This window comes from Microbulbifer sp. ABM4_008, assembly GCF_056311705.1.
The window spans coordinates 233,057-463,742 of record NZ_CM149970.1 but is presented as its reverse complement, the minus strand read 5'-3'; the positions used below and the strand labels follow the sequence as shown (position 1 = coordinate 463,742).

At 48.3% G+C, this 230,686-nt stretch carries 177 protein-coding genes and 3 pseudogenes (2 of these 180 cut by a window edge); 85 read left to right on the top strand and 95 right to left on the bottom strand.

The features are described from left to right. A protein-coding gene (locus ACYX4J_RS01980) for an adenosine deaminase (RefSeq protein WP_476177757.1) crosses the window boundary here: on the top strand, positions 1-984 show its 3' portion. It extends 39 nt beyond the left edge of the window; 984 of the gene's 1,023 nt are visible here — the last part of the coding sequence; its start codon lies off the left edge, out of view; the stop codon is at positions 982-984. Between the two features lie 52 nt (positions 985-1,036). Here ACYX4J_RS01980 and fnr read toward each other — a convergent pair whose 3' ends face one another. From fnr to ACYX4J_RS01955, 5 genes are all read right to left on the bottom strand, one after another. After that, positions 1,037-1,762 (bottom strand): fumarate/nitrate reduction transcriptional regulator Fnr, encoded by a 726-nt coding sequence (gene fnr / locus ACYX4J_RS01975; protein ID WP_444916193.1) that lies wholly within the window; start codon positions 1,760-1,762, stop codon positions 1,037-1,039. A gap of 73 nt (positions 1,763-1,835) precedes the next feature. Next, a complete protein-coding gene (hemN, locus tag ACYX4J_RS01970; RefSeq protein WP_444911562.1) occupies positions 1,836-3,218 on the bottom strand; it encodes an oxygen-independent coproporphyrinogen III oxidase in 1,383 nt (460 codons plus the stop codon). A gap of 123 nt (positions 3,219-3,341) precedes the next feature. Further along, on the bottom strand, positions 3,342-4,040 hold the full coding sequence (locus tag ACYX4J_RS01965) for an OmpW/AlkL family protein (protein ID WP_476177756.1): 699 nt from the start codon (positions 4,038-4,040) through the stop codon (positions 3,342-3,344). A gap of 397 nt (positions 4,041-4,437) precedes the next feature. After that, entirely contained in the window at positions 4,438-5,343 is a 906-nt protein-coding gene (gene mmsB, locus ACYX4J_RS01960; RefSeq protein ID WP_476177755.1) for a 3-hydroxyisobutyrate dehydrogenase, read from the bottom strand. A 72-nt stretch (positions 5,344-5,415) separates the two neighbouring features. After that, the gene (locus ACYX4J_RS01955; protein ID WP_476177754.1) at positions 5,416-6,522 is read right to left on the bottom strand and encodes an enoyl-CoA hydratase/isomerase family protein; all 1,107 of its coding nucleotides are present in this window, start codon (positions 6,520-6,522) and stop codon (positions 5,416-5,418) included. Positions 6,523-6,702: 180 nt separating this feature from the next. Here ACYX4J_RS01955 and ettA point away from each other — a divergent pair, with 180 nt between their 5' ends. Then, a complete protein-coding gene (gene ettA / locus ACYX4J_RS01950; protein WP_444907208.1) occupies positions 6,703-8,367 on the top strand; it encodes an energy-dependent translational throttle protein EttA in 1,665 nt (554 codons plus the stop codon). Positions 8,368-8,908: 541 nt separating this feature from the next. Here the strand turns inward: ettA and ACYX4J_RS01945 are convergent. The 6 genes from ACYX4J_RS01945 to ACYX4J_RS01920 all read right to left on the bottom strand — a co-directional run bounded on the left by ACYX4J_RS01945 (position 8,909) and on the right by ACYX4J_RS01920 (position 19,233). Further along, the gene (locus ACYX4J_RS01945) at positions 8,909-9,040 is read right to left on the bottom strand and encodes a hypothetical protein (RefSeq protein ID WP_476177753.1); all 132 of its coding nucleotides are present in this window, start codon (positions 9,038-9,040) and stop codon (positions 8,909-8,911) included. Positions 9,041-9,141: 101 nt separating this feature from the next. Next, positions 9,142-9,270 (bottom strand): hypothetical protein, encoded by a 129-nt coding sequence (locus tag ACYX4J_RS01940; protein ID WP_476177752.1) that lies wholly within the window; start codon positions 9,268-9,270, stop codon positions 9,142-9,144. 106 nt (positions 9,271-9,376) lie between these two features. Beyond that, a complete protein-coding gene (locus ACYX4J_RS01935) occupies positions 9,377-9,499 on the bottom strand; it encodes a hypothetical protein (protein WP_476177751.1) in 123 nt (40 codons plus the stop codon). 3,707 nt (positions 9,500-13,206) lie between these two features. Beyond that, on the bottom strand, positions 13,207-15,324 hold the full coding sequence (locus ACYX4J_RS01930; RefSeq protein WP_476177750.1) for an ATP-binding cassette domain-containing protein: 2,118 nt from the start codon (positions 15,322-15,324) through the stop codon (positions 13,207-13,209). Continuing rightward, complete coding sequence (locus tag ACYX4J_RS01925) at positions 15,314-18,046, bottom strand: ATP-binding cassette domain-containing protein (protein ID WP_476177749.1); 2,733 nt, start codon at positions 18,044-18,046, stop codon at positions 15,314-15,316. The genes ACYX4J_RS01930 and ACYX4J_RS01925 overlap by 11 nt, the downstream gene beginning before the upstream one ends. 2 nt (positions 18,047-18,048) lie before the next feature. After that, positions 18,049-19,233 carry an HlyD family secretion protein gene (locus ACYX4J_RS01920; RefSeq protein WP_476177748.1) on the bottom strand — a complete coding sequence of 395 codons (1,185 nt, stop codon included), beginning with the start codon at positions 19,231-19,233 and terminating at the stop codon, positions 18,049-18,051. 2,148 nt (positions 19,234-21,381) lie between these two features. Between ACYX4J_RS01920 and ACYX4J_RS01915 the strand changes: the two genes are divergently transcribed. Together ACYX4J_RS01915 and ACYX4J_RS01910 are read left to right on the top strand one after the other, a co-directional pair. Further along, positions 21,382-21,651 (top strand): transposase, encoded by a 270-nt coding sequence (locus ACYX4J_RS01915; RefSeq protein WP_476177747.1) that lies wholly within the window; start codon positions 21,382-21,384, stop codon positions 21,649-21,651. 695 nt (positions 21,652-22,346) lie between these two features. After that, positions 22,347-22,664, top strand: coding sequence for a hypothetical protein (locus ACYX4J_RS01910; protein WP_476177746.1), 318 nt, complete (start codon positions 22,347-22,349; stop codon positions 22,662-22,664). Positions 22,665-22,796: 132 nt separating this feature from the next. Here ACYX4J_RS01910 and ACYX4J_RS01905 read toward each other — a convergent pair whose 3' ends face one another. Continuing rightward, complete coding sequence (locus tag ACYX4J_RS01905; protein WP_476177745.1) at positions 22,797-25,811, bottom strand: TonB-dependent receptor; 3,015 nt, start codon at positions 25,809-25,811, stop codon at positions 22,797-22,799. A 631-nt stretch (positions 25,812-26,442) separates the two neighbouring features. After that, positions 26,443-27,144 carry a glutamine amidotransferase-related protein gene (locus ACYX4J_RS01900; protein WP_476177744.1) on the bottom strand — a complete coding sequence of 234 codons (702 nt, stop codon included), beginning with the start codon at positions 27,142-27,144 and terminating at the stop codon, positions 26,443-26,445. Between the two features lie 315 nt (positions 27,145-27,459). Here ACYX4J_RS01900 and ACYX4J_RS01895 point away from each other — a divergent pair, with 315 nt between their 5' ends. The 4 genes from ACYX4J_RS01895 (at position 27,460) to ACYX4J_RS01880 (ending at position 32,666) form a co-directional block, all read left to right on the top strand. Next, the gene (locus tag ACYX4J_RS01895) at positions 27,460-29,061 is read left to right on the top strand and encodes an AbgT family transporter (RefSeq protein ID WP_444896033.1); all 1,602 of its coding nucleotides are present in this window, start codon (positions 27,460-27,462) and stop codon (positions 29,059-29,061) included. A 736-nt stretch (positions 29,062-29,797) separates the two neighbouring features. Continuing rightward, positions 29,798-30,856, top strand: coding sequence for an AraC family transcriptional regulator (locus ACYX4J_RS01890; RefSeq protein ID WP_413663407.1), 1,059 nt, complete (start codon positions 29,798-29,800; stop codon positions 30,854-30,856). A 396-nt stretch (positions 30,857-31,252) separates the two neighbouring features. Further along, positions 31,253-31,507, top strand: coding sequence for a hypothetical protein (locus ACYX4J_RS01885; RefSeq protein WP_413663408.1), 255 nt, complete (start codon positions 31,253-31,255; stop codon positions 31,505-31,507). 52 nt (positions 31,508-31,559) lie between these two features. Beyond that, on the top strand, positions 31,560-32,666 hold the full coding sequence (locus ACYX4J_RS01880) for a YHYH protein (RefSeq protein ID WP_475709349.1): 1,107 nt from the start codon (positions 31,560-31,562) through the stop codon (positions 32,664-32,666). An 83-nt stretch (positions 32,667-32,749) separates the two neighbouring features. Here the strand turns inward: ACYX4J_RS01880 and radA are convergent, their stop codons facing one another. Then, entirely contained in the window at positions 32,750-34,144 is a 1,395-nt protein-coding gene (gene radA, locus ACYX4J_RS01875) for a DNA repair protein RadA (protein WP_475709348.1), read from the bottom strand. 261 nt (positions 34,145-34,405) lie between these two features. Between radA and ACYX4J_RS01870 the strand changes: the two genes are divergently transcribed. The 9 genes from ACYX4J_RS01870 (at position 34,406) to ACYX4J_RS01830 (ending at position 41,110) form a co-directional block, all read left to right on the top strand. Beyond that, on the top strand, positions 34,406-34,849 hold the full coding sequence (locus ACYX4J_RS01870; protein WP_282931168.1) for a pseudoazurin: 444 nt from the start codon (positions 34,406-34,408) through the stop codon (positions 34,847-34,849). A gap of 13 nt (positions 34,850-34,862) precedes the next feature. After that, positions 34,863-35,660 carry an oxygen-binding di-iron domain-containing protein gene (locus ACYX4J_RS01865; protein WP_108734605.1) on the top strand — a complete coding sequence of 266 codons (798 nt, stop codon included), beginning with the start codon at positions 34,863-34,865 and terminating at the stop codon, positions 35,658-35,660. 82 nt (positions 35,661-35,742) lie between these two features. Further along, entirely contained in the window at positions 35,743-36,090 is a 348-nt protein-coding gene (locus tag ACYX4J_RS01860; RefSeq protein ID WP_444915466.1) for a hypothetical protein, read from the top strand. A 108-nt stretch (positions 36,091-36,198) separates the two neighbouring features. After that, positions 36,199-36,687, top strand: coding sequence for a DUF411 domain-containing protein (locus tag ACYX4J_RS01855; protein ID WP_444907198.1), 489 nt, complete (start codon positions 36,199-36,201; stop codon positions 36,685-36,687). Between the two features lie 11 nt (positions 36,688-36,698). Beyond that, positions 36,699-38,489 (top strand): copper resistance system multicopper oxidase, encoded by a 1,791-nt coding sequence (locus ACYX4J_RS01850; RefSeq protein WP_476177743.1) that lies wholly within the window; start codon positions 36,699-36,701, stop codon positions 38,487-38,489. Next, positions 38,482-39,228: a copper resistance protein B gene (locus ACYX4J_RS01845; protein WP_445358995.1), complete on the top strand. Its 747-nt coding sequence runs from the start codon at positions 38,482-38,484 to the stop codon at positions 39,226-39,228. Before ACYX4J_RS01850 ends, ACYX4J_RS01845 begins: the two co-directional genes overlap by 8 nt. 145 nt (positions 39,229-39,373) lie before the next feature. After that, positions 39,374-40,012: an alpha/beta hydrolase-fold protein gene (locus ACYX4J_RS01840; protein ID WP_445358996.1), complete on the top strand. Its 639-nt coding sequence runs from the start codon at positions 39,374-39,376 to the stop codon at positions 40,010-40,012. A gap of 69 nt (positions 40,013-40,081) precedes the next feature. After that, positions 40,082-40,645 (top strand): tetratricopeptide repeat protein, encoded by a 564-nt coding sequence (locus ACYX4J_RS01835; RefSeq protein WP_476177742.1) that lies wholly within the window; start codon positions 40,082-40,084, stop codon positions 40,643-40,645. A 27-nt stretch (positions 40,646-40,672) separates the two neighbouring features. Further along, positions 40,673-41,110, top strand: a complete 438-nt coding sequence (locus ACYX4J_RS01830; RefSeq protein ID WP_445358998.1) for a hypothetical protein — start codon at positions 40,673-40,675, stop codon at positions 41,108-41,110. A gap of 127 nt (positions 41,111-41,237) precedes the next feature. Here ACYX4J_RS01830 and ACYX4J_RS01825 read toward each other — a convergent pair whose 3' ends face one another. Beyond that, entirely contained in the window at positions 41,238-42,308 is a 1,071-nt protein-coding gene (locus ACYX4J_RS01825) for an MBL fold metallo-hydrolase (RefSeq protein ID WP_444907192.1), read from the bottom strand. Between the two features lie 134 nt (positions 42,309-42,442). On the opposite strand from ACYX4J_RS01825, the gene ACYX4J_RS01820 reads away from it, so the two are divergent. Both ACYX4J_RS01820 and ACYX4J_RS01815 read left to right on the top strand, forming a co-directional pair. Continuing rightward, positions 42,443-43,054: a TetR/AcrR family transcriptional regulator C-terminal domain-containing protein gene (locus ACYX4J_RS01820; RefSeq protein WP_476177741.1), complete on the top strand. Its 612-nt coding sequence runs from the start codon at positions 42,443-42,445 to the stop codon at positions 43,052-43,054. 305 nt (positions 43,055-43,359) lie between these two features. Further along, positions 43,360-44,085 (top strand): L,D-transpeptidase family protein, encoded by a 726-nt coding sequence (locus tag ACYX4J_RS01815; RefSeq protein ID WP_476177740.1) that lies wholly within the window; start codon positions 43,360-43,362, stop codon positions 44,083-44,085. 244 nt (positions 44,086-44,329) lie between these two features. On the opposite strand, the gene gbpA is transcribed toward ACYX4J_RS01815, so the two are convergent. The 4 genes from gbpA to ACYX4J_RS01795 all read right to left on the bottom strand — a co-directional run bounded on the left by gbpA (position 44,330) and on the right by ACYX4J_RS01795 (position 50,404). After that, positions 44,330-46,024 (bottom strand): N-acetylglucosamine-binding protein GbpA, encoded by a 1,695-nt coding sequence (gene gbpA, locus ACYX4J_RS01810; RefSeq protein ID WP_476177739.1) that lies wholly within the window; start codon positions 46,022-46,024, stop codon positions 44,330-44,332. A 784-nt stretch (positions 46,025-46,808) separates the two neighbouring features. Beyond that, the gene (locus ACYX4J_RS01805) at positions 46,809-47,636 is read right to left on the bottom strand and encodes a DUF417 family protein (RefSeq protein WP_444915455.1); all 828 of its coding nucleotides are present in this window, start codon (positions 47,634-47,636) and stop codon (positions 46,809-46,811) included. A 155-nt stretch (positions 47,637-47,791) separates the two neighbouring features. Beyond that, the gene (locus ACYX4J_RS01800; RefSeq protein ID WP_282931156.1) at positions 47,792-48,160 is read right to left on the bottom strand and encodes a cupredoxin domain-containing protein; all 369 of its coding nucleotides are present in this window, start codon (positions 48,158-48,160) and stop codon (positions 47,792-47,794) included. Next, entirely contained in the window at positions 48,161-50,404 is a 2,244-nt protein-coding gene (locus ACYX4J_RS01795) for a heavy metal translocating P-type ATPase (RefSeq protein WP_445361075.1), read from the bottom strand. Positions 50,405-50,604: 200 nt separating this feature from the next. Between ACYX4J_RS01795 and ACYX4J_RS01790 the strand changes: the two genes are divergently transcribed. From ACYX4J_RS01790 to ACYX4J_RS01770, 5 genes are all read left to right on the top strand, one after another. Then, positions 50,605-51,912, top strand: coding sequence for a DnaT-like ssDNA-binding domain-containing protein (locus ACYX4J_RS01790; protein WP_108734619.1), 1,308 nt, complete (start codon positions 50,605-50,607; stop codon positions 51,910-51,912). Continuing rightward, positions 51,824-52,489 (top strand): replication protein P, encoded by a 666-nt coding sequence (locus ACYX4J_RS01785; RefSeq protein WP_108734620.1) that lies wholly within the window; start codon positions 51,824-51,826, stop codon positions 52,487-52,489. Before ACYX4J_RS01790 ends, ACYX4J_RS01785 begins: the two co-directional genes overlap by 89 nt. 142 nt (positions 52,490-52,631) lie before the next feature. Beyond that, the gene (locus ACYX4J_RS01780; protein ID WP_282931154.1) at positions 52,632-53,342 is read left to right on the top strand and encodes an outer membrane beta-barrel protein; all 711 of its coding nucleotides are present in this window, start codon (positions 52,632-52,634) and stop codon (positions 53,340-53,342) included. 218 nt (positions 53,343-53,560) lie between these two features. Beyond that, positions 53,561-54,271, top strand: coding sequence for an outer membrane beta-barrel protein (locus ACYX4J_RS01775; protein WP_444915450.1), 711 nt, complete (start codon positions 53,561-53,563; stop codon positions 54,269-54,271). A 592-nt stretch (positions 54,272-54,863) separates the two neighbouring features. Beyond that, complete coding sequence (locus tag ACYX4J_RS01770) at positions 54,864-55,301, top strand: VanZ family protein (RefSeq protein ID WP_476177738.1); 438 nt, start codon at positions 54,864-54,866, stop codon at positions 55,299-55,301. Here the strand turns inward: ACYX4J_RS01770 and ACYX4J_RS01765 are convergent. Further along, complete coding sequence (locus ACYX4J_RS01765; protein ID WP_476177737.1) at positions 55,279-57,159, bottom strand: phytase; 1,881 nt, start codon at positions 57,157-57,159, stop codon at positions 55,279-55,281. The genes ACYX4J_RS01770 and ACYX4J_RS01765 overlap by 23 nt on opposite strands. Positions 57,160-57,291: 132 nt before the next feature. Continuing rightward, complete coding sequence (locus tag ACYX4J_RS01760; protein ID WP_476177736.1) at positions 57,292-59,895, bottom strand: TonB-dependent receptor; 2,604 nt, start codon at positions 59,893-59,895, stop codon at positions 57,292-57,294. A gap of 229 nt (positions 59,896-60,124) precedes the next feature. Here ACYX4J_RS01760 and ACYX4J_RS01755 point away from each other — a divergent pair, with 229 nt between their 5' ends. Continuing rightward, a complete protein-coding gene (locus tag ACYX4J_RS01755; RefSeq protein ID WP_476177735.1) occupies positions 60,125-62,047 on the top strand; it encodes a PhoX family protein in 1,923 nt (640 codons plus the stop codon). Between the two features lie 111 nt (positions 62,048-62,158). Continuing rightward, positions 62,159-63,241, top strand: a complete 1,083-nt coding sequence (pstS, locus tag ACYX4J_RS01750; protein ID WP_476177734.1) for a phosphate ABC transporter substrate-binding protein PstS — start codon at positions 62,159-62,161, stop codon at positions 63,239-63,241. A 1-nt stretch (position 63,242) separates the two neighbouring features. On the opposite strand, the gene ACYX4J_RS01745 is transcribed toward pstS, so the two are convergent. Then, positions 63,243-65,105: a sensor domain-containing diguanylate cyclase gene (locus ACYX4J_RS01745; protein ID WP_476177733.1), complete on the bottom strand. Its 1,863-nt coding sequence runs from the start codon at positions 65,103-65,105 to the stop codon at positions 63,243-63,245. A gap of 923 nt (positions 65,106-66,028) precedes the next feature. On the opposite strand from ACYX4J_RS01745, the gene ACYX4J_RS01740 reads away from it, so the two are divergent. Beyond that, positions 66,029-66,388, top strand: coding sequence for a putative quinol monooxygenase (locus ACYX4J_RS01740; protein WP_476177732.1), 360 nt, complete (start codon positions 66,029-66,031; stop codon positions 66,386-66,388). Between the two features lie 128 nt (positions 66,389-66,516). On the opposite strand, the gene ACYX4J_RS01735 is transcribed toward ACYX4J_RS01740, so the two are convergent. Both ACYX4J_RS01735 and ACYX4J_RS01730 read right to left on the bottom strand, forming a co-directional pair. Next, on the bottom strand, positions 66,517-67,251 hold the full coding sequence (locus ACYX4J_RS01735; protein WP_476177731.1) for a sulfite exporter TauE/SafE family protein: 735 nt from the start codon (positions 67,249-67,251) through the stop codon (positions 66,517-66,519). Between the two features lie 150 nt (positions 67,252-67,401). After that, complete coding sequence (locus ACYX4J_RS01730; RefSeq protein WP_413663436.1) at positions 67,402-68,010, bottom strand: MarC family protein; 609 nt, start codon at positions 68,008-68,010, stop codon at positions 67,402-67,404. A 156-nt stretch (positions 68,011-68,166) separates the two neighbouring features. Here ACYX4J_RS01730 and aceK point away from each other — a divergent pair, with 156 nt between their 5' ends. Together aceK and ACYX4J_RS01720 are read left to right on the top strand one after the other, a co-directional pair. After that, entirely contained in the window at positions 68,167-69,921 is a 1,755-nt protein-coding gene (aceK, locus tag ACYX4J_RS01725) for a bifunctional isocitrate dehydrogenase kinase/phosphatase (protein WP_476177730.1), read from the top strand. Between the two features lie 56 nt (positions 69,922-69,977). Next, positions 69,978-70,487: a hypothetical protein gene (locus ACYX4J_RS01720; RefSeq protein ID WP_444907179.1), complete on the top strand. Its 510-nt coding sequence runs from the start codon at positions 69,978-69,980 to the stop codon at positions 70,485-70,487. An 89-nt stretch (positions 70,488-70,576) separates the two neighbouring features. Here the strand turns inward: ACYX4J_RS01720 and ppk1 (ACYX4J_RS01715) are convergent, their stop codons facing one another. Both ppk1 (ACYX4J_RS01715) and ppk1 (ACYX4J_RS01710) read right to left on the bottom strand, forming a co-directional pair. Continuing rightward, complete coding sequence (ppk1, locus tag ACYX4J_RS01715) at positions 70,577-72,628, bottom strand: polyphosphate kinase 1 (protein WP_476177729.1); 2,052 nt, start codon at positions 72,626-72,628, stop codon at positions 70,577-70,579. Between the two features lie 360 nt (positions 72,629-72,988). Beyond that, positions 72,989-75,037 carry a polyphosphate kinase 1 gene (gene ppk1, locus ACYX4J_RS01710; RefSeq protein WP_476177728.1) on the bottom strand — a complete coding sequence of 683 codons (2,049 nt, stop codon included), beginning with the start codon at positions 75,035-75,037 and terminating at the stop codon, positions 72,989-72,991. A 385-nt stretch (positions 75,038-75,422) separates the two neighbouring features. On the opposite strand from ppk1 (ACYX4J_RS01710), the gene ACYX4J_RS01705 reads away from it, so the two are divergent. From ACYX4J_RS01705 to ACYX4J_RS01695, 3 genes are all read left to right on the top strand, one after another. Further along, positions 75,423-76,895, top strand: a complete 1,473-nt coding sequence (locus ACYX4J_RS01705; RefSeq protein WP_476177727.1) for a Ppx/GppA phosphatase family protein — start codon at positions 75,423-75,425, stop codon at positions 76,893-76,895. Positions 76,896-76,967: 72 nt separating this feature from the next. Beyond that, the gene (locus ACYX4J_RS01700; protein WP_444918285.1) at positions 76,968-78,434 is read left to right on the top strand and encodes a protein adenylyltransferase SelO; all 1,467 of its coding nucleotides are present in this window, start codon (positions 76,968-76,970) and stop codon (positions 78,432-78,434) included. A gap of 183 nt (positions 78,435-78,617) precedes the next feature. Beyond that, positions 78,618-79,037, top strand: coding sequence for a DUF2147 domain-containing protein (locus ACYX4J_RS01695; protein WP_108734638.1), 420 nt, complete (start codon positions 78,618-78,620; stop codon positions 79,035-79,037). Positions 79,038-79,100: 63 nt separating this feature from the next. On the opposite strand, the gene ACYX4J_RS01690 is transcribed toward ACYX4J_RS01695, so the two are convergent. The 4 genes from ACYX4J_RS01690 to ACYX4J_RS01675 form a co-directional block, all read right to left on the bottom strand. Next, positions 79,101-80,180 carry an HlyD family secretion protein gene (locus tag ACYX4J_RS01690; protein ID WP_444907175.1) on the bottom strand — a complete coding sequence of 360 codons (1,080 nt, stop codon included), beginning with the start codon at positions 80,178-80,180 and terminating at the stop codon, positions 79,101-79,103. Beyond that, positions 80,173-80,622, bottom strand: a complete 450-nt coding sequence (locus tag ACYX4J_RS01685; RefSeq protein WP_444907174.1) for a MarR family winged helix-turn-helix transcriptional regulator — start codon at positions 80,620-80,622, stop codon at positions 80,173-80,175. Before ACYX4J_RS01685 ends, ACYX4J_RS01690 begins: the two co-directional genes overlap by 8 nt. A 137-nt stretch (positions 80,623-80,759) precedes the next feature. Next, the gene (gene parC, locus ACYX4J_RS01680) at positions 80,760-83,009 is read right to left on the bottom strand and encodes a DNA topoisomerase IV subunit A (protein WP_476177726.1); all 2,250 of its coding nucleotides are present in this window, start codon (positions 83,007-83,009) and stop codon (positions 80,760-80,762) included. A gap of 236 nt (positions 83,010-83,245) precedes the next feature. After that, on the bottom strand, positions 83,246-83,707 hold the full coding sequence (locus ACYX4J_RS01675; RefSeq protein WP_444926010.1) for a DUF2846 domain-containing protein: 462 nt from the start codon (positions 83,705-83,707) through the stop codon (positions 83,246-83,248). A 359-nt stretch (positions 83,708-84,066) separates the two neighbouring features. Here ACYX4J_RS01675 and ACYX4J_RS01670 point away from each other — a divergent pair, with 359 nt between their 5' ends. The 4 genes and pseudogenes from ACYX4J_RS01670 (at position 84,067) to ACYX4J_RS01655 (ending at position 86,843) form a co-directional block, all read left to right on the top strand. After that, positions 84,067-84,387, top strand: a complete 321-nt coding sequence (locus tag ACYX4J_RS01670; protein WP_445362576.1) for a hypothetical protein — start codon at positions 84,067-84,069, stop codon at positions 84,385-84,387. A 153-nt stretch (positions 84,388-84,540) separates the two neighbouring features. Then, positions 84,541-84,732 (top strand): annotated as a pseudogene (locus ACYX4J_RS01665) (ABC transporter permease); the annotation flags it as partial. Positions 84,733-85,440: 708 nt separating this feature from the next. Then, the gene (locus ACYX4J_RS01660; RefSeq protein ID WP_475709326.1) at positions 85,441-86,043 is read left to right on the top strand and encodes an ABC transporter ATP-binding protein; all 603 of its coding nucleotides are present in this window, start codon (positions 85,441-85,443) and stop codon (positions 86,041-86,043) included. Further along, positions 86,043-86,843: an ABC transporter permease gene (locus tag ACYX4J_RS01655; RefSeq protein WP_444911598.1), complete on the top strand. Its 801-nt coding sequence runs from the start codon at positions 86,043-86,045 to the stop codon at positions 86,841-86,843. The genes ACYX4J_RS01660 and ACYX4J_RS01655 overlap by 1 nt, the downstream gene beginning before the upstream one ends. A gap of 72 nt (positions 86,844-86,915) precedes the next feature. On the opposite strand, the gene ACYX4J_RS01650 is transcribed toward ACYX4J_RS01655, so the two are convergent. The 4 genes from ACYX4J_RS01650 to ACYX4J_RS01635 all read right to left on the bottom strand — a co-directional run bounded on the left by ACYX4J_RS01650 (position 86,916) and on the right by ACYX4J_RS01635 (position 94,062). After that, positions 86,916-87,221 carry a hypothetical protein gene (locus ACYX4J_RS01650; protein ID WP_282931129.1) on the bottom strand — a complete coding sequence of 102 codons (306 nt, stop codon included), beginning with the start codon at positions 87,219-87,221 and terminating at the stop codon, positions 86,916-86,918. Positions 87,222-87,513: 292 nt separating this feature from the next. Further along, positions 87,514-87,921 carry a GFA family protein gene (locus ACYX4J_RS01645; protein WP_282931128.1) on the bottom strand — a complete coding sequence of 136 codons (408 nt, stop codon included), beginning with the start codon at positions 87,919-87,921 and terminating at the stop codon, positions 87,514-87,516. Positions 87,922-88,013: 92 nt separating this feature from the next. Further along, entirely contained in the window at positions 88,014-88,385 is a 372-nt protein-coding gene (locus ACYX4J_RS01640; RefSeq protein WP_475709325.1) for a hypothetical protein, read from the bottom strand. Positions 88,386-88,863: 478 nt separating this feature from the next. Continuing rightward, complete coding sequence (locus ACYX4J_RS01635; RefSeq protein WP_476177725.1) at positions 88,864-94,062, bottom strand: DUF748 domain-containing protein; 5,199 nt, start codon at positions 94,060-94,062, stop codon at positions 88,864-88,866. Between the two features lie 258 nt (positions 94,063-94,320). On the opposite strand from ACYX4J_RS01635, the gene selD reads away from it, so the two are divergent. From selD to cobB, 3 genes are all read left to right on the top strand, one after another. After that, positions 94,321-96,603 (top strand): selenide, water dikinase SelD, encoded by a 2,283-nt coding sequence (gene selD / locus ACYX4J_RS01630; RefSeq protein WP_476177724.1) that lies wholly within the window; start codon positions 94,321-94,323, stop codon positions 96,601-96,603. Positions 96,604-96,810: 207 nt separating this feature from the next. Continuing rightward, positions 96,811-98,118 carry an NAD(P)/FAD-dependent oxidoreductase gene (locus ACYX4J_RS01625; protein WP_476177723.1) on the top strand — a complete coding sequence of 436 codons (1,308 nt, stop codon included), beginning with the start codon at positions 96,811-96,813 and terminating at the stop codon, positions 98,116-98,118. Between the two features lie 195 nt (positions 98,119-98,313). Beyond that, a complete protein-coding gene (gene cobB, locus ACYX4J_RS01620) occupies positions 98,314-99,024 on the top strand; it encodes a Sir2 family NAD+-dependent deacetylase (protein ID WP_476177722.1) in 711 nt (236 codons plus the stop codon). Here cobB and ACYX4J_RS01615 read toward each other — a convergent pair. Continuing rightward, positions 99,021-99,584 (bottom strand): SixA phosphatase family protein, encoded by a 564-nt coding sequence (locus tag ACYX4J_RS01615; protein WP_444895994.1) that lies wholly within the window; start codon positions 99,582-99,584, stop codon positions 99,021-99,023. The two genes, cobB and ACYX4J_RS01615, sit on opposite strands and share 4 nt — an antisense overlap. A 169-nt stretch (positions 99,585-99,753) precedes the next feature. Then, positions 99,754-100,230, bottom strand: a complete 477-nt coding sequence (locus ACYX4J_RS01610) for a DNA binding protein (RefSeq protein ID WP_282931121.1) — start codon at positions 100,228-100,230, stop codon at positions 99,754-99,756. A gap of 550 nt (positions 100,231-100,780) precedes the next feature. On the opposite strand from ACYX4J_RS01610, the gene ACYX4J_RS01605 reads away from it, so the two are divergent. Further along, positions 100,781-101,227 carry a CBS domain-containing protein gene (locus ACYX4J_RS01605; RefSeq protein WP_282931120.1) on the top strand — a complete coding sequence of 149 codons (447 nt, stop codon included), beginning with the start codon at positions 100,781-100,783 and terminating at the stop codon, positions 101,225-101,227. Positions 101,228-101,238: 11 nt separating this feature from the next. On the opposite strand, the gene ACYX4J_RS01600 is transcribed toward ACYX4J_RS01605, so the two are convergent. Then, positions 101,239-103,080 (bottom strand): SLC13 family permease, encoded by a 1,842-nt coding sequence (locus ACYX4J_RS01600; protein WP_476177721.1) that lies wholly within the window; start codon positions 103,078-103,080, stop codon positions 101,239-101,241. 128 nt (positions 103,081-103,208) lie between these two features. Next, a complete protein-coding gene (locus ACYX4J_RS01595; RefSeq protein WP_413663455.1) occupies positions 103,209-103,799 on the bottom strand; it encodes a hypothetical protein in 591 nt (196 codons plus the stop codon). A gap of 351 nt (positions 103,800-104,150) precedes the next feature. On the opposite strand from ACYX4J_RS01595, the gene mnmH reads away from it, so the two are divergent. Further along, positions 104,151-105,254 (top strand): tRNA 2-selenouridine(34) synthase MnmH, encoded by a 1,104-nt coding sequence (gene mnmH / locus ACYX4J_RS01590; protein ID WP_476177720.1) that lies wholly within the window; start codon positions 104,151-104,153, stop codon positions 105,252-105,254. Positions 105,255-105,260: 6 nt separating this feature from the next. Here the strand turns inward: mnmH and ACYX4J_RS01585 are convergent, their stop codons facing one another. From ACYX4J_RS01585 to ACYX4J_RS01545, 9 genes are all read right to left on the bottom strand, one after another. Continuing rightward, a complete protein-coding gene (locus ACYX4J_RS01585) occupies positions 105,261-106,190 on the bottom strand; it encodes an SDR family oxidoreductase (protein WP_476177719.1) in 930 nt (309 codons plus the stop codon). A 23-nt stretch (positions 106,191-106,213) separates the two neighbouring features. After that, positions 106,214-106,588 carry a VOC family protein gene (locus ACYX4J_RS01580; RefSeq protein ID WP_476177718.1) on the bottom strand — a complete coding sequence of 125 codons (375 nt, stop codon included), beginning with the start codon at positions 106,586-106,588 and terminating at the stop codon, positions 106,214-106,216. A 55-nt stretch (positions 106,589-106,643) separates the two neighbouring features. Further along, entirely contained in the window at positions 106,644-107,012 is a 369-nt protein-coding gene (locus ACYX4J_RS01575; protein WP_444895989.1) for a DUF2750 domain-containing protein, read from the bottom strand. Between the two features lie 61 nt (positions 107,013-107,073). After that, positions 107,074-108,435: a 23S rRNA (uracil(1939)-C(5))-methyltransferase RlmD gene (gene rlmD / locus ACYX4J_RS01570; protein WP_476177717.1), complete on the bottom strand. Its 1,362-nt coding sequence runs from the start codon at positions 108,433-108,435 to the stop codon at positions 107,074-107,076. 43 nt (positions 108,436-108,478) lie between these two features. Next, the gene (locus tag ACYX4J_RS01565; RefSeq protein WP_476177716.1) at positions 108,479-109,186 is read right to left on the bottom strand and encodes a M48 family metallopeptidase; all 708 of its coding nucleotides are present in this window, start codon (positions 109,184-109,186) and stop codon (positions 108,479-108,481) included. 33 nt (positions 109,187-109,219) lie between these two features. Continuing rightward, positions 109,220-109,648: a hotdog fold thioesterase gene (locus ACYX4J_RS01560; protein WP_444892114.1), complete on the bottom strand. Its 429-nt coding sequence runs from the start codon at positions 109,646-109,648 to the stop codon at positions 109,220-109,222. An 83-nt stretch (positions 109,649-109,731) separates the two neighbouring features. Continuing rightward, positions 109,732-110,346: a DUF2799 domain-containing protein gene (locus tag ACYX4J_RS01555; RefSeq protein ID WP_444895986.1), complete on the bottom strand. Its 615-nt coding sequence runs from the start codon at positions 110,344-110,346 to the stop codon at positions 109,732-109,734. Positions 110,347-110,406: 60 nt separating this feature from the next. Then, the gene (locus tag ACYX4J_RS01550; protein WP_476177715.1) at positions 110,407-111,057 is read right to left on the bottom strand and encodes an MBL fold metallo-hydrolase; all 651 of its coding nucleotides are present in this window, start codon (positions 111,055-111,057) and stop codon (positions 110,407-110,409) included. Positions 111,058-111,107: 50 nt separating this feature from the next. Then, complete coding sequence (locus tag ACYX4J_RS01545) at positions 111,108-112,001, bottom strand: hypothetical protein (RefSeq protein WP_476177714.1); 894 nt, start codon at positions 111,999-112,001, stop codon at positions 111,108-111,110. A 434-nt stretch (positions 112,002-112,435) separates the two neighbouring features. Between ACYX4J_RS01545 and malT the strand changes: the two genes are divergently transcribed. Further along, on the top strand, positions 112,436-115,150 hold the full coding sequence (gene malT / locus ACYX4J_RS01540) for an HTH-type transcriptional regulator MalT (protein WP_476177713.1): 2,715 nt from the start codon (positions 112,436-112,438) through the stop codon (positions 115,148-115,150). A 210-nt stretch (positions 115,151-115,360) separates the two neighbouring features. Continuing rightward, positions 115,361-117,004, top strand: coding sequence for an alpha-amylase family glycosyl hydrolase (locus tag ACYX4J_RS01535; protein WP_445361048.1), 1,644 nt, complete (start codon positions 115,361-115,363; stop codon positions 117,002-117,004). Positions 117,005-117,034: 30 nt separating this feature from the next. On the opposite strand, the gene ACYX4J_RS01530 is transcribed toward ACYX4J_RS01535, so the two are convergent. Then, positions 117,035-117,232, bottom strand: a complete 198-nt coding sequence (locus tag ACYX4J_RS01530) for a hypothetical protein (protein ID WP_476177712.1) — start codon at positions 117,230-117,232, stop codon at positions 117,035-117,037. Between the two features lie 1,886 nt (positions 117,233-119,118). Then, the gene (gene ltrA, locus ACYX4J_RS01525) at positions 119,119-120,390 is read right to left on the bottom strand and encodes a group II intron reverse transcriptase/maturase (RefSeq protein ID WP_476177711.1); all 1,272 of its coding nucleotides are present in this window, start codon (positions 120,388-120,390) and stop codon (positions 119,119-119,121) included. Between the two features lie 1,042 nt (positions 120,391-121,432). Here ltrA and ACYX4J_RS01520 point away from each other — a divergent pair. From ACYX4J_RS01520 to ACYX4J_RS01490, 7 genes are all read left to right on the top strand, one after another. Next, a complete protein-coding gene (locus tag ACYX4J_RS01520; RefSeq protein ID WP_476177710.1) occupies positions 121,433-121,750 on the top strand; it encodes a hypothetical protein in 318 nt (105 codons plus the stop codon). 71 nt (positions 121,751-121,821) lie between these two features. Continuing rightward, complete coding sequence (locus ACYX4J_RS01515) at positions 121,822-122,121, top strand: hypothetical protein (protein WP_444913290.1); 300 nt, start codon at positions 121,822-121,824, stop codon at positions 122,119-122,121. A gap of 88 nt (positions 122,122-122,209) precedes the next feature. Beyond that, entirely contained in the window at positions 122,210-122,605 is a 396-nt protein-coding gene (locus ACYX4J_RS01510) for a hypothetical protein (RefSeq protein ID WP_476177709.1), read from the top strand. Between the two features lie 97 nt (positions 122,606-122,702). Beyond that, positions 122,703-124,061, top strand: coding sequence for a hypothetical protein (locus tag ACYX4J_RS01505; protein ID WP_476177708.1), 1,359 nt, complete (start codon positions 122,703-122,705; stop codon positions 124,059-124,061). Positions 124,062-124,163: 102 nt separating this feature from the next. Beyond that, complete coding sequence (locus ACYX4J_RS01500; RefSeq protein WP_476177707.1) at positions 124,164-124,493, top strand: hypothetical protein; 330 nt, start codon at positions 124,164-124,166, stop codon at positions 124,491-124,493. Positions 124,494-125,418: 925 nt separating this feature from the next. After that, complete coding sequence (locus ACYX4J_RS01495; RefSeq protein ID WP_476177706.1) at positions 125,419-127,944, top strand: plasma-membrane proton-efflux P-type ATPase; 2,526 nt, start codon at positions 125,419-125,421, stop codon at positions 127,942-127,944. 39 nt (positions 127,945-127,983) lie between these two features. After that, positions 127,984-128,814 carry a polyphosphate kinase 2 family protein gene (locus ACYX4J_RS01490; RefSeq protein WP_476177705.1) on the top strand — a complete coding sequence of 277 codons (831 nt, stop codon included), beginning with the start codon at positions 127,984-127,986 and terminating at the stop codon, positions 128,812-128,814. Positions 128,815-129,619: 805 nt separating this feature from the next. Here the strand turns inward: ACYX4J_RS01490 and ACYX4J_RS01485 are convergent. Beyond that, positions 129,620-129,934, bottom strand: coding sequence for a cupin domain-containing protein (locus ACYX4J_RS01485; RefSeq protein WP_444934292.1), 315 nt, complete (start codon positions 129,932-129,934; stop codon positions 129,620-129,622). A gap of 298 nt (positions 129,935-130,232) precedes the next feature. Here ACYX4J_RS01485 and ACYX4J_RS01480 point away from each other — a divergent pair, with 298 nt between their 5' ends. Further along, on the top strand, positions 130,233-131,291 hold the full coding sequence (locus ACYX4J_RS01480; RefSeq protein WP_476177704.1) for a hypothetical protein: 1,059 nt from the start codon (positions 130,233-130,235) through the stop codon (positions 131,289-131,291). Positions 131,292-131,371: 80 nt separating this feature from the next. On the opposite strand, the gene ACYX4J_RS01475 is transcribed toward ACYX4J_RS01480, so the two are convergent. Continuing rightward, complete coding sequence (locus tag ACYX4J_RS01475) at positions 131,372-132,793, bottom strand: aryl-sulfate sulfotransferase (protein ID WP_445361026.1); 1,422 nt, start codon at positions 132,791-132,793, stop codon at positions 131,372-131,374. A 22-nt stretch (positions 132,794-132,815) separates the two neighbouring features. Between ACYX4J_RS01475 and ACYX4J_RS01470 the strand changes: the two genes are divergently transcribed. From ACYX4J_RS01470 to ACYX4J_RS01460, 3 genes are all read left to right on the top strand, one after another. Then, positions 132,816-133,067 (top strand): hypothetical protein, encoded by a 252-nt coding sequence (locus ACYX4J_RS01470; RefSeq protein ID WP_476177703.1) that lies wholly within the window; start codon positions 132,816-132,818, stop codon positions 133,065-133,067. Between the two features lie 585 nt (positions 133,068-133,652). After that, positions 133,653-133,976 carry a hypothetical protein gene (locus tag ACYX4J_RS01465; RefSeq protein WP_444918345.1) on the top strand — a complete coding sequence of 108 codons (324 nt, stop codon included), beginning with the start codon at positions 133,653-133,655 and terminating at the stop codon, positions 133,974-133,976. After that, positions 133,934-134,380 carry a L,D-transpeptidase family protein gene (locus ACYX4J_RS01460; RefSeq protein WP_238152069.1) on the top strand — a complete coding sequence of 149 codons (447 nt, stop codon included), beginning with the start codon at positions 133,934-133,936 and terminating at the stop codon, positions 134,378-134,380. Before ACYX4J_RS01465 ends, ACYX4J_RS01460 begins: the two co-directional genes overlap by 43 nt. Before the next feature lie 67 nt (positions 134,381-134,447). Here the strand turns inward: ACYX4J_RS01460 and ACYX4J_RS01455 are convergent, their stop codons facing one another. Both ACYX4J_RS01455 and ACYX4J_RS01450 read right to left on the bottom strand, forming a co-directional pair. Then, complete coding sequence (locus ACYX4J_RS01455) at positions 134,448-135,851, bottom strand: alanine/glycine:cation symporter family protein (protein ID WP_476177702.1); 1,404 nt, start codon at positions 135,849-135,851, stop codon at positions 134,448-134,450. A 177-nt stretch (positions 135,852-136,028) separates the two neighbouring features. Further along, positions 136,029-137,546: an MFS transporter gene (locus ACYX4J_RS01450; protein ID WP_476177701.1), complete on the bottom strand. Its 1,518-nt coding sequence runs from the start codon at positions 137,544-137,546 to the stop codon at positions 136,029-136,031. Positions 137,547-137,732: 186 nt separating this feature from the next. Between ACYX4J_RS01450 and ACYX4J_RS01445 the strand changes: the two genes are divergently transcribed. From ACYX4J_RS01445 to ACYX4J_RS01435, 3 genes are all read left to right on the top strand, one after another. After that, positions 137,733-140,174 (top strand): glycoside hydrolase family 31 protein, encoded by a 2,442-nt coding sequence (locus tag ACYX4J_RS01445; RefSeq protein ID WP_476177700.1) that lies wholly within the window; start codon positions 137,733-137,735, stop codon positions 140,172-140,174. A gap of 51 nt (positions 140,175-140,225) precedes the next feature. Further along, a complete protein-coding gene (locus tag ACYX4J_RS01440; protein ID WP_476177699.1) occupies positions 140,226-142,139 on the top strand; it encodes an alpha-amylase family glycosyl hydrolase in 1,914 nt (637 codons plus the stop codon). Between the two features lie 215 nt (positions 142,140-142,354). Then, positions 142,355-142,993 carry a hypothetical protein gene (locus tag ACYX4J_RS01435; protein ID WP_476177698.1) on the top strand — a complete coding sequence of 213 codons (639 nt, stop codon included), beginning with the start codon at positions 142,355-142,357 and terminating at the stop codon, positions 142,991-142,993. Positions 142,994-143,040: 47 nt separating this feature from the next. Here the strand turns inward: ACYX4J_RS01435 and ACYX4J_RS01430 are convergent, their stop codons facing one another. Together ACYX4J_RS01430 and ACYX4J_RS01425 are read right to left on the bottom strand one after the other, a co-directional pair. Beyond that, on the bottom strand, positions 143,041-145,593 hold the full coding sequence (locus ACYX4J_RS01430) for an alpha amylase C-terminal domain-containing protein (protein WP_476177697.1): 2,553 nt from the start codon (positions 145,591-145,593) through the stop codon (positions 143,041-143,043). 898 nt (positions 145,594-146,491) lie between these two features. Further along, positions 146,492-146,614 carry an ADP-ribosylglycohydrolase family protein gene (locus tag ACYX4J_RS01425; protein WP_476178641.1) on the bottom strand — a complete coding sequence of 41 codons (123 nt, stop codon included), beginning with the start codon at positions 146,612-146,614 and terminating at the stop codon, positions 146,492-146,494. Positions 146,615-146,937: 323 nt separating this feature from the next. On the opposite strand from ACYX4J_RS01425, the gene ACYX4J_RS01420 reads away from it, so the two are divergent. The 3 genes from ACYX4J_RS01420 (at position 146,938) to ACYX4J_RS01410 (ending at position 149,684) form a co-directional block, all read left to right on the top strand. Continuing rightward, positions 146,938-147,336, top strand: coding sequence for a hypothetical protein (locus ACYX4J_RS01420; protein ID WP_476177696.1), 399 nt, complete (start codon positions 146,938-146,940; stop codon positions 147,334-147,336). Between the two features lie 485 nt (positions 147,337-147,821). Continuing rightward, on the top strand, positions 147,822-148,361 hold the full coding sequence (locus ACYX4J_RS01415) for a hypothetical protein (RefSeq protein WP_282931061.1): 540 nt from the start codon (positions 147,822-147,824) through the stop codon (positions 148,359-148,361). Between the two features lie 471 nt (positions 148,362-148,832). Beyond that, a complete protein-coding gene (locus tag ACYX4J_RS01410; protein ID WP_476177695.1) occupies positions 148,833-149,684 on the top strand; it encodes a universal stress protein in 852 nt (283 codons plus the stop codon). A 67-nt stretch (positions 149,685-149,751) separates the two neighbouring features. Here ACYX4J_RS01410 and ACYX4J_RS01405 read toward each other — a convergent pair whose 3' ends face one another. Beyond that, positions 149,752-151,398 (bottom strand): alpha-amylase family glycosyl hydrolase, encoded by a 1,647-nt coding sequence (locus ACYX4J_RS01405; protein WP_444940614.1) that lies wholly within the window; start codon positions 151,396-151,398, stop codon positions 149,752-149,754. Between the two features lie 270 nt (positions 151,399-151,668). Between ACYX4J_RS01405 and ACYX4J_RS01400 the strand changes: the two genes are divergently transcribed. From ACYX4J_RS01400 to ACYX4J_RS01380, 5 genes are all read left to right on the top strand, one after another. Then, on the top strand, positions 151,669-152,517 hold the full coding sequence (locus ACYX4J_RS01400; RefSeq protein WP_413663508.1) for a DUF3014 domain-containing protein: 849 nt from the start codon (positions 151,669-151,671) through the stop codon (positions 152,515-152,517). Between the two features lie 374 nt (positions 152,518-152,891). Then, positions 152,892-154,889 (top strand): DUF3857 domain-containing transglutaminase family protein, encoded by a 1,998-nt coding sequence (locus tag ACYX4J_RS01395; RefSeq protein WP_476177694.1) that lies wholly within the window; start codon positions 152,892-152,894, stop codon positions 154,887-154,889. 3 nt (positions 154,890-154,892) lie between these two features. Further along, complete coding sequence (locus ACYX4J_RS01390) at positions 154,893-157,064, top strand: tetratricopeptide repeat protein (RefSeq protein WP_444926063.1); 2,172 nt, start codon at positions 154,893-154,895, stop codon at positions 157,062-157,064. Between the two features lie 287 nt (positions 157,065-157,351). Next, positions 157,352-159,271 (top strand): VCBS domain-containing protein, encoded by a 1,920-nt coding sequence (locus ACYX4J_RS01385; protein WP_476177693.1) that lies wholly within the window; start codon positions 157,352-157,354, stop codon positions 159,269-159,271. A gap of 31 nt (positions 159,272-159,302) precedes the next feature. Next, a complete protein-coding gene (locus ACYX4J_RS01380; RefSeq protein WP_444895935.1) occupies positions 159,303-159,602 on the top strand; it encodes a hypothetical protein in 300 nt (99 codons plus the stop codon). A gap of 90 nt (positions 159,603-159,692) precedes the next feature. On the opposite strand, the gene ACYX4J_RS01375 is transcribed toward ACYX4J_RS01380, so the two are convergent. From ACYX4J_RS01375 to ACYX4J_RS01360, 4 genes are all read right to left on the bottom strand, one after another. Then, a complete protein-coding gene (locus ACYX4J_RS01375; protein ID WP_476177692.1) occupies positions 159,693-161,204 on the bottom strand; it encodes a tryptophan halogenase family protein in 1,512 nt (503 codons plus the stop codon). 136 nt (positions 161,205-161,340) lie between these two features. Beyond that, positions 161,341-164,205, bottom strand: a complete 2,865-nt coding sequence (locus tag ACYX4J_RS01370; protein WP_444907118.1) for a TonB-dependent receptor — start codon at positions 164,203-164,205, stop codon at positions 161,341-161,343. 170 nt (positions 164,206-164,375) lie between these two features. Next, positions 164,376-165,338 carry a glucokinase gene (gene glk, locus ACYX4J_RS01365; protein WP_282931051.1) on the bottom strand — a complete coding sequence of 321 codons (963 nt, stop codon included), beginning with the start codon at positions 165,336-165,338 and terminating at the stop codon, positions 164,376-164,378. 188 nt (positions 165,339-165,526) lie between these two features. Then, positions 165,527-165,835 carry a DUF1272 domain-containing protein gene (locus tag ACYX4J_RS01360; protein WP_445359054.1) on the bottom strand — a complete coding sequence of 103 codons (309 nt, stop codon included), beginning with the start codon at positions 165,833-165,835 and terminating at the stop codon, positions 165,527-165,529. Positions 165,836-166,075: 240 nt separating this feature from the next. Here ACYX4J_RS01360 and ACYX4J_RS01355 point away from each other — a divergent pair, with 240 nt between their 5' ends. Continuing rightward, positions 166,076-167,950 carry an MFS transporter gene (locus tag ACYX4J_RS01355; RefSeq protein WP_445359055.1) on the top strand — a complete coding sequence of 625 codons (1,875 nt, stop codon included), beginning with the start codon at positions 166,076-166,078 and terminating at the stop codon, positions 167,948-167,950. 1,097 nt (positions 167,951-169,047) lie between these two features. After that, positions 169,048-170,355 (top strand): NAD(P)/FAD-dependent oxidoreductase, encoded by a 1,308-nt coding sequence (locus ACYX4J_RS01350; RefSeq protein WP_445359056.1) that lies wholly within the window; start codon positions 169,048-169,050, stop codon positions 170,353-170,355. A gap of 384 nt (positions 170,356-170,739) precedes the next feature. On the opposite strand, the pseudogene ACYX4J_RS01345 reads toward ACYX4J_RS01350, so the two are convergent. The 3 genes and pseudogenes from ACYX4J_RS01345 to ACYX4J_RS01335 form a co-directional block, all read right to left on the bottom strand. Then, positions 170,740-170,859, bottom strand: a pseudogene (locus tag ACYX4J_RS01345) (IS3 family transposase); the annotation flags it as partial. A gap of 228 nt (positions 170,860-171,087) precedes the next feature. Continuing rightward, positions 171,088-171,198, bottom strand: a pseudogene (locus tag ACYX4J_RS01340) (DDE-type integrase/transposase/recombinase); the annotation flags it as partial. An 853-nt stretch (positions 171,199-172,051) separates the two neighbouring features. After that, on the bottom strand, positions 172,052-172,765 hold the full coding sequence (locus tag ACYX4J_RS01335) for a cysteine hydrolase family protein (RefSeq protein WP_445359057.1): 714 nt from the start codon (positions 172,763-172,765) through the stop codon (positions 172,052-172,054). Positions 172,766-173,357: 592 nt separating this feature from the next. Here ACYX4J_RS01335 and ACYX4J_RS01330 point away from each other — a divergent pair. Next, complete coding sequence (locus tag ACYX4J_RS01330) at positions 173,358-173,531, top strand: hypothetical protein (RefSeq protein ID WP_445359058.1); 174 nt, start codon at positions 173,358-173,360, stop codon at positions 173,529-173,531. 965 nt (positions 173,532-174,496) lie between these two features. Here ACYX4J_RS01330 and ACYX4J_RS01325 read toward each other — a convergent pair. Continuing rightward, on the bottom strand, positions 174,497-174,808 hold the full coding sequence (locus tag ACYX4J_RS01325) for a cupin domain-containing protein (RefSeq protein ID WP_445359059.1): 312 nt from the start codon (positions 174,806-174,808) through the stop codon (positions 174,497-174,499). 48 nt (positions 174,809-174,856) lie between these two features. Continuing rightward, positions 174,857-175,156, bottom strand: coding sequence for a hypothetical protein (locus ACYX4J_RS01320; RefSeq protein WP_445359060.1), 300 nt, complete (start codon positions 175,154-175,156; stop codon positions 174,857-174,859). Positions 175,157-175,475: 319 nt separating this feature from the next. Here ACYX4J_RS01320 and ACYX4J_RS01315 point away from each other — a divergent pair, with 319 nt between their 5' ends. Then, the gene (locus ACYX4J_RS01315; RefSeq protein ID WP_444895932.1) at positions 175,476-176,069 is read left to right on the top strand and encodes a TetR/AcrR family transcriptional regulator; all 594 of its coding nucleotides are present in this window, start codon (positions 175,476-175,478) and stop codon (positions 176,067-176,069) included. A 69-nt stretch (positions 176,070-176,138) separates the two neighbouring features. Here the strand turns inward: ACYX4J_RS01315 and ACYX4J_RS01310 are convergent, their stop codons facing one another. From ACYX4J_RS01310 to ACYX4J_RS01300, 3 genes are read right to left on the bottom strand one after another with little or no spacing between them, the layout of a single operon-like run. After that, entirely contained in the window at positions 176,139-177,323 is a 1,185-nt protein-coding gene (locus ACYX4J_RS01310) for a hypothetical protein (RefSeq protein WP_444895931.1), read from the bottom strand. Between the two features lie 11 nt (positions 177,324-177,334). Beyond that, entirely contained in the window at positions 177,335-178,150 is an 816-nt protein-coding gene (locus tag ACYX4J_RS01305; protein WP_444882942.1) for an outer membrane lipoprotein-sorting protein, read from the bottom strand. After that, positions 178,131-180,488, bottom strand: coding sequence for an efflux RND transporter permease subunit (locus tag ACYX4J_RS01300; protein WP_476177691.1), 2,358 nt, complete (start codon positions 180,486-180,488; stop codon positions 178,131-178,133). The genes ACYX4J_RS01305 and ACYX4J_RS01300 overlap by 20 nt, the downstream gene beginning before the upstream one ends. A 714-nt stretch (positions 180,489-181,202) precedes the next feature. Here ACYX4J_RS01300 and ACYX4J_RS01295 point away from each other — a divergent pair. Continuing rightward, complete coding sequence (locus ACYX4J_RS01295; RefSeq protein ID WP_476177690.1) at positions 181,203-182,504, top strand: M20 family metallopeptidase; 1,302 nt, start codon at positions 181,203-181,205, stop codon at positions 182,502-182,504. Positions 182,505-182,630: 126 nt separating this feature from the next. Here the strand turns inward: ACYX4J_RS01295 and ACYX4J_RS01290 are convergent, their stop codons facing one another. Continuing rightward, complete coding sequence (locus ACYX4J_RS01290; protein WP_444895928.1) at positions 182,631-184,112, bottom strand: DEAD/DEAH box helicase; 1,482 nt, start codon at positions 184,110-184,112, stop codon at positions 182,631-182,633. Between the two features lie 461 nt (positions 184,113-184,573). Between ACYX4J_RS01290 and ACYX4J_RS01285 the strand changes: the two genes are divergently transcribed. Continuing rightward, a complete protein-coding gene (locus tag ACYX4J_RS01285) occupies positions 184,574-185,176 on the top strand; it encodes an N-acetyltransferase family protein (RefSeq protein WP_475709278.1) in 603 nt (200 codons plus the stop codon). A 212-nt stretch (positions 185,177-185,388) separates the two neighbouring features. Here the strand turns inward: ACYX4J_RS01285 and ACYX4J_RS01280 are convergent, their stop codons facing one another. Both ACYX4J_RS01280 and ACYX4J_RS01275 read right to left on the bottom strand, forming a co-directional pair. Continuing rightward, positions 185,389-185,613 (bottom strand): DUF7661 family protein, encoded by a 225-nt coding sequence (locus ACYX4J_RS01280; protein ID WP_444934320.1) that lies wholly within the window; start codon positions 185,611-185,613, stop codon positions 185,389-185,391. Positions 185,614-185,787: 174 nt separating this feature from the next. Further along, positions 185,788-186,840 (bottom strand): hypothetical protein, encoded by a 1,053-nt coding sequence (locus tag ACYX4J_RS01275; RefSeq protein WP_444959768.1) that lies wholly within the window; start codon positions 186,838-186,840, stop codon positions 185,788-185,790. A 317-nt stretch (positions 186,841-187,157) separates the two neighbouring features. Between ACYX4J_RS01275 and ACYX4J_RS01270 the strand changes: the two genes are divergently transcribed. Both ACYX4J_RS01270 and mmsB (ACYX4J_RS01265) read left to right on the top strand, forming a co-directional pair. Beyond that, positions 187,158-188,669 carry a CoA-acylating methylmalonate-semialdehyde dehydrogenase gene (locus tag ACYX4J_RS01270; RefSeq protein WP_475709277.1) on the top strand — a complete coding sequence of 504 codons (1,512 nt, stop codon included), beginning with the start codon at positions 187,158-187,160 and terminating at the stop codon, positions 188,667-188,669. Positions 188,670-188,687: 18 nt separating this feature from the next. After that, entirely contained in the window at positions 188,688-189,581 is an 894-nt protein-coding gene (mmsB, locus tag ACYX4J_RS01265; RefSeq protein WP_444911636.1) for a 3-hydroxyisobutyrate dehydrogenase, read from the top strand. Between the two features lie 67 nt (positions 189,582-189,648). Here the strand turns inward: mmsB (ACYX4J_RS01265) and ACYX4J_RS01260 are convergent, their stop codons facing one another. Together ACYX4J_RS01260 and ACYX4J_RS01255 are read right to left on the bottom strand one after the other, a co-directional pair. After that, positions 189,649-190,179: a hypothetical protein gene (locus ACYX4J_RS01260; protein WP_444911637.1), complete on the bottom strand. Its 531-nt coding sequence runs from the start codon at positions 190,177-190,179 to the stop codon at positions 189,649-189,651. 131 nt (positions 190,180-190,310) lie between these two features. Continuing rightward, positions 190,311-191,033 (bottom strand): SDR family oxidoreductase, encoded by a 723-nt coding sequence (locus ACYX4J_RS01255; RefSeq protein WP_444895922.1) that lies wholly within the window; start codon positions 191,031-191,033, stop codon positions 190,311-190,313. A gap of 117 nt (positions 191,034-191,150) precedes the next feature. On the opposite strand from ACYX4J_RS01255, the gene ACYX4J_RS01250 reads away from it, so the two are divergent. Further along, complete coding sequence (locus ACYX4J_RS01250) at positions 191,151-192,065, top strand: LysR family transcriptional regulator (protein WP_444916190.1); 915 nt, start codon at positions 191,151-191,153, stop codon at positions 192,063-192,065. A gap of 57 nt (positions 192,066-192,122) precedes the next feature. Here the strand turns inward: ACYX4J_RS01250 and ACYX4J_RS01245 are convergent, their stop codons facing one another. Next, positions 192,123-192,518: an FAD-binding oxidoreductase gene (locus ACYX4J_RS01245; protein WP_282931030.1), complete on the bottom strand. Its 396-nt coding sequence runs from the start codon at positions 192,516-192,518 to the stop codon at positions 192,123-192,125. A gap of 139 nt (positions 192,519-192,657) precedes the next feature. Here ACYX4J_RS01245 and ACYX4J_RS01240 point away from each other — a divergent pair, with 139 nt between their 5' ends. From ACYX4J_RS01240 to ACYX4J_RS01230, 3 genes are all read left to right on the top strand, one after another. Next, positions 192,658-193,770, top strand: coding sequence for a bifunctional nicotinamide-nucleotide adenylyltransferase/Nudix hydroxylase (locus ACYX4J_RS01240; protein ID WP_476178640.1), 1,113 nt, complete (start codon positions 192,658-192,660; stop codon positions 193,768-193,770). Positions 193,771-193,974: 204 nt separating this feature from the next. Further along, entirely contained in the window at positions 193,975-195,390 is a 1,416-nt protein-coding gene (locus tag ACYX4J_RS01235) for a nicotinate phosphoribosyltransferase (RefSeq protein WP_475709276.1), read from the top strand. Positions 195,391-195,424: 34 nt separating this feature from the next. Continuing rightward, on the top strand, positions 195,425-196,264 hold the full coding sequence (locus ACYX4J_RS01230; RefSeq protein WP_475709275.1) for an ADP-ribosylglycohydrolase family protein: 840 nt from the start codon (positions 195,425-195,427) through the stop codon (positions 196,262-196,264). A 20-nt stretch (positions 196,265-196,284) separates the two neighbouring features. Here ACYX4J_RS01230 and ACYX4J_RS01225 read toward each other — a convergent pair whose 3' ends face one another. Together ACYX4J_RS01225 and ACYX4J_RS01220 are read right to left on the bottom strand one after the other, a co-directional pair. Further along, positions 196,285-196,998, bottom strand: a complete 714-nt coding sequence (locus ACYX4J_RS01225; RefSeq protein ID WP_413663534.1) for an NUDIX hydrolase — start codon at positions 196,996-196,998, stop codon at positions 196,285-196,287. A gap of 60 nt (positions 196,999-197,058) precedes the next feature. Then, positions 197,059-197,415, bottom strand: coding sequence for a winged helix-turn-helix transcriptional regulator (locus ACYX4J_RS01220; protein ID WP_413663535.1), 357 nt, complete (start codon positions 197,413-197,415; stop codon positions 197,059-197,061). Positions 197,416-197,526: 111 nt separating this feature from the next. Here ACYX4J_RS01220 and ACYX4J_RS01215 point away from each other — a divergent pair, with 111 nt between their 5' ends. After that, on the top strand, positions 197,527-198,318 hold the full coding sequence (locus ACYX4J_RS01215; RefSeq protein ID WP_413663536.1) for an SDR family NAD(P)-dependent oxidoreductase: 792 nt from the start codon (positions 197,527-197,529) through the stop codon (positions 198,316-198,318). Positions 198,319-198,468: 150 nt separating this feature from the next. Here the strand turns inward: ACYX4J_RS01215 and asnB are convergent, their stop codons facing one another. The 10 genes from asnB to ACYX4J_RS01165 form a co-directional block, all read right to left on the bottom strand. After that, on the bottom strand, positions 198,469-200,403 hold the full coding sequence (asnB, locus tag ACYX4J_RS01210; RefSeq protein WP_413663537.1) for an asparagine synthase (glutamine-hydrolyzing): 1,935 nt from the start codon (positions 200,401-200,403) through the stop codon (positions 198,469-198,471). 436 nt (positions 200,404-200,839) lie between these two features. Further along, positions 200,840-201,418 carry an FG-GAP repeat protein gene (locus ACYX4J_RS01205; RefSeq protein WP_476177689.1) on the bottom strand — a complete coding sequence of 193 codons (579 nt, stop codon included), beginning with the start codon at positions 201,416-201,418 and terminating at the stop codon, positions 200,840-200,842. 129 nt (positions 201,419-201,547) lie between these two features. Next, positions 201,548-202,495: an FG-GAP repeat protein gene (locus ACYX4J_RS01200; protein WP_476177688.1), complete on the bottom strand. Its 948-nt coding sequence runs from the start codon at positions 202,493-202,495 to the stop codon at positions 201,548-201,550. A gap of 1,384 nt (positions 202,496-203,879) precedes the next feature. Further along, positions 203,880-204,389, bottom strand: a complete 510-nt coding sequence (locus tag ACYX4J_RS01195) for a hypothetical protein (RefSeq protein WP_476177687.1) — start codon at positions 204,387-204,389, stop codon at positions 203,880-203,882. 493 nt (positions 204,390-204,882) lie between these two features. Then, the gene (gene parE / locus ACYX4J_RS01190) at positions 204,883-206,769 is read right to left on the bottom strand and encodes a DNA topoisomerase IV subunit B (RefSeq protein ID WP_444940595.1); all 1,887 of its coding nucleotides are present in this window, start codon (positions 206,767-206,769) and stop codon (positions 204,883-204,885) included. Positions 206,770-206,781: 12 nt separating this feature from the next. Continuing rightward, a complete protein-coding gene (locus tag ACYX4J_RS01185; protein ID WP_413663541.1) occupies positions 206,782-207,375 on the bottom strand; it encodes a YqiA/YcfP family alpha/beta fold hydrolase in 594 nt (197 codons plus the stop codon). A gap of 102 nt (positions 207,376-207,477) precedes the next feature. Continuing rightward, on the bottom strand, positions 207,478-208,152 hold the full coding sequence (locus ACYX4J_RS01180; protein WP_444934337.1) for a hypothetical protein: 675 nt from the start codon (positions 208,150-208,152) through the stop codon (positions 207,478-207,480). Between the two features lie 344 nt (positions 208,153-208,496). Continuing rightward, on the bottom strand, positions 208,497-209,321 hold the full coding sequence (gene cpdA / locus ACYX4J_RS01175) for a 3',5'-cyclic-AMP phosphodiesterase (protein ID WP_444892187.1): 825 nt from the start codon (positions 209,319-209,321) through the stop codon (positions 208,497-208,499). Positions 209,322-209,362: 41 nt separating this feature from the next. After that, positions 209,363-209,884: a DUF1249 domain-containing protein gene (locus tag ACYX4J_RS01170; RefSeq protein ID WP_413663544.1), complete on the bottom strand. Its 522-nt coding sequence runs from the start codon at positions 209,882-209,884 to the stop codon at positions 209,363-209,365. A gap of 87 nt (positions 209,885-209,971) precedes the next feature. Next, on the bottom strand, positions 209,972-210,634 hold the full coding sequence (locus ACYX4J_RS01165; RefSeq protein ID WP_445360998.1) for an NUDIX domain-containing protein: 663 nt from the start codon (positions 210,632-210,634) through the stop codon (positions 209,972-209,974). Between the two features lie 146 nt (positions 210,635-210,780). Here ACYX4J_RS01165 and ACYX4J_RS01160 point away from each other — a divergent pair, with 146 nt between their 5' ends. Continuing rightward, a complete protein-coding gene (locus ACYX4J_RS01160; protein ID WP_444892190.1) occupies positions 210,781-211,821 on the top strand; it encodes a glycosyltransferase family protein in 1,041 nt (346 codons plus the stop codon). A gap of 37 nt (positions 211,822-211,858) precedes the next feature. Beyond that, the gene (locus ACYX4J_RS01155; protein WP_444895910.1) at positions 211,859-212,911 is read left to right on the top strand and encodes a glycosyltransferase; all 1,053 of its coding nucleotides are present in this window, start codon (positions 211,859-211,861) and stop codon (positions 212,909-212,911) included. Positions 212,912-212,980: 69 nt separating this feature from the next. Here ACYX4J_RS01155 and ACYX4J_RS01150 read toward each other — a convergent pair whose 3' ends face one another. The 4 genes from ACYX4J_RS01150 to ACYX4J_RS01135 all read right to left on the bottom strand — a co-directional run bounded on the left by ACYX4J_RS01150 (position 212,981) and on the right by ACYX4J_RS01135 (position 217,258). Beyond that, positions 212,981-213,532, bottom strand: coding sequence for a DUF4136 domain-containing protein (locus ACYX4J_RS01150; protein ID WP_413663548.1), 552 nt, complete (start codon positions 213,530-213,532; stop codon positions 212,981-212,983). Between the two features lie 22 nt (positions 213,533-213,554). Beyond that, positions 213,555-215,939 (bottom strand): PqiB family protein, encoded by a 2,385-nt coding sequence (locus tag ACYX4J_RS01145; protein WP_476177686.1) that lies wholly within the window; start codon positions 215,937-215,939, stop codon positions 213,555-213,557. Continuing rightward, positions 215,932-216,468: a paraquat-inducible protein A gene (locus ACYX4J_RS01140; RefSeq protein WP_413663550.1), complete on the bottom strand. Its 537-nt coding sequence runs from the start codon at positions 216,466-216,468 to the stop codon at positions 215,932-215,934. The genes ACYX4J_RS01145 and ACYX4J_RS01140 overlap by 8 nt, the downstream gene beginning before the upstream one ends. A gap of 136 nt (positions 216,469-216,604) precedes the next feature. After that, a complete protein-coding gene (locus tag ACYX4J_RS01135) occupies positions 216,605-217,258 on the bottom strand; it encodes a paraquat-inducible protein A (RefSeq protein ID WP_444918389.1) in 654 nt (217 codons plus the stop codon). A 350-nt stretch (positions 217,259-217,608) separates the two neighbouring features. Between ACYX4J_RS01135 and ACYX4J_RS01130 the strand changes: the two genes are divergently transcribed. Further along, complete coding sequence (locus ACYX4J_RS01130; protein WP_476177685.1) at positions 217,609-219,132, top strand: TolC family outer membrane protein; 1,524 nt, start codon at positions 217,609-217,611, stop codon at positions 219,130-219,132. 14 nt (positions 219,133-219,146) lie between these two features. Here the strand turns inward: ACYX4J_RS01130 and waaA are convergent, their stop codons facing one another. Further along, entirely contained in the window at positions 219,147-220,472 is a 1,326-nt protein-coding gene (gene waaA / locus ACYX4J_RS01125; RefSeq protein WP_476177684.1) for a lipid IV(A) 3-deoxy-D-manno-octulosonic acid transferase, read from the bottom strand. A gap of 104 nt (positions 220,473-220,576) precedes the next feature. After that, positions 220,577-221,497 (bottom strand): glycosyltransferase family 2 protein, encoded by a 921-nt coding sequence (locus ACYX4J_RS01120; RefSeq protein WP_476177683.1) that lies wholly within the window; start codon positions 221,495-221,497, stop codon positions 220,577-220,579. 237 nt (positions 221,498-221,734) lie between these two features. Here ACYX4J_RS01120 and ACYX4J_RS01115 point away from each other — a divergent pair, with 237 nt between their 5' ends. Together ACYX4J_RS01115 and ACYX4J_RS01110 are read left to right on the top strand one after the other, a co-directional pair. Continuing rightward, positions 221,735-222,865, top strand: coding sequence for a glycosyltransferase family 4 protein (locus tag ACYX4J_RS01115; RefSeq protein WP_475709265.1), 1,131 nt, complete (start codon positions 221,735-221,737; stop codon positions 222,863-222,865). Next, positions 222,858-223,523, top strand: coding sequence for a YrbL family protein (locus ACYX4J_RS01110; RefSeq protein ID WP_476177682.1), 666 nt, complete (start codon positions 222,858-222,860; stop codon positions 223,521-223,523). Before ACYX4J_RS01115 ends, ACYX4J_RS01110 begins: the two co-directional genes overlap by 8 nt. Here ACYX4J_RS01110 and ACYX4J_RS01105 read toward each other — a convergent pair. Further along, positions 223,520-224,407, bottom strand: coding sequence for an ELM1/GtrOC1 family putative glycosyltransferase (locus tag ACYX4J_RS01105; protein ID WP_444940581.1), 888 nt, complete (start codon positions 224,405-224,407; stop codon positions 223,520-223,522). The two genes, ACYX4J_RS01110 and ACYX4J_RS01105, sit on opposite strands and share 4 nt — an antisense overlap. Before the next feature lie 353 nt (positions 224,408-224,760). Here ACYX4J_RS01105 and ACYX4J_RS01100 point away from each other — a divergent pair, with 353 nt between their 5' ends. Together ACYX4J_RS01100 and ACYX4J_RS01095 are read left to right on the top strand one after the other, a co-directional pair. Next, positions 224,761-226,038 (top strand): O-antigen ligase family protein, encoded by a 1,278-nt coding sequence (locus tag ACYX4J_RS01100; protein ID WP_444940580.1) that lies wholly within the window; start codon positions 224,761-224,763, stop codon positions 226,036-226,038. 24 nt (positions 226,039-226,062) lie between these two features. Next, a complete protein-coding gene (locus tag ACYX4J_RS01095) occupies positions 226,063-227,406 on the top strand; it encodes a UDP-glucose dehydrogenase family protein (protein WP_476177681.1) in 1,344 nt (447 codons plus the stop codon). A 52-nt stretch (positions 227,407-227,458) separates the two neighbouring features. On the opposite strand, the gene ACYX4J_RS01090 is transcribed toward ACYX4J_RS01095, so the two are convergent. Further along, positions 227,459-228,412, bottom strand: a complete 954-nt coding sequence (locus ACYX4J_RS01090) for a branched-chain amino acid transaminase (protein ID WP_444895899.1) — start codon at positions 228,410-228,412, stop codon at positions 227,459-227,461. Positions 228,413-228,471: 59 nt separating this feature from the next. After that, on the bottom strand, positions 228,472-230,686 hold the 3' portion of the coding sequence (glnE, locus tag ACYX4J_RS01085) for a bifunctional [glutamate--ammonia ligase]-adenylyl-L-tyrosine phosphorylase/[glutamate--ammonia-ligase] adenylyltransferase (RefSeq protein ID WP_476177680.1). 629 nt of this gene lie beyond the right edge of the window; the window shows 2,215 of its 2,844 coding nt (coding positions 630-2,844); its start codon lies beyond the right edge, outside the window; it ends in the stop codon at positions 228,472-228,474.

The following is a 230,686-nucleotide window of genomic DNA, read 5'->3' as shown; positions in this document are numbered from 1 at the left end:
AAAGCCGAGCTTCATCTCCATATCGAGGGTTCACTGGAACCGGAGCTAATGTTCGAGTTGAGCAAGCGCAACAATATTGAAATTCCCTTTTCCAGTATTGAGGAAATTAAAGCAGCCTATAAATTTCATAATTTACAGTCCTTCCTCGATATTTATTATCAAGGCGCTTCGGTCCTGATCCATGAGCAGGATTTTTATGATCTGACCATGGCTTATCTCAAGCGCTGTCGTGAAGACAATGTTGTCCACACAGAGATCTTCTTTGACCCCCAAACCCATACAGAGAGGGGCATTAATATCGGTGTGGTTATCAAGGGCATTAACAGCGCTCTTGATGATGCAAGAAATGAGTGGGGAATAAGTAGTCACCTTATTTTGTGCTTCTTACGCCACCTGAGTGAAGAGGAAGCAATTGCCACCTTGGAAGCGGCAAAACCATACCTCAACTTAATAAAAGGTGTTGGGCTGGACTCTTCTGAGCTGGGTCATCCACCCAGCAAATTTGAAAACGTTTTTGCTATGGCCAAAGAGCTAGGGCTTGAGAGAGTTGCCCACGCTGGTGAAGAGGGGCCTGCCGATTATATCGTAGAGGCTCTCGATCTTCTGGACGTGAGCCGTATCGACCATGGGGTTCGCTGCGTTGAGGACGAAGCACTAATTGAGCGCCTGAAAGCGGAAAATATCCCCCTGACCGTTTGCCCGCTCTCCAATACCGCACTCTGTGTCTACGACAATATGGACCAACACCCCATTTTGTCACTCCTCGAGCGCGGCCTGTGTGTCACTGTTAATGCAGATGATCCCGCTTACTTTGGCGGTTACGTTAATAAAAATTATCTGGCCCTTAGCGAAAGTCTGGGCATGACTAAAGAGCAGGCGAAAAAATTGGCCCTGAATAGTTTTAAAGCGAGCTACATTTCAGAGGCAGATAAAGAAAAGTGGGCGGAGGCAATATCAGCAATCGAAACGGTTGCTGAAGTTTAGTGGATTGGTTAGTGTCCTGACTGACCATAAAGCCAGGACACTATTTCAAAATTCAGTCTTCATCATATCCGCAGTGAGTACCCGCTAGCTCACTGAGCTCAATTAAATTAATAATCTCAACTGATCGGCCACTCACCTTAATTAATTTTTCTCGCTGAAAACGCGAGAAAAGCCGGCTGACAGTTTCCGCTGTCAAACCCAAATAATTGGCGATATCAGTGCGCGGCATCGATAAAACAAACGCACTGTGAGAGTATCCACGGCGAGCGTAACGGCTGGAAATATTAATCAGAAGAGCCGCCAAACGAGTATCGGCAGAGCGCTTGCCCAACAACATTAAAATATCGTTTTCCTGGCGCAACTCTTCAGAAAAAATGCTGTAAATCTGCTGCTGCAGGGCTGTCACCTGCTGGGCCAAAATTTCCAGTTGAGTAAAAGGCAGCAGGCAAACACTGCTGTCTTCCAATGCTTCCGCATAACTCGGATGTACCCGAGTACTGTAGGCATCCAGACCGAGCAGTTCCCCAGGTAAAGCGAAGTGGGTGACCTGAGTGTCACCATCTGCAGCAATCACCACAGTTTTAAAACTGCCTGAGCGAATTGCATAGAGATTGGCAAATGGATCGCCAGCTCGGTAAAGGGTCTCCCCCGCTTTAATTATTTTCTTTCGACGCGTGATCTGCTCTAGCCGATCAATATCAGACTGACACAAACCAGCTGGCAAGCACAAACGCCTGACTGAACAGTTGCCGCAACTAACAGCTGTAGAGGAATCCATCATACTAAACCGGTCGGTAAACTAATTTGCCGCAATTGTAACGGCTGTCGAGCCGTTAGTCTCCTGCCGGTAGCTATAGAACACGTGAATATTTCGCATCTGTTTCTTGACTGTGCAAATACATATCAAATGCAGCGGCAACATTTCTCACGAACCAGCGACCTTCCTCGGTAACAATAATATTTTCGTTATCCTGATAAATTAGACCATCGTCAAACATAGGCTGTAAGCGCGTTAATTCCTCAGAGAAATACTCCTCAAAGGAAGCACCTATACGCTGTTCAACAAGATTTTTATCCAGGCGCAAACGACACATTAATTCACTAATAATCCACTGGCGCAAACGATCTTCATCATCCATTAACCAGCCGCGGCAGGCTGCAGATTTTCCTTCCCCAATCGCCTGTGTATATTCTTTTAAGCGATGTAAATTTTGCCAGTAGCCATCGCGACTGTAGCTGATCGCCGATGCCCCCAGACCGACCAAAGCATCTGCCGGCATTAGGGTGTAACCCTGGAAATTGCGCTGCAGCATACCGGCATGGGCTGCCTTAGCCAGTTCATCCCCAGGACGGGCAAAGTGATCCATCCCCAAAAATTCATACCCCGCCTTACCCAGGTGTTCTACAGCCGCCAGCTGCATCGCCACTTTTTCTGCGGCAGAAGGGATTAAATCCGTATCAATCAGGCGCTGGGCCTTAAATCGGTGTGGCAGGTGTGCATAGTGATAGAGAGCGATGCGGTCCGGTTGCAGCTCCAGCACTTTATCCAAAGTGCGGTGCAGGCTGCTCAGCCCCTGCTTGGGTAGTCCGTAAATCAGGTCGTAGGAAATGGATTCAAACCCGCGCTCACGCGCCGCTACGGTCAACTCCGTGACTTGGTCGGCACTGCAGATACGATTGATTGAACGCTGAACTTCGATATCGAAATCCTGCACCCCCAGGCTCAAGCGGTTAAAACCCAGTTCTCGCAGGGTATCCAGGGTCTCCAACTCAAGGGTACGTGGATCGGCCTCAATACTGTATTCAACCCCGTCGCCAGGGCGTAAATCAAAAACTTCAGCCAGCCCTCCCATTAAGCGACGCATATCACTATCACTCAAGAATGTCGGCGTACCACCGCCCAAGTGCAATTGGGTAACGGGGACATCAGCCACCTTATCCCGGTACCATTGGGCTTCCTGCAGCAAGTGATCCAGATAACTGGAAGCCAATCCATACTGGTGAGTGATTACTTTATTACAAGCACAGAAGTAACAGAGAGAACGGCAAAAAGGAATATGAACATAAAGGGACAAGCTGCGAATATCCTGCAGTGCTGCCCAGGGCTCAATTCCATTTAATGTGTGAAAACGATCGGCGGTAGGATACGAGGTGTAGCGCGGGCAGGGTCCGCTATAACGGGATAAGAGTTCTTCAGACAACCCTCCCACGGGGCTTTTAATCTCTTGCTTCATATTCATTCACACCTCGTTCGGTAGTTTGCTTGGAAATCCGACACAAACAAAAAAGCAGCCACCGGGTCTTCGACCAGAAAACCACAGTGACTGCTCTACCCCAGACCTATTTATTGCTACCTTTTAGAAGCGGTAGCCCAGACCAGCCATGTAAACCAGCGGATCAATATCCACATTGGCAGTCACTTCACCCAGGCCAGGTACTTTGACTTTGGCGTCGGTCTCGATGTCCATCCAGAACACAGACATATTGAACAGCCAGCGTTGATCGGCACCGAAGGTAAAATCGATACCGGCTTCTGCTGCCAGGCCAAATGAATTGTCCAGGGACAGTTCTGCATCACCGGTAGCGCCAAGGCTTTCGAAAGCGCTATCGGCGGTGCTGCTGATTTCTTCATCAAAGAAAGCGGTGTAGTTCACACCCAGGCCAACATACGGTTGAACGTTGGACTGTGGCTCCATCGGATACCATTGAACCAACAGAGTCGGCGGCAAGTGCTTGGTTTCACCCAGGTTGAAGCTGCCCAGGCCCTCGCCTACAACTTCGATATCATGGCTGAACGGTGTCGCAGCAACCAGCTCAAGGCCCCAGTGGTCGCGGAACATGTATACGCCGGTAAGACCCAGAGCGGAGCCATCATCAACGTCAACGCCTGTCTGGGGAATGCTTCCCCCATTCAGGGACAGTGCGCTGGAACTGGTATCGGGTGCTACAGTGGCCATGCCACCGCGCAGAATTAAACTGCCTTGTTCATAGGCCAGTGCGGGTGCAGAAAGTACGGCGGTCAAAGCGGCTGTCGCACAAGCAGTTATACGATTCATTAACTTCTCCATAAAGCGATTAGGCATTTTTCCCGACTCAGGAAGGGCCCCCCTCCAGGCACAATCACAAGTCGCGGACAGGTTACTCGCTGACTGCCTGAGGCTGCTTGATCCAAATCAAGCTGCCGAATTACCTGGAAAAAAATCCATTGGAATGTGCAGCAGCAAGATAATTGCGCTGTTTAAGGGAGACCCGTTTCCGGGAAGGGGCGGGGAAGATAGCGGCTCAGAAAGTCCGAGGGAACCGAGCACTCAACTGTATTTGATACGATCTTGCCAAATTGAGAACTACCGCAAATTTTTTCTTTAGATGACAGAGTTGAGGGCAAGCAAACCAGGCCAAAACTGCACCACTGCCGACATTGCCAGACTGTGGTGCAAGGCCTTTAAGCAAGCGCTAAGTAAGGCTACCCGCCGGGCGCCGGAACATATTCTGAATACTGGAGAAATCCAGTTGCTGGTTTTCCTCACTAGCGCCATGCAGTTGGAAAAGATTTTTCGCCAGGGCTCCCATCGGAGTAGAAGATGCACTGGTTGAGGCGGCATCCATAGCCAGTCCCAGGTCCTTGAGCATCAATGCCACACTGAAACCGCCGGCATAACCCTTTGCCGAAGGCACGCTCTCCATAGTGCCCGGGTAGGGATTGTAGTTAGCCAGGGACCAATTATTACCCGAACTTTCCCGCATAATATCGCTCAGTACCTTGGCATCCAGCCCCTTATCCACCCCCAGCTGTAAAGCTTCTGCGGTACCGGTCATATGGATCGCGAGCAGCAGATTGTTGCAAATCTTTGCCACCTGCCCGGCACCGGCAGCACCGGCGAGAAATATCTTGCTGCCCATCACCTGCAGCGGGGCCCGCGCTGCATCGAATGCCGCTTCATCCCCGCCGCACATAAAGCAAAGCGTCCCCGCCTGTGCCGCAGCTGTACCACCGGATACCGGGGCATCTATCACTTTCAACCCATGCTCCCTGGCAGCCAGGCTGACCAGGCAGGCATCCTCTGCGGAGATAGTCGAACAGTCGATAATCAGGGTATCGGCCGGGAGTTGCTGCAACAACCCAGCCTCTCCCAGGTAGAGCCCTTTCACCGCGTCGCCACTGGGCAACATGGAAATTACGACATCCGCGCCCTCAACAGCCTGTTGGGCACTGTCACAGGGCAGGCAGCCGTCTCGCTGTGCCTGTTCCAGAGCAACAGGGCTCAAATCAAATGCCGCTACGGTATAGCCGGCCTTCGCCAAGTTGGCAGCCATGGGGCCACCCATATTACCCAAACCAAAAAAGGCTATCTTTTCCATAAAAGCCACTCCCTATTTTGTTGTTGGTATCCCTGGCAATTAACAGCCCGGGACGCTCGGTAAATACGATATCTACAGGTCGGCCAGCGGGTGCTCACCGCCCCAGGGTCCCTCAAAGCAGCTTTCCACCTGCGCAGGTGTAATCTGTTCCAAGCTGTCAGGTTGCCACTTGGGTTCGCGGTCTTTATCAATCAACAGCGCGCGCACTCCTTCCTTGAAGTGGCCACTGGCACAGAGGTTTACCGCGAGTGCCAACTCCATGCGATAGATATCCGCCAAGGACAGGTGTCGAGCCCGCTGTAATTGCTCCCACACAATCCAGGGTGTCAGCGGAGAGCCACCTGCCAAAGTGGCAGCTGCCCGCTGCAACCACTTATCCACACCCTGGTATGCACTGATGGCGGCACAAACCTCTGGCAAGGTGGCAAAATCGGTAAGCTGCTGGATTTGGTCATAATGCTCTCGCAGAGCAGACTCAGGCCGCTCCAGAAGGGGCAGCTCCTGGGATTTAAGGCAATTGCTAATTAACTGGTGATTGGCTTCCAGGTTTTCACCAAAACTGAGCCCCGCTAACGCAGACAAGACTGACTCCCGCTGGTCCTGGCCTATCATGCGGTCCGCCATACCGGTAAACAGGGCATCGGCACCATTAAACTGCGCACCGGTCAGCCCCAGGAAAAGCCCGAGGCGCCCGGGCATACGATTCAGGAACCAGCTGCCCCCCACATCGGGAAACAAACCAATCGTAATCTCCGGCATTGCCATGCGAGTGGTTTCGGTCACAATCCGGTGGCTAGCTCCCGCCATAATGCCGATACCGCCTCCCATCACGAAGCCACCGCCCCACACCACGACGGGCTTGGCGTAAGTGTGAATCTGGTAGTCCAGGCGATATTCGCGGGAGAAGAAATCGGTGGTGAAGCCGTAGTCCGGTGTCTCACCATAGGCGGCGGACTCCCGATACAGCGCCACCACATCGCCGCCAGCGCACAGCGCCTTGTCGCCACTGCCATCGATCCAGACTGCTGCGACTTCAGTGTCTTCAGCCCAGCGGTCTAGCTGGGCCGACAACAGATCGATCATGGATGAATTTAAGGCATTGAGAGCCTTGGGGAGGTTTAGTGTCGCGATCGCCAGGGCGCCGCGCCGGGAAAACAACACCGGGGAATCCTGATCCATTTTTATTCGTCTTATAGCTCTTGTACTAGATAGTGTCGCAGTTAAACACAGATCACATTTGACGTCAGCCACACGCGAGTACAGCGGGCTACCTAAGAGATGCCCGGTTGCACTTTTTACGCAAACTGATAAGTTGCGCGCAAAATCTGACCGATTCCAACACCCATTACGGAACCCCAAATGGCCGAATACGTATACACCATGAACCGGGTGGGCAAAGTAGTGCCCCCCAAGCGCGAGATCCTCAAGGACATCTCCCTCTCCTTCTTCCCCGGCGCCAAGATCGGCGTACTCGGTCTAAACGGCGCAGGTAAATCCACCCTGCTGCGCATCATGGCCGGGGTCGACCAGGACTTTAACGGCGAAGCCCGCGCAATGCCCGGCATCAAGGTCGGCTACCTGCCCCAGGAACCGCAACTCGATGCCAGCAAGACCGTGCGCGGCAACGTAGAGGACGGTGTACGCGAAGCCATCGACGCCCTTGCCGGCCTGGAACAGGTCTACGCCGATTACGCCGAGCCCGACGCAGACTTCGATGCCCTGGCCAAGAAACAGCAACAATTCGAAGACATTATCCAGGCCTGGGACGCCCACAACCTGGAGCACCGCCTGGAAGTTGCCGCAGACGCCCTGCGCCTGCCCCCCTGGGATGCGGACGTAAACAATCTGTCCGGCGGTGAAAAACGCCGTGTGGCCCTTTGCCGCCTGCTGCTGTCCCGCCCGGATATGCTGCTTCTCGACGAACCCACCAACCACCTGGATGCGGAATCCGTATTCTGGCTGGAGCGCTTCCTGCACGATTTCACCGGCACTGTGGTTGCCATCACCCACGATCGCTACTTCCTCGACAATGTTGCCGGCTGGATTCTGGAACTGGACCGCGGCCACGGCATCCCCTGGGAAGGCAACTACACCACTTGGCTGGAACAGAAAGAAAAACGCCTGGAGCAAGAGCAGCGCGGCGAACAGGCCCGCGCCAAAGCCATGCAAAAGGAACTCGAGTGGGCCCGCCAAAATCCCAAGGGCCGCCAGTCCAAAAACAAGGCCCGTTTGTCCCGCCTGGAAGAAATGCAGTCCCAGGACTTCCAGGCCCGCAACGAGACCAACGAAATCTACATTCCGCCCGGCGAGCGTCTCGGCGACAATGTGATTGAGTTTAAAGATGTGAGCAAAGGCTTCGGCGAGCGCCTGCTGATCGACAACCTGTCTTTCCGCGTGCCCAAGGGCGCAATTGTAGGTATCGTCGGCGGTAACGGTGCCGGTAAGTCCACCCTGTTCCGTATGATCAGCGGCACCGAGCAGCCGGACTCCGGCGAGATCAAGATGGGTGAAACCGTTAAGGTCGCCTACGTTGAACAGGGCCGTGAAAATCTGGATGACAGCAAGACCGTATGGGAAGCCATCTCAGACGGCCACGATATGCTCAAGATCAACAACTACGAAGTGGGCTCGCGCAACTATGTTGGCCGCTTTAACTTCAAGGGCAGTGATCAGCAGAAGCGCGTAGGCGAACTCTCCGGCGGTGAACGCGGACGCCTGCACCTGGCCTATACCCTCAAGCAGGGCGCCAACGTACTACTGCTGGACGAACCCTCCAACGATCTGGATATTGAAACCCTGCGCGCCCTGGAAGAAGCCCTGCTCAACTTCCCCGGCTGTGCCCTGGTAATCTCGCACGATCGCTGGTTCCTGGACCGCGTTGCCACCCATATCCTCGCCTATGAGGGTGAGAGTGAAGCGGTATTCTTCGAGGGTAACTACACCGAGTACCACGAGGACTTTGTGCAGCGCAAAGGTGAGGATGCAACACCCCATCGCATGCATTATAAGAAGCTTAAGACCTGATCATCGGATCTGTGGTTTGAATGCTATCTGCACCCCAAAAAAAAGCGAGCCAGTGGCTCGCTTTTTTAGTTCCTGACCGATTGGCAATCGGTATCAGTACTATACCCAGGCAGTTTGGGAGATATTGACAACTGATCTCAAGATAGACTGTGTCAAAAATTAAATCAGTTACTTACTCACTCCCTCGGGCACCTTACTCACCACCACCGTTAGACTGGCCTGGATCGATTACGGCCTCTGGGCCCGCTTTAATATCTGTTTCAATGTGCAAGAAGTATATTCCAATTAATAACTATATAACCCGACAAGCTAGTTACTTGACTCTACAAAAGTAGAGCTCATCAGAATCTACTCTGCCCCAACATCTCTCAATTTGGGACTGGATTAATTGCAGAGTCAGGACCGGCCTTAATATCAGTTTCACTATACATAGTGCATATCTCTATTATTAAAACTTGAATACTCGCAGGTAAAGTCTACTAAACGGTGAACAAAAAATTTGACACTCTAAATTGACCTTACCTGACTGCTTTTTTATTTATCAGGTTGAAGAATCACTGCCGGATTCGCTGCTGCCAGAATTCCCAGATGACCCACCACTGCCGCCACCGCCGATCGGAATTGGGTCAACAACCGCCTGGGGGCCCGCTTTAATATCGGTTTCAGTATACATACTGCGTTTTCTCTATCGTTAAATTAAAAGCAATATGAGGTAGAGTCTATCTGCCGGAAAGAACCTCAGCTCAAAAAACGACTCCACCTACCTATTTTTTATTAGTTGGAGGAATCGCTGCTGGATTCACTGCTGCCAGAATTCTCAGATGACCCACCGCCGCCACCGCTAATCGGAAATGGATCAACAACCGCCTGGGGGCCCGCTTTAATATCGGTTTCAGTAAACATACTGCACTTTCTCTATCGTTAAATTAAAAGCAATATGAGGTAGAGTCTATTGACACTGCCGGAAAGAACCTCGACTCAAAAAACCACTCCACCTACCTATTTTTTATTAGTTGGAGGAATCGCTGCTGGATTCACCGCCCTCAGAATTACTGGTGCCACCGCTGCCAGTAACTGGAAATGGGTCAACAACAGCCTGAGGGCCTGCTTTAATATCGGTTTCAACGTACATCTAGTATCTCCATCTAAGTTGGATAAATTATAACTTCGGTAGGGTAGTTATCTGGCTGTACCCAAATACACCCCATCAAAATCTACCCCAACCTATCACCCCCTAACCTGGGATAGGATTTAGTGCGGCATCAGGGCCCGCTTGGATATCAGTTTCAAACTGCATAATGCACCTTCTATCTTATTTATCTGAAATTTTACTACAGCTAACCCAAGGTATCGCCGAGCGAAAAATCGGGGGGATTTACTTACTCCCCACCCTCACCACCACTTTGACCACCTCCGCCACCCATACCGGGATCAATTACAGCCTCTGGACCTGCTTTGATATCGGTTTCAAACTGCATAATGCACCTTCTATCTTATTCATCTGAAAAATTGCTTCAGCGACCCAAGGTATCGTCGAGAAAAAAATCGGGGGGGGAGGTTACTTACTCCCCACCCTCACCGCCGCCTGCAGCTCCACTCCCCAATCCAGGATCGATTACCGCTTCAGGGCCCGCTTGGATATCAGTTTCAAACTGCATAATGCACCTTCTATCTTATTTATCTGAAATATTACTACAGCTAACCCAAGGTATCGCCGTGCGACCCATCGGGAGTACCTATTTACTCTTCACCCTCTTCACCACCCCCGGTACCCATACCGGGATCGATTATCGCTTCTGGGCCTGCTTGGATATCTGTTTCAACGTACATATTAATGTCTCTTTGCAGAATTTATCGTGAGATAACAGGGTAACCAGCTGGCACGCAGCACCGAACTCTCACCCTATTTATGCCTTTTCAATGAGGATTTACTTACTCCCCACCCTCACCGCCGCCTGATGCCCCGCCACCCATACCGGGATCAATTACCGCCTCTGGACCTGCTTGGATATCTGTTTCAACGTACATATTAATGTCTCTTTGCAGAATTTATCGTGAGATAACAGGGTAACCAGCTGGCACGCAGCACCGAACTCTCACCCTATTTATGCCTTTTCAATGAGGATTTACTTACTTCCCACCCCCACCGCCGCTCCCGCTTCCCTGACCGGGATCAATTACCGCCTCTGGACCTGCTTTAATATTTGTTTCAACGTACATTTTGTATCTCCACCTACAATTAATCATCAAACCGGCAGGGCAACTATCGGGCTGCAGTGAAATGCAACCAAATAAAAGTTACCCGGCTCCAATCTTCCTTAAACTGGGACAGGATTAACTACCGCTTCTGGACCGGCCTGAATATCACTCTCAATATACATATCGTATTTCCTTTACCAATCAACAGCCAAACCTAAATTGGTATGACTTAACAAAATCCAACTAAACTGCCAGTAGATTAATTAATTAGGAACCGGGTTTATTGCAACATCCGGTCCCGCTTGGATATCGGTCTCAGTATGCATATCGCATCTCCACTTATTATCAATCAACAGCCAAACCTAAATTGGTATGACTTAAGAAAATCAAACTTAACTGCCAATAGATTGACTAATTAGGAACTGGACTTATTTCAGTTTCCGGGCCAGCACGTAACGCTGTATCAATTTGCATTGTGGACTCCTTTTTAACTCGCAAGAAAAACAGGCGTGAAGTATCAACCTGCTGAATATGAAGAAGCAGCTTTATAGAGTTACTTCAGCGTTGATTACTTCAGGTTGGAAGTGGCGGGTACACGACTTCAGGTCCAGACTTAATATCACTTGCAATGTACATAAAATATCTCTTTTACGACTTAATAAAATCTGAAAACTCGGCGCCATTGAAGCCGCGAATCTTCAATACAAACAATATAAAAACGTAACCAGGGCTTTTACCTGTGTATACAAATAAGCACCCTGGCCTACCCGGTTATACCGGAACAGGACAAATTACAGCTTCCGGGCCAGCCTGAACATCAGTTTCGATATACATATTGCATTTCCTTTAGTTAGTTCATTTCTCAATTGTATCTACCCAATAATTGAGCAGTCACTTGAAGTTCAATCTCACACGGGTATTGGACTAATGGCAGCTTCTGGACCGGCCTGGATATCGGTTTCAATATACATACTGTATTTCCTTCAATGATTAATTTCCCAACTGTGCCTGCCCAATAAGTGAGCAACCACTTGAATCCCAATCTCACACGGGTATAGGACAAATGACAGCTTCCGGACCTGCCTGGATATCAGTTTCGATATACATGTCGTATCTCCTTCCTAGCTTAAAATCGCTCAAGCGCGGAATCCCCCTACTTGAGAAATTCCTGCATATAGCCAAGCTCCAATCACACTGGAACCGGAGTTATTTCAGCGTGAGGTCCCGCTTGGATATCGGTTTCAATATACATATCGTATTTCCTTCCCTTATTACAGCACTCAAGTACGGAATCTCCCTGCTTGAGTAAACCTAAACAGTCAACCTCCTGGAACCGGATTTACTTCGGCGTGAGGTCCCGCTTGGATATCGGTTTCAATATACATATCGTATTTCCTTCCTTTATTGAAGCACTCAAGTACGGAATCTCCCTGCTTGAGTAAACCTAAATAATCAAGTACCTGGGACCGGACTTACTTCGGCATGGGGTCCCGCTTGGATATCAGTTTCGATATACATTTCGTATCTCCTTCCTTTATTGAAGCACTCAAGTACGGAATCTCCCTGCTTGAGCAAACCTAAACAATCGAGTTCCAGTCAGTTTGGAATCGGATTTACTTCAGCGTGAGGTCCCGCTTGGATATCAGTTTCGATATACATTCGTATCTCCTTTCTAGGTTAAAAGCGCTCAAGCGGTAGAATCCCCCTGCTTGAGCAATTCCTGTATATGGCCAAGCTCCAATCAGACTGGAACCGGACTTATTTCAGCGTGAGGGCCCGCTTGGATATCAGTTTCAATATACATATTGCTTTTCCTTTCTTTCATTTATCACTCAAGCAAGAGTCATCTAAACTTGAATACACCCCCAACCCCGCCCTGGATTGGAGATTTTTCTAAGCCAGAAACCACCTGGATAAATGTATCACCGCACATTGCAGATCTCCTTACGAGATTTATTATGCAGAATGAAAACCCAACTCACTGCGCACTACAACACAGTCTGCCAAAATTCTAACCAGGTTGACGACTACCAAACCCAACGTCGAATCAATTATGACTTAGGAATGAGGTTCTCTATCTGATCAGGACCGGCCTGAATTTCTGTTCGATATAGATACCATACCTTCTTTCAGTCATTTTCAATTGACATAAAGTAACAATTATTTTGGAACCGGATTTAATTCAGTTTCGGGTCCTGCGTGAAGATCAGTTTCAAAGTTCATGTCGTATAGCCTCTATATTTTCACTGAAATAGATCAGCGAAATTAATACTGGAAAAATAAAGAATTGCTGTGCAACAGCCCAGAGCCCCTAACTATTTTCCACTCTCCCCGCCATCAGAACTTCCATCACTTCCACCACTATTTAACCCAGGATCAATTATGGCCTCTGGACCTGCTTGAATATCGGTTTCAAGGTACATAGAACGTTTCCTTCTTTTTGTTGTTTAGGTAAACCGGGAAACAAATGGTTCTCATTAAAAATTTACTACTTTATGGCTGGGCAATCGCCATTGGAACCGGGTTTAATTCAGTTTCGGGCCCAGCGTGAATATCAGTTTCAAGGTACATAGAACGTTTCCTTCTTTTGTTGTTTAGGTAAACTGGGAAAAAAATGGTTCCCATAAAAAATTTACTACTTTATGGGTGGGCAATCACCATCAGGGTTTTTGCATTTTTTTGTACGCAGGCTATCGCCATCTGCAGGTTCTCCGGATCGAGTGCCGCAAAACTCTCATCCAGCACCACTAACTCGGCATTTTGCAAAAGCGCACGGGCGATAAATAAACGGCTCATCTCACCATGGGACAACCTCCAACCCATCTCGCCAACCGTTTGTAAAATCCCTGCCGGCATTTTTTCCAATAGCGGGGTCAACCCCAACTCATCACAAATTGCATAAGCCTTGCGCAGGCTCTCCTGGCGAGGTGGCCACTGATCTCCCATTAATAAATTAAAAAGAAATGAATCTCCCAACACATGATTTTCATGAAACTGGGGAGCTGATGCGACCATCCTGCGCCAAGGTTCAGCACCGATACTTGCGCGGTCGTAGCCATTGAGCAGCAACAGGCCATCATCCGGTTTCTGGATGCCGGTGAGAACATTCGCCAATGTGGATTTCCCTGAACCAGAAGTGCCCTGCAGTAAAAGCCGGTCGCCGGGATAAATGCTGAGGTTACACCCCGCCAACACTGCTTGATCTTTTCCCTCGTAGGTGAAACGGATATCGCGTAAATAACACAGCGGCTGCGAGGAATCCTGCTGGCCGGCCGACGCGGCCATTGCCAAACCCGCACTGCCCCTTAAGTGGCGATCTTCAAGGGAAAACAGCTCGCGTACTTTTTCCCAGGAAATTGCCGCACTTAAGGCGCTGGTAAAACCATTCATACACTTTAAAACTGCGCGATACCCCAGCAACATGCCTCCAAAGGCAATTGCGAGTTGGGTGCTACTGGCACTGTCGCTAATAAATATTGGGGCCAGCCCCACGATCCCTAAAAGTAACCACAGGCGCGGCAAAAAAGCCTGCAAACGCGCCATGGTGTTATCCATGTGAGAGGAACTTTCCAGGTAGTCATTTAACTCACTGTCTTCGCCCCGGTGCCACTCGCCGGGTGCCTGCTGCGCGAGCCGGGTGCGGTGGCCGATCATTTTCTCAATTAAACGGTGGGTCATAGACAGGCGCTGTGCTGTCCATTCTTTGCGGCCGTAGTACTGTGCCCGCCCCAGGAAAAATGCAACCGCTAAAAATAGGGGCAAAATTGCTGCATAGATAAGGCCCCCAGCTCCCATCAGCAAAATTGAGGCTGCAATTAACAGTTCTACAACGCCGAGCAATAATAAAAAGGCACCCTGTAACGCACTGGCTTCTATATTCTCCGCATCGTAAACCCTGCCCAATACCTGACCCGACCCCATATGGCGAATACGACTGGGAATAACGCGCAGCGCGCTGGCAAGCAATCGCTGCTTCAGGAGTGCACCGGTCTCAACGGAGACCACGCCTCGCAGCCGGGCTGTGAGCAGGGATAGGGGAACCTGAGTCACCAATAACAATACCCAGGCAGATAGCCAGCCCGTATCAATATGGCCCTCGAGCACAGCCCTACCTATCACCCACCAGCTACACAGAAAAATGGCCATCTGGGCACTGTGACAGGCAAGCATGGCGGCAAAGCGCCAATACAACCCGCGCTGGCGAAGCTGTAGGCGGAAAGAGCGGTGAGAGGATTGACGCAACAACCAGAAATCATCCAGGCGTACGCCGGCAAGATTTTCCCGCAGCAGGGCAGTCATGGCTTTCTTGCGGCGGCGCCCTTGAATGTGTGCACTATCCAGCAACTGTTCGATACGCTCGCGCTGGGGCCCTTCAAGCTCGCGAGCCAGCTGCTGAATAACCAGCTCTAGGCAAACTTTCTCCAGGTGCAGTGCCGGAGTGAGCAGCTGTAACTTATGCCCCCTGCCACCACACAGTGCGATAAAATATTCCCCCTCGGGAAAGCGAACCCGCAATAGCGCCGGGGCGGCTCCCAACAGCATGGTTTCCAGCTCTGGGTAGCTACAACTCACCTGCTCCACTTGCAAGTCCAAAGCTTCAGCACCTGCCTGCAACCTGGCATTCAACTCCAGGGTGCTTCCAAGGGATTTGTGCTCCGCTACTTCAGGCTCCAAGCCGCTGTATTTTGCCAACGCTTGTAAGGCGGCCTCCAGCTGCGACGCTGGCCAGCAATAGGGCATTAATTCTTTACTGCTCACTGGCAACCTCCGTAAACCGGGAGGCCGGTGTCGCCCCAGGAACTCCTTGTACTTCTGTCAATTGACCGCTGGCCATGCGCAAGTGACGCCAACTGCTACTCTGCCAACACTCTTGCCAGAGACTGCTTTCAGCTGCCAGTAGCTGCGCATAGCGCGTGTCGCCCTGGGCTTGAAGCTCACTGGGCTTACCATCTTCAATAATGCAACCCTCGTCCACGACCAAAACACGAGGAAAGTCCCGGGTTTCACTGATATCGTGGGTAATACAGATCAGGGTGACCCCCTGCCAAACCTCCCGCACCCGGTTCATCAGGCGCTGCCGCTGTTGGCGATCAAGCCCCCTGAACGGTTCATCCAGAATCACACAAGCAGTTTCCTCGCAGCCAAGTGCGCGTCCCAGACGTACGCGCTGCCCTTCACCACCACTGACCAGGGCACCACTTTCGCCTAGCGGGCTTTGCAGCCCCTCCGGTAACGCTGCTACCAGCTTGAGCAAATCCGCTTGCTGTAAAATGGGGTAAAGGGGAGCTCCGGGCTTATTGCCGTAACTCAAGTTTTCCAGAAGGCTGCTATTCCACAGCTGAATTGCGGGATCAACCCAGGCACAGTGAAGGCGAAAACGATGCAGTAATTCTCCCTTCAACTCTCCACCATTGAGCATCACACGGCCACTGGCGGGTTTGTGCCACCCCAGCAATAATCCAGCAAGGCTCGACTTGCCAGCGCCGGATGCTCCGACCACAGCAATTTGCTCACCGGGGCTGATTTCCAGATTTACCCTGTCGAGAATAGTGCGACCGCTGGCATTAACGGTGACATTCTCAAACTTGATAGCCACCGGTTTTGCCGGGGAAAATTCCACACTATCAGCGGAGCTTTTATCTGTGTCTGTTTCAGTGACTGCTTGCAGTGGTTCGAGGGCTCTCAGTAAAAAATTCCGTTGCCGTGGATAACTTCGCATCAGTCCCGCAATTTCTTCACCCAGCGGCGGCAGTGCCAATACCCAATAAATCAATAAAAGCAGATCGGGACTTGCCCCTCGTGCATTAACACAATAAATCACCAATACACTACTGAGGGTACAATTAATCAACAACTGTACCGCCTGGCTATTGAGCTGAAAACTCAGTGATGAGTATCCAGCCCTTATCCATTCAGTGAGCAGGTTTTCATGCTCACGCCGTACAGACTCACCGGCGCCGTGCGTACGGATTGGAATAACTCCCAGCAGCGCATCCATATAGAAGCGAGCCAGGGCTCCCGCATGAGTTTGTACTCTCATACTGTAATCAGTGAGTACTGGATGGAACATCAAGGGTACAGCAACTTGCAATACCGACATGACTAGCACCAAAGGAGCGGCAGCTGGAGCAAGCCAGATTATTCCGAGTGCAGTAGCGAACAGGGAGAAAATTTTAAAAATGAGACTCGTTCCGAGAACAGGCAAACCTCTCAAGGCGGCAATGCGGTGTGAGCGTTCGGCTGTATCAGAGGTGGGACGGCTCTGAAAGAAATGATCAGGTATTTTGGGTAGGGCCGCTAAAAACCGTATGCGGAAACGATTTTCCAAACGGCGCCCGACTACCATTTGGACTTTTGCTGCGGGAAACTGCAATAGCATTAATGTGATCATAAAGATCAACAGCAATGCAATCGTGCCTGCTCGCTGTATCTCTGTGGCTAACTCGCTGTGGATATCAATCAGGCCACGGAAAAGCAAGGCTTCGAACATCAGCCCCAATACCGCTCCGAGCATAGCAATAAATATAGTGAGTGGCGCAATCAATCCATCTTCGCGCATCAACCCCCAGAGCTGCCTGAGAGGTTGAACCGGTGGCTCTCGCAAAGCCCTGGATAGCGCTTCCGATTTCGGTTTAACTTCACTGACATCGCGAACCCCTTTTACGCTCACGATGACCGCGCCACTAAACTCCAACTGCTCCGGCGACAGTTCAATTGTCTCTGCAGGATCACTTCCATGGGGACGGGACGGTCGAGCGCACCAGTAATTCTCTGGTACTAAAGAAAATGCTTGGCTGGTATCTGTAGTAAATTCAACAGACAGCCGCTGCAACATACCACTGACCTCAGTTCCGCGCTTTATCGCCCCGGACGCAACCAATGAGGTGAGCATTCGAACAGATGCATCGAGAAATGCCAACGAGAGCCAACTCTCATCCTTTAGCGCTTTTTCACAGAGCGTGGCGGCCTCTTTATTGCCAACCTTTAACTGAGCAATACGCTCTTTCAGCGGGGCAATAAAATCATCACCACCTGCCCAGTTTCTCCAGCCCTGAGGGGGCACCCGTGCGGTATGAACATGCAACTCATCCAAAAAGCGACGTGCGCTGGGCCAGCGCCTACCACTGGCGGGATCCATCACCTGCACAATACCGCGATGATTTTTCCAGGCCACGACAAAATGAGTGTTACCGTTTGGTAGCCGTACCACAACCAATCCCGGCAAGTAGCCGGTGGAGCTCAATAAGAGATGATCCACGGGAACCACCATCTGGGCAGCTTCTAACCCAAGCTCTACCGCAATCTTTTCCAGGGTATTTATCGAGGTTCCATCTACATCAGTCTGGCAGGCATCGCGCAAATGGCCGTAGTGTGTATTTACACCAAAACCTTCGAGCAAACACTTCAGGGAAGCCGGACCACAGTCCATATTAGAGGTCTGAACTACCTCTGGAACTAACCAGCGTCTTTTGCTTTCCACTGTTACGCTCCCTCTTCCACGGTCTCTGCGGGAGCTTTGGCCGAGAGTATCTCACCCGTCCTTTGTAGAAGCAGTTGGTATGGTGTTTTCTTGCCTGTGGCAATTTCTACCCTGGCCGGTAAATCATGCAGTAAAGGGAGATGGGGCGGTGCTTCACCTTGTAAGGATAGCTGTACAAGAACTTTGCCTTGCTGGACGGCACTAGCGACCCGTTCTACTCGGGCCTCCAATTGGCCATAACGGGCCCAGGAAAATCCATCCAGTTTTACTTGGGCCTTCTGCCCAGGCTGAATATGCCCCAATGCTAATGCGGGTGGGAAAAATGCCTGTATAGAAATAACACCTTCTGCTTGAATCGTCGCAACTTGCTGCCCGGCGACCAACACTTCGCCTTCGCGTATTTTTGCCAGCGAAGCCAACACCCCGGTAATTGGGGCACGCAGGTTCTGTTCGCTCACAGCAAGGTGGCTTTGCTGAATACGGGTATCAACTTCCGCAATCTTTCCATCAATATCTTGATGCCGCTGCTTTAAAGCGCTCACTTCAAGTTGATATTCACTTATTAGCTGTGCTCGACGATCCTCCAAAGCGCGAATATCCGCCTGCACTTTCAGGGTTGCCATCGCCATTTGTTGGTACGTCCGTTTTGCGGCAAGGTAATCCAACTCTGAACTCTGCTGTTTTTGCAACAGCCGTTCATAACGATCGGCAACATCCGCTTGAATTTTCTGATTACTGACTTGAAGGTGGTACTGTTGCTCCAACAACTTCAATTGGTCACTGAGAGCCTTCTCATCTTCACCAAATTTTTTATCCAGCAGCTCTCGTTCCCTTTGAACTGATTCAAGTTGATCGCGCAGGCTTCCAGATATCTTGCTGTCTCCCTGCAGGCTCAAATCAAGTACGGACGTATCAAGACGAATTAGTACATCGCCCTGCTCTAAAGTATCACCAAGCTCTGCCTCAATTTGAACAACACGTCCAACGCGCTGGGTACTTACATGAACAGTATTGTGTTCCTGCTCCAACCTAGCGTCTTCACTCACGCTATATGTGGTAATTTCTACTGTAAAAAACCATATAGCCCAAACGGCCAGAAGCAGGACACCGAGAGTAGTAGCTACAACCAAGGCACGGATAGAATCTGAAACAATGGCGCGGGTAGTGTGAAAAAAAGGCGTTGACAATATGAAAAACCTACTAACTGTTATCGCGCAGAAACGAAGCGAAACTTAACTCTCTTCAATGGATTTTTCTAAAATTTTATTCTAAAAAAAATCGATGTTACCAAATTTAAATTTCTACGATTCCAGAGTCAATTAGAATCTGCACCAAATTTATTAAGTATGAAAATCAATATTTCACTTTCTGGCCAGAAGGGACCATTACACTAGAATTATCGACGGAAAATAGCGATATATTTATTGAAGCTACCAAACTAGTTCATTCAATCCAAAATGTAAGTGAGCATAAACTCACCTCATTAGATGCAATCCAATACTGGCTGTCTTCGCAGAGGCACGCCCACCTGCCAACCACCCACTTACCTATGAGGCCGAGTGGACGGCTCACCACAAATAAAGCCCGAGCCATTCATATTCCTTCCTTATTTTGACTGTGGAGATAACATTAATTACAACTGAAATTTAAAAACTCAGTTCAATCAAGTCTAAAAAGTAATCCTTAGCACCCCTTAACCCATTCCCTCAAAATCAATACCAACACATGTGAATTGTAACCATTGACACACGAGAAGTATGAAAATAAGCCCCTGGTATAGTTATTTAACACTTCTAAACTTTTCAGAAATCGTGTAATGCATTCCCAAAGACAAACTTGAGGACAGGAGAAAGGAAGTTAGAAAAATCAAACGAGACAGTGCAGCGAGGAGCCAGGATAGCGAAGCGCTCATTAATCTTCTGCGATAATAAAGTTAAAGCTTGAAGATTGATAAAAATACAACCAAATAAATACTTGAAAATAAGGCAGATAGATTGCCCAAAGCCTTAGCGAGATAACCAAGCAGCAATCAGAAGTTACTTATCGAGACTTATTTTTAATAAGTCATGTGCAGAACAAAAAGCCATCTAGATGGTTATTTAAGTAACAAAGCGCGAATCCACCGGAATTCATTTTCAGGAAAATTTCATATTTAATGAATTATAGATCTTGCTTTTCACAAGATTGCTGATTGAGCGTAACACCAACTCAATCGAGATAATGGCTGAAAGAGTTAGATGTAGATACAAATGTACCAATAAGCAGTAGTTACTGACAGACGCCTAAGAACCCAGCCTATCTCATCAAAAGTAGCCCTGATGAAAAGGGCCATGTAGAAACAATAAAAACCTTCCAAAAATCCTAAAAAAGATCTAACAAATAAGCATTACAAGCCATAACTATTCATGCACATAGAAAAAATTTGACAAGTAAGTCACATTTGGAAACCCCCAGCTTCCAAAGAAAGCAAAGTTTGCAGTGTAAACAGGAGACCTACAAGACTGCCTAAAATTGTTTCAACAAATTTATTGTTGATATATCCCAAGAAGCCACAAGAGATCGACCTGTTAAAAAATACTCCGAACAGCTTATTATTGAAAACTGGGGGAAGGACAACTTAAACTAAAGCCATCGCTTGCATTGAGGGCGGCGGATCTATTTGCGCATCAGGCCCGGCTTTAATATCAGTTTCAGTGTACATAGCGCACCTTCCTTTCAATTAGTTCATGTGATTTTCTGGATAGCATTCACCATCCAGCAGGACAAAGCTTAACTCGATTATGCCCTAATATGCCAATGCTGGCTGATAATTATGGGGGAGAGATCACAACAAAGTTTCTTGCTTACTGTTAAAAACACACAATATCAATACACGAATGTTTTGAGTTGAATGCAAAAATATCTGCAACTAAAGCATCCAACCACATTCTCCACAGGCGCATCCATCCTATTTATATCCTATAAACCTTACTTTAAAGTAATGCTCATCCTACTTGATCTCCTTTTTGTAAACTATTTATAGGCAGTCTTAAGGGGATCGAAAACAGTCTTAGTCAGCTTCATACTATTTGCACTTTCGAAATATGATCGCCAGAAAAGCGATCTTTCCTAAATCCAGCTTAGATTAATTTTTTTTGCTATTTTCGGGACCATCGTACCCATTAACATAAAAATAATCTGTAAATGACTGGTCTGAAATGATTCACAACACTTATGTAGGACCCCAAGTTATCACTGAAAGTACAGGCTTCCCGATTTAAAAATTGATAGCTCAGTGAACAAGAATTGAAAACCTTAAAAAGCAAGCACCTCAACTCCATAAGTCTTGATAGATTTTGAGCTTAGCCACCAAGCTTCCCCTTAGGAAACCTCTGAACAATTCCAAACCAATTTGGCAGAATATATCTATAGCACCCTATAACTCCCAGGGGAAATTTCTTTCCCAGATAGATCCCCTTGTATCATGGCCGAGCCTAGAAACTCATATTCTGCCCTATTATCCACAAGACAGGCAAAACCAGCAGACATATCCTTCGAATGTCATGCTGCATATTTATTTTATAAAACTACTCTACAACCTCAGCGAGTCTGCTATGCGATATTGAATTCATGCATAATTTTGCAAGACTGACTTTGAGTGTTTCATTACCCGGCGAGACAACGATTCTTAACTTTTGCAACTTACCAGAGGGAAACAGACTAGTTACATATATATTTTTAATAAAATCAATAAATATCTAGCTGACAAGGGCAGAACATTACTTGAACGAAGTCAATTCTAACATCGCATGGGCCGCATTGAGCTACAAAGATAGGGCACAAATTGAGGCAAAGAAAAGTATCCACTCCCATATAAAAAATATTTTTGGCTATAGAAATACAGGCTATTGAGTTTCAAAAAAACACTTAGTGCTCGCTGCTGGCTAGCTTTACCAACTTATTAATTGGGGAAAATATCTTCTCCCCTATGAGCAATGCATTTTAAACCTACCAAATGTAGATTCAAGATAATGAAAACGGAAAAAATTACATACGAGGAGCTGGCTTTCGAATGAAAAATATCCATACCTAGACACATAAACACACACGCAATTAAGTCAGGCTTTAAAACATGGAAAAGAAAACACCAGAAATTACAAAAAGTTATAATACCACTGGAGAATCTGAAGTGGATCTAAAACTTTGCACTATTATTTCCTCTTGGCTAATCTCTATATACAGAAACAGGAAGAAATTCTTCACCCTACTTCTACAATCCTAATTAGAGGTCTATAACACCACCTTGTAATGGGTCTCCCCTATGATTAGCTGCAAAATCTATTTAAGCCCTCTAAAATTGGCGCCTGATTCGACATCTAAGCTATTGCAAGAACTCATTATCAAGCAACTAGATACCGAGGAGGACCCCAATATAGCTATTATCAGTACTGTTCAAATGTTTCCTGATGAGTGCTATATAGAATTATTCTGCTCGAAGCATCCAGATCTGACACATAAAAAATTACAAGCTTTAGCTATTCAACTCGATGAAAGAGCGCGAAGCTATTTTCAGATCGAAGATCCAATCAAAGTAAGAATGATACTTTACGAAGAAGATTTCATTAATGGCATAAACTGATTAGCAATCATAAAGTAAAAGGACCATTACACTTCAGGCAAGTGTCACATTGAAACCCGCGAGAAAAAAGGGAAAATACAAACCCCTGTAGTAATCATATAAAGTGATTACTACAGGGAAAGTACTATAAATCTAGAAGGTTGCTACCAAGCCAATTCGTGCAGATCTTGGAGCTGTCCAATCATATGCAGCGCCATACCAATCGTTAACTTCAGCTGAATTTAGCTCATAGTGCTCATTAACATTCGTAGCCTCTTGATTGTCGAAGACATTGTAGATGTCAAGTGATGCAGTCATGTCAACTCCATTCAATGAGAATCTATACCTCATAGAGGCATCTACATTGAATGTCCATGGGGTTCTGCCAACCTCTCCTCTTGGAATGTAAACATACTCGCCTGTTTCAGGATCCAAATGGTAGAAAGTATCACCATAGCTACCATAAATGTTTGGATCATCACTTGGGTAACTATGACCAAATGCAGATATTGGTCGCCCACTCGCCAAAGTAGCGTTTAAGCCGAATGTAAGGTCTTCAGTAAAGTCATAACTTCCAAACAGCTTGAAGACATGCCTGCGATCATTAGGCTGGTAACCTTCTGCGCCGTCCATAAGAGCGGGGAAATCGAAATCTTGAGTGACACCAGCATCAGCCTGGTCAATATCAGACTTTACTGCCCCCTCAAAATTACCAGTGCTACGAGACCAAGTATAAATAAACTTCCAGGTCATTTGATCTGTACTATAAGTCAGATCTGCTTGAAGAGCGCGATAGATATTTTTTGCTTCAGGTAGACCTATTGTTTCTGCAGAAAATTTCCTTAAGGAATCAGGGTCTGGTGAGCCATCAAATAAATCCCCCTTCACTACAAGTTCGGAACCATCCCAATAATACCCATCGGCATACCAAGACATCGACTCACCCGGATTTACCATTACGCAATACGGCCATGCATAACGCCCGCAGTAATCATCAAGGGCAGAAACAACTTCACGATAGACCCCGCGAACTCCCACACTTAGATCATCGTTAATCGCTGTTTCAAAGCCCAAAATATACTCGTCGCGAGCAAATGGTTCAGCTTCTTGAGCTTGGAATATATCCTTTTCTGGAATTACAGGAACGGAACTTACATAGGAAGAAGAAACAACATCACCATTTATAGGCGTAATTCCCGTAGGAGCATTAGTTACTGAGTCAATGCCAGTGTAAGTGTAGTAGGTTGTTACATCACTTACGCCTGATGCAGCTCTATAGATCGTATTATTTGCAATTGGTAAATAGTAGCGCCCCCAAGTACCATAAACCTTTGTCTCACCATCACCAAAGGGGTCCCAGGAAAATCCTAAGCGAGGGGCAATGTCTGTATCAAACTCGAACAGCTGTTTTCCTGTAGTACCATCTCCCTCATAGATATCTTTGCGGAGACCGATGCTTATCATCAAGTCATCCATTATTTGCCACTGATCTTCGATATAAAAAGCAGTTAAATCTGAACTAAAACCGCCCCCTCCTTCGAAGATACGATCACTTACGACTTGTAGCGGTTCTCCAGTTTCGTTTGTAAATAAAACTCCCTGATCACCTTGTACACTTCCACCAATGCCAATAGTTTCATAAGTCCAACTATGACCAGCAACTGGAGCCGTAGTACGAGTTGAAGAGCGTTCCTGAATATCAACTCCCGCTTTAAGGCTATGATCTCCCAGTGAGTAATTGATATCTAAACGATATTGAGTGTTTTCATCAAAATTAGAACCAATAGTTCCACCACCACAGGTACTTACTCCCAACCCAGCTTCATCTGCAATTGCTGGACACTCTAAGGCTAGTGGCTCGGTGGTGTACTCAGTTTCAATTTGGCCCGCCATAGCAGATATACTTAAATCATCTGTTATATATCCGGTATAACTAAAGGAGTGGGCATCAGATCCCCTTATTCTGGTGTTACCTGTAACAACCCCAGCTGAAGCACCGATATTTGGCCCAATTGACCCGGTATTTGCATCAAACTCATAGATAAGTTCCTCAGTTTCATTCCGATCAGAAAAACCGAAATAACTCAACCGATGATTATCAGTAATATCCCAATCTATTTTTGCCCCCCAAAACAGATTGTCAGTACCAGATGATTCCCGGGTACGAAACTGAGTATCTGGATTTCCTTGGTCAAATCCAGATCGATAAGCAAACTTATCAGTTTTATCCCTAGGGTTTATCAAGCCATAGAAAAAGAGCTTGTCCTGAACAATTGGACCCGAGGCAGAAAATGTGTAGGAAAATTCATCATATTCATTTTGGGATTCATTGCGGAATACATCTCCTGTTCCTCCATTGCCCCTAGAAACAGACCCTTCTGAGCGAAGGAAGTCTGGATCCCAGTAAACAGTGCTACCGAACTCCCAGGTATTTCCACCACTTTTAGTAACGGCGTTGACAACGCCGCCCGTTGTGCGACCAAATTCTGCTGAATAGCCGCCAGTTTTCACCTGAAACTCTTGATAAAACTCAAATGGAACAGAGCTACATCCTATCCCCTGCCTAGTATTTGTTACTTCCAATCCATTGATATAACAAGAGTTTTCTGCGATCGATGCTCCGCCAAAGGAAGCGGCGCCAAAACCATTACCAGTGCCAAAACCGGTATCCCCGGCAATAACACCTGGCGCCAACAATGAAACCGCTGTCAGGTTCCTTGCGATTGGCATTGCATCAAGCTCAGCCTCTCCCATAACCAAACCAGAATCCATTGTATAGGTGTCAACAGAGGTTAAAAGTCTCCCTTCGACAACAACCTCTTCATAAGTAATATTATCAATATCAAAATTGGCATTCGCATTAGTGCCAAGGGTGACCCTTACTGTACGCTCACCCACCTGTTCTCCATCTTGGGTAACCACAACTTGATACATGCCAATAGGCAGCTTGGTAAACCTGAAATTCTCCCCCGATACTGTTTCAATTGAGCGCGTTAGCCCCGTACTCAAATTATTAACAGTTACTACGTACTCTTCTCCCACCTTTTGCTCAGAAGATTCGATAACACCAACAATATTAGAACTTGAGTTACTTGTCGCATACACTTGATTACCAACAAACGACAACCCAATAGATGTCGCTAAAAGCGTCTTTTTAAACAAATTCATAAACCCGTCCTTTTGATTATTAAATATGTTTATTAATTATGCTAATCAAACCACCCTACTACTGCTTACTCACCCCATTAAATTATCCCCTCCACCAAACAACCATAAAAATGAAAAAACACCCAGAACAACGGCCCTCCCTTTTATTCTGATAGACTCATAAAAATTAAAAGTGGGACAATCATTTCAAATACTTAAAACTACCCCTCTTGGCACCCCACATATTAAGCAATCATACTTTTTTAAAACAACCAATAAAAATATTTTCTATCGATCTCAAATATACATCAAAGAGAAAAGGCAGAAATACCGCCAAAACCGGACATAATTAACAAATAGAAAATCTTTAAAGTCTATTTAATAGATTTATACCACACACAGCTACCATCAAAAAAATGCGGGAGCAACTTCAACAAAAGATAATCAGAACCAAATAAAATAAATGGCACTCTATATTCAAGAATATCTAATTTATAGGTACTTCAAGTCACACTAATTTACTACGCATCCATACTGGATTAACGATAACCAAGGTAAATCTCAATATAAATAAATAGAGTGCGGCAGGTTAAACAAAGTCAGGAATGACTGATTAGCAAGGAAGCGAAGCCGTTCACTTCCTTGCAGGAATTTACTTACGTAAAAACTCCAGCATCCATCTGGCAACTGCATTTTCATGGATATCGTTCTTGAGCGACTCCTGCCCTTTATCAACCACAGCTTCACCAAAAGCCTGCCGTCGAAGCTCCATTAAGCTATTCGAGTAGGGCTTAGTAAACTCTGGATGCGCCTGGAAGCTAAGCATATGATCATCCACCTGCACCATTGCCATGGGGCAGAACTCACTGGAAGCCAGTACTCGCCCACCAAGCGGCAGCTGATCCACCTGATCCTGATGCGTTACTAAGAGACTAAAGTTGGGGGCGGGTTCAGACATCCAGCTAGGCGTCTCCTGCATTTCGTAGGTGTGCACTCCCAGCCCCCAGCCCTTATCTGACTTACGAGCCCGGCCTCCCAGTGCCTGGGCAATTAACTGGTGACCAAAGCAAATACCAATGGTCGGCTTTTTCTCACCATGTAACTTGCGTACAAAATCCATTAAGGGCGCAATCCAGGGTTTGTCGTCATAAACGCCTGTCTTGCTACCGGTAATCAGGTAAGCATCTACTTCATCTATATGATCGGGATACTGGCCGTGCTGGACTTCGTAGGTGTAAAACTCCAAATTGGAGTCCTGGTCGCGCAACAAGTCGGCAAACATCTCCGGGTACTCCCCAAATTCGCCGACAAGCTCTTTGCGCACATCATCGGTTTTTAAAATTCCAATCTTCATTATTTTCACCGCTGAATTGACTACATAGTATTGGGATTATGGCATATCCAGTCATCTGAGACCGCTATCAGAAAGACTTACCCTGATATGACAAGCGCCATAACAGCACATCTTTCATCATAGATCTTTTACCTATCCGGGTCGCCTGATAGCTCTTTGGCCCGCCGCCTAGGAGCAACATTTCTCTCTGGGCATTCTTAGCTGAAGTAGTTTTGTGTATGATCTCGGCTTTAGCACATTTTTCAGCCAACCCTTCGGCTACAAGGCGGCCCAGAGGCAATTAGGGTCGCTTGCAGTAACGACTGAGGACCAACAATGACCACAACAACCTCCCCGAGTGATCGGCAGGATAGTCCCCCAGGGCGCAAGACAGCCTTTATCCGCTTCTTAGATGCAGTGGAATGGCTCGGCAACCTTCTCCCCCACCCAATCACACTGTTCGCGCTATTCGCCGTTAGCGTGATAGTCATTAGTGGTATCGCTTCTTACTTTGGCCTGTCTGTCCCCGACCCCCGCCCGGTTGGCGCTGCTGGCCGAGCGCCAGATGGCGTTATTGAGGTTTTCAACCTTATGAGTGGCGATGGCCTCAGGATGATCGTTACCAGTCTGGTTAAGAATTTCACCGGATTTGCTCCTCTGGGGACAGTTTTGGTGGCTCTATTGGGGGTTGCGATTGCCGAGCACTCCGGCCTGTTAAGTGCCGCTGTTCGCGGCCTGGTACTCCAGGCTTCCAAACGCACAGTCACTGTCATAGTGGTTTTTGCCGGTATCATCTCTAATACCGCCTCTGAATTGGGCTACGTGGTACTGATCCCATTAGCCGCAATGATTTTCCACTCCCTCGGTCGACACCCTATCGCTGGCCTGGCCGCCGCGTTTGCCGGTGTCTCTGGCGGCTACAGTGCTAACTTGCTGCTGGGAACGGTGGACCCGCTGCTATCGGGGATCACAGAATCAGCAGCCCATATGATCGACCCGACCTACTCCGTGGGCCCGGAAGTAAACTGGTTCTTTATGATTGTCAGTACCTTCCTGATCACCGGGGTTGGTAGCTGGGTGACCATGAAGATCGTAGAACCCAAGCTGGGTAAATATGATCCCAGTGAAGCATCTGTCGACCTGACTCAAGACAAAGTTGGCACCCTGACCGACGCCGAGAAGCGCGGCCTTAAGTACGCTGGTTTGGCTGTTTTGGGCGTATCTGCAGTACTCGCTTTGACGGTGGTGCCTGAGTGGGGTGTTTTACGTAATCCCGAGACAGGCTTGGTCGCGGGCTCTCCGTTCCTTAAAGGTATCGTCTCACTGATCCTGGTGTTCTTCGCTATCCCGGGATTTGTTTACGGTAAGGTTGTCGGCACCATGAAGAATGACCGAGATGTCATTGATGCCATGGCCAAGAGCATGAACAGTATGGGGATGTACATTGTCCTGGTGTTCTTTGCTGCGCAGTTTGTCGCCTTCTTTAAGATCACCAACCTGGGCACCATTTTTGCCGTTTTAGGTGCTGATGCGCTACAAAGCATCGGCCTCACTGGGCCACTACTGTTCCTGTTCTTCATCATGATGTGTGGCTTTGTGAACTTAATGCTGGGCAGTGCCTCTGCTCAGTGGGCAGTGACAGCTCCCATTTTTGTACCCATGCTGATGCTGCTGGGCTACGCCCCGGAAGTAATCCAGGCGGCCTACCGTATCGGTGACTCTGTGACCAACGTTATCACGCCGATGATGAGTTACTTTGGCCTGATCATTACTTTTGCTGCGCGCTATAAGAAAGACTTGGGCATGGGTACATTGATCGCCACTATGATCCCCTATTCCATCTTCTTCTTTATCGGATGGACAGCCCTGTTCTTCATCTGGGTTTTTGCCTTGGGACTGCCCGTCGGCCCCGGTGCAGCTACCTACTATGGTGGCTAATCCACTGATTAATCAGTAATCCTAGAGCCCGCTTATGCGGGCTTTTTTGTCTCCCCAAAATGACCGTACATTTGAACTGGTCATTTATATCCGCTGGTAACTACCCAAAAAGTGTTAAAGCGTTCCTGAAATCACCAGTCATTCAAGATAGCTTTAGGCAGGGGTAAAAAAGTGGATAAATTAAGAAAAAATTATTATTCCCAGATATGGAGTCACCATAAAACAAAAAATTTTTTTTACTGTCATAAGGGAATAAAGTTTCAATGTATTAACTTTAATTGGTATTTTTTTTCATTAGGTGACATTTTAATTATGAGCAAAAGCCAAAAGCCCTTCGAATCCACAAAAAAAAACAAGTAATATAGGCCTTGAAATAATACTTAGCGGAGACTGATTGGCGAATTGCGCCAGTTTCGGCTGCCTTGTTTTAATCTCATATATTATTTTCTCAGGATGAGTCGTGTGCACTTTGTGGTAGTTAGTGCAGTAACAGTTATCCATAGCGCACAATACATATCAGGAATTCGAAATAAAACAGGCATTCGCCAATATGACGGTTTTGCAAATCCGTCAGACAATGCCCAGGAATGTGTAATCCTGGAATTTGCATTTATTTGTAGATTCCTAAAATTATCGGGCGCGCCTATCAGTTGAATATTTCCGCTCAAATAGAAGTTGCGACCCGGCACGCCTAATAATTAAATCAGGCTGGGTTCTTGGAAGGATTTGGAAGAAATTGACCCAACAAATAAGAGCTAAGCTGTTAACCGGCTTTTATGACCAAGTATCCCAGCTAAATGGCTGCCCGGAAACACTGCTTAATAGCGCCGGTATTAACCCCGAGCAAGTTGAAAAACTCGAGGGGTATCTCCCGTTGAGTAAAGTGACTGACCTTGTTGAAAAAGCCGCACGACAACTCAATTGCGCGGATTTCGGACTGAGACTGGCAAAAAGCCAGGGGGCTGCCGCCCTCAGTTCTCTTGGAGCAGCAGTATTGCAGTCGTTGACCCTCGGGGAATTCCTCAATGCTGCCGTAAAGCAATTCGCCGCCCCTCCTTATAACCTGCGAGTTGAATTGGAAGTTAAAGGGCTCCAAACGTTTATAACTTTTCATTGTTTAAATGATTTAGAAAGTTATATACCTTCGGACTCTCCATTGCCTCTCGAGCTATTCCGGGAATTTCTCCTTGGGGTTTCTGTTGTCGCACTACAAATATTATGTGGTGAAAAGTTCAATCTGGAGGCGGTTCATTTAAAGTCCAAACAGCCCCTCCACGACCAATATGAAAACTTTTTTGGTACAAATGTACAGTTTTCACAAAATAGCGACACCTTGATTCTAAGTAGCGGCCAGCTGGCCCAACCGACCGAGAAGTGCAACCCGGTTTTAAGGCCTCTATTAAAGTCTTATATTGACAAAGTACTGGAACAAGGTGAGTCAAACCTGATTCACCAAGTAGAACAGCTGATCTATTGCCTGATGCCGCTAAAGCGCTGCAGTCTGCAGGAAGTCGCCAATCAGCTGGGCATGCACAAGCGCACACTGCAGCGCAGGTTGCGAGATCGGGAATTGGTGTTTGAGGATATTCTCGACCGTATTCGCCGCGAACGCGCAGAGCATTATCTCAGTAGAAAGTTGCCACCTATGGCCCAGATTTCCAATATGCTGGGGTATCGGGAGCAGAGCTCATTTAACCGGGCCTGCGACCGCTGGTTTGGTACCACTCCAATGAAAGTTCGCCGCAGGTTGTTGAGTGAAGCTGCGGCGAAAGCTGCACTGGAAACTGAAAGTTAAAGCCCCTTCAGAAAAATACAGAATCAGTCGTGACACAAGCCAGATTTTAGCTTGTGCCACGACTGATTAAATACCCAGCCTTTCCCACTTACTCATCCCCTAATTCCCACCTCCACCACTGATCAATTAGAGCCTGTCAGATCTCTGGATCATTAGTCGTAAAGTGAGCTCTCCAGCCCCACACTTCTTTACAAGTGATCCACATTACTTACTCATTCCTCGACTATTTTCGATGGCAGTCCCAGGCCAATTCGAGAAGCCAGCCCTTCGCTGAGCGGTAATCGCCATTTCCCGAGTCTATAGTTTCGGGCGACAGCAATAACCTCTGTCAAAACCCAATGAGCAAAGTTGAGGCTCCAGGGACTCCCCTCAAAGTGCCTACGACAGGAGAACACGATGAAAAAAATATTTATCCCAGTAGCAGCCCTCTTACTGGCCACAAATGTATCTGCACAGCCGCGCCAGCCTCCGCAGGAAGCGATTGATGCCTGCAGCAGCTTGGCTGAAGGAGACGCCTGCACTGTCGAGACACCCAGAGGCACATTGGAGGGCACCTGCCGTATGCCCCCGCAGATTGAGCAGCTGGTCTGTGTACCTGCCGGCGGCAAGGGCAAAGGCGGCCCTCGCCCCATGGAAGATGAAGAACAGTAACTCCCAATAAATCGCAACCGGCCAGCGGTACTGTAAATCTTGAGATGTCATTATGAAGAAGTGGTTATTTGTGGGGCTTTGCAGTATTGCGCCTCTCTCGCTGGCTCACGTACCCGATAGCGCCCTGGAGGCTTGTCGAAACCTGTCCAGTGGCGCCAGCTGCTCAATGGAACTGCCCAATGGCCGAGTCAGTGGTCGCTGCCGCAACCACCCCCAATCACATGGCCTAGCTTGTGTTCCCGAGCGCAAACCGACTGCGCGCTCTACAGGAGGGGACGCCACTGGTGGACGCCACACCGCTCGCAAACACACAGTGGTGCAATCCGATGGTCTGCAGCACACTGTTCCCGCTACCGAAGCACCGATTACCTTTAGTGAAGTGAGTATCAGTATCCAGGGGCCCTGGCGCGTTATTGAGGCCAACGGTATTTCTGAGCATAAGACTGGAGCCTTCCCCAATCGCGGCAATCCCCACGAAATCGAGGTGCAGCGCTACCGTTTCCGAGTTCCAGCTATCCCCCAAATTGCCGCTCAATCTACACCGGTTCCGTTGCAGAATTTTGGTATCGGACTGAATGGAGTGCCTTTCGACCCCAGTGCTGCGGAATGGTACCTGGGCAATCGCGGACGCTGGCGCTACGAAGCCCTATCCGGCGCGATTCAGCTGGGTGTAGACGATAACTACGCCCATGTTCAGCCCAATGGTGCCTATCACTATCACGGAATTCCCACCGGTTTATTACAGCGCCTGGGGGTATCTAAGGAAAGGCATTCGCCGCTGATTGGCTGGGCTGCCGATGGATTCCCCATTTATGCCCTGTACGCCTATGCCGATGGTTGGGAACCGAAATCCGGGATTGCGGCAATGACTTCAAGCTATCAGGTGAAATCCGGGAAACGCCCCAAGGGCAGTAAAGAACCTGGAGGCTACTACGATGGTACCTTTGTGGATGATTACCACTATGTGGCTGGCTCCGGCACATTGGATGAGTGCAACGGCAGAATGGTTCGCACCCCGGAATTCCCCAAGGGCACCTATGCCTATTTTCTAACAGAGGACTGGCCCATTATCCCGCGCTGTTACAAGGGCACTCCGTCAGAGGATTTTCGACGGGGCCCCGGAAACAACCAGCGCAAGGGAGCAACTAGGCGCCCCTAACGCAGAAGGCTATGAAAGCTCACCTCCCCAGAGGAATACCGCAAGGTATTCCCCTGTCAAAATAGCCGCCCCTGGCTGGAGTGTCAGCTCATATCAATTACCGTCAGCGCTTCCGCCAGGGTTTTGACCGAATGCATTTCCATTCCCTCGATATCGTTCTTCAGGCGGTTGGCTGCAGGCACAATGGCTTTGCGGAAACCGTGTTTGGCCGCCTCGCGCAAACGCTCCTGGCCCGAAGGCACTGGGCGAATCTCGCCTGATAGCCCCACCTCCCCGAATACCACCAGATCCCGAGGCAGGACACGGTTGCGGAAACTGGAGACTACCGCCAATAAGAGTGTCAGGTCGGCGCTGGTTTCCATCACCTTTACCCCGCCAACCACATTGATAAAGACATCCTGGTCCCCCACCAAGACCCCACCGTGGCGATGCAACACAGCGAGCAGCATGTTCAAGCGGTTCTGGTCGAGGCCCACCGCTACCCGGCGGGGGTTGCCGAGACTGCTATCGTCCACCAGGGCCTGCAACTCTACTAACAGCGGCCGGGTGCCCTCCCACACCGAAGTCACCACAGAACCGGCCGCGATCTCCTCGGCCCTTTGCAGGAAAATGGCTGAGGGATTGGATACCTCTTTCAGGCCCTGCTCTGTCATGGCAAACACGCCGAGTTCATTAACGGCCCCAAAGCGATTTTTATGGGCCCGCAATGTGCGGAAGCGGGAGTCGTGGGTGCCTTCGAGGAGAATGGAGCAGTCGATAATATGTTCCAGCACCTTGGGGCCCGCGAGACTGCCATCTTTGGTGACATGCCCCACCAGAATCAGCGCCGTGCCAGTCTGTTTGGCAAAGCGGGTCAGGTAGGCCGCACTCTCGCGCACCTGTGCCACAGAGCCGGGTGCCGATTGCACATCGCTCATGTGCATCACCTGGATCGAGTCCACTACCATTACCCGAGGATTCACTTCCTTGGCCGCCAGGCAAATACGCTCCACATCGGTTTCGCTGAGCAATTGCAGGGAATCCGTGGGCAGACCCAAGCGCTTAGCGCGCATAGCAACCTGCTGGAGAGATTCCTCGCCGGTGATATAAAGCGCCGGCATTGAAGTCGCGAGATGGCACAGGGTCTGGAGTAAAACAGTGGATTTACCCGCACCAGGATGGCCGCCGATCAATACGACGGAGCCAGGCACCAGCCCGCCGCCCAGCACTCGATCCAGTTCCGAGGCCGTAGTGGGAATACGCGGCAATTCACTGAGGTCGATTTCCGATAGTTTTTGTACTTTGCCAGCACCAGCGGAACCGGCGTAACCACCTTGTGCATCGGTAAAATTCGCGGCGCGACTGTCTTTGTGATCCGGTCCCAGGCGTACTTCCGATAGGCTATTCCAAGTGCCACAAGCACTACACTGCCCTGCCCATTTGGTGTAGTCAGCGCCGCATTCATTACACACGTAGGCAGTTTTACGTTTTGTGGCCAAAGCACTCTCCCGAAAAGTCACAGAATTGATCGGCGCACAGTTTACCCCTTATCCGGCCGAGGCGGGTGGTGCTCAGCAGTCTAAAATGACTCTCCTACACGGATCCCTTCTATTGGCATCTTCTCCTTCCAATTGGTCTATCTACGCGATTGATCTAGATCAATTCACCCAGCCCCCTCCGAGATAACATCCGCCGCTGCCTCTACCCACTAATGGGGAGGCGCAGAACAACACTGACTAACCATCGAACAGGAAGTAAGTATGTCGTCTATTACTCTTCGCGGCGCGATTCTGGCGCTCGCCATGGCCTCGACCTCCGCCCTGGCTGCGGATCACGAAGTTAAGATGCTGAACCAGGGCAAGGACGGCATGATGACTTTTGAACCGGCATTTCTCGCAGTAGCACCGGGCGATTCTGTCACCTTCCTGCCCACTGATGCGGCCCACAACACTCACTCAGTTTTGTCCCCTGCCGAGGGCGCTACCTGGAATGGCAGCATGGGAGAAAAGGTGACTGTCACTTTGAACCAGGAAGGTGTCTACGTATACCAGTGCGACCCACATCTGCCGCTGGGTATGGTTGGGGTAATTCAGGTAGGTAAGGCAACCAACTTGGAAGAAGCCAAGAAGCATGCCGAAGGCATGAATGCCACCATCGCCATGAACAAGGAGAGGCTCACTCAATACCTCGGCCAAGTCCAATAAGAGGAGTCGCGGCGTGGACATCCTATTTGAAAAAGGTCACCACCTGGTTGCGCGGTTCGGCGATTTGGTTAAAGAGCAGAATGGCAGCGATGGGGTACAGGCCAATCAATTTGTTATTCGCCGCGGCACCAAAGGGGCGCTTATCGATCCCGGCGGCGATCTGACTTACACACACCTCACCATTGAGCTCAGCCGCCATTTGAACCTGAGCGAACTGGACCTGATCCTGGCCTCTCACCAGGATCCGGATATTATCGCCTCGCTGCCGCGCTGGATGCTGCATTCGCGCTGTAAGGTGGCAGTGTCGAAGCTGTGGTCGCGGTTTTTGCCACACCTGGTTTCCGGCTTTGTCGCCTCGCGTGCCGGTGCTGAACGCTGGCAGGAACGCATCATGCCTCTGGACGACAAGGGAGAAATTATCCCCTTCAGCGACAGCGAGATCTGGGCGCTGCCAGCACACTTTATGCACTCCTGTGGCAACTTCAGTTTTTATGATCCGGTCAGCCGCATATTATTTTCCGGCGATATCGGTGCCTCACTCGGTGGTGAGGAGGGTGAAGTCAAAGATTTCGACGAGCATCTGCCGTCGATGGAAGGGTTCCACCGCCGCTATATGGGCGGGAACTGGACCTGTCGTCTCTGGGCCAAAATGATTCGGGAACTCAACCCCGCAATGATTGTGCCCCAGCACGGCGGTTACTTTGCCTCAGGCGATGTCAAAGAGCGCTTCCTGGGCTGGCTCGAGCGCCTCGAATGTGGGCCGGACCTGTTGCGACACCAGGACTTCCGCCTACCCCTGGGCCGCTCTTAACCCGCCATCCCGCAAGCGGGAAAGTTGCACCGGCAGAGGCCAGCCCATACACTGCGGGCTGGCTTGTTTTTTGAATACCGCCATGCACACCGGGATCTTGCGCCTATTTTTGCTCATACTACTGCTGGCCTTCGGCGGCCAGGCAGTTGCGTCATCCTGTGCGGAAACACACGAATCCCCAGCGGCATCCATCGCTGCAGAAGAAAAAGCCCACTGCGACGAAGCAACCCTTGAGAACTGCAGCGACAGCCACCCCTCCAGTTGTACTGCTGAGTGCAGCTGCTGTGCAGGGCCTGGCACCAGTTCTGCGGTAAACACTCAATATAAAATCCTTGTATACAACCGCAATCTACTTGTAACTGCCTACCGGGAATTTAATTCCTCTCCAGATCCGGAAATGGCACTGCGCCCACCCATATTCCGCACTTAACGGGCCCCGTATGCCTAGGCATACGCGCACTCCCCAGTTTTACTCCAAATATTTTTTATAAATGCTCGCACGCCTGTGTGCGCCCTAAATCTCATCATCGGAGTTCATATGAACCGTTCAATTTTGGTCGCTATTGCGGCGCTACTCACAACCCTGGCATTAAGTGCCTGTGCCGAATCTTCAGACCCCAAAAAGGAAACTGTGAGCCTGACCACTTACAAATCCGCCACCTGCGGCTGCTGCAAAATTTGGGTTGAGCATGCCCAACAAAGTGGCTTTGACGTCGTAGCAAAGGATGTCGAAGACCTTAACGGCGTGAAAAAGCAGCACCATATCTCTCCGCGCTACCAATCCTGCCACACCACAGTGTCAGAACAGGGCTATGTTTTTGAAGGGCATGTACCGGCAAAGCTGATACAGCGTTTCTTGCAAAATCCACCGCAGAATGCCATTGGCCTCGCAGTACCAGGTATGCCCCTGGGCAGCCCCGGTATGGAAGTGGGCGACCGTTTTACGCCCTATCAGGTAATGCTGCTTAACAAAGATGGCAGCAGCGAAATTTACGCCGAAATCAATACGGCACAGGAGCAGTTTTAAAAGGGACATCGATGACAGAGAGCTTCCGCACCGACGCCGTATCAAGGCGTACTTTCGTCACAGGTCTCGGAGCGGGAGCCCTGCTGCTGGGGTTACCCCACAGTTCGCACCCAAACTCGCCAACAGCTTCGGCAACAACCCTGCGCGGTAACCACTTTGATTTATCCATCGGGTACCACCAGGTAAATCTTACCGGGCGCGAACGACAAGCCCTGACTATTAATGGCAGTCTACCGGGCCCCATTTTGCGCTGGCGGGAAGGGGAAACTGTCACCCTGAATGTCCATAACCAATTACCCGACAAATCCTCCCTGCACTGGCACGGTGTTAGGGTACCCAGCGATATGGACGGCGAACCGGGGTTGAGCTTTAGCGGCATTCGACCTGGGCAAACATTTCGCTACCGATTCCCTTTACGCCAAAGTGGTACTTATTGGTATCACAGCCAATCCGGGTTTCAACAACAACTGGGGCTAATTGGGGCAATAGTCATTGATCCGATATCTCCAGAACCATTTTCTTACGAGCGGGATTATGTTGTTGTCCTATCCGATTGGAGCGATGAATCTCCCCAAACTATTTATACCCATTTAAAAAAAGACCCGGACTACTACAACCGGCAACAGCGCACGGCTACAGATTTATGGCGTGAAGTGCGAACAAAAGGTGTCGCACGAACCTGGCGGGACCGGCATCAATGGAACTGGAAACAGCTTTCCGACCGCAATATCTCCCAGGTCACAGGCGAGACTTACACCTACCTGATTAACGGGCATACACCCGATACCAATTGGACTGCATTATTTAAACCTAGTGAGAGGGTTCGCCTGCGATTAATTAACGCAGCTTCGATGACCTTATTCGACCTGCGTATCCCCGGCCTGAAAATGAAGGTGGTGGCGGCCGATGGACAAAATGTCGAGCCCGTTAGCGTCGATGAAATTCGCATTGGCAGCGGCGAAACCTATGACGTAATTGTCGAGCCAGAGAGTGAACAGGCCTACAGTATATTTGCGCAGTCCATGGACCGCAGTGGCTATGCGCGAGGCACACTGACAAGTGATATACGTCTGAGCGCAGAGATTCCCGCGATGGATCACCGCCCAGTGCTCACCCGGCAAGATCTGGGACTAGGGAGAAAAACCGAAGAGACAGACACACACTTTAAAACAACCCAGACTGCTCACACCGAAAAACATTCCAATTTGCCCGATGCAACTGAGGGGGGATGGTTTTACGGAAACCTCGCTGCAGCGGGGCTCGGTAGTAATAGCCCTATCATTCACCAGCCAAGTGAATCCGGATTCAGGGTGGATCACCGCGCGCTGACGCCAGCAAACGGCATCTCTGACCCCGGTGTCGGACTCAGAAACCATAAACATCGTTATAACCGCCGTGTACTGACTTACAGCGACTTGCACAGCAGTGAACCCACCCAGGATGAACGGGAGCCACAGCGGGAATTACAGTTACACTTGACCGGCAATTATGAGCGCTACCTCTGGTCAATAAATGGTGAGAAATTTCGCGATGTCAGCCCATTATTATTTCGGCACCAGGAGCGCCTGCGCATTACTCTGGTCAATGACACCACGCTTCCCCAGCCCATGCACTTACACGGTTTTTGGAGTGAGTTGGAAACCGGCGACGGAGAGTATTTACCTCGCAAGCACACGGTAATCGCACAACCCGGATCAAGCATCAGTTACTTGGTCAGCGCCGACACCTATGGCCGCTGGGCTCTACACAGCCAAATGCTTTACCAGAGGCCCGGTATGTATCGGGAGGTGCGCATTGTTTAAGAATATTTCAGGGATAGCAGCAACACTATGGCTACTTGCTGCCCAGGCCAGCTATGGGCAGTCAGAACCTCAGCATCAACACCACAGCTACCAGTCCTCTGGCGAGGATAACGAAGAAGAACCCATGGCTGAAGTCAGCCTCGACTATGTGGAACTGCGAGGTGATAACGGCGGGGAAATCGAGGGAGACTTCAGTTATGGCGGAGAGCAAAATAAGTTTGTTGCCGAAGTCGACTATGAGCGAAGCAGTGGGGAGACTGAAAAAAATGAACTCTGGGCGCTCTATAGCCGGGCAATTTCAGCAAACTGGAATTTCCTAATTGGAATTCGCCACGATTTTAATCTGGAGACTACCAGCCGGAATTGGGCTGCTGTGGGTATTACTGGAGAGTCTCCCTACAAATTCGAAATGGATGCAGTATTTTTCTATGGAGAACATGGCAGTACTGCATTTCGCCTGGAAGGCGAGTATGAAATAAAGTTGGCACAGGACTGGAATCTGGTCCCACGTATCGAGCTGAACTTTTTTGGGCAGAACGATGAGGCCCGAGGTAGCGGCTCTGGCTTATCGGAAGCGGAAGTCGGCTTTCGGCTCATGTATGAAGTCACCAAGAAATTCTCACCCTATATTGGCGTCCACTATGAACGGGAAGTGGGCAATGCCGCTGATTTCGCCCGTGAAGAAGGTGAGGATGTGGACTCAACCGTATGGGTACTGGGGTTTAGAGCTTGGTTTTGAAAAAATCCAACTTCTATATCTATACAAGTTGTACCACTTCGCATCAGCTGTAACCAACTTTACCACCCCCTCAATCTGTCATAGCATCTAATAGATCTTAATCGCCTTTTAAAGAAAATTTAAATTCAGCAAGGATGCCGGTGATATGATTTTTCCCCGAATACTGTTAATCGCAGTTTCTTTACTGTGTGTGGGACTATCAGCAGAACCTGAAAGCCCACAGAGCCACTCTTCTGTTAGCACGACCAAACACTTGAGTTATGGCAATGAATTTCTTTTCTCATCCAGAATCTTGAGTCGTGAAATATCAATCAACATATATTTACCGCAAACGTTCCATCAAGCATCAAAGCAGCATAGATACCCGGTTATCTTTATTAATGGCACTCACGGCAAAGAATTTTTCCACGCCTTAACCGGGGTAGTAAAGCATCTAAGTAGCGTAGAACGTATGCCGGAAAGTATTGTAATCAGCCTTAATGATGGTGGTGATGAACCGGAAACCTACCTACATGGAATGTGGACACATACCGCAGAGGAGAAATTTAGCGCCCAGGGAGACCCTGAGGCCTATAGTAAATTTCTAACTGAAGAACTATTCCCATATTTAGAAATTAATTACCGCGCACTCAACAATCGAATGATTATTGGTGTTTCAACTAGCAGCATCTTTCCTCTCTACGCCCTAACTAACAAACCTGGATTGTTTCAGTCTTATTTCTTTTTGTCTGCAGCCGATATATTTGGTATGGGGCCCACTTCAGAGAGTACTTTTATTAATTAAATAACCACAAGTATGCAGACCTCATCAAACAAGATCAGTGCTTTTTATTTCGCCATGGCTGACAGTGATATGCGTAAAGATAAGCGCCATGAAAAAATCTTAAGTCAAATTAATACCAAACTATCGCCTTACGCAAAAGAGAATCTCAAATTAAAAATAGAAGTTCTTAACAATGAAAACCACTACGGTGCCTTTATAAAAGCCGCGCTAACGGCTATTGAGCTTAATTATCCCCACGAAGAATGGTCCGCAAATTATCGCGAATTGATATCCCAGCCCGGTGACGCCTTACAAAATATCGATCATTTCTATGAATCACTCTCACAGAAATACGGTTTTCCTATTTTACCCAGGGCTACACGTTGGAGAAATGTTAACAAATTAAGCTATATCACCAGTTTGTTACTAAAGGATGGTCGCATCCAAGAAGCTATCAGTGTTGCAAGGCGATGGGTGGAATATCGACCAAATTCTATTGACGCCCACCAAAGTTTGGCCCAGGCGTTACAACAGAATGATGAAATTTCAGAGGCTTCTGATGTTTTGAAGAAAGCACTAGAAATTTCTCGCATTCAGGATAAAAGCAAAACGGCGACGATAAATCGGCAAATAGCTGAACTCAAGCTCAATTAGCTTACGATTAAAAATTGTATACTAAAAATGAAAAATATAGTTATCACACTAATTTTCTTTTCCCCGTTGGCATTCACCTCACAGGAAAATTCAAGATGGTGGGACAGGATAAGTTATTACAAAACTCTCCGGACAGAAATCGGGACTCTTAGACTTGATGTATATTTAAAACCTGAGTTTTCAAATACTACAAAAACCGTCAAAAACCTTGTTTTTGTCCTAAATAACACACCAATTGAAATACCAAAAGACGTTATAGACAACTTCAAAGGAATAGATCCCGGAAGCTTCACTTTATCTACCGGCTATTATAGTGATGCAACAGGAACCCCTGACACAGTAATCACTGCTGCTTTTAATTACGGATTTCCAAGCTGCGTTAGAGAAGGACGTATATCTGTTAGGAGTACAGGTTATCTTTTACATATGATCACAGAGGACGATAATTGCTCTTCAGAACCTTAGGTCAAGGGCACTTAGTAAGGTGGAAAACTAAAAAACGAGCTGGCATTTACCTCCAGCTCGCCTACAGAAAATATACCAACACCTAAATCTGGCACACAGCTACTAATATCAAATTCACAGAACCTCTCTACTCACTCACCAGGCGTAAATCCGTAGCCATCTCATCTTTCCACCAAGCCTTTGTTGCTTTGGGAGATTGCAGGCGAACAGCCTCTCCAATGATAGGCGTTACCAAAGTGACACCCTGGTCTTTGGCTGCCGCCTGTGCGCGCTCCAGAGGTTCATACCAATCGTGCAGGGCAAGATCAAAAGTACTGTTGTGGATAGGTAACATTGCTCGCCCTCCGAGATCGAGATGTGCCTGCACACTCTCTTCGGGCATCATATGAACCGAATTCCAAAGCTTGTTGTAAGCACCCGTTTCCATCAGTGTCAGGTCGAATGGACCAAATCGCTCACCAATTTCACGAAAGCCACTAAAATAGCCACTGTCACCGCTAAAGAATATACGGCCCTCGCGCCCTTCAATTACCCAGCTGGCCCACAGTGTTGAGTCTTTATCCGTAAGTCCACGCCCGGAAAAATGCTGAGCCGGCGTCGCGGTAAAGTGCAAACTGCCCAGGGCAAAGGATTCCCACCAAGCTAGTTCCTCAATTTTTTCTGCTGGAATACCCCAGTTACGCAAGCGACTTCCCACTCCGGTAGGAACGACAAATTGCTCTACTTTATCCCTGAGCGCGCGAATACTATTTTTGTCTAAATGATCGTAGTGGTCATGGCTGATAACGACCGCTTTAATCGAAGGCAAGTCTCGAATCTCTATGGGCAATGGATGAAAGCGCTTTGGGCCCATCCACTGAACCGGGGATGCCCGCTTGCTAAATACCGGATCTGTCAAAACATACTGATCATCCACTCGAATCAGTACTGTGGAGTGCCCAAGGCGATATACGGCACCCTCAGCGACTGGGGCTGCCAGCTCTGCAGCGGGAATCTGTCGCAATGGAATAGGCTTCACCGGTGCGGGGGCTGCACGATCCGCCTTAATGTAGGCGCCGATCATCTCAACTATACCGGCACTACTGACTTTGTAGTCAGTATCACTGTTGCGGAACTTCTCGGGTTGATTTGTACAGCTACCAAAGAGACCTACCGACATAACAATCACTCCTGCCAGAATCCACCAGCGCTTCTTCATTTCACTTACCATGTAAACTATACAGTGCAGTGTATAAAATAACTATATAAAAGTAAACTATATAGTGTAAAATTTGCGTAAGAAGTAACTCGCCGGCAATGGAATCCCCCGGCCCAGATTTCACAGAGATACCCATGACTGAAAAGAAACCAACCAGAAGTGAGCTGAAACGCCAAGCTATTATTGATGCTGCCAAGCAGGCTTTTCAGGAGCTGGGAGTACAGGGCACGAGTATGGACGAGCTGGCAGCCCGAGCACAGGTATCAAAGCGCACCGTGTACAACCACTTCTCCAGTAAAGAAGCCCTGGTGATGTATTTGATCGGTGAGCTCTGGCAGCAGGCCACCCAGCCCTCCGGTTGTGACTACAACCCGGATAGTGATATGCAATCACAACTCCGCACACTGCTGGAGCAGGAAATAAAAACAATCTGCAACCCGCAGTATATTGAGCTTAACCGAATGGCCTTCGACTACTTCTTCCACCAGCCGGAAGCACTACAGAAGGAAATGGAAAAATATAAGGCTCATGAAACCGGGGTGCAGCGCTGGATTAAATCTGCCGTAGCTGATGGGCGACTAAAGTCTCTCGACATAGAGGTCGCCAGTGGGCAGATTCACAACCTGATTAAGGGCGGTTGCTACTGGCCTCAGTTACTTCAACTCTCTGGCCCACCGAGCTCCGCCGAGCAAGAGGCACTGGCCGAGCGCACCGCTGCGATGTTTTTAAGTCATTACCAAGCCTAGACCTACTATAGTGGCCGAATCCTTCTTGGCCACTCTATCTACATTCATGGCTTCCGACAAATGACCTACTAAATCCCAACGAGAAAAACACCTCTCAGAAATTGAAGCCATAGTCCCATCTGGCTACTGGCTTTTATCACCACTAAATTAACATCCAGAAAACAAACGCAACCAGCTTTTCAAAATTTAATTATTAATATAAATTAATACCCATAACATTTGTTAACAAGAGAAAACCGCCAACATCCTATATGCCTAAATACCCTCGACTGCTTTAAGAGAAGGCCAACCCAAAAAATACCAGCATGAGAAATCCTAAAGTAGCCTCTACATTTATATTCTTACTCTGTGTAGTAAGCTCTTGTTTACAAGCGGAAGTCATCCCCACAAGTGTTAGAGCAAAAACATCTATATCTAGTGTTGAAGAGGAGCTTAAACAGGAGCTTTCTGAAAAAGGGCTTAAGTATGGCGCCCCTATTTTTATTCGCATATTTAAAAACCCCGGTATCTTAGAGGTCTGGATAGAGTCGGATAATAATTTATATTCTAAGTTTAAAAGCTACGATATTTGCACTTTCTCAGGAGATCTGGGGCCAAAATTGAGAGAAGGTGATCTACAAAGCCCGGAAGGTTTTTACTTTGTAAATGCTAGCCGGTTAAACCCTTGGAGCCAATATCATCTTTCATTTAATCTAGGGTATCCCAATCAATATGATCGGCACCATGGCAGAACAGGTAGTGCTCTTATGATACATGGAGACTGTGTATCTATTGGCTGCTTTGCAATGACAAATCCATTTATCAATGAAATATATGCACTTACTGCTTCAGCGATAGAATCAGGACAAAGAATTGTCAGGGTTCACTCCTTCCCATTTCCACTTGAGGATGAGATCTTATCTCAATACAAAGATAATCAATGGCATTCTTTTTGGCTGAACCTAAAAGAAGGATACGATTACTTCAACAAATATAGGCGCCCTCCCAATGTAGAAGTTGTCGAAGGCCTGTATACCTTTAATGAAAGTTAACATTTAAAGTATTAGAGTTGCCATTTATGGCAATAAACCAACGAGTAGGCAGAAAGCTACTAGCAGCTAAAAAATCACTGCCTGATACTCATCAAATGATTTGATACATAGCGCCCCAAAAACCCCGCAATATAACTATGAGTCATAAAAGTGCATAGTTCTATTTCTATATAGTTAATCGATATTTTCAGCTCAAGATAAAAAAGGCCTCCAAAGGGGCCTTTTTTATTTTATCGGGAATAAATTACAGTCTTTCCCAGAGTATCTCCCAGTTCCCACCAACACCTGGCTCGAACTGTATTGCACCTCTTTTTACTTCCTTACAGTAGTGGGAGTAAGCAGAGTCCTTACACTCATAGACATTACCGTCACGGCCCAGGACTTTGGTGCCCGCAGCATAGTTTCTATAACCCCTAGGGAAGACATAATCATAATCCTGATCACTTGAGGATTGGTCATCGTCATTGGAGTTATCATCATCTCCGTTCGAAGTATCATCGTCTCCATTGGAGGTGTCGTCATCGCCGTTGGAGCTATCGTCGTCGCCATTAGAAGCGTCGTCATCGCCGTTGGAGCTATCGTCGTCGCCGCTCGAGGAGTCATCATCACCATTGGAAGTATCGTCATCCCCATTCGAGGAGTCATCATCACCAGAGGTGTCTTCAACCAGGTAGAAGTTCAGAGTGTTTTGATCAACCATGTTGCCATCGCGGTCCTTTACCACCACTACAACCATATGGTGCCCTGCTACAGTCTCTGAGAGAGTCAAGCTAGTACTGGCAGTATCACCATCATCAATGTTATTGCTATAGCTTGATAGAGTATCACCGCCATGATTTACCACTGTAACCTCAACGCTGACATCTCCCGTAGCACTGAGAGCCAAGTCTAGAGAAATAGCACCGCCTGTAATTGTGTATTCACTTTCAAGGCCACTTACCGTTACTTCATAGTTGGGCTCTTCTTCGCTCAACTCGTAACCGATCTCGACATTTTCCAGGCCACTGCCATCTTTTAGATAAATGCGGTTGATACCGTACAGAGGCTCAAAACTATTATCACCATCGAAATCACCGGCGCGGATATCGGTCTGCTCTACATTAATCAACTCAGCCAAATCATGTGACCAGTTTTCAGCGATGCCCTGCTCTTCGGAGGCAATTTCCAAAACAGTGCTGTAAGATGAGTTTTCACCTGAGCCATCAAATACGCGGGTATATACTTTATCGCCAACATTCAAGTCCTGCGTCGGATTGATGGTACCCGCAGCGCTCCACTCGGTATTAGTGACATTATCGCCATCGAACTCTACATCGATAACATTGTAGAAAGCGTTAACCGTATCACCTACATCCCAAACAGCCAGAATTACATGATAGCCCTCGCGATCCGGCACCTGACACTCATGAGTTGTATTTACATCTGGCTGTTCATAATTGCCATCTATCTCACAGAATGGGTCGAGATCAAATTGATCGCGAGTCAAGACTGAATTCGGATTCCAATCTTCTTTAGTAATATAGTATTTCCAATCACGAGTTACATGGTTGGCGGTGAAGTACCATTTGAAGGTTTGCCAACCGGAGCTAATATAATTTTTTACCCAGCGATCAGATGTCTGTTCATTAAGCTCAGACCAGGCACTGCTTCCTCCACTGGCAATTTGCCCATCGGCAGGGCCGCTATCGGGAAAGCCTTCAGGACCTTCAATACTCTGTGGTTCCCACTGAACTGCACCGCAATTCAAGTTCATTTCACCGGTATCTAATGCGTATTTACACAGGGTACCACGCGCAGAAGCTACACCACCGTCAGCGGCCTCAACATAACCATGACTGAAAGCATTAGAACTGGCACCGGCTAATACCACTGCCATTAATGTGCGATTGACTATCGGTTGTTTAAATACGGATGCTAATTTTTTCTTACGTAGAATCATATCTCTGCCCATTTATTACTTTACGCTCAACTTCCTTCCCCAGCTGAACACAAATTTTTACTTTTAGAGGATGTAAATCCTGCAACGCTAGCGACAGAGTTATGGACCACCACTAATTGGCACGGTTCCTATTATTTTTATAATTTAAACAAACAACTTTTAGCGTGTCACCGAAAGATAAGTCTAATTTTTAACAAATACCACCCCATTAAAAGTTCCATATAAGCACAAAAATAAAAACATAAATAATGACAAAATAATTTCTTAAAAAATAGAAAAATGACGACCCAAAACAAAAAATAAGACCACAATTTCGGGCAATTACTGCAACATAAAATCAATAAAAGCGACATTTAGTGGTATTTTATTCTAGCAAGGGCAGCCAGGTATAAATCCGAATATACCGCTTATAAAAATATAAAAACAAAATATGGAAGAACTATGAATTTCACACTTAAATCCTCCCAGAAATCAATATGAAACCCTAACTAACTCCACCTATCGCTTACCGGCAAAAAAACACGGTGCACCCACGACAAAATTGAAATAGAAAAAACCTAGAAAACAACGGCCAATACTTCTTCTATAACTAATCGGGCAGAGGGTTTTCCAATGACAATTAAAAATATTAGTTTTTTAAAGCTTTCACTTTACTGAATTCATGCCGACCAGATATCTCTGAGTCCACAGAAAATGCTACCTTTCGATAACTTACAAATAGTATCCCCAATGAATCAAAACCGATATTTTGGGGCCTCAGAGCAACTCTTTGACCCCATCAGCTTTAAGATTTAATCATGGAGTTTCTAAAGCCCAGGATTAATATTAGGTTTGCGATAAACCACAGGTCTTTAATAATAAAAATACCGCTGGAACTAAGTTGCCAGGGAGCTACCCAACTGCCTGGGTAGGAGTAGAGGAAGGTCTGGGTTGTTATAAATACTGCGGCACAAAGCAATAGTCCCGGCCAAAACAGCTGCCGGATATAAATACCCAAGGCGAGGATAGCCAGCGCAATCAAGTCATATATACCGATAAGATTTGAGGCCACCTGCACGCTAAATACACTGTATAACCACGACATCAGTGGCGAAGTGCTTACCAGACCTTCAATCCCCTCAGCCTCAAGCGCTGTGAATTTCATCCCACCAATCCAGAGTAATACCAAGCCGACAGGGAAATAATTGAGCCATATCAGCTTTAGTGGACTCAACGAATCCCGATACAACCAGGTAATACCCAAGGTTAACAGGGCAAAGTACTTAATTATCCCCTGTCCTGAGCCAATTGCCGGAAAGCCGCCCAGGGAGTCGATCCAATGGCCGCTGCCAAGAAGACTCAGTAGGGGCACTAGCGATATTAAAATCAGAAGGATTGCCAGGGGCTTAACAACTCGCTCAAAGCGAAGGACGAGCGCCCCCAAAATAGCGGCGACTGAAAAAATAATGGCAGTCAGTAAACGTATAGAGGAAAGCACTTCCTCATTAGTGACACCGTAAAATTCAAATACGCGCTTGATACCACCCCATTGGCCGGAAAAAAGCGCCGCCGCAATAAGCGCAAAGGCGATGGCCACCAGGGCGAAGGGAAGTTTTCGAAGAAGAAATGACATTTGTTGACGACCTCTTAACAAATTAGAGCTTAGTCACCAGCCTGACCAGAGCCCCTCTCTCCATACAGGTGAAAGGCGGCTCTGGGGTATTGGTTAAATCTATGTCGTCTTGGCCCGGGGAATTATTACACCCCCATAGAGAATGACATTTACTGTTACTCCAGTATCAATGTGCCCCGATACATTTGCATCTGGCAGTTGAACGGGTATTCACCCGGCTCGGCTTTTGGTATTTCCACCAAGGTGTCCTGGTTCAGGGCAAGCTGAGCGCTGACTTCCAAGTCTGGAAACAATACCCACTCGGAGCAGGGACTTGGGTCCTCCCGGTGAAAATGCAAAGTCGCTGTGCGACCGGCGGGCAGGCGGATAAGATCCGGTTCGTAAACTCCATCCTTAACCAGAATCTGTAAATTATCCGTGCTCGGCGTCGCCTTACTGGCACTTCTTTTTGGCCCCAACCAAAACCACCAGATAACAGCCAGAATCATCAGCACACCGACGATATTTACGAGAACTTCAGCCATTTAGCGAGCCTCCGATGGTTTAAAGAAGCGCAGGCGGTTGGCATTACTGACCACCGTCAGGGAGGAAAGCGCCATAGCACCACCGGCAACAATGGGGCTCAGTAACATACCCGTAATCGGGTAGAGGACACCGGCGGCGATGGGAATACCCAGAGTGTTATAAATAAAAGCTCCAAACAAGTTTTGCTTGATGTTGTGCAAAGTGGCCCGGGACAACTCCACGGCATTGGCGACCCCGTGCAGGGAGGAACGCATTAGGGTGACATCGGCGCTCTCAATAGCAACATCGGTACCGGCACCTATCGCAAAGCCCACATCGGCCCGCGCCAGGGCCGGGGCATCGTTAATCCCGTCACCCACCATACCCACTCGCTCGCCTTTTTTTTGCAATTCAGCGACGATCCCCTCTTTATCTTCCGGCAATAGTTCTGCGTGAACCCGATCGATGCCCAGTTGCCGGGCAACCGCTTCGGCACTGCCGTGATTGTCCCCGGTAAGCATTTCAATGCGTAAACCCAGTTTGTTCAGTCGCTCGATTGCAGCTTGCGCATCAGCGCGAATCGGATCGGCTACGGCAATAATCCCCCGCAACTTGCCGTCCACGGCGGCGTACATCACCGTGCGCCCCGCCGCAGCCAACGTGGCTGCCCGCTCATTCCAGACATCCAGGGAAATGGCTTCCTTTTGCATTAACTTGGTATTCCCCAACAGCACGCGACTGCCACTGATATCACCACTCACACCGTGAGCTGTGATGGCTTCAAAGTTGGCTGGAGACTGCAATTCAAGGTTTTTATCGTGAGCTGCCGTCACTATGGCTTCGGCCAAGGGGTGCTCTGAGCCCTGCTCCAGGCTCGCTACCAAACGCAGCAGTTCATCGCTGTCGCCATCGCTATCGATATCTGTCAGACGCGGAGAACCCTCGGTGAGAGTCCCGGTTTTATCCACAACCAGGACATCCAAGGTGCAGGATTGTTGCAGGGCCTTGCCGTTGCGCACCAGTACACCGTACTCAGCACCTTTGCCCACCCCCACCATAACCGACATGGGAGTCGCCAACCCCAAGGCACAGGGACAGGCGATAATCAGCACCGAAGTCAGTACTACTAACATATGGGCAACCCGAGGATCGGGGCCCAAGTTGAACCAAACCAGTGCGGCCACCAGGGCAATAATCATCACCACTGGCACAAAGATACCGGATATCTTGTCCGCCAAGCGCGCGATAGGTACGCGGGAGCTCTGGGCATTCTTTACCATCTCGATAATCTGCGCGAGGCGGGTGTCGGAACCCACTTTATCTGCGCGAAACAACAGGCTGCCATTTTTATTCAGGGTGCCGGCGGCGAGGCTGTCACCCTCCGCCTTTTTTACTGGCACTGGTTCCCCGGTGAGCATGGATTCATCCACCAGGCTGCGCCCTTCAAGCACAGTGCCATCCACCGGAATTTTCTCGCCGGGGCGGACGCGCAGCTGGTCTCCCTGCTGCACTTGCTCGATAGGGAGATCCACCTCTCGGCCGTCTCTCAATACCCGCGCGGATGTATCCTGGAGCTCCAACAGCTTCTCCACTGCGGCACTGGTGCGCCCGCGAGCCCGAATTTCCAGTGCCTGGCCGAGGCTGATCAGGCCAATAATCATGGCACTGGCCTCGAAGTACACATGTCGTGCCGCTTCCGGTAAGAGATGGGGAACCAATACCACGATCATGGAGAAGAGCCAGGCCGTTCCCGTGCCCAGGGCCACCAGCGTATCCATAGTGGCATTGTGGTGACGCAGTGCCTTCCAGGCGCCACTAAAGAAATTGCCGCCACAGAAGACCAGCACCGCCAGGGTAATCAGTCCCATAACACCCCAGGCCAGCTGCTCCGCAGGGGTATTCACCGATACTTTGTCGGTGATCAGCCCCCAGGCCATCATTGGCACGCCCACGCCCAGAGCAAATGCCGAGCGCCACAACTGCTGGCGGTAGTGCCGCTGTGTCTGCTCCCGCTGTTCCGCGCGCTGCTCTCGTTCACTACTTCGCAGGAGTTCGGCGCCGTAGCCCGCGCCTCGGACAGCTTCGATACAGGATTCAGCCTCTGCCGGGCCGTATACCGACAGGACTTTATCGGACAGGTTTACCCGGGCATCAGTCACCCCAGCTACAGCCTTAACCGCAGTCTCAATTTTGTTAATACAACCGGCACAATTGACTCCACTCAAACGGAACACCGTTGGCGCAGATTGTTGCTCCTTCGTCATCTTGCTCTCCCGCAACACCAATTACAGCGACAAAGTTACAACCTTACCGCTAGGGGAAGGCAACAGTTGGCAGCGCACCGCCCGCCGAAATTTCGCAGTCAATTCATCCTTCAGCTTAGTGGTTGGCACCAGGGGCAGGAAAAGGCTGAGGATTCGCCAATGATCGCGCATGCGATGCGACGGAATGTTATTATCGCGCCATGACACATCCCCTGCTTCCCGAAAGACCCCTGAGTATCTCTCCTTCTCTGGCTGCCACTGTCGGCCTGGAGGAAGCTGTGCTGCTCACTGCGCTTGGCGACCTGGCTCCATTCCTTCCCCTGGAGCCCTACGGAGGCCGGGATTGGTATACCGCCGAGGGGGAGCAGCTATACCTGCTGCTGCCCTTCTGGCAGGCAGCAGATATCCAGCGGGTGGCCACCAGCTTGCGCAACCAGGGTGCCCTTCTGCTGGGGGCGGCACCATTCGGCAGTAGCGAGATTCTGAAGTTCGCCCTGCCCGGTGAGTACAAGCGCCCGGTGGCAACACCCCCTACCCCGTCCAACCGCAATGCCAACACCATTGCCCCCAGTTGGCAGCCGGATAGTGAAACCATGGCGCGAATCGCCCAACTGGGTATTCCCGAGCACTTTGTAAGGGAGCAATTGCCAGAGTTTGTCACTTACTGGCGCGAGCGCGCCGAGCCCCGCCACTCCTTTGGCTCCCTGTTCCTGCGCCAGGTTAAAAGCAAGTGGGAGGCTTTTCGCGCAACGGCTCAGCGCAAGCAGCCACTGCCCAACGGCTGGCAACCCAGCGATGAGACCCTACGCAAGCTGGCGGACGAGGGAGTCCCCAGCACTTTTGTCGGCCGCGGCCTACAGCGCTTTCTCGATTACCACCGCTCCAGTGGCAAGCAGTCCATTTCCTGGGATTTGGAGTTCAATGACTGGATTATGGAAGACTGGGAAAAGCAGGACACGCCATTTATCGAAAAGCGCAAGCCCACTGCTATGTCCCGCGACTGGCAGCCCAGCGAGCACACCTGGGAGCAGTTACAGCGCCTGGCCATCAATCCGCGCTTTGCTGCCGAATTGCTGCCGGAATTCATTTATAAATGGACCGAGCGCGGTGGCCACAGTGCCCGCTGGGGTGAACTGTTTATCGAGTATGCGCGGGAAGAGTGGGCCTATTACTGCCAGGGTATTGAGAAAAACCCGGTGGCCAAACCCATCTCCCGCAACTGGCAGCCCAGTGGTGACTGCCTGAGTCATTTGATGAACCAATGCGAGATAGATCGCGACTTCGCTCTATCCCTGGTTCCGGAATTTATTATTTACTGGCGCGGTCAAAATGCCGCACGTAAAAGCTGGGACGCCGTATTTGTGCGTCACGCGCGCCACCAGTGGGCGGAGCGCAACAAACTGGCAATAGGAAACTCTTATGGCAATCCACAAGACTCCCACAACAACACCAACCAGCGCACCCGCGACCGGTCAATCGGCGACATACTCACAGACACAAACTGGTAGTGAACAGGGCCAGGAACTGCTGAACGAAAAGAAGCGCGCAATCAATGAAGTATTTGCGCTGTTTAAACTGAATTATCACAATCAGTTCAGCGCAGCGTTTCCAGACACTGAAACCCTTCACCACGCCAAGCGCCTCTGGCTGGAGGCCCTGCTTGCTTTCGCTCCCCAGGATATAATGCAGGGTGCCAAGCGAGCAATCCTGCAAAGCGAGTACCTGCCCACCGTACATAAAATGCTGCAGCTGTGCGCCGCTGGGGAGAATGGTTTACCGGAAGCACGCGCCGCCTATCGCGAAGCCTGCAATGCCCCCAGCCCCAAAACCAATTACAACTGGAGCCACTTAGCGATCTATCACGCAGGGCGGGAATCCAACTGGTTTTTTCTTGCCAATAACCCCGAGTCTATCGCCTACCCGGTCTTTGCTGAGCACTATCGAAAAATATGTGAACGAGTCCTGGGGGGAGAAAAACTAACCGCTCCAGAGCAATTAAAGCTGGAGGAAAACCCCGGCTCACCACTTTCCAAGGAAGAAAATTCGAAAAGACTCTCGGAGATGCGAGCAAAGCTTGGCATTTAGAAATTAACAGCCAACTGCTTACTCTGACTTTGAATACAGGGCCTGATACCTAAAGGCCCTCACGCCAATGACTTGTGAAGTAAAAGCCCTGATCTAGCTTTACTGTGCTTGAAATAAAAATAAACAAAGCACAGGACAGATCATGAATAATTTTAAGACCACCGTAAAAACAAGTTTGTTTTCCAGCCTTATATTCACTTTCGCTACAAATACCAGCGCTGACTTTGCCAACAGGAAATATATTGGGGCTACCCTCGGTGAAACCTCTTATCCTCAATTTTGCTCATCTGCAAACCCCCGGATAAAATCACAGATTCCTCAAGGATCTACAGACGGACGCTTTCATTGCAATAGTAGCGGCAGTACGATTAAGTTTTATGGCGGCTTGCGCTGGAACAGATACCTCGCCCTTGAAATCAGCTATCTAAAACCTTCAGCTGCGCAAAGCAGCTTTTATACCAATAATGAAAATGGAGAGTATGCAAAGGCTGCATACCAGGTTGAGACACATTTATTGACCGCCTTTTTATTGGGTTTTTATCCTGTTAACTCCAATATAAATATGTTTGCCAGAGTCGGGGCTGGAGCTTGGAGAGGAAAATTATCAGAGCAACAATCCGCTCAATTTTATATCCCCCAGCAATTATCCAATGGACAATTCACGGCACAACTTCAGACGTTCGATAAAGACAAGTCCCAAAACCACAAAGGCCCTCACTGGGGTGTTGGGGTCGGCATGAATTATATCTATAGGAATCACTGGATTTGGAGACTGGAGTGGGAGAAACTGGAGCCCACTGGAGTAGACTTCAATGCAGAAACACTATCACTGGGTTTAGGGCGGCTTTTTTGAATTTTGTTAATTGACACCTATAACTTTATACAAATTAAATAGAGTTCCCGCGAACTATTACTGGGAACTCTACCTTTAGGCGCCGAATCCAGTTAATAGAGTAGGTCCTACCTTCGATCAATCTAAAAGACGTTATTATTTTGGTGGTTGCCTTAATCAAATTTCACTCTAAAATCAGCTTCAGCGGTCCCCCCATATAAGCTAAACAAGGTCAAACCATGAACCGCTTTAGCCCCCTATTCATTATTTTTCTACTTTCCTTGCCTGCCCTTACTTGCGCCGATTTCTACTCACACAAATATGCTGGTATCTCTTTCGGTAACCAGCATGCCAATAACTTGTGTAGCGAAGCAGAGAAGCGGGTTCAACAAATTGGCGCCAGCTTAGATCAAGTGGATCTCAGTCAGTGTGATGATAAAAATAACGCCTGGAAACTATTTGCAGGAATTCGATGGACACCTTACCTGGCAATTGAAGCCAGCTATCAAAATTTCAATAAGTACCAGCTGAATACCCATATCTCATATGGGGATGGTGAATATTTAAACTATTTCTCTGATTTTGATAGCCAGCTTTTCAATATATTTTCCCTGGCGTATCTTCCCCTGGGAGAGTCATTTAGCTTATTTGGGAAACTTGGCACCGGCATCTGGTACGCGGAAACCAATGAGATTCAGAAGGGTGAAGTTTTTATCCTATACCAGCTTGAAGATGGAAGTTTAATAGAACAATTAACTCCAGTCAGAGGTGAATTAACCGATAGCAGCAATGGATTCCACTGGGCTTATGGTGCTGGTATTAACTATAGCTATAGGGGTAAGTGGAGCCTACGGATAGAGTGGGAACAGTTTTCAAAAATTGGGGGCGATACGTTTCTGGATGAAATAGATAGTGAAGCTATCACTATGGGGTGGAGTATTAACTTTTGATAAAGCAAGGAAGGTTCAACATTAATTATTCCTAGAAAAACAGCTATCAGCTCACCGATTCAAACAATAAAAAAATGAAAAATAAGAAAAAAACCTACAAGCAAAAGATCTAAAAGAATACAGTGAAGACTATAGAGCAAAAATAGAATTTGAAAATCGATCAAAAGATGAACATAAATTAATTAAAACATTTTCACTATTATTTTTCACTATATTACTTATTATTTCAGTTTTTCTTTCGGGTTACGCTCAACGATATGACGAACTTTTAATGGCCATTACCTTTGGGATTATACTTACTTTATACGGTCTTAACTGGCAACTGGAACAGAAGAAAATTAACACCCCCCTATCTGCAGTAATTGCAATAACAAGATGCGGCGCTGTGAATATACCAGCGGATGCAGGTGGCAAGATCTGAGGGGAATCGTCTATCTATGTGAAGACTGCAAGTCAAAAATAATTGATACTGAGCCATCACAATCTGGTTAACTCTCAGTTTTTTAAGGCCTCTCTTTCCTCTCTCATAAGATATAGATAAAATCAACATCTAGACTTCACAAGATTAAACAAAACTGTATCAATAAGTATTATGCCAAGATTTCTCAAGGCTTCAGCCCTACTGTTTTTTCTTTTTATTCTTTGGGTTATCTATCTAGCCAATACCGGATCGAATAGTATATTTTTTGACCTTGTCCGTGCTATCCCCTATGGCGATAAACTAGGCCATATCGTCTTGTTTGGTACTTTTGGCCTTATCCTGATACTTGCCACCCGCGCCACTTATTTTAAGCTCGGCTTTATTAGAGTTTACTGTGGTGCTATCGCAGTGCTTGGCTTTGCCCTGATTGAAGAGATAAGCCAGGCATTTGTTCGCTCAAGGACTTTTGACTTACTTGATCTGGCCGCCGATATCGTTGGAGTGTTACTTGCGAGCTCTCTAGTATACTTGGTTCAGAGAGCCCGCAATATTAACAATTTAAACCAGCCTGAAAACCCCGGCGCCACTAGTGAGACAACAGACGATTGACATCCCTCCAATCAACCAATTTAAAATTCTGGGCTGCGCTGGGCATTCGGTTGCGCCCATCCTGAACAACTAACAAACCTTGAGGATATTCCGCACCCAAAGCTGAACTGGTAACGGCCAAACCATCGGTCTCCGAGCTGCCATCCACACCTAGCTGGGAATTCATACCAACCCGAAAATGGGTAATAAATTCATTCCCACTACGGCTGAATAGTACATAGCTATCATTACCTTGACTGGATATCACTAGATAGCCCTTGTCGCCATCCTGATAAAGTGCCAATCCCTCTATATCTGCCACCAGCTTTTCACCATCCACTGCTGCCACCAACTCTGGAGAGGCCTCTGATAAGGACTTTAGGTCCAGCCGCCAAATCCCCCGGTCCTCCTCAGCAAAAAACAGGGTTCCGAACTGGTCATCCACAACACAGCCTTCAACCTGTCCATAGTCATCAAACTGGATACCCTGCTCAATCTCAAACTTATTGGAGGACTCAGAGACATTGATTTTGAGCTGATGCAAGCTGGCCTCCTTATCAGAAACCCAGGCATAAAGCCCACTATCGTCCTGTTGCAGGCACAAGCCATAGGGATCATGAAGCCCTATACCCCGGTATCCCAGGTGCTCCACTTCGCCCATTGCACTGATAGCAAATAGATCCAAACCGGGATTAGTACGATTAGAGGCAACGGCAATCGCATCAATATTAGGGTGGGAAATTTTACGGATATCGACATTATTGACCCTGCCCACTGGAAAATGCTGTTTTAACCCGCCGGACAGATGATAGACATTGAGCCCCTTTTTTTTATCTGTAGCAAAAATCAGGCTGTTTGCCGGCGAATGAGAGTTCACCCAAATAGCGGGATCATCAGCAGCATCACCATAAGAGTGAACGGGGTCAGTTTGTCCCCTGGCGGCAACAGTGGGAATAATTTCAAGCGGATTATCTGTAACGCTGGTCAGCTTGTTATTTATCGGGAAATAGGTTATTTCACTCTGCTTATCATTTAGCACGGCCAACCTATCACCAAAAACTGCAATAGAGGCAGGACTTTCTGCAGGCAATGTCCAAGACTGGTCGGGCCTACCACTTCCTGACAAGTCGAAAACCTGTACTCCCTGTTCCACAGCAATCCAGATTTGGTCCTGCTGATAATCCAGTTGCAAGCTGCCGAAATCATCACCGAGCTGTTTCGCCGAGATTAAAAACTCACGCTCCTCATCTTGCTCTGCATCGGCATTCAATGCCAATATCCCTATAGGCGGCTGTGATACCAGTAATCGCCCCCGACGGTTATCCACGCTACAACTATTAACCTCCTCCCCCAAATATATTGGGCGGATCTCGGTAAAGTCCCAGTGCTCATCACTGGGAGAAAGCAGGTACTCAAATCCCAGTCCGTCCTCTCCAATGGCAAACAGGTGATCTCTTCCTGCTTGTAGTGAAAAACAGAGTGCGCTCACAGGCTTGGCACTCTCAAGCTTTCCTAAAAGTTGAAGCTGCAAATCATCGTTTAGATCAGTAAATAATTGATATAGATGTAATTCTGCTTCCTGCTCTTCGTAAGCGGCCACCAGGTAGCTACCATCTTCTCTTGGCTGAATTACAAGTGCCTCTACTCTGCCATCCTTTTGAACTTGTATTTCTGCGGAATCATCTACAAGCACCAGCCCCTTATCTTTACTGGATAGCAACAAGTATTGCTGCTCAAGGAAACTGACCAGCTGAATCTGTTCAGCTATCACCCCCTTTAAAGATATGATCTTTTGCGAAGATAATCTTTGACTACCCTTTTCAAGATCGCATCCCAGTAATATAAGGCAGGACAAAACACCCACTATTGAAAAACGCATAATAAAACCTGCTCAGGATTTACCGGAAAATAACAGAAAATATTACTTTTGCAAAAAACAAAACCCCCACAATATTGCAGGGGCTTTATCAAGGTAAGAATTTACACTAACCAAAAAATTCCAGTTAAAATTTTAGAAAGTGCTGTAGCTCAACCCAATCGCATAAGTCGGACCGTATTCTTCGTACTGACCATTAAACCCAGACGTGTGAACATAGTAAGGCTCATCCGTGAGGTTAACCCCAGTAAAAGTGAGTTGAAGGCCATTATCAAAGCGGTAGCGGGCCGACAAATCCAATTGCAAATGGTCTTCTTCGTAGCGGTCATTGACCTCATTTTCAAGGTCTACTTCCAGCAGGCGTTCACTGCGGAAAGCTGCTGACAGGCGCATACTAAAGGCATCGCGTTCATAGCCTACAATAAAGTTGCCGACAAAATCCGCCTGGGAAGGCATAGATATTTTGTCACTGCGATCACTGCTATTGAGACCCAGATCAGCTTCTGAATCGGTTAATGTTGCATTAGCCCTGAGTAAGAACCCATTTTCAAAACCTTGGGTCCAGGCCAGTTCGGCACCGCTGATACGGGCGTTGTCTCCGTTAATCGGTTGCCATACTTCAGCATCATCAACCGCTAAATTCCCTACAAAACGGGTAAAATCGGTATTACTGGAAACCTCAGACATAACAATAAAGTTATCGATACTCTTATGGAAAAGTCCCACAGAGAACATACCCAGGTCGTCCGCATAGTATTCGGCAGATAGGTCGATATTGCGGGATTCATAAGGGTCTAATTCTGGATTTCCAGCTTCAACCTCCAGTTCCCCATCATCGTATTCAATTTTGGCCGGAGAGGGGTTCAAATAGCCAAATGATGGACGCGATAAGGACTCCGAATAGGCTGCACGGAGAACAACATTATCGTTGTAATCAAATTTGTAATTAATACTGGGGAAGAAGTTGTCGTAGTCCCGCTCGTAGTTAACCTCAGTGGCATAAACCTCCTCTGCAATTAAATCGGCACCCGGCAGGGGCTCTTCCGACTCTGCCACATTCACGCCTTCAGCATTAAATTCGGTGCGCTCATAGCGAACCCCAAAAACCAGCTGGGAGCGGTCCAACTCAATAGAATTCATCACATACAAGGCCGTGATGTCTTCATTCATTGCGTAGTCACGGGCGGATGCCAAAGCGGTCTCAGTCTCATCTATGTCAAAATCACTGAGGTTAGCATTGATAAAACTATTCAGGCTTCCAACATTGACGCCAGGTCCAAATGCATCCAAACCATAATCGATACTATTGCGAGAAAAGTCCGCCAGAGTGTAATCCCCACCAAACCCTTCATATACAGTCGCATTTAAGTCACCAGCCTTTTCTCGCTGACGCTCATGTAATCCGAATTTAACTACTGAAGGATTGCCAGCCCAATCAATTTCTCTACTGATATCAATACGGAAGCTGATTTCTTCATCTTCAGTAAAGTTATCTTCAATGACCAACTCATCGAGTTGATAACTGGCCGGGTCCAATACTGCTTCAACATCCTCACTTCCCACCGCCATACGGGGAGTATCACCAGCTTCAACATACCCCAAACGCAGGGAGTCCAAGACAAAATCGGTATCGCGTCGATTGGGTTCAGATTCCTCTGCATGGGAATATCCCAAGGCATAGGACAATCCCCATTGCTCAAAATTATGCTCTCCGCCAAATACCGCAGAAATAATTTCCTGTTCTTCCAGGCGGTCCTTCAGGGACTTCTCCAGTGCTGCCTCTTCCCACTCTGCCGAGTTGGCCGAAATAGTCTCCGGCTCATCGCGTTCATCATCGAGCTTCCAGGAATTGCGCTGGCGGATTTCCTGATCAGAAAAATCGGAGTACAAGCTGTGGAGATAGATGCTTGAGTCACTGCCCAGGTCCAGGTCGAAGTTGGCAGCAAGACCTGTGCGCTCCCGGGTAATACTGTAATCGCGATGTTCTATTTCGGTCGCGCCCTTAGCTACAGAGCCGTCTTCAGCAGTCAGCTCTTCCCAGCTACCGTCAGTCTCAATATTATCTGAGCCAAAATCCCGCTCCTGGTGACTTAGCGCCAAGGCCACCCCGAGACGGCGCTCTCCATCAAGTTCAAAAATATTGGTCATGGTCGCAGCTACTTTGGGGCTGTACTCTTCCTGAAGCTCGCTGTAGCTATTCTCTACGCTTAACTTGTAGCGATTGCTGTCATAATCCAGGGCATTCAGACTTTTAATCTCAATGGCACCACCAATAGAGTCTGCGCTCATATCCGGCGTAAGAGTTTTAAATACCTCCAAACTCGCCAATAAGTCCGATGGAATAACATCCAGGGCTACCGCTCGGGTGTTTGTTTCCGGTGCAGGCAGGCTCACACCATTAATTGTCGCCGCATTCAAATTTGGGTCTATACCCCGCACACCAACAAAACGCCCCTCACCCTGATCTCTCGCAATAAATACACCGAGCATTCGCTGTAACGCTTCTGTGACATTGGCATCGGGGAGTTCACCAATCGCATCAGAAGTTTGCACCGCTACGACCTTATTGGCGTCCCGCTGTCGATCCAAGTCGCTGCGCGCATTACTTGCCTGGGCGGTAACCGTCACAGTTTCCATTACCTGCTCATTTTCTGCGATAGCATTTGCGCTAATGATGGCTGTCGCCAGAGCCGCCAATGGCATTCCCAGTAACCGCAAGCCTGAAGTTCTGTATTTCATTGCGTCCCACTCCCACTTTGCCGGTGGTTAATTGAATTGAACGCAGACTAGAAGGCCGCTATGAACTTTACGTGACATTTTTTTTAAGCTTGTCATCACATAGTCAATTAGTACTGCGACGATAGATGTAAGCCCTGCTATTTACACAGATATCCATCGCCTTAAAAGGAACCATCAAGGCAATTAACAGTAAAAAGCGTCATATACTGAAACCAAATATGGAGCAGTCATGAACGAAAGCCCCAAAAATCCAGCACGCCGCTCTCTATTTAAAGTCCTGGGTGGTGTAACCGCCACCGGTGCTGTAAGCAGCTTACTACCCGGCTGTAGTGGGAGTGAAAATCCCACACGCAACTCCCTCACCTTTAAAGAAATCCCCCATAGACTGGATTACCAACACCATCTACCAGAGGGCTATAAATCCACGGTTCTGCTGAGGTGGGGAGACCCTTTACATAAAGAGGAAACATCTTTTCAGCCTGAAGAACTTAGCGCCAGTAGCCAGGAACAGCGATTCGGTTACAACAACGATTTTATTGCATTTATGCCCTTGGCAGCGGGGACCAGTTCCACCCTGGGGTACCTGCATATACAAAGTAAAAATAGTGATCGCGGGCTTTTATGTGTCAATCACGAATACACTCAGCCCCATCTGATGTTCTCGGGTTATAACGACGAATACAGTGCCACCCGAGGAGTGAGTGCCGAGCATGTGGCCATTGAACAGGCCGCCTGCGGACACTCCATCGTGGAAATTCGAAGAAGTAAACAGGGCTGGAAAGTAGTGGCTGACAGTCCCTATAACCGGCGGATAACTTCTACGACGCCAATGGAAATCACTGGCCCCGCCGCAGGCGACGAACGTTTGAAGACCCGCCAAGATCCCAGCGGAACCCAGGTCCTCGGCACCATAGGTAACTGTGCAGGAGGGAAAACCCCATGGGGAACCGTATTAATTGCTGAAGAGGGGTTTGGTGGCGCTTTTCAGGGAGACCCAAAAAAGCTCGAAGATTCCCGGGAGATCGAAAACCATCAACTTTTTGGTATAAAACCGGAAAATCGCAACTGGGGTGACCACGACCGCCGATTTGATATTCAGGTAGAACCCCATGAGCCCAATCGATTCGGCTGGATGGTGGAGTTTGACCCCTATAACCCCCAATCAAAACCGCGCAAGCTGACCAGTTTGGGGCGCTTTGAGCACGAAGGCTTTACCCTGGTCTGTAAACCGGGGCAACCGATCGTTGCTTACGGCGGCGATGATGATGAACATCAATTTGTCTATCGCTATGTATCCCAAAATAACTATCAGCCCGAAGATCCCGATGCAAACCGAAAGCTACTCATTAATGGCACTCTCTATGCCGCGCGCTTTGCCGACGATGGCAGTGGCGAATGGCTGCCGCTGGTATACGGCCAGGGCCCACTGACCGCAGAGAATGGTTTTCGCAATCAAGCAGATGTAATGATTGATGCCCGTCGCGCAGCCGCGCTACTGGGAGCCACGCCGATGGATCGGCCGGAGGACGTGGAGACTAACCCCCACAATGATTGCACCTATGTAATGCTGACCAAAAATAAGAAGCGTAGCGATACCGATGCCGCCAACCCCCGCGCGCGCAATACTGCCGGCCATGTATTGGAAATAGCGCCTCCCGGGGAGAAGGGAAACCGCGACCACACAAGCGCACAATTTCAGTGGCAGCAATTTCTACTTGGTGGAAACCCCAATGCTGAAAACCCGGCTGAAAGGGGCGCCTATGGACAGCAGTCCCCTTACGATATCTCTGAGCACGGCTGGTTTGCCAATCCCGATAACGTCGCTTTCGACCCCAGGGGCAATATGTGGATTGCTACCGATGGCTGTGAGCGCTTTGGGTTCCACGATGGACTTTGGGCAATGGCTACTGAGGGGCCTTTGCGGGCGGCACCCAAGCATTTTTTTGGCTGCCCGCAAGGGGCTGAAGTGTGCGGGCCGGAATTTACTCCCGACGGAAAAACCCTGTTTATTGCCGTGCAACATCCGGCCGATTCACGCAACTCCACTTATGACCACCCCCTGCACCGCTGGCCAGATAATAACTCCCTGTTACCACCTCGGCCATCGGTACTGGCCATTTACCGTGAGGACGACCAAATAGTCGGTAGCTAGGCGATTGATATGACAAACCAGGGACCCTGCTAAAATTTTAATCTAAAGCAGTTTTTGGCCTCTCACCCCGCCTATAGGCAGGTTGTCAGAGGCCTATAAGCCGAGGTCCCTATGATATCGAGGTGTGCAACCCTTTTACGCCGCCTTACCGCTGTGCTGGCAATCGCCAGTTTTATCCTTGCCGCCACACCGGGAACTGCCCAGGTACCAGAAAATCCTGTAAATCTCCGGGGCAGCGGCGCCAGTTTCCCCTACCCAATCTATGTGGAGTGGTTTCGGCAGTTCACCCATCGGGAAAACAATATATTTATTTTCTACGAGATGAGCAGTAGCGGTGACGGCATCAGGGACTTTCTCGGTCATACAGTTGATTTTGCCGCCTCAGATGCCGCTATTGAGATCGATGAGTTACGCAACCTGAAAGGCGGTGGCGTGGTACTGCCGGTTACTGCTGGGGAAGTCGTACTGGTGTTTAACCTTCCCGGGATCGACAAGCTAAAACTGTCCAGGGAAGCTTATGTGGGGATTTTCCTGGGAGAAATAACCCACTGGGATGACCCCAAGATCGCGGCTGCAAACCCCGATATCAAGTTGCCCAGAGATGAGATTACCGTTGTCACCCGCTCTGAAAGTTCGGGGACCTCATATATCTTTTCTGGACATATGAGTAGCGTGAGCCAGGATTTCCGCGAAAAAATTGGTTTGGACAGAACACCCAGTTGGCCAAAGTTGCCCAGATTTAAAAGAGCACCGGGCAATCAAGGCGTAGCCGCTAAAGTAAGAAAGAAAGTTGGGGCCATTGGCTATGTGGAGCACGGATTTGCTCAACTGGTAAACCTACCTGTGGCTTCACTGGAAAACCACGCAGGAAACTATATTGCCGCAGGCCCCAAGAGCGGAGCAGAGGCTCTTTCAGAGATTGAATTTCCAAAAGCATCACTACCAATTAGTGGAGCTCCCAACCTAATCGCCTGGATTTGGGACCCCAAAGGAGAAACAGCCTATCCCATTACCAGTTTTTCCTGGCTGTTGCTCTACGCAGACCAGGATGATCAAAAAGCACAGGCATTAAGGCAAATGCTGGTCTTTATGTTGAGTAACGCATCTCAAAGTCAAGCCGGGACCTTGGGTTTGGTCCCTCTTCCAGAAAACATAAGGCTCAAAGTGTTAAACGCTGTCACTTATGTGCGCTAACTCAGGTAGTTTCAGCGCACTCCACAATACGATTACGGCCAGCTCGTTTAGCCTGATATAACGCAGAGTCCGCCCGCCGCATTAACTCCAGGATGTCTTCCCGCCCTTGCAGGTGAGCTATGCCAATACTTGCGGTAAATTGAGCTTGGCCAACGGCACTTTTAATCACGATTTTAGCAATATCCCGGTGTATACGATTGGCAACCTTCATTGCTCCTTCGACATTGGTACTGAGTACCAGAGCGAATTCCTCCCCACCAATACGCCCGAAGATATCCACATCCCGTACGTGTTGGGAAATTACTCGGGCAGTCGCACAGAGTGCCTGATCGCCGATTAAGTGGCCATGGATATCATTAACAGATTTAAAATTGTCGATATCCAGCATTAATACACACAATGGCATTTGGTTATTAATTGCCACAGCCACCAGATTACTGGCCTCTTCGAAAAAGCAGCGGCGATTAAAAATACCTGTTAGCGGGTCTGTGCGCGCCTCCTCTTCAGCCTTGGCTTTAGCGTACTCCAATTCCTGTGTTCGAAGTTTTACCTGTTGCTCCAGCTCAGTTCTCGAGGCTTCCAGGTGTAGTAGATACCTTTTTTCTGCAGTCTCTTTTTGTTGCCGTAAACGTTTTACCAGTAATCCAATAGCTATCATTATTGCCAACATCTCAACAAAAGAGGCAACCGGGGGCCAATAATAGTTAATTGGATTGTGCACCACATAACCGAGATCCCTCATCGCCTGCACCAAAAGCCCCAACACCAAAACGCTCCAGGCTAAAGCAAAAACGGCCGCAGAAGTATCCCCCTGTCGCCAACGCACCAATGCGACGACAACAACGCCAGGGTAGAAAAATAGAGCAAGCATCATGGAAATGTGCGCCAGAGCTTCCCACTGCAATACAACGCAAATAACCAGGAATAACCCGTTGAGTAAAATTAATTTTAAAAAGTAATCCAATCTTGGGGTGTACTTTTCTGTTTCAAGAAAGTATCGGGCAAAAAGAATTCCGGTCAGAATCGCTACAGCACTACTAATCGATTGATAGCGCCAATCAAATTGTTCTTGGAGCAAATATTGATGGGTATATCCCAGCAAAGATCCCCACACCCAAATTTTCGTTACAGAATATAACGAGTATAGATACAGGATATTCTTACGCGCAGTAATAGCACCAATCAGCGCAAGAATGGCCATCAAAAAATAACCACCAAAAAGAAATGACGTTAAAATGACCTCAGCCTTACTCCTCTCTTCAAGTTGTTCAGGTCGCCAAATACGCATACTGGGAAAGGCAACACCTAAAACTCCAACATCAAATTTAACCATCATTTCCTTTGATGCGAAGGGGGGGATTTTAAGTGGGAACGCAAAACGATGATGCTTGATTTTTCGACTGGAAAAAGGCTGGTTCGCAGACAGACTTGCCAGCTCAGTGTAAGGCTGACTGCCGCCCTGAATCCTAGAAAAGGCCGTCAGCCCATCGAGCTGGTTATCCACATATTCAATTGAGACATAAACTGTTTCACTACTGGGGTTTTTTAATATGAAGTGAGACCAGAAGGCTCCGGATTTAAGTCCGGTAGATCCGGCAGTTCCCAGGGGAAGAAAAAGTTTATTTTTGTAAGATTTTTCAGCTTCAACAATGTTTCCAAACCCCGATGGATCATGCCAAATTGCATTTAGGCCACTCGGTTTACTTCCTCCCTCCAACGAGGTGACATCCACAACCGTATGGGGGTAGCTGGGCATAGAAAGAAGTATGACAAACATCAGCACTGCACAACAAACAAAACGGTAGTGCCATTTAGGGCCACCCTTTTGAGTCCACAGTTCAAATTCACCAATTGTTTTTTTCATTCTTACTATGTAGATGCGCAACAATTTCCGTCTTCATAAAGATCAAATCAGTCATAATGGATACTGACTTCCAAAGTAAATTGATGATGCTTGTTGTATTTCAGAGAAATAGCTTCCATACAAGAAAGTCATCAATTCATACTTACATAAAATAGCTATGTATGAATTCTACAAGTCCGCACCTGTACAAAAAACACACTAGCAAGGACTTTAAATTATCAGGTACAACTTTTTTCTACTCCCCCTATTTGGCAGTTTCACTCTTCATTTATCAAGCGCTTAAGTAATGTGTTTTATGCCTTTTAGCTTGAAATAAGGGTACACAGGCTGTTACGCCGTCTTACACCTTGGGACTAAGCCTTAAAATCAAGTATTAATTAGGAGAGACAAAGAATACAAAATCTTAAATGCGCCAAAGAGAAAATTCCTGTTAACGATTACATTTGACTACCCACATCAAATTTAAATATTGTCTCTAGAACGCTAAATTTAGAAATTGTTGCTGATCCGGGGATCTCATCGTTGTTTACCATTCAGTACATACGGAAAATATGCCACTCTTAGATATTAAGGAGCCTCTAAAGAACAGCTGAATACAATTGGGCTTATCTCACAACACAAGCATTGAACCCTCCCTTAGGCCAAACAATGAACCATTAGTCATTCGTGAGGCAGGTTTCTGATACAAGGAGCCCGGTGAAGTTCAGTGCAACTGGAGAGCTATCAAATAGCTAGCCTTACCAAACTAGACGCCACGATGTCGTCTACAATATCTAGGACCATCTCTTGATCTTCTTCCTGAGTAGAGCAGTTACTCCCCCTCTGGTATTTAGCGACAGGTTGCTTATCAGTCATGCTCCCAGGACCTAAATTGTTGCTCTACCACTTATGTCAAAGCCTCTTAAACCGTATTGGAGATACTTATGTTTAATAATGTTGGCTGGATTGTGGAGGCGAAAATAAAGAACGGACAGGAACAGGCCTTTAAGTCAATTGTTGATGAAATGGTAGAGATAACCTCGCAGCAAGAAGCGGGGACACTGAATTATCAGTACTATATTTCTGATAGTGGAGAAATTATTGTATACGAGCATTTCAAAGATGTAAGTGCCGCACATAAACATGTGGATACCTGGGAGAATTATTCAGAGCGCTGGCTCAAGACGGCAGAACCCACTCGCGTCATCTATTTAGGCGATCTTCCCAAAGATCTTCAGGCACGCCATGCAGGCCTACCCCCCCAGCAGTATCACACCTATGCAGGATTCGAACGCAGCCATTAATAAACTGAATATAAAAAATTATACTAATTCTTATGATGATAGTATTGTAATTAGGAGTGCGAATTTTAATTCTTTGCTTTCCAAACGGTTAGTTCTAGCAATAAATTATAAATACTATCCCTAAAAATTTAAGCCATGTCATAAAGCGCTTTTATCACTAATACCAAGCCACACAAAAACATTACCAATAGAGTGTATTTCCTAAATTTTTTAAAGCTGACCTGATTCAATCTCCTTTTAGCAAGGGTTACACCAATAATCCCCCCAAGCCCAGCCGCCACACCATAGATTGCCAACTCTAGGGATACCGCCGAGAATGTAATATAAGTTCCCAGCTTTACAAGCTGCATTAACAGCCCATTAAAGGCCTTAGTGGCTATCAGGGATTCTTTCTCGAGGCCATAATTCAGCAAGAAAGGGTTCTTAAGGGGACCCATTGCCCCAATAAGACCGGAAGCAAAAGCGGTCACCAATCCCAAAGGTAAAAAATAGGGAAGTGACATGGGAAAAGATCTTTCCCTATGGCCAAAGCGATACTGAAGTATCGTGGACATTAAAAAAAGCCCAACCACTATTTGTATCCACTCTGGGGACATCTGTGTATAGGAATATGCACCTAACAATGCCCCGACTAAGCTTCCCGGGGTAAGCCAGCGTACTACCCGCCAATCAATATAGGACCAGAAAACCAGTGCCCGGTATGGCGAAGCCAGGCACTTGGCAATGGTTACCGTTGGTGCAACCAGGTGTGGACCAACGATAAAGCTAATCACTGGAACAAGGAGCAGTGCCCCGCCCCCGGCCGCAAGCGTACTGATATACCAAATCAAGACGCCAAAAATCAGCAGCAATAGCTCTATCATTTTACCGCTTCAGAAGTCACCAAAATCACAGTGAATAAAGTAGAAATTCAGGCTTGGGCGCAATTCCAACACCTAACCGGTAATCCAATACTCTCTTCACTAGAAGAAATGCAGCCTTAGCTCAACCAGTACAAAACCAAATGCCAGTAGCTAAATTGAAAAGAACTGCTGAATCCCGACAAGTACATTGGTTGTTGCTACGGAGGCCAGGATCAGCCCCATAACTCGACTTACGATACTGGCCCCGGCATCACCAATAAATCGATATATCCAGTTGGCAGTTAGCAGCAGCAATATCACTATCGCCAACACCGCTACCATGGCAGATGCTGTACTCAGCTGATGAACCACATCAAATCGATGGTTATCTGTGAGTACCACAGCCGCGAGCATGGCTCCGGGTGAGGCAATGGAGGGCACCGCAAGAGGGAAAATCGCTGTCTCATGCCCCTCACGGATGATTTCTATCTCCTGCTCTGGCTTGCTCTCACCAAATATCATGGTTAAGGCAAACAGGAACAGGACGACGCCTCCAGCTACCTGAAATGCAGAAAGGGGCACGCCAATCGCCTCGAGGAAGAATTGCCCTGCGACCAAAAAGAACAACAAGATCCCGGTTGCGACGAGTACTGCCAGCCAGGCTATCCTGCGCTTTTGCCACTCTGCATGTCGTGAAGTGACTGCGATAAACACTGGCAGAGTACCCACCGGGTCAATCACAGCAAAGAAAAAGACAAAGCTACTGATCCAATCGTTCAATTGGGACTCCGACGTGCCGTGCTACTATCCGCTTAATTAGAGCCCCAGGCAGTATGGGCAGGACCGGAGCGAGGTGTGCTTAGGGGGTCCAACGCCGTTATCTACGGTAACTGCTGGCGCAAGCGTAACTTGTAACTTAGAAAAAAAGTCTAGTGCATGACGAATCACTCACCGACCGCCCGACGCATCGCTAAAACCATCCTCAATGGTTTTGACGCCTATTTCGCAGACTATCAGAACATCACTTTGGGCGCCAAGGCCCGTTTTGAAACCGCCTCCTGGCAAGCGGCACATGAGGCCAATAAAGCCCGGATCGATCTGTACAAAACCAAGGTCACCCAAGTGGTGGAGCTGGTCCATTCGGTAACCAGCAAGGACACCAGCCAGCTGGAGCTCTGGCGTGATGCCCGCGCCACTTATGCACAGCTGATTGCCAATCACAGCAATTATGAGATCGCCGAGACCTTTTTTAACTCGGTGTTTTGCAGCCAGTTTCACCACACCAACATTCACGACAGCAATATCTTCGTCAAGCCGTCCCGAGCACCGGAAGACAAGCCGCTACGGGATTACAGTATCTATATCAGTTACAGCGGCCGCCACGGCCTCGAGTGTATGATCGAAGATATTCTCAAGGATTTCAGCTTCTCCACGCCCTGGGAGAATATGGAGCGCGACATTGCCCATATCTGCGAATCCCTGCGCAGCGCCCCCCTGGCCAATGTGGACAGCGAGAAACACTTGCGGGTGGATATGCTGGAGTCGGTTTTCTACCGTAACAAAGCGGCCTACCTGGTGGGGCGCATTATCCTGAACGGCGAAGTTATCCCCATGATCCTGCCCTGCCTAAACAACGGACGCGGCGGTATTTTTGTGGACACCCTTATCTACAATAACGACTCCGCCAGTATCATTTTCAGCTTTACCCGTTCCTACTTTATGGTGGATGCGCCAATCCCCTCCCGCTTTGTGCGCTTCCTGTCCACCATTATGCCGCTCAAGGAGAAGTCTGAGCTTTACAACTCTATCGGCTTCCACAAACACGGTAAGACCGAGTTCTACCGCCATATCCTCGCCCATATGAAGGTCAGTAACGACAAGTTTGTTATTGCACCCGGCATTAAAGGGATGGTGATGAGTGTATTCACATTGCCCTCCTACCCGGTGGTATTTAAAGTCATTAAAGATGAGTTCGACCAGCCGAAAACTGTCACCGAGAAGATCGTAAAAGAAAAGTACAAGTTCGTATCCCGCTCTGACCGGGTCGGCCGTATGGCTGACACCCAGGAGTATTCTTACTTTATTTTCTACCGCAATCGCTTCAGTGAAGAGCTGATTAAAGAACTGCAGGAAGTAGCACCATCAAAACTGATCATTGATGAGAAGCGGGTCATCATCAAACACCTGTATGTAGAGCGGCGTATGGAACCGCTTAACCTCTACCTGCAACACGCCAATGAAGAGCAAACCAAGGAGGCCATGGAAGAGTATGGCAATGCCATCAAACAGCTGGCAGCCGCAAATATCTTCCCAGGCGACATGTTGCTGAAAAACTTTGGGGTTACCCGTCACGGGCGGGTAGTCTTCTACGATTACGATGAGCTCTGCCCATTGACGGAATGTAACTTCCGCAAGATTCCCGAAGCTCACACCTCTGAGCAGGAGCTGGCCGACAAGCCTTGGTATACCGTCGCAGAAGCCGACGTCTTCCCGGAAGAATTCCGCCTGTTCTTCTCTGGCAATCCCACCGCGCGCGCTGCATTCGAAAAGCAGCACGGCGATTTATACAACTATCGCTTCTGGAAACTCTTACAAGATCGTATTCGCGCCGGACATGTGGAGAGTGCTTTCCCCTATCGACGCAAGTGGCGTTTCCCGCGCCGTTCCCATAACCGTGCACAACAAAAGTAGACGACCAATCTATGACTATATTGGTAGGAGGACTTTTCCAAGGGAGCGGATAATCCGTGCATATTTTTCGCTGGGCTCTAGTTGCCGCAACTGTTTCCCTGCTGACGACCAGCGGTTGCGGCTATTTCCCCAGCGAGATGTCCATCCCCGGTAAGCTTCCGCCGGCAAAGCGCCCACCACCTTACGCACGAATCACAGGAAAACCCCACGTAGTTAGCTGCGCAACCCCCGCCCGGGGGTTTCCAACCCTATCCTTTGATGAAGTGTTTACTTTTACCGAAAATCCGCGACAACCGTTCGTAGAGTCATACGGCCTACCCCAACAGTTCGACGTGATTGCCTATGTCTGGGGCGCGGAAAGGTGTACGCCAGCAGCCTTCTGTAACTATGGAGATTATTACCAGCTGCTGGGACGCGGACCTAGAGGCGACTTTGCAACCTGGATCTCAACACCGCAATATCCCCGTATTACGATTCAATCCCCCTGCGGCCAGCGGCTGAAGGTGGGCCAGGGATATCGTTTTTCATTTAGTGATGGACAACTGGTGGGATTTAGCCCCAACTGAAAAAAAGAGTTGCCACTAGCGTAAATAGACCTTAGTTGAGACACCCGGTTAGGCCTCTTGGGCACCGTACAATTTCCCTTCTGCCTTTTTTAGTACCTCTGAGAATGCTTCTTTAAATAGCGGTAAATAGCGTCCTGGGCCCGACAACCTCTACTCCCTTCATTAGCCAATCTGGTATTGGTTTGACCGGCATCAATTAAGCGGGCCTTCTGATTATCATGCCACTGTAATTCCATGACCTTCTTAATGGTTCGGAGGTGTCGAGAATTGGTCACCGGGTAAGTGACTTCGATCCGTTGATCCAGACAGCGGTTTTTCAGGTTTGCAGAGGACATCCACATCAGTTCATCGCCACCATTATGAAACACATAAATCCTTGCATGCTCCAGAAACTTATCCACCAAACTGATCACCTTAATATTGTCGGATAATCCAGGAGTGTCGCATACCAAAGAGCACTCACCGCGAACGAGTAATCGAATCTCTACTCCCGCAGCGCTCGCCCGATAAAGGTGGGCAATCAGCTTGCTGTCTATCAGGCTGTTGCACTTAAAGAATATGCCAGCTTTACGCCCAGCAAGGGCAGCCTCTATTTCCCGGTTTATGGCCTGCTCAAACGAACTTCTCAATGAGAAAGGAGAAACGATAATATGCTTGAAAACCTGTTTTGTATTGGGGAATCGCATAAATTCAAACAAGTTATAGATGTCGCGCCCCACTCCCTGATCATTAGTCAATACACTGAAATCACAGTAGACACGAGCAGTACTCTCGTTAAAATTCCCTGTTCCCAACTGGGTATAAAAGCGATTCTTTCCCTGCTCACGGCGAACTACAGAAATTAACTTCGCATGAACCTCCATTTCTGGAACACCGTAAACAACCAACACTCCTGCTTCTATTAATTTACGGGACCAATAAATATTGGCTTTTTCATCAAAACTCGCCCGCAATTCAACAACCGCAATTACTTTTTTATTATTTCTAGCCGCATTAATTAACGCCGCGATTACCCTTGAGTTTTTCGCCATTCGATACAAAGTAATACGTATCTCTTTTACCTGCGGGTCAATAGAGGCCGAAGCAAGGAAATTTGTTATTGCCCAAAAATCATGATACGGATAACAGAACAATCCATCATCGTCTTGCAATTGGTCAAAAATATTTTCACTGGTGGATAAAGCCAAGAGCGGTGCCGGCCTTCTATACCGACAACTTTTGGAGTCCGGGGCAAAGCCCATAAGATCTTTGGAGTTGTGATAACGCCCACCAGGGGTATAACTATCCCTGGACCCCATCTTCAGCTTTTTCTTAATCAGCTCCAACAGTGTATTAGGCATTTCCATGTCGTAAGCAAGACGTACCGGCTCTGCACGCTTACGCTGTTTGAGCGACCGTTCAACACGTTCAAGAATATCCCGGTTGACATACTCCCCCAGCTCAATATCTGCATCCCGACTTATCTTGAACATATATGCCTTGGCAGAAAGAATAGGCAGAACATTGCGGAAGACTTCTTCCAGGCACACTCGAATAATATTATCCAGAACGATGTAAACTTTCTCTTTCCTGCCTTGGCGCGATGGGATTTCCAGGAACCGGGGAAGAATAGCAGTGGGAATCTCCATAACTGCATATCTGCTTGGCTCCCCTTTTAAATTCAAAGTAATAGCGAAATAGATATTGTTGTCACTCAGCAGTGGCATTGCTGATCTGCCATCGATAAAAAAAGGCTCTAACTCCGGTAAAACCAGGCTATGGAAATAATTTTTTACAAATCCCAACTGATGGCTATTTAAGCTATCCTCACGAACAAGATAAATACTATGTTTTTTTAATCCCGATAACACTTTGACATAAGCTTCGGCATAGCGCTTTTCAAGTATCAAAATACGATCATTAATAGTTTTCAATAGCTGGGAAAAGTGCTCCCTCTGCCCCACACCAGAATCAATACTCGCCAACCTCCGCACACCAGCCACCTTAATGCGGAAAAACTCATCCATATTCTGGGAGAAAATTCCGAGAAAGTGTACCCGTTCGATAGCCGGGACTGTTTCATCCTCCGCTTCCTGTAGTACTCGCTCATTAAAAGATAGCCAGCTTAATTCGCTGGGAAATAGAGGAATATCATTCAGCATAGATAGAGCACTTCACCAACGCTTCTACTATTGATCACCAAAATACAGATACCAGCCTCCCCAAATCCGCCCTACTGGTACAGAGCTTAAAATCTGGCTAACTATAAAATAATAGAACAAGGTGACAGCGTATTTTTGGATTCACTCCTTGTGATATCGGCTATAAAACCAACAGTAGAGCTTCTATCTTGGTAGCGGGATCAATAAATAAAGGAAAGATGCACTCTATCATGAGTGATAGCCTAAATTGGGTAGAATAATGATGTTAGCAGTGCAAATGGTATTTGTGACCCCACAGACAAACTGAAGGGTCACCTTTTTATCTAGGGAAGGTCTACAGCCCATTACTGACGATCTATACTACTCCGCCTCGCGCTGCTTTAAAAAGCGATAGATGGCATCCTGAGATCGACAACCTTTTCGTCCCTCATTAGCTAACTTGGAATTTGTTTGCCTGGCATCAATTAGCCGTGCCTTCTGATTATCACTCCACTGCAATTCCATAATTTTGCGAACTGTAGCCTGGTGCTCCGGATTCATAAGCGGGAAAGTGACTTCAACTCGCTGATCCAGGTTTCGTTTCATCAGGTCCGCCGAAGACAACCACATCAGCTCATCACCACCATTGTGAAAAATATAGACTCTGGCATGCTCCAGGTACTTATCTACCAAACTGATAATACGAATATTGTCTGATACGCCCGGAGTCTCACAAACCAATGCACACATCCCACGAACGATAATACGAATTTTTACACCTGCGGCACTGGCACGATACAGCTGCTCAATAATCTGGCTATCCACAAGGTTATTGCACTTGAAAAATAGCGCCGCTTCCTTCCCTGCCTGGGCGGCATCAATTTCACGATCTATCGCTGCAGTAATCGCATCCCGATAGAAAAATGGTGAAGTGATAATACGTTTAAAAGAAGGGCGCTTACGCGGTGCCTGCATAAACTCAAATACATTGTACACGTCCCGACCCAGCTCCTGGTTATTGGTCAATAAGCTAAAATCGCAATAGACCTTCGCTGTATTCTCATTAAAGTTACCGGTGCCAAGATGGCTGTAGAAACGATCTTTGCCATCCTCGCGGCGAAGCACAGAAATTAACTTGCAATGTACTTTTAGGTTGGGCATGCCATACACCACATTCACCCCGGCATCGCTCAACTCATGGGACCAATGGATATTGGCCTTTTCATCAAAGCGTGCCCGCAACTCCACCACCGCAGTCACTTTTTTGTTATTGCGAACCGCATTAACCAGAGCCGCAACTACACGGGAGTTCTTTGCTACCCGGTAGAGATTAATCCGAATTTCTTTAACTTGAGGGTCTAGTGCGGCAGATGCCAGGAAATTGACAATCGCATGGAAGTCATAATAGGGATAATAATAAAGCCGATCCCCTGCGCACAGCTGTGAAAATACACTTTCATTTTTCGGTAAGGCTGGCAGTGGTGTGAGGCGCTTATAGCGAAGTCGGGCAGATTCTCCCGGGAATTTCATCAGATCTTTGGAGTTGTGATAACGCCCACCGGGGGTATAGGTATCATAACGCCCCATTTTCAGTTTCTTCTTCACCAACTCCAGTAAAGTCTCAGGCATATCACCATCGTATGCCATACGCACCGGATCTGCGCGCTTTCTTTTTTTCAATGAGCGCTCCATTCGATCGAGAATATTCTGGGTTACCTCTTCACTTAACTCCAACTCAGCATCGCGACTGATCTTAAAGGTATAGGCGCTGGCTTTAGCGATAGGCACCACATGGCGAAATATTTCTTTAAGGCATCCTCGGATAATATTATCGAGAACGATGTAGACTTTCTCCCGCTTCCCCTCCCGTGGAGGAATCTCCACAAAGCGGGGAAGTGTATCCGTAGGAATCTCCATTGCCACATAGCGCTCGGTACCATCATCCAATTCAAGTGCTATCGCAAAATAGATACTGGTTTCATTAATCAAAGGCATGGGCTTGCGCCCGTCGATAAAGAATGGCTCCAACTCTGGCAGCACTTCCCGATGAAAGTAACTTTCTACAAACTGGCGCTGGTTATCGCTAAGCGAAGTCTCCCTAACCACATGGATATCATGCTTTGCCAGATCCTTTAAAGCTTTGTTATAGGCCTTCGCATAGCGCAACTGTAACCTCAACACTCGATTATTAATCGATTGCAATAGATTACTGTAGTATTCCTTCTTTTCTCCGCCAACAGAAAAGGCAGCTAAACGACGTACCGCTGCAACATGCACACGGAAAAACTCATCCAGGTTATTAGAGAAGATTCCCAAAAAATGTACGCGCTCAATTACAGGCACACTTTCATCTTCCACCTCCTGTAAAACACGCTCGTTAAATGAAAGCCAGCTCAACTCTTTGGGAAATAGAGGCACATCGTTAGACATTGCAAAACCATAAAACGCACCCAGTATCTGACGGCAGTTTAAAAATCCAGATTATTCTGGAAGCAGCCTTAACACGGGGCTGAGGGTCAAGATTAAGTAAAGAAATATGCCACTGAAATGTGGCTGTGAGCAAGCGCCTATAGCAATCTAACGATCTAGTATGGCTTCACAGTTTTCTGCCAAACTGTTTCAGTCCATAAATTGGCACAAATAAATAAAAAATATCTTTTATTTATAAAAGATATTTAATAATTTTGTAACACTTTTATAGTTGGCGCCTTTTTGGTGCGCTGTAAATTGACTGCACCCACTATTGGACTGAAAAGTGGCAAAATGAATAATAGAGCGTCCGACTCCATACATTAGCGCTTTCAACGGGATATTGATGCAAGCTCCAAACGAACGCTATGCCGCCCTAGATTTGGGCTCAAACAGTTTCCATCTGCTCCTAGCGGAATTTCGCGATCAGCGCATGGTACGCCTGCACACAGACAGAGCCATGGTGCGCCTGGCCGAGGGGCTGGATATTAACCACCACTTGGACCCGGCGGTAACCGAACGGGCCCTGACCGTTCTGCAACGCTTTCAACCAGTGATGGATAAACTGCCCCTCGACCATGTGCGTGTTGTGGGTACAAATACACTGCGTATGGCTGCGGCCAATGCCGATGGCTTTTTGGAAGAAGTGGAATCAATACTCGGTGTGCCGGTGGAAATTATCAGCGGCATCGAGGAGGCCCGCCTGATCTTTACTGGGGTTCTCGCCGCCGCCAATGGCCCTCCTCGCTTGCGCTGCATTATTGATATTGGCGGTGGCTCTACGGAGCTGGTTCGCGGTGGTGATACTCCACAGCAACTGGAAAGCCTGGATATAGGCTGTGTTTCCTACAGTAAACGTTTCTTCGCCGATGGCCTGATCAGCCGCAACACTGTAAACCACTTCCAGCGCGCGCGGCGAGCGGCGCGGGCCGAATTGCAGGAGCTACTGCATATTGCCGAAGGCGCAGAAGTTACCGGTTGCTCCGGGACTATCAAAGCGGTTGCCAGGATTTGCAATGATGGTGAAGTAAAGGCGATCAAGCGCGGGGATATCGATCAGCTTGCGCACCGGGTTTCCTCCGCCAAACATATCGCGGACCTGGATTTACCCTACCTGGATGAAGAGCGTCGCCCGGTATTCGCTGCCGGCCTGGCGATACTGCATGCAATATTCTGCGAACTCGACATTATGCGTATGGAAGTCTCCCCCTATGCAATCCGCGAGGGCATAGTGCACGACTTGGCCGGGCGCTTGCACGGCGGGGATCGACGTGCAGATACGATTGCCGCCATGGTAGAGCGCTGGCAGGTAGATACCAACCAGGCTAAACGTGTCAGTTCCACCTCACTCAAGCTCCTGCAGCAGTTGCGCCCCCAGTACCCACCAGAAGGCAAGGTGCGACTGCACTGGGCTATCCAGTTGCACGAAACCGGCCTGGCCCTAACTCACAGCAGCTTCCGCAAGCTGGGGGCCTATATGATTAAACACGCCGATATGGCCGGATTTGCCAAAAGTGAACAGGAGCACCTGGCCTATCTGGTGCACAACCAACGGGGAAGAATCAAACCGCCACGGGAGCACTATGGCTTCCACCCCAGCCCAGACCTTCTGTTATGCCTGCGCCTCGGATGTATTATTCACCGGGACCGCACCGAACGCAGCCTGGACGGCTTAAAGCTATATGACCAGGGAGACGCCTATCACCTGGAAGCCGATCAACATTGGCTGGAGGATAGCCCGGCAATTGCAGAATTGTTGGAGCAGGAAGAGCAACACTGGCGCTCGCAAAATCGGCCCCTACAGATAACGGCGATATAAGAGCCAGGGGCCCTTGTGAGCCACTCTGGACACTGGCGTTTTACTCGAATATTCACCCTACAATCAAAAGCTATGAAACTGAGCGAAGTCACTCTCAAACACCACTATGCGGATATGGGGGAAGCCTTTGGCACCCCCATAGCACCCACTCCTTTTCGCCACCCCAAGGTAATCGACACCAACCCTTCAGTGCTGCAACTATTGGGAATAGATCCCAATGAGAAATCTGACCCCGCCTGGGCCGAGCTGGGCTGCGGCGCCCGCCTGTTTAAGGGAAGCCGCCCATTTGCGATGAAATACACCGGTCACCAGTTCGGGGTCTACAACCCTGACCTGGGGGATGGGCGAGCACTGCTGTTGGGTGAAATCGAGAGTGAAGGCCGGCGCTGGGAACTGCATTTAAAGGGTGCAGGACAAACGCCCTACTCCCGCTTTGGTGATGGCCGCGCAGTATTGCGCTCCACCATACGGGAGTACCTCGCCAGTGAGGCACTCTACGGCCTCGGTATTCCCAGCACCCGGGCACTGTGCATTGTCGGAAGCGACGAACCTGTCACCCGTGAGAAAATCGAAACCGGGGCCATGCTGATCCGAGTGGCAGAGAGCCACGTGCGTTTCGGTCACTTTGAATACCTGTTTTACACCAAACAACTGGAGGCCCTGCAGGAGTTGATCGGGGTTATTTGCCGACGCTTTATACCGGGTACAGAGGGTATGGCAGTGGGCGACCAAGCTGAAGCATTGCTGCGCTTTACCACCCGCCGCAGTGCAGAGCTAGTTGCAGCCTGGCAGTCCGTAGGCTTTGCCCACGGCGTGCTCAACACCGACAACATGTCGATTATTGGCGACACCTTTGACTACGGACCCTACGCCTTCCTGGACGACTACGACCCCACTTTTATCTGCAATCACTCCGACCACACCGGCCGCTACGCCTTTGAGCAACAGCCCGGTGTCGTGCTGTGGAACCTGAATGCTCTCGCCCATGCACTGTCGGCCTTTGTCGGTGTAGACGCTCTGCGCGAATGCCTGGAGCAATTCCAGCCGGTGGTAAGCGAAGCCTATGCGCAACGTATGCGAGCCAAACTGGGGCTGGAAAAAGAAGAAGATGGCGACCAGGCCCTCTGCTCGGAACTGCTGAAGTTGCTTCAACACGGCCAAGCCGACTACAGCCTGTTTTTCCGAGCCCTGGCCCACTACCGGGGGGAGCGTCCGGCCAGCGCTTTGCACGAGTTACTCAAACCCACTCACCACAGCGCCCTGGATCAATGGCTGGAGCACTACGATCGCCGCCTCACCCGGGAGGCAAATAACTCCCGGGAGCGCAATCTAGCCATGCTGTCAGTCAACCCGAAATACATTCTGCGCAACTATTTGGCACAGAAGGTCATCGAGGCTGCTGAAGATGGCGACTATCATCCTTTGCGGACTCTGCGCCAGTTACTGCAATCCCCTTTCGCCGAGCACCCGGAGCGGGAAGTCTGGGCCAGTGCACCGCCAGAATCCGGCAAGCGTATCCCCTTGAGCTGTTCCTCTTAAAGGTGCCTTTGGGTAACACACAAAGGTCCCGAAATTGGGACAAATAGAGAGAAAAGGCAGGGATATGTGGCCAAATGCTACTTTTTGACTGTTAGATTTTACCTGATGACGACTAGCCCACTGCCCTCGCAGGTGACTTGATGTAATATCCGGGTCACCCTACTTTACATAGGAAAATAAGTGATGATTAGAAACCTGCTTCTGGCCACCTTTGGCCTGCTGTTCGCCCTGCAGGCCAGTGCTGCAGATATCCTGGGCAACTGGCGCACTATCGATGACGAGACCGGAGAGACAAAGTCCATCGTCAACATCTATGAAAAGGATGGGAAGTATTACGGCAAGGTAGTGGATCTTCTGATGAAGCCTAACGACACCGTTTGCGACAAGTGCCCAGGCGACCTGAAAGGTAAGCCCATTGTCGGCATGGATGTCATCAGCGGGCTGGAAAAGAAAGGGAAAAAATACGAGGACGGGGAAATTCTCGACCCGGTAAAAGGCAAGGTTTACGACCTTAAAGTCTGGCTGGAGGATGACAACACCCTTAAGCTGCGCGGCTACCTGGGCTTCCTCTACCGCACCCAAACTTGGCACCGAGTTCAATAAGCAACTAGTGCAGCTCTCGGGCCCGAGTTCTATCGGGCCCAGAACCCTCTCTCTCAACCCCAGTTAAAGCACCACCCTGCCGCTTTCACCGCTCGTTGCACGGGCCGACACCACTTTTTCATCTTCACTAGTATCAATTCGTACCTTGGCGCTCATACCTGCGCGCAGAGGCGGAGAGTCCTTGAGAGGGTATAGACGCAGGCGCACTGGCACCCGCTGCACCACTTTCTCCCACTTGCCACTGGCATTCTGCGGCGGTGTGGAAGCAAACTCACTGCCACTGGCGGGACTCATACTGTCCACCTGAGCCTGCCACTCAAAATCCGGGTAGGCATCCAGGGTCACTTCCGCCTGCTGGCCCGTGCGCACGCGACCCAGCTCGGTCTCTTTCAGGTTGGCCTCCACCCAAAGGCCAGTGGAACCAATCATTTGCAGCAGGTTAATGCCCAAGGTGGCCATCTCCCCCACCTTAGGTACGGTATTGGCGATAGTGCCATCCACTGGAGCAATAATGCGCGTGCGCGATAATTGGTAGCGGGCGGTATCCAGTTGCGCCTGAGCCACTTTTAAATCTGCCTGCTCTTCCAGGGCAATACTGGGATCACCTCCCAGTTCAGCGCGCAAGCTGGAGAGCTTCTCAGCATTAATGGTGATCTGGGCGCGGGCGCGCTCCAGCTGCTGACGGGCGCTGTCCAGCTCCGCCTCGGAAAACGCCACCTTGCTCAGTTTTTCATTGCGCTCCAACTGGCGGCGATAGAAGTCCGCATCTTTGCGAGCCTGCTGCAGCGCTGCATCTGCTTCAGCATATTCCGAACGACGAGCGAGCAATTCGTTGCGCACCTGAGCCAGGCGCGCCTCCGCCTCTGTCACCGCCAGTTCGAAGGCCGTGCGGTCGATCTGAATCAATAATTGCCCTTTCTCCACTACCTGGTTGGCACTCACCAGCACCTGGGTGACAACACCACTAACTTCGGGCGCCAGGGAGATCTTGTCCGCTTTCACGTAAGCGTTCTCTGTCTCGACAATATCGCTGCCGCGCAACAGGTTCCATCCCCCTATCAGGACGGCCAGTACCAGGAAAAAGGAGAGTGCGAACTCTCTTTGTCCGGCGCGGTCTAGCTTAATGGACAGCTTTTCAGTCACATTCAATCTCTTCACGTGTCAAATTCTTGCGCAACCGCAATAGCAGCGACTGCAATTGATCCACCTCTGCGGCGGAAAAGCCCACAAGTGCCTCACTGCGGGTCTGCTGGGCTACACCGCCCAGTAACTCAAGGGCCGGCATTGCCTGCTCCGTCAGATAAATACGGAAACAGCGCCGGTCCTCGGGATCGGGCCTCCGCTCCACCAGTCCCTCCTGCTGGAGGTTATCCAGCTGGCGCGCCAGACTGATCGGTGCTAGGTCCAGGCGCTCGGCCAACTCTGCCTGCTTGAGGCCCTCCTCGCGCAGTAGATGCCAAAGCACCTGCCAGCGGGATCCACTCAGCCCGTGGTCCTTGGCTCTGCGGTCGAAGTTTCGCCGCAGCAGCCGTGCTGCACTGTGTAGTTCAAAACTGATTTCAGTAACGGCATCTTCCCTGGACATATCTGCTCTCCCTGTCTAAGGCCGCTCATTATAAGCCTGCTTATTATTTCATCAATGTGTGAGTTATCAATATCCCAAAACCCCATTAAAAAAGGCGGTCACTAGGACCGCCCTTTCGACCTGCATCCGGGATGGATCTATTTCTCCAGAACCTCAATCTTATCGACCTTCTGGAAGCCCCGGGGCAGCTTGTTGCCGCGCCGGCCACGCTCGCCGCGATAGTGATCCATCTCCGAGATCTTGATCTTGGTATGGCGCTTACCGGCGTGAACGACCAGTTGATCCCTGCCCTTCAATACAGCAACACCGATGACCACCTCTTCGCGGGCCGCAGCTCGGGCCGAAGTGATATTGATAATCTTGTTACCCTTGCCTTTGGACAATTCCGGCAATTCAGTCACCGGGAACACCAACATGCGCCCCTCGGTGGTCACCGCTGCCAGCAGAACATCATCGAGGCTCTCCAGCAATTGAGGGGAAAGCACCTGGGCTCCCTTGGGCAGGGTCAGCATGGCTTTACCTGCCTTATTGCGCGACTGCAAATCAGAGAGCTTGGCGATAAAGCCATAGCCCGCATCGGAAGCCAGTAACACTCGCTGCTCATCAGGGCCCATCAACAAGCCCTCAAAGGTGGCACCGGAGGGGGGGTTGATACGCCCGCTGAGGGGTTCGCCCTGCCCCCGTGCCGAAGGCAAAGTATGGGAGGCAATGGAGTAACTGCGACCAGTGCTATCGAGTAATAACGCGGGCTGGTTACTCTTGCCCCGCGCGGCAAAACCGAGACTGTCCCCCGCCTTATAACTGAGCGCTGCCGCATCAATTTCATGGCCCTTGGCCGCGCGAATCCAACCTTTCTCAGAAACGATAACGGTGATGGGATCTGAAGACAGCAGCTCAGATTCACTAAACGCCTTGGCCTCTTCACGAGCCACAATCGGGGAACGGCGGTCGTCGCCAAACTCTTTGGCTGCGGCCAGAAGCTCTTTCTTGATCAAGGTCTTGAGGCGACGCTCGCTATTCAGGGTCTTGGTGAGGGTATCGCGCTCTTTTTCCAGCTCCGCCTGCTCACCGCGAATCTTCATTTCTTCCAGGCGTGCCAACTGGCGCAGCTTGGTATCGAGAATGTAGTCCGCTTGGATATCCGTGAGCTCAAAGCGATCCATCAGCTCCTGCTTGGGCTCGTCACAGGTACGGATAATTTCGATCACTTCATCAATATTGAGGAAGGCAACCAGCAAACCTGCCAACAGGTGCAGGCGCTTCTCAACTTTATCCAGACGGAACTGCAGACGACGGCGGGTGGTAGTGGCGCGGAAAGTCAGCCACTCCCGCAGGATTTTATCGAGGGACTTCACCTGCGGGCGCCCGTCGATACCGATCATATTCATATTGACGCGGTAGTTGCGCTCAAGATCGGTAGTGGCAAACAGGTGATTCATCACCGATTCCATATCCACCCGATTGGATTTCGGCACAATTACCAGGCGAGTGGGGTTTTCGTGATCCGACTCATCGCGCAGGTCGCCCACCATGGGCAGCTTCTTCGCCTGCATCTGCTGGGCAATCTGCTCCAACACCTTGGCACCGCTCACCTGATGAGGCAGCGCAGTAATGACAATATCGCCGTCTTCCTTACTCCACAGGGCGCGCATCTTGATAGAACCGCGACCGGAGGTGTAAATCTTACGGATATCATCCCGCGGCGTAATAATCTCTGCCTCAGTGGGCATATCCGGGCCGAGAATATGCTCACACAGCTCTTCTACTGTGGCCTTGGGATTCTCCAGCAGCTCTACAGTCGCGTTGACCACTTCGCGCAAGTTATGCGGGGGAATATCCGTAGCCATACCCACGGCAATACCGGTGGTACCGTTCAATAGAATATTGGGCACCCGCGCAGGCAGTACGCAGGGCTCATCCATGGTGCCGTCAAAGTTGGGCTGCCAGTCCACAGTGCCCTGCCCCAACTCCGACAGCAGCACTTCCGAATATTTCCCCATGCGCGACTCGGTGTAACGCATCGCGGCAAAGGACTTGGGATCATCCGGCGAGCCCCAGTTGCCCTGGCCATCAATCAGGGGGTAGCGATAACTAAACGGTTGCGCCATCAGTACCATCGCCTCGTACACCGCGCTATCGCCGTGCGGGTGGTACTTACCGATCACATCACCAACGGTGCGCGCGGACTTCTTATACTTGGCAGTATTCTTCAGGCCCAGCTCACTCATGGCGTACACGATACGCCGCTGTACAGGCTTAAGGCCGTCACCGATATTCGGCAGGGCGCGGTCCAGGATCACATACATGGAGTAATCCAGGTACGCCTTTTCGGTGTACTCCTTTAACGGCAGGCGCTCTGTGGCCTCATAAACAGAGGTGTCGGTCATACAGCTCTCGTTATTCGATTCGGAAGGAGCGGATTATGGCGGACTGGAGCGGGAGGTTCAAAGGGAAGCTGAAAAAGGAAGGGGAGAAGCTCATTGTAAGTTCAATACAATCTCTAAAGCTTACCCAAAAAGTCCGGTGGGTATCGAACCAGCCTAATGCATTCTTAAGGGAATAAGACTCCCAGGTAAAATTTGGAGAAGCACACATACTAAGTGTGCCTCTCGCAGAGCCAACTTTATTTCTGGCTGCACTCGCCAGCTTTTGCAAGCTTTAATTTTGTAATATCAGCTTTACCTTCTTCAGACTCAACAAGTTTCAAGTCTGCACCACCAACGAACACTCCCATTTTAATGTATTGTTCGATAAAGTAATTTTCACCTGCTTTTACATCAACCAACAGGTCATTCGGGGAGAACTCCGACTCGGTTGAGACCTTATATTCTTTATCCCCAATAACCTCCTGGTAGAAAAAGACGTTGGGTGCAGATTGACCAACACATTCATCATTAACCCAGATATCTTTCTTCAGAGTAGTACCGGGACCAGAAGCTCTATAGATGTAGAGACCAGCATTCCCCTCAGTAGGTGAATTGAACTCTTTAGCTTTATTCGATAACTCATCACTCTCCATAGGAACCGACGCACAACCCGCAAAAAGAGATGTAGCTATAGAAAGCACCGCTAATTTTTTGTACATGTTTTATCCCCAATATAATTTAACACCTGCTAACGGCTGTTTTTTGTACAGCTTCTGCGTTAACAGACGCGCATCATATCAGCTTGACTACCAACTAGAACCTTTAATCAAATTGATCAGGGAGATAAAACTCGACTCTTCAGCCATATCCACAAAGCTTGAGTATTCCACCGACTTTAAGGTGAAGGAAATTGAAATAGATAGACACGATTATACCTGAGCTAAAGCTGGAATCACTGAGCATTGGCCCACTTAAAAGAGTACAACTAAAAGTACTGGCAGGAAAAATCAATTGCCCTCAGGTCCCTATAGTTCGGGTAAAAGCCGTCTACTCAGAGCCATTACAGACATTGAACCCCATGACATTGATAACATTTGATGACGAAAGCCAGAAGGAAATGGCAAATCACAAGTGGCGGCAGCAAGTTATATTGGTACCACTGCAAAATGCCTGGTGGGACGAAACAATAGGCGAAAACTTTAATCAACCAATGGGGCATACATTAAACACTTTAAGATTTCCCGAGAATACGACAGACCGGCAGATAAGCCGGCTATCCTTCATAGAGAAACAACGCTTGACACTTATTCTCGAGCTTTCCTACACCGCACAAGCTTTTTTACAGGATGGGCTCAGTGTCAATGTGGAGACAGATACTACTAGTAAAATAGAAGCATGACTTATGGATGAAATCAGCAATCACCAATACCCCGCCACCTGGACGACCCATAAGAAAAGGCAGATCCAACGAGTGTAGAGCAGGCATTTTGAAATTAATGGGAGTAGCTTATTAAGTAACAATTAGTGTGATCATCTTTGATGGTGGCAATTATCGTTGGCTGCGACGTTGGTAGTCGTCCTGGCAATTTGCTCCAATATCACACGATCACAGCGCAGCAAGCCACTGATTGTCGCGGCAGTACGCACAGCGGTTCAATTGCCTCTTGTCGAGGTCATACTGGAAGTCCTTATCGCTATTGGTACCTTGTATAAGGCTCCACCATTTGGGCTGAAAATAAATTAGTGAATAGATCATCTCATACTGCAACGATACAACCGTATGCCTCTTTATGTAACTTGCCCTCTACTGGGAACCTATTTCTTTCCGAGTTGTGATGTCTATTTGTTGCTACTCACCAGCAGTCACTTTCTGTGCCTATCCTTGTCAGCATCCGCGCAAACCAGTACTACATCTCATTTCTTACCTGATCGACAAGGGGTGTCTTTCCAACAGCTTTTCTACTACTTTCTGTAAGTGCCAATTTTCTTAGGTTGTAAATTTGATACCGTTCTCACTCAACTATAATTATCTCATTAGTGCCTTCCTCATGATCAGGATAAGAACCAACTCTATCAGCTGACCCACCCTTTACCGACTGCACTTATTAAAAATCAAGCCCTTTAAAATAATAGCTTCCGGCATACAGATTAAAATATCGATACGACTAAAGTTTTCTCTTCCACTGATTCTTAGATAAAATTACAAACAATAACCACAACAATACCTACAAAATTTATATCACCAGATTTTCATTGTCACCTTCCTTAACAGAGTCTACAATTTTTACAGGTTATAGATTTAATCCATAACCCCAGAGTATCAAGACATTCCCCAACCCAAGAAAGATCAAAAATTCATATACAAAGAATAAGAAATTAAAAGATAAAACTTACTTTACACAAATGATCATTTGCTGATAATTTCTATTAAACACTAATCTCCACGAAGCTCATGTCGACTCTGGTGCTAAAAAATATTTTTGTAGGTTGTCTTCAAAATATAAATTTAACCATGGCATCTGGCCAAATTATTTGCTTATCTGGTCCATCTGGCTCAGGGAAAAGCCGCTTACTCAGAGCCATAGCTGACCTTGAACCCTACACAGGCGACATATGCTTTAAGAATAAATCCCAGAGTACGTATCCAGCACACCAGTGGAGAAAGCATGTGATGTTGGTTCCCGCGCAGACTGCCTGGTGGGAAGAAACTGTCGGCGATCACTTCGCAACACCCATGAATGATGCACTTAAACTTCTCGGCTTTCCTGAGGACGCGGTAAAGTGGCAAGTCAATCGACTCTCTTCGGGAGAAAAGCAGCGCCTGGCTCTTATTCGCGCAATATCCTACAAACCCCAAGCGCTTCTTCTAGATGAGCCTACGGCCAACCTAGATGCCAGATCTGCGCAGGAGGTAGAGCAATGGCTGACAGGGCTCATTGAGGAGCACAAGCTGCCTACGATTTGGGTAGCTCATAGCCAGGAGCAGATTCGAAGGGTAGCTCACCGCCACTTGGCCATTGTTGATAATCAACTGGAAGAACAGGAGATCCATTGATGAGTGTAATCGACCTATCCTGGTGGCAATTGTCTTTGGCAGCGGGGCTGGTATTGGCTCTAGCCGTATGCACTCATGTAGCGCGACTACAACTAAGTAGATCGTTAATTGTTGCTGCTCTACGCACGGCTATTCAGCTCACCCTGGTAGGACTGGTACTGGAAACCCTTTTTGCAGTTGGCACCCTACTTTGGGTGGGACTTCTGGCTTTGGCAATGCTGCTATTTGCCGGGCAGCAAGTGGCAGCCCGACAAAAGTATCGCCTGCTCGGCGGCTGGAGCTTTGCCGTAGGCACCTTATCAATGCTGGTGTCCGCTTTCAGTATCACCATATTGAGTTTGGCCGTACTGATTGGCCCTACCCCCTGGTACCAACCACAGTATTCCATTCCACTTTTAGGTATGTTGCTGGGTAATACAATGACTGGTGTTGCCCTAAGCCTGGACCGCCTAACAGAAAGTATGCACCGCTCCAGGGATATTATTGAGAATCGCTTGATGCTGGGGCATACCTGGCAACAAGCCAGCTTGGAGTTTCGGCGGGATGCGATGCGTGCAGGATTGATGCCGACAATTAATTCCATGGCTGCCGCTGGGATAGTATTTTTACCGGGAATGATGACAGGGCAGATTCTCTCAGGCACCTCCCCTACAATTGCCGTCAAATATCAAATCCTGATTCTTTTTGCGATTGCATCAGGCACTGGTTTCGGCACTTTTCTCGCTGTTGCCCTGGCCTCAAGACAGCTCTTTGATAAGCGGGAGCGCCTGCGCACTGATCGCCTGATTAAAAATGCCTAAAGTCTGTGGAGAGATGATTCGATCGAAGGAAGGAGAGCGCCGGACACCTGAGAACCAGCGCTCTATTAACCTTTAACGGCCAAAGAATAAGATAGCCCCGGCGATAATCAGACCTACCAGCAAGGCCCATACACCCCGCAGCATCAGCGATCGGGCATATTCCGCCTCTTTGTAACGCAATGCATAGGGAATGCCGGTAATCGGCCCGAGGACGATCGTTACAATCCCCCAAACCCAGCGCTTGTTACCCAAGGCCGTCAACGCAGCCATCAGGCCACCAAACCAGCATAAAGTTACGCCAATTACAATTACCACCAACGCCAGGATGGACCACCATTGGTTGGCCAGGAAAATTTCTACAATTTGGGTTTCAGTCATGGAATTTAGCCAGTCCGTATTACCTTCCGATTACATCTTAATGCTCTCGGCACCTTAAAAGATTAGGTGCTTCCAGAACGAGACATCCGGATACCAATGCAAAGATGCTAAAAGAGCCGCCGCAGTGAGCGAAACCCATGCAGATGACCCTTTTGGTACCCTTCTAAGCTGAAATCACCATTGAGGGAAGCAGCGATACAGCCCTAGGACGCTATAGTAACCCTAAAGTGAATCCCGGGCGCATATTCCGTCTTGACTAAAAGATACCCATAGAGATAGCGAGCACTCACTATCATGAGTACTCAGTAACTATCTCCAGCCCCGTGATGTTCTGGGTATCGTTGGCAAATTCGTAGTAATCCGGCTTTTCATCGATAAAGATTTGATGGGTCATTGTTGTCTCGGCCGGAAGATCAAAGATCCCCGCAGGTACTGAGTACTGGGAAGTTTCCTTTAAGCGATAAAAGAGGTGCGAACCGCACTTTGAACAAAAACCCCGTTCAGCCCAAATTGATGAATCAAATACACTGACATGTTCCTCACCGGTAATCTCAACACTGGTTTGACAATCCACTGCCAACAGAGGACCACCGCCCCATTTTTTGCACATACCGCAGTGGCAAACCCCCAGATTTGAAGAGGGCAAAGATGCGCTAATTGTCACTGAACCACAGAGGCAACTTCCGTGCACTTGAGTCATATTGTTTTACCTTGCTATTACTTATATCAGGAAACGAATAGAATCAAATATTTGTGAAACCTTTCACAAATAAAACTACAAACTAACTTTTATCAATATTCCTTGCAGCGTCGCTGAAACCAGCTGACCCGCTTCTCATAATTAACCGGGCAATTTTCCTGGCAAGCTTCACCTAGCTCATTTAAAGATTTAGCCTCGGGATAGTAAGCCACAGTTTTCCCGTTGATTACATGAGAATACCCAGTATCCACAGAAGAAATTAGAAAGTGATTATCTTTACTCCCAATAAGGACCTTATCTCGGGCAAGCGCATAAACATCATACTGCCATATACCCCAAGCATTCCAACCATTCATAATCAAACAAGTGGACATGGTTTTTAGGGGTTGCCGCTCTACCTTCGCCTGCTCTGCGGAAAGAAGAGGGGCGAATAAAAAAACAAACATAATTAGTATTTTTTTCATATGCAGCCCTAATGAGTATTCAGAACTTAAAAACACACACAATATTAGGAGAAAAATTTTTGATATATTGAATGTCAGGCTCACTATGCCGGAATTCTACGACCGCATCAAGGAAGCAACTTGCAAGCCATAATTCAAATTAATTTGAAAATTACGTTAATCTAAAGGCAGACCTGGAAACTACTTAACCCCACAACAACCTGTAAAAAGGTCCCAACTCTCACCCTACAAATAACAAACCTTAAAAAAGTCGAAAAACTGAGGCATATTTAAACACAGTGAATCGTTTCACAAAAAGAAGGCAAACAATCTTATATGTACTAATTACAGCAAAATAAATAATTAACGCTGCCCTCAATAACGACCTTGACACCCTAACAAACCTATAGCGGTACGAAGCTACCACAAGCTGTAAGGCAGGAAGGGACGACGGAAATTTGTACCATTATTTATATAGATATTAATGTTACATGCTTACTTAATTCGAAAATTCCACCCTTGGATCACCAAAATCCTTACCAATATAGTCAGGTGCGCAAGGGATTAATTCTGAAGCCTCTATTCCCGCATCAATCAAATACTTTTCGACATTTCGGCTTCGCTCCATTGCCAAATTTTCAAGTTCTTCACGAAGTTCCAGAGATGGGTTTTGGTAAAAAGCAACCTGGGATCTTCCGCTTCTGCTCATACCTGCCATGGAATAGGGGTACAGGGCTTGCCAGTCCCGGGCATTAGAGATGCCGCATACTCCTGGCCGTGCGTCAGGGTTCTTAAGTAAAACAAAGACCATACGCTGTAGTTGTGTCAGTGCTAAATTAGTTAATTTTGCACTTCCAGGCTCAAAGTCAATAGACGCAAATGATTTCGCCCTGAAACGCCCCCAGGCATAACGTGCCAACAAATAAACGCCATAGGGAGTCAAATAGCTTATCAAGGCATCTATAATTGCCTTTTGTAGCAACTCACTAAATACAAAACTGAAGGAGAACTTGGGATCGCGAATATTGCCGCTAACAGGCATGCCAAACTTGATATCCCCCCGCCCGTCTTTTAGCAACCATAGAGCAATATTCAAGGGAATCAGCGTGGACTTCACCGGTAGCTGATCATCTTTCCGCACCCGGCGAACTTTTAGTTTTTCCAGTCGTATATCGGCAAAGCCATCGAGTTCATTTTCAAATACCCGAATATTAACTACCGCATCTCCCTGCCCTTGAAGGATTTTGTAACCTAACAACTTGGCCATATAAGGCGTAGCAGGTATCAAATTTACGCTGGTGAGATATCCGGTAAGATCAGCATTCCACTTTTTATCTCCCAAGTAATCTACAGTTCCCCCTATCTGAACCTCACCAAATCCGCCAGGCCTTCCATTAACAACAATCACCGCAGGGGGGTGTTCGGCCAAGTTACTTAAATCACTGAGAATAAAGTTGATATCCCGGACCGGTAAGCGGGCCCTGAATTCATCTTGATAGTCTACCCAACTAAAAGTGCCGTGTTTTAGGTAGAGGTCACCGAGATGATAAAGTAGCGGCGGGCTGCCCTCCTCCCTGAAAGCAAACGTGTCAATGCCGCCAAAGCCTCGCAACTCATTAATTTTTCGGGCCACCGGAAACTTCCCCGATAAATCCCTTAAGAGAATAAATCGAGGGCGCAGAAAGTCGATAAAACCAACAGTGAGTGTTTTCTTAGGGCGGTAGTAGCTCAAACCTTCAACCCACAGGGACTTAAAATCAGCCATCCATCTATGGCGATCAAAATCCAAACTATCCGGGTTTCTCTCAAAAAAATGAAAGTGAATTGCCTCACCACTGGCAAAGCGCCACTCGGTATCGGTAAAGAGCAAATGCGACAAGGTTATGCTTTCACCGTGCACTAACTCTTCCCCAGAAGGTGAAAGCAAAGTGATGCCATTGACCCTCACAACAGCAAGTTCTGCCCCCTGACCACGGCGGTAGTTCCCCTCCAGCATTAAACTCGAGAAGCTGAAGCAATGATCTCCCTGATCCAGGTAACCACTGGGAAAACATCCTGCAATTTCCTTAAACTGTAAACCCTTGAAATCAACTCCCTGCCGGCTGATATTTAAGTGTCCGGCCCCCATACCGGATACAGATAAAAGTTTAAGTGGCAATTCCTGTGGAAAATTTTGCTCATGCAACTGTACATTACTTATTTTTATCCCAGAAAGGATAAGCTGCCTTCCGCCAGTGCCATTAATACCTTCTGCCTTGCCAATACTAAAGGCCCCAAATTCATAACAGGGCGCTATCTTTTCGTCTTTTAATAGTCCCCCTGGCATACATCCCCTCGCACCAGAGGCTTTCGCCAAAGATTCCCCTTGCAAGGAGATATTATCAATTTCAAATTTTGGTATTTTCAGTGGCCCCAAATTTTTCCTGGGTATTGATAGCCCAACCAATTCTACAGAACCTTGAACTGACCAGGGGTCTGACAATTTGATTTTCTGTAATCCCGGCATGGATAATTTATCAACCCCAAAACAATGGTGGGAGTCACCTGCCCTGGCCCGACTCAGCTTATCCACAGTTACTGCAAGCCCCGTATCCCGCGTACACGCCCGGATATTCTGCAAGCTTAGATTCGACACTGAGAACTCTGCACCTCTATCCCAGATAAATCGACTCCAACTCAAGCCCTGCACACCAGCTTCTAAATAGTCGCGACCCTTTTGCCAAAACGCGATAGGCTTACTCTTTAACGGCCCTAAATCCAAGCGGGGGGCGCCTGAATCTATACCCAATTTTACCCAGGAATCACCAAAGCTTATTTGTGGGGTCTCAATGCAATCGGCAAGACCCATATCTTCATTATTTTCAGAAGAATAAGATCTCAACCCACAAAGCAGAACCTCATCGATATTGAGCCCATAAAAATCGAGAGTATTGGAGGAAAAAGACGTTCTCTTCGTGAATACTCGCCCCAGTTGCAACATGGGTACAGTTTCAAAGTCCTCCTTTAATTCCACTTCTTCGATCGACCAACCGCTTTGCCCTACCGAATGGATATCTTGCCCAAATACACAGGTCGGTATCGATTTATACGCCTCTGCTAGCCAGGGAAGACACAAGGTTACTCTGTCAGCAGCAACATCCTGCAATGCAATTTTTGACTGGGTAGGTTTTTCCCGGGACCATAGCAACTCTAGCTTTGGTATAAGTACACCTCCAATATCAAAAACATTCGCGCCAGATAGGTTTTTCAGCTGCACGGATTGAATTGCTGAGTCATCCATATTGGCAATTAGATTGCGTTGGCTGAAATAAACGAAGGAGTAATCTCCCAGTGAAAGGCGCTCAACATCTACACAGTGAATATTTAGTGAACTCACTTGCCTACCGCCGGGAAAGCAGCCACTCAACTTTTCAGCATTTGCACCGGGCAAAGCGATATAAGATTCAGAGTCTGGTGTACGTCTATGCCTTAGCCTGGCAAGGGGTAGATCTATCTTTTTTAAGTCAAATAATTTCCTGCCCCCTTTTGTCTTCGCTTCAGCACTAACCACGGAGATTTTTTTTACAAAGAGATCTATCCCCTGCTGCCAAGATATAAAGAGTGGCTCCCTTTGCTCTAATGAGCGGATATCAAAGCAAACTGGCAGATTTTCGTGGTTTTTATTGGCGCGATAAAATAACCTTTTCCAACCTTCAGTGAGACAGCCAGCCAGTTTCTTCAAAACAAGCTTTTTTATTTCCAGGTTTGGGTTTTCTATGGTGGCCAGCCCTAAGTCGTCAGGATTTTTATCCGCATCAATATTTTGTTGATCCAGTCTTCCTTTTTCGGTGCCGTAATTATCATCACCAACTTCTTGAGGAATACCCGGTAACTGACTGGTCGCCACCCAAGGATTATTTGTAACCTTTCTTTTAAATAAGCTATCGCCACTTTCAAACTGCTGTATCACTAAGCCATTTCCTGCACCAGCGGAATCATTTAGAAGTAATCGGTGAAGGCGCAGTTTTCCCAAAATGGCATAGCCATCTTCACCTCCCTGCCAGGCAAAATGTCCCTGCCCTGAAAAGCTGTTCAAACGTGCGCATAAAGGCTGCCAATCCGAGGGGAGAAAGTCCTGCGGCAAACACCCTGATAGTGACTGGATAAAAAAGTCCTGAGCAGATAGCGGGCCGTTACGACCTATTGTATCAATAACCCGCCAGCGTAGGTCCTGTAGTTTAGCTCTGGGACGACCTCTGGCACCTATTGAAAATTGAGCCAATTGCAGAGGACCGCTGGAAAGCCCCCAATCAATATTGTGTTCAGCAGAGCCGAACTGAAAGGCAAATTCCTCTGTACTTTTGAGACCAACCATAGAGACACAGTGATCGGGCTTCTTCCACAGACCGCCCGGTACACACCCATTGGCTGTTTCTATCGCAAGATGGGCAAAAGATAATATTCGCGTTTTGGCATGAAACTGAAGAGGACCAAATACACCATTATTAGCCCTGATGGGATGGCTGGTAGATCGAGCCATATCCAAGAGGTAGCCCCGATTAATTGAACTGGCCCCTGTATTTATTTTTAAGCGATCGTTCCAGTCGAAAACCGTTTTTTCCGGCAGGTCTAAATTAGCCGCTCGCAGACACAGGTGGGAATTGGCGTTACGCAGATGTCGTGGACACCAATCAAATGCCTGGGCAAAGCCTCGCCTCCATCCCAAACGCTTTTTCGGGCGCTCAAAATTAAACTCACTGATGCTAATAACCCCGGCCCGCCAATCCTGCCAAAGGCGATCACTGTGCCTCAGTACAACACTCTCACCATTGAGCTGCCGCCACTGGGCACGAGCCTTGCGGCCAAACCCGAATTTCATATCACCTGCTGCGGCAAGCCGGCGGGCGGAGGCGCAATGTCCAATCAGGCTTTGCAGCCCTGCTATTGCATCGGCCCAACGCTGTGGCGGGCATCCTATAAAGTATTTCGCAGTAAACTTGTTAAGATCTGTATTGAGGCTCGGCCAGGAAAAATTGACCTGAGTTCCTTCCAAACTGCCTATCACCGTATTGTATCGTGATTTACCTCTCTCCCAGGCCAATAAATCACCGACCTGTAAATCCCCAATAGCAATATCTACGTTCAGGGGAACATCACCTTTACGCCATAATGCCAGCGTGAATTTATCGGTTTGGAGTTTGCCGATGGCTGCGCAGGTGGCTTGGCTCCAAATAGGCTTGTGCAGGTAGCAAAGTTCGCTGTCTCGTATCTGGGCGCGACCGATAAGCAGCCTGAAATCGCGATCCTGTCGCGCTCCGCCTCCAAGATTCCAGCCACCCACCTCCCACTCCCGGTACAGTTCACCCGGGTAAGACTGCAGGTCCATATAGGCACCGCTCACCGATGCCTTGGGTAAATGAGCTCGCCCCCATAACAATTGCCACCAGCTGTAATCGAGCATTACCTCATGAGCAGAGAATCCCCGCCCTTCGCGATTCTCAGCTTTTACATCAATCGCTATAACACTTAGATCCAGCAGCGATACGCGCAAATGATCCACATGGAATTCAAGGCCTCGCTCCTCCATCCAGTCGCCAGCTTTTACCCGCACCCAGTTTGCTGCCCACCAGTGAAGAACTTCCACCAGCAATAGCCCAGCTAGCAGCCACCAGATTAAGCGGCGGAAAAAGGCATTCTGAGAAGCGGGCTCTGGGGGCATTAGAATTAAGCGCCAGAAAATGAATTTTATGCAGATTACAACTGCAATTAGGCCCATACAGTAAAGACCAGCACCTGGGGATTTTTTTGCCTTGGCGCTGCTATTCGCGATAATAAGCAGCTGCGTCGTCCATTCGCTCGCAGTCAAATGCGAACTGTCTACTATTTATCCAGGGGTGTATTTGCGCGGCGCGGAAGTTTGGGAAGCCAGTATCCTTACCGCCTCTCATTTTTTCTGTTACCCAGCCAGTGAGTAGACATGCAGGAGCATCCAAACTACCAGGACATCCTTTTGGTCGGCGGCGGCCATAGCCATGCTATTGTGCTGCAAATGTGGGCCATGAACCCTCTGCCAGGCGCGCGTCTGACCCTGGTCTCTCCCCAAGTGCAAACCGCCTACTCCGGTATGTTGCCCGGAATGGTTGCAGGCCATTACTCCCTGGAAGACACTCATATAGATCTTGCCAGGCTCTGCCGGGCCGCTGGTGCCCGCTTTATACAGGCCTGTGCACACGAAATTGACATCGATAATCGCACCGTATCCCTATTGGGTAGACCTCCCATAGAGTACGACCTGCTCTCTTTGGATGTCGGCGCGACTCCCGCCCGCGAGTTACCGGGCTCCGAATTGGCAATCCCGGTAAAACCTATCGGGCATTTCTACCGTTTCTGGCAAAAGCTGCAAAAACAGGTTGGTGAAAACACCTCACCTTTCCGCTTAGGAGTTGTCGGCGGCGGTGCCGGAGGTTGCGAGCTGTCGATGGCAATGGCTCACGCTTTACAAGGTGCCGTTAAGAAAAAGCAGGTAGAGGTTCACCTGATTCATGGCGCCGCAGCAATTCCCCAGGGCTATCCAGTCAGAGCGCGCAAATTAGTCTCAAAGGAGATGCAAGAGCTAGGGGTTCAGTTACACCATAACTGGAACGTTAATGAAATTACCGAACAGGGTGTCGTTAATGGGAGCGGTGACTGCCTGCCCCTCGATCAGGTAATACTCACCACCAATGCCTGTGCTCCCCCCTGGCTGGCCAACTCGGGCCTGTCCCTCGATGACAAAGGCTTTGTGGTGGTGGATCAAACACTTCGCGCCCAGGGGCGGGAAGACGTTTTTGCAGCTGGTGATGTGGCCAGTTTCGCCCCAGAGCCTCTACCCAAGGCTGGAGTTTACGCCGTTCGCCAGGGGCCAGTTCTATTTCACAATCTGCGCGCCTCCCTGACCGGACGCCGCTTAAAACAATACCTGCCACAAAAAGATTTTCTCAGCCTGCTCTCCTGCGGTGGCAAGCGGGCTGTGGCAGTTCGAAATGGCTTCGCCGCTGCAAGCGGTCTGATGTGGCGATGGAAAGACTCTATCGACCGCACATTTATGCGACGCTTCAGTGAGCTGCCAATGGACATGGCTGATCACACTGCCAAAACCAAAGACATCGTCGACCAGCGCTCAGGCTCTTCTCTATCTCCAATGCGCTGTAATGGCTGTGGCGCAAAAGTTGGAGCTGACATCCTGCGCCGCACGCTGGCGACCCTCCCGGATCAGCATTCGGAATACCTGTTAAAGGGCGTCGGTGACGATGCCGCAGTTATGGACCTACCGGCTAATCATTTATTAGTGCAAAGCTCCGACCAATTGCGTGCACCTGTAGATGATCCATGGATATTTGGTCGCCTGGCGGCTCTGCACGCCCTATCCGACCTATTTGCTATGAATGCTCGACCCGCCACCGCACAAATCCTTGCAACCCTGCCTACGGCTGCAGAGGAAATAACCCGGCGAGACCTACAGCAGTTACTCGCAGGCGCCATCCACGAGCTGAACCGGCACCACTGTGTCCTGTCTGGCGGGCATACCGCCGAAGGTTCTGAAATGCTAATGGGCCTAACCGTCAATGGATTTTCCGAGCGGGAGCAACTCCTGGAAAAAACGGGGGCCCGCGGGGGAGACTGCTTGATCCTGAGCAAGCCATTGGGAGTAGGCACTATCCTGGCAGCAGAGGGCGCGGGAGAGGCTAAAGGCCTATGGTTGCAGCAGGCGCTGGAAACCATGTTGCATAGCAATGCCGACGCCGCAGAGATATTTGCCCGCCATAACGCCAATGCGCTGACGGATGTCACGGGCTTTGGCCTGCTGGGTCACCTATTGGAAATGCTCGGCCCTGAAGGGTTAAGCGCGACACTGATCGCTGAGAATCTACCGCTAATCTCCGGCGCCGCCACTTGTATCGAGCGCGGATGGCTATCCAGCCTGCAACCGCAAAATGCCAATGCCTACGCCTTTGTCGAAAACCCCCAGGAGTGGCAGCCATTGCCACAGTGGTCATTGATTACCGATCCACAGACTTGCGGGGGGCTCCTCGCTGCTGTTCCTATTGACCAGGCCGAAGCCTGCGTGGGCGCACTGCTAGAACGCGGTTACACCCAGGCATCAATTATCGGTGTAGTAACAGACTCACAGAATCCAGAAGTAAGCGTACACTTGCGCAAGTCTGCAGACTGGCGAGCGCTAATTTCACAGGACAACGAGACTGTACCAGGCCAGGTTTAAGGATTTTGCGAAACCGGAACAACAGCCGGTTATGAGCTTTGTATGATTTCTATTGAGAGAGGCCTTCACCGACTTTATTAACTTGTCATCTGTCTTTCAGCGCGACATACTGGCGCTAGAAAAAACATCGGTGACATATTTCCCGATACCAAAAAAGGTCTTCACAGATTGGGGAGTCGGCTTTTAGCAATCGACAGGAAGACCCCTATGAAAAAGATCGTCATTATTGGCGGCGGTGCCAGCGGCCTGCATTTGGCTACGCGGCTCGGTCAATATTTTTCTTTTACCCCTTTCTTTAAGCGCCGCCGCAAGTCCCCCGCTGCACAAGTTACTCTGGTCGATCGAAATCGCACCCACCTCTGGAAACCACTGCTACACCAGGTTGCCTCCGGCGCATTGGATGCCAATATGGATGCACTGAATTATCAGGTGCACGCCCGCATTCACGGCTATGAATTTCAGTTAGGAAGCCTGCAGTCTCTGGATCGTGAACGACAGGTAGTTGAGCTCGGACCCGTTAATGATGAGGACGGTAGCGAGTTAGTACCCGCGAGGGAATTGGAATACGATTATTTGGTGCTGTGTATCGGCGGGCATAGTAACGACTTTCATATTCCCGGCGTCAGGGAAAATTGTATTTTCCTGGATAGCAGTTATGAAGCACAAAAATTTCACCAAAACCTTCTCAACCGTTTCCTCCGTTTAGAAACCCGTGTTGACGATAAATTGCAAGTAGCGATCGTTGGTGGCGGGGCAACGGGTGTAGAACTCTCGGCAGAACTAGTAGATGCCGTAAAGTTGGTTGGCAACTATGGACGCATTCGTCCCAATGCGATGGAAATCACCTTGATAGAAGGGGGTGAGCACCTACTCCCAGCACTACCAAAACGAATTGGAAATAATGCTGAACGCGAGCTGGCCAAGATGGGGGTTAATATTCTTACCGGCCATCATATTTCAGCTGCAACAGAGAGCGGACTCACCACGTCTTGTGGCAAGGAAGTTCCAGCCGCTATCCGAGTGTGGGCTGCCGGCGTCAAGGCTCCGAAATTTCTCACTCAACTGGATGGCCTCAGTACCAACCGACTCAATCAAATCGAAGTGGAAACCACCTTGCAGACCCAAACTGACGCAAAGATTTTTGCCATGGGGGACTGCGCCAGTTGCATTGACGGCAATCACCAGCGAGTGCCTCCGCGCGCCCAGGCAGCACAGCAAATGGCTACCCTGGTTGGCGACAATATTATTGCCCTATTTGAAGATAGACCTTTGCACCATTTTTATTATCGCGATCGAGGCTCTCTGGTATCCCTCAGTCAATACACTGCCGTTGGCAACCTGATGGGGGCGTTGGTTAAAGGCAGTCTTACCGTAGAAGGACGCCTTGCTGGCCTTGCCTATCGCTCACTCTACCGTATGCACTTGGCGGCAATCCACGGCTGGCCGAGAGCTATGCTGCTCTACCTAATCGGACAGGCGAACCGGTTTGTGAAACCGAAGCTAAAGATGCACTAAAGTATCGATCCCATGGAGCTAAGGGGATATTAGACAGTTAGTGCAAAACTAACTAATAGCACTACCAATAAAACCCTGCACATGGAAGTGCAGGGCGGTAACATTGTGAGTCACACCAGCCCATCAATTAAGACCTCTGTGCTGGATGCGAGCTCCTCTGAAGATCCAGGCAATGCCCTTGTGTGAAAATATAAAATGAAAAAACAGTATCAAAAAATCGTTGTACTTACCGGCGCAGGAATTTCAGCTGAATCCGGCATAGGTACCTTTCGCGGTGCCGATGGCCTGTGGGAAAACCATCGCCTGGAAGATGTCGCAACGCCAGAGGCATTTGATCGCAATCCGGCACTGGTACATAGATTTTACAATGAACGCCGCCAGCAGCTGCTATCTGCAGATATCCATCCTAACCCCGCCCATCTCGCCCTGGCCGAACTGGAACAGAAATTCCAAGGAGATTACTTACTGGTTACTCAAAATATTGACAACCTACATGAGCGCGCGGGCAGTGAGCAGTTGATTCATATGCATGGAGAGCTACTAAAAGCACGATGCCGTAGGAGCGGAAAGCTATATCCCCTCAATTCGGATCTTTCGATAGCTGATACCTGTAGTTGCTGTCAGCAGGCGGGAAACCTTCGTCCCCATGTGGTCTGGTTTGGAGAAATGCCTCTGGAAATGGAAACTATCTATCAGGCGTTGTCCGATTGCGACCTATTTATCAGCATTGGCACATCTGGAAACGTCTACCCAGCAGCGGGATTTGTCGAATGTGCCAATCAGGCTGGAGCTCACACCATAGAGTTGAACCTGGAGCGCAGTAGTGTCGGCGATGCCTTCAAGGAACACCGCCACGGACTGGCGTCACAGGTAGTCGATACTTTTACAAAAGAAATTATTAATTAAGGTGACTCTGAAACTGCATTTTCAGTCTGCGAGGATTTCATCGGGCCATAGCGCTGTATCAAAGTGGTTACCCCCTCATTATCACGCACCAGGATATAGAGTCGGTCAAACTCACTGGCCTCTCGAATGGGTCGCCCTTTTTCACCGCCAAGCAATTCCGCCAGTTTTGGAGTGGTATTGCTGTGCCCAACCACTAAAATCCGATTTCCCGCCTGCTGCAAAGAGTTAGCAAATTCTTTTAAATCTCTGGGGTTATAAATTTCCACTTCAAGCCCCAGCTCTTTTGACAGAGGCTCAACCGTTTCCCGGGTGCGGTTGTAGTCAGTGCTGTAGATAGCATCTATACCCACTCCCCCAAGAATATAGGCGAGTTGCCGTGCACGTTGCTGGCCCGCCTCAGTCAAATGAGGGTCGCGACCCACCCCGGGCCCCTTCTCTTTTTCTGCATGGCGTATTAAGTAAATAACCTGAGACTCAGAAGAGTCGGCTAAAACCCAATTTGAAGCCCCAACCAGAACAAAAAGTGTACAGAAAATAAACAGCTTAAGTCTTGAAAGCACAGTATAAACTCCCAGGTAAATAACGGGGCAGACATATGCTGAATATAATAAGGTAAGTAAAGAGAGGATGCGGCAAAAATGCCAAATAATGCGATGAATTAAAATCGAACGATTTTTGAAAAAATATTTGATGCCGGATATCCGGCATCAAATTAGTGGTCATCCAGAATTAGATTTTCCACTCTTTTACGGTGTCCAGACCGTACTCATCAATCCACTGGCTCAGGGCCTTAGGATTACGCTTTTTCTTTTCAACAGTAGCGCCGGTATACGGGTTGCGATAGTGACCAGTTTCCAGCTTGGGCTCTGCTGCCTTTGCTGCCGGTGCTGCACGACGACCGCGACGGGGGCTGTCACCTTCCTTCTTGAGGTGACGGGCAACGCGAGCCTTCAGGGTTTGTACGTAGTCTGCAGGATCTTCATCACCCAGCTGTGCTACCAACCACTCAACGATTTGCTGGCCACGGGCAACGAAGAATTCCTCTTCATCCATGTGGTATTCAGCAGCAAGGTTTACCAGTGCTTTATCATAGGCAATTACGCCATCTTTCTTGCGTTCAGCCTGAGCCATTTGCTCTTGTAACTCTTCGATTCTTGCCTGATGTTCGGCGATTTGTTGTTCAAGTTGTTCGTATTCCTGAAACATTCAATAAACCTCAACGACGGTTATTAAAAAACACAGAGATATATCTGTGGCGCTGGGCGACACAGATTGTTATTTCGGATATACCGTGTAAAAAATCAACAAACATCATGGCTGGCCAATGGCAAGCAATTTAGTGATGTTTAGTCCGGCATATTATGAATTGCCCGATATACATGAGTAGATACCACTACACACCGTGTAGTTCTGGTGTTAGGTATATTCGGCAAATACATTATTAAAAACTAGCCGATTTCAGCTCGGTTCGGCAAACACTCCGAATCACTGATTATATTTTTCGACTGAGGTCGCGAATAATAATCTTTCACCGGCAAATATCAACCATTTGTGTCCCTACCTTTGAATATAATAGGAATAATTCAAAATAAGGGCTAAAAAGTGTAACAAAGGCGGCCATATCTGCAATCTTAAAAGGATATCCCTAGGGAGCGCAATTAGCTATATTGTAGCTGCAGTCGTCAATTGCAAATTAGTCGCTGTGTAACGGTAATCGAGCATATTGCCAAATACAATTGGATACCCAGATCATACTATGTCCACTCACAATAATATCCACCATATACCGACTTTGGCCGCTCTGATGACGCCATTTCCCTACCATATCGATATCAATGCCACGGTAGAGGATGCTCTGGCAATGATGGAGGAGCACAAAGTACGCCACCTGCCGGTAACACGTGCAGGCGACTTGGAGACGGTCATTTCCCGAGGGGATATCGAAAGAGCCAATGCACCGGGACACCGTTTAGAAGAGCAGCAACTTTATGTACATGACCTATGTGCCAGACGTCCCTTTATTGCAGATATCCACGACCCGTTAGATAAAATTCTCTTAGCTATGGCAGATACCAGTATTGGTTCGGTACTGGTTATGCGGGAAGGCGAGCTGGTTGGAATTGTAACTGTGACTGATATTTTGCGCTTTTGTAGCAAGTTTATGGCGGAGTTGGCCCAGCCGGTAGACGATTCTATTGCTTGAACTCACTGCGATTACAGGGGCCAAACCCAAAGCAACATGGGGATACTCACAACGAGTACCAACAATTCTAGTGGCAGCCCCATTTTCCAGTAATCACCAAATTCAAACCCTCCCGGCCCCAGAATTAGGGTGTTATTTTGGTGCCCAACCGGTGTTAGAAATGCGCAAGAGGCTCCAATTGCGACAGCCATCAGGAAGCTATCTGGATTCACCGCCAGTTGTTCTGCAGTACTCATGGCAATTGAACACATCACAGCCGCAGTGGCGACATTATTCATGAAATCAGACAGCGTCATGGTAACTACCAGGATCAGCCCCAGGGCCAAAACAGCGCTGCCCTGAGCCAGGACATCCAACAGAACCTGAGCGACCAAGTCTGCAGCTCCCGTTGACTCCATCACATCAGCAACAGCAATCAAAGTCCCCAATAGCACGACTACGGACCCGTCGATAGAGTCATAAACATTTCGCAGCGGCACTATCTTCAACGCCATAAAAGCCAATACACAAGTGGCGAACGAGATTGCTGCCGGCAATAGGCCGAACGCTGCACCAGCGACACCAAGCACCATAGCCAATAGGGCAATGGCCGCCTTCTCCTTGTTGGGAATGCTAATATCCCTTGAGGCCAGAGGCACACAGCCCTTTTCCCTAGCAAAGCTGTTTAGGTTTTCATCGGCCCCCATCATTAACAGAGCATCACCGGCCAGTAATGGTGTCGAACGCAACCGGCGCACCGAGCGGCGCCCCTGGCGCGAGAGTGCTAGCAAGTGAATCTGGTATCTCGCTGCGAGGCGTGAAAACCTCATAGGGCGTCCCACTAAAGGGGAGTCTGGCATAACAACCAACTCCCGCAGCTGCATTTCGGTACGATCCGCAAGTGCTTTTATTGGGGGCTTATTCTGAGAATCACTCTCGGTATTATTGCTGCCCGATTGTCGAGCCTTACCCGATGAATCTGCCCCAAGGGCTCCCACTGTTTTCAAACTGAGATTGGACAAGCAGGTGGCAAGGCTCTCCGGCTCCGCCTCAATGACCAAAATGTCACCGCTATTTACTTTATGCCAGGGAGTCGCGGGAGAGACCCTGGCATCATTGTGTACGACACCCACAACCTGGGCATCTTCTGTTCCCAGCATCTTGGAAATTTCACGTAGATTCTTGCCGGCAGCTACGCTTTTTTCCTCAACAAGTGCTTCTGTTAAATATGTGCCAGTTTCAAAGGAGGAGGCCCCCGTTCGGTTGCGCGTAGGCACCAAGCGCCATCCAACGAATGCGATAAACAAAACTCCAGCTATCGCAACTGCCAGACCCACCGGGGTGAAATCAAACATACCGTAACTACCGGCGCCAGAATCCGCCCGAAAACCGGAAACGACCAGGTTTGGCGGTGTACCTATCAGTGTGGTCATTCCCCCCAGAATCGTTGCGAAAGACAGGGGCATCAAAACCCTCCCCAGTGCCACTTTCTGTTTCTCGGCCATATCCACAGCCACGGGCATTAATAAAGCCAACGCGCCGACATTATTCATAAAGCTAGATAAAAACGCGCCGAGCCCAATGAGTAACAATATGGATACTGAGATACTCCCGCTTTTGCGGACAACTCGTTGTGCAAGCGCGTCCATTGCACCGGTATTTTGTAAACCGCGACTCAGGATTAACACACAAGCAACAGTCACGACCGCTGGATGCCCAAAACCAATAAAAGCATTTTCCGGGGGAATCAGACCGGTAAAGACACAAGTCAATAAGGCTGCTAAAGCAACCATGTCGTGGCGCCACCGCCCCCATATAAACAGGGTTATAGTGACACTTAAAATAATCAGGATTAGTAACTGGTCAACAGTCATGGAGAAAGATATCCCTGAATATAAAAGCTGCTCAGATTTCTGTTCAGCTATCTATTCAGGGTATACCCGGGAAACTACATGGAGCGCACTTCTACGCCATAACCCCAGCTCCATTAGGGGTACAAAATTCAGGAGAAAGTAACTGCCCGCTCTTCCAATGGATAAAACTGAGTACCTACTTTAATACAAACCCTGGCAGTACTGCAGGAGAACCAGCCTCTATATCCAGTGACCTGAATATTTCTATAGGTACCAACCATCGCTTGGCGCAAGCGTTGAGCCCAAGGTCTTAACTTTTCTCCATCGTAACCGGAACCACAGGCACAAACATGTAAATTAACGAAATTAGCGGGAAGCCCCTCTTTAACCAAGGTATCTGCTAGCTGTCGAGGCGTGTAGGTTTTCCACTCTCCTCCCTGCCAGTTAGGCATGCCATTTACATATACTTTTTTCTGCTTGTTGTTACTCGTGGAGCGCTCAGCACCAATGAATTGTCCATCCCCGGCACCCGTGCCATGGGTTACGATGTAAAGGGTATCGGCAGGGTTCAGCTTACTCAAACACTGGTTCACCCACCGATACATGGCTTTTCCAAAACCGGAAGTTACTTTATTGGCCAGGATTTGATTCACCGGTATGCCCCAGGCTTTCGCCAACCCCTCCGCATATTCCTGCATTTCATCACTATTTATCGGGATATAGATATATTTTTTAGCCACGTTTTTATCCTCTATACACGCAGGAGCAACCCGCCCCTTATGCAATCCAAATGCTTCCAGGATTTTTAAATCAGCTGCAATAATTCAGGGAAGCTAAGATTTACCTTCTGTGACCTGGAATCACATTAGGTTCAAAAAGTAAATGTAAACACTGAGCTATCGAGCAATAAATTAAAAAAGTATTCTCTCATACTGAGCATTAATTTCCGGTGTAAATATCAAACTGTCATCTAACGCTAAGCACATCATATATTGCATATACAAGTAGCTTCTTCAGTTGCCATAGGCCTGGATAGAAAATGGAGATACAATCAAATACCACCTATTTTCTAAATAAGCAGGAGTGCTACCTTGCGGACCGATACTGCGAATTACACGGACATCTTCCTGAATGATATTCCGCTGATGGACGTACGCGCCCCAGTTGAGTTTGTTCGCGGCGCTTTCCCTTCCGCAAGAAATCACCCTTTGCTTGACAATCACCAACGTGAACTGATCGGGACTGAGTACAAGAACAAAGGCCAGCAAGCAGCAATTGACCTTGGCTGGCGTTTAGCAACAGATGAAGTGCGAAGCTTGTGTCTTTCACAATGGAGCACATTTATACGTAAACAACCCCAAGGTTACCTCTACTGTTTCCGAGGCGGTTTGCGCTCCCGAATGACACAAAGACTGCTGCGCTCGAATAATATTGAATACCCGATAGTAGAGGGTGGCTATAAAGCCATGCGGCAGTTCCTGTTAAACGAGCTGGAAAAGCATTGTACCCAGCTGCCCTTTATCGTTGTTGCTGGTCACACCGGCAGTGGCAAAACAGAATTAATCCAGGCTGCGCGGCGGTATATCGACCTTGAGGGGATCGCAAAACATCGAGGTTCTAGCTTTGGACGCACCAGTAGTAGCCAACCTTCACAAATCGATTTTGAAAATCAGATCAGTATCGACTTGCTGAAGCTTTCCCTGCAGACAGGTGCTATTGCTATTGAAGATGAAAGCCGTCTAATTGGACGCTGCGCACTTCCTCCAGTATTGCAAACCGCCATGAAGGCCGCTCCCCGGGTTCTTGTCGAGGAGCCACTGGAAACACGGGCACAGCGCATTGTGCAAAATTATGTTCACGAGGGCTTAGAGCGCTTTAAAAGCGGTGAAAAATCAGCAGCTGAATCTTTGGGGGAAGAATTACATCTCAATCTCAATAAAATCAGTAAACGCCTGGGAGGGCTGCGCTACAAGCAGCTCAACGAAGCCTTAGCTTCAGCTAACCAAGAATTACTGAGAACGAATAATAGTGATGCGTACATCCCTGTCGTCGTGTCACTGTTGCGGGAATACTATGACGGCAGCTACGACCATCTTATGAAAAAATCGGAACAGAAGATTCTGTATCGAGGCAACTACAACGAAGTACAACAGTGGTTGAAGGAGTCCAACCACTCACTGCAAAAACCAGAATAACAACCCTCAGCTTTTGTGAGCGAGGCGATTTAATTTAAATCTCCGCATTAAAAACCAGTCCCTAAAACTGCGCGGCAGCCAGCGGGCCATCCAGGGCAACAGGCTGCTGCGGTTGCCAATACGCACCAAAGGACGAGCGCGTTTTCGCAGCAGCTCACGCACCAATTTTTTAGCCAGTATGCTTGCCAATGTAGCATTCTGTTGGGACTCCTGGGCACGGGCCCTAACCGCCTCTTCCTGCCGTTTATACAGGGAGTCCGGCGGCAAAAGACCGCGCAGGGATGTCTCAGCGTGGCGACCAAATTCCGATGCGATCGCACCGGGTTGCACCGTCATTACCCGAATACCAAAGGGTTTTAGTTCAAGTCGCAAAACATCAGAAATAGAGTGTAGGGCCGCTTTAGAAGCACAATAGGCACCGGAGAAAGGTGTGGGCATTACCCCGGAAACCGAGCCAATATTACACACAATTCCGCCCTGCTCCGAACGCATTAAAGGTACACAGGCTCTAATCAAAGCGAGAGGGGCAAATACATTGGTTCGGAACTGCTTTTCCAGTGCTCGCGTGTCCAGTTCCAGCAACGGCCCCATCTGACCGTAACCGGCGTTATTGACCAAAATATCGAGCCGTCCGTATGCCGCTTTTACTGCGTGAACCACTCGATTGATATCCGCCTGGGAATTCACATCCAAGGCCTCTGTTGCAATTCCCAGGTCCGCCAGCTCTTGTAAACTTTCCGGGCGGCGCGCCGTGGCAATCACTATGGTTCCCCGGCGATGTAGCGCCAAAGCCAGCTCCCGCCCAATACCGCTTGAGCAGCCGGTAATTAAAGCCACTCGATCCGGAACCACATAACCCCGCCCAATTTGCGCAAGGCTTTCCGCAGCAAAACTTCGATTGGGGGAACGAAATCTGGAAATGGGCGGCTTATCCACAGGAACTGCTCCGTTTAATGGTCCTATCTCTCAATGGGCGTTTGCAGGTACTCAATCAATCCAAAAACATTGCCATGGGGGTCGAGAAAGCTCGCCATCAGCACACGTCCAGAAACTTCCTCTATATCCGTGTGCTGCCGCACCCCCATAGTACCGAGTCGCTCAATCTGCGCGGCCAAATCCAAAACCTGCCAGTAAGCAACTACACCATCGGCCCGGCTGATCGCACTGCGCGCATCGGCATTTAATCCGAGCTCGCAATCACCAATACTAAATGCCGCATAGCTATCGCTTTCATAGCTGGGTTTCTGTTCGAGTACCTGCGTATACCAGGCCACAGCCTCGGTAATGTTGGCAACTCCGTAGACTGTTTTGCGCAAGCCAAGAATCTGCCCCATTTGAGACACCCCGTTGAGTAATTTTTATCCACTGGGTGGGGCACTATGGCGCAGTTTATTGCAGCTCTTGCTCCAACTGCTCCAGTAGGTCCAGGGGTTCCATCTCAACCCCTTCCAGTTCGGCGTTCCAGTTTATCCCCACCAATAAGACATCTTCATGCATGCCGGTAAGCCAGTCATCCATAAATTCTTCCAGGTCAATTGCCACTGCCTCATAGTCAGCCCAGTCTCCTTCGCAGTGGTCTTGTGCAAATTCTCTTTGCGACCAAAAGGGCATAACCTCGGTATCGGCCCTTTTTTCAGACTCACAAAGTGCAAAGCCCTCCTCACCCTGCAGGGCCCAGACGCAGCCCTGGCCTACAGCTTCAGGCAAAAAGCGCGCGCAATTATCTTCAAAATTATCGGTTAGGGTTTCGCTTTGCATAACAACTTCGCTTAAACGGTTTTACCGCAGTTTACGTTAGTTTTCCCGGCCTCAATAGGCCCTAAATTCTGTCGAATACTGCCATCGACTCAACATGATCGGTATGGGGAAACATATCCATGACACCCGCCTTACTCAACCGGTACCCCAACTTCACCAATTCACCGGCATCCCGGGCCAGGGTGGCCGGGTTGCAGGAGACGTAGACGATCCTACTGGCAGAAAATCGCGCCAATCCGCGCACAGCCTCCAGAGCGCCGTCCCTCGGTGGGTCCAACAGGATTTTATCGAAACCTGCTTCAGCCCAAGGCGCACCTGCCATTTTTTCGTTCAGGTCGGCAGAATAAAAGTGCACATTTTGTAATTGGTTCAAAGCGGCATTGTCCCCACCTCGTTGAGTTAAAGCGCCGACACCTTCGACTCCGATCACTTCCGCTGCACGACGCGCCAATGGCAGGGTAAAATTCCCCAATCCACAAAATAAATCCAATACACGCTCGGAGGGTTGCGGATCGAGTAACTCAACGGCTCGACTCACCATCTGCCGATTTATCGCAAAATTTACCTGCACAAAATCCTGCGGTTTAAATCTCAGCGTCAGGTCAAATTCCGGCAACTGATAACTTAGATAAGCAGCTCCTTCTGTCGGCCAGATTCTCTCCAGGGAAGCATCACTGCCACCTTGTATATACAGGTGTATACCAGTGCTTTTAGCAAATGCTAACCAGAGCGCCAAGTCCTTATCTGACAGGGGCTTTAAATGGCGGAGCACCAGAGCTGTCACATCATCCCCAACCGCCACTTCCAGATGAGAAAAGTTTGCCCGGCCTTCACTTTCGCCAACAAGTTTTTTTAGCGGCCCTAAATGTTCGGCAATTTTTGTATGTAGTACCGGGCACTCATCAATATCTACCAAATCATTGCTGTGCTTTTTTCGAAAACCAAAAAGCAGCTCGCCACCCTGGAACTTTTTTAATTTGCGAATGCCGATACGGGCCTTGCGTCGATAACCATAGGGATCAGCGGTTAACGGCGGCAGTATTTCTTCGGGTTCAATTCCACCAAAGCGCAACAACTGATCCAAAAGAATTTTTTGCTTTTCTATAATTTGTGCCGATGGCTCCAGGTGCTGAACCGAACAGCCTCCACATGAATCCACATAGGCGCACTGCGGCGCGCACCGATCCGCTGAAGCCGATAGGACTTCCTCAACAATTCCCTCATCAAAACGGCCGCGTCGTGCGGTATAGCGGAATTTAACCTGCTCTCCCGGTAAGGCACTATCAATAAACACCGTTTTGCCACCTACCCGGGCAATACCGCGCATATCGTGACTAAATTTTTCTATTGTCGCTTCAGCGCGGCTCGGCAAGTTTTTTTTAACCGGCTTGCGGCCAGTAATAAAACGGGGCTTCTTACTCATAATTAATTGGGAGAATTCAGTACAACTAAAGAATAGAAAAAAGTTACAGGGTCAGGCGGTGGCCGTTATCGCGCAACCAGCGGCGCAACTCTTTAAATCTGGGGCACACACTTTGGACCAAATCCCAGAAAGCGCGGCTGTGGTTATGGTGTTGCAAATGGCAGACTTCGTGAGCCACCAGGTAATCCACTATAGGCTCAGGAGCGAGACAAACAAGCCAGTTAAACTGCAGCTCACCGCGAATACTACAGTGACCCCACTTGCTTTTGGTACGACGGACTTTTACTGATGAAATACTTAACCCCAGCTGCTCGGCCAACACATGGGATTTTTGCGTTAACAATGCCAATGCTTCCCGCTGGTAAAGGCGTTGTAAAGCAGTTTGCAGCTGCGTGTCATCAGGCTCGCGATAGCGGGTATAAAGCCCGATAGCACCATCGCCAATACCGGCACTTTTACTGCTTGTCGCACGCTGTAAGGGAAGCTGCTGTCCCAGCCAGGGAAAACTCTCACCAAAAGCGTACCGATATTGCGGCACCTGCGCAGCGCGCCGCTCGGCTGCGAGTAACTGTGCTCTCACCCACTGGATATTTTCCTGCAGGAATTCATGCCCATAACGGGCTGCGCAACGCTGTGGAATTCGCACTTCCACACCACCGGAAGACAGTACCAGCCCCAGACGCTTGCGCCGGCTCGAACGCACCAAGCGATAGGGAATATCTTCAAAAATAAAGTCCTGGGCCTGTTTCAAGCGGGATCTCCACTCGCAACCCAGGAGCTAATACTAGGCACCATGAGCTACAACAGCCATGGTAATGCGAGAAATACAACTGAGTTTCCCATTGGGTGCATAGATCAGAATTTCCCACACCTGGCTGCTGCGCCCAATATGCACGGGTTTCGCACGACCGCGAACCTCTCCCTCAGGGACAGGGCGCAGGTGATTGGCGTTAACCTCCTGACCGACACAATAAAATTTATCGGTATCCACTAATAGGTTGGCACCTATGGAACCCAGCGTCTCCGACAATACGACATTAGCACCACCATGCAAAATACCGAAGGGCTGGCGAGTGCGATGGTCTACGGGTAAGGTCCCTTCCAGGTAATCATCGCCAATTTCCGTAATTTCCATTCCCAGGTAGCCGGGCATGCACTGGGATATTCCCTGGTTCAGTTCTTCCAGTGAAGGATCTAAATGCCAAATTGCCATTACAATAAATCTCTTGTGCGTGTAATACCGGAGCATTAATCCGGACTTCTTTACTTACATTCAGGACCAATAAATTTTTTTACTTACCAATAAAATAATCTGGCAGAAAAAAATCCGGGGGGATAATAGCCGGGTGTTAAATGCGTGGGGCCAAACAAGCCATAACGAAACAACTCCATATCCAACATCCGCAGCTCCCAGCGAAGGCGGCTGCGCTGCAAGTACAATGCCTGGGCCTGGGCTTCACTATCAGTGTTCCGATAGGCGTAATGCAGGGAGAGCAACTCGCGTTCTAAATTATCCCGGCGCCACAAAAGGCGCTGGTAATGCTGCTCTATACGGTATTCGGCGAGACCGCGCTCGTAATTCTGTAAAAACAAATCAGCAGTAGGGCCAGTGCAAACCCCTTGGTAATTACGCCCCCTACGCCCCTGGTGATAGCCATTTTCTGCAGTGCAGTAAGTCTCTACACCCTCTTCATGGCCCTGCAGCCATGCATCGCTATCCACATGCATGTCGTAGCTGTCACACTCTTGGGCAATATCGTACACCAGCGACTGTGAGCGACCGCGAGCGCCGTCTTGCAGGCCCCGCTCATACCAGAGCCCCGCACGGCACTCCTCTTCGGAAATCACTGCGCAGCCGCTTAACCCCAGCACCAGCAAGGCGAGAAAAAGGCGTATTTTTCCTGCAAACATAAAATGGGACTCCCGGCCCGGCGCTGTACTTCCCGCCTGTTATTGGAATCCAGGTATCACTTAACCAAAGCGCTTGTCGGCGACAAAAGGATTGGTTTGGCGCTCCTGGCCAAAAGTGGACATGGGGCCATGCCCCGGTACAAATTGAACCTCATCACCCAGCGGCCATAGACGCTCTTTGATAGAGCGAATCAGGGTATCGTGATCTCCCTGGGGGAAATCTGTGCGCCCGATCGAACCGGCAAACAAAACATCTCCCACCAGAGCCAACTGGCTGGAGCGGTGGAAGAAAATCACATGGCCGGGGGTATGACCCGGGCAGTGGTGCACCTCCAGTTCCTGATCCCCTACAGTAACCGTATCTCCCTGCTCCAACCAGCGGTCTGGAGTAAATACTTCGACAGCGGGGAAACCAAACATCTGCGCCTGCATGGGCAACTGCTGAATCCAGAAATCATCGCCTTTATGCGGCCCTTCTATCGGCAGCTGGAGCTGCTTGGACAACGCCGCTGTGCCGCCTACATGGTCCAGGTGGCCGTGGGTCAGCAGGATTTTCTCCAGTTTGAGGCCGCGCTGCTCCACCGCCGCCAGAATCTTATCGAGATCGCCACCGGGATCGACAACAGCCGCGCGCTTACTGTCTTCACACCACAGCAACGAGCAGTTTTGCTGGAAAGGAGTAACCGGAACCAGGTGATATTGCAGCGACATAAGAAAGCGGCCCTTCATCTTTTACAGGAGACTGTTGAGGTAATTGGGGATTATACCGCGAGAGCCTGCTGAGAGGGTTGTGGATGCCGATGAGCGGGCTTATTCACCGTCTTGAGCAGGGAGCGCACGTCCTCTATCAGCTGCTCAACAACTATCGGGTTCCGCCAGTAATCCTCAGGGGACGAGGGAAAAGCCACTGAACTCAAAGCGCCGTGATCGCTCAGCGAACAAGTCTCATAATCACGGCACACCGCCTGGTTATAGGAGGGGCTCAGGGGTTTAAGGGGCCAGCCAAACAAGTCATTGGGGTGATAAAAATTCTTCCAGCGAAAATTGTATCCCCGGGTATTGGAGGTGACCGCCTGAATTTGCTCCCGGGGTCGATCGGAACACCACAGGGGCATTGTCGGCCCCAGGGTGTACCAATGGCTCAGGGTCTTGAGGCGCAAAAACCTCTCACGCGCCGACCCTTTGTGTACTCCCGCGGGACCACCATCACGCCAAACACCGCAACTGACATTGGGGCGCTGGGCGTCCCAGAGGTAATTAGATAGGTTGATACAACCCACCGAATGGCTGATCAATATCACCGGGGCCCGCTCATCAACCTGATCAGCGGCCTTGGCCAGCGCCGCATAGATCTCGCGCTGGGTCTTTTCGTAGTTGCTATCCCGGCGATCCACATTGCCGGACTGCGCCGCCGTCTGCGACATTCCCAGGAGTAAATATTTTCGTGCACGCAGGAAGTCCAGCTCGCGCTTCTGCATACTCTCAAAGGTGCGCTCGATATTGCTCTGGAAGTGCTCCAGGCCGGGTAATTCAGCGCAGTAGAGACGCGACCACTCCTCCCCAAGCTCGGTTTCCAATGCCGAAAACAGTGGCTTTGCAAACGTGTTATCCACAGCCCCCATACCCGCAGCAGCAAGGATTACGATATCCGCCATGGCTTCCTCTTCTTATTATTCTATCGGCGCCTTCGCAGCGCTCGGCTTTTTTAATTGAATGAACATTGATGAAAACCCGCACAAGGGGCATTCTCACTGCCAAAGAAAAATCGAAAAAATACTGAAAATGGCGCGAGGGGAAGCTGCACAATAATGCATCCCTTTACGAGCCGGTGTGGATACATCACAGCAAATATGAACTAACGTACCCACTAGTGAGCCGCAGAAACTGCATTGCGACGGGTTGAGATGACCGATTTAACCCGAATAGTAATATACTGCCCAAAGCTAAACCGGCGCCACTCCAATTTGCCACCCAAGAGGCGGAATCACCAGAAAGCTGGCCTATTACAATGCTGTAACAATACCCGGGTCCTGGTGCATAATAGTGGCTGTACAAAAATCAAACATTTATAACAATCCCTCCCGCAGCGATGCTTTTAACTTCCAAATACAGCCTGCCGGATTGCCCCGAGCACGCCCTATCGCGCCCGCGCCTGCTGTCGGTTCTGAACCAATGCCACAGCGATCAACTGCTGTTGGTGACGGCTCCTGCGGGATACGGCAAGACCACGCTGGTTACCTCCTGGGCCTCACAGCAGGACAACCCGGTCGCCTGGTATACGCTGGATGCCAGCGATAATGAACCGAGCCAATTCTGCCGCTACCTAGTGGAAAGTGTGCACAGGGCGACCGGCAATGGTGTCCCCCAGACTCACCAGTTGTTGTCCGCGCCCCAGCGCCCGGACCCCTCAACCCTGGTGAGCCACCTGCTGTCGGAACTGCGGGGCCTACCCAGCGAACTGCGCATCGTGCTGGATGACTACCACCAGATCGACAACCAGCAGGTGCACGACACTACCCGCTTTTTGTTGCGCCACGCCCCCGCCGGTGTCGGTATTGTTCTCACCAGTCGCAGCCAACCGCCTTTGGGCCTGGCCACCCTGCGGGTTCAAGGGCGATTACTGGAATTGGGCAGTAATGAGCTGGCCCTCAACATTGAGGAAATCGCCACCCTGCTCAAGCAGCGCCTGCCGTTTAATCTCGACGGCGACCGCGCAGCCCAACTGCATCATCTCAGTGAGGGCTGGCCCCCCGCCGTACAGCTATTCACTTTATCGGTGCGCGACAGCAACGAAGTGGATCGCTATCTGGCAGAGCTGGAGCAGGGCCACAGTCATATTCTCGATTACCTGGCTGAGGAAGTGCTGGAGCGGCTGGAACCCCAACTGCGCCAGCTCCTCTCCTGCACATCCATCCTCACCAGGGTCAATGCCCAACTGGCAGAGCGCCTTACCTGTCGGCAAGACGGTCAGCAGTTACTGGAGGAGGCCGCGCGCCGCGGGCTATTCCTGCAGGCGCAGGACTCAAGCCGCCAGTGGTTCCGCTTCCACCCGGTCTTCGCCCGCTTCCTGCAGCGGCAAATCAATGACCGCGAACATTTGCTGCAACTGCACAGCACTGCCTGTGATACCTGGCAAGAACTAGACCAGCCAGTGGAGGCCCTGCGCCACGCCCTGGCCGGCGGCGACCGCAAGCGGTTAAAGCAACTGCTCAACGATCGAGGGGAACAACTTCTGCGCGCAGGACAGTCGCGCCTGCTGCGGGACTGCCTCGACTGGCTCGGTGACGAAGCCCTGCAACACAGCGCCCGCTTTACCCTCCTGTCCGCCAAAATGGCGCGGGAGAATTTTGAATACGACCTGTGCGAGAAAAACCTGGCGGCCTCGGAAAGCTGGCTGCAGCGGGAGGACCCGGCACAGTGGCGCGACTTTGAAGGCGCCTTTGCCACCATGCGCGCCCAGGTGGCCATTGCCCGAGGGCAGACACTGCAAGCCAAGGAGTATGCCGAAGAAGCTTTGGCCCTACTCCGCGCAGACCAGCTGGGCGAGAGAATCTCTGCTCTGCTGGTCACCGGTGAGACCAGCTTCTGCCTGGGTGCCCTGCAAGAGGCCAACCGCTATATGCAGGAAGTTGAAGCCCTGGCGATCGCCGAGCGGGATATTCCCAGTGCCGCCTGGGCCATTTGCCAACAGACAGAGATCGCCTTTGCTCAGGGCCTGCTGAAGAAAGCGTCCACGCTGCAGGAGAAGGTGCAGACACTGGTGCAGAAAAATCACCTGTCCACACTACCCATCTCGGAATTTGTGTGTCGACTGCGCGGCCAGCTGCAATGGGAGTCCGGCGATCTGGAAGGTGCCGAGCAATCCGCTCGCCGAGGTATGCAAATCAACCGCCGGGTCGGCGAGCACTGGCTGCTGCCGGAATACACCCTGCTGTTAAAAATCGCCCAGGCCCGAGGAGAGAAAGAGGAGTCCCTGGAGTGGCTGGAGCGTATCGAGCGGCTGCTCACTGACGGGCGCTACCACCGAGACTGGATCGCCAACGCCGATGCCACCCGCATCCGCACCTGGCGCGCCCTGGGCAATCAGCAGGCCATCGCCAGCTGGTTGGAACAGGCTACTCCCGTCGCCGACAGGCCCAGCAATCACTTTGAACAGTGCCACGGGCGCAACCATGTGCGCGCGATGATTGAGCTGCACCACTGGTCCGATGCCAATCGCCTATTGAGCCGCCTGAAACAAGTCGCCAACGAGTGCGGACTGGAAACGGATCGCCTGCGCAACCGGGTGCTGGAATCTCACCTGCTGTGGCTGCGGGAGCAATACCCCCAATCTGTGGAGGCTATTAGTGAGGCCCTGCTTCTCTCCCACGAACGGGATTTTCGCGCCAGCTTCCTGCAGATCGGCAAACCTTTAATCGTTATCCTGAAAGCCGCCCTGGAAAATGGCCTGGGAGAGGCGGAGTCCAGCAAAGCCCAACAACTGATCAAAGCGGCACAGCAGCAGCCAGAGCTAGACGGTGGTATTCGCATCGAACTGGATGACACCATTATCCGCGAGATACTGGCCAGCGATGCCGTGCCGGACTTCCTGCGCCACTCCCCACTCACCCCAAGGGAATGGCAGGTACTGAATGCGATTCACTCGGGGCTGTCGAACGAGAAAATCGCCCGTCACTTTAAGGTGGCACCGAGCACCATCAAGACCCATATTCGCAGCCTCTACCAAAAGCTGGATGTCAAGGATCGCCAGGAGGCCATCGCCCTGGCCGAGCAAATGCTTCGCTCGGTCCAGGACAAGCCTTAAACAGTCCTGCTCCAGCGGCACAGGGACGTGCCCACTATGCTCCTCATCCCCCGCCCGCCAATACCAAGCCACCCCAGGCCGGTCACCCTTTACCCCCCTCTCCCCCCTCGCCGGGGAGGAGGAAGCCCGCCAATGACTGCTCCATACTCACCTCATCCTTTAAAGGTGGACTATCTCCACATTTCAAATAATGAAACAAGGCAGTAATCCATGAGCGGCAACAGCTATGAGTGGTGGCGCAATAGCGTTATTTATCAGATTTACCCACGCAGCTTCTGCGACGCCAACGGAGATGGCATCGGTGATATTCCCGGAATTACGCAAAAACTGGATTATGTAAAATCCCTCGGCGTAGACGCCATCTGGATCTCACCCTTTTTTAAATCGCCGATGGTGGATTTTGGCTATGACGTTGCCGACTACCGCGATGTAGACCCTATTTTTGGCAACCTGGAAGATTTCGACCGGATGATCGAAGCGGCCCATGAACGCGGCCTGAAAGTGATTATCGACCAAATCCTCAGCCACACCTCAGACCAGCACCCCTGGTTCCAGGAGAGCCGCGCCAACCGCGACAACCCCAAAGCGGACTGGTATGTCTGGGTTGATCCCCAAGAAGATGGCACCCCTCCCAACAATTGGGTTTCCGTATTCGGAGGAGGCTCCTGGCGCTGGTGTACCCGCCGCCGCCAATACTATTTGGCCAACTTCCTCAAAGAGCAGCCGGACCTGAATGTGCACAACCCGGAAGTCCAGGAGCAGCTGCTCGCCGATATGAAGTTCTGGCTCGATCGGGGTGTAGATGGTTTCCGACTGGATGCGGTCAACTTTATTTTCCATCAGCAGGCCCTGGGCAATAACCCGGCGCGCCCGCTCAAGCTCGATGAGAAAGGCCTGCCACCAGTCAATCACTACGATTACCAGTGGCACCAGAATGATAAATCCCAGCCGGAAAACCTGGTGTTTCTCCAGCGGGTACGACAGTTAATGGATCAATATCCCGGCACTGTAACCGTGGGTGAAGTGGGCGACGACAACACCCACAAGATCATGGCTGAGTACACCACGGAAAAACGCCTGCACATGGCTTATTCCTTCGATCTATTGACCGAGGATTGCAGTGCGGGCTTCCTGCGCGAAACCCTGGAAAAAAACCGCGACGTAATCGACAAGGGCTGGCCCTGCTGGTCGATCAGCAATCACGATGTACCCCGCTCAATAACCCGCTGGAACAAAGGCTTTAACGACGATCAAGCCGATGCCAGAGCCCCGCTGTTCCTGCTGATGCAATTGGCACTGCGCGGCAGTGTCTGCCTCTATCAAGGGGAAGAACTGGGCCTGCCGGAAGCGGAAATTGCCTATGAAGATCTGGTAGACCCCTACGGCATTAATTTGTGGCCGGAATTCAAAGGTCGCGACGGCTGCCGCACACCGATGCCCTGGACCAATACCAGCGACGACAACGCCGGCTTTTCCACAGCAAAACCCTGGCTACCCATCTCAGGGGAGCACCAACAACGGGCGGTAGAGGTTCAGCAGGACGCCCAGCGCTCCATGCTCAACCGCTTCCGCGCACTGATCGATTGGCACCGGGAGCTACCCCAATCGTTGGCGACAGCAGAGCAAGAAGTGATCGACACGGGCAGTGATTTGTTTGCTTTTGTAAGGCGCAGCGACAGCGAAGAAATGCTGGTTGTTCTCAACCTGGGGCAAAACAGTGGCACCCTGGAACTACCTGCCGAGTTCTCCTGTGCGCACAATATCACCCCGGCATTGTTTGCTGGCAATGCGGAAGGAAGTAGCTTAGAGCTAGCTGCCGCAGATGCCTGTGTGCTGCTGCGTAAAAAAGCCTGATTGATTAGCAATATTTAAGTGATGCCCAGCTCATATTAGAGCCTGGGCATTCGAGTAAGAAATACAGTCTCTCTGCAACGTCTCTTCCTTTCGACGTCTGCTTTCCCGCCGGCACAATGCCGGCTTTTTTCTGTTTAACTCCAGCACTTCATCATCTATAGCCTGCAAAATAAAAAACCAGATAAAGATATCCGGTGTGGCTCCCCTCTCAAGGTAAGTCTTCGCCATTGGAAATAACCAAATGCAAGGCCAAAATCATCAACTAATGAAAAATACCAACTCATCGAGTTAAGAATCCTTCAATCTCAATTTAAAGCACTACCATTGGAGAGTCACGTCATATGATTTTTCAAATAAGAAATTGAAAAATTATGAACGTTTATATAAGAACGATAATAGGACTTATATTCTAGCTATTTAGAAATGGGACAGTCCTTCCTTGAAGTACAAAGTGAGAGAGGCCTCTCGCAACCTCCCCACCCTATCAGTGAGACTATTTTCCATAACAAAATACATGAATTGCTTCTCCCAGTGAGTATAGGTTTACCTCTCCTTTCTAAAACAACCGTACTTAATTTCAAATATGCTACCAGAAGACTCCCGTGAAACATTCAGTCTTACTTGGTACTCAACCGCGAATATCTTCCATAACATTGCTCTTCAAACTGTCTTATATACAGCATTTCATATCTTGTTCTACTTTCAATATCAGAATTCAAGAGAAGCTTCTCCTATTTCTGGAGAGAGCGAGCTAAGTCATTGACTTTAAAGGGGGTGACACTATTGTCACGAGCAAGAAAAGCAGGTAGATATATAGCCGCTGTTATATATCTACCTGTTGAGGATTGCGCCAGAGCCTCTAACCTACTGATATTGCTATGTTTTTTGGGTAATCTTGGATGACTGCACCAGAATTATATAGAAGGGTGATATAAAGACGCTTCTTTTGAATTAACTGTTATGAGTTCACATGAAACTAGCCATTAGAATCTCCATTCTTATGCTAAGTCTGCATGGTTTTATATTTATGTGGGGCCCAGCAATAAAGATGGCTTCAATAGAGTATCGGTTAGCACCGTACTATGTTGATTGGACTATTGGATACTATGATTATCGGGTAAATGGATGGGCTAGAGGTGATGAGGCAATGAAAAACCCAATAGTCCGCTGGAGAGTAGAGAATAATCTCTATTGGTGTGAAAAATTCACAAAGTGCACTGTCAAAGAATAATGCTCATAACAAGCCGCTCAAACATCGTTCCGGCCGCGAAAAACACGGCCTCCACTGGACTCGCTACACTGCGTTTCGCTCGCCGTTTAGCGGGGCGTTATTGGTCGCTCGCTCCAGTTTTGCGGGGGTTCAATAAAGAATAGCAGGTAATTATTAGATTGCTGTATAAAAAAACAGTATTGGCGGGAAAGCCCATAGCCAACGGTTCGACCTTCATGTAAGCTTCGAAGCTTCAGCGACGCTCGCATAACGAAGTTAATGCGGACGGCGCAGCCGCTTCGAAGCAAGGCCGCGAACCTAGTGCTGCTAGTTTCTCTCTCCGAATCGTGGTAGACAATAAAAGAAAGATATTTGTAGTGGATTTGTACACAGTGCCACGAGCAACAAATAACAACCCGATTATGCGGAAACCTAAAAGTTGTCATTCCCTTTGCTTGCACAAAGGCACTGCCAACTTTCTTAACGGTTCCGCATATCTATTTTCGTTAACTGCTTTTGCATCGTTATGAATTACGAGTTTGGAAAATATTCGAAAATTACGTCGTATCGATATGATGAGCCACCAAAGACTCGAGGCGATTTTCGGGGTTGTGTTATTACCGTGCAAAGATCACGGAAAAAGGATGACCTGATATCTTTCAGAATTAAAGGCTACAAAGGCGCGATTTCCAGCCTTGTAGGGGCCACTGAAGTATCAATTCAAGAGGGTAGCGATCCAAATATCGAATTCGAACGATATAGAATTAGTTATCTTCTAAACGAAAGCGAGAGTGAGTTGTATTGTGCAGAGTGTATTGAAATCAACAGTTAAATCGGGTAGCCGGTAGTTTCTAGCTACCGGCCCCCACACCACCCATCGTGCGGGTCCGCAATGGGCGGTTCCCTATCCGTAATGAATCTCTACCCAACGATCTCGCAATGAAATCAACCCCATCTCTTCGAAGAACCCATTATTGAGCGCAATATGAATACCCTCAGTTTTTGCGCTTCGCCAGTAACTTTTACCGGACGAGCCGCAGGTAACTGCTAGCGATTCACTCACACCCATACGCAGTAAATTCCGAACTTTCGTTCTCACTCTGCGCCAATTCTTCCAATAGCTCATTCTTAATCGCCGACGTATCCAGCAGTCTAGATCTATACATTTTTGATAGCCTTGCGCTATTCCAAAATAGTTGATCCAACCACGGAGGTATACGGTAAGTTCTTTCAGTTTCTTTTCCATCGAAATACCACGGGATCGTCCTGTAATCTGACGGACGTGGTATTTAAATTGGCGCAGTGACTTATCATGCCAGACAAGCTTTGCTCCACGGAAAGAAAAACCCAGAAATTTACAACGACTAACCGGGACTACTTGGCTTTTTGCATCGTTAACTTTGAGTTTAAGCTTGCGCTCAACAAAGCGTTTGATGCTAGCCATAACCCGTTCGCCGGAACGCTTAGAGGAAACAACAATCACAAAATCATCCGCATAGCGGACAAAAAGGTGTTGGCGTTTTTCCAGCTCTTTGTCGAGCAGGTCGAGTACAATATTGGACAGCAGCGGCGATAAAGGGCCACCTTGTGGCACCCCCTCATGACAGGCTTTCCAGCATCCATCTTCTACACTTCCTGTACGCAAGTAGCTTGCGATCAGTTTGAGTAAGCGCTTATCGCTGATTCTTTGGCCAAGTAAACTCATGAGGAAATCATGATTTACCCGGTCGAAGAATTTAGATAAATCGACATCCACTGCTATTCGTTTCCCTCCCTCGATATACTTTCGCAGCTTTTTCACCGCATGATGCTGCGATCGCTTTGGGCGGAACCCATAGCTGAACTCCGAAAAGGTTTTATCGAAACTGGGACCGATGATTTGGGCGATAGCCTGCTGAATAACACGATCAAAGATCGTAGGTATCCCGAGCCCACGCTGGCCCCCATCTGGCTTGCGAATGTAGACGCGCCTGACGGGAAGCGGCTGGTAATGACCCTGTCGAATAGTCTCGATGAGGTCGTCGCCAACTGCCTTGAAGTGCTGCACAAAATTATCGACAGTAATCCCGTCAATGCCTGCGGCACCTTTGTTGCTTCGCACGTGTTTCCATGCAGCATTAAGATTTTCTTTGCTGAGGATGGCTTCAAGCAGATTTTCATTTGAGTTGAGTGTCATGGCAGTGCGCTACGTCAATTTTATATCCGGCTGGCAACACATCGGTAGGCTAGCCCTGTCTTTTAACTCGTGGATTTTGGGTTCAGGCCTTCACCGTATCCAAGGTATTAATCTTGGCATTAGGCTACTATGCCGTCGGCTGACTTCTGTTCAATCACCTTGGCCATTACTGGCCGAGGCGCTGCTGTGTTCCACCAATTTTGTTTACCCCCGCGATGGTGGCTAGCGGGCTGGGCCTACTTATGAGTCAGCGGCCACGCTGACAGCTTTACAGCAGCAGGTTGAACAGATCTCCCCAGATAAGAACGTGAACTTTCACTACACAACAGCATCATTTACTCTACCCGTTAGATCACATGGCTTCGGTGTTCTTGGCCACCTCGCCTCCAGGCTAAGCCTTATATGATGTTTCTGTCCGTCAGCTCGTAGTTTTGCTAGCGGCTTCCTCCCCACAAGACCTCACGGTGTTGCAGTTGCCATTCGCTAGTAGTTAGCATTTAATGGAATCCATTAAACGGTGATCCTCCTACAGGGGACTTTCACCCCATTAGTTCACGCCCATGCTGGGCGTACCAAGGCGCTGTTGTCGGACTGGTTTTCCGCTGCGCTCCAAACCAGCCGCAAAGCGCGGCGTTATTGGTCGCTCGCTCCAGTTTTGCGGGGGTTCAATAAAGAATAGCAGGTAATTATTAGGTTGCTGTATAAAAAAACAGTATTGGCGGGAAAGCCCATAGCCAACGGTTCGACCTTCATGTAAGCTTCGAAGCTTCAGCGACGCTCGCATAACGAAGTTAATGCGGACGGCGCAGCCGCTTCGAAGCAAGGCCGCGAACCTAGTGCTGCTAGTTTCTCTCTCCGAATCGTGGTAGACAATAAAAGAAAGATATTTGTAGTGGATTTGTACACAGTGCCACGAGCAACAAATAACAACCCGATTATGCGGAAACCTAAAAGTTGTCATTCCCTTTGCTTGCACAAAGGCACTGCCAACTTTCTTAACGGTTCCGCATATCTATTTTCGTTAGCTATATAAGGACTGTTTGTGAAGATAGCTCAGGAATTGAATTCACTCCAAGAAGATCTAGACCTTGAAGTCAAAGCTTTCAATGGTGCATCTGCTTGGGTAAATTCAGAAGATTTTGGTATGGAAAAGAACATTACCGAAAGCTTCGAGTTCTATTTCAAGTTTCATAAGTTCTGCTTCAAGCACGCTGAGTTTGAGTATCTATATATTGAAACCACCCTTGGGATTGATTATCAAGGAGAAGAAGTTGGGTATTACTCTCTTTTCAGTGATTTAGATGGTGAGCCTGTTGATGATATGCTCATAATTACAGATGAAGAGCTTAAAAATAGCTAACAAGTTCAGGTTGCGGAAAATCTGCTGCGCAGTTTTCCGCAACTAAAGGCGTTAACTGTACTGGTGAAATTATGACTAGGGGAAAAGGGATAGCATTGAGGCTCGCATTAGTGGTCGTACTTGCAACTGCTATTTCATTTTTCTTTGGAATTAGTTTCTATATGAGTGTTGTTATAGTTGCAGCTCTAGGAGTTTTTGGCGAAATGGTACATATGCCTGAAAATATGCCAGGAGCTACCGACAACCCAGAAGGAAAAGAAGCTCATCCAATTAAGGCAATGGCCATTGGGGTACTTGTTGTATTTGTTTTACTGTTTGTGGGTTTTCTGTTTCCAGAGGTATACCGTTATGGTTTCGGTACATACAGTTAACAAGCCGCAGCAATCGCTCCCTTTGGTCGCTGGGACAGCCAAAACGCTACGCTTATTTGTCTGCCCTTGTGCGGGGCGTTAAGCCAATATGACCAAGAAAAGTAGAATAATTGGATTGCTCTCTATAGTTCCCGGTACGATCTGGGTATTCTATTTAACAATCGCTCTCGGATTGGCCGTGTTTAGTGAAGGAAGAGTTGATCTCGGGCCAAATCCATATCAAACAGCATTTTTGCTTTTTGTACCGTGCTTAGCTCTATTGCAGCTTTGGAGGCTCCTTTATAAGGAAACTCCATTATCCGAAATCGGTTCACTTGAAAAGGCGGTTTCAACGTTGCTAGGAGTGCCGGTGATTTTGTTGGGCGCAGGTACTGTTTTAGCTATTTTGTTTACATCTCCCTCAGCAGTTGTGCTTTATGGTTTGTTCGTTTTGCCATTAACTATTTATGGAGTATGGTGCCTTTATGAGCTCTGGCTGGCTTAACAAGCGCAGGCTGCCGGAACACCTTTTCGCTGCGCTCCAAGGTGTCCGCAACTGCGGGCGTTATAGCCATGAATAAACATCGAGTAAGGGAATATTAATGTCAGCAAAATACTATCAGTGTTATTTCGATACTAATGAGAGTGAGGGTTATGAGAACTATCTTGCTTTCGAAAACCTTGTAAAGAGCAAGAGCTGGAGTGATTTAGTCGAGAAATACGGGGAGAGATTATCTAGATTGGTAGGATGTTCCCCTAAACATGGAAGCGAAGAGCTTTACAAGCAAGTTGAACACTATTTAGACATAGCCTTTATTCTCGATAAAAATGACACATCATATTGCTTACAATTTGATACTTTCACTTCACTAGATGAATTTGAGATGTTGACGTTTTTAAAAAGTCTTGGGTTTAAGTGTATTGAAACAGAACTAGAGAATAGCAGTGTTGGGAGTATCCAGTACTTTCTGAATGAAAATGAGATTGATGACTGCAACTCTGTATCTTGGAAGTGGATCGCTCCCAATCCAATGCAGTCTAAAGAGTTGATTAATGAAAACAATCGAGAACCAGAAATTAAAGAGCTTCCGATTAATGACATACCTTCAACTAAGTCTGAATTAAAAGCGCAATATGAAGATTGTCCTACTGAACTATTGGATCTTAGTAATTTAGCAATCCAGGCTTCTCAATATAAAGAAAATAGTAATATTCTTGGCTACCTATTATTACTTACTAAGAAAGCTGATGGTGTCAAAATCATGTCCATTAATGCTTCATCTTCAGAAAGGGCTATGGAAGCAGCAAATGAGCATTTAGATAAAAACTCTAATGATATAGAGGCTTATTGTTTAGCGAATTTCTATTTTAGACAAGAGCATTCAAATCGAAGTACTCCTTCACAGATAGTTATTGAGTCGGGAAGAAAAGGCTCATTGGTTAGCTATAGCTGGCTTATAAGCCGAGAGACTCCTACTTCATTTTTATCAATTGAATATTATCTATCTTCTACAAACAGAATAAAATCTGCTTTAGATGAACTTGATCTGGAGCCTGTCGTACTCGGACCTACTGTTAGAAGGCTAGTAGTTCGAGTTGGCTTAATGGTTTTGGGGATTGTATTCTTACCATATATATGGGCAAAAGCTCTCTGTTTCATCGCCATATTGTATCTCAATGCAAGCTTTTTATTACGAAGCAGGCTAACGCTTAGTAAGTCTGGCTTCGAGACAAAAGATACAGCATGTAGTGGTGCTGTTATCAAGGAATTAAGAGATATTGAGTGTGTAAGAGAAACAACCCACGATAAGATTATTCTAATGTTGTCAATTAAAAACAAAGCGAATGGACCTGGGCTAAGGAACACGTCGGAGTTAGACGACGAAGAATTTAAAAAAGTTATTAGAGAATATTGCAGTACTTGTTCAATAGCTTATGAAACACTAGAAGAGCAGCCATAACAAGGGGCTGCAATCTGACTCCGCAACCTGTCACTTTTTGTGCAAAACCCGCACAAAAAGCGCCAGCTTGCTGCGCAGTTGAGCCCGACGTTATGTGACCACATGAATTACTACATACTCTCAAAAGATTTTTACATAGGTCAATCGAGACTGGAGCATGCTGATTTAGGTGTGGGCATGGTTCATGGACGTTTTATACAATGTCCTGGCTATCAAAAAGTAAAAAGTGTTTTTAAGCTATTCGCCAGCGAGCAATATGATGAGTATTATCAAAAGAGAGATGATCTGGAGTTGATGCTTCAAGATGAGTCAGGTAATAAAATTTCTACTGACTTTATTCATATTGAAGATTATTCTCCAGAATTTGAAGAGATTAGTGTAGAGGTCAAGTTAGTAAACGCCCAGTCATGGGCTGGTATTGAAAACACATAACTAGGCCAAGCAGGCTCACCCAGCTGATAGCTGGGTTGGACGGCCTACGCTACGCTTCGGCTGCCCTTGCTGGCAACGTTAGGTGTACTCGATGGAGTTTGGAATGGAAGCGCTATTCGTCGGCGCAGGCACAATCATTCAGGCAATAGGTCCCTGGATGGCTATAGCCCTAGCTATAGGTGCGCCAGTCGCAGTGGGTAGCATTGTATCGAAGCTAACCTTTGGTTCGTATGCTCTCCATCGCAACAAGTACATTTTAGTTTCAACGCTTACTATTGCTGCTTTACTGTTTTTGGTTGTGTCAATATCCGTCGTCGTTATGGGTCAGTGGGGTTAGTATCATGCAAAAAATCGGGGGTGGTTTCATGGCGCTATACTGCGAGTCCGTAAACCTAACCAGTTTAGGCATGCTCGCCCGGCAAAAAGCCGCCGGGCTGGACGACCACTATTCCGCTTCGCTCCATAGCGGCCGCCCATACTGAAGGCGTTAGGGCTAAGACATACCCACGTTTAGTAGACACCCTGTATAGTTAGGTTTAGGCCTATCGTGAAATGCACTATGAGCTAAAGAGAACTTAGGCATATACTGAAAGCACCTGCATATGGCCTATACCTTAGGCTTGTTGGCCAAGGACTACAGCACGGATTGTTATTCGAAACCCCGTAGAAAAACCGCGACGTTATCAATATAGGCTGATCCTGCAGCTTGATCAGTTGTCACTGATATACCCCTTTCAATAGCCCACAGGAATAATGGTTTTCACGCCAGCTCAATGCCGGCTTTTAGACCTTTAATTCCACGCCTTCAAATTTCCCTTACCACCGTCATAAATTTTCACATAGCGAATGGCGCAAACTGCTAGATTGAGTTATCTAGTGCTGGAAAAGACTCCACAGGTAAACCTTTGTCATTGGGAAACCCAAAGTGCAAGGTCAAGAATCATCGCCAAATAATCAAAACAACAGCGATCAGCAATCGTTAGATTTGCAGAACGCTGATATTGATGCAGTTTACAATGAACTAAACACGTCACCCGCCGGCCTCACCAAAAATGAAGCCAGCGCCCGCCTGCAAAAATATGGTCCCAATTCCATTCAGGAGAAGGAGCAAAGCGCACTCGCTAAGTTTTTGCGATTTTTCTGGGGCCCCATTCCCTGGATGATTGAAGCGGCCGCATTGCTCTCTGCATTAATTGGCCACTGGCCCGATTTCGCCATCATTATGGCCCTGCTGTTGTACAACGCGATTGCCGGGTTTTGGCAGGAACACAAAGCTGCCAATGCGCTGGCAGCACTGAAGGCCAGCATGGCCCCCAAAGCCAATGTATTAAGGGATGGGGAGTATCAATCTATCGATGCGGCGATGGTGGTCCCAGGCGATATAGTGCGAATCAAGCTAGGGCAAGTCGTGCCTGCTGATGTGCGCTTTACCGAAGGGAAATCCATCAGTATTGATCAGGCTGCCCTTACCGGGGAATCTCTACCCGTCAGTAAGAACATCGGTGATATTGGCTATTCCAGCAGTATCGCCAAACGCGGGGAGATGACCGCTGTTGTCATTGGTACCGGGCACAATACATTCTTTGGGCGCACCGCCCAACTTGTTGCCGGCGCAGGGCAAAGTGCCTCACATTCGCAGAAAGCCGTCACCCATATCGGTGACTTCCTCATCGTGCTGTGTTTGGTGCTGGCCGTTATTCTGGTGGGCACAGAGTTATACCGCGATATCGTGGTCGCCGAAACATGGCACTGGTCAGATATCATCAATATTCTTCGCACTGTACTGGTGTTGCTGATCGCATCGATTCCCGTTGCCATGCCTTCGGTCATCACAGTGACCAATGCTCTCGGTGCCCTGGCGCTATCCCATAAAAAAGCGATCGTCTCGCGGCTGGAGTCCATCGAAGAGTTGGCTGGTGTTGATATCCTCTGCTCAGACAAAACCGGCACCCTCACCAAGAACCAATTGTGTCTCGAAGAACCTACCTTATTCAGCGCGAAAAAGAACGATCAGTTAATTCTTGCCGCCGCTATCGCATCTGAAGCAGGCGCCAGTGATCCAATTGATCAAGCAGTTTTTGCCGGCCTGAAAAATAAGGAAGAACTGAAGAAATATAAGGTTGAGGAATTCACTCCCTTTGATCCGGTGAGCAAACGCACTGAAGTCAAGGTACAGAATCAGGATGGGCAAACCCTATATTTCAGCAAAGGGGCCCCCCAGGCTATTGTCGACTTATGTAACTTGAGTGGTGCCGAGGCCGACAAAGCCACTGCTTGTGTGCAACAACAGGCCTCCAGGGGGCTACGCTCCCTGGGCGTTGCGCAGAAGGCAACCGGCTCACCGTGGCAATTCCTGGGTATTCTGTCTCTTGAAGACCCACCTCGGGATGACTCCAAAGACACTATTCAGCGCGCACGGGAACACGGGCTTCAAGTAAAAATGATTACGGGCGACGATGTGGCTATCGGCAAAGAAATCGCCACCCAAGTCGGTATTGGAACAAATATTTTCGCTGCCAATAGTGTGTTTAAAAAGTCCCAGGATATGGACCACCTGCCATCTACTATCGTCGACACCGTTGAACGTGCAGATGGGTTTGGGCGGGTTTTTCCCGAACATAAATATGCCATTGTGAAAGCATTGCAAGGCAGAGGTCACCAAGTTGCCATGACTGGCGATGGTGTAAACGATGCGCCGGCCCTCAAGCAAGCTGACTGCGGTATCGCCGTTAGCGGAGCAACCGACGCCGCACGCGCGGCTGCAGCCATTATCCTGACGTCTCCCGGACTATCAACCATCGTCGATGCCATCGATGAAGCCCGAAAAATATTTGAACGCATTATTAACTACGTACTTTTCCGGGTATCCATGACCCTGGATATTATGGTCGTGGTTGTCTTTGCTACCATAATGTTCGGCTTCTCGCCCCTAACCCCGGTTATGATCGTACTAGTGGCTCTTCTTGATGACATTCCCATTATGACCATTGCCTACGATAATACTCTGCTTCCCAAGGAACCTGTGCACTGGCAAATGCGAGACCTATTACTGGGCTCCAGCATTATCGGCCTTTTTTCTATTGCTCAAACAATGGGTATTCTCTTTATTGGAATGGAATGGCTCAATAACACCAACTGGCAATCCTGGATCGCATTAAATAAAGAGCAAATTCAAACTATCGTATTTTTACAGATCGTAGCGGGTGGACATCTACTGTTATTCGTTGTGCGCTCTCGTACAGCTTTCTTTTCCAAACCACTACCCGCTTTCCCTCTGTTTATCGCAATTGTTGGCACCCAAGCATTTACCGTGCTGATGTGTGGATTCGGCTGGCTGGTGCCGGCAATACCCTGGACTATAATCGGTCTGGTATGGCTATACATGATTATCTGGATGTTTTTCCTGGACCTGGTCAAGAAACTTCTTTATCGAAGATTAAGTGATATCTGAGCCATCTACAAAAGCCTAAAAAAGGTAGGCAGTCGAACTATGAATTGTTTCGAAGATTTCAGGGTAAAGCCTGGCAGCAAGATAAAGCTCTCCGAAATAGATCCGGGCTTCAAACATTGTTACGAAAGTCGTGAAGAGGCACTCCCAGATACCCAGCGTATAGATGAGCAGATACGTTCATTCACTTACAAGCTTTACGCTGAGCGTAAAACATCTCTACTTATCTGCTTGCAGGGAATAGATGCCTCGGGGAAAGATGGCACCATCAAGCATGTATTAGGCGCAACAAATCCACAAATGTGTAGAGCGATTTCCTTTAAGGAACCTTCAAAAGAAGAGAGCGAGCATGATTTCTTATGGCGATATCACAAAGTAACCCCTGCCCGGGGGCATATATCAATCTTCAACCGCTCTCAGTATGAGGGCGTACTGATTGAACGAGTGCATAGCCTGGTTCCAATGGACATTTGGAGTGAGCGCTATGATCAAATTAATAACTTTGAGAAATTACTCTCTGAAAGTAACACAATAATACTCAAATTTTTCCTATATATCAGTCAGGATGAGCAGTTGGATAGATTCAAGCAACGTATTGATGATCCCGCCAAACAGTGGAAAATCAGCGAAAGTGATTATACTGAGGCAAAATATTGGGAAGAGTATATATGTGCTTTTGAAGATATGCTAAATCAATGCAGCACCGAATACGCGCCCTGGTTTGTTATCCCCGCAAACCACAAATGGTTCCGGGACTTGGCCGTAGCCTCGATTATTTCTGAAGCATTAAAAAAATTAAATCCACAGTTCCCTGCCCCCACTGTCAACCTGGAAGAGATAAAAACCAAGTATCATCAACTTAAGAATTCTTAACAAATTAAAAGCTAAAAAATTAAGGTTCTATTATTCCTTAAACCTTTAATAAACAAGTTATCTTTTAATCATAGATTTCTATCAGAGGAATTAAAGTGGATGCGCTGGGCAGCTCGCCGTCATTCTCAATAAATTATACAAAGTCACTCTGCCTCAATACGAAATCAGCTGCAGTATCATTTTCCTCTGGCCACTGCCCCCAAATAAGTATTCAATTGTTATCAGTAGCAAATAACTGTATATCGTTCACCCAAATTCATAATCAGGGATAATGAAATTATCTTCTATCGCAGAATTTATCCACCCATAACTATTGAAGCTTTTCGTCCTAGTACTAAATATACTGCAGCATAGTTTTCTATAAAAAATTCACCCCAAGGCCTAGCCCATAAAAAAGACCTCTCGAATAGACATACATAGGGTATAACCGCTAGATACTCCAGCCGTCGATCTGATTATAGATAACCAAAAATAAAATTTTATAAAATCTATGCAGATATCACTGCTTGACGTAAGACTAAAATAAAAAACCAGGTAGTATAAACTACCTGGCAGAAAAGGATTTGACTTGGTATCAAACGATCAGACCAAATTAAAGCTATCCAATTTAAGCAAAGCCCCGAAAATTTTAACAGGCCTCTTCGGTATATGGAGATATGCACAGGCTGACCTGCTAGTCAGTAGACACACCTGTCTTAAAGCTAACAATACTAACTCGCCAGAGGACTTTAGATCCGATTTACATTGGTAGGTATAGAACTCTCGATAGGAGCTCATAAGATTTATATCTTAAAAGATAACTGCTTCACTGAAAGAAAACTGCTAACCATATAGTGGCCTCATCTGCAGCTGTCTCCACCACCCGGTGCCTTTGATTTGCCCTAATCAACAAGTTATCCCCCTTCCCCAGATGGTGCCTCTCACCATTTTCCATTTTAATAACACCATAACCGGAAAGTACTAACACCCACTCATGCTCATCTTGATCATACCACCCTGTTTCAGGCGAGGACTGCCCGTAAGATACAATCCGCTCAACCCTGCAGCTTTTCCCCTCTAGCAAACTCTCAAAATGCTCCCTAGAGTGATCACCTGGTAGCTGAGTGAAAAAATTACCCATAAGTCTCCCCTAACATTAAATCGGCATGAAAAAACAATTTACAAAAATACAACTATACTAAAACCAATAGACTCTACAATTGGGATTAATATAGAAAAACATACGCCAACCGAAATCAAAATGAGCCCGAGACCAGAAAATAGAATATCTTTTACTAAACCTTCAATATTGGCTCTTTGACGCCCCCAAAACACAACACTCACATAAAATATAAAATAGATCATTCGAAATAGATATGAGCACCTATTAAACAGCAGTAGATACCAGATCACGATCTATAAAACACAAAGAACATATAATGACTATATATTTACATTCAGGGCTACATAAAACCGGCACCACAGCAATACAATGTTACGCCTATAAATATAGAAGGCTGTTAAGAAGTAAAGGTATTTTATATCCCATTATTCATCGAAATTTAATTAGCATAGATAAGGGTCACCATCTTTTTGCACACTCATTTTCCGATCACCCTGAAAGTCCACCTATCTCCAGAGGAAAGTTGCTAGCATATGACTGGAAGTCAAAGTCGCAGAAAAACAACCTTGATCTATTAATTAGTGCAGAGCCTATTTGTCGACATACTTATAAAACAAAAGATTGCTCCTGGATTGAGGCTCGGCACCATTATTTAGAACAACTCTCCAACACATTACCCCCAGAGCAAACTAAAATCATCTTAACCTTGCGCAGACAAGATAATTTTTCCCAGTCTCTATACAAAGAACATATTATGAAAGGAGTATCTCCACTAGCGAAACTGCCATTCAAGGAGTTCCTATCAAAGATAGAAGGTAGAAACCTGAACTTTTATAAAAATATAGCAGCATTCAAAAAGTTCTTTCCCAATATACAAATACTCATTTACGAGCAGCTATGTAATGGCGACCTACCAGTTAATTTCTTTCGTGCTCTAGGGATTTCCGGCCTACCAAACTCTAACAAAATCATAAGAGAGAGCCTATCAAATGAAGAGGCCGCTTTAAAACAGATATTAAACCAGCAAATACACTCAAAATCTGAAAATGTAAAACTATTGAAATGGATAAAATCTAGCAATACACAAAATATAATCAAACGAACACTACCAAGATCATCACACCTATGGAACTCTGATGAAGATAGAGCTAATTTTTTAGATCGATATTCACAGGAAAATAAAAAAATAAATGATGAGTTCCTCGAAGGAGGTGAAGAACTGTTTCCATCAAATCATAAACTTCCCAAAAAAAAGCCTAACATTATCACGCTAAAGCCATATTTAATTAAAACACTTCAAGCCCTATCTAGTGATGTTCAACAGTTACTGGGGGAATACCGCTTTAGAAACATAATCAATGCTATAGAGCACTGATTGCCAAATCTGGTTAGAAGTCCTTTAATAAGGATCGCCAGCAACAAAGTATGTTACTGGCGCCTAACTATTTAGAGGATCTAAAGCGATAAATCACTTACCACTGATATATCATTCCAAGTAAAACGCTCAGCACGATATACACTCGTATCATTGACTATCATCTCCCAAACCGTCTCTGCAGTCTGATCGCCGGCGATTTCAACAATATATGCATCTCTATTGTTGCCGGTACTAGCACTGGATGGGCCGCCCGCGCAAAGTAGAATATTCCCACCGGGAAGTTCATCTACATCCCCTAAAGAATTGGTGTACTTTGGTGCAACGTACTCCCAAGTTTGCACTGCCACCATTTCCTCTGTGTTTAAAGAGAATTTCACTGCGCGGCTATTATAGACCTCACCACTGTATTCGGACTCATTCCTATTATCGTAAATCAGAATGTCTCCGTCTGACGCAAGCATAGCTGCATGCTGAGAAGCCATCCAGGTGCCATCTTGCAATGAAAATAATTTCTCAAGAAATCCCTCGGAAGCATCCAAATCCCTACCCATAATCCAGTTTACTTCGCCACTATTATGATCAATATTGACCACCCAGCTTTGAGAGCGACTTGACAGTAAAATCGAATTATCGGCAGAAATATAGTGTAACGAGTTAGAGTGAGTCCAATCCAGCGCACCATTGCTCGCTTCTCGATTGGCTAACTCACCGGGGAAACGCTGAGTATCGAGATGATCGAATGCAGACCATTCCCATACAGTATTGCCCTGCCCATCCACTTCAAGAATCGCATCTCCTTTTATCAATTGACCATCAATTGTTTCATAGGCGTTTGTTAATACCAGTAGATTTCCATTTTCAAGAAGAATTGCATCGTGGTGATAGGCTGGCAGCTCAAATGATTGGAGCGTTTCACCGGCAAAGGAGATAATCCTTGCTTCCTGATCCAACAGCAACATTAAATTGCCATCCTGTAAATTGCGCACTACCGGAGCTCCGGTTAGAGGAACATCTCCGTGAAGGTACCAGACAACCTCACCCTCCTCATCGAATCCCCAAAAGGTATTATCCCTGTCACCTGAAGGTGCAAAAATAGTTACACCTCCTTCGCTTTGCTCTGTAAATGTAGTTACCTCAACTGGGGGAGCGCCTTCAGGTAACGAACCAGTCTTGAAAGAAATAGTCGAACTCTGCACAACGTCTCCACTTTCCAGCATTGCCAGTGCGGTAAAACGGTAAGTGGTATCGGCCCTTAAACCTACTAGGGTCATATCATGCTCTGTGCCCCAGTCGGTATAATTTGTTCGCCGACGGTCGGTTACCGCCGAGTTGATCCTGATCGCCACTCGCGACTCACTGCTAGTCGATACTTGCGCATTCACCATTAAACTATTTAGTGGATGCATCGAAAGGGTTAATTCTACTTCGTCATCCAAAGCAAGCAGAGCTTCATTCGCTTGCTCTACCTCAACACTCACGCCCGGATTGCTGTACAGCATTACAATACATACTAGAAAAAATATGGGTAACGTCGATCTTCCAGTCATAGCCAAATCCTATTTAATAAATATTAAAAGTAATCATCCCTACCCTGGTATTTCATTTTCAGGGGAGCTTCCAATAATCAGCTATCACATAACGGAAAAAGGGTGGATTCGTTTACTTGGTTTTCAAACCAGAAAGAAATATTTTAGCGATCCCGAAAAGGAAATTTCTTCATTCAATTTTCTAATGCGCAATGGCCCGCACAACAAGAATGAGAAATGGGGATAATTTTGGATAACGATATAGTCGCGACACTTACTAAGATGAAATAAATAATAAAAACTTTTTGAACGCTATTTCTATTATTCTGGCGTGGTTCAAGAACGCTGGAAATTGACTCGCAAGTTACGGTAGATTACTCATAAAACCTTAGCAACTAAGACAAAATCCCTAAAAATCACTAACAAATAGAAGAGCATCCTCTAAGAGAACCTCAGTATATTCCTTTTTGTTGTCACCAGCCCTTAAGACCCACCTTACCATCCCTTGGACTTGTAGTGGTTCATGCCGCCGCAGTACCAACCCGCAGCCGAGGCCGAGTATACGGTTATCTGCTTTGGGGAAATCACCAGCTATGGACTTGTCCCTGTAGTAGGGCAGAAATACTTGCCCTAAGACAAACTGTAGCTGGATTCAAAATCCACGGTTGTTTACACGGCCCACTGGTAGTAGAGAGGTGTGTAATGCATAGCCGATCTTCGCTGCAAAATCATCAATCCATTTCCACGAAACAGAAGGGATCTCTACGCAAAAAATCATCATTCGCCGCTGCCGTAGTGATTGTGGGATCTGCAATTCTTGCCCCACTGACCTATGCCGTGGATTATTCCAATTCCCGCTATAATTCGCGATACAGCGCTCAACATGGACATGGAAACTACGGAGCACACTCCAGGTATAGCAGGGACTACCGAGCAAATTCACGGCATAGCAGGAATTACAGATCGCACTCAAGGCACAACCGGGACTACAGAGCACACCCCCGATACAACAGAAATTACAGGGCGCATTCCCGATACAACAGGAATTATCGGGCTCACTCCAGATACGGAACACATTCCAGATACGCGGCGAATCCACGACATAGCCGCCATATGTGGTTTAAGTCCAATATTCAGGGAACACCGCGTATTGTGATCGACCTCAGTGATCAAATGGCATACTTCTATAAAGGCGGGCGCCTGGCCGGTATGTCCCCAGTATCTACTGGTAAACCCGGACACCGCACACCTACCGGTAACTTCCGTATTTCACAGAAGAAATACAGCCATCGATCAAATCTGTACGGTCACTACATCAGCCCACGGGGCTATGTAATGCGCAGCAATGTGGATGTGCGCCGCCACCGCAAACCTGCGGGTTCTCGATTCCGCGGGGCATCTATGGATTACATGATGCGTATCAATGGCCCCGTTACCATGCATGCTGGCCACGTCCCGGGATATCCCGCCTCTCATGGCTGTATTCGTATCCCCTGGCATATGGCTAAGATTTTTTATGCCCACGCCAAGGTTGGTACCAAAGTGTCCGTGGTGCCTTGAATTGGAAGTAACAGGTAAATTTTTACCAACCATAAAAAAGGCGGACTAAATAGTCCGCCTTTTTTAATTAGGAAGCCTCGGCCTCTTTTCTCTTTGTTAAATCCATAAGGGTAAAATAATCGTGAGCCGCTCGATTAACATGCCTCGCCAGTAATAAAGTAGACACCATTGTTGGAATCGCCATTACTGCATACATCCCGATGATGATGCTGTTTACGGCACTTAAAGAAGCCACCGCACCCAATATAATCAGCACCATGTAGAGTCCGGTATAAAGACCCAGCCAGCGGCCACCAAAAAGAAAAACATAGCATTTCATGCCGTAATACCAGCAGGTAACGATAGTGCTGAAAGCCAGCGGAAGGACCATTAGCAGTAGCAAAATTGGGCCGAACTGCCCAAACACCTGAGAAAATGCCTGTGCAGTCAGGGTAACGCCGGCAATATCCCCTTCCTGCTGCCAAGCGCCAGTCAGTAGTATCACCAGGGCAGTACAAGTGCAGATAACCAGTGTGTCTACAATGGGGCCCAGCATGGCAACCACGCCTTCTCGAACGGGCTCACGGGTTTTAGCTGCACCATGGGCCAAAGACTCTGTGCCTATACCCGCTTCATTAGAAAATGCGCCCCGGCTCACCCCTACTGTGATGACCGAACCCAGAGTACCTCCAGCAATAGCTTGACCGCTGAAAGCGTCCGAGAAAATTAACGCAAATGCTGCCGGTACCTGCTCCCAGAAGCTGGCAATTACCACAAGGGTCATGCCCAGATAAAATAGCACCATGCCCGGCACTACTCTTGCGGAGAATTTACCGATACGCTGGATACGACCGGCTATAACATAGGCCGATGCAACAGCAATTAATAAGCCAATAACAAAATCAAAAGTGAATGAACCTCCGGGCGCTACCCAACCCAAGGGCTCAGCAAAAGACTCCCGCAGTAGCTGCGTGGTTTGATTGGACTGAAACACCGGCAACATACCGCAGAGTCCCGCCACGGCAAACAGTACTGCGAGCGGCATCCAGCGTCGGCCCAACCCCTCGCGAATAACATACATGGGGCCACCTTGCAGTTCCCCGGAGGCATCGCGACCGCGAAACATCACCGCCAGCGTCGCTGTATAGAACTTGGTAGCCACCCCAACCAGGGCAGTTACCCACATCCAGAAAATCGCCCCAGGTCCACCAATCGTAATTGCGATGGCAACCCCGGAAATATTGCCAAGCCCTAGGGTTCCCGACAGCGCTGTGGATAGCGCTTGGCTGTGATTCACTTGTCCAGGGTCATTGGGGTCATCGTATCGGCCACTTAAAAGCCCAATACTGTGCCCAAGATGGCGGTAGGGACGGCCACGAGAATAGATTAATAGCGCGAGGCCTCCACCAACGAGTAGCACCAATAAGGGGGGACCCCAGACAAAACTGGCAAAAGCCTCTAATGCCTGATCAATAGCAGGGAATATCGACATAATTTAATTCATTTCCGGTGAGATTCGCCCAGTCTAGGTACGCTCACACCAGACTGTCAAAATGCCGCCATAAAACTCCGCAGCCTCATAAATGCGAAAAATTTGGGAAAACCTGGAATCCCGGCAATAAAAAAGCCCCAAATAGGGGCTTTTTTAACAATCTTTTACAACTTTTTATCAAGCTGTAGTAGTTGCCTTTAATGCGGGCTCGGGTTCTGAACTCTCCCTCACCAGCGCCACCGATATAGCGCCAAGCAACATACACACCCCCGCCAGAACAATGATGTAAATTGCCTGGTTTTCGAAAACTGTTTTCAATATCAAGCCAGCTACCAGGGCAGAAACAATTTGTGGTGCGGCGATAGTGAAATTAAAAATCCCCATATAAACACCGGTCTTATCCGCCGGCAGTGAGTCGGAGAGGATCGCATAGGGCATCGCCAGAATAGCGGCCCAGGCAATGCCCACACCCACCATCGGTAGCAATAATCCCAGGGCGCCACTGGGTACGGAAACTTCTGTAATCAACAGATTCACCTGTGTGGGATCGCCCCCCTGGAAGAACAGGAAGCTGATGTATCCCAAACCGCCCAGTGCCAGCGATAGGGAATAAGTGAGCTTACGCCCCAGAACCTGAGACAAACGGGCCAGGACAATAGAGAAGATCGCTGCAAACAGGGAGTAAGCAGCAAAAATAATTCCTACCCAGTCACCGGCAGCACCCTTAGCGGCAGCGATATGTGCGGGAATTTCTTTGACACTTTCCAGATAGGCGGGATCAAACCACTTGGCTTCCACTCCCCAAACGTGTTGAGTGATTGCTGGCGTGGTGTAAACCCACATAATAAACAGGGCAAACCAGGAGAAGAATTGCACCAGGGCCAGCTGGCGCATAGTGCGCGGCATTTTAATTAGCAGCTGGAAAAAACCGATCAAGCGCTTTGCAAGTGGGGGTTTTTGCTGTCTCTCCCACTCAAGTTGTGCGGAGTCGAGACCTTTATAGGCATTGTACTGCTCCGGCGGATACTCCTTGGTGCGCAGCACAGTCCACAACACACTGCCCAGCAGCACTGTGGCGCCGATATAGAAAGCCCATATAACGGAGGGCGCCACCTCTCCCGCACGGGCAGTATTTTCCAGACCAATCACATTAGTCAGGATGAATGGCAACATGGAGCCGAAGATGGCGCCAATGTTTATCAGCAAAGACTGTACCGAGTAACCCAGGGTGCGCTGCTCTGATGGCACCATGTCGGATACCAGGGCGCGGAAAGGCTGCATGGTCACGTTAAAGGCCGCGTCCATCAGGGCCAACATAACGCCGCCAAAGATAATGGGGGCCACTATCGCCACCACAATCCCGGCATTGGGCATAAACGCCATCCCCAGGGCTGCGGCGATGGCACCAAAAAGGATAAAGGGGTTGCGGCGACCGAAGCGACTCCAGGTCCGGTCCGAAGCCGAACCCACGATCGGCTGTACGATCAGTCCCATTAGCGGCGCCACTATCCAGAATAGAGACAGGGAGTGAAGGTCCGCCCCCAGATCAGACAAGATTCTACTGGCATTAGCATTTTGCAGAGAAAAGCCAAATTGCACCCCGAGAAAACCGAGACTGACATTCCACACCTGCCAAAAGGGCAAGCGCGGTTGCTGGGCTTGCGGCGCAACGGCGCTGCTTGCTGATTGGGTCATAGAGGTCACCGCATCACTAGTTATGCTTATTCTGCCATTCTCACACGCACTCCCGGAGCATCCATCCTCCCCCACAGGGGAGGATGCGGGCCAGATCCTTCGCTTTAGGATAAACTCAGGCCCATGCGTATACGCCGGGCCAACACGAAACTGTGAATCCTAATCAAGCAACTGAAGTCCCGCGCGATGATCCTAAAACTCCCACTCCTGCGCCTGGTGTGTCTCGCAGCTACACTCTGCCTGAGCGCTCAATCCCTGGCCGCTGAACAGCGCAACTACCGCGATCACACCATGAGCGAAGACTCACTAACTGTACAGACGAGTGAGGGCGAGGTCATCCTCACCCCGGTTGGTCCGTCAGCGCTATCGGTGCACTATCGCCGCGAAGGCCTGAAGCAGTTGCCCTCATTTGCGTTGGCCAGCGATTCTGCCGGCCGACCCGAGGCTACGCTGAAGCAAAAAGGGGACAAGCTCGTTTACCGCACTGGCTCGCTTACTGCAGTCATCCACAAGTCTCCCTTCCGAATCGAGTACTTGCGCGGTAGCGAACAAATCCTGAGTGAAGAGAGTGGTTTCTTTGCCACCGAGACGATGCGCGGATTCCGTTTCGCACTGTCGCCAGAGGAAAAACTGCTGGGTGGCGGAGAGCGGGTTATGGGGATGGACCGTCGCGGTCAACGCCTGCCCCTGTATAACCGTGCCCATTACGGATATACCACCGAATCCAACCAGATGTATTTTTCCCTGCCAGCAGTACTGTCCAGCAACAAATACATTCTGCTGTTCGACAACTCTGCCACCGGCACCCTGGATCTGGGCGCAAACGAAGAAGATATCCTGCAATTTGAAGCTGTAGCCGGGCGCACCGCTTACATCGTGGTAGCCGGTGATACTTATCCACAGTTGCTGGAAAATTATGTATCCACCACCGGCAAACAGCCCCTGCCACCCCGTTGGGCCCTGGGCAACTTCGCCTCGCGCTTTGGCTATCACAGCGAAGCTGAAGTCCGCGCAACCGTGGATAAGTTTGCCGAAGAAGATTTCCCCCTGGACGCCCTGGTGTTGGACCTCTACTGGTTTGGCCCGGATATCAAAGGCCATATGGGCAACCTGGCCTGGGACAAGGAAGCCTTTCCCGAACCAGAAAAGATGATGGCCAACCTTAAAAAACGCGGTATCAATACCATCCTGGTGACCGAACCTTTTGTCCTCTCCACCTCCGAGCGCTGGCAGGAAGCCGTGGCGAATAATGCCCTGGCCAAAAACCTGGCCGGAGAGCCCAAGCGTTTTAATTTCTATTTCGGCAATACCGGCCTGATCGATGTCTTCTCTGAAGATGGCCGCGACTGGTTCTGGAATATTTACGACGGGTTATTGGAACAGGGCGTAGCCGGCTGGTGGGGCGACTTGGGTGAACCGGAAGTTCACCCCTCCGATACCGTTCACGCAATCGGTATGGCCGATGAAATCCACAACGCCTTCGGCCACGCCTGGGCGCAATTACTGCACGAACGCCAAACGGCAAAGCACCCTGAGCGTCGCCCCTTTATTATGATGCGCTCCGGTTTTGCTGGCTCCCAGCGCTACGGCATGATCCCCTGGACCGGCGACGTCGCTCGGGAATGGGGTGGCTTACAGCCCCAGGTGGAATTGGCTCTGAGTATGGGCTTGCTGGGCTTTGGCTACACCCATTCAGACCTGGGTGGCTTTGCCGGCGGCGAGAAATTTGACCGCGAACTCTATATCCGCTGGTTACAGTACGGCGTATTCCAACCGGTTTACCGCCCGCACGCCCAGGAGCATATTGCTTCCGAACCGGTTTTCCACGATCGTCGCACCCGCGATATCCTGCGCGAGTATGTAAAACTACGCTATCGCCTGCTGCCCTACAACTACACCCTCGCCTTCGAAAACAGCCAGACCGGCATGCCGCTGATGCGCCCGCTGTTTTTCGAAAACGAAAGTGACCTATCTCTCCTGGACTACAAGGATGCCTACCTTTGGGGGCAGGACTTCCTCGTTGCCCCGGTCGTGGAAGAAGATGTGGATGAGGTCGCGGTAAAACTGCCCGGCGGCACCTGGTTCGATTACTGGACTGATGAACAATATTCTGGCGATCAGGCCCTGGTAGAGGTGAACCTGAAAACGATTCCTGTACTGGTGCGGGCCGGCGCCATTATTCCCACCATTGACGATATTCACAGCAGCCGCGATTACTCCAGTAAAAACCTGATCCTGGACTACTACGCGCACCCATCAGTAGCAAAGTCCGAGCGCTATGTTTATGAAGATGATGGCGCTACCGCGCAGGCTTTTGAAAAAGGCAAATACGAGAAACTGCATTTCTCAGCTGAAAACAAACAGCAGGGTTTAACCTTCGCCTTTAATCGAGAAGGAGACGGTTATACCGGTATGCCGGAATCCCGCAAGGTCAATTTAAAGATCCACAACTGGCAACAAGTGCCTGCGCAGCTTGATGTTACCGGCGAATCCCTGCCTATTTTCGACAGTGAAAAAGACTTTGCTCAGGCACCCCGTGGGGCCTGGTACAACAAGAGCAAGCAGCAACTGCTGGTTAAATTTGACTGGCACAAAGAACCGCTGGATTTAGTGCTCAAAAATCAATAATTCAGCAAACCGCTGTTCACTGACAAAAAAATTTAAAGTCATCAGGAAACAATGAAGAAGTTACATTCCCTGTTTATTGCCAAACTCCTTTCGGCTTCCCTACTGGGCGCTGCTCTATTCGGCACTGCCGGCTGCAGCCAGGAGAGCAGCCCGGAAGAAATACAGCCCGCTGAAAAAGTTGCGGAGAAAAAAGCCGTTATCTACCAAGTGCTACCGCGCTTATTTGGCAACACTAACAGTACCAACAAACCCTGGGGCACACTCGAAGAGAATGGTGTGGGCAAGTTCTCCGACTTTACCCCAAAAGCACTGAATGAAATCCACGCACTGGGCGCCACCCATATCTGGTACACCGGCGCCCTGCACCACGCGCTCGTTGGCGACTATACGGAATACGGTATCAGTAACGATGATCCAGATGTGGTCAAAGGCCGCGCCGGCTCTCCCTATGCCATCAAGGATTACTACAGCGTAAACCCAGACCTGGCCAATAACCCAGCAGAGCGATTACAGGAATTCCGCGCACTGGTGGAACGCAGCCACGCGGCCGGCCTGAAAGTAATTATCGATATAGTGCCCAACCATGTAGCCCGCGCCTATCATTCTCTCGATAAACCCCAAGGCGTGCAGGATTTTGGAGCTGGCGACAACACCCAGGTCACCTACGCCCGCAACAACAATTTCTACTATGTGGTGGGCGAAGATTTCCGCGTGCCCCTTGCAGAAGACAGTTATCAGCCACTCAATGGCGAAGCCAATGATCTTGTCGATGGGCAGTTTGTAGAGAGTCCAGCTAAATGGACCGGTAATGGCGCGCGCAGTGCACAACCTGCCATGCACGACTGGTATGAAACCGTCAAAATTAATTTTGGCGTTCGCCCCGATGACAGCAAGAATTTTTCTGAGCTACCCCAGGAATATGCCGAGCGCGACTACCGGGCCCACGCCCAGTTTTGGGCAGACAAGAAAGTCCCGGACACCTGGGAAAAATTCCGCGATATCGCCCACTACTGGCTGGACTTTGGCGTGGACGGATTCCGCTATGATATGGCCGGTATGGTGCCGGTAGAATTCTGGAGCTACCTGAATTCCTCCATCAAAATGCGCAACCCCAACACACTGTTACTTGCCGAAATCTATACTCCGGAACGCTATCGGGACTATCTGCACCTGGGCAAAATGGATTATCTCTACGATAAAGTCGGCACTTACGACGCTATTCGTGCGGTCATGGAGAACAAGGGCGGTGCAGATAAAATCGCAGAGGTGCAGGCAAGCCTGGTAGATATCTCCTCTCATATGTTGCGCTTTATGGAGAACCACGACGAGCAGCGTATTGCCAGCCCACAATTTTCTGGCAACCCAGAGGCAGGCAAACCTGCAATGCTGGTATCTGCCGCGCTCTCTCCAGCCCCTACTTTGGTTTACTTTGGCCAGGAGTTAGGAGAGCCCGCCAACAAAGATGCCGGCTTCGGTAAAGCCAGCCGCACCACCATTTTCGACTACTGGTCAGTACCCAGTGTGCGCCGCTGGAACAATGAGGGCGCTTTTGACACTGCACTGCTGACAAAAGAAGAAAAAGAGCTGCGCAGCTTCTACCAGCGCCTGCTTAATTTCTCCAAACAGAGCCCGGCCTTACTTGGCGATTATCTGGACTTGCACAGCTACAACCGCAAGCAAAACTCTGGCTATGGTGAAAAACAATTTTCCTTTGCCCGCTGGAGCGAACATGAAAAATTGTTGGTAATCGCCAACTTCGATAACAGGGCAGTGGAGTTTAATTTTCAGTTGCCTACAGCACTTCTAGAGGCCTGGAAACTACAACCGGGCAGCTACCTGGCTGAAAGCCAGATATCCAATAAGGTGGCAAACCTTATCTTGGAAAAAGACCAAGCCTCCACAAAGATCCAGTTGGCACCCTACGAAAGCCATATCTTTGCAATATCCGCTGTTCCCCAGAAATAGCCACTCAGCCCTGGAGGGGACTAATCCCCTCCAAGAACGCTTAAGCACAGCAATTTATACCCACCTTATCCCCTTTCTCACAACATATTCCCGACAATCCCTAACCATACTCATCAGGTAACTCGCTTGACATAAACACTACTCCATGTATATTGCTCACAATTATATTGTGCACAATTTAAATAAAAGCCGAAATTGATATGCAAGGGGACATTATGAACCGACAACATAGCCGCTATTTTTCACCACTAAATCTATTTTTAACCGCACTTTTAGTATCAGTAGCACTTCCTACAATGGCTGAAACTGACAAGGCCGAACAGAGCGAAGCACCTATCCAGGTGACAGACGAGACTTTTAACTGCATCCGAGATATGACCAAGGTGCGGGGGTTTTATGTGGATAATTTACTGGGAGATCTGGATGGGACTCTAAAGGTCGCAAACTCCAGCACTGGAGGTGTTTATCCTCCAGGATCAGTGGTCCAGTTAGTCCCCGGGGAAGTGATGGTCAAACACCAAAAAGGCTTTAACCCCGCCACTAAAGATTGGGAGTTTTTTGAACTGGATGTTTCTGAAGAAGGTAGCAAAATCCGTAAGCGAGGTTTTGTTGATGTAGTTAACCGTTTTGGAGGTAACTGCTTTGCCTGCCATATCCAGGCCAAACCGCAATGGGATTTAATTTGCGAGACCGGACACGGCTGTGAACCCATACCACTGACAAAAGAAATACTGGCCTTGTTGCAAAAAACCGATCCTCGTTGTGAATCGAACCCAAAGTTAAATCAAGAAGAGATTGCAAAATTGCAGGCGCTACAACAAGCTCTGCTGGCTAAAGAAAAAGAAAATAAATAACTAAAGAAGCCTGCAGACTAACTTCCTCGCCTGCAGGCTCTTATCAATTACAGTGCAATCACACTATAAATCATGGTTTGATCATTCACCTGCACCTTGTAGCTTCCGCTTACAGAAGTGTAGATATCAGATCCACCCTGCTCCAAGTCGCCATCGGAGTCGCTATCGCCGTAGTTTTCACTCCAGTCAGCATTAACATCGAATTTGAAACGCTGCTGGGATTGACCATCAAAATTTACCTGGATTTCCCAGGTATTGTCGGCAACTAATTCCATAGCGTCAGAACCCCAACTATTTGGTGTGCCACGGAAATAAAGTGAGGAAAAGTTGGATGCGTAACTACCACAGTCTGCACAGGTCAGGCTGTAGCTCAAGGTTTCATCATTTACCTCAACAATATAGGTACCTGATACATCGGTGTAGATATCATCCCCACCCTGCTCCAGAGAGCCGTCCGCATTGTTATCCCCGTAGTTTTCAGCCCAGTCACTGCTAACATCAAACTTAAAGCGCTGGTTACCGCTGCCATCAAACACCACAGTGGCACGCCAGGTATTATCTGCAACCAGGGTCATCGCCTGAGTGCCCCAGCTATTGGGCGTACCGCGGAAATTTAATGCCGTAAAGTTTTGAGCATAACCAGCATTGGGATCAGTCACGGTAATGGTTGCCGTAGCACTATCGGTCAGGCCATCGTTGTCAGTAACAGTGACTGTCTCGGTATAAGTGCCCGCACTGGCGAAGCTCAAAGTCGTCGAGGAAGAACTACCACCACTGCTCCAGCTATAGGAAATCACACTACCGTCGCTATCAGTAGAGCTGCTGGCATCCAGGGTGACACTCTGATTGACTTCTACTGTGCTGGATACTGGAGTCACACTTGCAGTGGGTGCTTGCTGGGAAGAGACCTCGGTGATCGAATAGGCCAGAGTCTCATCATTTACTTCAATCAAGTAGTTACCGATTACAGAGGTATAGATATCTTCTCCGGTTTGATCCAGCGTGCCATCAGCACCATCGTCACCGTAATTTTCGGCCCAGTCACCATAGATATCCAACTTAAAGCGTTGGTCTGCCTGGCCATCAAAATTGACCACCAATTGCCAGGTATTATCTGCTACCAATTCAAAAGCCGTTGCTTCCCAATTATTTGCTGTGCCACGGAAATAAAGGCTGGGGAAACCTGTACCAGAACATTCATCACCACAGGGACCAGATAGCTGCCCACCGTGAATGGCAGCAGCGGAATAAGCTGCAACATTGAAAGTTGCATAGCCATTGCTGCCTACGGAAATAACATCGCCACTGCACTCATCATCTCCCGCCAGGACATTGCAGTAGTCCCCAGCAGGAAGGCCTGTATACAGTGTCTGGCTGAAAGAATTACCCTCGTTATTGATAACGACATAGCCTTTATCACCGCGTCCAAAGGCAATCTGGTTATCTCCGTTATCCCACCAATTTTCCATACTGGTGCCGTCGGTGTAGTTACGGAAACCCACCATATTGGCAATATTGCCCCATCGGTGCTGACATACCCATTCGTTGTTTTCACAACTCTCCGGACCAGTATTGGGGGGACCAATATCCGTATCGGTAAAGTCATAACCTGACATTACCTTCGGATAGCCATAGGGGTGTGCCAACATAAAAACATTGGCCAGGTTATACTTGTAGCCATCGTGATAGGTCAGGTTACCGCCACCCCCGTGGCCACGTTCACGATCGTGGTTGTCAATAAAGTGAACTGCATCGCTGGAAGATAAAAGTCCCCAACTCTCGCCAATACTGGCGAGGTTTTTAATTTGTCCGTTAAAATTACTCGCTACATCAGTGCCGTACTTAAATTCAGTCACACGGCCCAGGAATGTATAATTTGATGGCTGGATTTCAAAGGCTTCGCCAGCTGCGCCGATAACTTCAGAAAAGATCCAGGGATTACCAGCTTTACTCATGATGCTGTACATATCGCTGGGAGACATATGCTTAACCGCATCTACACGGAAACCATCAACGCCCATACCCTGTAATTTATTTAGGTAATCGGCCAGGGTCTGCTGAACATAACTGGAACCAGTATCCAAATCTGGAAGTCCACTCAAGCGGCAATTCCAGACATTATTTGCATCGCTATAGTTATCAATAGTGCAATCGGAGTGATAATCCCAAGAGGAAAACTCACCGGGGTGATTCAACAGTGTCCACTCGGTACCGCCCCAACCCGTGCCTCCACCATTCCAGGCCGCCGTATGGTTGATGACTACATCTGCGTAGACTTTTACACCCGCCGCATTACAGCGGGTGATCATGCTCTGTAACTCAGCCTCGGTACCGCTGCGGCTGGTCAGGTTAGTGTAGGAAACCGGCTGGTAGCGCGCCCACCAGGTGGAGTGGCTGATATGTTCATGGGGCGGGGAGATCTGCACCGCATCAAAACCTTTCGGCCCCAGGAACTCCTCACATTCACTGGCGATATCATTCCAGCTCCATTCGAACAGGTGTACAAAGGCAGTGCCTGCGCTGGCATGGGTACTGGACATGGCTCCGAGTACGATACTCGCGCCTCCCAGAAGCCCTTTTAGTGGAAATTGTTTTTTCATTTTAGCTTTCCTTTTTCTCTCATCTGTAGTCGTTATCTTTTTTGTATAAAGAGAACCCCAAGGGCAGTTGCCTACCAATGATTAATGGCTCTCCATTTCTACATAAATAGGGTCAACCTATAAGCACGCCTTTTCCCTGGCACTTGCAAATACTTGGATTGCATTCGCCCCACAGTAGGAGCTAGAAATATTCTCCTCAGGCGACACAACCAATAGGCATTCGCTCAAGAAAAGAATTTGTGGGAAGCACCGCAAGCGGCGAAGAAAAGTTCAGGCTTATCATCACAGGTGACCATTTATTATTTTTTGCAATTCAAGCCAGATATTTGGAAACCCCAACTACGCAGTATCTAAACCGCTGGATTTCAATACCCGACCAATTGATCACTCATCCTGAGATATCCACAGACCACCAAAGGCATCAATAAACCGGTAGTATGTGAACAGATACCGAACAGCAGCGGTAATATGCACCTCCTGTGCTACTGCAAACCCGAAATTACAACTATTCGGGCATTTGGAAGGCTAATAACCAGTGCTTGAGAGCACATCCTCCCTGTAGGGGGCGTAGTAGATATTTGTGCTACAGATCTAAATAGCGAACATAATTTGGCTTTTAAGACCAAAATTTAAACAGACGGGAAAACAGAATCACTCACAACTCTAGCTTTAAATGCTTGAAGTAATGACGGTATGTGAGCACTTCTTAGCGATGACTCTAGATAGATAGAAATTAATACCCCAGATATTTCTTAGTTATTCCATGAGTATAATCGCAGTGTTCATCAAACTCACTTACAGGCCAATCTCGAAACTCCAGTAGATCCTGACCTATTTCTGATATCTCATCAGATAGCTCAAGTTGAGCCAACCAGTTTGCAAGAATTGCACCCACACCCTAATTGGCACCAATCAGGATTCCGCTAATAGAGCCTGTAGAATCTAAATTGCCATCGTGATTAACAGCCATCAGCAACGCTTCTTTGAGGCTTGGAGATTTAAGGGCACAGTAAACTGAAATAACATGAGCCTATTCAGCCAATTCGATAGCTGTGAGCGTTTTCTTATAAATTGAATGTTTCCACAACTTTATTTTTGCTGTAGTAATTCCTTATTTATTCGAGTTTAGCTCAATATTGCACCCCCAGATAAAAATCAGGATAATAGTAGTCGGGATGACCAACATATAAACGTTAAGTTAATTATGAATTGTAAAGCAACTATTCAGTTTGAAGACGTGAGATAATCAAGGCAGCCACCGTTGATAAATTTCAGCATGGTTCGCTTCGCTCACTTTACCACCCTTAGCTCCGCTCGGTTATCACGATATTAGAAAATAAGAATATGGAAAATATATATACCCCCCCTAATTCTATTGAAACAAATGAATGCCAGCTCTTGACTTGGAAAAAGGTACTAAGTTCTATCTTCTCAGTAATCTCAGCGACCGTCTATTTTCTAGGTTATTGGTTAACCCCTTATTTTGCTGAAATGTACGCTAACTTTGGCGTAGAATTGCCATTCCAGGCCATATTTCTTATTGAACTACACCCTTACTTACTATTACTTTCGATTATGAGCTTTTTGCCAATGGTTGTCTGGCATCAATCTGAGCTACTGATAAAAGTAAAATATGGAATGTTTCGCATTTCATTTATACATTTTATCATTTCAATTTTTGAGATTGCTTTCTTACTGTGGTCCCTATATGCTCCAATTTACGCTCTTGGACAAAGTGTATAAATCCCGACATAATCGTGCACTATGAAAGCTGGTCTCTCTATAAATCACTAGCAAGGGGGGCGGGCGTAAAACATAGAAACTTCCTAACTTCAATTTGCCGCTTGAACACCCAAATCACTTAGCTTATCTATCTACCTCCTACAGCAGCTTTAGCAACCTTTTATATAAAGCCTGCTACGTTATGTAAGCCTATGTGGCAGTCAATTTCTAGATTGTTTCCTCAGGCAATAGACTCAAGTCTTTAACAGAGCGTATCTTAAGCTAGTTGCTCTACAACTTTGCACCATAGCTTCATTCAAGTGTGATCTCCCCTTATCAGTAGAGAAAGTAATGTATTTTCCTTGTAAACTTACCGGGCAGTGAACATGTAGTTCATTTTATCTGCACTAACTATAAAACCGCTCAGCCGGTAACTGAAATAGACAGCTAGGACTCTATCCCTACTGTAGAGCTTCAGTTTTGATATTCAAATTAAGGGGAAAAGGATGAAATTTTTCAAAGGAATCAAGGTATTTTGCCTTGCTGTGACACTTTCAGCTTTATACGGATGTGGTGTCGCACACGTAAAAACAGACGTTCAAGCGCAAAGTTTTGAAGACTATAAAAATATATTAATACAAGACGTAAGGGTGTACTCAAATGAAAGTGCAGCCAAAAACAATAGTGCCCTACAGGAAAAAATGAAAAGTTGGGAGCTCCATACCCGCAGTGAACTCGAGGAATTTGCCAGAGAGAGCGATTATCAACTCGTCAATTCCTTAGATGAAGCTGAAGGCAAGACTTTGCTCGTTGATCTTGATGTGAAGGTTCAATACGGAAATCGCGCATTGCGCTGGGCTGTTGGCTTTGGCGCAGGAAAGGGAGGCGTTGACTCTGTCCTGACTGTTAAGGACTCCGAAACCGGTGATGTTAAATACAAGGCTCACGCCGATAGTGATCTGTCCGTGGGCGGTGCAGGTGGAGATATTGGCGCTGTACTTAAGAAAAATATCAAAGCGCTCATTGACCAGTATCGGGAAGTCTAAACCTTACGAATTGAGCACTAGGGACGCGCGTATAGTGCGCGCTCCCTCTTCACCGAGTAAGTTTCTTTGGGAAAGACTAAAAGAACCGATCACGGCTTAACTCAAAGAGCCTGTAGCCGATAGTTACTTATGGTGTTGTAGTTAGCCCCCCACTCTCTAAGTAATTCCAATCCCAACATACTCCAACCAGCTCTCAATAACGCTACCAGGCAAGAATACATTTTGAATTCTGGTCACCCGCATTTTGGTTGTAGTAGGGCTTGCACGCGCTACCTATAAACTTGATCTACCTCAATACCCCCACCCCCAACTTCGCCATTATGCGCAACAAAATTATTCGATGAGATAGGCGCCAAATTCGACAAATGGGACAGTCAGGTACTCGGGCTGACCACCCCATCATGATAGATTAGACCTCTTGGTCAACTGCAGGTCGCACTGGCCAGTAACACGCTTAGTTGAGGAGAAAAAATGGAGCAGCAAAGCACCGTATTCGTTGTAGTGGACCCTAACGATGAGAAGCATGTAGCTCTGGAGCGAGCCCTGATCACTTCACGTGGACGCAATCCTCAGCCGCGACTGGCTGTATTCGTCGCAGTTGATGGTGAAGCGGTGGATACCCGTGCAGTTAACGACCACCTATTTCGCGATGAGTCGTGGTTCCGTGAACAAATTCGTGAACCCATCTCAGAAGCTGGTCTTTCCTGTGAGATCACTGTTTGCTGGTCCAGTGATTGGCAGGCGGCCATCGTGCAGGAATCAAAGCGTTGCAACGCAGAAATGATCTACCTACCAGTACACGCGAAGAGCAGCCGTCGCTTTACCTTCGCCGAATCCAAATGGCGAGTCCTGAAAACAGCGCGCTGCCCAGTGGTATTGATTCGCCCCGGCGCCAAGGACGAGCGCAAAGTTGTATTGGCCACCGTTAACTACCAGGCAAAAACCCTCGAACAGCGCGAGCTCAATCGCCAGATCAGCGAACGCGCGACCTATATCGCAGGTCATTACGGAGCAGAGCTACACCTCGTAAATGCTTTCCTGGATTCCATGCTCTATCCAGATCGCGGTGCTTTGGCCAAGCTTGCCGATAAAACCGGTGTCCCCACCCATCGCATTCACGTAAAGCGCGGCTATACCAGTGATGTTGTTGAGGAGGTGGCCCGTGAGATCGATGCAGATCTGGTCGTAATGGGAACTATGAATCAGTACGGCAAGACCGGTTCATTCCTGCGTGGCAATACTGCCGAGCGTGTAATTGGCCAGTTAGATGTTGATGTGATGGTATGTAACCAGTTCACCACAACAACAATGAACAACGATTAAGTCATCCCATTTTCAAGGATGCTGACAGCCCCAGCAGTGCTACCTGCCGGGGCTTTCTTTTTTGGATTTACTGCAATTTAGCAGATAGCAGTAGCAAAGTTCCCTCGGTATCAAAAGTCACCCGGCCATCCTCAACTTTGGCTCGCTTGCCCGAGTAGTAATCGGTCAGTTCGATACCATCGGCAAACACACCTTTAACTGATACGCTCTTCTCTCCTGCGGACAGTTCCATCGCCACAACTACCGGCTGCTCACCAGATAAGGTGCGGGAGAATGTATAAGGCTTATCCTCCAGCTTCTGGTGTACACCAGCTCCAACTGCCGGGTGCGATCGACGAAACTGCCCAAGCTTCTGCCAATGAGCCAGCAATGCACGGGTTTCCGGCTTTTCCAAGTCATCCCAGTTCATATTGGTGCGCATAGAGGCGTCGCCGAATGCCCGATCATCAATCATGGGGCGCGCCAGTTCATCACCGTAATATATCTGCACAGCACCGGGCGCTAACATCAGTTTACTTGCGGCACTCAGTGTGTGCTGGCGCTCGCGGTCAAATGAGTGATGGTCATCGTGGGAGCCTAGATAATTTAGGACACCGAACCCTTTTAGTTCGCCACTGTTCAAGGCGGAAGAATAACTGGAGAAAATATCCTCCGCTGGCTTGCCCGCAACCTGGGCAAAATCGAAGTTAATCAGACTGTCAAAACCGTACTGATAAAAGTCCACTTTCCGGTCGCTATAATCGTAGGAACGACCAACACTGGGACCAAAGTTGTTAACGCCGAAATGGTAAACCTCACCCACCATAAAGAAATTGCGATCATCCAATTTCTTCTTCGGGTTCTCAGCCTTCCACTCAGCCAGGGCTATATCCGCTTCGTTTTTCAGTATTGCCCAGGCCTGTGGCTCTACGTGTTTGACGGTGTCCACACGAAAACCATCGACACCGTATTCACGCACCCAGTCGGTTAACCACTTGATCAGGTAATATTTGGGGGCACGGGGATAGCCAGTGCGCTCGAAAAAGGCATCCAGCTCGCGCTGCTCTTGCTGCAGGCGGCCTTCTTTTTTCCACTTTGCCACCAGTTGCGGCGGCAACTCGACATCTTTCTCGCTCTCCGTGAGGATATCCGTCAGGTTCGCGTGAATTGCACACTCAACATTGCCGGCATAGTCAGACCAATCGCATTGCTGACTATTGCGCAGCCAACTCGAGGGCCACCTGGAATCCTGTTCAGTGACTGGCCCGGTGTGATTGAGAATTACATCCAGCAATACGCGAATCCCCTGGCTGTGAGCTACCTCAATCAATTCCGCCAGGTCTGCTTCAGTGCCAAAGTTGGCATCTACGGCAGTCCAGTCCTTAGGCCAGTAGCCATGGAAAGCGTAGGTGCGTTTATCGGACTCATTGTAGCCATGGATGTTCTCAATCACCGGGGCCATCCAGATAGCATCGACCCCGAGATCATTAAAATACCCGGCTTCAATTTTCTCGATAACACCGCGCAGATCCCCTCCCTCAAAACCGCGCAGGTATGCTGCATCGTCTTTCCGGCCGTAGGGGAAATCATTGCTGCTATCGCCGTTATTAAAACGGTCCGGCAACATAAAATAGACTGTCGCATTGCGCCAAAAAGGGTCTACCGGCTCTGCAGCCACGGCAGCTTGTACACCACCCAGCATCAGGCCAATCAATAAGCTGGTGAATTTTCCCATTGTTCTCTCTTTTATTCGCCGCTCAGAATTATTCAGAAGCTCCCCAGACCACTCTAATAGGCCCAGTAAATCAAACATCCTCCCGCGCGGGGGCGTAGGCACTGCGCAGGGTTCAAGACCGGCGATAAGGTTGTGCAATTACCCCATAGTAAAACTATTTTGCGAGCGGCGCTTTTGCAGAGTAATGTAAAACCAGCAGATCGCGAGAAACCGCAGCGCTTTGTCGTGGTCCAAGCGTCACATTCTGTTAGCAGTCAAAGGAGGCAGGGAATGTCGGAACAACAATCTAGGCAAGGGTGGATCATCGGCATTATTGTGGTGGTCGTTGTCGCTGCAGCAGCCTATTGGCTCTGGACCGGCGAGGAAAAGAAAAAAGAAATTCCCACCATCGGTGTTGTCGAAGAACCCCAAACTGCTCCCGAGCCAGAAGCCCTGGCACAACCTGAGAGCCAGGAACCAGCCCAACCGCCCGAGGAGCCGGTCATCGAAGAGGAGCCCGGCAGAGAGCCACCTCCCCCCCTGAACGAGAGCGATAAGGCCGCATATGACGAATTAATGTCCTTGGCACCCGACGGCGCCTTGTCCCGCTGGCTGGTACCTGATGAAGTAATACGTAAATGGGTAGCCGCTGCCAATGCAGCATCCCGTGGTGAGCTGATTCACAAGCATCGCCCGCTGAAAACCATTCGCGGCCCCATCACCGTTACCGGGTCATCCGCTGAGGGCTACCAACTGTCCCCGGAGAACTATCGCCGTTACGACCAACCAGTACGATTGTTCGCACTGGCTAACACTGATGCCATCATTACTTTGTATCAGTACTGGTACCCCCGTTTAGCCCAGGCCTATGGCGAGCTGGGGATTCGCAACAAGTCATTCCACCAGGTGGTGATTGGAGCAATCGACAATGTACTGGCAGCGCCAGATGTTGAAGGCCCTATTCAATTGATACGCCCGTCGGTGTATTACAAATTTGCCGACCCAAAACTGGAAAAACTCCCTGGAATACAAAAGCTGATGATCCGCATGGGCCCCGACAATGCAGCCCGGGTTAAGGAAAAGCTGAAAGAGATAAAGGCTAAGCTCGAAGAAATGCCCGTTCAGGAGCAAACCCAATAAGCAGATCTCAGGCCACTCAGCTTACAAGCTGGGTGGCCTCCCACCTTTAAGATTCGGTTGTTTTTTAACCATTTCATCGCCTGGACACAACAAACCCTGCCTTCATCAATTTGAACCGCCGAAAAACTTATTCAAAACGCCAGCGGTCATACCCATCCGATACTCAGCCCATAGCCATTGGGGTATATTACCGGCTGTTCACTAAACGATCCCAACACCAAGCGGCAACAGGCACTGCCCTATAGGAAAAGATCCAGGGTTCAACAGGAGCGAATCAATCGTAGGGTGCCCTGCGTGCCCCTTCTGCTTACTCCCCACTCAAGATCTATTCTGTCTCCGCCGGTATAGGCTGTAGATAACAATCGAGGCTCATTTTGAAATATCGTTCCTTCGGCCAAATTCTGGCTGTGACTCTCTTATTTGCTGTGTCGCTGGCCCAGGCTACCCCTGAAATTAACATAGCCCCAACACCCACTTGGGTGGATGCCGTCGACCTCTCGAGTAGTGTCACTGCACCCGAAGGCAGTGTTAGGTATCACCTGAGTAACTCCCAGATATCCCATACGAACGAACAACACCAATACTATTTTCAGTTGGTGATGGAGCCCCTCAATCAGCAAGGGGTTAAACAGGTATCGGAACTGAACATTAGTTTTTACCCCGCATTCCAGCAGCTGGTCGTCCACGAAATTACCGTCACCCGCAATGATCAAGTGATTGATCGCCTGGAAAAACAGGACTTCAAGTTATTCCAGTCTGAGCAGGAGCTGTCCAGCAAACTCTACTCTGAAATGTGGAATGCGCTTTACATTCTTGAGGATATCCGACCCGGTGACCAAATCTCCTACGCTTATACGCTCGAGGGAAGCAATCCTATTTTTGAACGCGGGGATTTTGGTACTTTCTACCTATCATGGCCAGATGCCATCGACAGGCGCTATGTAAAAATTACCAGTGACAACAAGCTCAACTACCGTTTTAACAATGAAAAAGTACCGGTGAACGTTACCCGCAATAACGGCACTTACCAGTACACGCTGGACCTGAAGCAGGTGTCTCCGATACTTCAGGAGGGGGAATACCCTCACTGGCATGACCCATTCAACTACATCCAATATTCAGGCTATAACAGCTGGGCTGAAGTGAACGACTGGGCAATGACACTCTACGATATTGACCTCTCCCTGCCACAGGAACTCACCCGGCAATTGGATCAATGGCGCGCAGAGGAAGGCCTTGAGGGAGCTGTCAGCAAGGCTATTGCCTACGTTCAGGAGGATATTCGCTACTTTGGGATCGAGTTTGGAATCAACTCACACCAACCGCGAACGCCGAGAGAGACTTTGGATAAGCGCTATGGCGACTGTAAAGACAAAGCCATATTAATAACCGCCATGTTGTCTCACCTGGGGGTTAACTCTTACCCCGCTTTAGTGTCTTCAGGACGCGGTCGTGACCTTGCCAATGATATCCCCTCTCCCAGTTCATTTGATCATGTAATCAGCGTCATTGAGCTCAATGGACAAGATTATTGGGTTGACGGCACCGCTTCCGGACAGGGCTCCAATATCAAGAGCAAAGGCTTCTTTGATTATGAATTGGCACTCCCCATTCGAAAGGGAACCCGAGCATTAAAACAAGTAACCACGATTTATCCCGCCAACGGCACTCTGCAACTGGATGTCACCGAAAATTTTGAAATCAATGCCGGTACCAATACCGCAGGGCTAACTGTTGAATCCACCTACAGCGCTCTCAAAGCGGAGCAGATGCGTCAATTTTTCCAGTCAGCAGACTCTGAATACATAAAGAGTAATTACGCAAACTTTATGGCAACTTACTACCCCGGCATTGAAATCACATCCAATATCAAGCACCAGGACAATCGGGGTGAAAATGTACTTCAGGTATCGGAGCTATATGAGATCAGTGATTTTGCCGAGTTGAACTCTGCTCGGAAGATTTTCTCACTGTATGGCTCCAGTATCGCCTCTTATATTACCAGCCCCCAGAAGCGTATTCGCCAGAGCCCATTAGCGCTGGCACATCCTGTGGATATCAACCACAAAGCAGTAGCCAAAATTACTGGAGAGGTTTTGTGGAGAGAGGAATCCCAGGATCTACAGATAGACAATCCCTGGTTCACCTTCTCCAGAACCTCCGATCATATTGGCAATAACATCTCGGTGAACTACGCCTTTAAATCCAAAGCGGACCATGTCCGCAATACGGATATTGCCGAGTATATGGGGCAACTCGATAAACTGGATGAAGCACTTCAATATCAGTTCTGGGCCAAGGGCGATAATTCGAATACTCAGGAAACCAGCAAGGCAATGAAAAACCTGGTTAAGTCACTGATCAGGAAGTAAATAATGAAAAAATTCCTTTTTGCCCCCGTTATTTACTTACTGGCCTCTTGTGCGGCCCACACTTCCATCGAACCCGGCGATAGTGAAATAAGACTGCTAACCGAACAAATTGCTAGCGCTCCAGATACAGTTGCTTATGAGGATTTCTGGGTTGCCTATCTTGAGTCTCAGCAACCCCTGAATAATATCGCGGCCAGAGAGCGCTACCAGGCGGAGCTATCCGCGATTGAGTCTGGGGATAAGTCTTGTGAAGCCGTGGACTGGAAGGCCGTAACAAACAACAACATCCTGTCACTAACGCCCCATCTCAGCGCTGCAGAATGCTATGAGTCTGTGGGACAGTTAGAAGCAGCCAACTACCATAAAAACCTGTTTGAATTTATTGCTACTGGTATCCTCTCCGGACGCAGTGGTGAGTATAGCTACAGTGCCTTTGAGGTCGGGAGCTGGGCAGATGCAGAAGACCTGCTCACCATATCCGGCTATGAAATTATTGATAGCTATTTTGAATTTGCAAATAGTCGCAATGCTATATACCGCGTTTATAACGTAAAGGAAGTAGGCGGCTATCAGGTATCGAAAATCTACTTCGATAATGCCCGCTTTCTACATCGACTGCTCGCGATCCGGTATCCATTTGCCGGCACATCAGATCAGCTCTATACAGATGTGATCCAGGTACTAGCCTCTACAGATTATGCCGCTCGACACGCCGAAGGCATTGTGTTTCATGCGGAGGGGCAGTATCCACAGGCTGAACAAGCTTATCTGGACGCTATTGTTATGGGGTCCATTTCCGCCAATATCAGTTTAGGGCGGCTATGTCTCAGTGGCAAAACTGAAAAATTCGCAGTTAACGAGTGCGCACAATTATTTGTTACTGCTGCGGACCTGGGGCTCGAAGAGGCGAAGGTTTACCTAGCCTATATAGCCTTTATGGGCCTGGGAATTGATCCGGACAAAGAATTAGCAACTTCACTACTCTCCAGTGCCGAACAACACCTGAAAAAGGGCCAGGCGGAGTATGAACTCTACTCCCTTTTTGCGTCAGAGGAATTTAACTCAGCTAACGAATCCGGTGCTGCACAATTCTTGCAAGCCAGCGCTAATAAAGGTTACCCCGTAGCCCACTTTACCCAGGCTATTGGTTACCTTGAGCAGAATAATTACTATCAATTTGAAAAGCTTATTCAAAAAGCTTCCGATAGCGGCTTTTCACCAGCCCAGTTTTTTTACGCCAGCTACCTGCTGGAGGAGAAAAAAGAAACCAGTGGGGGCATGGCACTTCTCAATGAGGCCGCAATTGCAGGAAACCCCGCCGCACTCTTTGAGAGAGGGCGTATCACACAACTAGGCGCCCATGACCAACCGGTTAATATCAAACAATCTATCAGGGACTATCAAGCTGCAGCATATCGCAATCATCTTCCTGCACAATTAAAAATGGGGATCCTGCACTCCAAGAATATTATTGCAGATGCCAACGCCGATATTGCCTATGCCTGGTATTTATTGTGTGGACGGGCCGGCCACCTGGAGTGTATTACCAATATGGGTTACTCCGCCGAAAATGGTTATGGAGTGGAACAAAATCCGACCCATGCAGCACAACTTTATAGGCTCGCAGCTGCGGAAGGTTCAGCCAACTCCAGTGCCAGGTTGGCCGGACTCTACGAGGCAGGTAACGGAGTAGAAAAGGACCTGGAACAGGCAATCTATTATTACACTCAAGCAGCAGAGAGGGGATTAGCAAGCGCTATGAATAAGCTGGGGCTCATATATTTGGACTCCGGTAGTGATTCTTTCAACAACTATCCCGAGGCTCTTCATTGGTTCGAGCAGGCAGCGAATCAAAATTCAAAGTATGGATACTTTAACCAAGCCCGTATGTATGAACAGGGGCTTGGTGTAGAAGTTGATCTAGATCGAGCAATGTCACTCTACGAGGAAGCCTCAAAGAGAGGGCACGGCATAGCTTCACTGAAAATTGCTGAGGCCTATAGTCAAGACGATAATCCAGGAAAAAACCTTGATCAGGTACGTTACTATTTGAAATTAGCTACTGAACAGAGTGACGACCAACAATTGAAAAAAATCCTGGAAAACTGCGCTGACACCGAAGAGTGCAATGTCTCACACTTAAAACAGTTTCTGAGTGGACTCCCTGCAGAATAAGATTATTTTTGCGGTCGACTATTCACAGCGAATAGTTGACCGCGTTCAACTTTATTTTGCCAACAGGATCCCAAACCACTCTTTTTCCTACCTTAAAATCCTCAACTATTTTCCGACCTATTTTCTTTATTTTTATTGACAAAAATTTCTAGGTGCGACCGATAGCACCATTTTTTGCTCAAGCAAAAGATCAGCCTCAAAAGCAAGCCAGCCATCACAGAATATGACTGACAGCTCTTTATACTCCGCGCCAATTACATTTGGTTTAACGGATCTATCGAGGCGATATGACCTATTCACTGAAGTTACTCACGGCTATCAGTTTATCTGTATTTCTTACTGCTTGCGGTGGGGGCGGAAGCTCCGATGACAACGAACCTGACGGCACTCCAGTAAGCAGCGATAGCGATTCAGGGGCAAACTCTGACGGCGATGATGACGATGGCAATACTGGCTCTGATGATGACAGCTCCAGCTCTGATGATGATGACAGTTCAGATTCGGATGACGACGACGGCGATGATTCCCCTAGCATAAGCGGTGACAACGGCAGCGTCAGTGAAGATGTCGAGACAACGGTTTCAGGGCAACTAGTCGATAACTCAAACAGCAATCAAACCTTTGAATCCGGAAATTTTCAAGGGACTTACGGAGAGCTTAAAATATCCAGCGATGGCAGCTGGACCTATACCTTGGACAGTGAACTATCCGATCCAATTGCTGGCTCAGAATTAGTGACCGACGCATTTAATATTGGTATCGGCTCCAGTGATTCAGAAGCCACTATATCCATTTCCATAACCGGTTACGACGATGCCTACACGTTCAACCCCGCCAGCCCACTGGCCACTTTGATTGTTGAAGGTAAGGAATTTTCTTCAGGAACATTCCTTTTGGAGGATGTCGATGGCAATACTCCGGAGTTTGTCGAGGAAACTCTTAGCGGATCCTACGGCGATTTCAAGTTATACAGCAACGGAGATTGGGAATACAGCCTGAATAATTCTGCAGACAGTTTAAAAAATGGTGAAACGACAGAAGATACCATTTCATTCCAACTTGGCGATGGCACTACTCAATCGATTACCTTCTCTGTCGTCACTTTAGAGCCTGATGAAAGCAGTATCGTATTCATTTTCATGAACTTCTCTGATGCTGTACCTACAGATACCACTGATATCTCTGATATTGCAGATATGGTCTTTAACGATGAAGACTCTCTCGATAATACCTACCTAAAGAATTCATTGGGACAACTAAAATTCCTGCGCCATCGCATCAGCGACAGCTCCCTGGAGCATTACTGCTATGGAGAAGGTAGCAATGAAGACAGCTCCATTGACTGTATCATTTACAACATCCCAGATAACCAAGACGGTGGCACTTTAAGTGTTGACGATGCGGCAGCCCGCTCCAGCCAGGGAGGAGAATATACAGACGGAGGATACACTTGGCGTGACAATGCAACAGAATGGGCGGAAACCAATTTAGTTGATAACAATAACAACCCTATCAACCTAAGCGACTGGCGCCACCGTGTTTACATCTACCCGCCAAAGGCCAAGAGTGCTGGGCTGGTTGGGGCTGGTGTCGCCTCTGTTGGTGGTAAGTGGAGCATCGTTACCGCTTATACAGACCAGATAATAATGGGCCATGAACTTGGCCACAATATTGGACTCAGCCATGCCGGCAATGATGACAACAACGATGGCGATACCTTCGATAGTGGCGAAAGCGAGTATGGAACAGATGGGAGCTTTATGGGGAATGCCTGGACTTCGCGCTTATTTGGCAGTGGTCACCGAGAGTACATGGGCTGGTATGATTTATTCCCCGAATATACCCAAACGGTAACCCAGAACGCCGGCAGCACCGAAGAGGTGGAGGTTGAGGCTATTGAGCTGACTGCGGGAGAGCTCTCAGGAAACCTGCCCCAGCAGCTGAAAGTTGAGAGTGCGGGTAGTCAGAATGGAGAAGACTACTACTACGTGAACTACCATGTAGGCCATGACATACTGAACCCATCGTCTCATATGGAAAATTCAGTATCTGTTCATTATCTCGATAATAGACTCTTTAACCATGTAGCAGAACTCAAGGAGCCAGGAGATAGCTTTACCGACTCAAATATTGGCTTAACCATTGAGTTTCAATCTGTGGCCTCAGACAAACAGTCGGCCACTATCTTAGTCAGTTACAGTGATTAGACTGTAAATCCGTTACCGTAGGATAAATACTATGAAAAAGTTCATTCTAATAGCGTTTGCATTGAGCTTCTCCCTGTTTGTACAAGCAGAGGAGATTGTAACTGGCACCTTGGAAGAAATTATCTCTGAAGATTTTGAAACGGGAAAATCCGAGCGTAAGTTTTCCCTGAAAGATGAGCAGACTGGCCGCTACTTTTTCCTGGATGCCGATGAGGCCAAGCTCAAAGGTATGAAATCTGGAGATCGGGTTAAAATTCGTGGTGAGCGTGGAGAAAAGCACATACTACGTATAAAAGAATCAGAGAAAATAGAAGTAAAGGATAGCGAATAGTCATTTATTAATTAAAAACGATTTACCTCCCTATCTGATTAAAGTGGAATAGTACTCAGAGATAATCCGAGCACTATTCCAGATTTTCTTCTACCCCACCCTTAATTGATTTAACTGATCCATGTGTGGCATAAAGTTCAGAGCACAGCGGCGGTTAAAATCCTTGATTTCTTCCAGTTTATATTTGTGTGCAAACTCATTACCTGGACGCAACTGTTCCTGTCCCGGGTAAATTCCCTTGCCAGTCAACAGGCAATTCCAGGATACATTCGGGAAATAGACATCCAGTTTTTGATCCAGTAGTTCATCAGTAATATTCTTGCCTGCCATCCAAGACATCAAGATTGAACGCAGGGAGGGAGATATCTTTTCATTAGTGCCATTGGCAATCCAATAATCCGTATCTGTTCTCGAACTAATACGGTAGTGACAGACGATATAGTCCCGCACCGCATCAAAACGAGCGCTGATACGATTATTAAAGTCATCTCTATATTTATCAGTATGATCACCATTGTTATAGGCCTCTATAAAGCGCACAACAGTCTCCTGAACCATATCAAGCGCCGTTGCCTCCAAAGGCTCAATAAAGCCTTGGGAGAGCCCCACCGCCAGGCAGTTCTTGGCCCAGTGTTGGGCAACCCGTCCCACCTTGAAATTTAATCTACGCGCCTCGACATCACTGTCCAACAACCCCAAGTGAGCGCGAAATTCCGTTTCTGCCTTGTCATCGTCGACAAAGCGAGAGCTGTAAACGTAGCCGTTGCCATTGCGATTAGTCAGGGGGATTTTCCAGGCCCAGCCATATTTCATCGCAATAGAAATAGTGTGCGGTGCATACTCCCTTTCCTGGTCCGTAGCAAATACAACCGCAGAATCGTTAAACAGACTCTCAGCGCTACTAATAAAAGGAACCTTCAGGGATTGTTGTATGAGACTTCCACGAAAGCCGGAACTATCCACATACAGGTCCGCTTTGAGAACCTCACCATCAGTAGTTTTCAGGTAATCAATATTCCCCTGTGCATCGAGCATGGCGCCAGCCACTGTCGCCACCTTATAGCGAACGCCTTTCTGTTCTGCAACACGACGCAGGAACTGGCCCAATAAACCAGAATCAAAATGGTAGCCATAGGCAATTTCAAAAGGGAAGTTTTCTGGCGCGACCGGGGATAATTTTTGCCGAATCATCTCAGTTGCCAGAAAGAAGTGATCCGGATGCCCCTCCAGGTCAACGCCCTTCCTGCGCAGGTAACTATTATGAAAAAATGCCGGGATAGTAAATTGGTCAGGCTGGCCAACAAAGGGATGAACATATTCGGTAAAGCCCGGTTTAACCGACCAATCCCTAAAAGTAATTCCCACTTTGTAAGTAGCGTTACAAGCTGGCATCCACTCCGATTCGCTAACCCCTATAGTTTCCATAAAACCTTTTAGCGGCGGAGTTGATCCCTCCCCCACACCGATAATTCCAATATCCGGTGATTCCACCAGGGTGATTTCAAACCCTTTATTCTGCCAATGGGTCGCCATCAGATTGGCGGTTATCCAGCCAGCGGTACCCCCGCCAAGAATAATTATTTTTTTGCGTTGATTGCTCATGGCGACTCTCAAAAATTCGGCACCGCACTTATTGCCGGCCCCTTTAATATTTTAAAAAAAAACCGCCCGGCAAGCGTAGCTCAGCGGGCGGTTTCTTATCACACCTTCAGTTTTACACCGAAAGAACCAGCGATACTTAGTAGCTATAGTTCAAGCCGAGGTAGAATTGACGCCCAAACTCAGTATATTCACCGAGGACACCATCTACTCCATATGATTTCACATCAGCCTCATCAGTAAGATTGTTCGCTGAGAAAACCACATCGATACCATTATCAAATGCATAGGATATCTGAGCATCAACGGTAGTGTACGCCTCAGCTAAGGCCGGAGTAGAGCCTCCCGGTATCGGCATAATCAGGATAAATTCATCCCGATAGCGAACATTGACGTGGGAGCTGAAATTACCGATGTCCCAGAATACTGTAGTGCTCCAGACATTTTCAGAGAGGCCCGGCAACGGCAGGTTTTCACCATAGAGGTTACCGCCACTCACTTCGGTTTCACTCTCAGTATATGAATAGCTGGCGGTCATACCCAAGCCAGCCCAAATACCCGGCAACTGATCAAAGGTTTTGGTACCCGCAAGCTCAATGCCTCGAATATAACCACCCTTGTCGTTGTTCACGTAAGTTTCGAAAGCGCCGGCTTCCAGACCAACGGGAATTTCAATGCCCAGGGAATCAAACAGCGCCGTTCGATCTGCCTGGCTATCCAGGTAGATATACTGCTTTTCTACCAGGCTTTCGATATCTTTCCAGAAAATGGCTGCAGTTACCGCACCGCCATCTTCAAAATAGTGCTCATAAGCCAGGTCAAACTGGTTTGCACGGAAAGGATCGAGGTAGGGAGAACCTTTGGTCCATACATTGTATTCAGTATCGTTCGTTTCGTTATTAACGCTGTTCCAGGAACCAGCGCCGCCTTTCAGCTGCCCAACCGGTGGACGACCCATCACTTTAGCTGCAGCAAAGCGAATGTAGTCCTGCTCGGTCAGCTCAAAGTTCAAGTTAAGGGAAGGCAAGGTGTCTGTGTATTCGGGGCCGTACTCAACATAGTCGAAGCTATCTGAAGTTACACCCACGTCATCAGTAATTTCGATACCATTGCCGGCACCCACATTTTGGATACCGCTAGACTTCACATCGGTTTCAACAACCCGTACACCGAAATTACCAGTTACTGGAATGCTCCCCAGCTGAGTATCGATATTGGCCATCAAGTAGTAGGCAAAGACTTCCTCTTTCATCGTCCCGGACTCAACGAAAGTCCAGTCCTGGCTAAATACCTTTTTACCTTCGTAGTTACCAGCTCCAAAAATACTGGAAGCCAGGGCATCCATATCGTTGACTACGAACTGTGGTATCCCGCTGGTGGATTCAACACTCACATAGCCGTCCAGTAGTTGCGGCTCACAATCGATGTCGGACAGGTTATCCGCACAGTAGCCATTGAATTGGCCATCGCGGCTACCGTAAAGGAAGGCTCCACGCTCAGAGTCAAAAGTGCGCTCAGAGACACGGAATCCTGCCTCAATAGAGGCAATGGCTCGCCACTCCAAATCGAACTTGTAATCGAACTTGAAGGCTTCAACCTTATCGGTGTACTCGTGGGGGTATTCTTCGTAGCGCGACAAACGCATGGTATCCAGATCGGTAAAATCTACACCGGAGAAAACGCCTGAGGGAATACCATCGCCATTGAGGGAATAGGCAAAGCTCTGCCCAGCAGCTTCCTCCCAGGTATCTAAGTTACCATCGTCATCGTAGGTCAGGTCGTAAGCGTGCATGGACACAATCTGGTCCTTGCGCGTCTTGGTGCCCTTACTGTAGGAGTAGTCAACGGCCAGGGTGTGGCGATCACCTAAATTCCACTCCAGGTTTAGACCAATACTATCGCTGTCCGCCTGGGTGGATTGATCCTCAGAGCGGGATTCAAACCAGGGGCTGGAATCATCAGTTGTCTTAGGGTCGGTAATAATTACCGTACCATCGGTAACCACACCGCCATTCACTTCGGTATCGGAAAGGGTGTAAAAGTTTGTATTGGCCAGGCCACCAACCGTAATACCGTGGCGAGTATCAACACGCTCAAAGTCAGACTTAAAATAATCTAACTGGGCCTTGAAGCTATCGGTAGGCTCGAAAACGACGCTGGCCAGGTAACCATTACGAGTATCGGTACCATCACCGGATTGCCACTGGAACGCTCGCGGTAAAGCATCTTCACTGCCATCACCATCGAAATCGTTCCCTGGCTCATAACCGATTTGGCCGTCTGCACCCGTGCGGGACTTTACAAAGCTGTTCGGCTGCTCAAGGTGAGAATAACCCAGGGCTACGCCCACCTTGTCATCCATAAATTTACCCATGTACGACAGGGTGACGCGCTCACCGAATTCGTCGGCACCGACGTCGTCTGCTGCATCGTTATACGACATACGCACATTGGCATTAAAGTTGTGTTCTTTGTCGGCGTCGAGAGGATTGGCTGTTTTCAGCTCTACAGAGCCCGCTACACCACCTTCAATATGAGAGGCTTTCGGAGTCTTGTAGACCGCTGCCTGATTAATCAGCTCAGCTGGGTACTGGTCAAAAGACATCCAGCGAGTACTTTCGGTATAACCACTGGTAGAGGCCTGCTCGCGACCATTCAAGGTGGTTTGCAGGAAGTCGCCGTTCATACCGCGGATATTTAGCTGTGAGGACTGACCGTTGGATCGCACGGTGGTTACGCCGGGCAGACGACCCAGGGCATCGGCGATTGATTGGTCGGGAAGAGATGACAGAGCGCCCGCATCTACCACATCGGCCACAACATCGGCGGCGCGCTTGGCTTCAACTGAGTCCAAAACGCTGGTGCGAATACCGGTAACTGTTACTTCTTCCAGTGTTTCCTGCTCCTGCGCATAGGCCCCAACCGAGGTGGACACGGAGGCCGCGATGGCAGCAGATAGCAAAGTGGGTCTGAGCGCCCCTTTACCTTTATTGGATAGACTCATCATCTTCTCCCTGGACTTATCGTTATGTTGAGACCCTGCATCCTAGGGCGGCCCCTAATCCATAACATCCTCCCCCGAGGGGGGAGGAGACGGGAAAAAGTGTGAGATCAATCACAGGTGTAATTTAATACACGTTTGTCAGGCCATAACCCAACAAAAGTACCGAGTAATTACCCCTCAAGCTGTACTGCAGCGCCAATCAGAGCCTGATAACCCGCATTCAACGCGTATACCGGAACGGCCTCCATCCATTGAGCGACACGCCCTTTCGTCAGGAAACGCTGCTCAAACTCGCTCTCAGGTAGCAGTTCAGCGATCCTGGGCAGTATACCACCCCCCAAAAATACCCCGCCACGAGCGCCCATATACAAGGCCGCATCCCCGGCCGCACTGCCGAGGAAATTGAGGAAATCTATCAGAGCTTCACGGCACAGCGGATCTGAACCTTCAAGGCCTCGGGCGCTGATATCGGGGGGCGTCAGGTCCTCAGCGATCTCTCCGTTCAGCTCGCAAACTGCGCGATAGAGATTAACCAGCCCATTGCCCGACAAAACCCATTCGTTGAAAACGGGTAGCTGGGTTTTCATCAGGATTTGCAGCAACTGCAATTCACGCTCAGTGGAGACTGTCAGGTTGGCATGCCCGCCCTCTCCCGCCAGCACATGGTATCGGCCATCGGCTTCAGCCAGTCCGGCAACACCGAGGCCGGTTCCGGGACCGAGCACCGCCATAGGGGCACCTGCCTGCCGGGGAGTATCGCGCAGTACCTGGTAATCTGATTCGGCCAGACGGGGCAGAGACTGAGCCAAGGCGGCAAAATCATTAATCAGCTCTAGGTGGGGAAAGCTAAACTCTTGCGCCAGCTCGCCGGCGTCAATAGTCCAGCCCAGATTGGTCATATAAACCTTTCCACCTGTTGGAGTCATCTCCAGCGGACCGGCTGCTGCAATACACGCCTTCTCCGGGCGCGGCTGGTTTAACCCATCGAGCCAGTGCTGTAGTGCTGCATCAAATCCCTCGAAGCGTTGGCAATCAACGACTTTGAGTTCTTCCAGCTGGTAACCCTCTGCTACAGGCTTGGCGATGGCAAATCGGGCGTTGGTCCCACCGATATCCGCTACGATACTCGTCATAGTTATCCTTCTAACTTCCCCCTAAAAAAGGCGATATAACTTAAGGCGTCAGACAAAATATTGCCAGCCCCAAAGCTTACTACAGAGGACAACTCACCCTATAAAGAAACCGCATGACCCCAGCTTGATACAGATAGACCTGCCGAAATGCATTGCTTGAAACTACCTAAATGCTTTCAGTCACCTTTTTACCTGTCCGCTGGCGGGATACCTTTTACTTGCTGAACGAATACTTGGATCTCTTCCTGGCTGTAAGGCGTATTCACCCGCTTTTTTGAAGCAGGCTGATATTCGATGCTCACCCCACTGCGCCGCGCACTTTGCGGGCGAATCGGTCGTGAACAAAAGTTACCCCCGCAGTTTGGGCACACATTATTCAGCAGCACCTCAACACAGGAGCGACAGAAGGTACACTCGTAAGTACAAATCATCGCCTCTTCTGAACTCGGTGGTAGGTCTCTATCACAGCTCTCGCAATTTGGCCTTAATTCCAACATGAATTACCTATCCTAACTTAAAACCTTTATCCAAACCGATAATTTCCATCAGTCCCTGAGCTTTATACCGTAGAATTTAATTACAACACTTCGGGCAGTTTACTGAATTCGCTATATTCAGGTACAGATTCGGATTTCAGCCAAAATGCCATAGCTACCATAGGCTTCATTGGGCCTTTAACCAGCAACCTATAGCGCCACAGACACCATGCGGAGCACTGCCCACAAGAGCGATAAATAATGGCTCAAAACCAGTTTAAGCTGCTCGGTACGCGGCGTTTCCTGCCGCTGTTTGTAACCCAGATTGTTGCAGTTTTCAGTCGTAATATGTACAAAAATGGGTTAATAGTCATACTGGCATTTCGTATGGCTGAAGAGGAAGCTAACACGCTGATCAATATTGCCATTAGCCTAATGATTCTTCCCTACTTCCTCTTTTCCTCCTTGGCAGGCCAAATCTCCGATAAGTTCGATAAAAGCAAGCTCATCAGAATCTACAAATTGACCGAAATAGGCATAGGTATCGTGGGAATTATTGCGATGTTTACCCAACATTATGCCCTGAGCCTGGTGGTCTTTTTTTGCTATGGCACATCCTCAACACTTTTCAGTGCGGCAAAGTTTTCCCTGATACCCCAGCAATTAAATAGAAGTGAGCTACTTGCTGGCAATGCATTGATCCAAATGGGATCCTTTATTGGTACCCTGACCGGAACAATTGTCGGCACTATATTGGTCGGATTTACCCATCCCGGCCAACACGGATTGACATTTATCGCGGTCACCTTGATATTCATGGCCTTCATTGGTTTTCTGGCAAGCTGCGCAATTCCCAAAGCCCCACCTTCATCCCCAAAACTGCACATCAATTGGAATCCGGTGGCACACGTCATGCGTGTCATGTACTTAGCTTGGCAAACACCTCCAGTGTTTTACTCAATTTTTGCTATTTCCTGGTTCTGGCTGACAATCACCGCATTCCTTGCGCAGATTCCCAACTTTACCCGCGATACTCTTGGTGGAAACGAAGATGTTATCACGTTCTTACTGAGCAGCCTCACTGTAGGCACTGCCTTGGGGTCGTTGCTGTGCAACTGGCTATCCCGAGGTCGTATCGAATCGGGTTTAGTGCCATTGGGTGCTATTGGCATCACCTGCGCTGGATTAGCGCTGGGTCTCCAATCCGATAGTTTTCAAACACTTCCCAACGCAAACCCGACTCAATTTTTTAACCATCATGGTTCCTATTGGATCCTTCTCAATATGGCGCTACTTGGTATTTTTGGCGGTATTTTTACTGTTCCTTTGTACGCAATGATCCAAGACCGATCAAGTGTAAAGATCCGCTCGCAGATTATCGCAATCAGCAATATGGTCAATGCGTTATTTATGGTGACAGCTACTCTCGTGAGTATCACTTTCCTGGATATCCTAAAGATCTCTATCCCCAAATATTTCATCATTATCGCTTTACTAAACCTTATTGTGGTCACCCTGATTTTTGCCAAGCTACCAGAGTTCATCATGCGCGGGCTGCTATTGCTACCAGCGCGAATCCTCTATCGAGTCAACCAGAAAGGACTGGATCAAATCCCCAGGGAAGGACCCGCCCTGATTATTAGTAATCACATCAGTTTTCTAGATCCAATAATATTAGCGGATACCGTCGAGCGTTATGTGCGCTTTATCGCACATCCTAAAATCTATAAATCCCACTTACTGCGCTGTATCTTGCATATGAGCGATGCCATTCCCATAGGCTTGGATCTCGATGATCCAAATAGCCGTGAACGCACTTACAAAACCATAGTGGAGAGCCTGGAAAATGGGGAATTACTCTGTATTTTTCCCGAGGGAAAAATCAGTGAAGATGGCGAACTGCAGCCATTCCTGAAAGATCTTGAGGAGATTTTATCGCGAAAGTCTGTTCCGGTTATTCCCATTGCCTTACATCGAGCCGGCACCCAGGACGAAAACTCAATGCAGCAGTCTAAAAAGAAAAGAAAACGACGTTTATTTCCTGAAGTTCTTGTTATCGCAGGGCAACCGGTAGAGAGCATCAATACAGATTCGAAAAGCCTGCAAAAAAAAATGCGAGATCTAAAGAAAAGCTAACAAGAATAGACGATTAAAAGGAGAATGCGCACAAAGCGCTTAATTATTAACCCAGCAAATCAATAATTCCTTTATATTTCTTGGGTCCAAGTTGCATATTTAATTAACTCATACTGTAAATAGAAATCTACACGGGGGCCTCCTTTATAGTATTTTCATGTGAGAAAGTACTTTATAGAGTTCGACTACTTCCTATGACTCAAGTACTCTCATCAAGGTGAAGCCGTTTATAAAACTCTTGGTGTGAAACATCAAATACCTACATAGGAACCTGACATCAAAGCCCCACAGACTAAGGACCGTCAACGCGAATCTTTCAGGATTACTTCCCAATTTTTCTAGGCAACCCTTTTCTTTTTGCAGTATCTCAATCTAGTTTCTTAGACTGTTTATTTCTTTATCATCACTTTGAGACTGAGATTTCGCTGTCTTTTTCATGCTAATACTGCGGCTGGGCTTCCCAACCAACTTGCCTTCTCTACTTTCAGCTGATTAGTGAGAGCTACCATTCTAGCCTTGAAATCTGCTGAGTATTCAACAATACGTTCTTCACTCAGTATTGCACCATTTTCTCCTACCCTATTCAAAAGACCGGCGTCTACTCACCGGAGGTAGGTTTCCCATGTCCTAGTGTTGCAAATGTGGACTATTAATCCGTTGCCGGGCGCGCGCCTGTGTCGCAGCTTTTTTGAAGATCCCGTGGGAATAGCAATCCCTGCTACACTAGGTCTTGATCACAGATCCACAGGCCTGTGGTGGCCTGTTCACTGCAGTGCCAGCAGACAAAGCGGAGCTGTGTGCGCGGACTACTGTAGAGCACCTCTATCATTGATGTGACCAGCAGTAATGAGAATCCACAACCAAAGGTAAGCCTACGTAGAGATGGCCACTGGCGGCAGTTACTTACCTGCGATAACCAAGCGGAACACGGCCAAGTGTGATAATCCCGTACTAGCCTACATTACTTTATCACCCTTCATTCAGGGAATTCTTGCGCCCAAATTGACGCCGGTAAACACCTATATACAAACACAATGTGAGTTATATACAGATTAGTGAGTTAACTTTTTAAGTAATAAACGGGGTGACCAACCTCCATGAAAAAGATTGTGATCATCGGTGGCGGAGCCAGTGGCCTTTATTTGGCAACTCGGCTTGGGCACCATTTCAACTCTACTCAAACACGAGGGTTTAAACATAAGGCCCCATCTGCTCAGATCACTTTAGTCGATAAGAATCGCACCCATACCTGGAAACCCCTTATCTATCGGGTAGCCGCTGGTACATTAGACACCAGTATGGATGCTCTTGAGTACCAAGTTCACGCCAGCTCTAATGGCTATGAATTCCAACTCGGCTCACTGCAGTCCCTCGACAGGAAGCGTCAAATTTTGACCCTAGGGGCGGTACTGAATGACAAAGGCTGCGAGCTAATACCTCCGCGTGAACTAGAGTACGACTATCTAGTAATCTGCGTTGGCAGCATAAGCGATGACTCCAATATAGAAGGGGTACGCGAGCACTGTATTCCCCTCGACAGCATTGAGCAGGCACACAAATTTCACAAGCACCTGCTCGATTACTTTCTATGCCTAGAAACAAACCCCGATAAAACATTACAAATTGCCATTATCGGCGGCGGCTGTACCGGAGTGGAGCTTTCTGCTGAACTGGTGGCTGCTAGTAGACATGTTAGCCAATATGGGCGTATCCGAACCGGAGCCATTGACATTACCTTAGTCGAGGCTGAGCCCCAGCTACTACCGGACTTACCGGCAAGATTAGGCAATAGCGCCGCGCGCGAACTATCTAAAATGGGGGTTCGTATACTTACCAACTGCCATATTAAAAATGTTAGTGCCAACAGCCTCACTACCGATGACGGCAAAGAGATTCCCGCAGCAATTCGAGCCTGGGTTACCAGGGTTAAGGCACCGGAATTCCTCACTCAGCTGGATGGCCTCATAACCAACCAGCGCAACCAGATAGAGGTGGAAACCACCCTGCAAAGCAAAAATGACCCCCATATCTTTGCTATAGGGGATTGCGCCGGCTGCATCGACGGTAACAATCGGCGTGTACCATCACGCGCACTCGCCGCGCAACAGATGGCCAAGCTCTGCTCCACCAACCTGGTCGCCCTGATAGAAAATAAATCCCTGGGGCACTTCCATTACCGGGATCGTGGTACGCTGGTTTCCCTTAGCACGAACACTGCTGTAGGAAACTTAAGGGGTGCTTTACTAAGAAAAAACCTTACCCTTGAGGGACGTATTGCCAGTTTGGCCTACCACTCCTTCTACCAAATGCACTTGGCGACAATTCATGGCTGGCCCAAGACCATATTGCTCTATTTACTTGGTCAAGCCAACCGCGCAATGAACCCCCGTCTTAAGTTGCACTGATAGGGATTAACTAAAAGCTATCGCAACGATAAAAGATGACTTTCCACCGAGGCCGCCTTAGTTCAGATTAATCTACACCGCCAGTTCAATAAAGCTAGTACCAATGCAGGGGATACTGACGCACCAGCAGCAAAGTATTATGGCAGTAGGTCTTCAAAGATCGGGGAACCGGCTTATTAGTAAATCGACCGTAAGAGCACCCGCCATAAAAAAGCTATGATCGCCTTCGGCGGCGCTAGCGGACTACACCTGGACATGCAGCTCGGGCACTATTTAAACTTTGCTCCAATCTTTGGGAAAAGGCACCTCGAAGCACAAGTCACTCTGGTTGATAAAAATCGCACCCACATTTGGTATTGTGGTCAACTCCAACCGGAAACTTCTTTAAACACATTTATTAAATTCGATGGGGGTCGTTTTCCCCAGTGTTGTATGTATTCTACGTGAGTTATAATAACCAATATAGGTTCTCACATCAGCTATAGAGCCCTCCCTTGTTGGATAGAGAGTCCCTGTTAACCACCCCTCGCTTCAAGCCGCTAAAAAAACGTTCAGTCGGTGCGTTGTCCCAACAATTTCCCTTACGGCTCATTGAACACACCATTTCATACTGCTTAATTAGCGTCTGTTGGATAGAGCCGGCCCTAGATCAAAATGATACAGAAGCCCCTTTGGTGGCGTATGCTAGTTGACAGCTAACATCAACGCACGGCTTACCAAAGCCACTTCCATCTAATGCTCAAGGTGCCACCCAACAATACGACGCGAGTAAAGATAAATTACTACTGACAAGTACAGCCAGCTCTGCAAAGTCCAGACGTACGTTATATCCATAGTCCAAACTTGATTTTGAGTACTCGGAGCCCCCCCTACTCAAAAAGTTCTCTCCAACCGGCAGTTGGTGCTTACTGACTGTCGTCAGTGTAAATCGCTTCTTGCGCTGTACTTCCAAACCTATTTTATTTATGATCTTGCGAACTCGACGGCCCTTAACTTCAAAGCTTTGTTTGCACAACAATCTCATTAGTCGACGGATTCCTGGGCTCTGCCTTGATTCTGGAAATAAGACCTTTAACTGCTCCTATTTACTTGAATTATCCGGCAAGCATCCTGATTGGAAGCTGCCCTGCTGACTCTTAATTAAGCTGTACTTAATTTCATTTCTATCGTAAATAAAGCACTGGATTTTTTAGGATTTATTTCTCCATATGCAACTGATTTAACTCAGCTCGTTTCTCCGTTACCAACTCCACTACCGCTTTACTCCAACTCCTTTACCCAGCCTCGTAGGTTATTGGCAGCGGTTCCTACAGTCTCTGCTGCATTAGAAATTGAATATCTCTACTCAGAGACTAGAGTTTCGGCGTCTCTATTGAATTCTGGCTTAAAATGCTGACGTGCCCCTTCTGTTGTCAGATTTCGATTCGCTTAGTAGTTTTACCATCTTAGCGAGTTGCGCGGAAGAAATAGACCACTACAATTTACTTGACCTTGGGCGCGGCTACTACGTAGTTTATCGCTTAAGAGGGTTTCCATCGTTGGCGGGTAGGAGCAAACCTTATTTTCACAGGATCTATCCATGGCATCAACCTGCTTTAGTACCTAAAACTATCCAAAGTGTCTAGGTGATGACAGGCTATTCAAAATGGCTCAGGCAGAAAATCATATTCAGAATAAGCTATCTCTAATTTATTGCTTAAGGCGAGCCATATGGTACACCCACAAAAGACAAAACCTTATGATCAGTGATATAGCCATAACCATCTTTAAATATTGAAAGTGCATGCTTAGCAAGCTTACTATTGGCACTCCAAACAGAATCTTCCAAAAGATATGTCTTGAACCGAAATGAAGCACTTTGTGCAGTAGCCAAAACACATATGTGTGTTTCCACACCAACAATAAAAATTGTATCAACCCCTAAACTTAGTAATTCCTCCTCCAGGAAGGTATCAACAAAGCCATTATAAACATGCTTTTCAACTACAACTACACTCTCATCTGCCAATTGCCAAACAGGCTCTATTATCTCCGCGCCCCAAGTATTTGACTTACAAGGGTAGTAACACCTACCTCTATTTTCCTCGCCCCGAAGAAAAGAATTACGATATTTATGATCTGGCTTAATAACTGTCTGCAACAGAAGAACAGGGATCCCTCTCTCTTTGGCAACCCTCATACATGAAATAACATTATTAACTACCTGTTCCAGATCATCACCCTTGCGGATAATTCGCGGACTCCAATCTCTACGTCGCGACGGGATTTTTAATTCAATATTACTGGAACCCCGTTGCCTGCGATCGTAATAGCCTCCCGCACAACAAAAATCGTTTTGCATATCGACAACAACCAGAGCCGCGTTGGTATTTGCTGACAGATAATTTAGCATATTGTCCTCTTCCATCATCAGCCCTACTCAAATGTTAGATATTAGGGGTACCAAAGCTGTTATAGCTGTCCCACGAAACCACAGCAGGACTATCCTATAAGTCTTAAATCGTAATACTTCGGACAGCTTTATCCAGCTATTGCCCCACAGTCACTACACCATTCGTAAACACTGAAAACTTTTCCACACATCAGATCCAGACCTAAATCGTTGAAAATTCTGTCCATGAAATGCTAGTTAAATTTATGGCGCTTCCAGCTGGCTATTTAAATAAATATTGCTTCGTCTATTGCTTCTATTTTTTTAAATTGAGGACTATCAACACTTCATTTACTCATAGATTGATAGCCTCTTTTCGTGCTGGCTGGCAGTAGATTAGACCTGTGTACTGTTTGACATCTTTGAATGAAAATTCTATTTAAAACATTGACTTATAATAGGTAATCCATGTCATCGCATCCAGTTTTGGGATGTCAAATACGGCAGGTAGTACGTGACTATATTTGTCGCCATTAATAAACTTTAGCATCACAACACGAATAGCTCTTTTCAACAAACTGACATAGACAGTCTTTGTGTAAACCTCAGCAGTATCATTAAGAGCGCCAACATGTTTAAAACGATTCAAATCGGCAACAAAGTCAACCGCTCCATCGTATCTTCTGGGGCGTTCTGTGCCTCTGTAAACACTTTTATACAGCCACCGCTCGCGTCAGATCGCCACCTGACAACGATATGTAATCTTGCCGGAATGATGGCCGAAACAGATTTCACCTTGGTGTAGGAAATAGCTGCAGGAAGATAATTAATATCTAGATCAAGGGATTTAGTGCAAGTTAGAAAGCATGGTGAGTATATAACTCATTTCGAGATCAGCCATCTTCGTCTAGGGTCTGCTGGACATCCATGGTATCAGCAATATTCGACTTCAGGTCAGTGACGCTAATCATAGATATTTAAAGGCCACGGTGTGAGGTTCCAAAAATATCATTGTAATACCACCCCATTTCCTCAGTCGTTTCTTCTGATTTACAGTTAAAACCGGCACCTATATCCATCACACATTCATGGTTGTTTAGGAAAATGTGCATGAAAATCCTGCATTGAGCTTAACGAAGTAAAAGTTACGACAAAGCTGTCAACGATTGAGTTTCTCACTGGCTAAACTGTATCGTTCCATGTTCAGAAACTTCACTTTTCCTGGAAGACCATCAGCACAGGAAACAGCATGAACATGAAATTTTTTTTAGTTTTTTGACTTGAAACTCGAACAAAAAACCTTTCACTATATCTTCCATAGACAGGTATTAAACCAAATAGGTCCAGGAACTTTATTTTCTCAATTTCTGTCTATGGTTCCCGCCCGTTTTATTTTTAAAACTATCCGAAGTATTGTGATTAGCAGCATCTACCAAAACCTGCAAAACGAGAAATATAGACCTCATATCAGATAAGGTGGGCATTAAAAATAGCTTCAGTGATATTTTTTGAATTTATGGGCTATTTGTAGTCAACCTCTATAAAGTACACAGTCCCGTTTCAATATTATTGATTCTACCGTTTTATATTCAGTGAAATTGGTATTTAAATGACAAGAAGTCGACCTATTCAGTCACATCCTTTAAAAGTAGGCACATTGCGCAAGAGACCACATGAACGCAGATCCCAATTGAGAGCCGACAGGGATCTTTTCACAGTATAACTCTAGTGTGATATCTTCCTTACGGCCCAGCAGGAAATAAAATTTTCCTAAATACTGCCCTCCGACTCCACTACCAAAATGCGGGCCTCTCCGATAGGGTGTGCAACATGCTCGGTTCCTTCAGAGGCATAAAATATATCACCAGATTCCAACAGGGTGGACTCTGTCCTCCCCCCAGTTTTAAAAAACATCTCCACGCAGCCATCGAGTACAGCAAAAACCTCTTTTCCATCGTTGACATGCCAAACATAAGGCTTATCACTCCAATGCAACCTGATGGTAATTCCATTCATATTGGTGATTAATTTAGATGCCCAGGGCTTTTCACCTGTAAAATCCCTACTTCGAAAAATATCCACAGCTTCAACTCTAATTATATATTTCGATTTATGATTCAAGAATAACTATTATTCTCTGTCAGCCTCCACTGGCACCTGTGAATTTTCACTAACAGCTTCATCACAGGTCTCACCGCCAAATTCATCCACTCGCCTTACGCCAAAAGTTACCGTCGGCGGTATTCCCATTCCCAGGTCAATATCGGCAACCCGGTAATTACAGCCCTTGGCTTTCAAAATAGCATTGACCTTTTCCTGCTTTTCAACGGCCTTAATCACAGTATTTGCTAGGACTTCATCGCTGCTGAATGCAGTTACTGACTCGTTAACTTTTTCACCAAGCTCCTTAGCTTTTTCAAAAATTCCCATAAGGCTTCCTCTCTCCCCTAATTATTGAACGGAGAAATCATAGGTGAAATATCAAAGAGAGGAAACTGGATAGTATCACTCCATACGGTAACTCACCCCTACCCTAAATGCTTAACATACCTTTGTTCCAAATTGGTCCGCCACCATCGACTTCTTGCCCTCTAATTCAGAAGCCTTGGTCACGCTCTCCCGGTTCAAAGACTGCCAAGCTGCCTGACTAACCATCCACATGAGTGATATATCAGTCAAAAACCTGCCCTGTCTTGCCCCCCCCAGATTGATGTGTCACTATCATTTTTTTTAGGTTTGGTAACGATAAATGAGTGGGCGCAAGCAGTTCGATGAGTCACAAGTACTAGACAAGGCCATGCGCGTTTTCTGGGAAAAAGGCTACAAAGCAACTTCCTTGTCGGATCTTGAATCGGCCATGGGACTGAATAAATCCAGCATCTACAACACCTTCCAAAGCAAGGAAGGGTTGTATGGCCGCTGTCTGGAACATTTCCACACCCAATATGCCTGCGATGCTATGGATACCTTGAACCACCCGGACTTCCGCACAGCTATGGGCGGCTTCCTGGAAATGCTTCAGTCAGGTATGGAGAGCTCTGAAACTCCTGAAGGCTGTATCGCTACTATGGCAGCAATGGAGGTGGGTGCCAGTGAAGGGTTTCTCGCTGACCTGGTAGCCAAGGGTACCAATGATATGCTGAACCGGATCGAAACCCGTATGCAAAAGGCTATTGACGATGGCCAATTGCAAGCCGGTGTCGATTGTGCCGCCCTCGCCGCGATGGTTATGGCGGTAAGCCGAGGCGTAGTGGCCCTGAATAAAGGCACGGGCAGTACCATAGCAGGCAAAAACAGTTACCAACAGCTATCCACAATTCTGGACCAGTATACACTTCCCTAAAAAAAGCCCACCCCAAAACTTCTTGCCTCTTTGGGGTGGGAATGGGGGTATTCCTGTGAGAATTAACTTTTAAAAATAGCGACGTAATTCCAACTGAAAATAGTCGTCGTTGCGCAAATTGTAGGTAGGGTCTTCTTCATCGGCATTACCGAAAAAACGCGCCTCTGCTTCTATTAACCAGCGGTCATTTAGTCGGTGGGTCAGTTCCAGATTGGAAAAACGACTACCGTTATCCAAATCGGTACTTACGGCAAATAAAAGCTCCGTATCCTGGGTATTATTTAGGGCGTATCGCGCACCTATCGCAATGTCATTTTGACTGGCCGTAGACCAAGGTCCGGTACGATCATCAAATTGATACTCCATTAATACCCCAAGATCTGAGACCGTTTCGCCAATACCATAAAATGTATATTCGAAACCGCCGACAGCTGCTGTCTGTCGATCTTCACCGCGAGGTTTAAATGAAATAGCTTCAAACTTCCACAACCAATCTCCACGGGTAGTTTGGATGTCCACACCCGTCTGATCGATCTGTGCATAGTAAGGCGCAAGCAAGCCATCTTCAGTAAGCAATAATAATGGATCCCGATTAGTGCCGGAAAAATGGCTGAGGCCCAGGTCCCAATCTCCAAGCACATGGCTGTAACGCAAGGCCCAATCTATGTGCTTCTCCTCCCGGTCAGATTGATAGACCGCAGCATCCTCATCCACCGGCAGCGGAGTACGCAATCGCCCTTCCCGGCCAGCAAACTGACGCTCGCGAAAACCCAGTAAACCGTACACCTCCAGTGTTCCCCAATCACGCTCCATCAGGAGGTTAATCATGGGTTGGCCAAGCTTGTCTTCACCATCGATATTTTCCAGTGCATCATCCTGGTTAATCACATCCACCAAGTGCACGGTTTCAGTAACTCCCCAAAATACTTTGCGCACCCCGGCGTAAAGCTCGAAACTATCGTAAGCTTTCCACCAGTAAAGCTCACCGAGATCCGCGTGATTGCGATCGCTATCCTCACTGTCCCAGCGCCCAAAGACACTGGCCACAACACGCTGGTTTCCATCGTCAAAATCCCGGTAGTACTCGAGATTTAAAGACGCAGAAAGACCAGCATCACTTTGTGCTGAATCCAAAGGGTCTGCGGTGAATGCGCGGGCCTCCAGGCCCGCATAACCGCTCAACTCATTTGCTCCAGCCATATGACTCAACGCCGCCAGTAGTGGCAACAAAGTGAGTATTTTTCGGTTAGCCATGGGCGCAATCCCTATTTCGCCCTGGAGAGACTATTTTTGGTGAAGTCGCGATCGGTAAAACCATTGCCAAATACCCAGTCGCCGTACAACAACTCCGTGGATTTACCAGTCTGGTGATTAACCATTTCCATTTTATTGGCTCGCCAGTATTGATCGCCGTACTGGTTGTAGTCGGAAATCGTGAGGGTCTTCATCAGGTCCCCTTTTCGGTCATAATAGTCGGTTCTCCATGCGCGGTACTCCTCTGTATCAACCCAAAGGTGTTGAATGGAATAACCGGATTTAGGATCAACCGGGTCCAACTCCAGAACAAAGTGATCGCGGCCATCGAAAGACTCGTTGCGCAAATATTTATAGGTGTATTTCTCCACCTCCTGTGAGGCGATATCTTCATAGGAGAATTCACTACCCATAAATGGTCCAGACTTGTTACTGGAGGAAATACGCTTTACTCGCTTTAAAGCAGGCAAATAGAGCCACTGGTCATCGGAGCCCACTTTATGAGTAAAGGACAAAAATGCTGTGCCCTTTACATCCCGAGGGTTGTCAAAAATCACCAGGGATTTATCTCCGTCATTTTCCTGCTCCAGAGTTTTGGTGCGCATAGCCCGCACACTCTCCTCACCATATTTATTGCGCAGGGTCATTGTAAGGCTGTTGCTGAGATCGCCGAATCCCAAGTCGCGGCGGTCCGCCTCCTTGGCAATTTCCAGACCTTTTTCTGCGGCCAGATCCAGTTCACTGGCAGAAACAGATAAAGCTGCCAGAGCCAGGGCACCTGCTAGGGCCCGTGTCAAAAACTGTTTTTTAGAGCGGCTGGGTTGCATAGTTTTGCTCCTTATTTTCAATAGGGGTAATAGCGGGGTCGTACGCCTTGGCATCGAGCTTCATCAAGAGAATCGGAAGAAGTAGGAAATCCGCCAGCAAGGCCATCAAAATGCAAATTGCAGTCAGAAGTGCCATGGAAGAATTCATACCGAAGGAGGACTGGGCCAACACCATAAATCCGGCAATCAGAATGACTGAGGTCACAACTATCGCTACACCCACTGAAGAGAAGGCGTAACGCAGTCCGTCCTCCACGTTATAGCCTGCACGGCGCTGGCGCAGGTATTTACTGAGGAAGTGCACTGTGTCATCTACCACAATACCCAGTGCCATACCGGTCACCATAGTGACAGCCACATTGACTTCAGCTACCAGTGCACCCCAGAGGCCAAATGCCAGGCCGGCCGGCAACAAGTTGGGAATTAAGCTTAAGAAACCGAGTTTGACACTGCGCAGGGCAATACCAATCAGTGCAGAAATTAACACCAACGCAACCAGAGTGCCCACCAACATGCCCTCCATATTGCGCTCGGCAATATTGGCAAACATGATCGCCGGACCTACACCATAGGCAGTTACACCAATGTTTTTCTCCAGCCAATTACTGCCGGCATCAGCTACCGCTTTGAGTTCTTTCGACTTGAGATTATCGAGAGTTACAATAATCTGCGTTGACGACTTAGCCACATTCAGCTGATTATTTAAATCCAAGCCATAGGGGAGAGACAGCTCGTACAGTAATAAATACTGGGCTGCCAATTCCTGGTCTTCGGGCAACCTGTAGTAGGACGAATCGTCAGCATGCAGATTTTTGTTCAAGCGCTTGAAAGTATCGCCAATGGTATTGACATGGCGCACCCCGGGCTGGGCCTGCATCCACTCAGTGAAACGCTCCAGATTGGCAAGAAATTCCGGATTGCTGACACCATTGTTGTCACCGGATTCGATCGAGTAAATCAGCTGGTAAATACCAGAGAGGTTCTCATTGATATAATCTGAATCGGTTCGGAACTCCACAGATTCATCAAAGTAACCAACAAAGTCATCATTAATCTCATTGTTTGGAATCATTGCCAGTAATCCCAACGAGACAATGACTCCCACGAGTAATATCGGGCGCTGACGGCGAATCACAAAATCTCCCAGAGTATCCATGGAGCGTCCAATTTTGGACTCACTGGCGCGACTCTTGGCTGGAAGTATCGCCATCAATGCAGGCAGTAAGGTAACCGATAAGAAGAAAGCCACCATCACACCCATCGCGGTAATATTACCCAGATCGTGGAAAGGAGGCGCATCGGAAAAGTTCATCGACAGGAAGCCAATGGCGGTAGTGATCGAAGTTAAGAACACAGGCCCCATGTTGAGCTGCAAGCTCTCTTTAATTGCATCGTGCTTGCTGAGTCCACGGCGCATTGCAGCAAACAGGCTCACCAATATATGTATCGAATCCGCCACTGCGAGAGTCATAATAATGGTGGGCGCAGAAGCGGAGGGCGGTGTCAATTTAACACCTATAAAACCGGCCAAACCCATTCCTGCGGCCATGGAGAAGACGATAACCAGCAGCGCTGCAAAAGTCGCACTGAAGCTCCGCACCAACAAAAATACAACTGCAATAATCACCAGGTACATGAGCGGAACTAAGGTGCTCATATCTGACTGAGAGGCTTCAAAAAATGCATTACTCAGTAAAATAATACCGGTCGCATAGACCTCTACATCGTATTTTGCCTCAATCTCTTCCATCAATGCCTGTGCAGCTTCAGCCGCTTCAGGGGTTTCATGCATGGATTTTTGTGGAAGCTGGAAGGTGATATTTATCCCTGTAACGGAACCATCACTATTTACCAGGCGCTCCTTCAAGGTGGGATCTGCCAGCGCTACAGCCTTGATAGAGGCCAGGGTTTCTGCATCTAAATTGCTGGCATTTTCCACCAAGTCCTGTACCAGGAGGTCATCTTCCTCGGCAATGGTGTGCTGGAAGTTGGTGATTGAATCCACCCGCAGCGCATAGGGTAACAACCAGGATTTCTCGGTCATCTCCTCTACGGCTGCCAGGGTATCATTGGAAAAGGCATTGCCATCTTTAGGCACTACCGCAAACAGAATATTGTCATTCTTGGTGTAAGTGCGCTGGATTTGCTCATAAGCTTGTAGTTGAGGATTAGCTTCACTAAAGAATGCCCGGTAGTCATTGTTGAAACCCAGGAATCTTGCTCCGCTTACCGCAAAGAAGGCTAACAGTAGTGCGCCAATGGCTACCAGCCATCGATATCGAATAAGCCAATCCGCATAACGGCTGACCCAATTCGAAGGTAATTGGGGGGATGACATTAAATCAGCTCCTTCAAACAACTTAATAGAAAAATAATTAATCAACAACCTAAGCAAATGGGTATTTACTTACGGCCACAGAATCTCGTAATAGCCAATATAAGATCAGCTACAAAATTTGATAAAAAGGCACACTATGCCATCAGCCAAACCGTAAATGTGGCCGAGACATCAATAAAGAGTTATCGCTTTAGGCGTTATAAAAACCACTTCTTTGTAATTAATGGTAGCCAATAATCAGACAAAGCTTAACTTTCCCCACCACGAGAGAGCCACCGAGTTAAGAGAATACCTAATTTACAGTGTCGTAAATCTAACAATAAATATAATAATTATTTATATATGCCTGAGACATACAGATATATTCGTAACCTGCCTATTATTATCACTATAAATTAACCCGTTAATTATCCTCTAAGAAATAATTAGAGGGCTCGACAAGTTAAACATCTCTAATTATTTCCAACCTATGACCTATCAGTATAACTTTCTGTGCCACTCAGTCTCGTGAAAACCTTGAGAGCCTCCTGCGACCCTCATTGTTCTGTGGTTATAGCTCTTTCCACAACCTACGCAGAACATCTTGAACCGTTCGGTTCATCATGTCAACAGCGGAAACTGAAAATATATAAAGGCAAGCCAGCTCGAGGGAGTCGGTTACGCAAAATCTGGGGTAGAATCGGCCGACGATAATGAGAATGAAGGAATTGTGCTGTGAAAAAACTGCTCCTGCCCATCGCAATCGGTGCATCGCTGCTAGCTACCCATGCTTCTGCAAGCGACCCTAAGCCTCAGCAATTGCTGGAAAACACTGAGTCCAAAGTGATTGAGTGGCGCCGCCACCTGCACCAGAACCCAGAACTGGGCAATCGCGAATTTGAAACAGCCAAATATATTGAAAAACACTTACGTGCACTGGGCCTTGAAGTGGAAACCGGTATCGCCCATACCGGCCTTGTGGGCTTTTTGAGGGGCGGAAAACCGGGACCAACTGTTGCCTTGCGCGCGGACATGGACGCTCTGCCAGTCACCGAGAGAACCGATGTGCCCTTCGCTTCCAAAGCGAGAACCACTTACCAAGGTAAAGATGTTGGCGTTATGCATGCCTGTGGCCACGATACCCATGTGGCCATGCTGATGGGCACTGCCGAGGTCCTGGCAGGCCTTCGCGATGAGCTGGCTGGAAACGTCTTGTTTATATTCCAGCCCGCAGAAGAAGGCGCACCGGACAATGAAGAAGGTGGCGCGGAGTTAATGCTCAAAGAAGGAATCTTCAAGAAGTACAAGCCGGACGTGGCCTTTGGCCAGCATGTCACTTCCTCGCTACCCACCGGCGTCATCGGCTATCGCTCGGGCCCGCTTATGGCCGCTGCCGATGAATTCCGTATTACCATCAATGGCCGCCAAACCCATGGCTCACGCCCCTGGGGTGGAGTGGACCCTATTGTCGCCGCCGCACAAGTCGTAATGGGCACCCAAGCCATTGTCAGCCGCCAGATCGACATCACCAAAGAGCCCGCAGTCGTTTCTTTCGGACGTATTGACGGTGGTGTCCGCAACAATATCATTCCCGATAGTGTCTATCTGAATGGCACCATCCGTAATTTTGATATGGATAACCGTGCAGAAATTTTCAAACGCTTAAAAACCACTGCGGAGTTAATTGCTGAAAGCTCCGGTGCAAGCGCAGACGTGGAGATTCTGGAAGGCTATCCGGTAACGATAAATAATGCAGAGCTGACAGAAATGGCCCTGCCTATTCTGAGATCTGCTGTCGGCGACAAGAATGTTGTAGAAGTACCCAAAATCACGGGGGCAGAAGATTTCTCCTACTATGCCAATGAGGTCCCTGGCTTTTTCTACTTCCTGGGGGTAACTCCTAGAGATCAGGATGCCAGCCAAGCTCCAAGCAATCACTCACCGCTTTTCTATGTGGATGAGGGCGCTTTGCGCAAGGGTACTGAAGCGCTGACCCTGTTAACTTTGGATTATATGGCGAACTATAAAAAACAGTAATTGTAAAAAGAGCCTCATTTTGAGGCTCTTTTTTAGATGCTTGTTACTCTTAAAACTCGATATTAAAGATTACAACACCTTCGCAGGTGAATACCTTATTATCGGCATTAAGAGTCCAGCAAAATACTAGGCACTTTCAGATTGCCCTCTAGTAGTAGGACGCCGTCTCGGAGCTCGTTGTGGCTTCTGTCCATCACTGCGACCAGCCTCAGCACCGCGCCCTTTACCTTTACCGTTATCGCCCGCGCGCTTGGCTGGAGCACCTTTACCCGCAGAGGCGTTACCACTGCGGCCGCTAGAATTTCCACGCCCCTCAGGCTTACCGCGTCCATTGCCGCGGTTGCCCCGACGCTCCTCGCTATTGCCGCGCGCTTCACGCCGCCCTTCACTCTTCTGTGAGTTACCCGCTGGGCGCTTGCTGGAGCCGGGCTTTTGCAACCCACCCCGCTTTGGATTTCCAGATGCGGGCACCTGGTGGTCTGGCTCAAACTCTTCGATTTCCTCGCGCGGAATTGGCTTGCCGATCAAGCGCTCAATATCGCGAAGCTGCTTAATCTCATCAGCGCTAACAAGAGATACCGCTTGTCCCTGAGCGCCCGCACGCCCTGTGCGGCCAATACGGTGGACATAGTCCTCAGGTACATTGGGCAAATCAAAATTTACTACCTGGGGCAGTTGGTCAATGTCGATGCCTCGGGCCGCGATATCAGTCGCCACAAGAATCTGAACCTTGCCAGCCTTAAAGTCCGCCAGGGCACGAGTTCGTGCATTTTGACTTTTATTACCATGAATGGCTGCTGCCAGGATGCCGTCACCTTCGAGCTGCTTCACCAGCCTGTTGGCACCATGTTTAGTTCGACTAAAGACCAAGGCTTGGTGCCAGTTATTCTCCCTAATCAAATGACTAAGCAGTTTCGTTTTTCGAGCCTTATCCACAGGATGGAGTTTCTGTCGCACCGATTTAGTAGTGGAGTTGCGTGGACTGACATCAATTTCCAGCGGGTCTTTTACCAAGCCTTTCGCCAGCTGACGAATATCTGGTGAAAAAGTTGCGGAGAATAGAAGGTTCTGACGCTTAGCCGGTAAAATCCTCAATACTCGTTTGATATCGTGAATGAAGCCCATATCCAGCATGCGGTCTGCTTCATCAAGTACCAGGGCTTCTAAGCGATCGAAGCGAATTGCCCCTTGATTGTGCAGATCCAGCAAGCGCCCAGGGGTAGCTACCAAAATATCCGCTCCGCCTCGCAGACGAGAAATCTGGGGGTTGATCTTCACACCACCAAACACCACCGCATGGCGCATAGGCAGGTACTGGCTGTACCCCTGCACATTATCGAAAACCTGAGCCGCCAATTCACGGGTTGGAGTGAGCACCAGTGCGCGTACTTGCCCTTTTCTAGCGCGCTCCCCCTGGCTAAGACGATGCAACAGCGGCAAAGTGAAGCCAGCCGTCTTACCGGTACCAGTTTGGGCTGCGGCCATAATATCGCTGCCCTTCATTACCGCTGGAATAGCTTGTGCCTGGATTGGCGTAGGCGCAGTGTATCCCTGCTCTGCAACGGCACGGGCAATCTCCTGGGCAAGGCCCAGATCTTCAAACAACATAAAAAAACCTCGAACTGCGCCGCAGGCGCAATCAAACACACTCACTCCCCCTGAGGGAATGAAGAGAGAAATCGGAGTCGACATCGGGAGCCTGTATTGCTCCCAGCGTGTACAGCCGTCTAATCGCCAGTCCTCGTAACCGGCGCGCGGCATTCAGTAGAAATTTCCTGGAAGAATTTTTGAAAAGTTCCGGAGGGGCTACCGGCGGATCACCGGCCTACAAATGACGCAGCTGAGAAAAATCAGCGGCGGTACTATACCACACAAAGGCTGACTGTATAGTTTCGCCCAGCCAAACTCCTTTCCTTTATAGGTTTATACAGAGCAGTTGTTGGGGAGGTCGTCTTCAGGACCGTAACATAGTTTCACGTTCGCAGCGCGAGCGTCTATCTTTGAGGTACCCCATCCCGTTGCGAACTTGTAAAACAAAGCTGCTCAAAGCAGCCAGGATAGGAACCGTTATGTCACCCAACAACAGTGTGAATACTGAACACCAAGTTGAGCTGATCACCCTCGGCAATGGACGCAAAGTCTCAATACGCCCCATCTGTCGCAGTGATGGCCAGCTTGAGAAAGAACTAATTGAACAGTTGTCTCCAGAAACTCGCCGCGATCGCTTTATTGGCGGAAGCTGTAAAGCCAGCCAAAAGCTATTGGAGTTACTCACAGATAACGACCACCATGTACATGAAGCTTTTATTGCACTCTGCAGTAGTGACAGAGCACAAAGAGCTGTTGCTATAGCACACTACGCACTTGACGTTGACGGACGCGCTTGTGAGTGTGCCGTTGTGGTGAGCGATGACTGGCAGGGGTTAGGTTTGGGACGCTTAATGTTAAAGCGACTCATCAACTGCGCTCAGGATCAGGGGCTTGAACGAATCTATTCGATTGAGTCAGCACAAAATAGACGAGTGGACAGTTTCGCAAAATCCATGGGCTTTACCTGTAAAGCCGATGCCAAAGACTATACCCTGCTCACCTATACACTAGAATTGAAAGCTAATATTGAGACTAATGGCTTTAGTCACAAAGAGGAAGTTTCCCGAATAAATTTGGAGTAAGTGAGTAATTTAAGAATTTCAGTCCATATTTATATTTATTTATCTATATGAAGCAGGTGCCCTTGGTACTTGCTTCATATATTTTCTACTTAACTGTACATCGTTTTCCCAATGCAGTCTTGGCGACCTCAAAATTTCTTACAGTTATTGGTCTTTTACAAAACGACCTCAAGAGAAGTTGGATCACCACCGTCCGCCAAATTTCCATATACTTATTTTGTATTTATACGCTCCACACCAGGGTACCGCTCACTTGCCCATTCATGGCAGATATCTGCCAAGTATTGGGCTAAATCTTTCTCACTAATTTCTGAAGGTATTGATATCCCGGCACTGCGACGCTTACCTTCATTGCCCTGATAGAATGTGGCCCAGCTATTCGACTGCCTTTCGATCAAAACCTCTCTACCAAAAACATTGAATTTAAGCTTTTTCATAAATAACTATGTACAACTAAAATGCCTCAAAGCTTTGCAATTGCTCACACAAATTTCGAAAACCTATTTTCTTTGCATGGATACAATACGCTCTCCATCAGATACAATAAAGTATTTGCAGGAGTTAATTTAACTCCTGCAAACCCAATAATTTCTTCTTTTATACCACTCTTCTTAATCAAAAAAAGCATCACACGCCAATGGCCCACTAAATTCGAGCAAGGCCTGAGGCATTTGAATTTGCTCCTTCAACTGTCCAAATTGATACAGATAGAAGTTGACATCTGCCTGCATGGATTTCATATAACTCTGCTCACCACCAAAAATAATTACAGAGGGAAACTCCAGTGGATAAAAGCTGGCAATGTCTGCCTTTGCTTCGACAACTAACTTGTATGAAATTTTGTTAAGTTCAACTTGTAGATAACCAGAACAGGCATCTGCTTCCCGCTTAACAGAGAAGCCATTAAAAGCCGGTAAAAAAATCAGGTCATACTCTTCAGAAACATATCGCCCCGCCCACATTTCAATCTCTGAGTCACCCAGTTTAGCTCCGGTAATCATATAGTAGAGGTCATCTGTTAGCCCCATTGAATAGATCATACCGGCACTGGATTCTTTGTCATACCAGCCCTTATCCAATTGCGCATAGCCAGCACCGGCTAGAGACATAGAACCATCAAAATAACTGTAATTGACTGGGGTACCGACCGTATAAAGGAACCACTTTCCTCCTACCCCAGGTATCTCAGGAATAAATCCAAAAGGGGTTTGACCGGGGTTTAACCCATGCCAGTAATGGTGGTGTTCACCAGCCCACTCCATATTAAACAGGAAATCTGGATGTAAGACCTGTACACCCTGCTCATCGGCCACAACTACTCCCGGTACTTCATAATAGAACTCATCAATACCTTCGGGGTGCTTCAAGATCACTTCATCAAAAAAGAGATCATACTTCGTGGTAGCTCCGGTCTCTGAAGAAAAAGCTAAATGGATATAGGCTTTAGGCTTGACAACTGCAAAGTCAGGTGCAATATAGGTTTGTAAACTAACTTTGAAATATCCTACATCGGGAATTGCAATGTTATAGAACCATTGCTCGGCCCAGGTTTCGTCAGAGCTAGGCTCATGTGCACTTAAGTCACTTAGAGTGGTAGCACCAACAAATATGGGAGATATCATTAATCCGATTACAATCAGTATTCTTTTTATCATAAAACACATTGAATAATCCTCTTTTACTCTTCACTAGTTACATTACGACAACAACATTTAAGCTAGGCATTAATCCAAAGCCGAATTGCCAGCCACAAGATACTAGCCGTACAGTGCAAGATTATTTTTTCATTTCTTATGGGTGTTAATTATTTGCGATCTATTCTACAAAGATAATCAAATACATTTATTTTAATTTTTTGGTCAATCAACCTTCTGCTCAGCAAAAGTGAATAGTCATAAAAGCAGCGTGATATTCCTCTTTAATCGCGAAAAAACACCTAAACTGTTGGATAAAATCCCCTCCTCTCGGCGCTTTAATTAACATGAATAAGAATATTCCTTCCAAGTTACCAATAATGATTGGTGGTGAGTGGATTCAGTCCAAAAGTACTGAGTGGCTGGATGTAACCAACCCCGCTACCGGCGATGTTCTTACACAGGCGCCATTGTCTACCCAGACTGAACTGGAGAATGCAGTAATTTCCGCCAAAGAAGCATTTGACCAATGGCGAAATACGCCGGTTACCGCAAGAGCACGGATTATGTTGAGGTACCAGGCGCTTCTGAAAGAAAATCAGGAGCTGCTGGCTGAAATCCTCAGCGAGGAAACAGGTAAAACTTTTGAGGATGCCAAAGGGGACGTCTGGCGCGGTATTGAGGTTGTTGAGCATGCAGCCAATATCGCTTCACTAATGATGGGTGAAACCGTAGAGAATGTTGCCAACACCATCGACTGTTACTCCTATCTACAACCTATTGGAGTTTGTGCGGGGATCACACCATTTAATTTCCCCGCAATGATTCCACTGTGGATGTTTCCAATGGCGATTGCCTGTGGGAATACTTTTATTCTGAAACCCTCTGAACAGGATCCTGTCACGCCTTGCAAACTGGCCGAATTATTTGCTGAAGCGGGGGCTCCAGCAGGTGTTTTACAGGTAGTACATGGCGGCAGGGAACAGGTGGATTTTCTTCTAACGCATCCCGGCATTCAGGCCATTTCATTCGTTGGTTCAGTCCCCGTAGGGCGGCATATTTACCAGATGGGTACCCAGCACCTAAAACGAGTTCAAGCTTTTGCCGGTGCAAAAAACCATATGGTCGTGATGTCCGATGCCAATAAGGCTGCGGCTATTAATAATATTGTTGGATCATCCATCGGAGCTGCCGGGCAACGCTGCATGGCGATTTCCGTCGCTGTACTTGTTGGGGAGACACAACAATGGGTAGACGACATTAAAGACGCTATGTCAGCTATCAAGCCCGGTCATTGGAAGGATACGCAAGCGGGCTTCGGTCCACTAATATCACCCGCTGCTCGTGCGAGGGTGCTTGGGTATATCGCCCAGGGCAAAAAGGAAGGCGCCCGCTGTGTATTAGATGGCTCTGAAATTACTGTCGAAGGGTTTCCCAATGGAAACTGGGTTGGTCCCACCCTATTTGCCGATGTAACTTCGGACATGTCGATCTATACCGACGAGATTTTTGGTCCCGTACTTTGCCTGGTAAATGCCGACTCCCTGGAAGAAGCAATCCAATTAATCAATAACTGCCCCTATGGCAATGGCACCTCAATATTTACGGCTAGTGGCGCTGCCGCACGTAAGTTCCAACACGAAATATTAGTGGGGCAAGTCGGTATTAATGTACCTATTCCAGTGCCATTACCTTTCTTTAGTTTTACCGGCTGGCGAGCGTCTTTTTACGGTGATCAACACGCTTATGGAAAACAAGCTGTACGGTTTTATACCGAAACCAAAACTGTTACGGCACGCTGGTTTGACAGTGATATAGAGCATGCAGAGCACACCAACTTAACCATACAGCTCAAATAATGTTAACTGGAGAGCAGCATGACTAAAACAGTCGCATTTTTAGGGTTGGGCCATATGGGACTGCCTATGGCCACCAACCTGGTCCAGGCGGGCTTTGAAGTTAAAGGGTTTGACCCGGTCACTGAAATACTGGATACCGCTGTAGAAAGCGGTATCAAAAAGTGCTCCTCTCCCCAAGAGTCCGTCGAGGAAGCAGATTTTGTGGTAAGCATGCTGCCTAATAGCGCGGCGGTTGAGTGCCTGTATATTGATACCGACAAACTACTCGACAGTATTTCTCGCGACTGTTTGATTATCGACTGCTCCACTATTTCTTCCAACAGTTCTAAGCGCCTTATTCGTGAAGCCAGAATCAAAGGCCTGCAAGCCATTGAAGCCCCTGTTTCCGGGGGAGTGGCGGGTGCTAGCAAAGGGACTTTGAGTTTTATGTGTGGGGGAGAGGCCGGTGATGTCGACAGGGCCCGGGAAGTTCTAGAGCCAATGGGTAGCAATATTTTCTATGCAGGAGCAGCGGGATCTGGCCAAACAGCAAAGATTTGTAACAATATGCTGCTGGCTATTCATATGATTGGTACCGCTGAAGCCCTACAAATGGGGGTAGATAATGGACTCGACCCCAATGTGCTCTCCGACATTATGTTAAAGAGTTCAGGAGCCAACTGGTCCCTACAAAATTACAATCCCTATCCCGGAGTAATGCCCGAAGTTCCAGCGAGTAAAAACTATAGCGGTGGCTTTATGGTAAAACTTATGTGTAAGGACCTGGGGTTGGCGCAGGAAGCAGCCACTCAGAGTAAGAGCTATACGCCTCTCGGCTCAATGGCGCGCAATCTCTATGGAATTCTCAATTTGCGCGGAGGTAGTGATTTGGACTTCTCATCTATTCAAAAGCTATTTCAAGAAGTGGATTAGCCGCGTAGCAGGCTGGGTATCCACAACCCCTGCCGCAGCTCCACTTCTCTCCAGCACCAGTTACTGGCTATGGTTGCATGACTTTACCGAGAATTCGGATTTCACGCACTTGATCCCACTCTATAGCAAAGTAGAACTTTTGTTTGCGTCCAGCATTACTGGGAATCGTGAGTTCTTCAGGGTTTCCTTTGCCCCTAAACAAGTTGGTTGCATAGCCATCCTGGTCAATAAGGATCACTGCCTCGGAGCTATCCAGGTCGATTAACCGCACGGGGAAGTCATTTTGATTTTTAAAACCAACTTCAACATAGCAACCACTCTCTGCATGGGCGGTCACTGCGATAACGTCGCTTTCCAGATACTTATTGAGATCTTCCAGCGTATTGATAAGTACAGCACCATCAGTACTCTGCCCTGTTTTACGTCCATCAACCACACCTTCACTGGCACCATCCATCAGGTTTTTACCAAAGCTGACGATGTTAGACATCACTGATTTTGCCGTTTCCGCTACGCCACTCTCTTGCTCATCTGTATTTTGCTGTGCAAACGCAGAGGAACATAAAATCAGGCCGGCAATTAAAATCGTTCTTCGCACTGATATCTCCATATCCTTTACTATCCATTCCAACTTAAGCCAGCTCCAGTTAGCTGGCTTAAGTTGGGAATATTAGCAAAAGAAATATTGCTTGGAAAAACGATTAGTGTTTGCGCGGTACAAAATCAGGATTACTGTCCCTGCCCTGTTGCTGCAATTTGAACCTCTCGAATATTTACATGCTGGGGCTGGGAGTACATGAACATAGCTGTGCGAGCAATATCCTCTGCATTAATTGCACCACCAATGGATTCTTTCCATTGTTGATAGGCCTCAATAATTTCTGCTGAGGTAGTGTGGCTTAGCAGCTCTGTTTCCACCGCGCCGGGGCATATGGTCATTACACGTACCCCGGTAGGCGCCACTTCCTCGCGCACGGTTTCACCAATAGCAGAGACAGCATATTTGGTACCACAGTACGCAGCATGATTGATAAATGTTTTTACTCCAGCAATAGAACTGATATTGATAATGGTCCCGGAATGGCGAGTTTTCATATCCTCCAAAACTGCCTGCATACCGTTAAGCAAGGCCAATACATTCACATCGAACATTTTCCGCCACTCATCGGGGTTCTGGGTTTCAATATTGCCCAGTAACATTTTGCCGGCATTGTTAATCAGACAGTCAACCGGACCAAACTGAGTCTCAGCCTCACGAATTGCCTCGCGCAAGGCTGCCATATCAGTCACATCCACTTTCCTGCAAAGAGTATTTGGCAGATTTAAAGCTTCCAGCTTGTCCACACGCCTTGCCAACAATAATAGAGGATGCCCGGCAGCAGACATATGTTGGGCAATGGCAGCACCAATACCTGAACTGGCTCCAGTAATAACAACGAGTGGTTTGGACATGGGCTCTCTCTCCTTCAATGAGTTATCCCGGCGGATAGTTTTGTTTAAGTAGACCCAGTATAGGAATTCCGACTAATATGATTAGCCCAACCAATAGGAAAACATTGTTTGGTTTTTATGAACAATATCTCATGGCGCGCTATTCGTGCATTTATTCAGGTGGCCGATGCCGGAAGCTTCACCGCTGCAGCGCGGGACAGCGGCTTTTCCAAGGCCAATTTGAGCCAACTGGTCACAGAGCTGGAAACAACCCTGGATATACAGCTTCTCTACCGCACGACAAGACAACTGCGTCTTACCGAGATTGGTGAGGGTTACTATTTGCGTTGCAAGCAAGCGATGCAGCAGTTGGATTCAGCCGCCGAGTGGGCCAGTGAATCAAAGGGAGGACTGGAGGGAAACATCCGCATCAACGCTGTTGGTGGCATTATCGGAGAGAGCTTAATTGCTCGGCTGGTGATCAAGTTTCAGCAGGCCAATCCAGGAGTTAGAGTTCATCTGGACTTTTCCAGCACCCGAGTAGATTTGATTCAAGACCAGTACGATTTGGTTATTCGTATGGGCAGTTTGCCGGACTCCTCTCTAATCGTGCGTAAACTTCACACTATCAAAACCCGATACGTAGCCAGCCCAAAGTTCCTTCAAGAATATGGACCTATAGAAAAACCTGCTGATTTAGCATCTGTACCGCTAATTTCCGGCAGTGTAGATCAATGGCTGCTGACACGAGGTAAGAATCAACAGGTTGTGCAAGTTGAAAACAGCACTAAATTGATTAGCGGAAGGGTAATGCACCGCGCTGCAATTGAGGGACTTGGAATTACCCGGCTGGCAGATATCTATGTCCAGGCAGATATTGCCAGTGGGCGTCTGGTTGAAATTCTGCCCGGCTGGTCTGAGTCTACCGAGCTCTCCATGGTATGCCCGCCCCTACGCCACCAATTATTACGGGTGCGCAATTTGATGCAGTGGCTAAAGGAAGGTTTTGCGGATATTTATTTACAGGCTTTAGCTGTTAGTCCTATTGAATAAAGTACCTCAAATAAACGCGAACAATTTGTCTCTGTGACTAGCTTTTCCTAATTACCGTCAAAGTTCACCTTCTGATTGTTTTATTGCCTGTAATTCCACCGGTGACAAAGCCTTGTAGCCACGCAAATAGGGCCAGCCATACCCCCAGCGAAATGGGGTGGGTAAAAAAGGCGTACCGCCAACCCGAACTCCAAGTAACATCATTAGTGCAACTTCTTCTTCCCCGGTTCCAGCTACACAGACTTCCAGATCTTTATCCGCCTGCTCGCGTTCATCGTATGTGCCCCCTTTCCAGTAGGCATAATCATGGGCAATACAGCAGTCGAGCCACAACTCCTGTTGATCAAAAGTTCCATCGGGAAATGCGCTACAACCATCAGTAGTAAATGGTTCTATTTCCTGCGCAAAGGCTTCCAAACTCAATAAGGAAATGAACAACAACCAGCGGCACATCAGTTCTACTCACACACTCGAAAAAAGTAAATCGGCTCGGACACTGGAATATAACCCCACCTCTTCGATAAACCACTAAAAATTGAATTTAAGCCCACTTGCCATTAGTGTCCATTAGACACATAATGTTTCAAGACTTATTATTCAAGCCCTGGAGAGACCGGGGTTTACTCACAGCAAGGAGCTTGCTGCTATGGCCCTGCACTACGATTTTGCCGTTTTTATCGGTCGATTCCAGCCATTCCATTCCGGACATCTAAAAGTAGTCCAGTGCGGATTAGCTCAGGCCCAGCACCTGATTATCCTGATTGGCTCCGCCAACCAGCCCCGCAATCCTCGCAACCCCTGGACTCATCGCGAGCGGGAACAATTTATCAGGAAAAGCTTAAGCCAGAGTGACAACAAGCGCCTGACCTGCCTACCTTTAATGGATGTGCCCTATAACGATGAGCTGTGGGTACGCAATGTACAAAACTCCGTTAACGGCATAGTGACCGCTCATCACACCATTCCCCACAAGCCACCTCAAATTGCATTAATCGGGCACCAGAAAGACCAGAGCGGTTTTTACCTCAACCTCTTCCCCCAGTGGGGATCCCTTGGGGTGGAGAATCACAACGAAATCAGTGCAACCCCCTTTAGGGAGGCACTATTTACCGACAGCGCCGATAGCTTGTTGAATTCACTCAACCAAGAAAAGCAATTGCCAGAGGGCACTATTGGCGCTTTAAGAGAGTTTGTGGAGACCAATCCAGCCTACGGCGAAATGCGCGAAGAAATGGCATTCATCCAGCGCTACAGATCCTCCTGGGCCACCGCTCCCTATCCGCCAACTCACGTTACTGTCGATGCTGTAGTGGTCCAATCTGGCCATATCCTGCTGATAGAGCGACGAGCTTTTCCCGGGCGGGGTTTATGGGCGCTGCCCGGTGGTTTTGTCGACCCCGGTGAGCGACTGATCGATGCCTGCCTGCGAGAATTGCGAGAGGAAACACGCCTTAAAGTCCCGACACCAGTGTTGAAAGGATCTATACGCCGGCAGGATGTATTCGATGAACCCTATCGCTCGGCCCGTGGAAGGACTATCACACACGCCTATTACATAGAACTGGCTCCCAGCCAACAGCTACCCAAGGTAAAGGGCGGTGACGACGCTCGCCATGCCCGCTGGGTTCCCCTCGCTGATCTGGACCCTCAGCAGCTATTTGAAGACCACTATTACATCATTCAATCCCTGATTGGCGGTGCCTAAAGCTGGTAGGAGGTGGCCAATTGCCGCCTCTTGCACATTCAACAACTCGCATTACCTTCACCAATACCCAAAAAAACACGCCAATACTTGACAGCTTAGTATCGAAAAGACACTATTAACTTAGTTGGTGTCCTTTAGACAATAATTGGCAAGGCCCGCACTGGAGAGACCGGTGCTAACAACTACTCACGGAGGATTTCCGCGATGAACCAGTACAACCCAATCCTGAATGTCGACAGCTATAAAACCAGCCACTACCTTCAGTACCCAGAGGGAACCCAGTATGTCAGCAGCTATATCGAGAGCCGGGGCGGCCAGTTCAAAGAGGCTGTTTTCTTTGGCCTACAGGCATTTATCAAGCAGTACCTGACTACCCCGATCAACGCAGAGCACATCGAAGAGGCAGAGGAGCTCTGTCTGGCCCATGGCCTGCCATTTAATCGCGAGGGATGGGAATACATTCTCCAGGAGCATCAGGGTTACCTGCCCATTGAGATTCAAGCAGTTCCCGAGGGCAGCGTTATCCCGACTAGGAATGTCTTAGTCCAAGTAGTCAATACAGACCCCAAGTGCTTCTGGCTAACCAGCTATATCGAAACCGCCCTGCTGCGCGCAATTTGGTACCCCACCACAGTTGCCACCCAAAGCCGGGAAGCCAAAAAGGTCATTCAACGATATTTACTGGAAACTGCTGAGGGCCTCGACTCACTGCCCTTCAAGCTACATGACTTTGGCGCACGCGGTGCTAGCAGCGAAGAGACAGCTGCGATTGGGGGCCTGGCCCACCTGGTAAATTTCCAAGGCACAGACACCATTGCCGCCGTACTCGCCGGCCGCCGCTACTACGCAGCCCCAATGGCCGGATTTTCAATACCCGCTGCAGAGCACAGCACCATGACCAGTTGGGGGCGCGAGCAGGAAGCCAAAGCCTATGAAAATATGCTGACGCAATTCAGCGGTGACAACAGTCTGGTCGCCGTAGTGAGTGACAGCTACGATCTTTGGAGTGCAATCGAGAATATCTGGGGCGGTGAATTAAAAGAGAGGGTAGAAAATAATGGCGGCACCCTGGTAATTCGCCCGGATAGCGGCGATCCCGTTGATATAGTCACTCAGACTATTGAGCGCTTGATGAGAATATTCGGAGCGACCATTAATAGTAAAGGTTTCCGAGTACTTCCGGACTTTATTCGGGTGATCCAGGGTGACGGGATTTCTCTACATACCATTGAGGGTATCCTCAGCGCAATGAAGGCCAGAAAACAGAGCGCTGAAAATATTAGCTTCGGTATGGGAGGTGAGCTTTTACAAAAAGTTAACCGAGATACCATGAGGTTCGCCATGAAAGCCAGTGCGGTTCGAGTCGATGGCCTATGGCGGGATGTTTACAAAGACCCCGCCACCGATAGCGGTAAGCGCTCCAAGAGAGGGCGCTTGGCATTAATAAATCGTACTGACGGAACGCCCTACACTATTCGTGAGCAAGATATTGGCGGCCGTAATAATCTGCTAAAAACCGTATACCGCAACGGAAAGTTACTTATAGAACAAGACTTGGAAACTATTCGAGAACGGGCTGTTATTGTTGAAGGTAGAGATGTATTGGCTGTTGCCAGTTAATATTAATTAATCGGTAATCCTTTAGGGGGCTTTGATGTTATTGGAAATTGCAGTTGGAGATGCCTACGGAGCCGGATTTGAGTTTTGTAGCCGTGAGATTATTAACAATAACAATCATACTAACGGGTATATCTCTCATCCCCTTGGCATCAAACCCGGTTGTTATACCGACGATACTCAGATGAGCTTGGCTATTGCTGAGCTCCTTCTTGAGAATTCGAATCCCCAAGAGTCGGACTTTGCACAAGCTTTTATCCACGCTTATAAGCGTGATCCTCGCCTTGGATATGCATCAGGCTTTCAAAGCCTTCTCGATAGCTGTGAAACTGGAAAGGATCTAACTCGCAAGATAAGGCCTCACAGCAAACGTAACGGTGCAGCAATGCGCTCAGTACCCCTTGGGCTTATTCCCGATATTGATCAACTACTAACAGTGGCTAAATGCCAAGCTAGCGTTACGCACAATACCGAAGAGGGGATCTTATCTGCTCAAGCAGTTGCCCTAATGGCACATCTATTAATCTACCAAAAATCAACTCTAATTGAGTTGCCCAAGCTTATTGAGAAAAAGCTCAACCTAAAATTAATAGGAAGCTGGTCTGGCAAGGTCAACTGTGATGCCTTAGAAACCTTGGCTGCGGTAAATATAGCACTACAAAGTAATCGAGACTTCCTTGGACTATTGAAGACCTGTATAGATTTTGGTGGTGATACTGATAGTGTCGCCGCAATTGCCTGCGGGCTTGCAGCACTTACCAGAGAGTACGATTTGGAACTTCCTTTCAGTTTACTCTCTGGCCTGGAAAATAGTACTTATGGATACCAATACTTGATTGAGCTAGATAAAAAATTAGTTAACAATTTTTTATCTTAAGAAGCGAAACTATTTTTCAGTTAAAGCTCTAAATTTCTTATAAATTTATGATCAGCGGAGCTTTCACTCAAACGATAGAGCGCTGCAGGCCGACCTTTTTCAGAACGTTTTTCACCAGTATCTACTAACAAATTTGCCTGCTCAATTCGCCTGCGAAATGATTTTTTCTGTATTGGTTTACCAATTATTGCCTCATGTACATGCTGCAACTCTGGCAAGGTAAAAGTTTCCGGTAATGCAAATGCAGGCACAATAGTATAGAGCGCTTTTTGAACCAAACGCTCATGGGCACGACTAATAATTTCCTGATGATCAAAAGCCAGAGATAATTGAGATATCTGAGAGTAAGGCAACCAGTCCACACTCGATACGGTATCGATTGCACTTGCACAGCGCTGGTGGGCAATCAAGGCAGTATAGGCAACCGATATCGACCATCCGCGCTTGTCTCGGCTAGATCCACCAAAGGTATAAAGCTGCTCTAAATAGGGAGGTATAACTGATGTCTTTTCTTTTAGCTTTCGGTTAACCGCCGCCTCCAGACTATTATCTTCGGTTTCAGAGACAAATCCTCCAGGCAAAGCCCACTTTCCTTTCTCTGGGTGAGCCGAGCGCTTAACCAATAACACCTTGAGAAAGCCTTCGTGATAGGTAAATAGAACTGCATCCACAGTAACTAAAGGAGCGTCAAAGTTACGCTTCTCATAGCGAGCTATATAGTCTTTTTCATTCATAGGGAGAGACAAGTATCATTTAGACACTTAGTGTAACTCGAAGGTATTGGTGGGATAAAGTTATTTACTTTCAGATAATTCTGAGCCGTCAATTTCCTCTTGTAGCTTTTCCAAGTCGTCCAGAATTCTCAGGAATTTCTGTCCAAATTCTGTAACGTTATATTCCACACGGGGAGGAATCTCTGCATAGCTGATCCGCTCCAGTATCCCGAACTCCATATTTCTTCGTAAACATTCATTCAGGACCTTGGTAGTCAAACCCTCAACGCTGCGAACCATCTCCCCCGGTCGATTTACCCCTCCAGCCAGAAGCTGATAGACAGTAAGGGACCATTTACAGCCATAGATAGTCTCAACCATTCTGGCACTTCTCTTGGGCGGGCGCTTTCGCGTGAGCATGTTTTTCTCTGATTTCATCAATACTTACCAAAAAGTAACTAGTGCACCATTTTGTGCTTACTTTTCAACCTATCCGATTCTTTTCTAAACTCCACTCACGTAATGAGCATATCTCAGTGAGGAAATAATATGAGTGACTCCACTAAAAGACCAGATTCTACTGAACAAAAAGAAGTTGCCTTAATCGTTGGTGGTTCCAGTGGTATGGGACTCGCCATTGCAAACCTACTGGTGAAACAGGGAATCCACACAGTTATTATTGGCAATAATCTCAACAAACTTGAAAGAGCCCACAACGAATTAACTCAGATGGGCTCTGCAGAAGCACTTCAGGCAGACCTCTATCAACAGGCTGATATCAGCGATATTATCGAATATATAAAATCCAGCAATCATCATTTTAAATACCTGGTAAACGCCGCTGGATATTTTAATCCTACTGCATTTCTTGAACATACTCGGGAAGACTACGACACTTATCTCGACCTCAACCGTGCCACCTTCTTTATTAGCCAGGCCGTAACAAGAAACATGGTAGACAACGGCGGAGGGAGTGTAGTGAATATTGGCTCCATGTGGGCCAAGCAATCCGTAAAGGCGACACCCTCCTCAGCCTATTCAATGGCCAAAGCCGGTTTACATTCGCTCACCCAACATATGGCGATGGAACTGGCCGATCACAAAATTCGTGTTAATGCAGTATCCCCTGCGGTGGTTAAGACGCCTATCTATGAGTCCTTTATCGATTCGGGGGAAATAGACCAAGCACTTGCTTCCTTCGATAACTTTCACCCTATTGGCAGAATTGGTACCCCCCAGGACATCGCTGGTGTCGTAGATTTTCTTTTAAGCGACAAAGCAAGTTGGGTAACTGGAGCCATTTGGGACGTTGATGGCGGGGTAATTGCTGGGAGAAACTAGAATACCAAAACGCCCGGATAGAAGTATTTTATTCGGGCTCAATTTAGAGAAATTCCTGCACTGCAGCTCCTGCTAAAGAATTGTTATTTTACCTTTTATTTAAATATCCAGAGTAAACCATCAAAACCATCTAAAGTAGAAAATTAAATCCTAAGACATGACCAATCGCTTGTGCAACAAAATACCACTCACTATAAGGTATTTTACAGCATCAACAACATTCTGATCGGCTTGCAATAAGCTATCACTCTTCTCAAAAAATCTAATTGCCTTCTTATGGTCCAAAAACGGCATATCCAAAGTTGCACGGCTATGAACAATATCCTTCATATATTCATAAAGTTTCCTGTTTTTCTTATCCGTAAGTGGTGGAGTCCAAAGAGGCTGTTTTTGCTTCTTGTATACTTGCTCTGTTAACACAGGTTTCATGGCTTCTCTGAGTATATATTTCTCCGTTAACCCGCGAATCTTGTATTTATCCGGCAATACTGAGACATACTCAACCAGGTGATGATCCAGAAAAGGTAGGCGCCCTTCGATAGAGTGAGCCATTTCTGTTCTATCCCCCATCATTGTAAGAACATAGTGGGGCAGCATAGACTTGGTAAAGGTATATAGACTTTTTGATAAAATGGACCTGTTCTTAACCGAAAAGGCACCTCCCAAGTGTTCCAACAGAGTTTCTGCAGGCTGTAAGTTCTGTATATACTCGGCATAACCCTCACAAAACAATGGGAATATCTTTGTGCCCATATCCATAAAGCTCTGCATCCAGTTTGGAAAGAAGCCAAGGGCTGACTTCACCACCTGTGACTGATGCATTCTTGTAGAGGCCATAAAAACGCCTTCGGAAACAGGATCACCAGACTGCAATTTCTGCAAGATAGCTTGCTTTTCTTTTTTTGGAATTGCATCTAAATAATTTTCGATAAAATCTTGCCTGAACCAACCGTAACCAGCAAATACTTCATCTGCTCCATCCCCAGTAAGAACCACTTTATAACCGTGCTCTCGAACAACTCGGCTTAGAACATATTTAGTGATAGCGTTACCGTTAAAGAACATTTTTTCGCCGGTATAAGCAGTATCCTCAAAGCAAGAGATCAGTGTGTCACTATCAATTTCAACAGGGTGATAATTACTTCCCAAGTAATCAGTCATGGATTTTGCGTTAGAGGACTCATCATAGGCCGGATGATCAAAAGATAAGGTGAATGCATCGATCGGCTTATCCACCATACCTTGCGCTATACCAAGCACGGAAGAGGCATCTATGCCACCACTCAAATAGCAGGCAACAGGTACATCAGCTTTGAGCCTTAACTTAATCGATTCAGAGAAGCGCTCGCGCACCTCACTAATAACCTCTTTCTCATCGAAAACATTACTTCTTTGTTCCGCAATAGTGGGGAAGTGTAAATTCCAATAAAGATGAGTCGAAAATTGTAGATTATCCAAATAGGCCAAACCATAATGACCAGGAGGAAGCTCATGAATATTGTTAAATAAGCTAGAGGCTGGAGCATGCAAGAAGCTAATTTCTTGCCAAAAAGTATGTGGATTCCAATCTATCGGCAAGCCAAGCGCTTTGAAGGCCTTAACTTCTGATGCAAAACACAAGCATCCATCTGCCCAGTAATAAAAAAGAGGTTTTATTCCAAATCTATCTCGAGCAGAAAATATTAAGTTTTTTCTTTTATCGTAAAGTACGAAAGAAAATTCTCCTCGAAGATAGTCCAAGCAATAAACGCCAAACTCTTGATATAGGCCGATAAGTATTTCACTATCCGATTGTGTAAGAAAACGATAGTTCCGCCTTATCAAATCATCTTTTATCTCTAAATAATTATAAAATTCACCATTAACAATGCAGACTACCTCTCCATCATCACTCAATAGTGGCTGCTGACCACCTTCCAAGTCAATAATACTTAGGCGCTTATGAGCCAGCCAGGCCCGTCCATCTCCTGATGACCAGAACCCTTCACCATCAGGCCCTCGATGGGAAAGGGTCTGTAATGCTCGATAAATCTGTTCCCGGTTGTATACAACGGTATTTGAAAATACAGCTAGCAGCCCACACATTTTGCTGCCTCCCCAATATCGATAGAAGGACTGCCTCAGATTAGCAAAAAAGTACTTCGCGCCATCTACTCAAAAAAAAGCGAACAAATACTTATGCATTAAAGAATTGAACTAGAGATAAGTATGAGATTAAAATTTATAACCAAACTCACATTTCACTAGCTGAGCTTGATTACAAGCTCAGACTTAAAGAGAGTTATAAATTTTAAAGATATCATTTTCTTTCACTATCCAGCTAAGCTTTAGCTAAAACTCTAGATATATTGCTGCTCTAGGAAAATCTTTTGATTTACCTGAGCAACCTAAAATCTTTACTTAGAATAAAGATCTCTAAAATTTACATTGTACGTATTCCATTCGGTCTAGATTAATGATAACAATACCATTTAAACTCAAACAACTAACTTTATACGTAAATACAAATTATACAGCCCAATCAATAAATATAAACCGCTCCTGAAGAATAAGCTTCATTGTTCTCAGGGCTTGCGAGTAAACCACTATCGGCACTTCCTTCACCGTTCGCCCCTACTGCTAAACTAGCTCCATCTCCACTTAGCGCAACAGAGCCACCAAATTTGTCTCCCGAGTCTGTGTTGCTCGCCTTAATATAAGCCTCACTAGACCAGTCTACGCCATTAAATATATAGGTATAAACTGCTCCTGCTTTATTTGAAGATTCGTCTGTACTATCTCCGAACAATCCTTGGCTATAGCTTTTCTCTCCCCATGCTCCCACGGCGATAAAACTGCCATCATTACTCAGGTTTACCGCCTCTCCAAAGTAAGCCGATACATGAGGATTGGAAGCTTTCAAATAGGCAGTTTGCTCCCAAGCGTTTTCTTTTCGAGAAAAAATGTAGACAGCGCCACTGTTAGATCCACTTTGTAATGGGGCGCCAACTGCTAGAGTTTGCCCATTACCACTTAAATTGAGCGCAAATCCAAACCAATCACTAGCGACAGGATTACTAGCCGATATCTTGCTATCTTCTACCCAAGATTCACCATCCAACTGATATAGATAAACGGAACCTGCCTCTGCATTGTCAGTATAAGCCCCAACTGCGAATGAAGCCCCGGCATCATCAAGGCTTATCGAAGAGCCAAAACCTAACCCCTCAGAACTATCAGTAGCCTTAATCTAGGCATGCTGTGACCAACCTCCCTCCTCATTACGGAACACATATACCGCTCCAGAATCTTCAATAGAATCGCCATCAAGACCATGATCTTCACTGGGTGCGGTTACTGCTAAAGTAGAACCATTCCCACTAAGGCTAAGGGCATAGCCAAATAGGTCATTATTTCCTTGATTGTCTGCTTGAAGTCGGGCGCTATGGACCCAACCTTCATTACTTCGGGAAAAAATATGAACAGCACCCGCAGAAAAATTATCATTTTCCCCGTTCTCCTTGAATGCCCCTACTGCAAGCGTAAAACCATCATCGCTAAGGCTCAATGCAGTTCCAAACTCTGCAGCTTCTTGAGGATCTGGAGACTTAAGATAGGCTTGCTGTGTCCATTCGCCATCTTCCCGACTAAAAATATAAACTGCACCTGAATCAGGTGTCAGGTTATCCTCTTGGTCACCACCGCTATCTTCGCGAGGAGCACCTACTGCAAGCAGGTTGCCATCATCGCTAATTGCTAGATTCCAACCAAACTGATCGTCAGCATCCGTATTACTGGGTTTAAAATAACCGATACTACCTATCACATCCTGATCAATCGCTACCGCATCAGAATCGATACATCTCTGATCATCGCAGGCTTGCAATAAGTATTGGGCATTAAGCTTTTTGAATAAAGGCACCACTAATTCAATGCGCTCTTCTTTTGGCGCAATGGGATTTCCAATAGGTTCAAACCCAGAGTGCCCATCAGCATTTTCAAATAACTGATAATAAGTTGCCCCAGAAACATCGCTCCAGCGAAAGGTTAGCGTTTTAGGTTTCTCATAATGGACCGCCATCGTAGCAGCTGTAAGCTCGCCACCTGTGTCTGGATCATCTCCCCCGCTCGAAGATCCATTACAACCTGAAAGATATACACTGAACATCAAGATTACTAGGTTAATATTAAATTTCACTATATGCTTTCCTTATAGGTCATCGTATCATTTTTCAAAACTATCTTATCCTTATCCCTTAATTAGATATGATTTTTATTGTCAACACGAAAATACAGAATATTCTCGCATCGCCTTAGCACTAAAATATTTCCAACAAGAACCACTGCAAGAAGTAAAATTCGAATGAACTTCGAATATATCCGTAAATAAACGTCTCCTTTTATAGACTTAGGTCTGATTCTCTTTTAGAGCCTTGACAGGATTAAGGGCTCAGACTGCTTTATTAATTTGCCAATTAAGACTTAGAAGTTCATTCTTGAATTCACAATAGCTAATTAACCAGTATGAAAAAACATAAAAACATAAAAAGCAAACACTCAGACGAGCAGACATTATTATGTATATTTTATTTATTCAGCAGCCGGCAGCAATAACTACTAAACAAAGTGTAAAACACTTATCAACGCCTATACTATTTACCTTTTATTATTGAGTTTGCGCCAATCATCCTGCACACCAAATGGAGCGGCCGACCAATACAAAATCAATAGCAATGCCTATAAACATAACCTATTAATTTAACCTATAAACTATCACCTTTCACATTACAGCCGAGACTTTATAAGGCACTCATAATGAAACTGCCACCTAAACATTCTGATACTTTTAAGCAGCCTACAAGATTCAACTGACAGAGTGAACTTTTTTTAATAAATATATTTTTACCCTCCAAATTAGAACAACAGGCCCAACTAAAAGTCTTTAATGGCTAGACATCTGTCCGAACTTGAGGGTACGTTTTCATAAAGAAATGTGACTAAAAATTTCTTAGCAAACAAAAATACGAATAGCTTTTAGAAATTTTAAGCCAGATACCCCATATAATTACACAAAATAAATCGATAATGAGATGACAGCTTAACAATTTTCGGACATCAAAATTAAGAGATGTGAGCTTCCGCCCATTTAGATAATAGAGTAATATTTTTATCGTATCTCATACTTTTTATATATGAAAGCAGTTTAGAAACGTGTGGCAGTCATTTCTTGTAAAAAAAATCTGTGAGTATTCCAATATTTATTTGGAGCTCAAGCTATTAGATACTCAACTACTCTTCCAGCTCGCTCTGCACGTAATTTTCGAATCGACAGCCTCATCCTGGATTTACTAAGGAATCTCTGAATAACTCCCATGGCCTCACAATATTCATTCATTATATATTTTGGGTTGACTATCGGTTATACAAGCTCCTGTTGGCACTTGGAGAGAGAAAACACCTCTTTCACAACTTGATCATTATTGATCTTGTTGAGTGTAATGCTACCAGCAGCCAAATTTAATATGACTACTCCTATTACAACAGCTAGATAAATTACCGCCCTATTAAGGCATGATTTAATATTAACCTTTGGAATCACTCCTATTACTAATTGAATTTGGTAAAACCAAATCTACTGGTTTTCTTGAATTAACATAATCACGGAATTCAGGAGCCACATATTCAGAACGCAACTCCCATATCCTTTTAAAAGGGCTCATTGATAAATATGCAGTATATTGACGAGTCATTGAATCCCAAATAGTAAAATCCAACCTGTTTGCCTTATATTGGAAATAGGCCTCTTCCCAGATTTTAAAAAAACGATATACAAAACCAATGATCCTTAAAGTATCGGCACTCGACAAAGAATCAAAATCCTTCATCGCCTTCGCAAAGATGTCCGCCATTGGTCCGTCACAAATTGCTGCCACAGCTTCTCGATGAGCAATGGATATCTCATGCATAGACGCAATCTTCGATTCTTTATTCTGAACTCTTATTAAAGCGGCAAGATAGACTAAAGATGCGACAACCGCAAAGGCACCAACAAGCTCACCAACGGCACTTAATGTATCCCACAACATACTCAAAATTTAATCTCGTCAAGCAGGAATTAATTATATAACTTTTGATGCTGTCGCTTTAGACTTTCAAAATACCCAACACTGCTAGTCTTACTATTGAGACATTATATAGGCACTTGTCACATAGTGCTTATTTCATCTTTAAAAAGTTTAGACTATAGGTAATTAGAAAATGACAAAATAGTAAACCCAATAGAATGGATTGATTTGTGCACTTCTTTTTTATCGAAAATATCACATAGATGCTAAGGCTATATATTTTCGTATCAATGAAATTGTCTGTTTTAAATAAGTATAATTCTAAAACAAGAAATTTAAACTAAAGGAATTAAATAATATCCAGCTGAATTAGCATCCATTAAGTTGAATAACTGATACAATTTCTGAAAGAGAGATAGAGCCCCTCAAAAAGAAGAGCGCTCCATATTAATCATATGCACTGATCTGTTGCCTTAGTACACTAAGGCAACACCAGTATCTATGTTAGAAAGCTAAGAGCTTAACCCACTTCGGCCAGATTTCCTTTACTTTCCAGCCATTGCTTGCGGTCGCCAGCGCGCTTCTTAGCCAGGAGCATATCCAAAAGCTGATTGCTATCATCGCCTGAATCGATATAAAGCTGTACCAGACGACGAGTATTGGGGTCCATCGTAGTTTCACGCAATTGCATAGGATTCATTTCTCCCAATCCCTTAAATCGGGTTACCTGAATCTTGCCCTTTTTCTTTTCCGCACTGATACGATCGAGAATGCCCTGTTTCTCAGATTCATCCAGTGCATAGTAAACGTCTTTACCGATATCAATTCGGAACAGTGGTGGCATTGCCACATAGACATGACCGTTAGTGACCAACGGCCGGAAATGACGCAAGAAAAGCGCGCATAACAGCGTGGCAATGTGCAGGCCGTCCGAGTCGGCATCGGCGAGGATACAGATTTTGTTGTAACGCAAGCCTTCCAGGTTATCGCTGCCCGGGTCCACACCGAGGGCTACAGCGATATCATGCACCTCCTGGCTAGCGAGAATTTCCCCTGAGTCAACTTCCCAGGTATTCAGGATTTTACCGCGCAGAGGCATGATAGCCTGGAACTCCCGGTCTCGCGCCTGCTTGGCGGAGCCACCAGCTGAATCCCCCTCCACCAGAAAGAGTTCGGAGCGCGTGGTATCGCCACTGGAGCAGTCTGCCAGTTTGCCAGGTAAGGCCGGTCCCTGAGTAACTTTTTTACGTGCAACTTTTTTCGCGGAGCGCATGCGCTTCTGTGCATTGCCAATACACAGTTCCGCCAGTTTATCGCCCTCTTCCGTATGCTGGTTCAGCCACAAGCTGAATGCATCTTTGGCGACACCGGAAATAAATGCGGTCGCTTCACGGGAGGAAAGTCTTTCTTTTGTCTGGCCCGAGAATTGGGGATCAGCCAGTTTGGCAGAGAGAACGTAAGAACACTGGCTCCAAATATCTTCTGGTCCCAATTTAATTCCGCGCGGTAGCAGATTGCGGATTTCACAGTATTCGCGCATTGCTTCCAGCAGGCCGGCCCGCAAACCGTTAACATGGGTACCGCCCTGGGCGGTGGGAATCAGGTTTACGTAGGATTCAGCGGTGACCTCTCCGCCCTCTGGCAACCATTGGACCGCCCAGTCTGCCGCCTCAGTGGTAGCTGCAAAACTACCTACAAATGGTTCTGCTGGCAGTACTTCCCAGCCCTGATTTGCAGCGGCCAAATAGTCCTTGAGGCCATCTTCGTAATACCACTCATCGGACTCGCCATCCTGCTCATTGATAAACGTAACCGTGAGACCCGGGCAGAGAACCGCCTTGGCACGCAGAAGATGTCGCAAGCGCACCACTGAAAATTTGGCGGAATCAAAATACTTGGGGTCAGGTAAGAAGCGAACACTGGTGCCTGTTGTGCGCTTGCCGCACTCACCTACTACTTCCAGGTCGGAGGCCTTTTCTCCATCCTTAAAGCCAATGCGATGAACTTTGCCATCTCGCTGGATAGTAACCTCCAGTACTTTTGAGAGGGCATTAACCACCGAAACACCAACACCGTGAAGGCCGCCGGAGAATTGGTAATTGTCATTGGAAAACTTACCGCCGGCGTGCAGAGTGGAGAGGATAACCTCTACACCAGGCCGTCCCTGCTCGGGGTGGATATCGACAGGCATACCGCGGCCGTTGTCGCTGACAGAAAGCGAGTGGTCCTTGTGTAACACCACTTCAATTTTCTTGGCATGTCCGGCCAGGGCTTCGTCGACACTGTTGTCGATTACCTCCTGAGCCAGGTGATTTGGGCGTGCGGTATCGGTATACATCCCGGGGCGCTTACGCACCGGATCTAGTCCCGTGAGTACCTCAATATCTTCGGCGGAATAATTAGCCATAATTCTTATTGATTACTGCTCGTTAAATAGAAATTCGGTGATAGGGTCGCAATAGCGTGCGAACTCCTGAAAACTATGATCGCCACCGTCTTCAATGGTCTGGCGTTGCCCTTGGTAGAAATCCTGCGCATCGCGATAATCCAGAACTTCATCCCCGCGCTGGGCGAGTAACCAGTAGCGACTCTGTAACGGCTTCTCCAATTCAGCCTGTACCCGCTGCATGGCATCTACATCAACCTGGGTAAGACGGAATTCCTCTTCTTCACCGCTATAGGGTTTTAAAACCTTCCCCACATAGGCTGGAATAAAGCGCGCGGGGCGCACTGCGGGATTTATCAGTACAGCGGGCAATCGGAAGCGCTCACCAAGGTAAGTGCACCAAAATCCCCCCATAGAACTCCCTACCAGTCCAATGGGCCCCCTATCGGACTGCCGAAGGAGATCCTCCACAAGAGCCACCAAAGATTTCTGCGCCTCCTCTGTATAGGGAGGAATCTGCGGTGCACAGAAGGTAACATGCGGGTATTGGGCCTGGAGCCGTTCTCGCATCAACTGGCATTTGAAGGACTGTGGTGATGAAAGGAAGCCGTGCAGATATATCAGCACCGGCCTTCCCTGAAGATCATTAGTTTGCATAGGCGGTGATTATAGCGCCCATATCGTCAATCGGGGGCGCTATGTAACCAGAAGCCTCAAACCGTGTGGGAATCACAGCAATGTGCGATTCAAACTGGCAAAGGCCCGCCCCATATCTACACGCATATCAGACCAGAAAGTAACACTGGTAAAGCGCTCCATGCGCCCACCCGGGCCATAGGCACCAAAGTTCTCACCGATATCGCGGCGATCCCGGAAGCGCATCACTGCATTGCCCTCTCGATCATAAAGAGTTCCAACCAGTACCCCATAGGCACTCTGCTCGGTGTAGACGCGCCAGGTCCAGGGAGAGGGGTCCAGTGGCGCAGCTACCGAAAATTTCTCCAGGGATAAGGACAATGTGTAATCTGCCTCTTCCTGCTCCTCTGCTACCACGCTGTTACGCGGTTCGAGAAACTTCTCGGCAAACGTTTTGACCAACAGTGCATTCATCTGCTGTAGGTCCCTATCATCCAGCTCGTAATCTTTCTCTCTGTAGCGGGTGCGCGGCAACGAAGAAAAACGCTTGGTGTAGTCAATTTGCACAGGGGCAATAAACACTTTGGAGCCGCTCATATCAAAAGCAAAGGCTGCGGCAACTTCATCCAGCGAGCTGGATCTGGGAACCAAACCTTGGCTATCCTCCTGTTCAGCCAACTTTGAGTCCCCCACCTTACTGGGATCATGAGCACAGGCACCGACTAATAACGCCAAGCCAATGAGCGGTAAAACAAATATTCTGTTCATTATTATTCCTCACTTCCCGATGTTATCCACTTAGCGGACGGAGTAGCTGCAAAATACGCATGAAATGAGGGGCAGTAGCGCAAATAAAACCCCAGTACCTATTAGCGTATTTTATCAACTGTCAAATACTACTATTGATTCTGGTATGCCCCATTAAACAAATATCATCAATGATCATAAGTCTGGGGAAATTTCATTGTACGGTCAGAAGACAAAAAAGATAATGGTAAGTTCGTAAAGGGAGGCTTTACAAATAAAGGCGAGCTAGAAACTCTCAAATAAAACGATAGAAATCCCACAAAGTGGGACTTCAAAAAAGCAGGCACACCTCAAGGAGAAGTGACTCAGTAGCCGGAAGATGCAAAATCGACAGAGTATTTTGAAACCTCAACCCGTTCGACCCCGGTTTTATAGCTACCGTCATCATATAAATCGAACCAACGATATCCCGGCATCTCGTCGTCTACAGCAAAAGGCCCACTACCCGGAGTAAATTGTACAGATGTGGAAGGTGTCGCATGTAAGCCGACCCGACCCTCATGATTATCAAACTGCTGGTGTACATGGCCCCACACGAGCGCTTTGACTTGGGGCGCTTTGGATACCATTTGCAAGAGTTGCTCACGTCCATCGCGCAGCATATGGCCATCAATCCACTTACTACCCACCTGTACCGGCTGGTGGTGCATCATGATCATTACCGGGTGTTCCCGGGTTTCCCAAAGCAGCAGCTGCAAACGCTCAAGCTGAGCTTCGCTGAGACCGCCACATATCTGGTTTTCAACACTGGTATCGAGAAGCAAGAGGCGCCAATTTCCTAGGGCAACCACTTCTGTACAGCGTTGTGGGGCCAGCTGTTTCATACGAGAGCTTAAGTCGTGATTCCCCGGTAGCCAGTACCAAGGTTTCTGCACCCTGCGCATTTTCTGAAGAAACCGGCGGTAAGAGGCCTCGGCCCCATTCGCGCTAATATCTCCTGTCGCCACCAGCAGCTGCGCTGCCTGCTGCCTGGAAACGATTGCGGACAGTACCTCATCCAAAGTATGACCGGTATCCAAACCCAGTAGTTGATAATCCGGCCGGCTGCCAATGTGTGGGTCTGTTATTTGGATCAGACGATATGAATTGGTCTTATCGGACCTGCTAGGCTCATTGTGCTCGCGAATCACTTGCTCACCTTGTAATCACATCCATGTGTTCTACCGCAGAATTAAATTTTTCGGCCATCCAGCACTAATTGAAATTCTGCGCGACCATTTGCAAGACAGTACTCAAGCCACTCACCGAGAAAACGGTTGGCCTGAGGCCTCTCATCTGCGCGCTGCATACGGGAATTTGGGTAAGCGATATCCACTCCTTTACCACCTACCGGTCCACAGCCATTAACTGCTATCACCTCTGCCATCCGCGCATCGTGATAGAGACGAGCGGTCAGGTTGGGAGATGCCAGCCAGTGGCTTTCACTGAGATTTACCTCTGCGTCCAGTGACACTTCTGTGGTGTACCTGGATCTCGCTACCACTCTCAGCTTTAAGCTGCCACCAGGGATTTGATAGCACCATTGCTCTCTCTCTGAAAGCTCAGGTAGCAGCCTCAGTAGACGTAGGTAGTTAGCGTCGCAGTCGGCATGATAAGACGGTAAATCGACGCGATATACTGCTTTACCGTTGCCATTTGGCGACATTTTCATCTGCCTGCGCTGGCGCGCACCTACCTCACGTACTAGAGCCATTATCAACACTCCAATTCATTTGCCGCCGTGACTTACATCTCAGTTTACCTTTTGTGCGGGTAAAGTAGCGCAAAGAGCTGTGACCGCTCAGGAGGGTGGCGTCATATGAGTAAACTGCTTCCGATTTAACTCTAGCCACTGCACCGAAATCAGTGTGGTGGCATTGTCTATCGGGTTTTCTCCCGGGCCGTAATTCCCCCGCATCGCATCTACGACGTTCTGCCTCGGGAATACCCGCAAACGGATATCCTCATTTTCCTCAGCCAAGCCGAATACGCCCTCGGCCTGCTCCAAATCTACCAGGGCACAATACAGATGTATCCGCTCCGAGCTGCCCCCTGGGCTGGGGATATAACTGTGGATAAAATGCAGGGCGTCCACAGTACATCCAGACTCTTCCAACACCTCTCTGCGCGCTACATCCTCCAGACTCTCCCCTTTCTCCACCATACCGGCTACCACTTCAAGACACCAAGGCCCTGCTGGGCGCCCCAGGGCACCAGTGCGGAATTGCTCGGTAAGTGCCAACAGGTCCCTGACAGGATCGTAAAGTAAGACTCCAACGGCCTCTCCGCGCTGAAACAGTTCCCGCTCTATTTCATTGCTCCAACCCCCGCGAAACAAGCGGTGACGCAATCGCAGGCGCACCATAGTGAAAAATCCCTTAAACACGGTTTCCCTGGAAATTATGTCTACCGAATCAGCGGTGAACTCCGGGTTTAAATCAGTTCGACTGTTATCTTGTGGCATGGTTCGTCTTTCCCTAGGTTTCGGTTTTGCCGCGCTGCTTCCGCGACAAGACCGGGGTACCAGCTGTTATACTCTGCGCCCACCGTACCAGCCGCTGACTGCAGAGGCTATCCGGGTTTCCGTGTTGAATTTCGAGAGTACACAACATGAGAGTGCTGAATATCGCCTATCAGCAGCTACGGCGCTATGGCAAGACAAGGGTTAGCTGGGCACAAAAGCTCACCTTCGGCCTGATTAAAAATGACCACTACACCCAAGTGTTCAGCGACCGCGATATCGCCGCATTTGAGGCACCCTTTGGTATTCGCGACCTGGGTGTAAAAAAGGCGAACCGACGCTTGATGGAAACTGTCGAGGCCTTTGAGCCAGACCTGATCATCGCAGGCCACTGCGATATGATCACTAACGACACCCTGAAGGCCATTAAGCAACGCCTGCCCAATTGCTTTATCGCTCACTGCAATAATGATCCCCTCTTTGTTCCCAGCAATGTCGAGCGAATCAAATACCGCGCAGAAGTCGCCGATGCAGTTTTTGTATCCACCGGGCGAAGAGAACTGAAAATATTTGAGGGCTTTGGTGCTCGTGTTTATCACATGCCGAACCCGGTTGAACCCTCGATTGAAAACCTCAATAACGCTGAACGCACAGATTTAGCCATCGACCTGCTTTTCTGTAGTAACAGCAATAATTTCACCAAGCGTCTGCAAATGGTTAAAAACCTGAAAGATGCCTTGGGGGATTCACTGAACTTTAAAACCTATGGCAGCTTCGGCGAGGCTCCCGTTTGGGGCCGCGACTACGACCACGCTCTATCTCAAACCAAAATGGGACTGAATTTCAATCGCCAGGATACCCATTACTGGTACTCCTCAGCACGCATGGCGCAGTTGGCGGGCAACGGTATTTTGCAGTTCACCAGTGATAAATTACATTTTGACGACTTGTTGCCTGCTGAGAGCGTCGTTTATTTCTCCGATGAGCAGGACCTATTAGAAAAAATCCGCGAATTTAACGGTGACGATGCCAAGCGACGCGCCTGGGCCGCACGGGCCAGGGAGTTTTTCCACAATGAAATGAACTCGAAGCTCTACGCTCAGTACATTGTCGAAGCCACAAGCTTACAGCCTTTTAGCCACGACTATGCTTGGGCTCAAGATATCAATCTGGATGGCACACTCAGGTAGTGTTACGCCCACTCTATTCGATCAGATGCAATAGATTATGAGTAATAACCCAATTCGAGTCGCACAGATACTCGCCGGTGCTGAGCACGGTGGTGCTGAGAATTTCTTTGTGCGTCTCGTCAGTGGATTAAATCCCCGCAGCGAAATTACAGAAAAAGCGTTTATTCGCAACCACGATCACCGGGTACAGGCACTGCGTAGCAACAGTGTTGAAACCGAAGGTTTTAAATTTGGTGGCAAGCTGGATTTTCTCGGCCGAAAAAAATACCGGGATGCCCTGAACCAATGGCAACCGGATATCGTGATGACTTGGATGGGACGTGCCACTTCAATCACCCCCAACTCTGAAAAATACCGATTGGTAAGCCGCCTAGGGCACTATTACAACCTGAAGTATTACCGTCACGCAGATTATTGGATCGGCATCAGCAAAGGTATCTGCCAGCATTTAAGGGACGGAGGCATCCCCAAGGATAAGATTTTCCATATCCCCAATTTTGCCGATGAGACACCAGTTAATCCGCTGCCTAGAAATAGCTTCAATACTTCGGAAGACCGGCCCCTGATACTGGCTGCAGGCCGCCTGCATATCAATAAAGGGTTCGACACCCTCCTGCATTCACTCACCCAGGTACCCAACGCCACTCTGTGGCTTGCAGGTAGTGGCCCTGAGGAGAGCAAGTTGAAATCCCTGTGCCACCGACTCGGCCTGGAAGAGCGGGTTCGCTTCCTCGGTTGGCGCAATGATGTCACCACCCTGATGCGCACTGCGGATATGTTCGTGTGCCCTTCTCGACATGAGGGCCTGGGCTCTATTGTGATGGAGTCCTGGGCCCATCGCTGCCCTATAGTAGCGACAGACTCTCAGGGCCCTGGAGAAGTGATTACCAATGGCAAAACCGGTCTGATTACCCCTATCGATAATGCCGATGAACTGGCCAAAGCCATGAAGTCCGTTATCGAGTCGCCGGAATTGCGCCAAAGCCTGATCGAAAATGCGGCCGAGGAGTACGCAACGACTTATGCGAAACAGGTTATCGTCGACTCCTATATCGATCTATACGAAAACCTGATGAAGAAAGGGCGCTAGCGGTGAATGGCAGCCACCGAATACCCGGTGGCTGCTAAATCGTATTTTTCGTTTCGTGCCAAATCGTACTTATTGATAGGCCGGGGGCAAATCCCGCAAAAGAGCGCTAACCCCATTGGCGATCAGTCGTTGACGCTGCTCAATACTATCGGGGCGTGTTAACAATTCGCTGGCTCTCCCCCCCCAAATCACAGCCCCGCCCGGGCGCCCAATACCCACACTCATAATCACCAAGGGGGCATCTGTCAGGGGCGGTAGTTCCACCACATCCTGTGGCGCATTGCTATCAAACTGTTTGTCCCAGCTGGGATCCCGGGTATCACCGGAGAAAAACTCATCGACTACCGCAACCTGGTAATCCACCACCATATCCGCATCTTGGTCCTGGGAGACTTGGCGATATCCTCGTTGCTGTAACTCTGCGGCAACGGTATCCCGCATTTCTTCATCCAACTCCACCAGCTGGGCAGAGGCATCTTCTGAGCCACTCAACGGCGCTACCCCCCATTTATACGTGGCAAAGGCAACCGGTGGCTCCCCGGTAGCGGCTTTTTCAACCTGTATCTCCTGGCAACCCGCCAATACCAAGATACTCAGCAAGCCTGTTAATAAATAGCGCATAAAAACTCCTACATTCCCGTACTTATTTTACTGGTTCGACCGTGCCGTAAAGTTCTATCTTAGGACTCCAGGTATACCACTTGGGTTCAGCTTTCGGGTAGAGAGGGAAATGGCTGCCCGACTCCACTTCAAATCCCATAAAAGGGGCTTCTGGCGTGGCAAATGCGATCCCCCCCTGCAACAGGGCCTGAGCCGATTCTGTGTTGATATTAAGCCCACTTTTCAGACCGAAATTCACATCGACGCCACTGGCATTCCAAAACACCGTGTACTCTCGCACCAGGGGCTGGTATTGGGGTTCGATATGAACATAGATATACACTCGATCAGCATACTCCCCCAAGGAAAAACCTGTAACCTCTCCCACTTTTACCTGGCGATAATAAACCGGACTCCCTGCTACCAGAGATCCTCGCCTCGCAGCATCCAGGATAATTCCCAGTCCAGGGCGAGTAAAAGTTTCTGCAAGATCCTCTTCCGGTGCCTGTTCCAAAGCGTAAAACTTTGTCTGTGGATCTCCTAAGCCAGGCTCAAGCGCCAGGTAGCGCCCTGTAATCAGGGTATCCAAATGGGCAATCTTATCGATGCTAATTTGCGGGGAAACCACCCATATACGTGTGCCCTCCCGAGCAAACTGCTCTCCGCGATGATAAAGCTTGGCCCTGGCCCACACCTCGCCCAAAGAGCGATCGAGTCTCAGGCGAGTAATCTCTCCAACTTGTACCCCGCGGTAGCGCAGCGGTGCTCCAACTCTCAGCCCCTCGGCACTGACAAGGCTGACTTGAATTTGTATTCCCCCCTCCATAGCCGCTTCCCGACTGCTGAAAAGAGGGAACTGGTCTCCATTTTTTGCCTGCCCGCCTTTTCCAAGGTCTTCCCGGCGTATGCCAAAGGCGATACCGCCACGCAGAAGTGACATCAGCGAATCTGCCTCCACTTCCACCCCCTCGGTCAAGCTTGCTGTAGCCCGCAATCCGCTCACATTCCAGAACCGAACGCCTTCCTGCACAAAGTGGGCATAGCGGGGCTCTATCACCACATAAACCTCTACCCCCTCGCCATCCCTACGCAATTCCATTCCCTGCACTTTTCCTACCTCTATACGGCGAAAATAAACCGGCGCGCCCCGCTGCAAAGACCCGGGATTGCGTGAAGTGAGGCGTAAATGCAGCCCCGGCACACGGGGGTCCATCGGTGGCGCAGAGGTTCGCGCAGTGAAATTGCGCTGGGAGCGCTGTCCTTTGCGCAAATCTACTTCTATGCGATTACCTTGGATTAAATCGTTTAGTCCGCCAGTAAAATCGAAGCTCGGGGGGGCTAGCCAAAAACGGGTATTTTCGGTGAGCAATTCATCCGTTGTCGGATCCATCAGAACTTTGACTTCCATACCATTCAAACGGCGGTTTGCCTTGGTCCCACTGACTTCCCCTACCTGGATGCCCTGATAGTAAACCTTCGTAGAATCCGGAGTAACATTCACCCCCTGATCGAAATTTAATGTCACAGGAATTCCCGCATCTGCTGCGGCAAAATTTTTATATAACTCAAACTCACTACCATTTACAGCGAGTGGAGACTGACGTTGATTTTCCGGGGTATAAAAACTTACGCCTCCGGCAAAAAGTGCTGCCAGGGATTCTAAATTGACACTGATACCGCTAATACCGCCTTCGATAGAGATCCCTGAACTATTCCAAAAGCGGCTGCCCCGATGAACCAGGTAGGCATATTCCCGGCGAATGAATAATTCGATACTGACTTCAGTTCCGTTTCGATCCAAACGGTAATCCGCTACCTGACCGACTCGCAACTGACGATAATATACTGGCGATCCTCGACTTAAAGAGCCCAAGCGACGGGACTGCAAAACAACACGCAAACCATCCCCACGGATAAATGCAGGAGGCTGATCCAGGGCAACAAAGTTGCGCTTGCGCTTTCCACTACCTGATTCAACGGCAATGTAATTGCCTGAAAGTAGAGTTTCCAAGCCGCTAATACCGGTAATAGATAACTCGGGTTTTACTACCCAAAACTCAGTGCCCTCTACCAATAAATATTCTGCACTGCGATTTAAACTAACTTCGGCCAGAACGCCATCGGCTCCATTCAGCTCTTTCGCATTAGGTACAAGGCGCACATCCTGGACCATACCAATATCGACCCCGGAATATTTGACCACCGTTTTTCCTTTTACCAGGCCGTCGCCAGAATGAAATAAAATAGTGGCTTTAACGTCTCCCTCTGACAAATCCTGATAGAGCAACCAGAGAGCAATCAGCCCCGCGATCAAAGGTAAAATCCACACTAGGGGTAACCCCCTGCTTGCGCGCACTACTCCCCGCTGAGCGCCTCCATCCAAGCAAGACGCATCACTCGTATCCTGCGGGGGCAGCTCATCAGCCATTTTCTGCGGCGCTCCTATGAGCCGTTTCTGGCTCTACTGCAGACTCATATAAATCTCCGTCATAGGCATCCCAAATTAAACGGGAATCGAAAGTTCGTGCCGCCAACATGGTTACCACTACCACAGAGGCAAAAGCTGTCGCACCAGCTCCAGCAGTTACCTGGGAAATAAATCCCATATCCACTAGCGACACCAAAATTGAAATCATAAATAAGTCTAAGAGTGACCAGCGCCCGATGCCGGAAACTACTCGATATATTTTCATGGACTGAATGGGGTCGAAGGACAGGCGCAACTGAATTTGGATCAGGAGCAATCCCAATCCCAGTAGCTTCATCACAGGAACTGCAATACTGGCAACAAAGACAATTAAAGCTATTCCCCACATTCCCGAGTTATAGAGTTGCATGACCCCGCTAATGATAGTGCTGGGATCACCGGCACCTAAATAAACTACCGTCATTATCGGTAACACATTGGCAGGTAAAAGCAATAAAGTGCCAGTAATCGTCAGAGCCCAAGTTAACATTAAGCTTCCTTCGATTCTGCTGTGTACTCTCGCTCCACAGCGCGGACATCGGCAACGACCATTTTGGGGAAGAATAATTAATTGATGACAGCACAGGCAGCTGGTTAAGCCATTTTTTAAACCTTTATTTGGTACGCTATTCACAAGCTTGTCCCTTAAGCGCACGACGCTGTGCTAAGCGGTGCCAAATTGCTGTTTGGTCAAAACTCAGGGAAGAGAGATTTGCCAGTAGCATCATGGCACCAAAACAGTACAGACCAGGTTCTACCTCCATCTTGCCCAAGTCCCGTAATTTAATCAGGGCTACCAAAATTCCGAGCATATAGACATCGAGCATGCCCCACTCTTTTAAGTGCTGGTAAAAACGAACAGCATTGGATACCGGCCGGTCAAGCCAGGCCCAAGCACTGCCCCAACAAATAAATAACAACAGGGCAAATTTACCTACCGGAGCCAGAACGCTACAGAAAAGCACCAGCGCCGAGAGCCAAATAAACCCCGCCTTGAAAAGAGAGTAAACGCCATTAAGCAAGGTACTTTCTGCACCAAATGAGAACAGGGAAAAATCGAGCAATGGCAAGCTAACAGAGGGAATAAACAGTAATAGGCCGGTTAGACTGAGAGCCAGAGTGTAGTAAATACTATGATTGCCATTGCGATGCAAAGTACAGCGACATCGTGGGCAAATTAGCTTTTGTCCCGGGGGCGCCAAGCCGCCGGTTAAAAGTAGATCGCATTCGTGACAGACCCTCTGCCAATCGGTCAGCACTGCGTTGCGCTCCTCATTCATGGACAGTCAGTCCTTGCCTTATTCTGCACAATTTTTGCCGCATCCAAATGCTTATGAGGCGCGTCTATTGAAATATAGGCCCTCAACCTTATTCAATGGGCCCTAGTTATTGCCAAGAAATTACCGATAAACGCACATAGGTGTCGGTTTAACGAAGATATAGCAAAAAGCCGATTGCCGTCTCGACGGTCGGTTTGACCCCGGGTAAACTCTCGCGACTGCTATTGGGGAGACTGGCAATACTAGTAATAACCGCAAGCTGGAGCCCTCTATATCCCCACTACATGACACCAGCTCCAAATAACTTGCAAAAGCTTGAAGACCGTACCCTCCACAGGAAGTCGAAACAGATGAAAAGAAGTAACCGCACAGAGCCGCAAGGCCGCAAGTTGCGTCCGCTGAAAAAACTAATCGCCGCTACGCTGCTGGGCCTGGGCGCCATGCAGGCGCAAGCCGACACCCTGTGGGATATCTATACACAGGCCCTGGAGAATGACCCTCAACTAGCAGCTGATCGCGCTGCTTACCACGCGGGTATCGAGGCCAAATATCAATTCCGCGCATTCCTACTTCCTCAGGTAAATGCTACTTTCGAAGCCGCTAGAACTCACTCTGATAGCAGCCGGAATTCTGCTCAGTTACTGGATTTGAGTGAAGAGAACGACGACAGTGATGTCCAACTAGTGGATTTTAGAAGCCAAACTAGCAATTCCTTACAGGAAAGAACCTATAGTGCCAACCTGACCCAGGCCATTTTTGACGCCCCTGCCTGGTTCGATTATCAACAGGGCAAGAGATTAACAGAGCAGGCGACAGCAGAATTCAGTGCTAACCAGCAAGAAATGATGATTCGTGTCGCCACCGCCTACTTTGATGTATTGCGTGCTTATGACGTCCTCGAGGCAGCTACTGCCGAAGAGCAAGCCCTGGCCAAACAGCTGGAACAGACGCAACAGCGCTTCGAAGTCGGTCTAACAGCAATTACTGATGTCTACGACTCCCAGGCCGCTTATGACAGTTCTGTTGCCCGGCGCTTAACAGCTCAAGACAACCTCCTCAGTAACTTTGATGCTCTATCTGTACTGACCGGAGGCTACCATGATCAAGTAGCTCCTCTGGTAGATGACTTCCAAGTAGCTCCGCCGGTGCCTTCAGATCGCGCCGATTGGGTTGAGTTTGCCCTCGCCAACAATTTTGTCCTTAAAGCTGCACGGCTTGGTGCCGATGCCGCCCGCTATAACGCTCGGGCAGAAGCCAGTGAACACCTACCCACCGTCACTGGCTCACTTTCTTATAATAAACTGACTCAAGATGGTAACGAGAAAAATCGATTCAGCGACATAACAGGCAGCCAATTTGTGCGTTACCCGCAAGATATTGACCAATGGGGAACAAGTGCAGGGGTAACTGTAAACGTGCCCATCTTTACTGGTGGCCTTCTCAGTGCCAACCGTCGCCAGGCTAGAAACCAAGCCTTCCAGGCCCAGGACCTCAGCATTCTTGCAGAGAGAGATACCATACAAACCACGCGCACCTTGCACCGTGCTGTTGTCACCGATGTATCGAGAGTAGCAGCACGTGAGCAAGCCGTCGTTTCTGCCAAGAGTGCATTGGATGCGACTCAGGCGGGATACGAAGTAGGCACCCGAAATATTGTAGATGTGCTCCTGGCTCAGCGGACCCTGTTCGATTCACAAACTGACTACGCCAACTCGCTGTACGACTACATTCTAAACTCACTGAGCTTGAAGCAGGCTGCAGGACTCTTATCTCCTAAAGACCTTCAGGATCTGGATATGATGCTGAACCCTGCAAGTAACGTCTCTCGCGTGGAGGAAACTGGCGGTACCAGCCTTCCAGCACCTTCGAAGTAACTGCGTATACGCGTCTACCAGAGAGCAGGATTTTTATTCTCTCTCTGGTCTTCATTTTGTGTAGCCAGCCGCTCCACCTCGCCCAGTAAGCGCTGCAAAGCACCACTATTTTCTGAAGCTACTTTTTTCCCTCTCTGACCGGCGGCTTTTCTTTGCCCCACATCTTCCAGCCAAGCCTGAACTTGTGAAGCCATCGATTCACTGTCTTCGACTACAACCATGGCTCCAGCCTCCTGCAACAAACTGGATACAGTGGCGAAGTTATGCAGGTGAGGACCGGAAATAACTGGTACACCCCAGGCAGCGGGTTCAATCATATTGTGGCCACCAACAGAGACCAGGCTACCTCCCACAAAAGCAATATCACTGGCCCCATAGAAGCGCAGCAACTCCCCCATGGTGTCTCCCAGAATAACCTCATCACTAGCTTTAACGGCTGTGCCTTCACTCCTTCGAGCCAAGGTAAAGCCACGCTCCCGACACAAGCGAGCAACACTATCAAAACGCTGTGGATGCCTGGGCACCAACACGAGTAAAAGATCTTTAAATTCTCTCTTCAAAATAGAGAAGGCATCCAAGACCACCTCATCCTCACCCACATGGGTACTAGCCGCCAGCCATATAGGCCTGGAAGACTCCCCCCGCCACTGGTGCGCCAGCGCCTGGGCTTCACTAGCCAGTCCCATATCAATACTGAGGTCAAACTTGATATTGCCGTTGGCTACTGCTCTATCCGCTGGTAATCCCAAATCGATAAACCGCTGCATATCCGCAGGGTATTGCGCAACAACACGATCCAGGTTACTCAACATTGTTCGACTCAAAGAGGGAAAACGCCCGTAACCTCGTGCAGATTTTTCACTGAGACGTGCATTGGCCAATAAAATTGGGATCTTCCTGCTCGAGCAGAGCTTGAGTAGGTTGGGCCAAAGCTCAGTCTCTATAATCACCAATGCACTCGGGCTAAGCGCATTGAGAAATGGCACCAGGCATTCAGGGAGATCATAGGGAAGGTAATAGTGAAGTAAGCGGCCACCAAGAATTGGCTGCAGGGCTTCCTTCACCCGCTCAGACCCGGTTGGAGTTGTAGTCGTTACCAGCCACTGCCAGTCTGTATGTCGCGCAGCCAATTTAGAGATCACTGGTACGGCGGCTAGGGTCTCCCCTACAGATACAGAATGGACCCAGATTAACGGTGCCCGGCTATGCCTTTTTGGAACCTGACCCAGACGCTCTCTTAAGCGCAACCGATAGGCCGGCTGGCTACGCCCTCTCCACCAGAGACGTAGAAGGACAACAGGTAAAAACAGGCGGAAGAGCCAGGAATAAAATATTTGCATGAAGCAGGGGTCACCTAAAGATCAATATTGCCACCAGAGAAAACGTTATGATGACGGTTATCTCTCCCAGGTAAAACACCCCCCACAAGGAAGACCTCAGGCTATTAGTGATCGACCACCCGGTAAAACTCAGAGCGCACCCCAAAAACACCACAAGCCATGCCAGCTGAACGGCAGGCGCGGAGCCAAGGCCCAGAACCCAAGCGCTTACCACCGAAAATCAATCCTAAAATACAGCCTATGCTGGAGATCAAAAGTTGCCCCAGAGCCGATACAAAGATACTGGTATGACCGCGACCTTTGGCAAGTTTATGCTTTGCCAGAGTGATACCAGCGGAGAATTTTCTACGCGACAACCAACGCATATTGGCGCGACTCTCCGGTACAGCCTCGTAAACCCTCGCCTCCAGGCAGTAAACAATCTTTCCGCCCTTGGCCTTAAACTCTGTGAAAAAAATCACATCTGTACCGGCACCAAGAGGATCCTGCTCATTAAACCTCAGTCCTAACGAGCGAATACTGCTCATCGGTATTAATACATTGCTGGTCGCACAGTAGTTGAGCTGATCTCCAGTCTTTCGTTTCTGCCGATAAAAAATACGTGAATAATAGGCAGGTACAGAATCCGGCCAACGCCGAACAACACTGCCACAAACCACGCTACTGCCCCCCAGCTTCTGCGCGTAATCATATAGCTGGATTAACCAATCGGGCTCGACCCACTCATCATCATCGATGAAAACCAGGTAGTCAGCTCCCATATTATCCAGTTCATCAATACAGCGATTGCGTGCACAGGGGATTCCCCGTCGCTCTTCTACAACACAGTTGAGAGGGAAGGGAAAGCTTCTCGACAGCTCTTCCACAACTTCTCTACCAGCCTGAGTGTCCGAATCATTATCGACAACCAATGCAGCCACATTTAAACCTGAAGGTAGCTGCAGGTTGGCCAAGCTTTGCAGAGAACTGCGAAGCCGCTCTGGTCGCTGATAAGTACAAATACAGATCACTAACAAGGGGTGCAATGTAAACTCCAGATTACGGCCAAGGACAAATCAGATATAAGCTTTTGAGCTGGGTTAAAAAAGAATCAGCCTATACCCTTAAGAATGACCTGTCTATAATACCACTTTTGCCAAATGCTTTATCAGGGCATCTATGCTTCATTTTATATGCTTGTGCCCGACCTTCCCTGCTAAAACGCAACCCATTAGTCAAATTGATTTAAAGAACAAATTTTATAAGTCTTGGTATATCTCCCCATGAAAATTATGCAACTTTTACCCGCCCTGAACTCTGGGGGGGTTGAGAGGGGGACCGTTGACCTTGCCCGCTACCTGGTAGCAGGCGGTCATCAGTCAATCGTCGTTTCCAGTGGGGGGAGCATGGTCGGGCAACTGAAGGCTGAAGGCTCAGTCCATATCGAACTTCCTATCCACAAAAAGTCTCTCTTCAGCCTGTTACAGGTCAGACCACTTCGAGAGGTTATAGCTCGTGAGAGGCCCGATATCATCCATGTGCGTTCCAGGGTTCCAGCTTGGCTAGCCTATCTTGCCTGGCGAAATCTTGACCCCGCTGAGCGCCCCCGCCTTGTCAGCACGGCCCATGGCCTTTACTCGATAAATCGATACAGTGCGATTATGGCGAAAACCGAACAGGTAATCGCAATATCAGAGTGTGTGAATAGCTACTTACTGGAGAACTATGCAAACGATCTAAAGCGTCCTCCACAGATCGTTTATCGGGGTGTAGATACGGATGAGTTCAATCCCGATGTCCAGCCAACGGAGTCCTGGTACCAAAAAGTACACCAGGATTTCCCCCAGCTTGCCGGCAAACGCTGGCTCCTCTTACCCGGAAGACTGACCCGCTGGAAGGGACAAGAAGACTTTATCAATCTAATCCATCAGCTAGTCCAAAACCGTTCTGATATCCACGGCATCATTCTCGGCGGAGCAGAGAAGAATAAACAGCACTACGCCGATGAATTGGAACAAAAAATTCACTCCATGAAGCTTCAGAACCACCTTACCCTGGTTGGTCACCGTAGTGATATACGCCACTGGTACAGTGCGTCCAGTTTGGTGTATAACCTATCACGTCGACCCGAGCCATTTGGCAGAACCGTTATAGAGTCCGCTGCGATTGGCACACCTATTATCGGTTATAACATTGGGGGCCCGGCAGAGTCACTTAATGCCTGTTTCCCTCAAGGGCTAGTTGATATCAATGATTCAAAAGCTTTATTCGCGCGTACTCAAGAGCTGCTCGACAGCCCTGAACAGAGGCCTCACCTATCTACCGATTTCACTTTGGGAAGACAGGCCGAACACACCATTGAAATCTACAAAAGCTTACTCACAGAGCGTACCGGAGCGAACCCGAGTGATTAATTTGAGCCAAAGCGAGCCGTTTGCCAGTGGAGGCAATCGCTTTTGCTACCGACACCCGGAGCGGCCTGAAATCTGTGTCAAGGTGATGCGACCAGGGCGAACGGCTGAACTACTGGGACGGGCGCCCTGGTATAAAACTTGGCGTGGAGAGTCATATTTCGATGACAATCTTCGCGAGCTGGAAGGCTACAGCCAACGGGCGCTTGCCGATAATCGAGATGGGCTTTGGCAGCATTTACCAAGGTGGTATGGGATACAGGAGACCAACCTGGGGCCCGCAGCAGTTACCGACATGATTCTTGATCGAGATGGCAACCCAGCATCCACTCTGCGCCAATACCTGAATAAATATGGCCTGAATGCCGAGGTGCGCGCATCTTTGCAGCGTTTTTCCGAGTGGCTGCTTGAATATGAAGTACTCACCAAAAACCTGATCGCCCACAATCTGGTCTTGCGAAAGGAAAATGGTGAACTGCAGACCTATCTAATTGATGGGTTGGGCTGCGCCTCTTTTCTACCCTTGCCTAAAGTTTCCAGCTACTTCGCGAAACGCTATATCCACCGTCGTATCGAGCGTATGTGGCTGAGAGTCGAGTGGGAGATTTCCAATAAAGAAACCCCCTGGCGAAAGTTTGAAGCCGAAGGGCTCAAACGCTAACGACTTGGCAACCCAGATCGGCGTAATAATGCTCGGGCACACAACAGAAACTGGTTAAGGGGATCACGCCTGCCCCCTCCTTTCACTTCAAACTGCTCGCTGACCAAACCCTGATCCAAAAGCCTCAAAACTGCTGAACGCACCTTGTTTGACTTACTGCGACTCGGAACCCGAATCACACCGACCTGGGCCTGACTTTGCAGCGATTCGAACAACATAGAGATACTATCCTCTGTTACCCAAATTCTCTCTGCTTGGGACAGTTGCTCCTGAAGCCAACCCGGCGGACACGAGAGCCAATCAACCAACTCTGCGCCCCCTTTCCCCAGCCCCTCCATTGTGCCTTTCGGGGTTCTCCGACTATCCGAAATACACCAGTCCAAGGGTTGCACCAATAACTTCTCAACCTGCTCCCTGATTGAAGCTGAGTTCCAACTGTAATGCTTGCTGGGTCCACCCAATAAAATAAGCCCCTTTCCAGATTGCGGCACACTTTCTTGGAGTGGTTCGGTCAAGGCGCCCTGGCTTACGATGACATTGGGTAGGGGCGGGGGACGGTCGTGTTCCGGAACGATGGCAAAGTCAAACCAGCGATACGGCCATAAGGGGCGATTGATTGCCACTGCGCGACCACCAAACCTGTGACGGGCGGACAACATGGGAAGGCGACTGCGGCGGCCTGTGCCAATCAGAAAATCAGGGGTAGGGAGGCTTTCCAGCCACTCGCCTGGCTTAAGGGCAATTCGACTGGCGCTGTACTCTGGCGGTATGTCAAAAGCCTGTACCTCCCCGACAAAACTCCTGCGCAACCCCTCAATCAGAGCAGCGCTCTGCTTTTCATGAGCCCGGTTGCCATCCAGAAAACGCCAAACAGTAAGTTGCAATATTGAACCCTAAACTACTAAAACACCGAGGATATCGCGCAGTGTACCTAGCGCATGCCAGTGGGGCTACAGTAACAAGGCTATGGGAGCCCCAAAACATCCAGTATACTGCCAACCATACCCCCCCAGGGAGCACCAACGGGTGTCCCTGGTAAATCTATACCTCAGGAGACCCCCTTAAAGCGCTCAGCCAAATAGACATCCGCTATTAGTTTGTGTAAAGCCCCACAATTATCACCAAAAAGCAAAATTTGAGCGCTCATGGACAACAGACTTTTATATAGTACCCACTCAAACAGCCTGATTCCGCACACCTAAATACAATCTTTTCTGAACGGCCGACAGTTGCACCTATGCCTGAACTTGGAAGTACTCTAAACAATCTTTCCCAGCCCATTTATCGCCAGCAAAGCTCGTTGTGGATTTCAGGCCTGCTTAAGTGGGCCTTTCTAGGGTTATTTATACTGGTATGTGGCTACTATGTTTCCCCCAAGGTATCGGGAGTACAAACCAGCTTCTATCTAACTTTAGTGCCCACAGCCCTTCTACTGCTGGCGTGGCGAAAGAGCTATCACTTCCTGATTTCCTGGCAGTTCCTAACCTTTTGCAGCCTGCCTATCATTCTAGCGCTTTCAACATTGTGGGCCTCTCCGGATGCCGCAGATGTTTATAGGCAATCTGATTACTACTGGAAATTGGTATTATACCTAGCTCTATTTTACTGCGCTGTTTTCTTCCTATTGGAGCAATACGGCGACAACATCCTCCATAAGCTATTACTCTCGCTTATTGTGATTGGACTGCTATCCGGTATTGCCTCGCTAATTGCTTATTCCCTTGATGGCGGCCTCCAGGATCTCCGCCGGATTGGCGGTATATCTCTAGAGGGCAATATTGATAAAACAGGAATGCTGTTCGGCTTCCACGCTCTTTTTTGCTGCTACGGCCTCTACCAAAAACCCCGTATTTGGCGCTGGCTATCAGGAGCGGGCCTACTCACTTCCTGTATCTACATAGTTTTGTCACAAACCAAAGTCCCAATTGTTATGGCGGGCTTTTCAATTTTCTTGGTTGTATTCGGCAACCTTTCGCGCCTGCTGAAAATTTTGGTTGTTGTGGCTATCGTCTGTGTTTTGCCATTGACCTATTTTGCCTTGTATGGTGACTTGCCCCTCCTACACCGGGGTAGCGCTTACTCTATACGTCTGACACTCTGGCAAAAAGCCTTTGAGGAGTTCCTGCAAGCGCCACTATTTGGCCAGGGATTAGTGCATAAGAAATTTATTGCACTAAACAGGATGGTGCCCCATCCACACAATTTTCTTCTGGATATCGCGCGTTTTAGCGGGCTATTAGGGCTGGCAGCCTGTATCTGGCAGGGGCTTGCAACTCTGTGGACCGTGAGATCCAAAGAAAGACTTTTGAGTTGGATTCCTGGTTTGTATTTCACTTGGTTCCTGTTCGGTGTACTGGCAATGCTGACATACGCCCAGCAACCTTTGGCTAAGCCCAATTATATTTGGTTCTTTTACTGGATCCCCCTGGCTATCCTGCTGGCGCGAAGCAGCATTGAAGACCGGGGTTTGAGCCAATGTAAAACTATCCAAGAAAGTAACCCTCAAAAACAGTAACCGCTGAGAGATAGAGTCACACTGATGAATGTAACCGTATTTGGCACCGGCTATGTGGGCCTGGTGCAAGCAGCAGTCTTAGCTGAAGCTGGGAATAAAGTAGTTTGTATCGATATAGACGCGGACAAGATCAACCGCCTCAAGCAGGGAATTATCCCTATTTATGAGCCCGGCCTGGAGCCTATGGTGAAAAACAGTATCACCACAGGCAATCTATCTTTTTCAACCGATGCCGCCTTTGGTGTAGAACACGGTGAGCTAATTTTTATCGCTGTGGGCACTCCTCCAGATGAGGACGGCTCAGCAGATCTTCGCCATGTGTTGACTGTCGCCAGAACCATTGCCAAACACATGGAGTGCAAGAAATACATTATCAATAAGTCCACAGTACCCGTGGGGACTGCCGATAAGGTGCGGGCTGCCGTTGAGGAGGAACTCGCCAAACGGGACCGGTCTGATCTGCCATTCGATATTATTTCCAACCCTGAATTCCTCAAGGAGGGCTCGGCGCTCAATGACTGTATGCGCCCGGATCGAATTATTATCGGCACCTCCGAAGAAGAATCAGAGCAGAAGCTTCGCCACCTGTACGCACCATTTAACCGAAATCACGAAAAAATCCTGGTGATGGACGTTAAAAGCGCGGAGCTGACCAAGTATGCCGCCAACTGCATGCTAGCGACCAAAATCAGCTTTATGAACGAGATGGCAAATATTGCCGATAAAGTTGGCGCTGATATTGAAGCAGTTCGAGCCGGAATCGGCTCAGACCCACGAGTTGGTTACCAGTTTATCTACGCAGGTATCGGCTACGGTGGCTCCTGTTTCCCGAAAGATGTGAAAGCCCTGATTTCCTCGGCTCAACAGCTGGGCATTGCTGCAGATATTCTCGCCGCCGTGGAATCCCGCAACGAGCGCCAGAAACACTATCTCGTTGAAAAAATACAACGCCATTTTAACGGAGATATTCAGGGCAAAACTTTTGCGCTCTGGGGCCTGTCATTCAAACCCAATACAGATGATATGCGCGAAGCCCCAAGCCGTGTGCTGTTAGCTCGATTGTGGGAGCAGGGTGCGAAAGTACGAGCATTTGACCCTGAGGCCATGGAGGAGTGTCAGCGAATTTTTGGCGATCGCGAAGACCTGACCCTTTGCGACTCCAAGACAGAGGCTTTACAGGATGCCGACGCCCTGATTGTCGCGACCGAATGGCAACAGTTCAAATCTCTTGATATCGATGAAGTAAGCAGTGCTCTCAGTGCCCCGGTTGTGTTTGACGGACGCAACCAGTACGAACCAGAGGAAATGCGCGAGGCAGGCTTTGATTATTACTGCGTAGGGCGCCCGGACACCACCAGCTCTTACTAAGTAAGCCTTACTTAAAATAAAAACCCGGCATCTGCCGGGTTTTTATTTTCTGTCATGCTATTCGCATCTTTACTTCTGCCTGGCCCGCTACATCACTGAGCCAACCCCGATGCGCAGCACTACGCCCATGTACCACATCAAAATAAAGGTTTTGCAAACGACCGGTAATAGGGCCGCGACGACCACTGCCGATAGAACGCCCATCCAACTCACTAATGGGCAATACTTCCGCCGCTGTGCCAGTAAAAAACGCTTCGTCAGCGATATAGACTTCGTCCCGAGTGATACGCTTCTCTAGCACCCTATAGCCGCACTCCCGTGCCAGCTCAATAACTGTATCTCGGGTAATTCCATCCAGGCACGACGTCAGCTCCGGGGTATAAATAGTCCCATCGCGAACAATGAAGACATTTTCTCCACTACCCTCAGCAACATAACCCTCGGGGTCCAGTAATAACGCCTCCTCGCAGCCATTGCGCACTGCCTCCTGTAACGCCAGCATCGAGTTTATATAGTTACCATTGGCTTTCGCCTTACACATGCTGATATTCACATGGTGTCGAGTGTATGAGGAGGTATTCACCTTAATCCCCTGCTCCAACGCCTCGGGGCTCATGTAGCTGGGCCACTCCCAGGAAGCGACAATCACATGGGTTGAAAGATTTTCTGCGCGTAACCCCATTCCCTCTGACCCGTAAAATACCATTGGTCTCAAGTAAGCTTGGCGCAAGTTATTTTCGCGCACCACAAGCCGCTGAGCTTCATTCAGCTCATCAGTGCTGTAGGGCATTGGGATATTCATTATTTTTGCAGAGCGAAACAACCGACGGGTGTGCTCTTGCAAACGAAAGATACTGGTGCCGTTACCGGTTTCATAAGCCCGTACGCCTTCAAATACCCCCATTCCATAGTGCAGGGTATGAGTGAGGACATGCACCCGGGCATCGCGCCAGGGAACCAATTCACCATCAAACCAGATAACGCCGTCGCGGTCGGCAAAAGACATGGGTAACTCCTACAAATCCTGAAAAACAGTTTAATCGGGCAGCAGGTAGAAACCCGGTGTTAACCGAGTAATTGCTGCCAGTTTGTTTGAACGGTCTTTCTTTCCGCTGTGAATTGGTCATCGCTCACAATCCCTGGCAGTTGTTGTAGTGCCAGGCGATGACCTTCAGATCGGTAGGCTTTGTAGGCGTCGATCAGATGTCCGGCTTGTTGGGCCGGCATCAGGCCTGCGTCAATTAGACTTTCGAGAATGCGAATATTATCGGTATACCGCACGATCGAGGGCGAAATTTTTGCCCAGGCCAGAGCAGCATATTGAACCATAAATTCAATATCGACAATACCGCCCTCACCGTGCTTTAGATCAAACTTTTTATCGTTGCTCTTATCGAGGTGCGCACGCATTTTATTGCGCATTTCCACCACCTCATCACGCAATTTATCGCTCTTTCGCGACTGGCAAAGCAATTTCGTACGCAACTGTTGAAACGACTCACTCAGGCGGAGACTACCGGCGACAGATCGAGCTCTCACCAGCGCCTGATGCTCCCAGGTCCAGGCACTCTCCCTCTGGTATTTTTCAAAGGCAGCCAATGAAGTCACCAAGAGTCCTGAATTACCCGAAGGGCGCAGTCTTGTGTCTACCTCATAAAGAGGCCCGCTCAATGTACGGGTTTGCAATATGTGGATAAGTCGCTGTGCTAGTCGGGTAAAAAAGCTCAGGTTATCAATACTGGTTTTACCGTCGGTAACCTGCATCGCATCTGCATCGTGCACAAAAACAATATCCAGGTCAGAACCGTGGCCAAGCTCCAACCCCCCCAGCTTTCCGTAGGCGATAATGGCAAAGTGCATATCCTCTGCCGAGGCCCCCGCAGGCACACCGTATTTATCCACCATCTGTGCCCAGGCGAGTTGCAATGACTGCTGCAATATCGCCTCTGCCAACCAAGTAAGGGAATCACTGACTTTCATCAAAGGCAGGGCACCATTCACCTCTTGTGCCGCAATGCGCAGGCTTTGACTCTGTTTAAAATATCGAAGCGCCTCCATTTGCAATTCCAGATCTTCAGGATCGATCCGCAACAATTCGAGACGCAGCTCATTGGCAATATCTGCCGCCGTAGAGGGTGCTAGTAACCTGCGGGAATCCAGTAACTCATCCAGCAGAATTGGATGGCGCGCAAGTTGCTCAGCAATCCACGGACTGGCACTACAGAGGCGCACCAGCTGGTTGAGCACGGGGGGATTTTCATTAATCAGGACGAGATAGGCACTGCGACGCAGTACTGAGCGCACTAAAGGTAAAACACGGGTTAGCACTAACAAGGGATCAGCCTGTAACCCTGCTGCGGCCAGTAGCGTAGGCATAAATTGGTCTAGGCGCGCACGGGAAGAAGCAGGTAGTGCCGCAACCATTGTTGACTGGCACAGCTCCTTTAAGTGCTCGAGTGCCTGCGGTGGAGGAAGAAACCCTGCACTTTCCAAAATCTGCAAATTCTCTTCATTCGCAGTTTCATCGGCGCAACTTGCCCAGAGTCCCTGCCACTCTTCAGCCACACTGGGGGCGGCCATCTCCTCTGGTGGAGCGATTACAGTATCGAACTCCCGCTCAACTAAGGAACGAACTTCGACCAGCTCACTCTCCAATTGCTCCCAATTATCGCGGCCCAGGGCAAATGCCAATTTTTCCCTTTCTTCCTCCTCAGCTGGGAGCGCCTGTGTCTGCTGATCCCGGTATGCCTGAAGAGCGTGTTCAACTCTCCGCAGCAACAAATAACAATTGGTCAGTTCACTGGCCACTCCCGGTTCAACATGGCCATCACTTTCCAAAAGGGGCAGTAGCTTGAGCAAGCTGCGCTCGCGCAGCGCGGGTTCGCGCCCTCCGCGAATTAACTGGAATGCCTGGGCAATAAATTCCAACTCGCGTATGCCGCCCCGCCCAAGTTTGATATTGTCCGTTAAACCGCGAGCGCGCACTTGCCGCTGTATCAGGGCTTTCATTTCACGCAAAGCATCAATAGCACTGAAATCGATATAGCGGCGATAAGTAAATGGGCGCAACAACTCCATCAGCTCTTCAGAAAACGCCTCCCTGCCGGCAACAGGGCGAGCTTTGACCATGGCGTAGCGCTCCCACTCACGCCCTTGAGTCTGGTAATAGTCCTCCAGAGCGGCGAAATGGCTTACCAAGGGGCCACTGTCACCGTAGGGGCGCAAACGCATATCTACACGGAAGACAAAACCATCCGCATTGATTCCATCCAATGATTTA

What these genes read in the sequence shown, in the direction of transcription:
- fnr (WP_444916193.1), bottom strand. Translation starts at nt 1,762, where the DNA reads ATGGATTCCTCTACAGCTGTTAGTTGCGGCAACTGTTCAGTCAGGCGT.
- hemN (WP_444911562.1), bottom strand. Translation starts at nt 3,218, where the DNA reads ATGAAGCAAGAGATTAAAAGCCCCGTGGGAGGGTTGTCTGAAGAACTC.
- ACYX4J_RS01965 (WP_476177756.1), bottom strand. Translation starts at nt 4,040, where the DNA reads ATGAATCGTATAACTGCTTGTGCGACAGCCGCTTTGACCGCCGTACTT.
- mmsB (WP_476177755.1), bottom strand. Translation starts at nt 5,343, where the DNA reads ATGGAAAAGATAGCCTTTTTTGGTTTGGGTAATATGGGTGGCCCCATG.
- ACYX4J_RS01955 (WP_476177754.1), bottom strand. Translation starts at nt 6,522, where the DNA reads ATGGATCAGGATTCCCCGGTGTTGTTTTCCCGGCGCGGCGCCCTGGCG.
- ettA (WP_444907208.1), top strand. Translation starts at nt 6,703, where the DNA reads ATGGCCGAATACGTATACACCATGAACCGGGTGGGCAAAGTAGTGCCC.
- ACYX4J_RS01945 (WP_476177753.1), bottom strand. Translation starts at nt 9,040, where the DNA reads ATGTATACTGAAACCGATATTAAAGCGGGCCCCCAGGCGGTTGTTGAC.
- ACYX4J_RS01940 (WP_476177752.1), bottom strand. Translation starts at nt 9,270, where the DNA reads ATGTTTACTGAAACCGATATTAAAGCGGGCCCCCAGGCGGTTGTTGAT.
- ACYX4J_RS01935 (WP_476177751.1), bottom strand. Translation starts at nt 9,499, where the DNA reads ATGTACGTTGAAACCGATATTAAAGCAGGCCCTCAGGCTGTTGTTGAC.
- ACYX4J_RS01910 (WP_476177746.1), top strand. Translation starts at nt 22,347, where the DNA reads ATGATTAGCTGCAAAATCTATTTAAGCCCTCTAAAATTGGCGCCTGAT.
- ACYX4J_RS01905 (WP_476177745.1), bottom strand. Translation starts at nt 25,811, where the DNA reads ATGAATTTGTTTAAAAAGACGCTTTTAGCGACATCTATTGGGTTGTCG.
- ACYX4J_RS01900 (WP_476177744.1), bottom strand. Translation starts at nt 27,144, where the DNA reads ATGAAGATTGGAATTTTAAAAACCGATGATGTGCGCAAAGAGCTTGTC.
- ACYX4J_RS01895 (WP_444896033.1), top strand. Translation starts at nt 27,460, where the DNA reads ATGACCACAACAACCTCCCCGAGTGATCGGCAGGATAGTCCCCCAGGG.
- ACYX4J_RS01885 (WP_413663408.1), top strand. Translation starts at nt 31,253, where the DNA reads ATGAAAAAAATATTTATCCCAGTAGCAGCCCTCTTACTGGCCACAAAT.
- ACYX4J_RS01880 (WP_475709349.1), top strand. Translation starts at nt 31,560, where the DNA reads ATGAAGAAGTGGTTATTTGTGGGGCTTTGCAGTATTGCGCCTCTCTCG.
- ACYX4J_RS01870 (WP_282931168.1), top strand. Translation starts at nt 34,406, where the DNA reads ATGTCGTCTATTACTCTTCGCGGCGCGATTCTGGCGCTCGCCATGGCC.
- ACYX4J_RS01860 (WP_444915466.1), top strand. Translation starts at nt 35,743, where the DNA reads ATGCACACCGGGATCTTGCGCCTATTTTTGCTCATACTACTGCTGGCC.
- ACYX4J_RS01855 (WP_444907198.1), top strand. Translation starts at nt 36,199, where the DNA reads ATGAACCGTTCAATTTTGGTCGCTATTGCGGCGCTACTCACAACCCTG.
- ACYX4J_RS01850 (WP_476177743.1), top strand. Translation starts at nt 36,699, where the DNA reads ATGACAGAGAGCTTCCGCACCGACGCCGTATCAAGGCGTACTTTCGTC.
- ACYX4J_RS01840 (WP_445358996.1), top strand. Translation starts at nt 39,374, where the DNA reads ATGATTTTTCCCCGAATACTGTTAATCGCAGTTTCTTTACTGTGTGTG.
- ACYX4J_RS01835 (WP_476177742.1), top strand. Translation starts at nt 40,082, where the DNA reads ATGCGTAAAGATAAGCGCCATGAAAAAATCTTAAGTCAAATTAATACC.
- ACYX4J_RS01830 (WP_445358998.1), top strand. Translation starts at nt 40,673, where the DNA reads ATGAAAAATATAGTTATCACACTAATTTTCTTTTCCCCGTTGGCATTC.
- ACYX4J_RS01825 (WP_444907192.1), bottom strand. Translation starts at nt 42,308, where the DNA reads ATGAAGAAGCGCTGGTGGATTCTGGCAGGAGTGATTGTTATGTCGGTA.
- ACYX4J_RS01820 (WP_476177741.1), top strand. Translation starts at nt 42,443, where the DNA reads ATGACTGAAAAGAAACCAACCAGAAGTGAGCTGAAACGCCAAGCTATT.
- ACYX4J_RS01815 (WP_476177740.1), top strand. Translation starts at nt 43,360, where the DNA reads ATGAGAAATCCTAAAGTAGCCTCTACATTTATATTCTTACTCTGTGTA.
- gbpA (WP_476177739.1), bottom strand. Translation starts at nt 46,024, where the DNA reads ATGATTCTACGTAAGAAAAAATTAGCATCCGTATTTAAACAACCGATA.
- ACYX4J_RS01805 (WP_444915455.1), bottom strand. Translation starts at nt 47,636, where the DNA reads ATGTCATTTCTTCTTCGAAAACTTCCCTTCGCCCTGGTGGCCATCGCC.
- ACYX4J_RS01800 (WP_282931156.1), bottom strand. Translation starts at nt 48,160, where the DNA reads ATGGCTGAAGTTCTCGTAAATATCGTCGGTGTGCTGATGATTCTGGCT.
- ACYX4J_RS01795 (WP_445361075.1), bottom strand. Translation starts at nt 50,404, where the DNA reads ATGACGAAGGAGCAACAATCTGCGCCAACGGTGTTCCGTTTGAGTGGA.
- ACYX4J_RS01790 (WP_108734619.1), top strand. Translation starts at nt 50,605, where the DNA reads ATGACACATCCCCTGCTTCCCGAAAGACCCCTGAGTATCTCTCCTTCT.
- ACYX4J_RS01785 (WP_108734620.1), top strand. Translation starts at nt 51,824, where the DNA reads ATGGCAATCCACAAGACTCCCACAACAACACCAACCAGCGCACCCGCG.
- ACYX4J_RS01780 (WP_282931154.1), top strand. Translation starts at nt 52,632, where the DNA reads ATGAATAATTTTAAGACCACCGTAAAAACAAGTTTGTTTTCCAGCCTT.
- ACYX4J_RS01775 (WP_444915450.1), top strand. Translation starts at nt 53,561, where the DNA reads ATGAACCGCTTTAGCCCCCTATTCATTATTTTTCTACTTTCCTTGCCT.
- ACYX4J_RS01770 (WP_476177738.1), top strand. Translation starts at nt 54,864, where the DNA reads ATGCCAAGATTTCTCAAGGCTTCAGCCCTACTGTTTTTTCTTTTTATT.
- ACYX4J_RS01765 (WP_476177737.1), bottom strand. Translation starts at nt 57,159, where the DNA reads ATGCGTTTTTCAATAGTGGGTGTTTTGTCCTGCCTTATATTACTGGGA.
- ACYX4J_RS01760 (WP_476177736.1), bottom strand. Translation starts at nt 59,895, where the DNA reads ATGAAATACAGAACTTCAGGCTTGCGGTTACTGGGAATGCCATTGGCG.
- ACYX4J_RS01755 (WP_476177735.1), top strand. Translation starts at nt 60,125, where the DNA reads ATGAACGAAAGCCCCAAAAATCCAGCACGCCGCTCTCTATTTAAAGTC.
- pstS (WP_476177734.1), top strand. Translation starts at nt 62,159, where the DNA reads ATGATATCGAGGTGTGCAACCCTTTTACGCCGCCTTACCGCTGTGCTG.
- ACYX4J_RS01745 (WP_476177733.1), bottom strand. Translation starts at nt 65,105, where the DNA reads ATGAAAAAAACAATTGGTGAATTTGAACTGTGGACTCAAAAGGGTGGC.
- ACYX4J_RS01740 (WP_476177732.1), top strand. Translation starts at nt 66,029, where the DNA reads ATGTTTAATAATGTTGGCTGGATTGTGGAGGCGAAAATAAAGAACGGA.
- ACYX4J_RS01735 (WP_476177731.1), bottom strand. Translation starts at nt 67,251, where the DNA reads ATGATAGAGCTATTGCTGCTGATTTTTGGCGTCTTGATTTGGTATATC.
- aceK (WP_476177730.1), top strand. Translation starts at nt 68,167, where the DNA reads ATGACGAATCACTCACCGACCGCCCGACGCATCGCTAAAACCATCCTC.
- ppk1 (WP_476177729.1), bottom strand. Translation starts at nt 72,628, where the DNA reads ATGCTGAATGATATTCCTCTATTTCCCAGCGAATTAAGCTGGCTATCT.
- ppk1 (WP_476177728.1), bottom strand. Translation starts at nt 75,037, where the DNA reads ATGTCTAACGATGTGCCTCTATTTCCCAAAGAGTTGAGCTGGCTTTCA.
- ACYX4J_RS01705 (WP_476177727.1), top strand. Translation starts at nt 75,423, where the DNA reads ATGCAAGCTCCAAACGAACGCTATGCCGCCCTAGATTTGGGCTCAAAC.
- ACYX4J_RS01700 (WP_444918285.1), top strand. Translation starts at nt 76,968, where the DNA reads ATGAAACTGAGCGAAGTCACTCTCAAACACCACTATGCGGATATGGGG.
- ACYX4J_RS01695 (WP_108734638.1), top strand. Translation starts at nt 78,618, where the DNA reads ATGATTAGAAACCTGCTTCTGGCCACCTTTGGCCTGCTGTTCGCCCTG.
- ACYX4J_RS01685 (WP_444907174.1), bottom strand. Translation starts at nt 80,622, where the DNA reads ATGTCCAGGGAAGATGCCGTTACTGAAATCAGTTTTGAACTACACAGT.
- parC (WP_476177726.1), bottom strand. Translation starts at nt 83,009, where the DNA reads ATGACCGACACCTCTGTTTATGAGGCCACAGAGCGCCTGCCGTTAAAG.
- ACYX4J_RS01675 (WP_444926010.1), bottom strand. Translation starts at nt 83,707, where the DNA reads ATGTACAAAAAATTAGCGGTGCTTTCTATAGCTACATCTCTTTTTGCG.
- ACYX4J_RS01670 (WP_445362576.1), top strand. Translation starts at nt 84,067, where the DNA reads ATGACATTGATAACATTTGATGACGAAAGCCAGAAGGAAATGGCAAAT.
- ACYX4J_RS01660 (WP_475709326.1), top strand. Translation starts at nt 85,441, where the DNA reads ATGTCGACTCTGGTGCTAAAAAATATTTTTGTAGGTTGTCTTCAAAAT.
- ACYX4J_RS01655 (WP_444911598.1), top strand. Translation starts at nt 86,043, where the DNA reads ATGAGTGTAATCGACCTATCCTGGTGGCAATTGTCTTTGGCAGCGGGG.
- ACYX4J_RS01650 (WP_282931129.1), bottom strand. Translation starts at nt 87,221, where the DNA reads ATGACTGAAACCCAAATTGTAGAAATTTTCCTGGCCAACCAATGGTGG.
- ACYX4J_RS01645 (WP_282931128.1), bottom strand. Translation starts at nt 87,921, where the DNA reads ATGACTCAAGTGCACGGAAGTTGCCTCTGTGGTTCAGTGACAATTAGC.
- ACYX4J_RS01640 (WP_475709325.1), bottom strand. Translation starts at nt 88,385, where the DNA reads ATGAAAAAAATACTAATTATGTTTGTTTTTTTATTCGCCCCTCTTCTT.
- ACYX4J_RS01635 (WP_476177725.1), bottom strand. Translation starts at nt 94,062, where the DNA reads ATGCCCCCAGAGCCCGCTTCTCAGAATGCCTTTTTCCGCCGCTTAATC.
- selD (WP_476177724.1), top strand. Translation starts at nt 94,321, where the DNA reads ATGCAGGAGCATCCAAACTACCAGGACATCCTTTTGGTCGGCGGCGGC.
- ACYX4J_RS01625 (WP_476177723.1), top strand. Translation starts at nt 96,811, where the DNA reads ATGAAAAAGATCGTCATTATTGGCGGCGGTGCCAGCGGCCTGCATTTG.
- cobB (WP_476177722.1), top strand. Translation starts at nt 98,314, where the DNA reads ATGAAAAAACAGTATCAAAAAATCGTTGTACTTACCGGCGCAGGAATT.
- ACYX4J_RS01610 (WP_282931121.1), bottom strand. Translation starts at nt 100,230, where the DNA reads ATGTTTCAGGAATACGAACAACTTGAACAACAAATCGCCGAACATCAG.
- ACYX4J_RS01605 (WP_282931120.1), top strand. Translation starts at nt 100,781, where the DNA reads ATGTCCACTCACAATAATATCCACCATATACCGACTTTGGCCGCTCTG.
- ACYX4J_RS01600 (WP_476177721.1), bottom strand. Translation starts at nt 103,080, where the DNA reads ATGACTGTTGACCAGTTACTAATCCTGATTATTTTAAGTGTCACTATA.
- ACYX4J_RS01580 (WP_476177718.1), bottom strand. Translation starts at nt 106,588, where the DNA reads ATGGGGCAGATTCTTGGCTTGCGCAAAACAGTCTACGGAGTTGCCAAC.
- ACYX4J_RS01575 (WP_444895989.1), bottom strand. Translation starts at nt 107,012, where the DNA reads ATGCAAAGCGAAACCCTAACCGATAATTTTGAAGATAATTGCGCGCGC.
- rlmD (WP_476177717.1), bottom strand. Translation starts at nt 108,435, where the DNA reads ATGAGTAAGAAGCCCCGTTTTATTACTGGCCGCAAGCCGGTTAAAAAA.
- ACYX4J_RS01560 (WP_444892114.1), bottom strand. Translation starts at nt 109,648, where the DNA reads ATGGCAATTTGGCATTTAGATCCTTCACTGGAAGAACTGAACCAGGGA.
- ACYX4J_RS01555 (WP_444895986.1), bottom strand. Translation starts at nt 110,346, where the DNA reads ATGTTTGCAGGAAAAATACGCCTTTTTCTCGCCTTGCTGGTGCTGGGG.
- ACYX4J_RS01550 (WP_476177715.1), bottom strand. Translation starts at nt 111,057, where the DNA reads ATGTCGCTGCAATATCACCTGGTTCCGGTTACTCCTTTCCAGCAAAAC.
- ACYX4J_RS01545 (WP_476177714.1), bottom strand. Translation starts at nt 112,001, where the DNA reads ATGGCGGATATCGTAATCCTTGCTGCTGCGGGTATGGGGGCTGTGGAT.
- malT (WP_476177713.1), top strand. Translation starts at nt 112,436, where the DNA reads ATGCTTTTAACTTCCAAATACAGCCTGCCGGATTGCCCCGAGCACGCC.
- ACYX4J_RS01535 (WP_445361048.1), top strand. Translation starts at nt 115,361, where the DNA reads ATGAGCGGCAACAGCTATGAGTGGTGGCGCAATAGCGTTATTTATCAG.
- ACYX4J_RS01530 (WP_476177712.1), bottom strand. Translation starts at nt 117,232, where the DNA reads ATGGCGAAGACTTACCTTGAGAGGGGAGCCACACCGGATATCTTTATC.
- ltrA (WP_476177711.1), bottom strand. Translation starts at nt 120,390, where the DNA reads ATGACACTCAACTCAAATGAAAATCTGCTTGAAGCCATCCTCAGCAAA.
- ACYX4J_RS01515 (WP_444913290.1), top strand. Translation starts at nt 121,822, where the DNA reads ATGACTAGGGGAAAAGGGATAGCATTGAGGCTCGCATTAGTGGTCGTA.
- ACYX4J_RS01510 (WP_476177709.1), top strand. Translation starts at nt 122,210, where the DNA reads ATGACCAAGAAAAGTAGAATAATTGGATTGCTCTCTATAGTTCCCGGT.
- ACYX4J_RS01505 (WP_476177708.1), top strand. Translation starts at nt 122,703, where the DNA reads ATGTCAGCAAAATACTATCAGTGTTATTTCGATACTAATGAGAGTGAG.
- ACYX4J_RS01500 (WP_476177707.1), top strand. Translation starts at nt 124,164, where the DNA reads ATGAATTACTACATACTCTCAAAAGATTTTTACATAGGTCAATCGAGA.
- ACYX4J_RS01490 (WP_476177705.1), top strand. Translation starts at nt 127,984, where the DNA reads ATGAATTGTTTCGAAGATTTCAGGGTAAAGCCTGGCAGCAAGATAAAG.
- ACYX4J_RS01485 (WP_444934292.1), bottom strand. Translation starts at nt 129,934, where the DNA reads ATGGGTAATTTTTTCACTCAGCTACCAGGTGATCACTCTAGGGAGCAT.
- ACYX4J_RS01480 (WP_476177704.1), top strand. Translation starts at nt 130,233, where the DNA reads ATGACTATATATTTACATTCAGGGCTACATAAAACCGGCACCACAGCA.
- ACYX4J_RS01475 (WP_445361026.1), bottom strand. Translation starts at nt 132,793, where the DNA reads ATGCTGTACAGCAATCCGGGCGTGAGTGTTGAGGTAGAGCAAGCGAAT.
- ACYX4J_RS01470 (WP_476177703.1), top strand. Translation starts at nt 132,816, where the DNA reads ATGGGTAACGTCGATCTTCCAGTCATAGCCAAATCCTATTTAATAAAT.
- ACYX4J_RS01465 (WP_444918345.1), top strand. Translation starts at nt 133,653, where the DNA reads ATGCCGTGGATTATTCCAATTCCCGCTATAATTCGCGATACAGCGCTC.
- ACYX4J_RS01460 (WP_238152069.1), top strand. Translation starts at nt 133,934, where the DNA reads ATGTGGTTTAAGTCCAATATTCAGGGAACACCGCGTATTGTGATCGAC.
- ACYX4J_RS01455 (WP_476177702.1), bottom strand. Translation starts at nt 135,851, where the DNA reads ATGTCGATATTCCCTGCTATTGATCAGGCATTAGAGGCTTTTGCCAGT.
- ACYX4J_RS01450 (WP_476177701.1), bottom strand. Translation starts at nt 137,546, where the DNA reads ATGACCCAATCAGCAAGCAGCGCCGTTGCGCCGCAAGCCCAGCAACCG.
- ACYX4J_RS01445 (WP_476177700.1), top strand. Translation starts at nt 137,733, where the DNA reads ATGATCCTAAAACTCCCACTCCTGCGCCTGGTGTGTCTCGCAGCTACA.
- ACYX4J_RS01440 (WP_476177699.1), top strand. Translation starts at nt 140,226, where the DNA reads ATGAAGAAGTTACATTCCCTGTTTATTGCCAAACTCCTTTCGGCTTCC.
- ACYX4J_RS01435 (WP_476177698.1), top strand. Translation starts at nt 142,355, where the DNA reads ATGAACCGACAACATAGCCGCTATTTTTCACCACTAAATCTATTTTTA.
- ACYX4J_RS01430 (WP_476177697.1), bottom strand. Translation starts at nt 145,593, where the DNA reads ATGAAAAAACAATTTCCACTAAAAGGGCTTCTGGGAGGCGCGAGTATC.
- ACYX4J_RS01420 (WP_476177696.1), top strand. Translation starts at nt 146,938, where the DNA reads ATGGAAAATATATATACCCCCCCTAATTCTATTGAAACAAATGAATGC.
- ACYX4J_RS01415 (WP_282931061.1), top strand. Translation starts at nt 147,822, where the DNA reads ATGAAATTTTTCAAAGGAATCAAGGTATTTTGCCTTGCTGTGACACTT.
- ACYX4J_RS01410 (WP_476177695.1), top strand. Translation starts at nt 148,833, where the DNA reads ATGGAGCAGCAAAGCACCGTATTCGTTGTAGTGGACCCTAACGATGAG.
- ACYX4J_RS01405 (WP_444940614.1), bottom strand. Translation starts at nt 151,398, where the DNA reads ATGGGAAAATTCACCAGCTTATTGATTGGCCTGATGCTGGGTGGTGTA.
- ACYX4J_RS01400 (WP_413663508.1), top strand. Translation starts at nt 151,669, where the DNA reads ATGTCGGAACAACAATCTAGGCAAGGGTGGATCATCGGCATTATTGTG.
- ACYX4J_RS01390 (WP_444926063.1), top strand. Translation starts at nt 154,893, where the DNA reads ATGAAAAAATTCCTTTTTGCCCCCGTTATTTACTTACTGGCCTCTTGT.
- ACYX4J_RS01385 (WP_476177693.1), top strand. Translation starts at nt 157,352, where the DNA reads ATGACCTATTCACTGAAGTTACTCACGGCTATCAGTTTATCTGTATTT.
- ACYX4J_RS01380 (WP_444895935.1), top strand. Translation starts at nt 159,303, where the DNA reads ATGAAAAAGTTCATTCTAATAGCGTTTGCATTGAGCTTCTCCCTGTTT.
- ACYX4J_RS01375 (WP_476177692.1), bottom strand. Translation starts at nt 161,204, where the DNA reads ATGAGCAATCAACGCAAAAAAATAATTATTCTTGGCGGGGGTACCGCT.
- ACYX4J_RS01370 (WP_444907118.1), bottom strand. Translation starts at nt 164,205, where the DNA reads ATGAGTCTATCCAATAAAGGTAAAGGGGCGCTCAGACCCACTTTGCTA.
- glk (WP_282931051.1), bottom strand. Translation starts at nt 165,338, where the DNA reads ATGACGAGTATCGTAGCGGATATCGGTGGGACCAACGCCCGATTTGCC.
- ACYX4J_RS01360 (WP_445359054.1), bottom strand. Translation starts at nt 165,835, where the DNA reads ATGTTGGAATTAAGGCCAAATTGCGAGAGCTGTGATAGAGACCTACCA.
- ACYX4J_RS01355 (WP_445359055.1), top strand. Translation starts at nt 166,076, where the DNA reads ATGGCTCAAAACCAGTTTAAGCTGCTCGGTACGCGGCGTTTCCTGCCG.
- ACYX4J_RS01350 (WP_445359056.1), top strand. Translation starts at nt 169,048, where the DNA reads ATGAAAAAGATTGTGATCATCGGTGGCGGAGCCAGTGGCCTTTATTTG.
- ACYX4J_RS01335 (WP_445359057.1), bottom strand. Translation starts at nt 172,765, where the DNA reads ATGATGGAAGAGGACAATATGCTAAATTATCTGTCAGCAAATACCAAC.
- ACYX4J_RS01330 (WP_445359058.1), top strand. Translation starts at nt 173,358, where the DNA reads ATGTTTAAAACGATTCAAATCGGCAACAAAGTCAACCGCTCCATCGTA.
- ACYX4J_RS01320 (WP_445359060.1), bottom strand. Translation starts at nt 175,156, where the DNA reads ATGGGAATTTTTGAAAAAGCTAAGGAGCTTGGTGAAAAAGTTAACGAG.
- ACYX4J_RS01315 (WP_444895932.1), top strand. Translation starts at nt 175,476, where the DNA reads ATGAGTGGGCGCAAGCAGTTCGATGAGTCACAAGTACTAGACAAGGCC.
- ACYX4J_RS01310 (WP_444895931.1), bottom strand. Translation starts at nt 177,323, where the DNA reads ATGGCTAACCGAAAAATACTCACTTTGTTGCCACTACTGGCGGCGTTG.
- ACYX4J_RS01305 (WP_444882942.1), bottom strand. Translation starts at nt 178,150, where the DNA reads ATGCAACCCAGCCGCTCTAAAAAACAGTTTTTGACACGGGCCCTAGCA.
- ACYX4J_RS01300 (WP_476177691.1), bottom strand. Translation starts at nt 180,488, where the DNA reads ATGTCATCCCCCCAATTACCTTCGAATTGGGTCAGCCGTTATGCGGAT.
- ACYX4J_RS01290 (WP_444895928.1), bottom strand. Translation starts at nt 184,112, where the DNA reads ATGTTGTTTGAAGATCTGGGCCTTGCCCAGGAGATTGCCCGTGCCGTT.
- ACYX4J_RS01285 (WP_475709278.1), top strand. Translation starts at nt 184,574, where the DNA reads ATGTCACCCAACAACAGTGTGAATACTGAACACCAAGTTGAGCTGATC.
- ACYX4J_RS01280 (WP_444934320.1), bottom strand. Translation starts at nt 185,613, where the DNA reads ATGAAAAAGCTTAAATTCAATGTTTTTGGTAGAGAGGTTTTGATCGAA.
- ACYX4J_RS01275 (WP_444959768.1), bottom strand. Translation starts at nt 186,840, where the DNA reads ATGTGTTTTATGATAAAAAGAATACTGATTGTAATCGGATTAATGATA.
- ACYX4J_RS01270 (WP_475709277.1), top strand. Translation starts at nt 187,158, where the DNA reads ATGAATAAGAATATTCCTTCCAAGTTACCAATAATGATTGGTGGTGAG.
- mmsB (WP_444911636.1), top strand. Translation starts at nt 188,688, where the DNA reads ATGACTAAAACAGTCGCATTTTTAGGGTTGGGCCATATGGGACTGCCT.
- ACYX4J_RS01255 (WP_444895922.1), bottom strand. Translation starts at nt 191,033, where the DNA reads ATGTCCAAACCACTCGTTGTTATTACTGGAGCCAGTTCAGGTATTGGT.
- ACYX4J_RS01250 (WP_444916190.1), top strand. Translation starts at nt 191,151, where the DNA reads ATGAACAATATCTCATGGCGCGCTATTCGTGCATTTATTCAGGTGGCC.
- ACYX4J_RS01245 (WP_282931030.1), bottom strand. Translation starts at nt 192,518, where the DNA reads ATGTGCCGCTGGTTGTTGTTCATTTCCTTATTGAGTTTGGAAGCCTTT.
- ACYX4J_RS01235 (WP_475709276.1), top strand. Translation starts at nt 193,975, where the DNA reads ATGAACCAGTACAACCCAATCCTGAATGTCGACAGCTATAAAACCAGC.
- ACYX4J_RS01230 (WP_475709275.1), top strand. Translation starts at nt 195,425, where the DNA reads ATGTTATTGGAAATTGCAGTTGGAGATGCCTACGGAGCCGGATTTGAG.
- ACYX4J_RS01225 (WP_413663534.1), bottom strand. Translation starts at nt 196,998, where the DNA reads ATGAATGAAAAAGACTATATAGCTCGCTATGAGAAGCGTAACTTTGAC.
- ACYX4J_RS01220 (WP_413663535.1), bottom strand. Translation starts at nt 197,415, where the DNA reads ATGAAATCAGAGAAAAACATGCTCACGCGAAAGCGCCCGCCCAAGAGA.
- ACYX4J_RS01215 (WP_413663536.1), top strand. Translation starts at nt 197,527, where the DNA reads ATGAGTGACTCCACTAAAAGACCAGATTCTACTGAACAAAAAGAAGTT.
- asnB (WP_413663537.1), bottom strand. Translation starts at nt 200,403, where the DNA reads ATGTGTGGGCTGCTAGCTGTATTTTCAAATACCGTTGTATACAACCGG.
- parE (WP_444940595.1), bottom strand. Translation starts at nt 206,769, where the DNA reads ATGGCTAATTATTCCGCCGAAGATATTGAGGTACTCACGGGACTAGAT.
- ACYX4J_RS01180 (WP_444934337.1), bottom strand. Translation starts at nt 208,152, where the DNA reads ATGAACAGAATATTTGTTTTACCGCTCATTGGCTTGGCGTTATTAGTC.
- ACYX4J_RS01170 (WP_413663544.1), bottom strand. Translation starts at nt 209,884, where the DNA reads ATGGCTCTAGTACGTGAGGTAGGTGCGCGCCAGCGCAGGCAGATGAAA.
- ACYX4J_RS01165 (WP_445360998.1), bottom strand. Translation starts at nt 210,634, where the DNA reads ATGCCACAAGATAACAGTCGAACTGATTTAAACCCGGAGTTCACCGCT.
- ACYX4J_RS01160 (WP_444892190.1), top strand. Translation starts at nt 210,781, where the DNA reads ATGAGAGTGCTGAATATCGCCTATCAGCAGCTACGGCGCTATGGCAAG.
- ACYX4J_RS01155 (WP_444895910.1), top strand. Translation starts at nt 211,859, where the DNA reads ATGAGTAATAACCCAATTCGAGTCGCACAGATACTCGCCGGTGCTGAG.
- ACYX4J_RS01150 (WP_413663548.1), bottom strand. Translation starts at nt 213,532, where the DNA reads ATGCGCTATTTATTAACAGGCTTGCTGAGTATCTTGGTATTGGCGGGT.
- ACYX4J_RS01145 (WP_476177686.1), bottom strand. Translation starts at nt 215,939, where the DNA reads ATGGCTGATGAGCTGCCCCCGCAGGATACGAGTGATGCGTCTTGCTTG.
- ACYX4J_RS01140 (WP_413663550.1), bottom strand. Translation starts at nt 216,468, where the DNA reads ATGTTAACTTGGGCTCTGACGATTACTGGCACTTTATTGCTTTTACCT.
- ACYX4J_RS01135 (WP_444918389.1), bottom strand. Translation starts at nt 217,258, where the DNA reads ATGAATGAGGAGCGCAACGCAGTGCTGACCGATTGGCAGAGGGTCTGT.
- ACYX4J_RS01130 (WP_476177685.1), top strand. Translation starts at nt 217,609, where the DNA reads ATGAAAAGAAGTAACCGCACAGAGCCGCAAGGCCGCAAGTTGCGTCCG.
- waaA (WP_476177684.1), bottom strand. Translation starts at nt 220,472, where the DNA reads ATGCAAATATTTTATTCCTGGCTCTTCCGCCTGTTTTTACCTGTTGTC.
- ACYX4J_RS01115 (WP_475709265.1), top strand. Translation starts at nt 221,735, where the DNA reads ATGAAAATTATGCAACTTTTACCCGCCCTGAACTCTGGGGGGGTTGAG.
- ACYX4J_RS01100 (WP_444940580.1), top strand. Translation starts at nt 224,761, where the DNA reads ATGCCTGAACTTGGAAGTACTCTAAACAATCTTTCCCAGCCCATTTAT.
- ACYX4J_RS01095 (WP_476177681.1), top strand. Translation starts at nt 226,063, where the DNA reads ATGAATGTAACCGTATTTGGCACCGGCTATGTGGGCCTGGTGCAAGCA.
- ACYX4J_RS01090 (WP_444895899.1), bottom strand. Translation starts at nt 228,412, where the DNA reads ATGTCTTTTGCCGACCGCGACGGCGTTATCTGGTTTGATGGTGAATTG.